The sequence below is a fragment of the Methylobacterium sp. Leaf104 genome (assembly GCF_001422885.1).
Lineage (GTDB): Bacteria > Pseudomonadota > Alphaproteobacteria > Rhizobiales > Beijerinckiaceae > Methylobacterium.
The window spans coordinates 1-210902 of the sequence record NZ_LMMZ01000041.1 but is presented as its reverse complement, the minus strand read 5'-3'; the positions used below and the strand labels follow the sequence as shown (position 1 = coordinate 210902).

Here is a 210902-nt window from a genome sequence, read left to right as displayed (position 1 = left end):
ATGCCGCCCACCGCCCCCTCGAAGCTCTCGGCCATCGCCCGCATCGCCGCCTTGCGCTGCGCCTCCGCTCCGGCCCGCGCCTGGACCGTCTCCGCCTCGAGCTCGCGGGTCTGGATGAGGTTGTCCCGGAACACGCTCACGGCGGCGGCCATGTCGCCGATCTCGTCGCGGCGGGTCCGGGACGGAATGTCCACGGCGGTGTCGCCGCCGGCGAGACGGCCCATGGTGCGGGTCATGCGCTCGATCGGACGCGCGACGCCGAACAGGCTGAACAGCATCGCGCCGATGGCGGCCACCACCGAGATCGCCATCGCGATCCAGGCCGTGAGCATGGCCGAGCCGGCGCTGGCCATGCTCGACGCGGTGCTGCGCTCGGCCCCGTCCCGGTTGAAGTCGACCGCCCGCTGCAGGGCCCGGATGGCGCCGTTGTTCAGGTCGGCCATCTCGGCGCTGGTGGTGAGCGCCAGGGCGTCGGCCTTCCGGCCCGCGTTCATGAGGTCGATGACCCTCTGCTGGCCCTCGATGTAGCGCATCCACAAGGGCGTGAAGGCATCGTAGATCGCCTTCTCCTCGGCAGAGCCTATCAGCGGCTCGTAGGTCCGGCGCAGGCCGTCGAGGGTCTTGAGGGAGGTCTTCAGGCCCGCCTCGTTCTCCGCCAGCGCCTGCGGCGTCTCCGAGGCGACGACGAAGCGGTACAGCTTCACCCGCACGTCGCGCGTCGCCGTGCTGATCGTGTTCACGACGTTGACGGAGGGAAGCCAGTTCGTGGCGACCTCCTTCACCTCGCGCTCGATCGTCCTGAGCTTCACGACGCTGACCACGCCCTGACCCGCCGCGGCGACGCCGAGCAGAGTTATGGAGCCGATCAGGATGGATTTCAGAGACACGCGCATCGTTTTGGGACCGTCCGGATTTGCATTCCGACCGGAGGAAACAACTTCATGTTTAACACGGCGTTATCGAGCGGGCGCGAAACGTAACGATAACTGGTTCGTTCTGTTTCCAACGATCGATACCGCTGGAGCGGTTACGGATCCTGCCGTGCGCTCAACGATGACCGGACCTCGCTATACGATCCGGGGGCTCGCGGTTACAGGCGCCGCGGGACGTCAGATGCCCGCGTACCAGGGGAAGCCGAGCTCGGCGACCATGCTGCCGCGGCCCTTGCCGAAGCCGTCGACCCGTTCCACCGCCTCGATGCCGCTGACGTACTTCAGGCTCTTGTAGCCGAGCTGGCGCTCGACCCGCAGGCGGACCGGCGCGCCGTGCGCCACCGGCAGGTCACCGCCGTTCATGCCGTAGGCCAGGATCGTCTGCGGATGGAGGGCGTCGAACAGGTCGTAGCTGTCCCACCAGCCGTCGACGCTGCGCACCACGATGAAGCGCGCCGCCGGCTTCAGCCCGACCTGGGCGAGGAGATGGGCCAGGGGCACCCCGGTCCAGCCGCCGATGGCCGACCAGCCCTGCTCGCAGGAATGCAGGGTGATCTGGGTGCGGGTGGGCATCGCCTTCAGGTCGGAGAGCGAGAAGGCGCCGGGCCTGTCCACGAGGCCGCTGACCGGCAGCCGCCAGTCCGAGAAACCGATCGCCTTCGAGCGCCGGTAATCCGGGTCGTCGGGGTCGGTGGTGTTGATGGTCGGGAACACTGCCGAGATCGATTCGGGTCCGAACTCGCGCACCAGGGGCTGGTGGCGCTGGAGCCAGCGCTGGACCGCGAAGGTCAGCCCGTTGCTCCAGTCGTATGGGGAGGCGAGCCGCGACAGGGCCGGGGCCTCGCAGCCGCCGAGGAGGCCGGCGCCGATCAGGCTGCCCGAGCCGGTCAGGAGGCGGCGGCGCGAGAGGTCACGCATCGGGAGTCTCCGTCAGGGTCTTCCGGGTGGTCTCCGGGGGAACGCGGAAGCGGCCGGTGATCATCGCGCGCATCAGGTTGCCCGCGCCCCCGACGAAGACCTGCGCCACGTGAACGACGAGGAAGAGCACGAGCAGGCTGGCGACGAGGAAGTGCAGCGTGCGCGCCGATTGCCGGCCGCCGAACAGGGCGAAGAGTTCCGGATAGGCCGCCGTGACGCCCGGGGACATGGTCAGCCCGGTGAGCACCATGAGAGGAAACAGCACGAACAGGACGACGAGATAGGCGAATTTCTGCAGGGCGTTGTAGCGCAGGGCCTCGCGCCCGCGCGCCGGTTTCAGGCGGGCGTGATCGGCGATCTCGCGGGCGAGGTGGCGCGGGGCCAGCTGGTCGCGGTCCGGCACGAGGTCGCGGGCGAAGTGGCCACCCACGAAGGCGACGATGAGGTAGACGATCCCGTTGAGGACGAGCACCCAGGCGGCGAGGAAGTGCAGGTTGCGGCCCCAGCCCGTCTGTTCGAGGTTCACCGGCAGCGGCAGGTCGAGGGCCGCCGGTGCCCCGTTGGCGCCGGTCTCGCCCCAGAACAGCCGCGGCAGGGCGAGCAGGATCGCGACGCCGCTGACCGCGAGAGCCAGGAACGCGACGGCGTTGAGCCAATGGGTCAGGCGCACCCAGGCGGCGTGCCGGTGGACCAGGGACGGGCCGGGCTCCTCCGCCCTCGGCGCCCGGCTCACGCGGGCGCCCGCAGCACGTCGAGGCGGTAGCGCTCGGTGCGGCTCCGGTGGCCCGGCTCAAGATGGCCCCGCGTGAATCCGATCAGCGTCTCGACCGCCACGTCGGCGCTCAGGGGAAAGTTCGTCTCCCCCAGCCAATGGACGAGGACGACCTCGCCGCCCGGGTTCAAGGCCGCCGCGAGGTGTGCGGCGATGCGGGCGAGGTCCTCGGGCGTGAAGAAGTACAGCACCTCCGAGAGCACCACGAGGTCGAACCGGCCGGAGGGCCACTCCGCCGGCACCGCCGCGCGCAGGAAGCTGACATGCGGGCACGGGGCGCAACGGGCCCGGGCGGCGTCGAGGGCGGCCTCGGCCACGTCGAGGGCGAGCAGGGCCGCGCAGCGGTCGGCCAGCCGGCGGCTCAGCACGCCGATGGAGCACCCGACCTCCAGGGCCTGCGCGTAGGTCTCCCGGCCCAGGGCGGCCAGGGTGGCGTCGTACTTGGCGTGTTCGTAGGGGCTGGTGGCGAAGTCCCACGGATCGGGGTTCCCGGCGTAGAGCTCGGTGAAGTAGTCCGGCGGCAGCGTGTGCGGGGAGCGGGTCATGGACGTCAGCGCCTACGGATCGGCCGGAACCTCGTCAGGCATAGGCACCCCGGCGGGATTGCGCCAGAGGAGGTCCGCCGGCCGGCCCTCCGCGAGAACGTGGGCCGCCGCGCTGGTCAGGGCCCGGTCGGGGCCGGGCTGGCGCAGGTAGGTGGCCAGATCCCGCGTCAGCCGCTCCAGGGGATGCGGGCTGAGGAAGCCCGCGAGCCCGACCGAGCGCTGGGCTCGCTCCAGGACGTCGAGCCCGGCCCGCTCCACCGCGAGGCGGGTGAGATTGACGTAGGCGATCACCCGGTCGGGCTCCGCCTCCGGGTCGGCGGCGAGGCGCGCGGCGTGACCGACGAAGAGGCGGGCGCCCTCCACCGCGATCGCGGCCTCGCCGAGGCGGGCCGCCTGATGCGGGTCGCCCCCGCGTCCGGTGGTCCGCAGATGCGACCGCAGTGCGTCGAACACCGCCTCGATGCCGCCCAGCTGCACGGCGGCGAAGCGCCAGGCGCCGCCGGAGAAGTGCGGCTCGGAGAAGTAGTCGTCGGGGCCGCCGATGAAGCTGTCGGGGCCGGCGGGCAGGCCGGTGAAGTCGAGGACGCCCGAGGTCGAGGCCCGCATCCCCTGAGCCCGCCAGCCGGACAGGTCGGCGCGGGTGCCGGGCTCCAGGTCCACCACGAGCATCTGCTGGCGGCCGTCCGGCCGGCGCGCGGTGACCAGGGGCCGGGTCACGGCCCCGGCACCGGAGGCGAAGGACTTGACCCCCGTCAGGATCCACGGTTCGCCCGCCGGGTCGAGTCCGAGGTCGCCGACGTCCTGGAGGCTGAGGCCGCCCGCCTGGGGCTGCGTGTTCCAGACGCCGAAGAGATGCCCGGCACGGACATCCGCGGCCAGGCGCTCGGCCACCGCCGGCTCGGCGTAGCGCAGCACCAGGGCGAGGGCGTTGACGTGTCCTTCGTAGAGCCGGCCGAGGGCGAGGCTGCCGCGCCCGACCTGCGCCAGGAGATCGGCCAGGACCGGCGCCCGGTGGGGCGCATCGAGGCCGGCGCCGCCGAGCGCCACCGGCAGGGGCGCCGCGAGCAGGCCCGCCGCATGGGCGTGGGCGACGTCCTCGGCCGGAAACCCGCCGTCGCGGTCGAGGCCGTCGGCCCGTTCGGCCGCGAGGCGCGAGACCGCGCGTGCGGCGGCCGCGATCCGTGCGGGGCTGGTGTCGATGCAGTCCTGCGGAAGGGCGTTCATCATCGAGACATGGATCACGGACGCGCGACCGCCAGGGGCAGGTTGCGTACCAAACCGACCTGTCCCCGCGTCAAAGCGCGTCGGCGCCCGCCCCGAACGGCGGCCGATGGCGCTTTAGCGAGGCTCGGAGACCGTCTCGCCGCGTAAGTTCGCGCGTCCGGCACGCAGGTCGGCGACCATGGCGCGGACCATCCCGCTCACGGTCAGCACGGAGAAGGCGCCGATGGCCACCAGGAGGGCGGCCCCCACCAGCATCTTGGCGGTCTCGATATCCACGGTTCCGATTCCCGAATACAGTTTTTTTTCGCCGCATTCCGCGACGAAAACCATGACGACCATCTTAAGATGGGCGGCTTTCTTGGAGTTGAGCAGATCCGCACGAGGAAACGCTGCCATGCGCCGGTCGGTCCACGGGCGGTGCGGCCGCGCACGCCGATGCGCCGGGACTCTGTGGAGGGGCGATCCTGTTGGCCTCGGGATCGGCACCGGCTGGACGCCCGCGGGCCACCGGTGTCCCGGCCGGCAGGTCCGGCCTTTCGGGAGAGCCGACACCCGGCTCCGGTTCGTCCCACAGTCGCCTTCGACCCCACACTCTCAGCTCCAGGCGTGGAAAGGCGGATTCACCCCGTTCAGGGCGTGGTTGCCGATGATCGCGTATTTCCAGCGCACGGGGTCGTGGAGCGTGTGGGTGCGGGCGTTGCGCCAGTGCCGGTCGAGGTTGTGCTCGGCGAGCGTCGCGCGGGTGCCGGCGAGCTCGAACAGGGTGTTGCTGGCGCTGAGCGCCACCTCCGTGGTGAGCACCTTGGCTTCCGCCACCGCGAGCTGCGCGGTCGCCACGGTGTCGGCGTCGGGGGCCGCCACGGCGTCGTCGAGGGCGAGGCCGGCCCGGTCGAGCAGCGCCTCGGCCGCGTGCAGGCGGATCGTGAGGTCGCCGACGATGCGGATGGTGTGGGGGTCGTCGGAGGCCCGCTCCAGACCGCTGTCGATCCAGGGGCGGGACTGGGTGCGCACGAACGTGATGGTCTCGGCGAGCGCCGCCCGGGCGATGCCCGCATCCACGGCCGCCTGGATGATCTGGAAGATCGCCCCGTCGGCACTCGGGCGTTCGTAGCCCTTCCAGGCCGGCACCAGGTGCGTCCTGGGCACGCGCACGCCGTCGATCTGCACGGTGCCGCTCGCGGTGGTGCGCTGGCCGAAGCTCGACCAGTCGTCGATCACGGTCAGGCCGGGCGCGTTGCGCTCGGCGATCGCGTACCAGGCCCGGCCCGCGCCATCGAGGGCCACGATGGGCACGAGGTGGGCGAGCAGCGCGCCGGTGGCGTAGAACTTCGTGCCGTGCACCACCACGTGGTCGCCATCCTCCACGAAGCGGGTCTTGAAGTCGGCGGCCCGCGGCGTGCCGATCTCCGAGAAGGCGTTGCCGAAGCGGGTGCCGGCCAGGACGAGGCCGAACAGCAGCGCCTTCTGGGCCTCGTCCGAGACCGTGTCGATCGACGCCACGATGCCGAGGTGGTTCTGGGCGATCTGCCCGATGGACGGGTCGGCCGCCGAGACGACGGAGATGACCTGCGCCAGGATCCGGTAGGACAGCCCCGGCCCGCCATGGGCCCGCGGCACGTTGATCGACCACAGGCCGCTCTGCGAGAACGCGTCGAGCTCGGCCAGGGGACGGCGACCGGTGCGGTCGCGCTCGGCGGCGCCGGCCCCGAAAGTCTCCGCCAGGGCCTGGGCGACGCGCAGGGCCTCGGCCGCGTCGCGGATGACGTGGGCCGGCGCGGCCGGGCGCTCGGGACCGGGCGCGCCGGCGGGCCAGCGATAGGTGTCCCGCGGAGGCGGGCTGACGGCGATGTTCATGCGGTGTCTCCGGATCAGGTGACGAGAGCGGGGCGCGGCGCGGCTCAGGCCGCCCGCGCGCGTTCGCGGCGGGCCGCCTCCAGGGCGCGAACCCGCGGGATCACGTGTTCGCCGAAATACGCGACCTCCTCCTGGAAGTGCAGGAAGGCGAGGAGGGCGAGGTCGACGCCCGCATCCTTGAGCGCCACGATGCGCTCGGCGATCTGGTCGGGCGTGCCGATCAGGTTGGTCTTGAAGCCGTCGTTGTACTGGACGAGGTCCTCGAAGCTCGAATTCGCCCAGTTGCCCTCGCCCTCCGGCGAGGCCTTGCCGGCGTTCTTCGCCTCGTGCCCGAAGGCCTTCACGGCGTCCGGATCGGCGTGGTCGATGATCTCCTGGAGGACGGCGCGGGCTTCCGCCTCGGTCTCGCGCGCGATGACGAAGGCGTTGACGCCGACCTTCACCGCGTGGCCGTTGGCGCGTGCCTTGGCCTGGATGTCGTCGACCTGGGCCCGGATGCCCTCGGGCGTGTTGCCGTTGGTGAAGTACCAGTCCGAGACCCGGGCCGCCATGTCGCGGGCCGCGCGTGACGAGCCGCCCTGGAAGATCTCCGGCTGCGGGTCGGCCGGCTTCGGCTTCAGGGTGTAGTCGCTGTAGCGATAGAAATCGCCTCGGAAGGTGAAGTTGTCCTGGGTCCAGATCCCCCGCAGGGCGTGGATGAACTCCTCCGAGCGGCGGTAGCGCTCGTCGTGGTCGAGCCACGGCTCGCCGATGGCGCGGAACTCGCCCGAGAACCAGCCCGAGACCACGTTGACGGCGATGCGCCCCTCCGTGAGCTGGCTGATCGTGGCGATCTGCTTGGCCGCGAGCGTCGGGTTCCAGGGGCCTGGCAGCAGGGCGGCGATGACCTTCAGCTTCGAGGTGGCGGCCAGCAGCGCGTGGCTGAAGGCGACGGATTCGTGCTGGTACTCGGCGCCGTAGCCGGCGGTGAAGCGGATCTGCGTCAGGGCGTAGTCGAACCCAGCGGCTTCCGCGATCTGCGCGAGGCGCCGGTTGTAGGGCGCGTCCCAGCCCGTGCGCTGGGGGATCTTGCTGATGACGAGGCCGCCCGAGACGTTGGGTACCCAGTAGGCGAAGCGGATCGGTTCGCCCCCGTCGCGGAGTTCAGGTTGAAAGCCCATGATCACACCCATGCGTTCCGGCAAGACGCACAGGCCGTGCGTCCCGGTTTTCGAATTGGACCGATTGAATACAAAAATCGGAGCGCTCACATCTCTGTGAGGACTGACTTAGTGCGCGTCTGCGCCCCGGTTTGTCATTGCAGACCTAGAATTGCGCGATGCTGTGCTGGCGTCAAAGGAAGCAAACGGCTTTTTTCGGCCGGAAGGGGAAAGCTCGTTCTCCCGATCGTGGGGTGTGGCCGAAGGTTTGCCTCACACGTGCGGAACGGGGCGCAGGGCGCCGATCCGACCCGCCGGCGGGACGTCGCGGGGCCGTCTTCCCCGGTGCGGTGCACTTATTCAGGGCGTCCGGATGCCGCGAAATCCAGTCGGCGCGGCCAAAGTGCTAGGTTCGCCGCCTTTTCGGGCATGTCGATGCTGATAAGGTGAGCATCCGGGTGAAATTGCTGATCTCTTCAGCTTGTCTCCAGAATTGCTGTTGCCTCATGAAACCGGACGTTTAAGGACGCGTTAACTGGTCGCTTCTACGGTCGCGCCACCGTCCATTTGAAAGCCGAAGCGCTCGATATCGGTTCACCCAGGAAGTTCGTCCATGATGGCCGCGTCCCGCCAACCGCTCGTGGTTCTCCTCGCCGGAGACGAATTGACCCGCTCCATCACCACGAGCTGCCTCGAGATGTCGGGCTACGACGTGCTCGGCGCGCGCACCGCCGGCGAGGTCGAGAGCCTGCTTCTGGCGCATACGGACCAGCGCCGCGTCGATGTGCTGGTGACCGATGCCGACGTGCGCGACACCGTGGACGGCCTTTCGCTCGCCGGGGTCGCCCGCTGCCTCGATCCCGCGGTGGGGGTGGTCTACACCGCCCGCTCCCTGCGCCGGCTCGACGGCGAAACCCTCGAGCCGGGCGCCCTGCGCCTGCGCACGCCCTATCACGGACACCAGCTCGTGGCCCTCGTCGCCGAGCTGCTGGCCCCGGCCGCCGACCGGACCGGTTACGACCGCGCGGCGGCCTGAACGGATCCGGATCGCTGCGGCGGACCGGTCCGCACCTCGCAACCGATGCGGTGGCGCGGATGGGGGGATGCGCGGCCTCGGCCCGGCGGTGTATCAGGCAAGGCCCTGACCTCCCGGCCGACCCCCGCCCCCGTCTCGGACAGCCGGCGACGCGGGGCCTGCCCCGGGCATCCGTGCCTTCCGGAACGCGAGAGCCGATGATCAGCGCCTTCGACCTCTTCAAGATCGGGATCGGCCCGTCGAGCTCGCACACCGTCGGCCCGATGGTGGCGGCGCTGCGGTTTCGCACCCGGACCGAGCGTCTGCCCGGCCTCGCCCGCATCCAGGCCGAGATCTTCGGCTCCCTCGCCTGGACGGGGCGCGGGCACGGCACCGACACGGCGATCTTCCTCGGGCTCCTCGGGCACGACCCGCGCTCCATCGACCCCGACGCGGTCGCCGGCCTCGTCGCGGCGCTCGGGGCGGCCAAGCGGCTCGGCCCCTCGGGGCCGGGCTTCGACCCGGCCGCGGACCTCGCCTTCAACTTCACCGACGTGCTGCCGCTGCACACCAACGCCCTGCGCTTCCGCGCCCTCGACGGCGCCGGCGCGGTCCTCGACGCCGAGACCTATTATTCCGTCGGCGGCGGCTTCGTGGTGACCGAGGCCGAGGCCGCGCCGGGCGCCGAGACGGACTGCCCCCTGCCCTACGCCTCTGCGGCAGGCCTCCTCGCCCTGTGCCTGAGGGAGGACCGCACGATCGCGCAGGTGCAGTTCGCCAACGAGTGCGGTTCGCGCGACCCCGAGGCGGTGGAGGCCGGCCTCGACGCCATCCGGGACGCGATGTTCGCCTGCATCGATCGGGGCCTGCGCCAGGACGGCGAGCTTCCCGGCGGCCTCAGGGTCCGCCGCCGCGCCAAGCGCCTGCACGACGACCTCACCGCCGGACGCCTGCGCAACGCGCGCGCGGCCCACGAGATCGTCGACTGGATCAGCCTCTACGCCCTGGCGGTGAACGAGGAGAACGCCGCCGGCGGGCGCGTGGTGACCGCGCCCACCAACGGCGCGGCCGGGATCGTGCCGGCCGTCCTGCGCTACGCCCGCGACTTCTGCCCCGACTGGTCGGAGGCCCGCGCGCGGGAATTCCTGCTCACCGCCGCGGCGGTGGGGGGCCTGATCAAGACCCGCGCGTCGATCTCCGGCGCCGAGGTCGGCTGCCAGGGGGAGGTCGGTTCGGCGGCCGCGATGGCGGCGGCGGGTCTGGCGGCCTTCCTCGGCGGCAGCCCGGCCCAGGTGGAGAACGCCGCCGAGATCGCGATGGAGCACCATCTCGGCATGACCTGCGATCCCATCGGCGGCCTGGTCCAGATCCCCTGCATCGAGCGCAACGCGTTCGGGGCCAACAAGGCGGTGGTGGCCGCCTCTCTGGCCCTGCGCGGCGACGGCATCCACCGGGTCAGCCTCGACGAGGTCATCGAGACCATGCGCCAGACCGGCCACGACATGCAGGCCAAGTACAAGGAGACCTCCCTGGGTGGTCTCGCGGTGAACGTCGCGGCCTGCTGACGGATCGAAAATAAGGAACCGCTGAGTTCCTTATTAACGGGGCTCGACCCAGCGCATCGATCTCCGTCGCCCGACCGACTGCCGCTCGCTCGCCGAAAACCTGCGCGTTCAAGCTTGAGCATTGGCTCCGACGGCCGAACAGGCGTCGTTCCGATCCGAGAATATGGAACGCAGCGGTTCCGATAGGGTTGTCATGCGCGAGGGGGCTACCGGACGGCGGATGCGGCCAGCGCGAGCGGCTCGCCTTCGATCCGTCCTGTCGAGACGCGGGACACACATCATGACCTTCGCGACGCCGACCATCGGGATCGCCGGCTCCGGCCCGAGGCGCGACCGGGCGCCCGTCCGGGACGCCGCCCCGTCCTGAGAGCCCTGTGGCGGACGGCCTCCGGGCCTCCGCCTCCCGATTCTCTCCGAACTCCGCCCGACCTTCAGTCGCGCTGCCCAGCGCTCGGCGGGCTCGTCCTCGCCCCGTTCCGACCCGAATTCCCCACCGGAGACCCGCCATGCGGATTCTGACGCTCGCCCTGCTCCTCGGAGCCTTCCCCGTCGTCACGCCCCTCGCCGCCCAGGACCTAACGGGTCCCGGACAGACGCCGCGCCCGGCCCTGCTCATCCATGGGCATTACTGCGGCCCCGGCAACGACGGCATGGACGTCGCGCCGATCGACGCGCTGGATGCGGCGTGCCGCAGTCACGATGCCTGCACGCCCGACGGGGGCCTGCCCTCCTGCGGCTGCAACCGCGCCCTCAAGCGCGACGCGGGCCGGGTGGCGGCGAGCCCGCGCCAGCCGCAGGACCTTCGCGCGCTCGCCGGCCTCGTCGCCGGCGCGACCGACATGATGCCCTGCAGCGACGACGTCGCGGGGCTGCGGCCCTGAGGTCGGCTGCCGCACGCGGGTTCGCCGGAGACCGGGACCGACCCGAGCCTCCGGCCGGGACCCGATGAATCGCGGTCCGGTCTACCGGCCGTCGATGCGCTCGCCGAGCAGCGCAATGGCGCGCTGGTAGACCGAGGCGGCGTTCCAGCCCTGGATCGCGGCGAAGTTCGGCTCGCCCGGCTGGTAGCCGGCACCGGCGCGCCAGCCATGGCCCTTGAGGAAGTTCGCCGTCGAGTTCAGGGCGTTGGCCGTGCCGTCGAGGCTGCCGCCGACGCCGTAGTTCAGGACGTTCCTGGGCAGGAACTGGGTGTGGCCGACCTCGCCGTGGGCCGCGCCCCGAGTGCTCGGGGTCAGGACGCCGCGATCCACCAGGGTGAGGGCGGCGTAGAGCTGGTCGGTGAAGTAGGCCGAGCGGCGGCAATCATAGGCCAGGGTCGCGACCGCCGAGAGCGTGTTCACGTTGCCCTTCACCGCGCCGAAGCCCGTCTCCATGCCCCAGATCGCCAGGAGCGGGCCGGGCGGCACGCCATAGCGCTGCTCGATCGAGTCGAACAGGGCGGCGTTCTGGGCCTTGAGGGCGCGACCGCGCGACACGATGGTGTTGCCGCCGCGCTTGGCCAGGAACTGGTCGAGAGAGAGCTTGAAGCTCTTCTGGCCGCGATCGGCCGAGATGGTCGCCGTCGAGTAGGAGGTGCCCATCAGCGCGGAGAGGCTCGCGGCGCTGGCCCGGCCGCGCGCCTCCTCGGCGAATTCCCGCTTCCAGGCTTCGAAGCCGGCCGCGCTGTTGCCGCACTGCGCCGCGTTCGCCGCGCCCGTCGCACAGACGAGCGCCGCGAAGGCCGCCGCGATCCACGGCGTCCGATACCCACGTCCGATCATGTCAAAACTCCCTGGCCGTGCGACGCCGTTCGGGGGGCCGCACGGATCGATGACTTCCCCTTGCGCGGAGCAAGGCGACAAACGCGACCGTGAGTCGAGCCTCATTGCGGCAATTTTGGCTGCGATCCGTCCCATGGCCCTCACTTCCCCGCGTTTGGTTACGCAGAGATGTCCGGATGCATCGCCGGACCTGACATCCGGTTCGTCACCGCAGCGGCCCATCCCGTGCAGTTCAGCCCAAGACGAACATTGAACCGTCCCGGGCCGCACCGCTCATGTCCCGCTTCAAGACATTCCGTATCAACCCGAACCAGCGGCCGCCGCTGGTGCTGGTCCTCGTCCTCTGTGCGACGGCCCTGCTCCTGTGGTGGCCGATCTTCGTGCTCAGCCCGACGGTGGTCTGGTTCTGGTGACGGGATGGCGCCCTCAGGCGCCGTCGCTGCGCACGCGCAGGTAGGCGCCGAGCAGGTAGCCCGCCTGAACCGCGGTGAGGTGCGCGAACAGCACGAGCAGGCTCACGACGGAGACGTCCCACCGGGCGATCCAGACCATGCCCGAGAGCGCGACCACGAGGGCGGACAGGCCGACGGCGACCGTGGCCCGGCAGGTGAGGCCCACCGCGATCCCGCTCAGGAACAGGATCAGCGCGACGAGCATGGGCACCCTCTCGCGCGGTCGGGCAGATCGCGGCACCGCATGATCGTCCTCCCTGGCCCGACGGCGAACGCGGCGCGCCGGCGTTGCAACGATCGGTTGATGCAGCCGGCAGGCGATGGTTCCGCCGGCGATGTTCGTCGTGGCGAAGTCCCGCTTCCGCCTCCGGGCTCCGGCAGCTAGGGTCCCCACGGGGCGGCGCAGGGAGGAAACCGGCATGGGATGGCGGCAGCGACGCTTCGGGGCTCCCATGCGGCGCGCCGCCACGATTGCATTCCTGATGGCCCTCGGTCCGGCCGCCCTGATCCCGGGCGCGGTCGAGATCGTGTCGGCCGAGCCGTCCGCCCCCGCCGGGGGTGCCGCAGCCGGGGCCGACGCGCAACCCCTCGCCTTCGCGCACTGCACCGGAGCGGTCGCTGCCGAGGCCGAGGCACGCGGCGTCCCGGCCGGGGTGACGGACCGCCTGCGCGCGCTTTCTCCCGATGCCGACGTGGCGGCGGCGCCCCAGGGTCAGGCGGAGTTCGTGAAGCCGATCTGGTCCTACCTCGACGCCAACCTCACCGAGACGCGGATCGCCGAGGGTCGGCGCAAGCTGGCGGAGTGGTCCGCGACCTTCGACGCCATCGAGGCCCGCTACGGCGTCGACCGCTTCATCCTGGCGGCGTTCTGGGGGGTCGAATCCACCTACGGCAGCGTGCTCGAGGATCCCGGGATCGTCCGTCCGGTCCTGCGCTCCCTGGCCACGCTGGCCTGCAGCGAGACGCCGCGGGCGCCCTACTGGCGCGCCGAGCTGATCGCCGCCCTGGAGATTCAGGCCCAGGACAAGGGTCCGCCCGGACCGCTCACCGGGTCCTGGGCCGGGGCCATGGGCCACACCCAGTTCATGCCGACGGTCTACCAGGCTCATGCGGTGGATTTCGATGGCGACGGCCGGCGCGACATCTGGACCTCCGTGCCGGACGCCCTCGCCTCCACGGCCAACTACCTCACGGCGATGGGCTGGCGTTCCGGCGCGCGCTGGGGCAGCGAGGCGCGCCTTCCCGACGGGTTCGACCTCGCGCTCGCCGACGAGACCACGGAGCGGAGCATCGCCGCCTGGAAGGCGCTCGGGGTGGTCCCGATCCAGGCTCTGGCGGAGGACGGCACGGCGACGCTGATCCTGCCGGCCGGCGCCCGCGGACCGGCCTTCCTCCTCCAGCCGAACTTTCGGATCATCCTGCGCTACAACACCGCGCTGGCCTACGCGCTCTCCGTGGCGCACCTGTCGGACCGCCTGCGGGGCGAGGCGGGCTTCACCCGGGACTGGCCGCGCGGCGACGCGATGCCGAGCGCCGGCGACGTCCGGTCGCTCCAATCGCGCCTGGCCGAGCGCGGGTTCCCGGCGGGCGCGGCCGACGGCAGGATCGGCCCCAGGACGCGGGCGGCGATCCGCGCCTACCAGGCGGCCAACGGCCTGCCTCCCGACGGCTACGCCGACGCCCCGCTGCGGGAGCGGATCCTGGCCTCTTCCGAAACCAAGCCCTGATCCGCGCGGATTTAGCGGTGGTCGCGCCCGGGGCGCCGCGATAGAGCAGCCCCGGTGATCCGGGGCAGGTGATCCGGGGCAGGTGATCCTCGGGCGATGGCGAGAGGGGCTTCAGGAGGGAATGAGTCGATCCGCGACCGCGTCCGCTCCCTCCGGGGGACCGTCCCCGCTCCGGACCATCGTCACCTACTGGGAAGGGCCGGTGACCTGGCTCGAACGGCTCAGTGCCGCCTCGATCGTCGCGGCCGGGCACCCCCTGCACATCTATTCGCACGACGTGGCGGCCCTGCGCGCGCAGGGGCTGCCGGGGACGGTGATCGATGCCCGCGAGGGGATCGGACCGAACCTCATGGCGGACCTCTATCGCAGCCGCGGCGTCCTCGCCTTCTACGCCGATTACCTGCGCCTCAGCCTGATCCGCGACGGCAAGGGCATCTGGTCGGACCTCGACTGCATCTTCCTGCGCCCCCTCGAGACGCCGGACGGGGCGGGGGCGTACCTGTTCGGCTGGCTCAACGCGAGCCGTCTCAACAACGCGATCCTGTCGGCGCCGCCGGATTCCGAGCTCGTGTCCCGCTACTGGGACGCGATCTCGAGGGTGCCGATCCGCGCGCCCTGGGCCACCGGCCACATCCGGGTGAAGCGCCGCCTGGAACTGCTGATCGGCAAGCGCATCCCGTTCCACCCGGAGCGCCTGGCGATCGGCCCCCGCGCCCTCACCTACTTCGTACGCAAGCTCCGCCTGGAGGGCCATGCCCGGGCGCGGGAGGTGTTCTATCCCCTCGGCGACGACGAGGCCTACCGCCTCGCCGAGGCGGACGACCGGGGGGCGCGGGCGCTCATGGTACCCGAGACGGTGTCGGTGCATGCCTGGCGCGGCAAGCTCTGGTCGATCGGGCTCGATGCCCCGCCCCCGGCCACCTCCTGGCTCGGCCAGCAGGCCCGGGGCCTCGGCCTCTGACCGGCCGGACATGCGATCCCTGGAGATGTCGATGCGTCGGGTCCTGTTCATCTGCGCGACGCCGGTGGCCTTCGGCCTCGACACGCCCCCCGAGATCGGCCTCGGCGGCATCGAGAGCACGAACATCGCCCTCGCCCGCGCCCTGGCCCGGCGCGGCTGGACCGTGACCCTGGCCACGCGCCGGAGCGGGACGGTGGAGCGCGACGGCGTCCGCAACATCCCCCTCGCGGAGGCGGCGGCCTGCGAGGCCGACGCGGTCGTCACCAGCAACGACCCGCGCCCCCTCCGCGCCCATCCGGGCCGGCGCGGCATCGTCTGGGTCCACAATCCGCTCAACGTCGAGAAGGCCGTGCGGAAGGGCTATCTCATGCCCTTCCTGGCCCTGCGGCCGGAGGCCGTGTTCGTCGGCAGCCTCGCGGCGCGGATCATGTCGCCGCTCTACCCGTTCCGGCGCCGCCACGTCATCCCGCACGGCGTCTCGCCGGTCTTCCGCACGCCCGAGCCGACGCGGGGCCGCAGCCGGGACTTCGTCTACGCGTCCCAGCCCCAGCGCGGCCTCGACCGGATGCTGCGGCTCTGGCGCAGCTCGGCGCCCCTGATCGCCTCGGGCGCGAAGCTCCACGTCTTCGGCTCGGAACAGCCGGACTCGCCCGACGATCGCGGCCCGGTGGTGTTCCACCCCCGGCGGGGTGCCGTCGCCCTGGCGGCGTTCTACGGCGACGCGCGCGCCATGGTCTGCCCCGGCTCCCCCGACGAGACCTTCTGCCTCGCGGCGGCGGAGGCCCAGGCCATGGGGCTGCCGGTGGTGACCGCCGGCATCGGCGCCCTCGCCGAACGGGTGCAGCACGGGGTGAACGGCTGGGTCGCCGGGACGGACACGGCCTTCGCCGAGGCCGTCGTCAGCCTCGCCACCCAGGACGACCTCTGGTCGGAACTCAGCGCCGGCGCGCTCCTGCAGCGCCGGGCCCTGACCTGGGAGCGGGCGGCGATCCTGTGGGAGGCCGTCCTGCGGGGTCCGTCCCGCGCAGGCGCCTGACCCGCCGGGCCGGGTGACAGATCCGGGTCGGCGACACGCCTCCGCCCCGCCGCGACTGGACGCCCTCCCGCCGGCCGCGAATACTGTGTGCACGTCACGGTCGGCAAGACCGGACGGCATCGGGAGGAAAGCATGAGGCTTCGGCTTGGTCTGGCCGCGCTCGCGGTCGCGTGGGCGGGCGTGGCGTCCGCGGACCCGTTGACGTTCCAGGTCGATCCGGCCTGGCCGAAACCGCTGCCGAACCAGTGGATCATGGGGCAGGCCTCGGGGGTCGCCGTCGACGCGCAGGACAACATCTGGGTGGTGCAGCGCCCGCGCACGCTCACCGACGACGAGAAGGCTGCAAGCCTCAACCCGCCGCGCACCAAGTGCTGCCGCCCCGCGCCGCCGGTCCTGGTGTTCGATCAGGCCGGCACCCTGATCCGCAGCTGGGGCGGCCCCGGCGAGGGCTACGACTGGCCCCAGAACGAGCACGGCATCCACATCGATCACAAGGGCTTCGTCTGGCTCGCCGGGAACGGCGACACCGACGGGCAGATCCTGAAGTTCACCCCCGAGGGCAAGTTCGTGCTGCAGATCGGCAAGCAGGGACCCCAGACCAACAGCCTCGATACCAGCCGGCTCGGCAAGCCCGCCGCCATGCAGGTCGACCCCGAGACCAACGAGCTCTACGTCGCCGACGGCTACTTCAACCACCGCGTCATCGTGTTCGATGCCGAGACGGGCGCCTTCAAGCGGATGTGGGGCGCCTACGGCAAGCCGCCGACCGACGAGACCCTGCCGGCCTACGATCCGGCGGCGGCTCCGGCCCAGCAGTTCCGCAACCCCGTCCACTGCGTGCAGATCGCCCGCGACGGCCTGGTCTACATCTGCGACCGCACCAACGACCGGGTCCAGGTCTTCCGCCGCGACGGCACCTTCGTGAAGGAATTCTTCGTCGAGAAGAACACCCGGGCCAACGGCTCCGTCTGGGAGCTGGCGCTCTGGCCCGACGCCGAGCAGAGCTACCTCCTCAACGCGGACGGAGCCAACAACGAGGTCCGCACCCTGAGCCGCGAGACCGGCGAGGTGCTCGGCGCCTTCGGCCGCAACGGCCGCATGGCGGGGGATTTCCATTGGGTCCACAACCTCGCGGTGGACAGCCGCGGCAACGTCTTCACCACCGAGGTCGACACCGGCAAGCGCGCTCAGAAGTTCCTGTTCCGGGGCGACATGATCCTGCGCAAGCGCGCCGCCCTGCCCTGATCCCTATCCTCCGGCGGTGCCGGACCCGCCCGCCACCGCCGCCCAGAGGCGTTCGGCCGGCGGGCTCTGCCGGGCCCGGGCGCGGTAGAGCCGGATCTCGATGGCGATGTCCCGCTCGGGGCCCGCGGCCCGCACCAGGGTGCCGCGGGCGAGGTCGTCGGCTACCAGGCTCATCGGCGCCCAGGCGAGACCTCGTCCGTCGCGGGCCATGGCCACCAGCACCGAGGCGAGGTGGGAGGTGAAGCTCGGGCCGAGCCGCGCGCCGCTCTCCTCCACCGCCCGCGTGGCCGCCAGGATGCGCCCGATCCCGGACTCGCCGCTGAAGCCGAGGAGCGGAACCGGGGTGCCGGAGGTCTCCGACGGGGAGAACAGCGGCGTCGCCGCGCCGGGGACCGGCGCGCTCACCGGCAGGAGATGGTCGGTGCCGACGGGCAGGCTCCGGAACGGCTCCGACATCAGGAAGCTCGCCGCGGCCGGATGGTGGTGGCAGAGCAGGAACTGCGCCTCGCCGCGCAGCATCACCTGCTCGCAGGCGGCCATGTGGGCCGCGGTGAGATGCACGGTGGCGCTGAAGGATTCGCGTGCCTCCAAGGCCCGCAGCCAGGGCGGGAAGAAGGTCAGTGACAGGGCCTGGGTCGCGGCGAAGCGCAGGGTCTCGGCGGCCGCGCGCCCGGCCGCGCGGGCGGCTTCCCGGCCCTGGTAGAGCCGGCGCAGGGTCTCCTCCGCCACCGGGCGGAAGCGCAGGCCCGCCGGGGTCAGGGTCACGGGCTGGCTGTCGCGGTCGAAGAGCGGGCCGCCGACCCAATCCTCCAGGGCCCGGACCCGGCGGCTGAAGGCCGGCTGGGTGATGCCGCGCTGCTCCGCGGCCCGGGAGAAGTGGCCGCCATCGACCAGGGCCAGGAAATCCTCCAGCCAGGCGGAATCCATCGCGTGTGCGCTCTCAGGGGTTCGGGTCTCGGGCCTTGCCGGAGGGCTGCAGAATGCGAGGGGGCCGGCGGAGGGTCAACCGGCCGAGCGGCACGGCATCACCTGATGCCGCATCGGCATTGGCCTCCCGGTCCGGGATCGGGTTCAATTTTGGGGCACCTTTTCCGCGTAGCCGAGAGCCGATCGATGCAGGCCCGCACCCTCTACGACAAGCTTGTGGACGCCCACACCGTGCGCCGTCTCGACGCCGCCGAAGGCCCCGGTGCCAGCGTCCTCCTCTACATCGACCGCACCGTGCTCAACGAGTACACCAGCCCCCAGGCCTTCAGCGGCCTGCGCGCCGCCGGGCGCCGGGTCTGGCGGCCGGAGGCCGCCCTGGCGGTGGTCGACCACGTCAATCCCACGGCCGAGCAGCGCGTCGCCGCCATGCCGGATCCCGGCGGGGCGCGGCAGGTCGAATACTTCGACGCCAACTGCCGGGATTTCGGGATCGAACTCCTCGACGTGCTGCACCCGCTCCAGGGCATCGAGCACGTGGTCGCCCCCGAGCAGGGCTTCGTGCAGCCCGGCATGATCGTGGCGGCGGGCGACAGCCACACCACCACCTACGGGGCGCTCGGCGCGCTGGGCTTCGGCATCGGCACCTCGGACATCGAGCACTACCTCGCCACCCAGACCCTGGTGTACCGCCGGATGAAGACCCTGCGGGTCACGGTCTCGGGCATCCTGGCGCCGGGCGTCACCGCCAAGGACGTGGTCATGGCCCTGATCCGCCAGATCGGCGCCGACGGGGCGACGGGCTACGCCGTCGAGTTCGCCGGTCCCGCGATCGAGGCCCTGTCCGTCGAGGGGCGCATGACGATCTGCAACATGGCGGTGGAGTGCGGCGCCCGCGGCGTCGTCATGACCCCCGACCGGACCGTGCTCGACTACTTGGCGGACAAGCCCCGCGCGCCGAAGGGCGCCCTCTGGGAGGCTGCCGCGGCCCATTGGCTGACCCTGCGCAGCGACGACGCGGCCGTGTTCGACCGGGAGGTCGCCCTCGACGCCGCCGCGATCGAGCCCATGGTGACCTGGGGCACCAGCCCCGACCAGGCGGGTCCGGTCAACGGGCGCGTGCCCGATCCGGCGGCCGAGCCCGATCCGGCCCGGCGCCGGGACATGGTCCGGGCGCTGGCCTACATGGATCTCGCGCCGGGCACGCCCCTCGCGGCCATCCCGATCCAGCGCGCCTTCATCGGCTCCTGCACCAACGCCCGGCTCTCCGACCTGCGCGAGGCCGCCGCCCTCGTGCGCGGCCGGCGGGTCGCGCAGGGGGTCCAGGCCATGGTGGTGCCCGGCTCCTCCAGCGTGCGCCGGGCCGCGGAGGCGGAGGGCCTCGACCGGGTCTTCCTCGACGCCGGCTTCGAGTGGCGCCAATCCGGTTGCTCGATGTGCCTGGCCATGAACGACGACGTGCTGGCGCCGGGCGAGCGCTGCGCCTCCAGCACCAACCGCAACTTCGAAGGCCGCCAGGGCGCGGGCGGGCGCACCCACCTGATGAGCCCCGCCATGGTGGCGGCCGCGGCCATCGCCGGCCACCTCACCGACAGCCGCCGCTTCGCGCCGGAAAACCGCCTCGTGCCGGAGACCTGACCATGCAGCCCTTCACGATCGTCGCGGGTCCGGCCGCCGGCCTGCCCGGCGCCAACATCGACACCGATGTCATCATGCCCAAGCAGTTCCTCAAGGGCATCGACCGGGAGGGCCTGGGCGAGGCCACCTTCCACGACCTGCGCTACGTCGGTCCGGGGCAGCCACGCCCGGACTTCGTCCTCAATCGGCCCGAATGGCAGGGCGCGCGCATCCTCGTGGTCGGCCCGAATTTCGGCTGCGGCTCGTCGCGCGAGCACGCGGTCTGGGGCCTGCTCCAGGGCGGCATCCGCGCGGTCATCGGCACCAGCTTCGCCGGCATCTTCGCCGACAACGCCGCCAATAACGGCCTGCTGCTGATCGAGCTGGCGCCCGGACCCCTCGCCGAACTCGCGGCCCGGGCGGCGGACCCCGGCGCCAACCGCATGACGATCGACCTGCCGGCCCAGACCATCACCACCGCGGACGGCGCGGTGCAGCGCTTCGACATTCCGGCCCGGCGCAAGGATCACCTCGTCCGCGGCCTCGACGCGATCGGCGCCACCCTCGACCACGCGGACGCGATCCGGGCGTTCCAGGCCCGGCACCTCGCGGCCCGGCCCTGGCTCGCCTGAACCGGGCTTCGGAACGCGGCCGGCTCAGTAGACCCGCGTGACCCAGCCGTGGGGATCGGGGGCGTTGCCGCGCTGGATGTCCACGAGGGCCGAGCGCAGGCGCTTCGTCACCGGACCGGCGACGTTGTCCGAGACCGAGAACTCGCCATCCGCGCTGCGCACCGTGCCCACGGGGGTGATCACCGCGGCGGTGCCGCAGGCGAAGACCTCGCGCAGGCGTCCGCTGCCGGCGTCCGCCTTCCAGTCGTCGATGGAATAGGGGCGCTCCGCGACGGCGATGCCGTCGGCACGGGCCAGGGTCAGGATCGAGTCGCGGGTGATGCCCGACAGGATGGTGTCGCTCAGCGGCGGGGTGACCATCGAGCCGTCGTCGAAGACGAAGAAGATGTTCATGCCGCCGAGCTCCTCGACCCAGCGGCGCTCGATCGCGTCGAGGAACACCACCTGGGCGCAGCCATGCTCCACGGCCGCGGCTTGCGCGCGCAGGCTGGCGGCGTAGTTGCCGCCGCACTTGGCCGCCCCGGTGCCGCCGGGCGCCGCGCGGGTCTGGTCCTGCGAGACCCAGACCGTCACGGTCTCGGAGCCGCCCTTGAAGTAGGCGCCCACCGCCGAGGCGATGACGAGATAGAGGTATTCCGAGGACGGCTTGACCCCGAGGAACACCTCGCTGGCGATCATGAAGGGGCGCAGGTACAGGCTGCCGCCCTCGCTCGACGGGATCCAGTCGCGATCCGCGCTGACCAGCTGCTTGACCGATTCGACGAAGACGGCGTCGGGCAGGGGCGGCATCGCCAGGCGCTCGGCCGAACGGCGGAAGCGCAGGGCGTTGGCCTCCGGCCGGAACAGGGCGGCGCCGCCATCGGCGGTGCGGTAGGCCTTCAGCCCCTCGAAGATCTCCTGGGCGTAGTGCAGCACCGCCGCCGCCGGATCGAGGGAGATCGGCGCGCGCGCCTCGACGCGGGCATCGTGCCAGCCGCGCCCCTCGACGTAGCGGATCGTCACCATGTGGTCGGTGAACACCCGCCCGAAACCGGGATCGACGAGGAGCTCGGCCCGACGCTCCGGCGGGATGGGCGAGGCATGCGGCTGCGTGGCGAAGGAGAGGTCGTCGGGGGCGCTCATCGTCAGTCCTTACTTACGTCTCGTCGGATCAATCAAGGGCCGGTGCGGCGCCAGCCACGGCGCGGGCCGCCGGGTGCAGCCGGACGACGAGACGTGTGCTGGTGCCCTGATACGACGATGTCCGCTTGCGATCAAACGGCTTGCATCCTAATAATACGCAAACGAAAAGAGAACCGGGCCGCCCCGGCGCCGGTGCTCGCAGGAGCCTCGTGCGTGTCGCCCCGAAAACCGCCCGCGGACCCGCCGCCTGCCGAATTGCCGCCTGTCCGGAGCCTGGATCAGCTCCGCCTCGCCTACACGCACACGCTGCTGCTGACGGGTCGGCACTGGCGCCGCGCCGCCAACGCCGTGATGGAGGCGCACGGCCTCTCGGACGCCACGGCGGTTCCGCTGATCATGATCGCCCGCCTCGACGGCGCCCCGCGCCAGAACGCCCTCGCGGAGGCCGTCGGCATCGAGGGCCCGTCGCTGGTGCGCCTCCTCGACCAGCTCTGCGAGGCCGGCCTCGCGATCCGCCGCGAGGATCCGACCGACCGCCGGGCGAAGGTGCTCAGCCTGACGCCCGCCGGCACGGCCGTGGTCGCCCGCATGGAGGGCGACCTCGCCCGGCTGCGCGCCGAGGTCTTCGCAGAGGTCGGTACGGCCGATCTCGAGGCGAGCCTGCGCGTCTTCGCGGCTCTGCAGGCCTCCGCGCCCCGCTGACGGACGCGCAAGCCGCGCAGGCGTTCGTTCCGCCCCCGGGCTGCTGCCGAACGCCGCGTCCCCGCTGACTTGAAGAGACGACGCGGCGCGCTCTTTCGAGCCTATGCCGATCAAATCATCCGACCGCCCGGTCTTATATTGCCTACATTACCTCGGCGGCAGTGCCGGGACTTTCGAGATGGTGTCGCAACACCTCGCGGACGCGGTGACCTGCGTCGCCCTCGACCTGCCCGGCTTCGGCGCGGACGGCGCTGGTCCCGGACGGGACGTCGCCGCGATGGCCGACGGCGTGGCCGCCCGGATCCGTGTCGATGCGCCGGACCGGTGGATGCTGGCCGGCAACAGCATGGGCGCCAAGGTCGCCCTGGCGGTCGCCCGCCAGGCGGAGGACGGTGCGCCGGGCCTCGGAGGCCTGGCTGGACTTGTGCTCATGGCGGGCTCGCCGCCCTCCCCCGAGCCCATGGCCGAGGACAGGCGCGCCGCCATGATCGCCTGGATCGACGCCGATCCCGCGACCCGGCAGCGGGAGGCCGAGGCCTTCGTCACCGCGAACGTCGCCGCGCCCCTCGACCCAGATCGGATGGCCCGGACGGTGGCGGATGTCCTGCGCGCCGGCCCCGCGGCCTGGACGCTCTGGCTCACCTCGGGCAGCCGCGAGGATTGGTGCGCCCAGATCGGCGTGCTGCGCAGCCCCGCGATCATCTTGGCGGGGACCGACGATGCCGATCTCGGCCCGGCGGCCCAGGCCGCGCTGACGGCGCCGCATCTCGCTTATCACCGCCTCGTGCCCCTGGCCGGGACCGGGCACCTCATTCCCCTGGAGCGCCCCGAAGCGGTGGCCGAGGCGGTGCGGAACCTCGCGTCCGGAGCGGTCGCGACGGGGGCCGAGGCCCCCTCGCTCCCGGACGCCTATGCCGCCCTGATCCGGTCGGACCGCGTGAACGCCCGCCTGCGCAAGGCCCTGCTGCAGCGGGCCGAGCCGGACGACCCGGCCTACCAGCCCCGAGCCCTCGACCCCGTCGGCCTCGCCATCCTGCGGGCCGCCTGCGCCCGGGTGCTGCCGCAGGACGGCGCAGGGACCATCGATTTGGCGGCCCGCATCGACGCGCGCCTGGCGAGCGGGGCTGGGGACGGCTGGCGCTTCGCCCGGCTTCCCCCCGACCCGGAAGCCTACCGGCGTGCCCTCAGGACCCTGGACGCCGCCGCCCGCGCCGCGCACGACGCGCCCTTCGTCGCCCTCGCGGCCGAGGCGCAGGAGGCGATGCTCGGAAGCCTGGAGAGCGGTGCGGTCTCCGGCGACCTCGACGCGGAGCAGATGGGCTTCTGGTTCGAGGACCTGCGCGCGGACGTGGCCCGCACCTACCTCGCCCACCCCGTCGCATTGGCCCGCATGAACTTCAGCGGCATCGGCGCCGGCGGCGACACCGACCCCCTGCCCGGCTTCCACGCGGTCGGCATCGGCCGACGCGAGGCCTGGGAACCGAACGGCCCCGTGGAGACCGCCCGATGAACCTCGATGCGATGCGTCGCCACGCAACCTCCGAGACGGTCGACGCGGTGGTGATCGGCACCGGTGCCGGCGGCGCGCCGCTGCTGGCGCGCCTCGCCCAGGCGGGCCTCTCCTGCGTCGCCCTGGAGGCGGGGCCGAACTTCGACCCGAAGGGATTCGCCTTCGACGAGACCCTGGCCGACGAGATCTACTGGACCGAGGAGCGGCTCAGCGGCGGCTCGACGCCCGAGGCCTTCGGCGGCAACAACAGCGGCACCGGCGTCGGTGGCTCGACCCTGCACTGGGGCGCCTTCACGCCCCGGGCCGACGCCCGGGACCTGCGCCTCCACAGCGAGACCGGCGAGGGCGTCGACTGGCCCCTGGACTATGCCGAGCTGCTGCCGTTCTACGAGCGCGTCGAGGCCTTCATCGGTGTCTCCGGCCCGGCCGCCTATCCTTGGGACGAGACCCGCGCCTATCCCTTGGGTCCCGTCGCCCGCAACGCCCCGGCCCAGGCCATGGCGAGCGCCTGCGCGACCCTCGGCGTGCGCTTCGCCGACGCGCCAGCGGCGGTGGTCTCGCGCGCCTTCGCCCAGGAGCACGGTCCGACCCGGCCCGGCTGCATCAATTGCGGCTACTGCCACCAGGGTTGCCGCACCGGCGCCAAGACCAGCATGGACGTCACCTACCTGCCCCTCGCCGTCCATCACGGGGCCGAGATCCGGGCCGAGGCCCGGGTCCACGGCATCGAGCGCGCGAAGGACGGCCGGGTGACGGCGATTATCTACCGCCAGGGCGGCATCGACCATCGCCAGCCCTGCCGCAACGTCTTCCTCTGCGCCGGCTCGGTGGAATCCGCGCGCCTCCTGCTGCATCTCGACCTCGCCAACGGCAGCGGCCAGGTCGGGCGCAACTACATGGGGCACGTCGCGACCCAGGTCTGGGGCACCTTCGAGCCCGAGATGCGGATGAACAAGGGCTATCCCTCCTCGCTGATCACCGAGGACATGATCCGGCCGGCCGACGCGGACTTCGCCGGCGGCTACCTCGTCCAGAGCCTCGGCGTGGTGCCGCTCACCTTCGCCAATTCCCTGGCGCGGGGCCGCAAGCTCTGGGGCCGGGCCCTGGCCGACCAGCTCGCCCGCTACAACCACATGGCCGGCATCGGCATCAACGGCGAGACCCTGCCCTGCGACGCCAACGTGCTGACGCTCTCCGACGAGGTCGATGCACTGGGCATGCGCAAGGCCGCGATCAGCTTCGGCTACAGCCGGAACGAGGAACGCCTCAACGCCCACGCGACCCAGTTCCTGAACCGGGTCTGGGAGGCGGCCGGGGCCACGGACCTCTGGACCCTGGAGCGCGTCGCCCATACCATCGGCACCTGCCGCATGGGCCGCGACGGCGAGACCGCGGTGGTCGATCCGTACGGCCGAACCTTCGAGGTCCCGAACCTCTGGGTCTGCGACGGCTCGACCTTCCCGAGCTCGCTCGCCGCCAACCCGGCCCTGACGATCATGGCGTTGAGCCTGCGCAGCGCCGAGGCGTTCCTGAAAGCTGGGCGCTAAGCGATCGGCACGTCTCAGCGGCGGTGGGTCGAGGCTGTTGCCCCGGCCACGGGCGTGGGTTTCATCAATACATCGGCGTCCCGCCCGTGACCGGCACCAGCGCCCCGGTCATGTAGCTGCCCTCGCGCGAGGCGAGGAGCACGTAGGCGGGGGCGAGTTCGGCCGGCTGGCCGGCACGGCCCAGCGGCGTGTCCGCGCCGAGGGACTCGATCTGCTCGGGGCTCTTCACGATGGGCTGGATCGGGGTCCAGACCGGGCCAGGGGCGACGCAGTTCGCCCGGATGCCCTTGGGCGCCAGCAGGTTGGACAGGCCGATGGTCAGGCTCGCGATGGCGCCCTTGGTGGAGGCGTAGACCAGCATGGTCTTGTCGGCGACCTTGGCCTGCTGGCTCGTGGAGTTCACGATGGCGGAGCCCGGCTTCATGTGCGGCACGGCGGCCTGGGCGAGGTAGAGCATCGCGAAGACGTTCGCGCGGAACGACCCCTCGAGGTCCTCCGGCGTCACGTCGTCGAGATCCTCGTTGACCACCTGCGCGGCGGCGTTGTTCACGAGGATGTCGAGGCCGCCGAGTTCGGACACGGTCCGCGCGACGAGGTCGCGGCAATGGGCCGGGTCGCGCAGGTCGCCGGGCAGGAGCAGGACGCGCCGGCCCGCCCTGCGCACCCATTCGGCGGTGTCCTCGGCATCGGACTGCTCGACCGGCAGATACGAGATCGCCACGTCGGCGCCCTCGCGGGCATACGCGATGGCCACCGCCCGGCCGATGCCGGAATCGCCGCCGGTCACCAGGGCGACCCGGTCGGTGAGCAGCCCTTTGCCGACGTAGCTCGTCTCGCCGTGGTCGGGGGCCGGACGCATCCGCGAGGTCAGGCCCGGCCGCTCCTGCTGCTGGTCGCCAGGGAAGGGCGGCCGCGGGCCGGCGTCGCGGGGATCGATGGTCATCGGCTTGAGGGCCTTCCGGGGCTGTCTTCGGTGCTTGTCTTCGGTGCTTGTCTTCGGTGCTTGTCTTCGGTGCTTGTCTTCGGCGGTTGTCTTCGCGCGGAAGGGACCCGCCGGGCGGCGGGTCCCGGACGTCGTCAGGCGTCCGCGTCGTCGGCCTCAAGGATGGTCTCGAGGTCGCCCGTGAGGGCATCGAGCTGGTCGGAGGTCGCCCGGATCTTGAACCGGGTGCCGTCCTCGGCCTCGACCGCGATCTCCACGTGATCGTCGACCCGGGCCGCCAGGGCCTGCTTGAGGGTGTAGGTCGTCACGTCCGTCGTCTTGTCCGTGGCCTTGGCCATGCTGCCGTCTCCTGTTGTGGTCTCCGGCAACGCGGCAGGGTGGGGGTCGGATCTGCGACCGATGCTCCCGCCGAATGCCGCAGCCTCAGAGGCTGAGGCCCGACAGGGTGGCGGCGGCCTGGATCAGGGCGAGGTGGGTCAGGCCCTGCGGCAGGTTGCCGAGATAGGCGCCGGTCACCGGGTCGGCCATCTCCGAATAGGTGCCGGAATTCCGGTCGAGCGCCTTCACCAGGGCCTCGAACGCCGCCTGCGCCTCCTCCGGCTCACCGAGAAGAGCCTTGGCCTCCACGAGCCAGAACGTGCAGGCGAGGAAGCAGCCCTCCTCCGCCTCGGCGCCCGTGTAGCGGTAGTGGTAGGGGCCGCGCCCCAGCTCCCGGTCGATGGCCCGGCAGGTGGCCGCGAGGCGCTCGGGATTGCCGAACCGGAAGCGCACGGCCAGCGCCAGGGAGGCGTCGAGCTTCTCGGTGCCGGGATGCATCACGTAGGACTGCTTCGCCTCCGACCAGCAGTTCCGGTCGATCCACTCCGCGACCCGGTCGCGGGCGCGGGCCCAGCGCTCGCGGCACGTGCCCGGCAGGTGTCCGCCATCGGCGAGTTCCACCGCCCGGGCCAGCGCCTGCCAGCAGCTGATCTTGGAGCCCGTATAGTGCTCGGCATCCGGAAGCTCCCAGATGCCCGCGTCCTTGAGCTTCCAGGATTCGGCGCATTGGTCGGCGAGCCGGGCGAGCAGCGTCCCGGTGCGCAGGTCGAGCATGTTGCCGTCGGCGACGAAGCGCTCGGCGGTCTCGAAGATGTCGCCGTAGATGCCGTGCTGGTGCTGGCTCGTGGCGGCGTTGCCGGTGCGCACGGGGCGCGAGCCGCGATAGCCCGGCAGGTCGATGTCCCGCTCGCCGGGCACGCACCCGCCGTCGAGGGTGTAGAGCACCTGTGCCCCGTGCTCGCCGATGTGGCGCATCAGCCAGGACAGGGCCGCGTTGGCCTCGGCCTGCGCGCCGAGGCGCAGGAAGGCCTTGATGACGTAGCCGGCATCGCGGATCCAGGCGTAGCGGTAATCGTAGTTCTTGGAGCCGCCGATGCCCTCGGGCAGGGAGCTCGTGGCCGCCGCCGCGATGGCGCCGGTGGGCGAGTAGAGCAGCAGCTTCAGCGCCAGGGCGCTGCGCTCGACGGGCTCGGCGTAGCGGCCTCGATAGGCGAGACGCTCGGTCCAGTCCCGCCATTCCTGGCACGACACGTCGATGCGCCCGTCGATCTCGTCGATCGGTGCCACCACCAGGGGCTGGTCCTCGGCCGCCACGATGGCGACGATCTCCCGCTGGCCCGCCCGGACCTCGACGAAGCCCGCGATGGCGTGGTCGTTCTCCGTCTCGATCCGGATGCCGTCGCTGGTGCGGAACAGCCCCATCATGCCGGCGACGTGGAAGGCGGTGCCGTTGCTGTTGCCGGACAGGTAGGGGGCCGCCGTGTCGCCCCGCGTGCCGAAGACCAGCGAAACCCGGAAGCGCACGTGGCCCTCCAGGCCCTCGATCCGGCGGGCGAGTTCCGCCCAGGGCAGGCGCCCCGCCGGGCCGCTGTTCAGGCTCTCGGTGAGGCGTGCCCGCCCGGTCTTCGTGGTGAAGACGGTCTCGTGGACGTTGCTGCCGTCGCGGTAGCCGATCTCGGCCGTGAAGGGTTCCTCCGGCGTGATCGCGAAGTAGCCGCCCTCCTCCGGGCTGAGCAGGCGGTCGAACAGCGGCGGCGAATCGAGGTTGGGGCAGCACCACCAGTCGATGGAGCCGTCGGCGCCCGAGAGCGCCACCGAGCGGCCCTCGCCGATGGCCGCGTAGCCCTCGATCGGGAGGTATCCGTCGGTGCGGGCGACGGCACCGCCCTCGCGGGGAAAAGGCTTCAGCACGGCGCGGGCGACCTCGGATGGTGAGCGGACGGTTCCGGCCGGGGCCGGGCGTGCCGGCACGGACAGTCCGTGCGCGTCGCGTATGTCCGAACCGGGCCGACCGGGATCCTCCGCGGGGGTCTGCTCGAACCCGCGCGTCGCATCCCCGTTCCGGTTCCGGCTTGCTTCACGTTGACACGGCGGCCTGCGCCGGGAGCTCGGCCCGTGACCGCAAGGCCGCATCGCCGTGCCCTTCGGCACATCCAAAATGAACGCTCATTGACCAGTGAATGAGCGTTCAATACAACGACAGGGTCGGTGGGAGGTTGCCATGCAGCGGACGTACGAGACTGTTCCGGTTCAGGCGCTGGTCCGGAAGGTACGGGCGTTCGTCGCGCCGGAGCAGCTGCTGCTCGGGGCCGTTCTGGTGCTCGGCTGGGCCGCCCTGATCGCCTGGACCGGCAACGGCGCGGTGGGCTGGCAGGCCCGACTCTGCGCCGGTGCCGACGCCTCGGTCGCCGCCTGCCGGGTGGTCGCGCCGGCGGCGGACCGCAAGGTCTCCTGACCATGGCGGCGCCGATCGGCACCCTCGTCGATGCCCGCGCCAGCCAGGCCGCGCGCCGGGAACAGATCCTCGACGCCGCCTGGGCCTGCTTCGTGCGCAACGGGTTCCACCGCACCACGATGCAGGACCTCGCCCGAGAGGCCGGCATGACGGCAGGCAACTTCTACCATTACTTCCGCTCCAAGGAGGCGCTGGTCCTCGGCCTCGTCGAGCGCGAGCGGATCAGCGGCGCCCAGCTGGTGACGCGCCTTCAGCAGGAGGGCGACCGGCGCGGCGCCCTGTTCGGCGTGCTCGGGCAGTATTTCGGCGCCCTGACCCGGGAGGCGGCGGTGCTGCGCCTCGAAATCTGGTCCGAGGGTACCCGCAACCCGGCCATCGCCGCCCTGACGGCGGAGACCGAGGCGGAGGCCCGGGCCTGGTTCGAGGAGACCTTCGCCGACCTCGCCACCGCACCCGATTGCGATCCGGTTGCCCTCTACGCCCTGCTGGCGCCGCAACTGAAGGGCATCGTCCTGAGCCGGGCCATCCTGCCCGACTTCGACACGGGATCCGCCGTGGCGCAGCTCCAGGCCCTGATCGAGGCCGGGCTCGCCGGCCGCGCGCCCCACTTCGCCACGGAACCCCGCCCATGATCGCCGCCCGCCTCGGCCTCGCCCTGCTCGCCCTGGCGCTGCCGGCCTCCGCCACCCTCGCCGGCTCGCCCCAGCCGCCGGCCGGCGCCGGCCAGCCGGCGAAGGCCAGCCTCGTGCCGACGATCAGCGTGGTCGATGCCAAGCGGCGGGAGATCGTCGAGTCGGTGGTCGTCACCGGCACCCTGGTCCCGCGCGACGAGATCCTGGTGACGCCCGAGATCGAGGGCTACCGGGTCACCGAGGTGCTGGTCGAGGAAGGCGCGCGGGTGGCCCGCGGCCAGGTGCTCGCCCGCCTCTCGCGCGACCTGATCGACCGCCAGCTCGCCCAGCAGGCGGCGCTGGTGGAGAAGGCCGAGGCCGCCGTGCCCCAGGCCCAGAGCAGCATCGAGCAGGCGGAGGCCGCCGAGACCGAGGCGCGCCTCTCCTATGAGCGGGCCCAGCAGCTCCTGAAGACCGGAAACGCCACCGCGGCCGTCATGGAGGGCCGCACCGCCAGTCTGCGCCAGGCCGAGGGCAAGCTCGCCTTCGCCCGCAACGGCCTGCGCATCGCCCGGGCCGACCTCGCCCAGGCCCGGGCCGTCCTGGAGGAACTGAACCTGCGTCTCGCCCGCACCGAGATCCGCGCGCCGGAGGCCGGCGTCGTCAGCCGCCGCACCGCCCGGGTGGGTCTGGCCGCCTCGGCCTCGGCCGAGCCCCTGTTCCGCCTGATCGCCCGGGGCGAGATCGAGCTGGAGGGCGAGGTCATCGAGACCAAGCTGCCGCAGCTGCGCGAGAACGCCCCGGCCTGGATCGACCTCGGCGACGGCGTTCGCCTGGCCGGCAGCGTACGGACCGTCTATCCGGAGGTCGACCGCGCGACCCGCCTCGGCAAGGTCCGCATCCGCCTGGAGTCGGACCCACGCCTGCGCATCGGCACCTTCGCGCGGGGCGCCGTCGAGCTCGCCCGCACCCGCGGCGTGACCGTGCCGCAGGCCTCCGTGCTCTACGGCGGGGGCAGGCGCAGCTCCGTCCTCGTGGTCGCCGACGACGTGGTCGAGGCCCGCGAGGTCCGCACCGGCCTGTCCGACGACGACGACATCGAGATCCGCGCCGGGCTCACCGACGGCGAGCGCGTGGTGGCCCGCGCCGGCAGCTTCCTGCGCGACGGCGACCGGGTCCGCCCCGTGGCTTTGGCCGTGCCCGAGCCGGCCGTGGCCGCCGCGCCCTCCCCGCGCGAGACCGCCGAGGCCGGCACGCCCTGACCGGGTGCCGCCTCGCCTCCCGAGAACAAGACTTCACCGAGTCGCCGCATGCGCCTGAACATCTCCGCCTGGGCGATCCGCCACCCGATCGCGCCCCTCGTGCTGTTCCTGGTGCTGATCGTGCTCGGCCTCGTCAGCTTCCGCAGCCTCGCGGTCACGCGGATGCCCAATGTCGACGTGCCGATCGTCTCGGTGACGATCACGCAGAGCGGGTCGGCTCCCGCCGAGCTCCAGACCCAGGTCACGAAGTGGGTCGAGGATTCGATCGCCGGCGTGCGCGGGGTCAAGCACATCACCTCGGCGATCACGGAAGGCTCCTCCGTCACCACGGTGGAGTTCCGCCTGGAGGTGAACACCGACCGGGCCGTCAACGACGTCAAGGACGCGGTCTCGAAGATCCGCATCAACCTGCCCCGCACCATCGACGAGCCGGTGATCCAGCGCGTCGAGATCACCGGCCTGCCGATCCTGATCTACGGCGTGAAGTCGCCCGGCATGACGCCGGCCGAATTGTCCTGGTTCGTGGAGGACAAGGTCGCGCGCTCCCTCCAGGGCGTGAAGGGCGTCGGCGGCGTCGAGCGGGTCGGCGGCGTCGCCCGCGAGATGCGCGTCACCCTGCTCCCCGACCGCCTGCTGGCACTGGGCGTCACCGCGGCCGACGTGAACCGGCAGCTGCGCCTGACCTCCGCCGACATGGCGGGCGGGCGCGGCGAGGTCGGCGGCCGCGAGCAGTCGATTCGGACGCTGGCCGCCTCGCGCTCGCTGCGCGACCTCAAGGCCACCTCCATCGTGCTCTCCGGTGGCCGCAAGGTCCGCCTCGACGAGCTGGCGACCCTGGAGGATTCCATCGAGGAGCCGCGCACCTTCGCGCGCTTCAACGGCGAGCCGGTGGTGGCCTTCGCGGTCTCGCGCGGCTCCGGCGCCAGCGATGCCGAGGTCGCCGCCGGCGTCGAGAAGCGGATCGCCGAGTTCAAGACCGCCTATCCCGACATCCGGTTCGAGACCATCGACTCCTCGGTGGCAGCCACCATCGGCTCCTACGATTCGGCGATGCACACCCTGATCGAGGGGGCGGCGCTCGCCGTGCTGGTGGTGTTCCTGTTCCTGCGCGACTGGCGCGCGACGCTGATCGCCGCCATCGCTCTCCCGCTCTCGGTCTTCCCGACCTTCTGGGCGATGGACGCCATGGGCTTCACCCTCAACGGGATCAGCCTGCTCGCCATCACGCTGGTGACGGGCATCCTCGTCGACGACGCCATCGTGGAGATCGAGAACATCGTCCGCCACATGCGGCTCGGCAAGTCGCCCTACCGCGCCTCCATTGAGGGCGCCGACGAGATCGGGCTCGCCGTCATCGCCATCACCGCGACCCTGATCGCGGTGTTCGCGCCGGTCTCGTTCATGGGCGGCATCGCGGGCCGCTACTTCATGCAGTTCGGTCTGACCATCGCGGTCTCGGTGTTCATGTCGCTCCTGGTGGCGCGCCTGATCACCCCGATGCTGGCGGCCTACTTCCTGCGCGACCACGGCCATGCCGAGGCGCGCGAGGGGCCGGTGATGCGCGCCTATGGCCGCCTCGTCGGCTGGTCGGTGCGCCACCGCGTCGTCACGCTGATCGTGGGCCTCGCGCTGTTCGCCGGCTCGCTCGCCTCCACCGGCCTGCTGCCCTCTGGGTTCGTGCCCAAGCAGGACAATGCCCGCACGCTGTTCATGGTCGAGCTCGCGCCGGGCGCCCGGCTCCCCGACACTGTGGCGGTGTCCGACCGGGTGGTGGCCCGCATCCGGGCCCTGCCCGAGGTGGTCTCGGTCTTCGTCGATGGCGGCCGGCAGGCCGGCGGCAAGAAGGAGACCCGGCTCGCCACCCTCATCGTCAACCTGACGCCGAAGAGCCAGCGCGGCCGCAAGCAGGCCGCCATCGAGACCGAGATCGCCGGCCTGCTCGCGGCGGAGCCAGACATCCGCTCCTGGACGCTGCGCGACGGCGGCCAGCGCGACCTCGCCCTCGTCGTCGGCGGCCCCGACATCGACGTGGTCACGGAGGTCGCCGCCCGGCTCCAGCGCGACATGGTGGCGATTCCCCACCTCGTCTCCGTGATGTCGACGGCCCCCCTCAACCGCACCGAGGTCCGCATCCGGCCGAAGGAGGCTGCCGCCGCCGATCTCGGCGTCTCCACCGACGCCATCGCCGAGACCGTGCGGGTCGGCACCATCGGCGACATCGGCCTGAATCTCGCGAAGTTCAACGCGCCCGACCGCCAGGTGCCGATCCGGGTGCAGCTGCCCGAGAGTGCGCGGGGCGCGGTCTCGCGCCTCGAGAACCTCAAGGTGCCGGCCAAGAACGGCGCCGCCGTGCCGCTCGCGGCCGTCGCCGACATCGAGCTCGACCAGGGACCCGGCGCCATCGAGCGCTACGATCGCGTGGTGCGCGTGGCCGTGGAGGCCAACATGGAGGGCTCCGACGCGCTCGGCTCCCTCATCGCTCAGGCGCTGGAGACCCCGACCGCGAAGAATCTGCCGCCGGGCGTCACCATCCGGCAGACGGGCGACGCCGAGGTGATGGCCGAGGTGTTCTCCGGCTTCCTCATGGCGATGGGGGCCGGGATCATGATGGTCTACGCCGTGCTGGTGCTGCTGTTCGGCTCGTTCCTGCAGCCGCTCACCATCCTGTTCTCGCTGCCGCTCTCCATCGGCGGCGCGATCCTCGGCCTGCTGATCCTGAACATGCCGATCTCGATGCCGGTGGTGATCGGCATCCTGATGCTGATGGGGCTAGTGACGAAGAACGCCATCATGCTGGTGGACTTCGCCGTCGAGGAGATGGCCCGCGGCGTCGACCGGGTCACCGCCATCGTGGATGCGGGCCGCAAGCGGGCNAACATGCCGATCTCGATGCCGGTGGTGATCGGCATCTGATGCTGATGGGGCTAGTGACGAAGAACGCCATCATGCTGGTGGACTTCGCCGTCGAGGAGATGGCCCGCGGCGTCGACCGGGTCACCGCCATCGTGGATGCGGGCCGCAAGCGGGCGCGGCCCATCGTGATGACCACCATCGCCATGGCGGCCGGCATGGTGCCCTCGGCCATGGCGCTCGGCGTCGGCGGCGAGTTCCGGGCGCCGATGGCGGTGGCGGTGATCTCGGGCCTGATCGTCTCGACCCTGCTCTCGCTGGTCTTCGTGCCGGCGGTGTTCCTGCTGATGGACAGCCTCGGAGCCGTCCTCGGCCGGGTCTTCGGCCGCTTCGTCGGTGCGACGGACGAGGCCGCCCTGCCCCTCCCCCACGCCTGAGGCGAGGCGGGGCGCTCCCGACCAGGGGCACCCGGACGGGTCAGTCGATGCGGTCGCTGCGGCGCAGCTGGGCCGGCAGGGCGAACAGGCTGATCGCGGCGGCGGTCAGGCACAGGCCGGCGATCACCCAGATGGCCGGGGTGGTCGATCCGGTCAGATCCTTCACCCAGCCCACCATCACCGGGCTGACGATGCCGCCGAACTGCCCGAGGGTGTTGATGAGGGCGATGCCGCCGGCGGCGCCGACGCCGGTGACCAGCTTCGGCGGCAGGGTCCAGAAGGTGGGGATCGAGGCGACGATCCCGGTCCCGACCAGGCAGAGAGCCAGCATCAGCGGCACGATCTGCCGGTCGAACAGGCCGGCGCCGAAGAAGCCCAGCGCCGCCGCGATGGCGAGGCCGGCCACGAATTTCGGCCGGTTGCCGGAGGCGTCGGACAGCCGCCCGATCACCACCATGCTGATCGCCCCGCAGATGTAGGGCAAGGCCGCCAGGAGCCCGACCGTCCCGGTGCTGGCGCCGCTCGCGGTGCGGATCAGGTCCGGCCCCCAGAAGTTCAGGCCGTAGGAGCCGATCTGGAGCAGGAAGTAGATCAGCCCGACCTTGAGGAAGCCGGGGCTGCGGATGGCACCCAGGAGCGAGTGGTCGCCGATGCCGCGATTGGCCTCGGCGATCTGGCTCGCCACCAGGGTCTTCTCGGATTCGGTGAGCCAGCGGGCATCGGTGACGCGGTCGTCGAAGCGGCTCATCACCAGGGCACCGAGGAGCAGGCAGGGCAGGCCGCCGGCGAGGAACAGCCATTGCCAGCCGGCCAGTCCCGCGACGCCGTTGAGCGAGGTCAGGATCAGACCCGAGAACGGGGCGCCGAAGATGCCCGAGAAGGCCGAGGCCACGAACAGCATCGAGGTGATGCGCCCCCGCCGCGAGGCCGGGAACCACAGGGTGAGGTAGTAGAGGATGCCGGGGGCGAAGCCCGCCTCCATGGCGCCGATCAGGAAGCGCAGGGCGTAGAAGTGCCATTCCTGGGTGATGAACACCATGGCGGCGGTGGCGAGCCCCCAGGAGATCATGATCCGGGCGATCCAGCGCCGGGCGCCGACCCGGTACAGGATCAGGTTCGAGGGTACCTCGAAGATGACGTAGCCGACCACGAACAGGCTCGCGCCGAGGCCGTAGGCGGTGTTGCTGAAGCCGAGGTCGCTCTGGAGCTGGAACTTGGCGAAGCTGATGTTGATGCGGTCGAAGAAGGCGAACAGGTAGCAGACCATGATCAGCGGCATCAGCCGCCAGGCGATCTTCCGGTAGGTGGCGGCTTCGCTGGTCTCTGCGGGCACGCCGAGGGCGGCCGGGGCGGCGAGGGTCATGGGGTCTCTCCCTGGAGGCGTCTCGATGGGGCGCGCCGCCCTTGGCCGGGCGATCTTGCAGATTCGGGCGGTCTCTTGTGTTCGGGCGACCTCGGGCCGGGGCCGAGCGTCAGGCCGCGATCCCGGGCGGCGGCGGGTGGAGCTCGCCGGGGCGGCCGGCCTGGGCCACCTGCCCCGGCACGGGATGGCCGACGAGGGCGGGCAGCCCGCGCGAGAGGGCGATCAGCGCGTCGAGGTCGAGGCTGGTGGGAATGCCCATCTCGTGGGCCATGCTCACGAGGTCCTCGGTGCAGATGTTGCCGGTGGCACCCGGGGCGAAGGGGCAGCCCCCGAGGCCGCCGAGGGCTGCGTCGAAGCGAAGGGCGCCGGCCGCCCGCGCCGCCAGCACGTTGGCGAGGCCGAGGCCGCGGGTGTTGTGGAAATGGAGCGTCAGCGCCTCCGCGGGGACGATCTGGAGGGCGCGGGCCACGAGGGCGCCGACCTGGCACGGATTGGCCATCCCGGTGGTGTCGGCCAGGGTGATGCCCTCGACCCCCAGGGCGCGGTAGCGCTCGACGATGCCGAGGACCCGCTCCGGCGGCTGCGCGCCCTCGAAGGGGCAGCCGAAGGCGGTGGCCACGGTGGCGTTGAGGCGCACCCCGGTGCCTTCGGCCGCCGCGACGATGCGGGCGAAGGCGTCGAGGGAAGCCTCGCGGGTCAGGCCCATATTGGCGCGGTTGTGGGTCTCGCTCGCCGACATCACGAGGTTGAGCTCGTCGGCGCGGGCCGCGAGCGCCCGCTCGGCACCCTTCAGATTCGGCACCAGGGCGACGTAGAGCGTGCCCGGCCGCCGCGTGATCCGCGCCAGCACCTCGGCGGCGTCGCGCAGGGCCGGGACCGCCTTGGGCGAGACGAACGAGGTCGCCTCGATCCGGCTGAAGCCCGCGGCCGAGAGGGCGTCGATCAGCGCGACCTTGTCGGCGGTCGCGACGAAGGCGGGCTCGATCTGCAGGCCGTCGCGGGGCGCGACCTCCTGGACGATCAGGGGCGCCGCGTCGCCCAGGCTCCCGTTCACGGGGGGGCTCATGCCACTGCTCCCGTGTTCCGCAGGGCCGCGATCGCCGCCGCGTCGTAGCCCAGATCCGCCAGCACGGCGTCGGTATGGGCGCCGAGCGCCGGTCCGGACCAGCGCACCTCACCGGGCGTGCCGGAGAGCTTGGGCACGATGCCGGGCATCTTCACCGCGGTGCCGCCGGGCAGCTCGGTCGCCAGGATCATGTCGCGGGCCTGATAGTGCGGGTCGGCGACGATGTCGGCCACCGAGTAGATCCGCCCGGCCGGGACCTGCGCCGCCTCGAGGGCCGCCAGCGCCTCCGCGATGCTGCGCGACCCCGACCACGCCGCGATGGCCGCGTCGAGCCTCGCGGCCTGGGCCGAGCGGCCGTCGTTGCTGCGCAGGGCCGGGTCGTCGGCGAGGTCGGGCCGGCCGATCGCCTGCATCAGGCGCCGGAAGATCGGGTCGCTGTTGCCCGCGATGACGACGTAGCCGCCGTCCTGGGTCGGGTAGGTGTTCGAGGGCGTGATGCCCGGCAGGGCGCCGCCCGTCCGGGTGCGGACCTCGCCGAGGAGGTCGTATTCGGGGACGAGGCTCTCCATGACGTTGAACACGCTCTCCACCAGGGAGACGTCGATGACCTGGCCCTTGCCGCCGGCGGTCTTGACGTGGAGGAGCGACATCAGCGCCCCGATGACGCCGTGCAGGGAGGCCAGGGTGTCGCCGATGCTGACGCCGACGCGGGCCGGCGGGCTGTCCGGGTCGCCGGTGGTGAAGCGCAGGCCGCCCATCGCCTCGCCGATGGCGCCGAAGCCCGGACGGTCGCGGTAGGGTCCGGTCTGGCCGTAGCCGGAGATGCGGACCATGACGAGGTTGGGGTTGAGGGCGGAGAGGTCCGCCCAGCCGAGCCCGAGCTTCTCCAGGCCCCCGGGCCGGAAGTTCTCGATCACCACGTCGGCGCTGGTGGCCAGGGCGCGCACCACATCGGCGCCCTCCGGCGATTTCAGGTCGACGGCGATGGACTTCTTGTTGCGGGACTGGAGGTACCACCAGAGCGAGGTGCCCTCGTGCAGCTTGCGCCACTTGCGCAGGGGATCGCCCTCCCCCGGCGCCTCGACCTTGATCACCTCGGCGCCGAATTCCGCCATCAGGCGGGCGGCGAAGGGGGCGGCGATGAGCTGTCCGAGTTCGAGAACGCGGATTCCGGCGAGCGGTCCGGCCATGAACGATTCCTCCGGCATGAACGATTCCTGCGGGATGTGTCGGCGATGGTCTTCGGCCATCGTCCTGTTGCCCCATCGATACTCGCGAAGGGCGGATGAGGGCCAACCGTCTTTCGGCCATGACCGTTCGCGTCCGGAGAACGGCCGCGGGTTTCAGGCCGCGTCGGCGGTGAGGCTGGCGACGAGGAGACTCGCCGCCGGGGAGAGCGCGCCGGGACGGGTGACGATGCGCAGCTCGCGCTGCGCCCAGGGGTCGGTGAGGGGGATCGCGGCGAGGTCCATGGGCTTTCCGAGGAGGGCGAAGACCCCGAGCGGCACCACGCCGAGTCCCATATCGGCCTGGGCCATGCGCAGGACCGCATCGAAGCCCGGCACGTGGACTCGCAGGCGCAAGGGACGGCCGATGCTCTGGGCCTCGCCGCGCACGCTGGCATAGATCGAGCTCTCGGCGTGGAGCCCGACGAAGTCGTGGTCGAGGGTCTCGCGGAAGGCGAGCGCGGGGCGATCCGCCAGGGGGTGGTCGGGCCGCATGACGACGACGAGGCTGTCGCGGCGGTAGAGCACGCTGTGCAGATCCCGGGCCGGAATGCTCCCCGAGCAGATGCCGAGCTCGGCCAGACCCGCCTCGACGCCGGCCACCACGCCGCCGCTCGGGCGCTCCTCCAGGCTGATCTTGATGGTCTCCTGGCGCGCCAGGAAGGCGCGCAGGTCCTCGGGAAGGAATTGCACGATGGCCGACAGGTTGGCGAACATCCGCACGATGCCCCGGACGCCCTTGGCGTGCTCGGCGAGTTCCACCACGATCTGCTCGACGTCGTGCAGCATGCGCCGGGCGTGATGGAGCAGGGTCTCGCCGGCCGGAGTCATGACCATGCCCCGGGCCTGGCGCGTCATCAGCTGGACGCCCAGGCTCTGCTCCAGCTCGACCAGGCGCTTGCTGACGGCGGATGGGGCGATCGCCGCACGCCGGGCCGCCTGGGTCAGGGTGCCGTCCTCGCACATCGCCACGAACAGGCGCAGCGTCGTCGGATCGAGGCGCCGCAGGAGCGTCGGGGCCAGCATGTCCATCCCTCTCACCGGCCCCGACCGGCGCGCGTCGCGCCGAAGGCCCCGGCGAGCCTACAGCGCCGAAGAGCGCGATGGACCAGCCCGGCGACGGCTTTCGGCCCGGAGCGGCTCCCGAGGGCCGGCCACCTACGGGTTCGGGAGCGCCGGGGCGACCATCACCACCGGCCCGCACGGGGCGCGCGAGGTCAGGACCGCGCTAGCGACGCCCCAGACCACCGGGCCGGCCGGGGCACCGCCGTCGATGGCGAGGGCGGCGCCCGCTCGTGCGGCGAGAGCGAGCGTCGCGAAGAACGCGGCGAGGCTGTGACCAGACCGGCGATGACGCATGGATGCTCCGGAGCGCGATGTTGCGAAACAGCTGTCCAAGGGCCGAGAATAGGCGTCGGCGGAGTGTCCGAGCCCGCCCCGGTTGCGTCGAAGCGGCGCCCACGCGGTGGCGCCCATTGAGCGATCCCGCTTCGACGGGTCGGTTCCCGGCGGTGCCGGAGGCTGGCGTCGGCGCCGGGGTTCTGCCAATCCGGATGTGCCGATAGCCTCGATCCAGGACCCCCATGAACCTCTGGCTGCGTCTCCTCTGGCTCGTCGCGACCGCGTGGCGGCGGCCGCGACTCGCCTTGCCCCTCGGAGTCTCCCGCCTCGGCTTCCGGGTCTGGCCCCACGACCTCGACACGTCGCTGCACATGAACAACGGGCGCTACTGGACCCTGATGGATCTCGGCCGGGCCGATCTCATGCTCGCCTCCGGCCTGTGGCGCTCGGTGCTGCGCCGACGCTGGACCCCGGTGGTGAGCGCTGGCCAGATCCGGTTCCGCCGCGAGCTCCGGCCGTTTCAGGCCTTCGACCTGGAGACCCGGCTGGCGCATTGGGACGAAACCCGCTTCGTCATCGAGCACCGCTTGGTGATCCGGAAGACCGGCACGGTCGCGGCCATCGCCCTGGTGCAGGCGGGGCTCTATGATCGTCGGCGGCGCAGCTACGTACCGATGCGGACCCTGCTCGCGGCGATCGGCATCGCGGCCGAGGCGCAGCCGATGCCCGCCGAGGTCGAGGCCTTCCTCGCCGCGGAGCACGCCTTGCGGGGAACGACCGCATCGGCCTGAATGGCCTCCGCCCGGAGCTCCAGACGCAGCCGCGGCCCTCCAAAAACGGGCTCGAACCTCCGGATGCGCCGGCGATCGGAACCCGGATGCGGGCGAGGCGGTGCCCGGCCCCGCGTCAGGAGGTCTGCGGCGGGGCGGGTGGCTGCGCGGCGCTCGCGGGCTCGGCGGAGGGACGCGCGTGGAACCAGGCCCCGCCGAGCTGGGGCGCCCAGGACACCACGCCATTGGTGTTGACCAGATAGGCGAGCTCGGTGCGGTTCTTGGCCTGGAGCTTCTTCATGATGTTGCGCACATGCACCTTCACCGTGTTGGTGCACATGTTGAGTTCGTAGGCGATCAACTTGTTCGGCTTGCCGATCTGCAGGACGCTGAGCACGGCCGCCTCACGCTCGGTCAACCGGATCGACCCGCGTCCGCGCGCCTCCGCGGCCGGGCGCGTGGGGGGCGTGCAGAGGATACCGGACGGAACGAAGCAGCCGCCCGCCAGCACCAGCGCGATCGCGCTCTGGGCGACCTTCACGGAACTCGTCATCGGGATGAAGCCGCTCAGGCCGCGCCGCATCGCTTCCGTGACCTGGTGGTATTCCTCGATCTCCGACAGCAGGATGACCGGGACGCCGGGGCTGGCCGTGGCGAGCCTATCCAACTCGCCCTCCATCTGCGCGATGCTGCGGTGGGTCGCCGCGATGACGATGGCCGAGGCCGGCGGGCGCTCCTTGGCCACCTTCTGCCAGAGCTCGACGGTGCAGAAGCCCAGGACCTGAGGAGCGCCGGCATTCTTCTGGATCTGGGAGATCAGACTTTCTCTGAATAGGATCCGGGGGTCGATGACGACGACAGTCGACTCTTCACTGCTCGCAACGGAAGCGCCCGGTTCGATTGCGGCGAGTGACATAGCGTGGTCTCCCCCTTGCGATCATTCACGTGGGCCCGACTCGCTGGCGATCCCGAGATTCGAAGACAGCCGACACGATAATTCGCTCAGTTACAACGCTGGCCAATTGATTACAACCCGTTACTTAAGAAGTAAGTTAGGCTTCACTTTTGATAACATCTACGTACTTTTTTGACTGTGGAGGGGCATCGGGTTGCGGGTCTGCGCTCGATCCAAGTTTGAGCACAGACTTCGGATTACGGATCGAGATCTTGTGAACGACCGGTCAAGAACCGGTTCGGTCACCGGGAGGCAAGTTCCAGACCTCGCCACGGACCTGATCGCCGCAATTCGGATCGGACTGGTTTCACGCGACGCTCCATCGCGGGATCAATCAGGGGCGGCGATCGCCACCGATGGCTCGCACGAGGCAGACAGCCCGGAGGTCGCTCCCTCGAGAGCGACACGGATCTGGGGCGTTGCCGCGGCCGGCGAACGGCCGCCTTCCTGGCACGGTGAAGGGTGCGCGATGGACCGTGACGGTGCCGAACGACCGAGTTCGCCTCTCTCCGTCCCGGTGGCTCCGACGGCAGGGTTGTCGATGCGCGGGCGTTCCTGTTCGCCGGATCGAATGGGCGGAGGCAGGACGGGGTGTTCCGCACGGTTCTGGCATACCAGACCCGCGCCAAACGAAGTGGTCTTACCGCGGGGAGCCGGTAGGAAGAGGGACGCTTTCCTCCCAAGGCGAACACCTCACCCGCCCGGCTCCGGCCGCGGCGGGTTTCTTGATGTCCGGTTCCGTGCCGCCTCAGGATTTCGGGCGCGGCCTGTCGGTCTTGGCGGGCCGCGGCCTGACTCGGGCGTACCGGTCCGCGAGTGGCCGAGGACTCGGGCGCCGCAGGCGCATGTCGCCGAAATAGTCGTTCCCGTTCGGGCCGAAGGACCCTCCGGCCACCACGCCCGGCGCGTCGGGCAGGCCCATCAAGGTATCGAGGGGGCCCGCCGACGCCGCGGAAGCGTAGAGCGAGGCGAAGAGGAGTAGGCCGGCCGCCGGTGAGTAGCGCATCGTCGGACTTTAACCGGTCCTGCTGCACGGATCCTTGAGGCGGATCCGGGCTCGTGGGCCTCGGTGGTCTTGAGAGGGGCGCGATCGGTCCTCGTGACGGCCGCCGCGCCCGAATGGTGTCAGCCTCAGCCGGCCCGACCGCCCATCATGCCCTGCATCTTGGTGAGCTGGGAGATGTGAAGCCGGATGAGCGGAATGGCGCCGCGGGCGATGCGGCGGAGCTGAGGATCTTCCCCGGTCTCCGCGTAGGAGCCGTGGATCGCGTAGGCCTCCTGGTGTCCCTGCAGCGAGGCGTTGACGAAGGCGGCGTCATATCGCGGGCCGGGCTGCAGCCCGGACAGCTGCGCCAGGATCTGCGCCTTCTGCTCGTCCGATGTCATGCCGCCGGGCGGGGGCGCGCCGAGGGCGCCCCCCACCGCACCCACCGTCGCCCCGGCCACGCCGCCGGCGACCGCGAGGGGCGCCGCCACGAGACCGCCGATCAGGCCGCCGGGGCCGGGAGGCGTGTCGGCCGCCGCGGCCGCCATGCCACCGGTATAGGGCGCGAGCTTCCGCGAGAGGGTCACCTGCTCGACCACCTCGGCCCGGGAGAACTTCTTCACGCGCGGATTGCTGGTCTTGTCGAAGGCGTCCCGCGCCGTGTTCTCCAGGAACAGGCCGCCTTTGGTCGCCATGTTGAGGTAGACCGGCGTCGGGATGGTGCCGGCCGGCGTCGGCTGCGCGACCGCCGTGCGGGTGACGGCGAGGGCCGCGGTGGCGGTCAGCATGCTGAAGATGAAATCGCGACGATGCATCGGGGTGCTCCAGGCGAAGGGGGTGCACCCGGGCAGCGGCGCGCGGCTTAGGGCACGTCACCGGGAACCCGTATTTCGGAAGCGATGTTCCCGGACTTCCGTCGCTCTGTGAAGCGCCAGTCCCAAGTCTTGTGGAATGCCAGATCTTGTTAGGGACCAAGTCTTGCGAAACGCCGCGGTAAATGCCGGAGAAGCCTCTTCGGCTCCTCCGGTTCCTGTCCAGGCCCGGTGGGGCGGGTGCCCGGCCCCGCGCGTCAGTTCTGTTGCGGTGCCTGCTGGCCGCCGCCCGGCTGCTGATTCTTCTTGTTCGCCTTGCTGTGCCCGACCGCGCAGCCGGCGGCGGCGCCCATCTTCCCATGCCCGGCCATGTGCCCGGCGGCGCCGCCGACGATGGCGCCCTTGATGCAGCCCTTGGCTTCAGCCGTGCCCGCGAGGGCCATGGGGCCGAGAGCGAGGCCGAGACCGAGGCTGACGGTACAGGCGAGACGGGTCTTCATGGATTGATCCTCCGGTTGTCGTGAGCGGCCAACCGGGGCCGGGTGCGGAGGGTTCCGGCCGGGGCGCGGCGCGAAAGGGTGTGGTCAAGGACGGGTTCGCCCATTGCCGGCAACCGTTCGTCCGCCACATGAGGCTCATGGCCAGCGATCTTGAGCATGAACGGCATCGCCGTCCCGAGGAGATATCTCTGCCGACCCTGAACGAGGCCGCCCGGCTTCGTCTCGGCCGCCAGCTGCAAGCCCTCTACGAGCCTGTCATCGACGAGCCCCTCGACCCGCGTCTGGCCGAGTTGATGCTTCAGCTCGACGCGGATCGGGACTCGTCGGCCGGCCCTGGCCGTTCGGCCTGAGCGGTCGACGGCCGCGCGCGCCTGACGCCGCGATGTCACGCAATGGTCCTACTGAACGGCAACGAAGCGACGGCGAGCAGCGGAGGCGATGCCATGGCGAAGACGCTGAGGACCTGGACGACGGCCCTGTGCCTGATGGCGCCCCTTCCCGCCGTCGCGCAGTCGGCCCCGAACCTCACGGCGCTGGGCGGACTCGCACCCGTCAGCATCCTGCGGGGGAGCGAGGCGGGGCGGGCGGCCCTCGACGCCAACTTGGCCGTCACCGGAGCGATTCAGTCCGGGACCACCAAGACGCCACTCCTCCTGCCGCTGGCCGAGCAGCGCCAGCTCGCCCTGCGCGACGCGTTCATCACCGACGGCAATGCGACGGAACTCGCCGACGGCCTCGGCAGCAGGCTCGGCGGCGTGTACCAGGCCAAGGTCCGCTACGCCGTCGACGAGACCTTCACCAACGTGGCGCAGTCCGTCGCCGACCTCCTCGGCTACACCAACAACGTCGCCAAGTCCGACTCGAACGCCGGCAAGTACTTCTTCGCCAACGCCACCACCAACGGCAAGGCGCCGGTCTCGGAGACCGCTGCCAACATCCTGACGGAGCGCGGCGGCACGGTGGACGTGTTCGGCAAGGCCTACGACCGGCCGGCCGGCACGCCGGGAGGCGACCTCTTCGGCAATGCGCGCCCCTTCCAGACCCTGCCGAGCCTGTTCGCCTATCGGGGCACGGATTACTTCGGCCGGCCGTCCCACAGCCTGGACTGGCTTCGAGGCCCACGGCAGAACCTGACCGACAGTCCCTCCTATCCGAGCGGCCACACCACCTACGGCTACACCGAGTCCGTGGTGCTCGCGATCCTGGTGCCGGAGCGCTACCAGCAGATGATCGCGCGCGCGGCCGAGTACGGCACCAACCGCATCATTCTCGGGGCGCACTATGCCATGGACGTGCTGGGCGGACGGGCTGTCGCCCTGCACGCGGTCGCCCATCTCCTCGCCAACGACCCGGCCTATGTCGGTCAGATCCGCCGCAACCCGGCCGTGGTCAACGAGATGAGCCGCTCGACCAACACGGCCGTGGCCGTCACCGATTACCGCGCAGCCCTCGAGGCTGCCCGCACCGACCTGACCACCTTCCTGAAGGCGGAATGCGGCGACACCGTCGCCGCCTGCGCGGGTGCCGATACCGGCCGCTTCCGCGATGCCGCCGCCAACGCGGCCCTCTACGACGCGACCCAGACCTACGGCCTGCCCGTGGTGCATCCCGAGCGGGTGGGGACAGTCGAGGATGTCGGCCGGGTCGCCCCGGAGGCCGGGCACCTGCTCACCGCCGCCTTCCCGGCGCTCAGCCTCGCGGAGGCCAACGCGATCCTGACCGAGACGCAGGGTCCGGGCGGCGGATTCCTGGACGACGGATCGGCCTTCGGCATCTATGCCCGCCTGAATCTCTACGCGGCCGCCGGAAAGGCCGCCGCCCTGTCCGCCACGAAGCCGGCCCCGTCTCCGACCGCCCGCTGAGACGAGCGGTCGGATCCCGCCGGGAGGCAGGCCCCGTACCTCACGGACCAGCCGCCGCGACGAGCCAGGCGCAGAACGCCCGCACGGAGGGATCGTCGGCGCGCGTCTCCGGCACGTAGGTGAAGTAGCTCCGCGCCGGCAGGGACGGACCGGCGAAGGGGCAGGTCAGCCGACCGGCGGCGATGTCGTCGGCGATCAGCCGCTCCGGCCCCATCGCCACGCCGAGACCGTCCAGGGCGGCCTGGAGCGTGAGGTAGAAATGCTCCAGCGTCACCGAAGCCCGCGGCACCAGGCCGGGGACGCCGGCGGCCTCGAGCCATTGCGGCCAGACCTGGGGCAGCGTCGCCGCGTGCAGCAGCGTGTGGTCCCGAATCTGCCCGGCCTCCGTCAGGGGGAGCCGCCGCAGAAGGGCGGGACTACAGACGGGCAGCCGGCGCTCCGACAGGAAGGGCCGCCCGATATGGCCGGGCCGCAGGTCGGGACCGCCCCGGATGGCGACGTCGAAGGGCTCGGCCAGGTTCGCCAGGGGCACGTTCGACGTGGTCAGCCGCACTTCCACGGCAGGGTTGGCGCGCTGGAAGGCGGAGAGCCGAGGGATCAGCCAGCGCAGGGTGAAGGTCGCCAGGGCGTTCACGTGCAGCAGGCGCGGCCGTCCGCGCTCCAGCTGGCGCGTCGTCGCGAGGGCGATTCGGTCGAGGGCGGCGCCGATCTCGGCGAGGTAGCTTGCCCCCGCCTCCGTCAGGACCACGCGCCGGTTGTGGCGCTCGAACAGTGGTTGGCCGAGCCAGGCCTCCAGCGCCTGGACGTGACGGCTCACGGCCCCGTGGGTCACGCGCAACTCCTCGGCGGCCCGGGTGAAGCTGGCATGGCGCCCGGCGGCCTCGAAGGCCTTCAGCGCGTTCAGGGGCGGCAGGCGGCGCAGCACGGGTCAGGTTTCCTCACGCGAGCGTCAGCATAAGGCGTTTGTCAGCCGCGGACGAGCGGGCGATCCTGCGTCGGCAAAACAGGGTCGTTCGCACATGCCGCCCACGCAGGATCCGACCGCGTCCTCAAGCGTCTCCGCCGTCGATGCTCTGCTCCGTCCGGAGGCACGGCGGACCCTGGCCGCCGTCGGCCTCAACCACGCCCTGCACGACGGCTACACGGACCTGATCTACGTGCTCCTGCCGGTCTGGCAGGCGGAGTTCGCCCTCGGCTACGCCGCCCTTGCCCTGCTGCGCAGCCTCTACAACGGCGCGCTCGCCGCCCTGCAGATGCCGGCGGCCAGGCTGGCGGAGCGCTTCGGTGCCCGGACGGTGCTCATCTTGGGGACCCTGATCAGCGCTGGCGGCTACGCGCTGGCCGGCTTCTCCGGAAGCCTGGCCGGCCTCTGCATCGCCCTCACACTCGGCGGCATCGGCAGCAGCACCCAGCATCCCCTGGCCTCCGCGGTGATCGCCCGCGCCTATGGCGGCTCGGCGCGCGGACCGCTCGGCACCTACAACTTCACGGGCGATCTCGGAAAGGCCAGCGTGCCGCCCCTCGTCGGGCTCCTGCTGACGCTGACGGACTGGCGCACGGCGCTCTGGCTGATCGCCGCCCTCGGCGTCGTGGTGGCCATCGGACTCCGGCGCATGCTGCCGCGTGATCCCGCGTCACGGGACGAGGTGCCGGATCGGTCGCGGTGCGCCGCCGGTCCCGATAGTACCGGAAGCGCCGGCTTCCGCCTGCTCGTGACCATCGGCCTTCTCGACAACGCTGCACGCCCGGCCTTCCTGCTCTACCTGCCCTTCCTGCTCCAGGAAAAGGGCGCCGGCCTGACCACGGTGGGCTTCGCCCTCTCGGCCGTCTTCATCGGAGGGGCGCTCGGCAAGGCCGTCTGCGGGCGGTTCGGCGAGCGCTTCGGCGTGACGCGGACCGTGATCCTGACCGAGACCGGCACGGCGCTGGCGATCCTCGCCGTGATCGCGCTCCCGCTGGTGCCCGTTCTGGCGCTCCTGCCGGTGGTCGGCCTCATGTTGAACGGAACCTCCTCGGTGCTCTACGGGACGGTGCCGGAACTCGCGCCGGGCGGCCAGGTCGCGAAGGCCTTCGCGGTCTTCTACACCTGGACCCTGGGCGGCAGCGCCCTCGCGGCCCCCCTGCTCTACGGCCGCCTGGGCGACGCCGCCGGCCCCCGCACCGCGATGCTGGCCGCCGCCGCGACGGCCCTCGCCGTCGTGCCGCTCATGCTCGTCCTGTCGCCCCACCTCGGCGCCGACGCGAAACGTCGCTGAGTGGAACCTGTCCGGCCGTGCATCGCATCGACGAATCCAGGCCGCCCAGTCACGGACCGGGTGGGCTTCGTGCTGGCGAGGGAGGGATTTGAACCCTCGACACGCGAAAGATGATCCATCATCTCGGCGGTTATATTAAAATGAACAAATCCTTATGCGTTGTTTGTTCTTGCTACGTGCTGTCGATTCCAGAGTCCGCGGCGATCATTCGGAAATCGAAGCACATAGCATAGTCTTCGAAAGCATGGTTCCCTTCCCGAGCCGAGCAAGTCCGACGGTTCGGTCTGTGGGTTCGGTGAGGTGAGGTCGAGATACATCGACGAGCACATCTCTCAGCCCAAACGCCGGAAGACATCATCCAAGTCGCGGCTGCCGGAATATGCCGTCCAAGATTGGCGGACGAATGCGATGTGCCAGTCAGTGATATGATAATAGGTCATTCAAGGTATTAAGTATTGGAAAATAAATCAAATCTTTATATACATCGAAAAATTTACCAGTTCGGCAAAACTCCGAGACCCTGATTTTCGTCGAATGGCTGAAATAACGTTTACGACGGTCTTATACTTCATCGACAGTTTTTCGGCGATCGCCTGATAGGAGTTTCCGTCCTTGATGAGCGATAGCACCTGGAGTTCCCGCTCCGAAAGATCCGATGCCGACGACCGTTCGGCGGTCGCGTTTAGCATAGCCACACGGAGGGCGATGTCGTGATCGAGGTAGCTTTTTCCGCGGCGGACTTGGTCGAAGGCCCGGAGGAACTCCGTAGCCGGGGCATCCTTGAGCACATAGCCGATCGCTCCGTTCTCAAGAGCACGCGCGATGATCGTGGGATCATCGTGCATGCTGAACGCGAGGATCCGGGTTCTGCGCTCCAGGGTCCGGATGCGGCGGATCAGGGACAGACCCGTCAAGCCCTGATCGCCGAAGGTGAGATCGGCGACGACCATTCCCGGGCGTTGTCGGTAGAAGGCCCGATAGGCCTCGACGATGGTGGTTGCCTCGTGGATCGTCGTCATGCCGGCATCCTCCATGAGGGTCCGGAATCCTCTCAGGATCACGGGATGGTCGTCCGCGATGAGGATGCTCGCCGCGCCGGATGTCATCGGGCGACATCCGGCGCGGCAGGCTGCGCGGCATATCGTTCGGTGAGGCGTGCGAGGGCCTGCGACCGATCCAGCCCCTGTTGCCGGCTGTTGTAGTAGTGCTGGCACAGCTCGCCGTAGAGCTGCTTGCGATGTGTCGGCGATGCCGCGCCTTCGAGGCCCTCGAGCAGGTCGGTGTAGCTCTCGGGCTCACCGGCCTCGGCCAGCATCTGTCCGAGCTGTACCGTTCGGTTGGCGATCATGCGCGGATCTTCGATGAACGTCTCCTTCGCCCGGGAGAGGCTGTGGCGCAGGTGATCGCTCCGCATGGCGGTGTCCGCCAGGGGCTGTCCCGGTTCGCGCCGAGCAAGCCAAACCGCCGGCTCCATCCCGTCCGTCGGCGATAGCCAGATCGGGGCCTCCGCATCCGACTTCGTTGCCACGACTGCCGTTTCCTGTACGGGTTCGCCGCCATCGCAGGCCCCCAGAACCAGAAGGAGCGCGAGCGCCGGCGTGGTGCGGAGCCTCATCGATCATCCTCGGTCATGATCGCGAGGCTGCGCGGGCCTTCTGGCACAGCGATGCGTGCCGTCTCGCGCAGGCTTGCGAGATCGATGACGGAGACGGAATCCGAGAACCAGTTCGCGACGTAGGCCTGTTGCGCGGTGACAGCGACGCCTTCCGGGTAGCGGCCGACCGGCACGGTCGCGCGCAGGGCCCCGTCGGCCGCACCGAGGACGACGAGGGTACCGGCGCGCTGGTCGGTGACGAAGATCCGGGCGCCGTCCGGACTCACGGCGACCCCGTAGGGCATTCCACCCACCGCGAAAGTAGCGACGACCCGGCGAGCGATCGTGTCGATGACGCTCACGTCGCCGCTGCGCACGTTCGCGATGTAGAGACGGTCCTGGGCGGAGTTCAGCGCCAGGGCGAAGGGCCCCTCACCCACCGGAATGGTGTTCACGCACGCCATGGCCCGGGTGTCGACAACGCTGACCTGCCGGCTCTCCCGGTCGGCCACGTAGAGCGTTCCATCACGGCCCAGGACGAGGCCGGCCGGCTCGCGGCCGACTGCCACCGCCCCCTCGAATGCGCCGGTCCTGGCGGACAAGCGCATCACCCGGTGGCCCGCCCAATCCCCGACAAAGAGATGCACACCGTCGGGAGAAACCGCGATGCCAAAGGGCTGACCGGGCACGGAATAGGTCTGCCGGATCGATCCGCCGGCCCCGTCGACGACCGTGATCCGCCCCGTATCGGGGTGGGTGAGGTAGAGGCTCCCTTCGGGACCGGCCGCGGCTTGGGCGGGGCTGCGTCCGACCGCGAGGGGCGCAGCGCCCGACGTCGCGCCCGGAGCCAACGCGACCAGGGTCCCGGCGCCCTGGCTCGCCACGTAGATGGTCTGCGCTTCGCCGGCGCTGGCGGCGAGACCGGCCAGCGTGGCGAGGACGAAGGACGCCGGGATCCGACCTCCGATCATGGGGCGGCCTTCCCTTCGACCGTCGCCTTCAAGCCCTGCAGACCATCCGCGAAGTAGCGGTTCATGGCGGTGCGCCCGGCCTCGTCGCTGAGATCCTCCGGCGGCTCGTTCCCGGTATCGCCCCGGTAGAACCGCCCGAGCCACTCGACCCTGGAGCCGTCGCCCTCAGGGGACACCGTCAGGGTCGCCGAGTAGGACGAGACCGGCAGTGCCTTCAGGTCGGGGTCGGACAGGCGGTACGAATAGCTCCGCCCGGCGGCGTTCATCTCGTCGAGCCCTTCGTGCAGGGTGCCGCCCGCCTTGAGCGTGACCGTGCGCTGGCCGCCGGACCGGTTGCCGCCGCGGCCCTCGCTCCCGGCGACATCCGGGTGCCAGGACCCGATGCCCGCGAATTCGCCGACCACCTTCCAGACGGCATCGGGTTTGGCGGCGATGACGATGCTCTGGTCGACCTTCTGCGGGGTCGGTCCATGGGCGAGGGCCGTCCCGGAGAGGAGGGTCAGGACGAGGATGGGAACGCGGAGGCGCATCGATCAGGCCTTTTTCCAAGTCGGGATTCCACGCGTGCGGAGCAGGGGTGCGAGGAAGGTTGCGAGCAGGAGCAGCAGCGCGGCCGCGCCGAGAACGGGACGCGGGTCGAAGCGGCCCGGAACCGGACGTGGCGTCGCGGCGGCCATGAGCGCCGCACCGAGCCCGGTCGAGCCATCGAGGGGCGCGTAGGTGAGGCCGGTCTCGCCGGCGAGTGTTCGCAGGTAGGCTTCGCGAACCGAGGACAGGTGCTCGGTGCCGCTGGCGGCGGCGGCTCCGAAGGGCGCGTTGCGCGGGTTGTAGCCCTCGCGGTGCTCGGCATCGGCCGGGGGCGGCCCGAAGCGGTTCTCCTGCTGGACGTCGCCGGCCCCATAGAAGCCGGTCTCGCGTCCCCGGTCGTCGTAGCGTGGGATCGGCGAGAGACTAGGTGCCCCGGCTCCCACGATGAGGCCTCGCACGGCACCAGGCCTGCCGTCGAAGGCCGGTCCACCGCGGCTCGGCAGGGGCGGCGCCTCCTGCCCGTCGGTGATGAACACAAGATCGGTTCCGAGTTCCTCTGCCATGGCGAGGCTGCGGAACAGGCCGGCGGAGATCCGGCTGTCGCCTTCCCAGGCCATGCGCCAGTCAAGGGCCGCCAGCGCCCCGTCGATGGGCGCGAAGCCGGAACACGTCTCGATGGGGGTGAACAGGAGGAAGGGCCGTCGCTCCGTGAAGAGGCCCAGCGCCACCTGCGATCCGCAGGGCAGTCCGGCGACGAGGTCGCGGAGCGCCGCCTTCGCGGTGTCGAGACGGCTCGCAGGCATCCCGTCGGCACCGACATAGTCGCGGACGTTCATGCTGCCCGTGATGTCGACGATCGCCAGGATCGCGACGCCGTGGCGGGCGAACGGAAACGGACGCGCCACGAGGGCCATCGCCACCAGCACGAGAGCTCCGGCGAGGAGGCGCAGGCGTCCGTCCGACAGGTTCCGCAGGACCAATCCGGCCAGGGTCACGGCTCGCCCCGCGGCTGGCCAGGAATGTCGGTCCAGATCTTCTTCGGCTCCGCAGCCAGGGCATTGCCGGACTTGCGCTCGAACTCGGGGAAGTCGCGCAGCAGGCGCGAGGCGACATCGAGGTTGAACTTGGCGTCCCAGAAATCCGGACGGCCCTGGAGCGCCCGCCGGTACTCCTGGCGCGCCAGGGTGATGCGGGGTCCGGCCGGGTCGAGATCGCCGCGCTCCAGATGATCGAAGGCCTGACGCAGGTGGGCGTTGGCCAGGGCGAAACGGGCACGAGCGGCCCGGTCGCGTGCGCCCTGCCCATCCAGAGCCGCGATCAACGGCTCGATCGCCTCCACGGCACCGCGCCGGGCAAGATGTTGAACGCGCGCGAGGAGAAGAGGCGGGGCGGCCCCGACCGGAACCGCGAGGTCCTGGCCCGCCGCGAGAGCCCGAATCGTGGCGTTGTCGCGGGCGATCCGCCAGGCACCATAGGCACAGCCCAGGGCAGCGATGAGAAGCAAGACCGGCAACAGGGCGAGGAGGCACGGCCGGGTCCGCCGCCATACCCCGCTCAAGCCCGTGCGACGCGTCCGCAGGCGGTCGGCGTGCTGGTGTGGCGCTGCGCGCTCGGGCAGATGCATGGCCGTCGTCATGCGGCGCGCCTCGCCGGGGCGGATGCAATGGCCAGGGACTGCGCGGCCGGTAGGCCGCTCCGGCGCAGATCCGCCTCCCCGAGCTTGGCCGCGACGAGGACGACCAGCCCGACCAGGCTGGCGGCGTAGGCGAATCCCGCAAGATCACGGCGCGGGCGCTGCTCGGTATAGGGGATCGGGTCGCGCTCCAGCCGCTCGATCTGGGCGATCGCCTCCGCCACCGCCTCCGCTCCCTCGGCCTCGAAAGCGCGGTAGGGCGTCCGCAGGCTCTTGAAAAACAGGTCGAGGTGACGTTCGGGGGCCGCCTGCGGGGTGTCCTCGCCCGCCGGACGATCGGCGATGGAGGGCGAGCCCTTCGTGCGCAGGAACAGCCAGTACAGGTTCGGATGCAGGCGGGCGAAGGCGGCGCGCAGGGTATCCTGCACGCGCGGATCGATCACGGCCGCTCCGTCCGAGACCAGGAGGAGGGCGCGGGAGGTGGCGGGGCTCGCGGGTCCGAACTGGGACAGGCCCATGGCGAGGCCGCGCGCGATGTTGGTGTAGTCGAGGCCTGGCCTGTCGATGGCCGCGATGGCGGCCCGGACCGCCGCGTGCCGGTCGGTCATGGGGACCACCAGCATGGGTGCCGTCGAGAAGGCCGTGACGGCGAACTGGTCGTGCGCCCGGCTTCCCACGAAGGCGGCGAGCAGCCGGCGGGAGGCGGCGGCCTTCGATTCCTCGATGCCGGAGGGCTGCCGCCCGGCGAAGGTCTCGTTCATGCTGCCCGAGCGGTCGATCAGGATCGAGACCTGGGCCCCGATTCCGGTCCGCGTCAGGGTCTCGCCCCGACGGTAGGGGCCGGCCAGGGCGAGGATCAGACCCGCGATGGCGACGATCCCGGCGCCGCGCACGAGGACACCGATCGCCCGCGACGGGCCGTCGGCCGGGACCGCCGCGATGGCGGCCACGGGGACCCTGCGCTGGGCAGAGGTCAGGAGCGGCAGTAGGGCGAGGGGCAGGAGCCAGAGCAGGGCCGGACGGTCGGCGGAGAGGCGGGCGAGCGCATCGATCATGCGGTGCGCTCCGCGCGGGCGAGGCGCCGTGCGAGGGCGGCGAGGTCGGCCGGGCCGAGCACGCCGAGGCCGGCCTCCGGTCCGGGTCCGAAGAAGGTCCGGCGGGACGCCTCGAAGAACCGGGCGAGATCCGGCCCCTCGTCCGCGTAGACCGGGTGTGTCGTCAGGAAATCACCGAGATCGTCGGCGAGCAGACGGCGTTCCCCCGCCGTGTCCAGGGCGTGGTGGAGTGCCAGCAGCGCGTCGCGGTAATGGAGAACCGGGTCCGGCCGGCGCTCCAGGACGCGGATGCGGCGGGCCGCGCGGCCGAACGGACGGCCGCGCCGGGCCCGGAACGGCCACCAGGTCCGGTCCCGGGCGAGACCCGCCAAGGCCAGGAGGGCGAGGCTGGCGGAGCCGGCGGCGCCGAGGAGCAGGGGCCGCGGATCGCCGGGGCCGACCTGCCCGTCGGGACGCATGTAATCGCGCGGGTCGTCCCGGCGGGGCGGCTGGACCTCCCGCAGGGGCGAGACGTTGAACGACCAGGCCGGCACTTCGGCCTTGACGGTCGTGGCACCGTGATCGCTCTCGCTCACGAAGGTGACGCTGAAGCCCGGGATCTCCAGGGCGCGGGCATCGAGGGCGGCGTAGAAGGTCTGGTAGGTGAGGCCGAGGCGCAGGCGCTGGGCGTCGCCGTGTACCGACGCGGTCGCGTCGAGGTCGCGCAGGTCGAGCCAGTAGGTGAGCGCCCCCGGCTTCGGCAGCGACGCGGCCTGGAGCCGGAATCCCGGCTCGACCACGAGGTCGATTTCGGCTTGGACCAGGTCCCCGAGGAAGTAGCCGAACGGGCGCGGCGTACGGACCTCGACGGAGCGGACCTGGGCCCCGGCCGGGCCGGACAGGACGAGGCCGGCGAGGAGCAAGGCGAGGAAGCGAATGCGCATGATCCGCCTCAGGCGCCGAGGAGGTGGCGACTGACCGCGTCGGGATCGAAGCGGCCGGCGAGGCGGAAGGGCGGGCGGCCATGGGCCGTCGCGAGGCGCCGCAGGGTCGCGATCCGGGCGGCTTCGCGGGCGATCCAGCGCCGGCGCAGGGCGGGTCGCATGAAGACCAGCCGGCGCCCGGCGCCTTCGAGATCGTCGAGTTCGAGGAGGCCCCAGTCCGGCAGGCCCTCCGCCTCGGCGGCGTCGCCGAGAAGCACCGGAACGAGGTCGTGCCGGCCCAAGGCGGCGAAGACCTCGGTGATCAGCGCCTCCGGCCAGCGGAAATCGGAGAGGAGGAACACGATCTTCGGCCGGCCGGCGAGGCGGCGGGTCGCCGCCACCATGCCGGCGGCGCCGTGGCCGGTGCAGGCGGTGCCCGCGAGGCGCCGCGCCACCTCCGCGGCCCGGGCCGGGGCGCGGCTGGGCGCCAGGAACACGTCCTCCCGCAACGCCTCGTCGCATCCGATCAGCCCGAAGGCATCGCCGATCCGGGTGGCCGAGGCGGCGAGGCCGACGCAGAAGGCGGAGGCCAGGGCCATGCGGTCGGCCTCGCCGGCAAAGCGCATGGAGGCGGAAAGGTCGAGGAGCGCCCAGACCTCGAGCGGGGTCCGCGCCTCGAAGCGCCGCACGACGGTGCCCTCGAAGGGGTCGCGCAGGGTCGCGCGCACGTCGATGCGCCGGGCATCCGGCATCCGCAGGAACGGCACCTGATCGCGAAAGGTGCCGAGGCCGCCGGCCTCGCGGCCCCGGTGGGCGCCGGGACGGGTGCCGGGCAGGCGCCCGCGCGGGCGGTAGACGATGTCGGGCGGCGCCGTTTCCATCACGGCGCCGCCACGGTCTCGAACACGGCCCGGCAGAGGTCGGGCATGATGGCAGCCCGGCGCAGTTCGTAGACCGGCTCCAGGAAGACCCGGTGGGCCATGACCTCGGGGAAGACCGCCCGGACGTCCTCCGGCACCATCCAGTCGCGGCCCTCCAGCCAGGCGCGGACGCGGGCGGCGCGGACCAGGAAGGCGACGCCGCGGGGGGAGGCCCCGCCCTGGACCAGGGCCTCCATGTCGAGGCCGGGCAGGCGGATGCCGGCCGCTCCCGGCCGCACCAGCGCTTCCCAGAGCCCGATCACGTAGGCCTCGATCGCCGGGCTCGCCTGGATGCCGTGCTGGATCGCCGCGGCGATGCCCGGGAGGGCGGCATGGTCCAGGACGCCGCCGTCGAGGCCGGCGATCAGCGCGTCGGTGTCGTGGAAGCGCGGATCGAAGATCAGGGCGCGGCGGACCTCGGCATCCCGGGGGGCCTCGAGCCCGATCTCCATGAGGAAGCGGTCCCGGGCGGCCGCCGGGAGTTCGAAGGTCTCCTCGCGCTCCACGCGGTTGCGGTCGGCGAAGACCTGGAGGTTGGGAAACCGGTACTCCCGATTGAAAGCCGTGAGCGTGCGCTCGGCCATCAGGCGCAGGAGCAGCGCGTGGACCTGGGGCCGGGCCCGGTTGATCTCGTTAAAGAAGAAGATCGACAGGTCCTCGGATCGCCGCAGGACCGGACCCGGCTCGACCCGGGGGCGGCCGTCCTCGGCGAGATAGGTGTGGTAGACGAGATCGGTGGGCATCATGTCGACGGTGCCCTCGACGCGGGCATAGGCGCCCCCGACGGCCCGGGCCACGGCGCGCAGCAGCGTCGTCTTGCCGACGCCGACATCGCCCTCGAGCAGCACGTGGCCGCGGGCGAAGAGCGCGATGGTCAGGAGCCGGATCGCGCGGGCCTGTCCGAGCACGGCAGCGCCCACCGTCGCCTCGAAGCGGCCGGCCGCCTCGCGCCAGTCGGTGAGCATCGCGTCGCCGGAGCGGATCTGGTTCATCATGGATGGGCCTTGAGGGGAACGACCGCGACCGAGGCGGGAGCGCCTGGAGGTCGCCCAGCCGGATCGCGGTCGTCTCGAAGGCCGCCCTGGGGGGAGCAGCCGCCGATCTCGCTCGGACGGGCGGGCGGGATCAGTTCGAGGACAGCTTGGTGACGTCGTACTCGAACTTGCCGGTCTTCTTGGCGGCCTCGATGCGCTTCTTGTTGCGCTCCTCCATCGCCTTGATCGATTCGGACTGCTTGTTGAGCTCCTTCGGGTCGTGCTTCGGATCGTACTTCGTGCCCGCGATCTTCTCGGGGAAGCCGGGCTTGGGCTCCCAGCAATTGCCGGCGGCCTTGCACTTGGTGCCGTCATAGGCGAGCGCCGGGACCGCGAGCAGCGCGCCCGCACCGATCGCCAGGGCCGTGATGAATGTCCGCATGGTCGTCTCCTTGTTCGATCGCTTGTTGGGGGATCGTTGTTGCGGCTCTGCGCCGTGGTGGCTCACGGATGGCGCCGTGACTTCCTCGGACGTCACTCCGCCAGCGGAGGACACTGGCCCTTGACGTCCTTGGGGAAGGTCTCGCCCTGCTTGTAGGGCGTGTAGTTCTTCTTCTGCGCGTCGGTGAGCCAGACGGCATCCTGGACCGGACCGGTATAGAGGTGGCGGATCCAGGCGATGACCTGGAGCATCTCGTCGGGGGTCAGGTTCTCGTTGTGCGGGCCCATCATGCCGTTGGCGCCCCCGAAGATCGTGGCGAACAGGCCCGTGTCCTCGGTGTTGGCCGGATAGGTCCAGTAATTGTCGTTGAGCCCCGGCCCGAGCTTGCCCTCGGCGAGGTGGCCGTGACAGCCGGAGCACGAGGTGGCGAAGAGGGATTCGCCGTTGCGCAGGCAGGACTTGTCGTCGATGTAGGCGTTCTTGCCGGTCTGGAAGAAGTCCTTCACCGCCGGGGTGTCGCGGCCGCCCTCCTTGCCTTCGGCGACGTTGAGCTGCTCGCCCGTGACGGTGTTGCGGAAGACGAAGCCGGTCTGGGGGCCGGCGGCGGGCTGCGCCAGGGCCGCGACGCCGCCGAGGACGGCAGCGAAGCCGAGGCAGATGGCCAGGAAGCCGTGGGTATCACGCATGAAATCGACCTGATGGTGCCGGGCGGCTGACCGGCCGGGCGGGGCTGGACCAGCGGCCCGTCCGGGCGCTGGCGATGGGGGCAGATCTCGGCGAGGCCGCGTCGGGCTCCGCCTCAGTTCGTCAGGGGGACGAGGGGCACGCCGTCCTGCTTCAGGATCGCCTCGATCTTCGGCTTCGCCTTGACGATCGCCGCGTCGAGGGCGGCCTTCAGGGCGGCATCGTCCCGCCGCACGCCCATGGACTGGTCGAAGCTCTGCGGCATCTTCCGGCCGTCGCTGCGGGTGGTGTCGTCGGGCACCAGGGTCATGCGCAGGGGCTGGGCCGAGTCCTTCACGTAGCGGGCGACGTCCGGGCCGAAGGCGACCGCCACATCGGCCTTGCCGGTCGCGACCTCGCTGATCATCCGGGCCGGGTCGATCTGCGTGTAGGTGTTGCGGGCCGCGCGGAAGTTCACCAGCGAGTAGAGGTAGGCCATGTCCTCCTCGTAGCGGCCGATATCCTTCAGCATGACCTCGCCGGGCGTGCCGAACCCGACCACCATGTGGTCGACGGTCTTGAGGCGCGGATCGGTCCAGGACTTCACGTCGAGGTCGCGGTCGGCGCGGGTGACGAACACGTAGCCGCTGCGGTAGTACGGCTTCGTCGCGAGCACCCGCTGGTCGTCGCTGTCGAGGCCGACCACCACGTCGCAGAGCTTCTTGTCGAGGCTGTCGCGCACGAGGTAGATCGCCGCCTTGTCCGACCAGACGAACTGCGCCGTGCGGCCCATCGCTTCGGCGACGGCGGCGGCGATGCGGTTCTCCAGGCCGCTGCCATCCTTGAGCGAGAGCGGGGGCTGGTTCGCGGCGCAGACCCGCAGGACCCTGTCGTCGGGCGCGGCTCCCGTGCCGGCTTGTTTCGTGTCGCCTTGCGCGAACGCGGCTCCGCCGAGGGCGAGGAGCGCGGCGACGGACAGGCATCCCTTGGCGAAGGACATGAGGGCGTTTCCGTTGTTCTTTGGTGGTCGGAGTCTTCGGAGAGCCGGGCGGTGGCTCTCCTCCCCCCTGCGGGGAGGCGTCGGAGGTGGAGGCGGCTGCGCGTGCCCCGGTCGGCCGGGGGCCGCCCGGCCACCCCCACCCCTGCCCCCTCCCCGCGAGGGGGAGAGGGACGCCTCCGTGGGTCGAGGTGCCGAGCCTTACTTGGCCGCCGCGGTCTGGTACTCGCCGACGTTCGGATCGTCGTAGGGACCCTTGCCGCCCAGCGAGAACACCATCACGCCGCCGCCCATCTGGGTGTAGTTGGCGAGCTTCTTGAAGGCGCCCACCGCGCCGAGGCCGGCGGTCGGGTCCTGCAGGTCGAAGACCAGGCCGACGCCCGGCCAGCCGCCGACGCCGTAGTAGATCGCCACGTACTGCTCGCCCTTGTGGGTGTAGGTGATCGGGTAGCCGATGGCGCCGGAGGGCATCTTGAACTTCCAGAGCAGGTCGCCGGTGTCCGAGCTGCGCGCCTTGATGTAGCCGTCCAGCGTTCCGTAGAAGACCAGCCCGCCGGCGGTGGCCGTCGTGCCGCCCCAGACCGCGAAGCGCTCCATCTTCTCCCACTGGAACGCGCCCGTGATGGCGTTGTAGCTCTTGATCTGGCCGAGGCCCTCGTAGTTCTGCCGGTCGCCCTTCGGACCCGGATACATGTTCAGCGTCGCGCCGACGAAGAACTGACCCGCGCGGTAGGGCAGCATGAAGGGCTCCCAATCCATGCAGATGTGGTTGATGCCCATGAAGAACGCCTTGCGCTCCGGATCATAGGAATCGTGGCCCTGGTTGTGGTAGCCCATCGCCGAGGGACAGATGTCCTTGCCGAGATGGTCCATCCGGGTGCCGTATTCCGGATCGCGCACCGGCTGGCCGGTCTTCAGGTCGACGGACTTGAAGACGTTGACGGTGTCGTCGATCTTGTTGGCCGAGACCAGCGAGCCGTCCGTGCGGTCGAGCGTGTAGACGATGCCGTTGCGGTCCGGATGGGTCAGGAGCTTGCGGTCCTTGCCGTCCTTGTCCTTCTGGTTCGACAGCATCATCACGTTGACGCCGGCATAGTCCCACTCGTCGTGCGGGGTCTTCTGGTAGCCGAACTTGGCCTCGCCCGTGTCGACGTCGCGGCCGAAGATCGTCATCGTCCACTTGTTGTCGCCCGGACGCATGGTCTCGTTCCAGGGCGCCGGGTTGCCGGTGCCGAAGTAGATCAGGTTGGTGCCGGGATCATAGGCGTACCAGCCCCAGTTCGTGCCGCCGCCGATCTTCCAGGCATCGCCCTCCCAGGTGGAGGTGCCGAGCCCCTTCTGGCCGTAATGGGCGTTGCGGATGTTGAAGTCGTCGGCCAGCAGCAGGTCCTTGTCCGGGCCGGTGGCGTAGGCGCGCCAGACCTGAGCGCCGGTCTTCACGTCGTAGGCGGTGAGGTAGCCGCGCACGCCGAGCTCGGCGCCGGAGGAGCCGATGATGACCTTGTCCTTGACCACGTAGGGCGCGATCGTCAGCGTCGAGCCGACCTTGATGTCGGAGTTCTCGACCTTCCAGACGGTCTCGCCGGTCTCGGCGTTGAGCGCCATGACGTTGCCGTCGAGCAGCGTCTTGAGGATGAGCGCCGGCGTCTTGCCGTCCCCGGGCCAGTAGGCGAGGCCGCGGTTCACGAGATCGCAGCAGGCCACCGCGCGGGCGGCCGGGTTCTGCTTGGGCTTGTCCTGCCAGAGGATCCTGCCCGGATCGTCGAGGCCGAGCGCGAAGGTGTTGTTGGGGAAGGAGGTGTGGACGTACATCTTCCCGTCCACCACCACCGGGGCGCCCTCGTGGCCGTTGAGCAGGCCGGTGGAGAACGTCCAGGACACCTTCAGGTCCTTCACGTTGCTGGTGTTGATCTGCTTGAGCGGGCTGTAATTGTCGGAGTCGTAGTTCTTACCGGGCATCACCCAGTTCGCGTCGTCCTTCGCCATCTCGACGAGCTTGTCGTTCGCGGAGGCGATGCTCGGCAGACCCATCGGCGCCAGGGCGCCGAGCGCCATCACCGAGACCGAAGCCAGAAACCTGTTCATCCCAACGTCTCCTACCCTGATGGCCGCGTCCGTCGACCGTTCGGTCCGGCACGGCCTTTGATTTTGCCGGGTCAGGACGAGCTCCTGTATTGATCCCAGGAACCCGCCGTATCCATAAGAATATCTTGAGATATAGAGCTTCTTATGAATGTTTTATTACTGATCGGCTGGCTATTCATAGAAGCATTTGTCTTTCATGCTGTCTGCGGCCAGTTGGCATTTTTTTATCGGGATCAATCGGCAATCCGTGCGGTGAAATTCGGAATAAAGACGGCCCCGATCTGGCAATGCGCCGAATTTCAGCGCACGAATTGACAGGATCAGCCCAGTGGAAGGATGGTGATACGCATCGGAACGCTTGGGATCCTGGAAAGAGACTTGCGATGATGATCCGTCGTCTGAGTGTGTTGTTGTGGTGTGCTGTCGGCGTGGCCTCGGCGGCCGAGGCCGCGCGCCTGACCCTGGACGATCCGGTGGCGAACTGGTCGCGCACGCCGACGGCGGACCGGGTCGATTTCGCCACCCGGATGGGAAAGGCCTTCTCGAGCCTCTCGCCCCAGCTCGACCGGGAGTACTTCGTCCGCTGCCTCGAAGAGACGGCCAATATCGGCAATCCGCGCGAGACCAAGCTGGAGCAGGCGGTGAAGATCTGCGTCTCTGTCCACCAGAACGCCGACGAGTAGGCGCTTGGGCCAGGGGTGCAGCGGACCGGTGCGGGCGAATCGGCCCCGACGCGGAGGCGCAGCGCTCCTGCGCCTCGCGCTCGCCGGTGCCGGGCTCGTCGGCCTCGGCTGGAGCGCTGCGGGCCGGGCGGAGGGCCCGCAGCGATGGGCGGCGCTCTATCCGCGGGACGACCGGCGCGAACTGGCGGGGGCGGACTACGCCCGCTATCCCGGCGCCGGCGTGCTCTACTGCCGGGCGGACGGCATCCCCCGGAAGGCGGCGGCCGCCTGGCTGATCGGCAGCCGGCGCCTCGTGGTCCTGAACGCCCATAATTTCCGCAGCCGGCACCTGGAGCCCACGCGCGACATCGCCGACTGCTTCTTCCAGATCGGCGGCCGGAACTACGACTTCGCCCCCGGGTCCCTGCGCCTCGGCACCGTGCCGGGGGCGATGTCCCTCCACATCACGGACGACTGGGCGCTGGTCGACCTGGCGGCGCCGGCCGAGGGCGTGCGCCCGCAGCCGGTGCCGGCCCCGCCCGACCTGCCGACCGGGTCCGCGCCGGTGCCCGTGGTCATGGTCTCGCCCGGCGGCCACGCGAACTATCCCGGCCAGAGCAGCCTCGAGCCCTGCACGATCCACCGGGTCGACCCGCCGAGCGAGGACGCGATCCGGCGCGTCCGGCACGATTGCAACAACGGCTATGGCGGCTCCGGCTCGGGCCTGTTCGACGCCGAGGGCCGCCTCCTCGCCCTGCACAGCGCCTCCCTGTCCATGAACTCGCGCCGCGCCTTCGACATCGAGTACCATTACGGCTCGGCGCTGCTGTTCGAGGGCGGCCTCACGGAGGCCATCCGCGCCCGTCTCGCCGCCGATCCGAGCGTCCGCTGAGCGGCGGTCGCGGCGGACGGCGTGACCGTCAGGGTGGGCCGGCGCCGCCCGCGCGGGGGCCGAGCGCATCCTCCGGGTCCCCCGCCTGCGGAGGCGGCGGGTGCGCCTGCGGGCCGCTCCCGGATGACGGGGGCGGGCTCGCCCACCAGTCCCGGAGGATGCGCTCGGCGGCCAGCGCCGGAGAGATGCGCGAGGTGTCGAGGAGAGGAAGGCCGAGCTCCTGCGCCAGGCGCCGGTAGGTCTCGACCCGCTCGACGCTCATGCGCGCGCGGGCCTGGGCGTCCCCGCGCGCGACCAGGCGGGCCACCGTCGTGGGCCGATCCGCCCAGCACATGATCGTGCGGGGGTGGGGGGCCCAGCCCGCCCGGTAGGCCGGCGACAGGAGCTGCGACGCGGTGAACCAGTGCCGATCGAAGACCACCGGGCCGTCGGGGGCCTGCTGCAGGGCCAGCGCCACGGCGGCATGCGCGACGTCGTCGGCCAGGGCATGCGCGCCCCGCTCGGCGAGGAGGACCATGAGGCCGCCGATCCGGCCGCCGAAGGGATCGAGGACCGTCGCGCCGATCCGTCCGGCGACCTCCCGGGCGATGCTGGACTTGCCGGAGCCGTCGAGCCCGTCGAGGACGAGGGCGATGCGCCCGGCCTGCGCGGCCTTCTCCTGCGCGCGGCTGCGCGTCGAGGGATGGAGGCGGCCCTCGCGGCGGCCATGTTCGAGGTAGTGCAGCAGGCCCTGCCACGGGCGCCCGAACAGGGCCGCGAGATCCGCATGCAGGCGAAGGTATCCGGCCGCGTCGAAATCCTCCGGGGCCGGACCGTGTTCGGCCACGAGCGCCGCGATGCGCGCCGTGGCCCAGGCCGGAGCGGTCCCATCCGCGAGCCCGCCGCGGATCGCCGCCAGGAGATCGGCCGTATAGGCCTCCCAGGTGAGGCCGCGGATGCGGGCACGCCCGGCACGGGCGCATCGCGCGGCGCGTTCGGGATCGGCCCGCACGGCTTCGACGGCCGCCGCGATGGCGGGACCCGTGGCGACCTCGATCACCCGCGCGGTGACGTCGTGCTCGGCGAAGGCCAGGGTGCCGTGCGGCGTGGTGACGAGGGGCGTTCCGCTGGCCATGGCTTCGGCGGCCGGGTTGCACCAGCCCGCCTGCAGCTCGGCGCTGCAGAAGACGTCGAGGCCGGCGTAGAATGCGGCCAGCGCCTCGCCGAACAGGGGGCCGTGCCGGACGATCCGTCCCGACGCCAGGAGGTCGTCCGGAGGCGCCGGCTCGCGCGGGTCGGCACGGCCGAACCAGTGCAGCTCCCACGCGGCGCCGAGCGCGCGAAGGGCGTCCACCAGGGCGGCCGGATTCTTGTTCGCGATGGCGCCGAGACGGTATCGCCCGGTGCGCGGCGGCCGGGCGACGGGCGGCGCGAACAGGGTCGAGTCGACCCCGCCGACGACCCGGCGGACCGGCCGGCCGAACGCGGCGAGATCCGCCTCCGGCCAATGCGCGTTGTTGACGAGGATGAGGTCGGGCTCGAAGGCCTGCGTCACGCGCCGATAGGCGTCACGGCGGCCGGGACCGTTCAGGAAATGCTGGACGCGCAGGCCCAGGCGAGGGTCTCGCAGGCTCGCGAGGCGCGCCACGATGGCATCGGGAAAGCCGCCGCCCGGGACCATGACGGCGTCCCAGGTCTCCTCCAGCGCCGCCGCGCGCGACAGGTGCCGGAGCCTGCTCGCGAAGCCGGCCGGCCGATCGGCGCCGCCCTCGCCCAGGCACAGGAAGGCGAGCTCGCCGCCCCAACGCGCCAGCACCTGCCCGACGCGCTCGAACCGCATCAGGCCTCCGGTCAGGGCCAGATGATCGCAGGCAACCAGGAGGCGCATCGCGCTAGGTCCGCTTCCACGGGACGAGGCCCCGGACGGCCCGGCCGAGGCGGATGGCCGGGCCGGGGAGCCTGGGCGGCGGCCCCGCGAGACGGGCCTCGGCTGCGGCCAGCGCGGCCTCCAGGCGCTCCGCCTCGCGATCCCGTTCCGCCGCATAGACGATGACGCGGTCGGTCTGCGCCTGCGCCGCGTCACGGGCGTCGACGAGCGCGGCGCGCTCGCTCCGCAGCCCGGCGACCTCGTCCGCCAGGGTCGTCGCACGCAGGAGCAGCTGCGAGCGGGACAGGGGATGGGTGGCCGCGAGCCACGCGAAGTCGCGCTTGGGGTCATGCCCGCCCACGACCCGCTGGAAACGGGCCTCGCGGTCGAGGCGCTCGGCGATCCCGGCATCGGAGAGGCCGTCTCCGAGCGGTCCGGTGCAGGCGCGCAGCAAGGTCAGGAAGGTCGGGTCGAGCCCCGGTGCGGGACAGCCCTGGATCGGCGTGGTGAGGAAGGTGTCGACGAGACCGCGCACGAGCAGGTGCCCGAGGTCGAGGGGCGCGTCGAGCGTCCATTCCAGGTCGATGAATGCGGCCTCCCCTCCTTGAACCAGCAGGTTGCGCGGGATGGCATCGAAGGCATGACCGGGCAGGAGCGTGCCGGCATCCGGCGACCGGTCGCCCGGATCGGCCTCCGGAAACGCGGCCCGGACGGCGGTGATCCAGCGTTCGGCCCAGGTCGCCACGTCGGACTCGGTCCAGCCGTCGCGGGCCAGCACCGCCTCGAGGGCCTCGGGCCAGGGCTGGCCGGGCGCGAGGGCCTCGGACGGGAATCGATTGGTGACGCCGGCCACGCAGCGCGGCAATCCGGGCCGGCGCGGCACGCGCCGAACCTCCGGTGGACCCTCCGCCCGGGTCAGGATCGTGGCGACCTTGTTGAATTCCGGCCGCCGCTCGTGGCCGATCTGCAGGGCGAGGCGCTCCTCCGCCGGGAGCCCGACGGCCGAGGCCAGGACGAGCGCGGACGGCGCATGGTCCGCCAGTCCGCCGGCCTCTGCGATGCGCCGCCAAGCGCGGCGTTCGCCGGAGGCGTCCCCCGCCAGGGCCGCGGCATCCAGCCCGGACCCGGGAGCCAGGCCGCGTTCGAACAGGACGGTGCGGGCGGCGCGATGGTCCGGAAACGGATACCACCAGTGCTGGTGCGGGAATCCGGCCGCCTCCAGGGCTCGGCGCAGGCAGGCCCAGGCGCCCGGCCCGCCGCCCGGATCTCGGGATCCGCCCTGCCCCGCGGCGGAGGCGCCGCGTCCCGGCGGCTTCGTCCCCAGCGCCAGGATCAGCCGTCCGTCCCGCCGCAGGCTTCGCCGCAGCGCTCGCAGCGCAAGCGGGGCGGCCTCGTCGGCCGGGGCGAAGAGATCGAAGGCCAGGATCGTGTCATAGGCGGGAGGGCCGTCGATCAGGTCGGCCTCCGGCTGCCGCCGCGCGTGGGCCGTCAGCGATCCGGCCAGCGCCGCGGCATGGGCGTGGAGGCTCGGCGCCACCGATCCGAGCAGGAGCACGTCTCCGGACACGGCCTCCGCGACCGGCAGGAGAATATTGGCTGCCGTGAGGCTGCCCGGGCCGCCCGTCCCGGCAACGCCGTCCGCTCCCTGCGCACCGGACCCGCTTCCGATTGCCGAATTCTCCCGATCGTCTTGCCGAAAAGCAATAGCGCTCTTACTCATCTTTCCCGATTACGTTGTCGACGCTCGTTTACATAGACAGCTTTCAAAAACGAAGTTATTGCTTCTCTAAGAAGGAAGTCAAACCCTCGCAACGCCACGCGCCGATCGGCGGAATAAATGAATTTCGCATCTCACATTTATCCGGATACGATCGAAGTTCTCGTAACTGGCACGACATCTGATGCGGTCAATATCAATCCTGCCATCAGATCTTACCTTGTCGAAGGACTGAGCGAGCGCTTGGGAGGCGCCGCCGTCGGGCAGGCGCCCCTGGAGCTCGCCTGCGAGCGGGTGCGTCGCCTGCGTCCGAAGCTGGTGGTCGCCGTCGGCAGCCTCGTGCCGGATGCGGCCGGCCTCGGTGCCCTGCGCCGATCCGTCGACGCCGTGGGAGCCCAGCTCGCCTTCTGGCTGACCGAGGATCCCTACGAGTTCGACTACGCGTTCAAGGCGGAGCTCCTGGCCGACATCGTCCTCTCCAACGACAGCTGGGCGGTCCACCACTACCGGCACGGGTCGGTGCACCACCTGCCGCTGGCCGCGTCCCCGACCCGGCACCTGCGTCCCATCCACCCGAGCCTGCCGCGCGACATCGCGATCTTCTTCTGCGGCGTCGCCTATCCGAACCGGGTCGCGCTCCTCCGGCGGGCGGACGATCTCCTGTCCCGCCACCCGGTGGAGATTCTCGGCTGCGACTGGCCGGCCGACTTGCGCTGCGCGCACAACCGACGCCTGACCGCGGACGAGATGGCCGACCACGCCGCCGCCGCCTGGCTGACGCTGAACATCGGCCGCGACCTCGACATCGCGAACCGGCGCTTCGCCCTGCCGCAGGCGACGCCGGGACCGCGCACCTTCGAGGTGGCGCTGTCGGGTTCGACGCAACTCTACTTCGCGACCGGTCTGGAGATCTGCGACGCCTTCGAGCCGGACGAGGAGATCCTCCTCGTCGACGGCCCCCGCGACATCGCCCGGGCCCTCGAGCGGACCCGGGACGAGCCGGCCGCGATCCTCGCCATCGCCGAGCGGGCGCAGCGGCGCGCCCTGAGAGATCACACCTATGCGTGCCGTGCCGGGCGCATCCTCGAACTCTGCGGCCTCCCGGCCCGCCCCGCGTCGGAGAACCTGGAGGACCTGCTCGCCGTGCCCCGTCCGGAGCCGCGCGGATCGGCGCACGCATGACGGATCTCTCGATCCTGCTCCTCGATACCGAGCCGCGGACGCACAACCACTACATCGTCCTGGCCATCGCGGACGCGCTGCGGCGCCATCCCGGCGTGGCGCGCGTCGTGGTCGCGCATCACGGCGACGCCCTCGCAACCTTCCTGGCGGAGGGGCTCGACACGGTCCTGGCCTTCGGCGGCGCCCGGATGCAGGCGCCCCTGCTCGGCCGGCTCGCGCGCTTGGCCCGCCTCAGCATCCTGTGGACCACCGAGGATCCCTACGAGCGCGCGTCCAACGTCCGCTTCTCCGACTGCTTCGACATCGTCTTCACCAACGACCGCGGAAGCGTCGCCGCCTACGAGGGCCGCGCCGTCCACCTGCCCCTGGCCGCGAGCCCGCGCTTCCAGGATTTCGCGGTCGGCGCGGACGACCGCCATTACCGCTACGACCTGCTCTTCGTCGGGACCGCCTGGCCCAACCGGGTCGCGAGCCTGAACACGATCCTGGGGCTCCTGCCCGCCGACCTGCGGGTCAAGATCGCCCTGCCCTGGAACGTCCATCTTGGGCCGCCCGACCTGCACGACCGCTCCCTCGTCACGGATTGGCGCTGCGGCAACCTCGACTTCGCACGCCTGGCCAACCGCAGCCGCGTCGTCCTCACCCTGCCGCGCGTCTTCTCCGGCAGCGCGGCCGAGCAGGCGGCCGGATCGACGCCGCCCCCGCGCCTGTTCGAGACCGCCCTCGCCGGCGGCTTCCAGGTTATGGTGTCGCCCGAGCCGGAGGTGCGGGACTACTACGCCGCCGGCACGGAATTCCAGCTCTGCACGGACGACGCGCAGGCCGCCGAGACCATCGCCCGCATGCTGTCGGTCCCCGGGGAACGGCTCGCCCAGGCCCGCGCCGCGCGCGCCCGGACGCTGGCCGAGCACCTCTACGACCATCGCATCGCCACGATGCTGGAGCGGGCCGTCCCGGTCCGGCGCACGGCCTCCGCCCGCGGCGAGCGGCCCCCCGCCTCGGCCCCGCGCAGGACCGTGCTCATCCTCACGCACAACCGCTTGGGCCATCGCGAGGGCGGCGGCGTCGAGGTCTACCAGGAGGCCCTCGCCGGGCTCGGCGACCGCTACGACCTGCTCTTCCTGTTTCCGGTCTTCCGCGGCGAGACCTGGGAGATGCGCCTCGAAGGCCCCGGTGTCGCGCTCAACCTGCCCGGCGGGTCCGTCGGCCTGCCCCGGCTCACCGACCCGAACGTGGAGGGGCAGTTCGCCCGCATCCTGTTCGAGCATCGGGTGGACCTGCTGCACATCCACCATCTGCTGCATTGGCCCTTGAGCCTGCCGCTCATCGCGCGCGCCTGCGGCGTTCCGGTGGTCCAGCACCTCCACGACCATTACCTGATCTGCGAGCGCTGGCTCCTGCTCGACCACAACGGCCGCTTCTGCGACGTCGTCCATCGCGGGCGTGAGCAATGCGACGCGTGCCTCGCCGCCAGCCACAACTATCCCGCCGGCGCCAAGGCGCGCCGGGATGCGTTCCTGGGGCAGGTGGTCGGCGCGGTGGACGCCTTCGTGACGAGCACCCCGGCCACGGGTGCCTACCTGCGGGCCTTCCATCCGCAGATCGCCCCCGACCGCGTCGTCGAGATCGCGATGCTGGTCCCGACGCCGGCCGCCGCACCCCCCGAGGCACCTCCCGCGGCGGAGGCCCCCGCGTCCCTCGTGGTCGCGGTGATCGGCAACTTCACCCACCACAAGGGCGGGGACGACGTGATCGAGCTGATCCGCACCTGCGAGGGCTATCCCATCCGGTTCCGGATCCACGGCCAGGTCAGCCCCCACCATGCGGGCCGCCTGCGCGGCCTGCCGGCGGAGCGCGTGACGGTCCACGGCCCCTACGAGCAGCGCGGCATCGTCGCCCAGCTGCAGGGGTGCGACGTCTCCCTCCACCTCTCGACCTGGCCCGAGACCTTCCTCATCGCGCTCACGGAGGCCTGGCAGGCCGGCCTCGTGCCCATCGTCAGCGACCTCGGCGCGCCCGCCGAACGGGTCCGCGACGGGATCGATGGCTTCCGGGTGCCGCCGCATGATCCCGGCGCGGTCCGGGCGAGGCTCCTGGCTCTCCTCTTCGACCGGGAGCAGCTCGCGGCGATGCGCACCACCATCCGGCGCAAGGCCTTCCCGTCGGTGGACGCGCATCTCGACGCCCTGCACCGGCTGTATGCCGGCCTGATCGCGCAGCGGCCCTGCCCGCACGAGCGGGTCCCGAACCGGCGCCCGGGCGCCTACGACCTGTCCCTCGACGACCTCGCGCTCCAGGTGAACGCGCCGTCCTGGGTCAGCAACGACATCCTCTGGGACCGGAGCCGTCTCTCGGATGGCGGCGGCTTCCCCGAGACCTTCCCGGCGGTCGCCCGCATCGACGCCCTGCCGGAGGCGGACGCGGCCAAGCCCGCCCTGGAACGTCCGCTGAGCCATCCGGCCCTCGCCTGGGCCATCGACGCCCTCTGGACCGATCAGTGCCAGCGCCTGGATCGCAGCGGGAACGCCGTCGTGTTCCAGAGCCTCTCCCTGCGCGGCTGGATGCACCTGTCGGAGAGCCGGGGACCCTACCGGACCTATCTGCGCTTCAGCGACGGCACGAGCACGTCCTACGCCCCCCTTGCGACCGAGAGCCGGCAGGACGTGCTGGACCATCTCCGCACCCCCGCGGCGCGGGACGCGGGCTTCGCCGGACAGGTCGACCTCGCGGGTCTGAGTTTCGGAAGTCACGCGGTGGACCTGATCCAGGTGACGGCGACCCACCGGATCGTCACCCGCGGGCTGCTGCGGATCTTCGCCGCGAGCGATCTCGGCGCGGCGCGCGCGGGCCACTTCCGGGCGGCGCAGGGGGCCGGCCCGGACCGGGAGACCCCGCGCAGAGGCGTGCCCCGGCGGATCCGGCAGAGCCTGCCCAATTGCGACGGCGTGCTCGTCGGTTCGTCCGCGGAGGTCTGGGCCTTCGAGGCCTGCCTGCCCGACGTCCCGGCCGAGGCGGTCCAGGTCTGGCTCCGGAGTCCCGACGGCGCGACGCTCCGGCTCGACGCGGACGCGCATGCCGCCTCGGACGGAACGCTCCGCTTCGTCGCGGCGCTGAATGGCCTGCGGCCGGACCCCTACGAGGTCCTCCTGCGCACCGGCCGCGGGACCGGCCCGGCGATCGCCCTGCCCGACCGGCTTCAGGTCCGCGAGGGGCACGGGCGCTGTCGGGACACCGAGACCCTCCCCGCGGCCTTCCGGCGGCGTTTCATCAAGGCGATCCGCCGGGCGCCGAACCTCAACGCGGTCACGCTCACCGCCGAGGACGACGTCCGGTCCATCCGGTGTCAGGGCTGGGCGTTCCTGCGCGGGCTCGGCTCCGCCCTGTGCGTGGTGGCGCGCTGGGAGGAGAACGGTCGAAGCCGGATCTGCATCGGCGCGCCTCTCGAACGGCCGGACATCGAGGCGCATCTCGGGACCGCGCTGGCACGCTCCGCCGGCTTCGACCTCATGATCCCCGTCCAGGCCGTCACCAGCGGGCGCGTCCGGTTCTATCAGTGCTACCGCTGGCGCACGGTCGAGTTCGCGGGCTTCCGCGAAGCCCTGATCCCGGCGCTCGACGGGACCTGACGTGGCAGCCGTCCCGATGGCCGCCGCCGACCGCGCGCTTCGACGTATCGGGGGCCGCCGCCGGCCTGACCGCGGAATGCCAGATCGTCCTGCCGTACTTTCCGAAAGACCATTCCAAGATTACTCGACCTTCCCGAGCCCGCGTGATGCCGATGTCTTGTTGCGAAGTCGATGTGATATTTTTGTTTCTTGGGGTCGATTCTTTGTAGATCACGTGGATTACATTTGACTCACACACTCCGCGGAGTTTTTTGCTCGCTTAGCCGGTAAAAAACCGGCATGGGTGAATCAAAACTCTGGGGAGTGAATCGATGGCAGGCCTAGGCTTGACGTTGCGCCGTTCGTTGCTTCTGACTGTTCCGGCCTGGTCTGTCCTCGTCTCCGAGGCGAGTGCCGATTGCCAACCGGGGACACCGACGAGCGGCCAGACCATTGCCTGCTCCGGGACGTCGGCGGGGTTCGTCGCGCCCGCGGCCGCCACGGGCCTGACCGTGACCGTCGCTCCCGGCGCGACGGTCACGCCGGTTCAGACGAGTGGCGGCGCCAATCCCAGCTTCACCAACATCCGCGTCGGCGGCGGCAGCCTCGTCAACAACGCGGGCACGATCACGAATCCGGCCGGCCAAGCGCGCGACAATTTCGGCGTCAACCTCGCGGGCGACCTCTCGACCCTGAACAATACCGGCACGATCAGCCTCGTCGCACCTGCGGGGAACGCCACGACCCGGCTCTACGGCGCCTATTCGAGCGCACCCAACGGCGCCCAATACGCCAGCACGACCGTGACCAACGCCGGCACGATCGGCGTCGTCCAGAACGGAAACGGCATCGCGCGCGGAATCTACTCGGGCGAGAACACGACGCTCTTCACGATCACCAACACGGGCCTCATCAGCGCGACCCGGGCCCCGACCGCGACCGCCACCACCGCGCTCGTCGCGGGCGTCGATTCCGACGACGACACCGACCGCCTGGTGGTGAACAACGCGGCCGGCGGGCGCATCACGGCGACGGGGGTCAACACCCGCGCGATCAACGGGCGCGCGGCCGATCTCGTGATCAACAACAGCGGCACGATCCAGAACACCACGGCCGGAGAGGCGGCGATCGCCACCTACGCGCTGAACGCCGGGAACGCGGGCGATGCCACGACGCCGCGCGCCTACAGCACCACCCTCACGAACACCGCCACCGGCGTCGTCTCGGGCGATGTCCGGCTGTTCGATCAGGATCTCCAGACCGGCGCCACCCTGGTGAACCTGCGCCGCTCCGGCACGGTCGCCAACGCCGGAACGATCACCGGCACGGTCGCCTTCGGCGGCGGCAACGCGGTGGTGACCAACACGGGCCGGATCGGCGGGAGCATCAGCTTCCTCGACGTCGCCGGAACCGTGAACGCGGTCAGCCTCGGCACCGGCTCCAGCATCGGCGGCAACATCACCGCCCGGGGCCTCGGCACCAACACCCTCACGCTCTCCGGCACCGGGACCCTCACGGGGGCGGTGACCGGCTTCACGAGCCTGACCCAGGCCGGAGGCGCCTGGACGACGGGCGCCGGCTCCACGCAGGCGCTGTCCGGAAACCTCACCGTGGCGGGCGGAACCCTGACCCTCGGGGCCGGCTCCACCCAGACCGTCGGCGGCGTCGTGCAGGTCACGGGCTCGGGGGCCCAGCTCACCGTCGCCAACACCCTCACGAACAAGGCCGTGAACCTGTCGGGCTCGAACACGACGGTGGTCAATCTCGGCACGATCACCGGAACCGGGGCCGCGGGGCGCACCAACACGGCGGCGAACCGGGTCTACGGCGTGCTCGCCAACTCGACGGGGGCCGATTTCAGCAACGTCGCGGTGGTGAATCAGGGCACCATCGCGGTGACGGAGAACGGCATCGGCGTCTCCCGCGGCATCTATGCCGGCGAGAACATCGCCTCGATGTCGGTGGTCAACGCGGGCACCATCTCGGCGACCCGGGCCTCGACCAGCACCGGCACCGCCGCGGTGGCGGCCATCGATTCCGACGACGACGTGGCGTCCCTCACCGTGACCAACCAGGCCGGGGGCCGGATCTCGGCCACCGGCACCGGAACGCGCGCGATCCAGGGCCGTGCGCAGAGCTTCACCATCGCCAATGCGGGCACGATCGCGGGGCCGGCCGGCGGGCAGGCGATCGTGGTCTACGGCAACGGCACCGCGACGCTCACCAACGCGGCCACGGGGACGATCGGCGGCGACGTCCGCTTCACCGATTCCGACCCGCAGGTCGCCACCAGCACCGCGCGGCGCAACAGCAGCACCACCAATGCCGGGCGCATCGACGGCAGCCTGCTCTACGGCATGGGCAGCCACGCCCTCGCGAACACCGGCACGATCACCGGCGGCATCACCCTGAACGACGTCGCCGCCAGCCGGAACACCATCACCCTCGGCACCGGCTCGGTGATCCAGGGCAACATCGTCGCGCAGGGCCGCGGCCGCAACGCCCTCGTCCTGACCGGGGCCGGCACCCTCGCGAGCAACGTCTCGGGCTTCACCACCCTCTCGGCGCAGGGCGATGCCTACACCCTGGCCGCCGGCACCACCCAGAGCTTCTCGGGCGGTGCGACGGTCGCCGGCGGATCCCTCACGGTGAATTCGATGCTCAGTGCCGACACGCAGGTCGCCGCCGGCGGGACGCTCCTCGGAACCGGGCGCATCGGCGGCACGCTGACCAATGGCGGGACCGTCGCGCCCGGCAACGCCACGGCGGCCTACGGGACCCTCTCGGTTACGGGCGCCTTCGCCCAGACCGCCGGGGCGACGCTCAGCACGGCCGTCGCGGCGACCGGCGAGGCCGCCCGCCTCAGCGTCGACGGCACCGCGACGCTCGCGGGCACGGCCAGCCTCGTTCAAGCCGCCGGTCAGTACCGTCCGGGCACGCGCTACACCCTCGTGACGGCCCAGGGCGGCATCACCGGGGGCTTCAGCGCCGTGACCACCAGCAATGCCCTGCCGACGCTGATCCGTGCCGTGGCCTCGAGCGATGCCACCAACGCCTACGTCACGCTGGCCCAGCAGAGCTTCGGCCTCGTGGCGCGGACGCAGAACCAGGCCGGTGCCGCCCGGGGCCTCGACGCGGCCCTCGCCGGCAATACGGGCGCCTTGACCACCCTCGACTACCAGAGCGACGGCGCCAACGCGGCGCTGCTCGACCGCGTGGCCGGCCAGGGCTACGCATCCGTCGCCGATCTGCAGCTGCGGGCCGGCCGGGCCTTCGCGGACCAGCTCGTCCAGCGCGGCTACACCGCCATCTTCGAACCGGGCCAGGACGGCTTCACCCTGCCGCCCGCCGTCTACGCCGCCGACCTGCCGCAGCGCGGGCCCGTGCCGGAGGCGCGCTTCGTCCCGACGAACCGCGGCTACGGCGTCTGGGCCACGGGCTACGGTCAGTTCGGCACGGTGGACGGCACCGCGAACGCGGCCGGTCGCACCGAGACCATCGCGGGCTTCGCGGGCGGCATCGACGCCCACACCCAGCCCGGAACGGTGCTCGGCATCGCGGCGGGCTACGGCTCGGTCGATGTCGGCCTGTCGCGCACCGGCGAGCGGGCGCACACGGACAACGCACAGATCGGCGTCTACGGCGGCATCACCAGCGGCACGCTCTACGGCACCCTGGCGCTCGGCTATTCCCACGCCGAGGGCCGGATGGACCGGTCGGTCGGCGGCGGGATCCTGCAGCCGAACGGCGCGCGCGGCACCCTCAGCGGCGACCAGTTCCTCGCCGCCGGCGAGGCCGGAGCCCGGGTGGCTCTGGCGCCGGGACAGGCGCTGGTGCCGTTCGTCGGGTTCCAGGTCGCGACGTTCGACCAGGACCGCGTGACCGAACGGGGGAACGGCCCGTTCAACCTCAACGTCGCTGCGCAGGACTTCCTCTCGGCCCGCACCCTGGTGGGTGCCCGGGCCGAGGGAAGCCTCACCCTCGGTGAGCGCGTGGTCAGCCTCGGCGTGAAGGCCGCCTACGTCCACGATTTCGCGGATGTGGCGCGCACGATCCAGTCCTCCTTCGCCCTCGCGCCGACGGTGCCTTTCCGGGTGAACGGCCGTCGCCTGGACCGTGATCGCGCCCTGGTGGGCGTCGGGATCGCCAGCGTGTTCGCCGCGGGCTGGACCGGCTTCGTCAACTACGACGCGGAACTCGCCGCCAGCGACACCATCCAGGCCGTCCGCGGCGGCGTGCGCTACGCGTTCTGAGATCGACCGATCGGCCCTGGCGAGACTTCGAGCCCGCCAGGGCCGATCCCTGCGTGCTGCCGCGCAAGGCGGCGCCGGCGGCCGCCATCGGTCGACATCCCGACCGAAGGATCCCACCGGCAGGCGCCGTGCCGCTTCCCCGGCACGGGTCTCCCGGCTCGATGGCGGACCTCGCGGCCGAAAACCGCCTGTCCGCTCCGATCGACGCGGCGGAAAGGGGGCCATCACGGGCGTTTCCCCTTCGCGGGCGCCCAGCGGGATTGGACGGAAACGGTGCGGCGACCGAAGACCCGGCCGGGTGACGGCCCGGCTTGGTGACGGCCCGGCTTGGTGACGGCTTGCCTTGGGTGAAACGCCTCTGGCCGATCCCCGTGCCCATCCGTATCCTGGGTCCCGATACAATCCTGAGTTCCGATACGATCGTGGCCCCCGAGGAACCGAGAGCAGGTGCACGGCCGCGGCATCGCGGGCCGAGCGTCGGGTGATCCCGTCGACATCCGGCTTGTGCCCGTTTCGGGTCGCGTTGAGTCGAATATCCGCGCTTTCATGAGTCTCTCGTGAAAACGTCATGTGCAGGAGAATGAAAATGCAAGCAAAGCACGTTCGATCTCTGGATTCAGGCCACATCGAGTTCGAGAGCGAACTCGGATCGATCTCGCGGCTCTACGCAGACACCATGCCTATCCTTCGGCGGCTGTCCATCAAGCGCCTGATCCTTGCGGCCGGCGCCGTTCGCGAACCGCATTGGCACGCCAACGCGACCGAACTCAGCTACTGCGTGTCCGGGCAGAGCCTGGTGAGCGTGCTCGACAACGGAAGCGTGTTCTCGTCGTTCACGGTCTCGGCCGGCCAGATGTTTCATATCCCGTCCGGAGCGGTGCACCACATCGAGAACCTCGGCGCGGATCGGGCGGAATTCATCGTCGCCTTCCGGCACGAGAGGCCGGAGGATTTCTCGATGCATGCGGCTTTCGGCGCGATGACCGACGCGGTGCTCGGCAATACCTACGATCTGCCGGGCGCGTCCTTCGCGCCGATCGCCCGTTCCACCAGGAGCGCCTTCATCGTCGGCCGCCAAGGGCCGGCCGCGGTCCCGGCGGTCGCCGCGTTCAACAACCCGCATAAATTCGATGTCGAAGCGCAGCATCCGCTGCTCGCCTCGCAGGCCGGGTCGGCACGATTCGCCCGCGACCAGTTCTGGCCGGCCCTCAAGGACATCTCGATGTATTCCTTGCGGATCACCCACCAGGGCATGCGCGAGCCGCACTGGCATCCGGAGACCGCCGAGATGGGCTATGTCCATCGCGGCCGCGCCCGCATGACCGTGCTCGATCCGGACGGCACGACCGACACCTATGACCTGAAGGCCGGCGACGTCTACTTCATCCCGCGCGCCTATCCCCACCACATCGAACAGCTCGGGGACGAGGAGATTCACTTCCTGATCTTCTTCGATCAACCGACCCCCGGCGACATCGGCTATCGCGCGACGGCCTCCGCCTTCTCGCGCGGCGTCCTGGCCGCGACGCTCGGCACCACCGAGGAGGTCCTGCCGACGCTGCCGTTCACGCCGGCCGACCCGCTCGTCGTGACGCGGATCAACGCCCGCGATCCCTGACCGGCCGCGGCCCGGGCGGTTCCCGATCGACCGGGTGCGGGCGTCCGTCCCGTCACGATCCCGAACGGGGCGATCCGGCCAGGTCGGATCGCCGACGGCGCGTTCGCACTGGGCCGGCTTTCGCCTCTCGCCCCTCTCGCGCGCGGCATCGCGCTCGAGCTCCGCCGTCCGGTCGATTCGACCGATCACGTCGAGATCGAGTCGGTGAACGGCCGCCTCCGGGCGCGGTGCCCGAACGCCGCGTGGTTCCTGGCATCGGCCGGATCGCGAGCGCGCAGTGAGGACCGGAACCGACCCGACGACGATCGACCTCAGGCGGTCATGGGCGGCTCGGCGCACCCCGCCTTCGCCAGTCGAGCTCGCTCGGGGCATGGACCCGCATGGTCGTGAGCCGCATACCGGGTCGATCTCCAATCTAGGCAATCGCCCCTCAGGTCGGCCCGAGGCGACGAAGGGCGTCGATCCACAGCTCGCGCGTGCAACCAGCGTCCGCTCCGATCGGTGAATAGGATCGCGCGCGCTCGGAGACTTCCTGTCGTCGGGCATAGATCAGATCCGGCCGCTGCCAGAAACTGGATCGAGCACATATTTTCTATCACAACGACATGCAATACAGCATCCGTGCTGGGCCGTCGTAGGTTCGTAGTTTTTTATCAAATAGAGTGCATTCCTCCTTCCCTGTTCCCCCGCGTCCCGGAGAGTCGCGCCATGCAGGGATCCGAACCCGGCGGTCCCGTGATCCGGGCCTGTGTCACGGCCCTGGTGGCCCTGGCCGTCGGTCTCGTCGCGTTGCTCTGGGGCTGTGCGGCGGCCGGGCCGGGGCTCGGCCGTCCGCTGCTGCTGGCGCTTCCGGCCCCGTTTCCGCCGGTGCGTCTCCTGACGCCCCTGATCGGCCTTCACCTGGTCGGCCTGTGCTTCGGCCTCGGCGGCGCGACGATGCTGGACTTCTGGATCCTGCGCTGGATGCGCGAGGGCGCGATGCCGGCCGAGATGGAGCGCAGCTTCCACTTCATCAGCAAGGTCGTGACCATGGGCATCGCCCTGCTGTGGATCTCGGGGCTCGGCTTCCTCGGCCTCTACGCCATCGAGGCGCCGGAGAAGCTCGCCAACCCCAAGCTCTGGGCGAAGGTGGTGGTGGTCGCGGTGCTCACGGTCAACGGTCTGTTGATCCATGCTCTGGTGCTGCCGAGCGTCCTGCGGGACGTGCGCCGCCCGATGCTCGACGGCGTCTCGCGCCTGGCGGCGGGGATCTTCCTGGTCTCGGGCGCGGTCTCCGGCGTGTCCTGGTACTTCGCCTTCGCCCTGGGGCTGCTGCGGGAATTCAACGGCCGGGTCTCGATCGGCCTGCTCCTCGCCCTCTGGGGCCTGGGCATCGTCCTCGCTACGCTGGGCGCCTTCGCGCTGCGGGAATCCCTCATGCGGATGGCCGCGCGGCGGCGGGCGCGCACCGTCCCGAACATCGAGTGGGTCGCCAATCGGCCCGGCGCGCCGTTCTCGTCCGTGCGCCTGCGCCGGATCCCGGACGGCCTGATGGTGCCGGTCCGAGCGGCCCGGTAGAGGGCCTCGGACGGGCTGGCGCCCGCCCCGCCTTCGTCGGGCCGGGCCGGCCGCGCAGCAGAGACGCGACGGGTGACCGTTCCCCTCGCGATCAGATTCGAACCCGACGCCAGACAGCAGAGATTCGGTGCGCCGGGTCGGCCGCGAATGCTTTGGTCCCACCAGGGAGGGACTTTCCGGATGCAATCCGAATCACGCCGGCCGCGATCGAGCTCTGGCGTGCACGTATCCTGTTCGAGAGAAGGTCTATATTTGGTCTTTCCGATGTAGAAGTCGATATTCGGCCACTGAGCTGTTAATGGTTAATGTTTTTAAGTAGTTTTGTGAACTGCATTGTAAAACTCGGACGGTCTATTGCTGCGGTCGAGCAGCAGAGCGGCATGGTCGCCTGCAGAAGAGGTGAAACCATCCGGAATGTCGTCCAGGATCCGTGACTCCCTGAAGACTCTGCGCCTGCTTGCCGGCACCGCCCTGATCCTAGCGCCCGGGCCGGTCCGCGCCGGCGAAACCGTCCCGGCCGCGCCGCGAAGCGATCTCGACACCCTCCTCTGGCCGGTCGCCGGCGCCCTGCGCCGCGACCAGGCCGGCCAGGCCCTCACCGGCGCGCGCCTGGCCGACCGGATCGTGGTGGTGAGCTTCCTGACGACGGGCTGCACCATCGCCTGCGTGATCCGGACCCGCGACCTCGCGGCCCTCGAGCGCAGCCTGCCCGGGCCGCTTCGGGCGCGGGTGGCCGTCCTCGCGGTCTCCCTCGACCCGGCGCGGGACGACCGGGATGCCCTGCGCGCCTTCGCCGGCAGCCTCGGGCTCGACCCGGCGCGGTTCGCCGTCCTCGACAGCGACCCGGACACGGCGGCGCGCCAGCGGACGGTCCTGCGCTACCCGGCCGACCGCTCCAACCCGCCCGACACGGTGCTGGTCTTCGACCGCATCGGACAGCTCGCGATGAGCTACGGCGCCAACCCCCTCGACCGGCCGCGCCTGGCCCGCGACCTCGCCGCACTCGACCGCTTCGCGCAGGGCGTCGGGCACCCGCCGGCCTCCAGCGCATCCCCCGCCCTGTAAGATCCCGTCCCAGAAGGTCCTCCCATGCCCGGTTCCTCCCGATCGCCCGATGCCCGCCCGGGCGCGACCCTCTGGAGCGCGCTCGCTGCCGCCACCTTCCTGACGCCGGCGGCCCTGCTCCCCGGCGCCCTCCTGCCGGCGGCGGCGGCGCAGCTTCCCGTCGTCGCGACGCCGGTGGCGGATCCCGTCCTGGCCAACCTGGCGATCCCCGACACCGCCCCGACCCAGGGCATGTGGTCGGGGGTGAAGGCCTGGCCGCTCAACGCCATCCATATGAGCCTGCTGCCCACCGGCAAGCTGCTCACCTTCGGCTCTCCGCTCGGCGATGCCGGCTCGCAGAACGGCCGCACCTTCGACATCTGGGACCCCTCGAAGGGGCCGGTCGACGGCGCGCACGTCAATTTCCAGGAGCCCGGCTTCGTCAACAGCTTCTGCGCCGCGACGTCCTTCCTCGGCGACGGCTCGCTGCTGGTGAGCGGCGGCATCTTCGACGGCGGCGTCGACAAGGGCAGCGCCCTGCTGAACCCCGCGGGCACGGCGGTCGGCGTCATCAACGCCAAGCTCGCCAATGACCGCTATTATTCCACGATGATCACCCTGGCCGACGGCCGGCCGCTGATCATGGGCGGATCCTTCCCGTATCTCGGCGGCTGGGCCGACCCGCAGGGCAGCATCGACAAGGGCTACATGACCGGCATGACCCCGGAGGTCTATGACGGCACGAAGTGGAACAGCCTGTTCGGCGCCACCAGCCGCGACGCGTTCGGCCCCGAGAACAATCGCTGGTGGTATCCCCGGGCCTGGGTCGCCCCGAGCGGCCGGGTCTTCGGCATCTCCGCCGAAAAGATGTGGACGCTCGACCCGAACGGGAACGGCGCGGTGACGGCCCTGGCGTTCAAGGAGCCGCAGCGCAACGCCAACAGCGCGGTCGATGCACCCAATGTCGGTGCGGTCTCGACCGCGGCCATGTACGACACCGGCAAGATCCTTCAGGTCGGCGGCAACAGCTACGACAACGGCAACGGCTTCCTCTCCAGCAGCCGGGCCACGATCGTCGACATCAACGGCGCCACCCCGGCCCTCACCGAGGCGCCGCCGATGCGCTTCGGCCGCGCCTGGGCCAACGCCACCGTCCTGCCGACCGGAACGGTCGCGGTGACCGGCGGCAGCAAGTTCAACGACCAGGCCGGGGACAATACGGTCCTGGCCACCGAGCTCTGGGACCCCAAGACCAACACCTGGACGCTCGGCGCCTCCAACGCGATCTACCGGGGCTACCACTCCACCGCAGGCCTGATGCAGAACGGCACGGTGCTGGTGTCCGGCGGCGGCGCCCCCGGCCCGGTCGCCAACCTGAACGCCGAGTTCTACTATCCACCCTACCTGTTCACCACGGTGAACGGAAAGGCGGCCCTGGCGCCCCGGCCGCAGATCGTCAGCCTGAGCAGCAACAAGCTCGCCCACGCCCAGTCGATGCAGATCGAGCTCGCCTCGCAGAACGGCGTCTCGCAGGTGGTGCTGATCGGCCTCGCCCAGGTGACGCACAGCTTCAACAACGGCCAGCGCCGGGTGCCGCTGACCTTTACGCAGGCGGGTGCGCTCGTGACCCTGCAGACGCCGGCTTCGGGCAACCTCGCGCCCCCCGGCTATTACCAGCTCGTCGCCATCGACGGGAAGGGCGTGCCCTCGCCGGGCGTGATCGTGGCGCTGGGCGCCAACGTCGCCGCGCCGGTCGGGGGCGTGACGGTGCCGTCGAACACGGCCGCGGGCACCGTCGACAACACGGGCTGGACCCGCTGCTCCGCCGAATACGAGACCTGCACCGTGGCCAACGGTCCGAAGACCGTCCGCTACGGCGCCAACGGCCAGTACGTCACCAAGGACGTGACCGGCTCCATCGCCTGTAGCAACGAGGCCTTCGGCCGCGATCCGCTCTACGGCACGGTCAAGGCCTGCGAAGTGGCGACCGCCGCGGCGGGCGGCACCGGGACCACCGGCGGCACCGGGACCCCGGGCGGCACGGCCGGAGGCGGCGGGACCGGCGGGGGCACGGGGACGACGGGGAATACCGGTACGACGGGTGGCACGGTCCTGTCTCCCTACGCGCAGCCCGCGACCGGCGTCTGGAAGGAGGTCGGCGTCGAGGCGCTCAAGATCGCCACCGCCGCCGATGGCACGACGGTCACGGTCAACCGGAACGACGGAAAGGTCTGGCTGTATCAGGCCGACGGCGCCTGGAAGAATTTGCCCGGCCTGCTGAAGGACGTGGCGGTGGTCAAGGCCAACAGCCTCTACGGCATCGGCACCGACAACCAGGTCTGGCGCTTCGACGGCAATCAGTGGACCGTCGTCGGCTCCGGAGACAACGTCGCGATCGCTGCGGCTTCCGATGGGACCGTCGTCGTGGTGAACCGGGCAGGCGAGATCTGGTCGAAGCCCTCCGACGACGCCCAGATGAACTGGCGCCGCCTGCCGGGCACGGCCCGAAGGGTGGTGGCGATGAACGGCCGGAGCTTCTGGTCGATCGGGATCGACAACAACATCTACCGCAGCGACGGCGTCAGCGGCTGGACCGTTGTCGGGCGAGACGCTCTCGATCTGGCGGCGGCCTCCGACGGCACGGTCGTGACCATCAACCGCAACAGCAAGCAGATCTGGCGCAAGATCGGCGACAACACCGTCGAGGCCTGGAGTTTGATCCCGAACGGCACCGCCGCGGCGGTGGCGGCCCCGAACGGTCAGCGCCTCCTCGCCATCGGCCTCGACGGCAAGATCTACCGCTACTGATCCACGCCGCATGCGCGATCGGGCCCGCCCATACCGGGCGGGCTCGCCAGGGCCGGCCGGAGCTTGTCCGGCCGGCCCTTCCCGTTCCCACGATCGAAGCCGGCCTCCCTTGCTTCGCCGGCGATCGTGTGTGATCCGCGGGCGAGTGCAGGACCGGGAACAGAGGGAATGGTGGTTCATAGCCCGGCGCTCTTCGCGGTGCTGCTCGCCCTGCCCCTGACCGTGCCGATCGCCGTCATCGATCTGCGCCGTCGGATCATTCCCAATGCCATGAACGGGGCTCTGCTCGGCCTCGGCCTCTGCATGCTGGCCGCCCGGAGCCCGGCCGCCGCGATCCCGGTCGAGATCGGCTTCGCACTGGCCGAGTCCGCCTTCGCCTACCTGCTCTTCGCCGGCCTTCGCTCCGCTTACGGACGGCTCCGCGGCCGCAACGGCCTCGGGCTCGGCGACGTGAAGCTGATCGCGGCCGCGATGCCCTGGATCGGCCTCGCGCAGCTCCCGCTGATGATCCTCGTCGCCAGCCTGTCCGCCCTCGGCGCCCTGGGCCTGCTGCGCCTTGCCGGGCAGCCGATCGGGATGCGCACGCGGCTGCCCTTCGGGCCATTCCTCGTCCTCGGCCTCCACGGCGCGCAGCTGCTGCGTCCGGCTCTCTGACGCGCCGGGTTCCGGCCCGGCGGATCAGTCCGCGCCGAGGGCCGCGGCGATGCGGGGACAGGCCGGATGGCCGGCGCTCGCCTCGGAGGGCGGGACGGTGCGGACCCATTCGAGGATGCCGATTCCGGCGACCGCGGTTGCGGTGGCGACCAGGGCGGAGCGCCCGGCCCGGGTGCCGGCCGGATTGGTCACCGAGACGCCGATGCGCAGGAACTGGCGCTGGGACGGATTCCCGGGCGTCGCCGGCCTGGCACCGGGCGTCATCGCGCGGCGCAGCCGGGTGGCGTCGAAGCGACCGTTCGGGTTGAACACCGTCACGGCCGGGCGCAGCACGGCCGCGAAGGCCGGTGTCATCGACGGCAGCTGGTCGATCTCGTCGGCCCGGAGGAACGGCCCGTTGCGCGGGCCGTAGGCGAGGCCGCGGGCTCGGTACTGGGGCGCCTCGGCTCCGCCGCCGGGCTCGGGCGTCTCGTCGGGATCGCGAAAATCCACGATCTCGGCCGCCAGCCCGGGCGCGTCCCGGTCGGGGATGCCGAGGGTCCGGAACGCCTCCTCCAGCTGCGGGCGCAGGGTTGTGTTGAGGTCGATCAGGGTGCCCTCGTCCCGGACCGCGATCCGGGCCATCCGTCCGCCCGGCAGCGGGCAGGCCACGGCGGTGCCGTCCTCCGGAAGGCCGAGGGGCGCGGCGCGGTAGGTGCGCTCGACCACGAGGCCGTAGGCCACGAGCCGGGCGATGCCGTCCGCGAGGCCCTGCAGGCGCTGCACGTCGGCGCGGGCGCCGGCCAGGGCGGTGCCCGTCTGCAGGCGCAGGGCCGCCGTGGCGGCGGCGGCCGAGATCACCACGAGAATCAGCAGGACGGCCGGGAGCACGAAACCCGCCTCCTCGCTCCGGCACGGGTGGCGCCCCCGCCGTCTCACGGTCGCACCGCCACCGGAACGAGGAGCGGCGCCCAGCGCCGGCGGTCGCCGGCGTGAAAGCCGATGCGGATCTCGACGAGGTCCGGAGCCGCGTCCCGGCGCGACCAGCCGGCGAACCATTGCGGCGGCTGGCGCGGCGCCGGACTGCCGAAGTAGCGCAGCTCCAGGCTCGCGAGGCCGCCGAGGAGCCGCTCCGGCGGCGACGCGGCAGCGTCGGTGGCGAGGGCCTGGGCGGGCTGGCGCCCCTCCACGAGGTCGAGGCCGGCCGCGCCCGGCACGGCCCGCAGCGCGAGGCGCTGCTCGGCATCGCGCTCCAGGTCGCGGTTGGCCGCGAGGTGGCCGGCGAGGCCGTCGGAGGCGCCGACGAAGGCCGGCAGGGTCCCGTCGGGGCGGCGCGGCGCCAGGTCCCCGAGGGTGCGGCGCAGGTGATCGCGCACCGCCTGGACCTCCTCCGCGCCGGTCAGGCGCGCCGAGACCCCGGCCATCGTGCCCGTGAGGGACAGGGCTTGGGCCAGCATCACCCCGATGAGGGCCGCCAGGGCGAGGGCGACGAGCATCTCCACCAGGGTGAAGCCCGCGCAGGCATTGTCGGCGTCGAGGGTGGGCTCAGCCACCGTAGCCCCCTGCCACCAGCGTCACGTAGACCGCCCGCCCGTCCGGGCCGCCGCGGGTCAGGCGAACCCGCCAGAGGGGCGGCAGCCGCGGCCAGCCGAGCCCTGGGCCGACATCGGTGACGCTCAGCGTCCAGGGCTCGCCGTTCGAGAAGGTGCCCCGCTCGAGGCCGGCGCGCAGGCCCGCGGCGGTGCGAAGGGCGACTATCCCCTCCGCCTCGTCGGTCACGATCTCCGCCGCCGCGACCCGGCCGAGGCCGGCGCCGGTGCTGCCGCCGACCTGGATGGCTAGCACCAGCCCGAGGGCCACGAGGGCGAAGGCCACCAGCACCTCCACCAGGGTGAAGCCCTCCTGATCCTTTCGGCTCTCCCGACCCTCGGTGCGGGCGCTCACGGCTTGGCCTCGACCCGCTGGGCGAGGCCGATCAGGGTGCCGACCACGAGGACTTGGCCGGCTCGCCCGCGCGCCAGGGTGATGCGGCCGCCGCTGGCGCTGCCGTCGGGCCGGAAGCGGATCTCGCCCGGCACGTCGTGCCTGCCGCGCGGGACGTCGACCCGGACGGAGGCCTCCACCGGGATCGGCGCCGCGCCGGGGCGGGAACTGAGGAAGCGGTTGGCGGCGGGTTCGAAGGCGAGGCGCGTGGTGCGGCCGGTGCGCAGGGCCTCCGAGCGCAGGAGGTCGATCTCCGCCCGCAGGGTCTCGGCGCTGCGCGCCAGGCGGCGGGCCGGCAGCACGGCGTCGAGGGCGGGACCGGCGGAGATGGCGGCCAGGGCCAGGATCGCCAGCACCACCAGCATCTCCACGAGGCTGAAGCCGCCCTCCCCGCCGCCGCGCGCCATCAGTTGCTCGACGCGTCGGCGTCCTCGCCGGTGCCGCCGGGCTGGCCGTCGCGGCCGAGGGTATAGACCTCGAAGGGGGCGCCCGAGAGCCCCGGGCTTCGGTAGAGGTAGGGGCGGCCCCAGGGGTCGGTCAGGCCCTTGGCGTCGCGCACGTAGGGACCCTGCCAGTTGACGCCCCCGGGGGGCGAGACCAGGGCGGCGAGGCCCTGACGCGGATTGGGATAGTTGCCGGCATCGAGGTAGTAGAGCTCCACCGAGCGGGCGATGTTCTTGGCCTGCACCCTGGCGGCATCGCCCTTGGCCCGGCCGAGATAGCCGAGCACCTGCGGCGTCACCATGGTGGCGATCATGCCGATGATCGCCAGAACCACGAGCAGTTCCACCAGGGAGAAGCCCTCCTCCCCCGCTGCCGCCGGCGCTGCCGCCCGCCTCTCGCCCATGGACCCCCGCCCCCGTCGTCGTTCCGGCGCGACCCTAGGACGGGTGGGTAAAGATTGCCTTCCAGGCCGGAAGGGCCGCGGGCTACCGGGCGAGCTCGCCGACGCTCAGGATCGCGCCCATCACCGACATGATCAGGCCGCCGATCACGCCGCCGAGGATCACGGTGACCAGCGGGGTGAGCAGGGCGAGCAGGCGGTCGATGCGCTCGCGGGTCTGGGTCTCGTGCATCTCGGCGGCGTGGATCAGCACCGGGCCGAGGCGGTTCACCTGCTCGCCGCTGGCGATGAGGTTGAGGGTGGACGGCGCGTGCGGCCGGAGCAGCGCGAGGCCGGAGGCGAGGCTGGCCCCCTCGGTGAGGCGGCGGGCGGCCTGGTCGAGGGCGGCGCGGAACAGGTGGTTGCGCGCCAGGGGCCGCGTCGCAGCCACCGCCTCGGGGATCGGCACCGCCGCGTTCAGGAGGGTGCCCATCACCCGGCAGAGGCGGCCGAGCTCGGCGCCGACGACGATGTCGCGCACCAGCGGCAGCCGCAGCGCCCAGCGGCTGCGCGCCGCCGCGAAGGCGGGGCCGTTCCAGCGCCGGGCGAGGAGGATCGCCAGCAGGCCCAGCCCGGCGAGGCCGTGGGGCCACCAGGCGGCGAGCCCGTCGCCGAGGGCGCCGGCGGCACGGATCGCGAAGGGCGGTGGGCGACCGGTGCCCTCGAACATCGGTGCGAGGGCCGGGACGAGGACGCCGATCACCATCGCGACGGTGCCGAGGGCCATCAGCATCAGGAGGCTCGGATAGACCATCGCCGAGGTGAGATGCCGCCGGACCGCGTCACGCCGGGCGAGGGACTCGGTCAGGCTCGCGATCACGTCGACCAGGGTTCCGGTGGCCTCGCCGGCGCGCACCGCGTCGACCATGTCGCGCGGGAAGGCCGCCGGATGCGCCGCCATCGCCTTCGAGAGGGAGGCGCCCGCCACCACGCGCTCCAGGAGATCGCCGAGCACGGGTTTCATCGCGGCCGAGGCCTGGCGCTGCACCAGGCGCAGGCCCTGGTCGACGGTCAGGCCGGCGCCGAGCAGGGTCCCGAACTCCTTGAGGAAGCCGATGCGGGCGGCGTCGTTGACGCGGTCGCGTCCGAACAGGTCGCGCTGCCAGAACGGCACGCCTCCCGCGGCCGCGGGCGCGATGGAAAAGACCCGCAGGCCGTCGGCGCGCAGGTCCGCCACCGCGCGCTCGCGCCCCCGCGCCTCGATCCGCCCGGCCCGCACCCGGCCGGCCGGGTCGTAGGCCCGGTAGCTGAAGGCCGGCATCAGACCAGCCCCTCGAACACCCGGCCGATCTCATCGAGCGTGGTCTCGCCGGCCAGCACCTTGGCGCGGGCGGTCTCGGCCAGGGTCGCCATGCCCGACGCGCGCGCACGGGCCGTGAGGGCGCCCTCGTCGGCTCCGGCGCAGATCAGGGCGCGCAGCTCCGCGTCGAGGGTCATCACCTCGGAGACGACGCTGCGCCCGCGATAGCCCGAGCCGTTGCAGGCCGCGCAGCCGCAGGCCCGGCGCAGGCGCAGGGGAGGCCCCTCGGCCGGGCGGCCGAGGCGGATGCGCTCCTCCGGGGTCGCCGCATCCGGCGCCGCGCAGGCGGTGCAGACCCGGCGCACCAGGCGCTGGGCGACGACGCCGTTCAGGGTCGCGGCGATGAGGAAGGGCTCGACGCCCATGTCGACCAGACGCGTCACCGTGGCGGGGGCCGAGTTGGTGTGCAGGGTCGAGATCACGAGGTGGCCGGTGAGCGAGGCCTGCACGGCGATGCGCGCGGTCTCGGCATCGCGGATCTCGCCGACCATGACCACGTCCGGGTCCTGGCGCAGGATCGAGCGCAGGGCGGCGGCGAAATCGAGCCCGATGCCCGGATGTGCCTGGACCTGGTTCACCCCCGGTATCCGGTACTCCACCGGGTCCTCCACGGTGACGACCTTGAGGTGGGCGCCGTTGATCCGCCGCAGGGCGGCGTAGAGGGTCGTGGTCTTGCCGCTGCCGGTGGGACCGGTGACGAGGACGAGGCCGTTGGGCCGGCGCGTCATCGCGTCGATCTCGGCGATGGCGGCCCCGTCGAAGCCGAGCCCGGAGAAGTCCTCGACCCGGCGCGAACCGTCGAGGACGCGCATCACGACGCTCTCGCCGTGGGCGGTGGGCAGGGTCGAGATGCGCAGGTCGATGTCGTGGCCGCGGTCGGCCACCTGCATGCGCCCGTCCTGCGGCAGTCGCCGTTCGGCGATGTTGAGGCCGGCCAGGATCTTGATGCGGGTGGTCAGCGCGAGCTGGACCGACTTCGTCAGCCGCTCCGATTCGACGAGCACCCCATCGATCCGGTAACGCACCCGGACATCCGCCTCCTCGGCCTCGATGTGGATGTCCGAGGCCGAGAGTTCGAAGGCCTTGCGCACCAGCCGCGCGGCGAGGCGCACGATCGGGGCTTGGCTCGCCACGTCCTGCAGCCGTGCGAGGTCGCCGTCGAAGACCGCGCCGTCGGATTCCTCGGGCTCGCCGTCGCCGTAGAGGATCCGGTGCGCCCGCTCGAAGGCGCCGGGGCCGATCAGGCGCAGGACGATCCGCCGGTCCGTGAGATGGGCGAGCGCGGCCGGCGTTTCCGGGTCGAAGGGGTCGACCACCGCGATCGCGAGCTCCCCGTCCCGGTCGGACAGGGGCAGGATGCGCGCCCGGGCGGCGTAGTCGCCGCCGATGGCCTCGGGCAGCGTGGGCTGCGCCGGGACCTCCTCCTCGCGCAGGATGCCGAGGCCGGTGGCGTCGGCGAGCGCCGTCACCAGGGTGGCCTCGTGCAGGAGGCCGCTCTCCGTCAGCAGGACCGGGAGGGGGCGCCGGCCCGGACGGTCGAGGGCGGCCAGCGCCTGGTCGCGACCGGCGGCATCGAGGGCCTGGGTCCGCACCAGGTAATCGAGGAAGTCGCGGGCGGCGTCGGTCCCGTCGCGGCCGGTCGCACGGCGGTCGGGCCGCGGAAGACGCGGACGGCTCTTGGCGGCCCAGATCGAGAGCATGCGGGAAGTCCGGTTCCACGGCAGGTTGAGGCGGCGGGCCGCCGACCCGCGCGACTTAAGGCAAATGAAACCACCGGAACCGTAAAGATTGCGTCTCGCCGCCCCGCCCCGCGCGGCCGTTTCCGGAGCGCCCCGTTGAGCGGATACGTCGGCGGCCTGGCCGAGGCCGGCCAGAGGATCGAGGCGGCCCTGGCCTGGTGGGCCGGCGAGCTCGGCGGCGTGGTCGGTGCCGAGGACCGTTCCGCGCCGGGCCGCAGCGACCTCGCCCTGCATCTCGGGCCTCCCGGCGCGGACCGCGCCCTCACCCTGTTCGACCGGCGCAGCGAGCCGCCCCGACGCTACAGCCTGGCGGCCGAAGCCGACGACCTCTCGGAGCGCCTCGCGGCGATCCGGGGCACGGGGCGCAAAGCCGTCTCGGTCGCCATCCTGGTCGATCCGGCCGCCTGTTTCCTGCGCAGCCTGCACCTGCCGGCCGCCGCCTTGCCGCGGATGCGGGCGGTGCTGGCCCAGGAGCTCGAGGCGACGACGCCGTTCCGGGTCGCCGGAATCCATGCCGACTGGTTCGTCGAGGGCGAGGACGAGGCCGGTCTGCGGGTTCGTCACGTCATCCTCAAGCGCGCGCGCCTCGATCCGATCCTGGCGGTGCTGGCCCGGGCCGGGCTGCAGGTCGATTCCGTCGGCGTCGGCGCCTCCGAGGATCGTGCGCTGCCGGTGGATCTCCTGAGCGGCGGCGCCCGCCCGATCCCGCGCCTGCTGCGGAGCCTGACCTGGGCCGACGGCGCCGCCCTGGCCCTGGCCGGCCTCCTCGCACTGGCGGCGTTCGGGTTGCTGCGCGCGCATCAGGAGGCGACCCTCGGCGCCCTGGAAACCGCCACGTTCGACGCGCGCCGGGCCGCCCCGCCGCGGTTCCCGGCGCCCGTCCAGGCCCTGGCCGTCGCGCTGGCGGCGGAGCGCGCAACCCGCCCACCGCTGGCGGTTCTGTGGTCCGGCCTGGCCCAGGCCCTGCCAGGGAACGCCTTCGCCGAGACCCTCCATCTCGGGCCGGAGGGGGCCGCGGCGACCCTGCGGACCCCCGAGATCGACGGCACGCTGCGAGCCCTGCGGAGCGCTCCCGGGCTCGGCCCCGTGGTCGTGAGCGAGCAGGACGCGGCGGCCGGGCGCCTCGTCGTCGGCCTGATGGCACGCGCCTGGGCCGACCCCGTCGGCGGCCCGACCCGGCTGCGCCCATGATCCGGACCCGCCGATGACCATCGACCTTCCCGGCCTGCTGCGGGGGCGCCTCGGCGCCCTGCTCCTCCTCGGCCTCGCCGTGGCGGCCGGCGCGTGGCTCCTGGCGCAGGCTCTGGGCGATGTCCGCGAGGCGGACGAACAGATCGCCGGCAGCCGGGCGCTCCTCGCCCGCACCCGCGCGGCGGCGAACCGGCCGGCCCCGCCCGCGCCCCTGTGGGGGACGGACGAGGCGGCCCTGCTCGCCGCCTTCCGGACCCGGCTCGACGGTCTCGCGGCGGACCGGGCGGTCCTCCTCGACGAAACCCGCCTCGAGCGCGACGCCGAGCGGCCCACCGCGCCGCGCCTCGCCGCCACCCTGCGCGGCACGACGGAAGGCCTGCACGGCCTGCTCCTCGCCCTGGAGACCCAAACGCCCCTGGCCGTGGTCGAGACCGCCGATCTGTCGGCCCTGCGCCCGGCCGAGCCCGAGGCGGGCTGGCCCACGGTGATGCGGCTCTCCCTGTCCCTCCGTGGTGCGCTCGCGGCTCCACCGGCCGACACCGTGGGATCCGGGCGATGAGCGCCGCCCGGTCCCGGAACCGGACGATCCACCCGGTCTCCCTCGGGCTTCTCGGTCTGGCCGGCATCGCGACCCTGGCGGCCGGGTTCTGGCCCGTCGACGCCTCCGTGCCGCCGGCACCGCCCGGGCCGCCGCCCCTCGATCTCGCCGCCCTCGCGGCGGCCGAGACCGGGGCGGCCGTGGCCGCGCCGGTGTTCGACCCGGAGCGCCGGCCCTGGACGGCGCGGGGCAGCCGGGCGGACCTCACCGCCGAGGCGGCCCCGCCGACGATGCTGTCGGTGCGGGGCATCCTGATCGAGGCCGGCGCGCGCCGTGCCCTCGTCTCGGACGGCACCGGCGCGCCGGCCTGGCTCGCCCCCGGCGAGGGACAGGGGGCGTGGCGCCTCGTCTCGGTGGAGCCCGAGGCGGTGGTGGTGGCCGATGCCGGCCGCCGCTACACCCTCGCGTATCTCGGCGCCCCGGTCGCCCTGCGCCCGTCGCCGCGCCATCCGGGGCCGGACGCCCCGGGCCTGCGCCCGACCCTCGGCCCCGGCGAAGCCCCGTCCCGGCCCGAGGCCGCCCCGGTTCCGCTGCGCGCCGTCGCGCCGGTGCGGCTCATCGCGATCGACCCGCCCGGGCGCTGAGCGGACGACCCGGGGGGCGAAACGCGACGGGCCTCGTTGGGTGGCGCTGTGGGACGGGCGGGAAGCGGCCCTTGGCGCCAGTCGGTGGCGGTGATCGGCGACAGCGCGAACGCTGGCTCGATCGCCCTGCACCGGACGGCGAAGTTGGCTCACGTCGGCACCCCGGCGACGGCCGCGGTCCACACGACCCGACCGTGGGGCGCTGCTTCATCGCGCGCCGATGGGCGCACCGTCCGACCTTCCGAATCCTGTCGAAACCCTCCGTCACGACGCCCCAGCGGACGACGCTCGAGCCCCCGCGACGCCCGCGGCCGGGCTCAGTCCATCGCGCGGCGCAGGACGCCCGGCGGGCCATAGGGCGTGGCGGCGAGCGGCCGGGGGGCCGGCACGGGACGCACCGGCATCATCGCCCGGACCTGCTCGCGAAAATCCTGGCTGATGCGGTCGGCATCCGCGGTGCCGCGGATGACGCGCGGGCGGATGAAGATGATCAGCTCGGTGCGCACCCGGCTGTCGACCCGGTTGCGGAAGGCCGGCCCGATCAGCGGCAGGTCGCCCAGCACCGGCAGGCTCTCGTTGGTGATCAGCGCCTTCTCCTGCACCAGGCCGCCGATGGCGAGGCTGTGCCCGTCCTGCACCGCGATGCTGGTGGCGACCCGGCGCTGGCGGATCGTCGGCGAGTTGATCGAGGAGGTGGTGGTCGGGACCACGTCGCTGACCTCCTGGTTGATGTCGAGCACCACGAGGCCGTTCTTGTTCACCCGCGGCGTCACCGAGAGGATGACGCCGGTGTCCTTCATCTCGATCTGGTTGAGGATCGGCGCCCCCGCCGCCAGCGCGCTCTGTCCCGTCTGCTTCACGATCGGCACCTGGTCGCCGACCTGGAGCTTGGCCGTGCGGTTGTCCATCACGGTGAGGTTGGGCGAGGAGATCACGTTCACCCGGGTGACGCCCTGCAGGGCGTTCACCACGACGTTGAAGTCGGTGGCGTTCAGAAGGTAGTTGAAGCCCGGCACGCCGCGCGTCGCGGCCGCCACGAGGCCGGCCGTACCGCCCGTGGCCATCGCCGCGACGGTGCCCGCCGGCGCGAGGTTGAACTGGCCCCGGCCGCCGTTCTTCAGGAACCACTGGACGCCGAAGCGCAGCTCGTCGTTGAGCGTCACCTCGGCGATGATCGTCTCCAGGAGCACCTGCGTCGGCATCGCGTCGAGGCGAGCCAGGATCTTGAGGATCTTGTCGTACTGGTTGCGGGTGGCCGAGATGACGAGGCTGTTGTTGGCCTCGTCCGGCATGATCCCGATCTGGTCACGGCGCGGCCCGACATTCGACGCGGCCATCCCCGCGGACAGCGCGCCGGCGCCGTAGGCACCCCCCGGCATCCCGGCCTGCCCGCCGAGGTCGAAGCCTCCGGTCGCGGCACCGAAGCCGGCCTCGGCCCCCATCCCGCCCCCGTTCGGGCCACCGGCTCCCATGCCTCCCATGGTCATGCCTCCCGTGGTCATGCCGCCGGAGGCCAGACCACCCGAATTCATGCCGGCAGATCCCATGCCCGAGGCCCCCATGCCCGAGGACCCCATGCCCGAGTTCCCCATGCCCGAGTTCCCCATGCCAAAGCCGCCGCCCATGCCCCCCGAATTCGGACCCATCCCGTTCATGCCGGCGCCATTGATGCCGACGCCGCTCATGCCGGTCCCATCGCCAAAACCTCCGGCGCCGGAACCGAGCGATCCACCACCGCCATAGGCGCCGAAGGTGCTGCTGATCGCGGCGCTCACCCCGGTCTCGGCTGCGACGACGCCCTGCAGGATGATGGCGAGCTCCCTGGCCGAGCGGTTCTGGATCCGGTAGACGAACAGCTGGCGCTCGCGCTCGGCCGCCATGGTCTCGAGACGGCCGATCCAGGCGCGGGCGCGGTCGAGATAGGCCGCGCGCGCGCTCACCACGAGGATGGCGCCGAGGGGCTCGTTCGGCACGAAGCGGATGATGTCGCCGGTGCCAGCGGTCTCGCTGCTGAAGATCTGGACGAGGTCCCGGGCGAGGGCCGCGGGATTGGCGCTGCGCACCGGGATCATCGCGGTCGACATGCCGCTCATCCAGTCGACGTCGAACACCGCGATGGTCTCGCGCAGGGCCTGGATCTGGGCCCGGTCCCCGGACAGGATCAGCATGTTGCGGGTCTTGTCGGCCCGCAGGATCACGTCGCGGGGGGCCACCGAGGACAGGATCGCCTGCATCTCGACGGCCGAGATCCAGCGCAGGGGAACCGCCTGGGCGCGGGCACCGGGCTCGCCGGCGAGGTCCGGCACGCTGCGGACCGGCAGGATCCCGGGCGGCCCGCCGGCCGGGAGAATCTCGACGGTGCCGCCGCGCCGGCGCAGGGCGGCGCCGCGCGCCGAGAGCGCGGATTCGAACATGGCCAGCAGGGTCTCGCGCCGCACGGCACCGGCCGTCTGCAGGGTCACGGTGCCGGTGACGCGCTCGTCGATCGTGTAGTTCCACCGCAGGGTCTGGGCCAGGACGGCCTGGGCCGCCACCGGAATCGGCACCTCGACCAGATTGAGGCTGACCGGGCCGCCCGGCAGCGGACCGGAGAGCACCGCCTCGCTGCCGAGGAAGCGGTCGCTGCCGCGCTGGACCACCGGGGCGTTGCGCGCCGGCGGCGCGGCCGAGAGGGCATCGGGCGAGCGGCCCGTGGATTCGAGGCGGCCGGTCTCCGAGAACACGAGGTCGGCATCGGCGGCCTTGGCGGCTCCGGCCACGAGCCCGGCGAGCAGACCGATCAGGAGGGCCTGGCGTCCGAGGATGTTTGCCGGTGTCGCCATGTCCCCCGGCGCCTGATGGTTTGGAAGTTCCGTATCGCAGCCAGGATTAATCAATTCATGGTTAAAAATTGATTAAATGAGATATCGACAGTGAGATACGAATAAATATCTGTACACATTTGGAACTATCATCCTAAATTATACGAATTTGGTGTAATCGATTGCGCCTGTGGTGAGTTTTCTCGGACGCGGCTCGCAAACGTCCGCCGCAATGGCTCGCCTAATCTCGGAGATTTGCGGTCCGGCTGCGCCGAAATCGCCGGATTCGACGCGTCGAGACGCGGAAGCTCTGCGTCGACAGGTGGAATCGTTTCGGGTCGACGGTTTCGATCGCGTGTGATTCGCCGGGTTGGCTCAGGCGGGTGGCTCGCAAGGCCTTCGGCCCTGCCGGTAGATCCGCGCGAGCGTGTGGTCGCCGATCCCTGCGGCAAGCAGACCCGACGCTCGGCATCGACGAATCGACCGGGTCACTGCCGGCTTCGCCGCTCTGACGATGACCAAGGATGTCGGCCTGAGCCAAGCTCCCTGCCTATGCGCGCACCCATCTTCGCCGACGCGATGCTGATCGGCCTGACGGCGACCGCCGAGGGCTCGGGCGGGGCCGGGAACGGACGAAGGACCGGCGAAGGCGTCCCGGGCCGGTGCGTCGGATCGGCCGGCCGCCGGAACGCCGCGCTGCGCGGGCTCCGGCGGCGCACGGCCCGACCTACTGGCTGCGGCGTCCGAACGAGACGGCGTAGGCCTGCACGCGCGCGTCGATCAGCGGGTCATCGGAGACTTCGACGCCGTCCGTCAGCGCGTTCGGCATGAAGAGCAGCGCCTTCTCGGCTTCGGCGCTGTCGGGCACGACCTTGGAGACGGCCAGCACGCCGAGGTCCACGATTCTGCGGTCGTCGGGCCAGGGCTTGGTGGCGTCGTTGGTCGGGTCGCCGGGCGCGGCGAGTTGCGCCTGGACGGTGAAGCGGGCCGGCGCCTTCGCGATGCGCGGACCGATATCCGCCATCAGGTAGTCGGGCGCGCGCTTGGCGGCTTCCTCGTCCGAGAGGATCTCCTCGCCCTGGACCGGGACGACGCGGAACCGGAACGGCTGGCGCTTGCCGTCCCGGTCGACGAAGACGAAGGCATTGACCCCGTTATAGGTCTGGCGCGCCAAGCTCGACGGCGTCCGGGCCGTGGCGCCGGCCGTGGCGGCCGCGGGATGGGTGGACACGAAGCGTTCGAGGGCCGTCGGCTTCTTCGCATCCGGCCCGCTCTCGGAGACCGCCTGGAGCAGGTCGCGGAACTCCTCGCCGGTCGCGACCGGGAAGTACTTGAGAGCGTTCAGGACGACGTCCATCTCCGAGCCGTCGACCAGCTTGAACTTCAGCGACATCCCGTGCGGATTGGCATTCTCCGAACCGTCGGGGATCGTCGGCACGCCGGTCGCGTCCGAGAACCGGATCGTCACCGGAACGGCGGATCCCTGGAACAGCGAGGCTCTGCTGATCCGCGCGGCCTCGGGCGACGGGGTGAAGCTGCCGTCCGCGACGACGCCCTTGGCGTGATTGGCGCGCGCGCCGGGATGCGTTCCGAACAGCTTGTTCATGACGTTGATGGTCTGCTCGGCGGTCGTGGCCTCCTCGGCCAGGGTCGGGGTGGCGGCCGCGAAAGCAAAGGCGACACCGAGGGCGAACGCGGACTGGATGCTCGATGAACGCATGGTGGTCCTCAAGGCAGCGTCGACGCCGGATGCGCCGACCGGCTGGTTCCGGAATCGGTCTTAGGCGTGAACCACGGCAGGACACAACGCGGAGTTTGCCCGCCAAAGCGTGCGGAACGTCTCGATCGGGGCCGCGATCGAACCACGGTGCCGCCGGGCCGCGAGGGGCCGGCCGGACCTCGACAGGCGCGGTCTCCACTGCCACCATTACGCCTGGATCGGCACGAGATGGCCGGCAGCCATCCCGATCTCCCTGCAATGCCGGTGCGTCACGACCGGCGGGACGGACAGGTACAGCATGACCCCATCGGCAGCCCGCGCCGTCATCGTCCAGCCCGGGGGCGGCTTCGATGCCGTCGGTTTCGGGGAACGTCCCGTCCCGGCGCCGGGCCCCGGTGAGATCACCGTCCGCCTGCGGGCGAGCTCGCTCAACTATCACGACTACGCCGTGGTGAGCGGGATGTGGGGGCCGAGCGAGCCGCGCGTGCCGATGTCGGACGGGGCCGGCGAGGTCGAGGCGTTGGGACCTGGGGTCGACGCGTTCGCGGTCGGCGACCGCGTGGTCAGCACCTTCTTTCCGAGCTGGACCGAGGGAAGCCCGCAGGTGGAGGGCTTCGCGACCGTCCCGGGCGACGGTATCGACGGCTATGCCCGCGAGCGGGTCACCGCTTCCGCGATGGCCTTCACGCATGCGCCCCGGGGCTGGGACCACGCCGAGGCGGCGACGCTGACGACGGCGGCCTTGACCGCCTGGCGAGCCCTGCACGCGGATGCGGGCCTGAAGAGCGGCGATGTCGTCCTCGTGCAGGGAACCGGCGGCGTCTCCCTGTTCGCGCTGCAGTTCGCCAAGGCGGCCGGCGCCACCGTGGTCGCCACCTCATCGAGCGAGGAGAAGCTCGAGCGTCTGCGCGCCCTGGGGGCCGACCACGTCCTGAACTATCGGAAGGATCCGACCTGGGGCGAGACGGCCAGGCGGCTCGTTGACGGACGCGGGGTCGACCACGTCCTCGACGTCGGAGGTCCGGCGACCCTGGAGCAGTCGATGGCCGCCGTACGGGTGGGCGGCCACATCTCGGTGATCGGCATCCTCTCGGGCGTCGCCGGACCGCTGCCGCTGGTACCGGCGCTGCTCCGGCAGATCCGCCTCCAGGGCGTGCTCGTCGGCAGCCGACGTCAGCAGATCGAGATGGTCCGCGGCATCGAGGCCTGCGGGCTGCGCCCGATCGTCGACAGCCGCTACCCCCTCGCAGACCTCGTCGCGGCGTTCCGGCACCAGGAGAGCAACCGGCACTTCGGCAAGATCTGTATCGAGATCTGAACCGCCCCCTCGGCCGATTCCCAGAAGCTCCGTGAGACTGCGTTGGGTCCCGGCTGTGCGAAAACGTGCTGATCTGAGAGGGTCAGTTCCGATCTTGGGGGTCGGGATGAAGCGCTCCATCGCAGGTGAGGACCGTCAGCAGATCACGCTGCTTCCCGATCGCCTGGACGATTCTATCACCGCCGACAATCCGGTTCGCCTCGTCGAAGGGTTCGTCGATGAGCTCGATCTGACAACGCTCGGCTTCGCGGGCGCCGTGCCGGAGGCAACGGGCCGTCCCGCCTACCATCCGGCGATCCTGCTCAAGATCTATCTCCACGGCTACCTCAACCGCGTCTCGTCGAGGCGGCGCCTCGAACGCGAGAGCCCGCGCAACATCGAGCTGATCTGGCCGACCGGGGCTGCCTCAACGGCGAGCAGGTCCTGGCCTGCGAAGGCACTGGCGTGCTGCCCTGCGTGCCAAAGACCCCGACCTCGGGCCATGCCAAGCGTGGCCTCTTCACGGGACAGGACTTCGCCGACGACGCCGGACGTGACCATCGCACCTGTCCCGCCGGCCAGCACCCGACCAAGGGGCCGGCCCGGTCCGATCGCCGGGCCGAGAGCGACGAGATGGACCACGACCGCGACCTGACGGCCTGTCGCGATTGCGCGCGCAAGCCCCGCTGCACGCCGGCGGAGACGCGGCGTGTCAGAGGCCGGGTGCACGAGGGCGTCCTCGACGCGATGCAGGCGCGGCTCGGCCGGATGCCGGACGCGATGAAGATCCGTCGCCAGACCGTCGAGCACCCATGCGGCACACGGAAGGCCTGGATGGGAGCGACCCACTTCCCGACCCGGACCTTGGCCAAGGTCAGAACAGCGATGAGCCCGCGGGTTCCGGCCTACACCACGAAGCGGATGATCCAGATCTTCGGGGTCTGTCCGTTGATGGCGGCGATCCCGGCCCGAAGGCCACCTCGTCGCTCTGCGACACTCTCAGGACATTCGCCTTGAACCTGAGGGATCTGCGTTCTCACACGGCCTCGGTCGAATGCGGAGCGTCCGCTCCGGGGCGGGACGTCGAGGCCGCTGTCCACCCGATCCGGTCCCTGCGCGGCCCGGTAGGTGTCGATCCCACCGAGCCGTACGGGCTGCTGAGAGCGCGGCCTGAAAGCGCACGCTGGCCCCAGCCGTGTTTCCCGGCGGACAAGGATTTCCCGCAGACCCGGAGGCTCGCCTTCTGGGGCTGCCGACCCGGAATCGGTCGGCGACGGTGCGGATGGGATTGGCGTGCGGCCGATCCGACGGGACACCCAGGGGGGGCGTTCAGCCACCGACGATACGCAATCCTGGCTTCTCGACAGGTCGGCCGGCGGCGGATGCGGCCGAACGGGTCTGGTTGCGCCCGCCGGCCTTGGCCTCGTACAGGGCACCGTCGGCGCGGTGATAGAGGCTCGCGGCATCGGAGATGGCCGAGGCCAAGCCGATGCTCACGGTGACGGACCCCGGCCCGATGCCGGCCGATCCCACCGCCAACGTCGCCATCTGGGCATGCACCGCCTTCGCTACCCGATGGGCACCGCCCTCGTCGGTGCCGGGCAGCAGGAGCACGAACTCCTCGCCACCGACCCGGCAGGCAAGATCGGACGGTCGATGCACGCTCGCGGCAAGGCAGCGGGCCAAGCCCTTCAGGATCTCGTCGCCGACGGCGTGGCCGTAGCGGTCGTTGAAGCGCTTGAAGTGGTCCGCATCGACAACGAGCAGGGAGAGCGGCTGTCCCGTTCGACCGGCATCCGCACAGGCTCGGGCATACGCCTCCTCGAAGCGGCGCCGATTGGCCAGCCCGGTCAGGGTGTCGGTCTGTGAGAGCCGGGCGAGTTCCACTTGCATGGCGGCACGCCGGCGAAGCTCCCGTCCGAAGAGAAGGGACAGGACGACCGTCAGGCCACACAGGACCAGCACGACCGAGCCGATCACCACCGCCTTCGCCCGCCATCCGGCCTCGACCTCGTCCACCGAGAGCGCCACATTCAGGATCATGGGCAGGTCGCCGACACGGGTGAAGGTGTAGAGCCGTCTGACACCGTCGCGGACGGAGGTTTCGACGAACGAGCCGACCCCCTCGCGCGCGAAGCGCTCGAAAGTTCGGGAGCCCGCGATGTTCACCCCGACGTCGGTCTCCAGGTAGGGGTGGCGCGTGATGCGCGTACCGTCCCGGAGGTAGAGATTGATCGCACCCTCGTTGCCGAGACCGATCTGGTCGAAGAGGCGACCGAAGTAGGTCAGCTTGAGGCTTCCCAGCACCAGCCCGCCAAAGGAGCCATCGGGCTTGTCGATGCGCCGACTGAAATTGACCATGCGCTCTCCGGTCAGACGCGAGACGATGGGTCGTCCGACGTAGAGACCGAGATGCCGATTGGCCTTGTGCGCCTGGAAGTAATCGCGGTCGGCGTAGTTGCCCGCGCGCGGCGGCGTGACCGCGGCATCCTCGACGAGGTCCCCGTTCTCGTCGAGGACGAACATCACGCCGAGGTCCTTGGCGGTCGCGGCGCGGTCGAACAGGACGAGTTGGCGCATGGCCGGGTCGAGCTTTGCCAAGCCCGGCGCACGCAGGTTGTCCTGCACGGCCAGGAGTGTCAGGTCGATGACCTCGACGTTGCGCGCGATGTCACGCTCGATGACCTGCAGGAGGTTGCGAGAGGTCTGCTCGGCCTTCTCCCAGGCATCCCGCCGCAGGTCGAGCAGCATCAGGCCCGAGACCACGAGCATGCCGATGGGAGCGAGCACGCCGAGCGTGATCCACGTGCGGGCGGAGCGAAGCCGTCGCGCGAGACGGGGCGGCAGGGACATAGGCGGCCTTTCGCAACCACAGCTCTCGTTGCTCAGCCTCTGTGATGCCCCGCGCTAACAGAAGGTTGGGAGCGACGACAAAAGGTCTTCCCTCCTGAGCCTTGCCTAACAAATCCTGCCTGGACTGCCGAAGTCTGGATGTAGACCGGAACCCCGACTCAATCTCAGGTCGCGACTCATCAAACTGCCCGGAGCGAACCTTGCGAGGGTCTGTAATGGGACCACACCGGAAGGTCGCCCGCTGCTAGGAATGTCCACCTCCGGGCGATGCGTCGATGTCCGCTCCTGACGCACAGCAGAGATGTCGCATGGCCTGGTCGGGTGGCGATGCACCATGAGCGACGCCCTCGTTCGACCGCCGCAGGCGTCGTCTCGTCTCGGGAGGGGCTGCCACATGACCGCGCCGTGTTCCCCCGTGCGGACGGCACCGCTCGGCCAGTGCCGGTCCCGTCGGACCGGGGAAGCGCCGGCGACCGGTTGATCTGCCCGACAAGGGCGGCGACCGCTCCGGACGCGTCGCTGGTCCGGGAAAGCGCCGCAATCCCCGAGGTGACCGGCTCACCGGTCGGGGGCTTGAAAACCACCTGCGGTATGCGGATCGCATCGACGACGCACGGCACCACGGCGATGCCTCGGCCCCGCGAGACCTGGGTCAGCACGGCCGCCAGACTTCCCGGCGAGGCGAGGATGTGTGGCGAGAACATCCCGCGACGCGTCACCTCGTGCGTGCCGGATGTCTGTCCTGGCACGATGTCTGTCCTGGCGCGACGAAGACCTCGGCCTTCGATCCCGTTGGCCGGACCGGCCCCCACGCGAGGCCTTCGGATGATCGGCCGGAAACGCCAGACAGAGATCCCAGAAGTCGTGGACCACAAACCGGGTCAATCCAGACCGACGCTGTACGAATTTCGGACCTGGGCACCCGGAGGGGGGCAGACCAGTCAGTTTGCCCGCAAGCGGACCTTCCGAGCATTTGGGTCGGGCCGGAAGGCGAAGGCGCAGAATGTAAGGAAAACGACTGCTTTGCCAACACGCAAGGCCGCATCCGGCAAAGTCCGAGACGGGTGTTGCGCTTAGATGAGCCTCGTACGCATGAGTCGGTCTTCGGCCTTCAACCCGACTTCATCGTAAAATCCGAATGCAGTTGAGCCCCAAAGCGGTCGTCTAGCAGCTCATGCTGGTCGCTTCGGGACCCTGGGAGCGCCGCGAATCAGGGTATCTGACCGCGGAACCGCTATGCCGCTGTCGCGATCCGCTGTTGATGACCATCCGGTGTGCCGCCGCCATGCTGTTTGAGCGGCCGATTGCCCGTGAGGCGGCGCAGCAGGACGTAGAAGACGGGCGTCAGAAAGAGCCCGAAGGCGGTCACGCCGATCATGCCGGAGAACACCGCGACGCCCATGGCGCTGCGCATCTCCGAGCCCGCCCCCGTGGCCGTCACCAAGGGCAGCACGCCCATGATAAAGGCCAGCGACGTCATCAGGATTGGACGCAGCCGCAGGCGGCTCGCCTCGATCGCGGCCTGCAGCGGCGTCCGGCCGGCGAATTCCAGCTCCCGGGCGAATTCCACGATCAGGATGGCGTTCTTGGCCGAGAGACCAACGAGAACGATCAGGCCGATTTGTGTGAAGACGTTGTTGTCGCCCGCCGAGAGCCAGACGCCGAACATCGCCGCCAGCAGGCCCATCGGCACGATCAACAGGATGGCCAGCGGCAGGGCCAGGCTTTCGTACTGGGCGGCGAGCACGAGAAAGACGAGGAGCAGGGCCAGCGGGAAGACCCACATCCCGGAATGGCCCGCGATGAACTCCTGGTAGGTCAGGTCGGTCCATTCGAAGGCAAAGCCGCGCGGCAGGGTCTCGGCCGCGATGCGGGCGGCGGCCGCCTGGGCCTGACCCGAAGAGTAGCCGGGAGCCGCGCCCGCGTTGACGTCCGCGGACAGGAAGCCGTTGTAGCGCATGGCGCGCTCAGGGCCAGCCGTCTGCCGGACGTGCAGGAGAGCCGCGAGCGGCACCATCTCGCCGGAGCCCGCCCTCACCTTCAACGCTCCGATATCGTCCGAGCGGGCGCGGAACGGCGCGTCGGCCTGGACCCGAACTGAGTATGTGCGGCCGAACCGGTTGAAGTCGTTGACGTAGAGCGAGCCGAGATAGATCTGCAGCGTATCGAACACATCCGTCACGGGGATGCGAAGCTGGCGGGCTTTCGTCCGGTCGATGTCGGCGAAGAGCTGCGGCACGTTCATCTGGAAGCTGGAGAACAGGCCGGCGAGTTCCGGCGCCTGGGCCGCCTTGGCCAGGAACGCCTTTGTCGCGTCGTTGAGCGCCTCGTAGCCGAGGCCGGCCCGGTCCTCGATCTGCAGCTTGAAGCCGCCGATGGTGCCGAGGCCGTTGACCGGCGGCGGCGGGAACATCGCGATGAACGCCTCGGGGATCGCCGCGAACTTCTTGTTGAGCGACTGCGCGATGGCGCCGCCGTTCAGGGACGGCGAGCGGCGCTCCTCGAAGGGCTTCAGAGTGGAGAACACGATTCCCGAGTTCGAGCTGTTGGTGAAGCCGTTGATGGACAGGCCCGGGAAGGCGACGGCGCTCTCGACGCCGGGCTCCTTGAGGGCGATCTCGCTCATGCGGCGGATCACCTCCTCGGTCCGGTCGAGGGTCGCCCCGTCCGGCAGCTGGGCGAAGCCGACGAGGTACTGCTTGTCCTGCCCTGGCACGAAGCCCCCAGGGATCTGGCGGAACAGCACCACGGTCAGGCCGACGAGCACGAGATAGAGCACCATCATCGTCGCCCTGCGCGAGACCACGAAGCCGACGCCGCGTCCGTAGCCGTCCGAGGCCCGCCCGAAGGCGCGGTTGAAGCGCTGGAAGAACCAGCCGAGCAGCCCGTCGAGGATGCGGGTCAGGCGGTCCTTCGGGGCGTGGTGGTCCTTCAGGAGCAGCGCTGAGAGAGCCGGCGACAGGGTGAGCGAGTTGATTGCCGAGATCACGGTCGAGATCGCGATGGTGAGCGCGAACTGCTTGTAGAACTGTCCCGTCAGACCGCTGATGAAGGCGAGCGGCACGAACACCGCCACGAGCACCAGGGCGATGGCGATGATCGGACCGGAGACCTCGCGCATGGCCTGGTAGCTGGCCTCGCGGGGCGACAGGCCGCTCTCGATGTTGCGTTCGACGTTCTCGACCACGACGATGGCGTCGTCGACGACGATGCCGATGGCGAGCACCAGGCCGAACAGGCTCAGCGCGTTGATGGAGAAGCCGAAGGCGTGCATCACCGCGAAGGTGCCGACGATCGAGACCGGCACCGCCAGGAGCGGAATGATCGAGGCCCGCCAGGTCTGCAGGAACAGGATCACCACGACGACGACGAGCGCGATCGCCTCCAGCAGCGTGTGGATCACGGCCTCGATGGAGGCGCGCACGAACTGCGTCGGATCGTAGACGATCTCGTAATCGACGCCCTCGGGCATGTTCCGCTTGATCTCCGCCATGGTCTGGCGGACCGCGTCGGAGATCTGGATCGCGTTCGAGCCGGGCGACTGCGAGATCGGCAGGGCAACCGCGGACTTGTTGTCGAGCAGCGAGCGCAGGGCGTAGTCGGACGCCCCGAGCTCGATCCGGGCCACGTCGCGCAGGCGGGTGATCTCGCCGCCCTCGCCGGTCTTGACGACGATGTCGCCGAACTGCTCCTCGCTGGTCAGGCGACCCTCGGCATTGAGCGAGAGCTGGAGGTCGAGCCCCGGGATCGCCGGGGAGGCGCCGATGACGCCGGCCGCCGCTTCCACGTTCTGGGCCTGGATCTCGCGCACGACATCGCCGGCCGACAGACCGTGCTCGGCGACCTTCTGCGGGTCGAGCCAGATGCGCATCGAGTAGTCGCCGGAGCCGAAGAGCTGCACCTGGCCGACGCCGTCGAGGCGGGCGAGCCGGTCCTTGATGTTCAGGACCGCGTAGTTGCGAAGATAGGTCATGTCGTAGCGCCCGTTCGGCGAGACGAGGTGCACGACCATGGTCAGGTCCGGCGAGGACTTCACCGTGACGATGCCGAGCTGGCGCACGATCGCCGGCAGGCGCGGCTCGGCCTGCGAGACGCGGTTCTGAACCAGTTGCTGGGCCTTGTCGGGATCGGTGCCCAAACGGAACGTGACGGTGAGCGTCATGATCCCGTCGGTGGTGGCCTGGCTCGACATGTAGAGCATGCCCTCGACGCCGTTGATCTGCTCCTCGATCGGCGTCGCCACCGTCTCGACGATGACCTTCGGATTCGCGCCCGGGAAGGTCGCGCGCACGACCACCGAGGGCGGCACCACGTCCGGGTACTCGGAGATCGGCATCGCGAAGAGCGAGATCAGGCCCATGATGAAGATGAGCACCGAGAGCACACCGGCGAAGATCGGCCGGTCGATGAAGAACTTCGAGAGGTTCATGCCGCCCTCCTGGGCGCACGGGGAGAGGGGGCGGTCGCGAGGCGGCCGCCGTGCAGAGGATCGATCGGGGAAAGCGGCCTGCGCCGCCCGTCAGTTCTGGGCGAGTCGGCGCGGAGCCGTTGCCGAATCCTGCGGCCGGGCGCCCATGGCGACCGGCTCGGGCCGCAGGAGCATGCCGGGCCGGAGCCGCTGAAGGCCGTTGACGACGATGCGCTCGCCGCCGGACAGGCCGGCGGTCACGACGCGCAGTCCGTCGACCGCTCTCCCCAGGGTGACGGCGCGGAACTCGGCCCGATCGTCGGCTGCCACCACGAGCACGAACTTCTTGTCCTGGTCGGTGCCGACCGCCCGCTCGTCCACGAGCAGAAGCGGTTCCGGTGCGGCTTGGCCGAGGCGCATGCGGGCGAACTGCCCGGGGATGAGGTGTCCGTTGCCGTTGCCGAAGCTCGCACGGACCCGGATGGTGCCGCTGCGCGCATCGACCTTGTTGTCGATGAACTGGAGGTGCCCGCGGGCTCGGGCGCCGTCGGCGGTGAGCATCTCGACCGGAATGCGCTCGAGGCTGCCGCGCTTGCCCGAAGGCTCGGCGAGAGAGGCCAGCGCCTTGAGGACGACGGTCTCGTCCGCATCGAAGCTGGCATAGACGGGATCGACGGAAACCAGCGTCGTCAGAACGGCGGCGCCCGCGCCGGTGGCGACGAGGTTGCCCGGCGTGATCTCTCGGCGCCCGACGCGTCCGCCGACCGCAGCCCTCACCTCCGTGTAGCCCAGGTTGAGCCGGGCGGCGTCCAGCGTCGCCTTCGCCGCATCGAGGCTGGCCTTCGCTTCCTTGAAGGCGTTGGCCCGGACGTCGAGGTCGCGCGCCGTGACGATCTGTTGGCCCGACAGCCTCTGCCCGCGCTCCAGGTCGCTCGCGGTCAGGGCGACACGGGCCTCGGCGCCGGCGACCTGCGCCTCCAGTCGCTGAACCTCGGCGGCGTAGGGCGCGGGGTCGATGGTCACCAGCAGGTCGCCGGGCTTGACGAGCTCGCCCTCGGTGAAGTGCGTCGCCTGGATCGCGCCGCCGACCCGTGCCCGAACGTCGACCCTATCGACGGCTTCCAGGCGGCCGGAGAACTCGTCCCAGAGAACCACCGCCCGGGACGCGACGGTTGCGACGGGTACCGGCATCGCCTGCTCGCCGGGCGCCGGGGCGGCGACCGCCTCCGTACCGCGCGGCGTCAGGGATGGCAGGAGTTGCACGGAAGCGCCTGCCAGCAGGGCGAGGGCGACACCGGCCGCGAGGCTGCGCCGGAGGCCAGGACGGGTCGGGAAAGAACGAGGCGCAGGGTTCACGGCCGGCTCCGACATCTGTAGAGGATGTTACACATGTCGGCATGGACGCCGGACGTCAAGAGACTTATCTATCACTCGATATAAAAGTTGGAGCCAGCGGACAATGGTGATGGGGCGGCCCCGGTCCTTCGACATGGACAAAGCCCTCGACGAGGCGATGGAGGTGTTCTGGCGGCACGGCTACGACGGTGCGAGCCTCTCGATGCTGACGAAGGCGATGGGCATCAAGGCACCGAGCCTCTATGCGGCCTTCGGCAGCAAGGAAGGCCTGCTGAAAGCCGCGCTCGATCGCTATGCGCTGCGCCGGTCCGCGCACATGCACTACGTCCTCGCCGGCCCGACGGCGCGCGATGTGGCCGAGCGGTTCCTGAGCAGCATCGCCGAGAGCCACACCGACCCGGCCAATCCGCCCGGCTGCCTCCTGGTGCAGGGCGGGCTCGCCTGCGGGGCCGGTTCGGAGAACATCCCCTTCGAGCTGGCATCCCGGCGAGCTCAGACCGAAACGGAGCTTCTCGGTCGCTTCGTCCAGGCGAAGGCGGACGGCGATCTCCCGGCCGATGCTGACCCCGTGGCGCTGGCGCGCTTCCTGTCGACGGTGGCCTCCGGCATGGGCGTCATCGCGTCGTCCGGCGCGAACCGGGAGGCGCTGCGCGAAGTCGCGCGGGTTTCCCTCGATGCCTTCGCCGGAAGCGGGAAAACCCGCCCGGTTGGCTGATCATCGCGATCCGCGGCCTTCGCCGCGATCGGCTCGGGCGGGGATGCGGGCGATGGCCTTGATCTCGAAGTCGAAGCCGGCCAGCCAGGTCACGCCCACCGCCGTCCAGTTGGGATAGGGCGCCGGACCGATCGCGCGATCCCGCACCGCCATCACCGTCTCGAACTGCTTGTCCGGGTCGGTGTGGAAGGTGGTCACGTCCACCACGTCGTCGAAGCTGGCACCCGCGGCGTCCAGCACCGCATTCAGCCGGTCGAAGGCGAGCTGCACCTGCTTTGCGAAGTCCGGCTCGGGCGAACCGTCCTCGCGGTTGCCGACTTGGCCGGACACGAAGAGCAGGTCGCCGGAGCGGATCGCCGCGGAGTAGCGATGCTTCTCGTAGAGAGCTTGGCGGCCGGGCGGGAAGATCGCATCGTGCTGTGCCATGGTCTGCCTTTTCTCCGTGTCATCCGGAAACGAGGCCGGACGGCGGAGCGCTTTTCATATACGCTCCGTATGCGGAAAGGTGGCCACATACGCTCCGTATGTCAACCGCCGGGCGGACTGGATGGGGTGTGGGGAGATCGATGGCGGCTCATCGACGGGCGCAGATGATGGAGGAGACCCGCGTCAAGCTCATCCGGGCCGCGCGCAAGGCCTTCGCGCAGGTGGGGTACGCGGAGGCCTCCATGGATGAGCTGACGGAAGCCGCCGGACTGACGCGCGGGGCGCTCTATCACAACTTCGGCGGCAAGAAGGGGCTGCTCGCGGCGGTGATCGAACAGCTCGACGCGGAGATGGCGGCCAAGGCGTCCGCCGCAGGGGGGACGGCCGAGACCCCCTGGCTCGGCTTCCTGGCGGAGGGTGTCGCCTATATCGGGTTGGCGCTCGAGCCGGAGATCCAGCGGATCATGCTGCGGGACGGCCCGGCTGTCCTCGGCGACCCGTCCCGATGGCCGGGCCAGAGCGCCTGCCTGCGTACCACGACGGCGACGATACAGGCCCTGATCGATGCCGGAACGGTGCGCTCCGTGGACGCGGAGGCGGCCGCCCGCCTGATCAACGGAGCCGCTCTCAACGCGGCCTTGTGGGTCGCGGCCTCCGAGGCGCCCCATATCGTCCTGCCCAAAGCAGTTGAGGCATTTCGCTGCCTCGCCGCCGGCCTGCTCGATGCCGAAGCCTGAGAGCCAGGGACGGAACCGTTTCGCCTGTTTGCGGCCGCTGCCTGCGCAGGCGAGTGTCGTGAGGGCGCGATCGAGGTCGGCACGTCGCTCGTATGGGATCGCCGAGCGGCGGACGTCGGCCCTCCCCGCCAGGGTGACCTCACCGGCTGGCTTTGGACCGATCTGATTGAGAGGATCAACTTGAGAGGATCAACCTGGACCAGAGGAGTTGGCGAGGACGTGAGGACAGAGGCCGAGCGCGGACCCGGTCGTGCGGCTGTTGCGCCAGATCGAGGTGCAGATGGCACGAGGCAAGAGCATCGCGGTCGCGTGCAAGGCGGCGGACGTCTCCGAGCAAGCTGCGGCCGCTCGCGTCGAGGAGTACGGCGGTCCGAAGGTCGATCCGGCCGGGAAGATAAGAGATCTGGCGCGCGAGGACGCGGGGCTCCGTCGAACTCGTCGCGCAGCCGGGAGAAAAGAAAAAGCCCGCTAAGTCACTGACCTAGCAGGCTGAATTCTTGGTAGCGAGGGAGGGATTTGAACCCCCGACACAAGGATTATGATTCCTCGTAACGGAGCATTTTCGGGTCCATTCGGGCGGATCGGCACGGGCATGAAACCGGTGGAGCCCAGGCTTTTAGCATGTCCGATCAAGGCTTTGGCAACGGGTTGGCGATAGGGATGGCGGAGAACCCGGGCGGCGATCCGCCCGAAAACCTCCGCCCGAGATCCGCCCGAGTACGCCGCATGCCCGTGAAGCTCACCGAAGCCCTCGTCAAGCAAGGCGTCGCCGACGCCGTCCCCAAGGGGAAGGCGTACGACCTCATCGACGCCGGCTGCCCCGGGCTCCTCATGCGCGTCGGGCCGAGGGGCGTCCGCTTCGCCTTCAAGTTCGAGACCGGCCACAAGACCCACAGGTTGACGCTCGGCTCGACGGATCTGCTGCGGCTCGTGGAGGCGCGCGCGATCGCCACGGAGGCGCGGCGCCGTCTTGTCGACGGGCTCGGGCTCCCGGACGAGAAGTGGCTCGGGGACAAGCTGCGGCAGATGCGCAAGCTCCCTCCCAAGCCGGAGAAGGGCCCAAGGGACCCGGCCCTGGTCGAGGCGTTCCTGGATTCCTGGGGCCCGCACAAGTGGACGTGGGAGGAGGCCCGCACGGCATTCCTCACCGAAGTCGCGCGCACCCGGCGGGCGGCCACGCACACGGACTATCGCAAGCTGCTCCACTCGCCCGAGCTCGCGGTGTTCGCCGACCGGAAGGTGAAGCGCATCACGATCGAGGACCTCGCCACGATCGTGCATGCGATCCATGCCTCGGGCCGGGAGCGCCACGCCGAGCACCTCGCATCCGTCCTGCGGCCGATGTGGAGCTACCTCGCCCGGCACGAACACCGCAAGGTCAGCGGCGTCGAGGCCGGGATCCCGGGCCTGCGCGCGCCCGAGCGGACGCCGGGCGACAAGCCCCGCGCGAACGGCAAGGTGCCGGGCGGATACACGGCCAAGCCCGCCGAGATCGGGCGCGTCCTCGCGATCGCCCGGGCCGGCGTCCTGGAGCCGACCGTCGCCACGTCCTTGCAGCTCCTCGTCCTGACGGGCCAGCGTCGCCGTCCCATCGTCGAGTCCCTCGTCGAGGACTTCGTCCCGTGGGCCGAGGTGCCGGGCTGGGGCGTCTGGTCGATGGGGCCGGCGCACAGGAAGACCGCGGCCAAGAGGGGCGACAAGCACAGGCATGCCCTGCCCTTGCCGCCTGCCCTGTGGGACCTCGTCCAGCAGCAGATGGCGCGGGCGCGGGATGCCGGCAGCGAGTACCTGTTCCCCCAGATCCGGGCCGCGCGGAAGGATGCCGCCTCCGACGGGCACCTATCCGACGCCGCGATCAATCACAGGCTGCTCGACATGGGGGTCGTTGCCTCCCCGCACGACCTTCGCCGCGGCATGACGACGGTCTGCCAGTCCGTGTTCCGGATCCCGAGGGACACGGTCAAAATGGTCGTCGACCACAACGAGGGCATCCGCAGCGACGACGTGTTGGAGCGCCACTACACCGAGGACGATCGCCTGGACCTCAAGCAAACCCTGATGGCTCGCTGGCACGCGTGGTCGGACGAGCAGGCCGCGATCGCGGCGGCCGCCCTTCCCTCGGCCGTCGAGCTCGGGGCCGAGCTGGCGCGCCGGCGCAGGGAGCGCGAACTCGCCGGCAAGGGGAAGCGCGCGAAGGCGACGGCCGACGTCGAGGAGGACGCCAAACCGGTCGACCTCGCCGCGTAAGGATCTTCCCGATCGGGCATCCCGATTTGAAACACCGAAATAGTCACGCCATTTTAATGGGTTACGAGATGACCCAAATCGGGATACCCGATCGGGAAGATCGCCCTCAGCCGTCCGGCTCGTCGACGCGGGCCCAGCACCTCGCCGCCTCGTCCCAGTGGAAGGGGCGAGCGTCGCCGCCGGTGGTTTTCCAGTGGTACCCATGGGCGCCCGGTTCGCCGGAGATCTCCAGGCGTCCGATCCCGCCGTCCCAGAGGACGATCTCGACAAGCCTCCGCTTAGACCTGTTCACGCGGCCGACGCTGAGGACCTCCGTGACGTAGGTCGGCACACCTTTGGGCAGGATGGCCTGGATCGCGGCCTCGACATACGCGACGTCTGCGGGGGACGGCTACGCCTTAGCCGGCGGCGGGGTCACCGCCTCGTCGAATCGGACCCACGCGCCGTCAGCGTAGTGGAACGCGCGCTGGTCGCCCTCGGCCTCCCACTCGCGCACGGTGGGCTCGGGCCCGCAGACGACGTTGAGGATGATGGTGCCACCGTCGAACAGGCGCACGCGCGAGACGAGGTCCTCGCCATCCCGGCGGGCCGAAAGGATCTCATCGGCGAACGTCGGCACGTCGGCCGGGATGCTCGCGGCGATCGCGGCCTCGACGATCGCGATGTCCCGGGGGCGCCGGCGCCCGACACCGGCGTCGTCGATGAGGGCCGTCAGGAGAGCGCTCGGCAGCGGGGGCGAGGCGGGCGGCGCTTCCGGATCTCCGTCCATATCGAAGAGGGGCAGCTGGATGGGGCCCGGCAGGACGGGTTTCGGGGGGGCCGGGCGCGGCCAGGGCCCCAGGGGGACGTGGAATTCCTGCGCGCGCCAGGCGTCGAGGAAGGCGGCGTGGGCGGGTTCCATTGTCACTCTCCTCCCCTGCAGGCGCAGTTGATGCAGACGGTCGGCATCTCCGGATGGCGCGTCAGCACGATGGCTTCGTGGTCGTCGCAGACCTCGACGCACCATGCGCAGACGAAGCCGTACTCCTGCTCGTAGTCGTCCCTCTCGCGGGGCTCGAACCAGTCCCAATCGCGCGCCATGGTCATTCCCCCTTCAGACGGTTGGCCAGAGCCCTGGCGGTTTCGCTCTGCTCGTCCAGGATCTGGATGAGGGCGTCCCCGACCCACACGGGGATCTCGCGTTCGCCGGTCGCCCACCGGGCGGGCAGTCGGGGATCGAGCGAAGGGCGGGCCCCTTCCGGATGGAGGGGACCGAGCAGGGCGGCGAGCGGCCGGCGCCACTCGGGCCCGAGGAGGAATGTCCCCACCTCGGCGAGGGTCTCGGGCGTGATGCGGCGGGTCACGCGGGTTCTCCGATGAAGGCGCGGAAGTCGGCCATGGCGGCGGCGCGTCCGGCCTCACGGCCGGCCGAGAAGGCGTCGGCGTAGATCCGGAGCGCGGTCTCGATACCCCGCCGCTCAGTCCCGAGGGGGACGTGGAAGAGCATCTCGTCGCCCTGCAGGACCGCGATCCCTTCGAGGCACGGCCTCAGGCCGTAGCCCATCTGGAGATGGCCGATGGCATCGATCTCCAGCAGGACGTCGTAGTGGCGCAACGCCTGCAGGTGCATGAAGCGCGCCCGCCACTGCGAGGCGAGCGATGCCTTCGACGGCGACGCCGTGTACGCAACATTGGCCGAGTTGAGGTGCGCCGATGCGGCGTGGACCGTGACGAGCGCCTGAGCGAGATCTCCGGGCGCGTCCTCGCGCAGAAGCCCGTCGAGGAGGCGCGATACACTGTCACCCTGAGCGACGGTGGCGGCGTCGAAGCTCGACTGAGTGGGAGCGGCCCGGGTTGGACTGCGCCTGTCGCGGGCTTGCTGCTGCTGGCATGGCTGGGTGGTCATAGCCGGCGCGGCGGCGAGGCACTCGGCCACCGCATCAATCGTGCGGCGCGCCGTCACCGGGCTGCGGTTGGGGGTGATGAACGGACGGGCTCCGGGGCTGCTCCAGCTGTAGTGATCGTTGGCCAGCACGTACCGGGTGCGGACGACATCGCCATCGGTCGTGACGCGGTACTCGTCGCGACCATGGTCCGGGAACTCCGGGCAGGGGCCGACGCTGACGGCGACGATGCCGTGCGTGGTGACGGTCCGCACGAGCCTCATGGCGACGCGGGGGGCGGCGCAGGCCTGCTGGATCTGGGTCGGCTGGGAAACCACGGCAGCGGTCTGCTCAGCGGGCTCATCCGCCTCATCGCAGGAGCAGGCATCCATGACGTAGCTGGCGAGGCGCCGGCGCACCGTGGCGAAGTCGGCCTGGTAGATGGCGAACCCGCCCTCGGAGACCTCCCACCGCGCGCCGATGCGGGCGATGCCCATGGCGTTGCTGCCGAGCACAGCATCGACCGCGCGCATGAGGAGGGTGACGTTCGGGGCGCGCTTGATGCGCGAGACGGCGGAGAGGATTTCGGATTTCGTCATGGCGTGGTTTCCCATCGTGCGAGGAGAGGTCAGTGCCTGCTCCAGGTCCCCATTATGGGGACTTGGTTAACCATCTGTCAAGACATCACAGCAGCCTCAGGGCATCGGCGTCCTCGGCGGGTATCGGCCGCGCTCGCCGGCGTGGAGACCAGTGCGTGCCGACCAGGAGGTTGGCGAGATACCCAAATGCGCGGGCCTCGTTCGCGCCACGGACAGCGATGACGCGATCGGCCGTCACGATGACGGAGCGGTCCCCGTGCTCCAAAGGAATGTGCTCCGGCACGGCCGACACCAGGCGGCCGTACATCGTGTGCGACCGCAACATGAGGACGATTGCGCAGGGTTCGGGCCCGCCATCTTGCCGGAGTACGATCTCGAACGGCGGGTTCACGCTGGGCCGCCGGACGAGCCACCCCTCTCGGAACGCCCCGACCACCTCGGCGCGCCCGTCCCGAGTGAGGGGCGCGGTCTGCCAGAGTAAGCTCTCCTGCAGGGTCAGTACGTCCGTGAACCGGCGGCTCTCGACGGTGAGGCCGGGGTCCGCCGTGAGCTGAGTTTCCGGGTGTATCGGGAGAAGGAGGGGCCTCATCGGGCGTTCGCGGTAGGGCATCGGATCACTCCTGCGACGGGGTGGCTGCGAGGTCAGGGGGCATGGGTTCGGCAGGCCTCGTGACGTTAGGCACGCGCCACACCGGGGCCGCGCTCGGGACGGCCGCGTGGTACGCCGCCAGCTGCGCGGCGGCCCGGGCCTTGCGGCTGCCCGGGCCGGTAGGCCGCGGCGCCCGGTCCATAGGAGCGAACACCGGCAGGGGCGCCGGCGGAGGTGCGGGCGTCATCCGCCGCAGGATCTCCAGCGCGGCCGCGCCCGCCGACTGGACGCCGCCGTGCGCACGGCAGAACTCGCGGATGGTCTCGGCGGGCATCCCCCGGTGGAGGACCGTCGCCTCGCCGGCGCGGCCGTAGCCGATGCCGTAGGCAGCGAGGCCCTGCGGTAGGGCGGGGTCACCGACGCGCGTTGCGACGATGGGCGCGCCGTCGCCCTCGTAGACGGCGAAGGCGGTGCCGTCCCGCAGCGTCACGATCTCGGAATCGAGGTAGGGCATCAAAATCCGCCCCTCTGGAGCAGCCTGAGCCGGAGCTTCTCGCGGCGCTTCTCCAGGGCATAACGCCTGGACTGCTCGGCCGGTGGGAGGCCACGCACCCGGATAGCCCGGAGAGGCTGGTCTTCGATGACGAAGATCGGATCGCGCGAGAGGAGCCGCCACTGCGGCTCGCCGTCATCGCCGACGACCTGCTCTACCTGCCTGACCTTCATGGCGTGGTGAACCAGGCAGCCGGCGTGCCGCCACCCCTGCGCAGTCTGGTGCGGGGCCTCATGGCCCACCGGCACGAACCTATGCCCGGCCCACACGCGCAGGACGATCCATTCCCGCCCGAGGGTGTCTCCACCGAAGCAGGCTGCGACCTTCGTGCAGACGTGCCCGAGCCACGTTTGATGAGAGGTGCCGTCGCTATCGCTCGTGCCCTGCTCCAGGCCGAGATCGAATGCCTCTGGGTGCAGGATCGGGCGATCGGGACTCAGGACGTCGGGAATGTCAGGCGGCCCAGAGAGGGCGAAGAATGCACGGACGTCGACCATGGGCTGTCTCCTAGAAGGGGATTTCGTCGGGGCCGTACGTCACGGCGGCGCAGTGCGGGTCCTCGCCCCGGGGCATCGCGGCCCGGCAGGCATCGGGCATCGCCTCGCAGTGGCGGGCGTAGAAGAAGTCGCGGTGGTCCTCGTCGAGGCCGACGTGAACGAGGTACCGCTCGCCCGGCTGCACGCCGCGGCCGATGGGGCAGCGCTCGCAGGGGCCCGGCCTGCGGGCGGTGTGCCGCCTCATGACGCCCCGGTCCGCGAACGTCGGCGCGGGATCCGGCCCCCGTCCTCGCCGAGGGCGTGCTGATAGTCCTGCGCGAGGCTCGACCAGCTCGTCATGCCGCCCTCCTCATCGGGATGTACGGCACGCCGCGCGACCGGGCGGCGACGGTGCCGATGCAGCGGTGCCCCGGGCAGTAGGGCGAGCCGAGATCGGTGGGGTGCCCGCAAGCCGGCGCGTCCCGGCGCGGGTCCCCGGCGATCCAGCGGCACATGCCGTCCCTGACATCGAGGATCGCGACCCGCCGGCTCTCCGGCAGGGCGACGTCGGAGGCCTTCGGGCGGGGGGTGAAACGCGGGGCCGGCGGGGGCGGCGGCGCGGCCTTAACCACGACGGCCTTCGGGGCCTTCCGCGGGCCCTCGTGGGGATTACGTGCAAGGCGGGTCCTGCCGGTGCCGGGGCCCAGGAAGCTGCAGCCCTCGCGGCGCATCCTGCCGATGAACGAGGAAGCGGAACGGTGGACGCCGTCGGCGGCGAGGGCGGCCGAGATGACGCCGGCCGACGCGCCGGCGAGCCAAGCGGCTTTGACGCGCTCGACGAGGTCGGGCGACCAGTTGTGGGGATGGAGGGGCATGGGGGGCGGGGCACCGGGGAGGCTCCTTGTGAACGCAGATCAATATGCATTAGCTGCACCTTTATGTCAATATCGCCATTGAAAATGACTATGCTGCGTATTAGTCTGCGTTAGCTATTTTATCCTGTGGACACGCCCATGCCCTGGTTGACTGCTCCCCCGTTGGATTTCGAAGACCTGCCCTGGCGCCTGGTCGGCGAGCGCCAGCGCTACGGGAACGCCCGCCTACTCCACGTCCTCGACGCCATCCCGCAGACGTTCCAGGACGCCTATCGCGGGGCGCGCGCCGAGATGATCGGCGCCGGCTACAGCTGGACGGACAAGGCGAACGCCCGCTCGCCGGACGGCACGCTCCTGCCGTGCTGGTGGACGAGCGAGGCCGAGGTCGACGTGCCCGCGCTCAGGGCCGCCGTCGACGCGGCGTTGGCCAAGGCGGGCGCCCGGCGCGGGGCGGCCGACCGGCGGGCCGAACAGCGGGCCGAGGCCGACGAGGTTCTGACGGCACCGATTCGCCAGCGTTTGCAGGACCTCGTGGCGAAGCGGCTGTGGTCTCTGGGGAAGGAGCTGGCATCCGCGCGTGAGCTGATGACGGCGACGTCCTGGACAGCGTACGGCGGGCGGATTGCCGAGCGGTGGCTGGAGGCCGCTGAGGCCAACAGGGTGCGTGCAGAGGCGCGCCTCGCCCGCCCGGCCATGCCGCACTGGCTCGCCCGCGCCCAGGACCCGGCCGTCCGGGCCGCCGTCCACGAGGGCCTGAAGTACCTGGCCGAGCTCGACGAGGACTGGGCGTCCGAGGAGAACGGGCGCGGCTATTCGCAGGCGACCTCCTGGACCGGGCACGCCTTGGCCGAGCGCGACGGCCTCAGCGAGCTGGAGGCCGCGCACGGCCTCCAGCTGCTGCACGGGCATCGGCGGCAGCTGCCGCCCTACCTCGCCTACCGCGCCCTCGGCATCGCGTCGGCGACGAGCCGGGAGGCCCCGGCTGGTGGGTTGCTGCCCGCGGCGTGAAGCTCCCCCCGTCACCCTCAGATCGAAGGACCTGCCCCGTGCGCATCCTCTACGCCCTGCTCGCCGCCCTCGCCGCCGCCCTGTCGGCCCCCTTCCGGATGTTGGGTTTCGGGGGCCCGCCCAACCCGGCGGCGGTGATGGCCGCGGCGGCGCTCGCCGATCGGGATGGGGACGACGAGGCCCCGATCGACGACGGCCAGTACGTCCTCGGCCTGCTCATCCGCGAGCACGCCCGGCGCCGGGTCGTCGGCACGAAGCCCAGCGACGAGGCGATCCCCGCCCTGCCGCCGCTCATCGCCGCGTGGCTCGACAGGCTGACGCGCGAGCAACTTTTCGCGGCGTGGCGCGCGCCGGCGCGGATCCTGGAGCAGCATGTCCTTGGCGGTCCCGAAGGCCGCATGCGGTGCGAGCTCGGCCTCGTCACGCCCGCGGCGATCGTTGCGCTCCCGATCCAGACGGCGGCGGGCAAGGACGGCGCGGCCGGCAAGGGCGGATCGTCCTCGGGCGGCAACAGGAACAAGCCGGCGGCTGAGGCGGCGGCGCCCGCGCAGGAGATGGACCTCGTCGACAAGCTGGCCTTGGCAGGCCTCACGATGGAGGAGTGCTACGCGAGCGCCCCGGCTGGCCCCCGCCGCTGACGCCTCGGACCCTGCCGACGACCGAGCCCGCCGGATCGCCCCGGCGGGCTTTACTGTGCCCGGATGCGGCCGTCGCGGACGGCCTCGACGAGGCGAGCGAGGTTCGCCTCGGCCCGGTCGGCACGGGCGCGCTCGCCGTCGACGGCGCGCTCCAGGGTGGCGACCTCGGCGCGCGCGGCGGCGGTCTCGGCCTGCGCGGCAGCGAGTAGCCGGCGGACGCGGTGGAGCTCCCGGGCGACGGCCTCGACGGCGCCGAGGTCGGCGAGGTCGCGCTGGCGCTGGAACTCGCGCAGGCCGTCGAAGGCCCCCGCCACGGCGGAGTGCCCGAGGGCGAGGCCCTGCGCGACGCGGAAGGAGCTGTCGACGGTGAAGGAACGGGTCTCGTGGGACATCGGCTTCTCTCCGGGCGGGGCGATCTCACGACTCAATTCGCGCCTGGCCGGGACTCCCCGTCAACCCGAAGTCGAAGGGATCCACACGGCATGGTGAACGATCCGTTTCCGGGGGTGCTGCAGCACGCGTCCTGAGTGATTGCGGATTTCGCTCTTGATGAATCGCCGATGTGGAAAACTGAAACGCCCAAAAATATGCTGAGGAAATGCTGCGCTCAGCACGAGGTGCGCACGAGGGCGTGCCGAGAGGGTGTCGAGGGCGTGACATGTCATGGTGCCTTGCACCTCGTCACGGCATCATCCGCCCATGAGCACTCCCCGCCCCTCATTCTCGGCCGCCCGTGCACGCGAGGCCAACCGCGCCGCCAAGGCTGCCTCCCGCGCCCGGGCAGCGGAGGCGGGCGCGCCGGATCCGGCGACGCTCGACCGCGCGATCGCCGACGGGCTGGCGGTCGTCATTGCAGGCGCTCCCAAGGGGTACCGCCTCGCGAGCCCGATCGACGCGGGTGCGGTCATCCTAGCGGCGGCGGCCGCGCTCAAGGCACGCACAAAGCGGGGCCTAGCAGCCGGGAAGAACCCCGTCATCTACCGCCGGGAGGCCGTCTCAGCGGCCCTGGCGGCCCGTCTCGGGCTGGATCCCTGAAGCCTGAAAGTTCGCAATTTCCGCGTTACACTGGATAGGAGTAACGGGGGGAGGAGATGAGCTGGTCGAAAGCACTCGACTGACGCGTCGCCTCTTCGCGGCACCTTCCTCTACGCTGGAGAAGCTGCCGGTCGGGGCGTGTCCCGATCTAGTGGTCCGAACCTGACGCTTGGTACCCACCTGCGAAGTCGCAACTGGTGGGAAGCGGACCCTGACCCTTCGCCCTGAAGCGGACGTTCCGCCTCCGACCCAACTAGGTCATAGGAGCAATCTAACGGCGGCCTCGAAAGCAGACGTTGCAGCCGGACGCGCGCTGCGAACGCATGCTCTCGGATTCCCGCTTCCCGCGCTCGTGAGGCCGCCCGTTCAATCCACAGTCTGCATCTGGACGACGCCGCCGAGTTCACCGGGCTTGCCCGAGACCACCACGAGGTAGCGCCGGCTCGCGCCGGCATCCGTGCGGGTGATCTGGCGGATCGGGCCGATGGCGTTGACGATGGCCGCGCCGGCCGGGTTGGTCATGAAGGCGGCGAGCGGCTCCAGGCCGGCGGCCCCCTTCGGATCGGCGGCGAGCGCCAGGACGAACGGCGTCTTCGGCGCCAGTCCCGTGACCGCGGCCTGCAGGGTCTGCAGCACGCCCTGGTCGAACAGGGTCACCTGCGTCGCCGGCTTGCCATCGGTGCCTGCGAGCGTCAGCGCGCTGGTCTTGCCGGCTGCGCCCAGCGGCTGGAGGTTCTGCTTTCCGTCCCCCTCCGGCACGGCGTTCGGGACGTAGGCCACGCCCTGCGGCCCCTGGCCGATCGGAACCTCGGCGATCACGGTGTTCGATGCGGTGTCGATCACCGCCGCCTTGTCGGCGTTCTCTAGGCCGACATAGACGCGGCTGCCGTCGCCCGAGGGCCAGAGCCCGTGCGGCAGGGCGCCGGTCGGGATGGTGGCGACCTGGGTGAAGTCGTCGGTGCGGAACACCTTGACCTGGTTCAGGCCGCCGATCGTCACGTAGGCGAACTGGCCGGCCTTGGTCGAGACGATGTTGACGTGGTTGGTGATCGGCCCGGTCTCGATGGTCTTCAGCGGCGCGAAGGGCGGCGTCGCAGAGAACACCTGGGTCCGGCCGACATCCTTGAGGGTCAACCACACCTGCTTGCCGTCCGGTGTCGCGGCGATGTCGGGGCAGAACGGGCTCTCCTGCTTCACGCGCCCGACGATGGTGTGGGTCTTCGTGTCGATCACCACCGTCTCGGGGCTGAAGCTGGAGCAGACATAGCCGTAGGCGCCGTCCGGCGAGAAGATCGTCATGCCGGGCCCGTTCGGCACGGTGATCCGGCGCGTCTCCTTGGCGGTCGCGGCATCGAGTACGGCGATGTAGTCCTCGCCGCGCACGCTCACCCAGGCCTCCCGGCCGTCCGGCGTGAAGAAGGCCTCGTGCGGCGCGCGGCCGACATAGGCCGTGTGGCGGACCGTGTTGGTCGCCGTGTCGATGAAGCTCACGGAGTTCGAACCGATCGAGACCGCGAGCAGCGTCCTGTGGTCGGGCGAGAAGCCCATGCCGTGGACGAGGAGCTGGCCGCGATAGAGCGGGCTCAGGTTCATCGGCGTCGGGTCGCCGAGCCGGATCACGCCGAGCAGGACGTTGGCGGCGGGATCGACCACCGAGACCGTGTTGGAGAACTGGTCCGAGGTGTAGAACCGGTCCCTGCCGCTGACCGGCACGTCCGGTGCGGAGGCTGCGCCCGGGGCCTGCCCGGCGAGAGCCGAGCCGGAGAGCAGCGCGAGCGCGAGGAGGGTGAGGGCGGTCTTCATCGGCAGATCTCCGAAGGCATCTCGGCGGCAGGGGCCGTGCCATGGTGGTGAAGGTGGGCGGCTGCGGCGGACGAATCCGGCGCGGGAGGGAGATCGGCGAGCGCCCGGCGCATCACCGCGATCTCCTGGCCCTGTTCGACGATGATCCCCTGCGCGAGGCGGCGCAGGACCGGATCCTTGCCGTAGAGCAGCTCCGCCTGGGCCATCGCGATCGCGCCCTCGTGGTGCGGGATCATCATCGCGGCGAAGTCGCGGTCCGGATCGCCCGAGGGCGGGACCATCATGTCGGCATGCATCCGCGTCATCGACTGCGCCATCACCGCGTCGAAGGACGCGGAGACGACGGCCGGCGGCTCGGCAGCGGCCAGCGTCGGGGGCATCATCATCCGGCCGCCGACGAGGCCGCCGGCCATCACGGCGGCCGTGAGCGCAAATCCCAATGCTCCGCGCATGAGCCGTCCTCCCTGTTCGTTGTCGAGGGGAGAGATGCCGGGGAAACGGTTTTATTCCCTGGCCGGGGACGAATTCGCGGCCCTGCCGATGTGATCGATCTTTTCCAAATGTCAGTGGAATAGACGCGCCCGTTCGGCATCTCTCCCAATGCGGTCATGGTCGACCGCCGGAGACCTCACTCATGCGCACCATGCTGATCCGCGCCGCCTTTGCGGCCTTCGCCTTCTCCGCCGTCGCCGCCCAGGCCGCTGCGCCTGCGATGACGGCCGAGACTGCCAAGGGGCCGGCGCTCGTCGATGCCAAGAGCATGACCCTCTACACCTTCGACAAGGACATGGGCGGCAAGTCGATGTGCAACGGCCCCTGCGCCGCCAACTGGCCCGCCCTGATGGCGGCGCCCGGCTCGGCTGCTAGTGGCGACTGGACGATGGTGACGCGGGACGACGGCACGATGCAGTGGGCCTATAAGGGCAAGCCGCTCTACACCTTCGCCAAGGATACGAAGCCCGGCGACATCACCGGCGACGGATTCCTCAACGGTGCATGGCACATCGCCAAGCCCTGATCGGTAAAGCCTCGTGGACGAGATCGCTGCCCTCATCGAACCGCAGATCCCAGCGTTGCGGCGCTACGCCGTCGCGCTGTTACGGGACCGCGAAGCGGCGGACGACCTCGTCCAGGACACTTTGGAGCGGGCGTTGTCCGGCTGGTCCGGACGCCGCCGCGACGGCGACCTGCGGGCCTGGCTGTTCACGATCGAGCGCAACCTGTTCCTCGGCACTGTTCGACGCCGGGGCCGGCGCGGCGTCGATCTCGGCGCGGAGGCTTTGGAGCAGGTGCCTGATCCGGGTGCCGACCCCGAGACCGCTATGGGAGCCCGTGACGTGCTCACCGGGCTCGATGCGCTGCCCGAGGAGCAGCGCTCGGTGCTGCTGCTCGTCGCGGTTGAGGATCTGTCTTATGCGGAAGCGGCCCAGGTGCTCGGAGTACCGCTCGGCACGGTGATGTCGCGGTTAAGCCGAGCCCGGGAGCGGATGCGAAGTTTTCTGGAAACGGGCCGAACCGGCTTGTTGAGGAGGGTAAAATGAGCGGGGATCCGCGCCCGGTCGGCGAGGACGACCTGCACGGCCTGATCGACGGTCGTCTGGAACCGGAGCGGCAGGCGCTGGTCGAGGCATGGCTCAGGGGAAATCCCGCGCGGGCGGCCGAGGTCTCGGCGGATCGCGCCTTGCGCGAGCGCTTGCGTGCCCGCCTCGCGCCGATCGCCGAGGAGGCGATCCCGGCGCGGCTCAGGGTCGCCAATATCCGCTCGCGACATCGCCCGATAACCGGGCGCTGGCTTCCGGTCGCGGCTGCGGCCGTGCTCTGCCTCGCGGTCGGCGGTGCCGCCGGCTGGTTCGGCCATGCCGTGCGGCAGGTACCCACGGTCACGCTCGCGCGAACCGAGCCGGCGACCGACGACGCAGTGGCGGCCTTCCGCACCTACGTGGTCGAGGCGGTGCATCCGGTGGAGGTGCGCGCCGACGAGAAGCCGCACCTCGTGACGTGGCTCTCGAAGCGCCTCGGCCGGGCGGTGACCACCCCCGACCTCACGGCCTACGGCTTCCGCCTGATGGGCGGCCGGCTGCTGCCGGCGGGTTCCGAATCCGCCGCGATGCTGATGTACGATGACGATCACGGCACCCGGCTGACGCTCTACAGCCGCGTGGGCGATGCGGATGGCCGCACGGTGTTCCGCTTCGCCCGCGAGGGCGATGTCGCTGCCTTCTCCTGGGTCGATGGCGGCATGTCCTACGTCGTGACGGGTCGCACCGACGAGGCGCGGCTGTTGACCGTCGCGCAGGCGGTTGACGCGCAGGTCCGTGGATTGCCGGTTCCGCCGCGGCAACCATGACCCTCGACCAACTCCGCATCTTCGTGGCCGTGGCGGAGCGGCAGCACGTGACCCGGGCTGCAGAGGCGCTGAACCTCGTCCAGTCGGCAGTCAGCACGGCGATCGCCAACATCGAGGGGCGGCACGCCACCAAGCTGTTTCACCGGGTCGGCCGCGGGATCGAGCTGACCGAGGCGGGACGCGTGTTCCTCGTCGAGGCCCGCGCCGTACTCGCCCGGGCCGAGGCCGCCGAACTGGTGCTCGCCGACCTCAGTGGCATGCGACGCGGGACGCTGGCCCTCTATGCCAGCCAGACCATCGCCAGCGACTGGCTGCCGCGCCACCTCGTCGCCTTCCGCCGGGCCTACCCTGAGATCGCCATCCGGTTGGCGGTGGGCAACACCACCGACGCCGCCGACGCGGTGCGCGCGGGGCAGGCCGAACTCGGCTTTGTCGAGGGGGCGCTGGACGACCCGACGCTCGCGAGCACGACCATCGCGCAGGACCAACTGGTCCTCGTGGTCGCCCCTGGCCATGCCTTCGCCGAGGCGACCCACCTCGAACCCGAAAACCTCGCCGGGGTCGATTGGGTGCTGCGCGAGGCGGGATCGGGAACCCGCTCGGCCTTCGAGGCGGCCCTGGGTGCGGCCGGCCTCGCAGCCGCCCAGCTTCGGGTCACGCTCGAACTGCCCTCTAACGAGGCGGTCCGCGCCGCCGTCGAGGCCGGGGGCGGGGCCGCCGTCCTGTCCGAGACCGTGGTCGCCGCCGCGCTTCGGGCCGGGACCCTGGTCCGGGCGGCGTTCGACTTACCGAGCCGGCCGTTCCGGGTGCTGCGCCACAAGGAGCGCTACCGCAGCCGGGCCGCCGACGCGCTTCTCGACCTGATCGCGACAGCGAATGCCGGATGAGCGAGCTCGCGAAACCCGTGCCCCCCGACGATCCCCGGGTGAGACTCGCCGAGGATCGGACGGTTCTAGCGGCCGAACGCACCTTCGTGGCGTGGCTTCGCACCGGGCTCGCGTTCCTAGGCGTCGGCCTCGCCGCGCAGCGCTTCCTGCGGGAGGTGCTCGCGGTCTGGCCGCTGAAGGTATTGTCGCTGACGCTGATCGGCTGCGCGCTCGCCTCATTCGCCGGCGCCGTGTGGCGGGACCGGGCGATCCGGGCACGGCTCGCCCATTCCGAGATCCCGATGATGCCGCGCCTCCTCACCGTCGGGATTGCGGCCCTGCTCATCGCGATCTCCGGCCTCGCGGCCACCGCCCTGCTCTGGGCGTGAGGGTCAGGCCACCGTCACTCGCACCCGGTGCCAGGCGGCGCTGAGGTAACCCTTGTAGTTCCAGGTGTCGTCGGGGGCGGCCGGCTGGGTCTGGCCGGCGGAATCCCAGGCCCGCACCGCGAGCTCGTGCTCGCCCGCGGTCAGTTCGCGCTCGATCTCCCAGAACGTCCAGGCGTAGGGCGCGTCGGCATCGCGCTTGATCCGGGCTTGCGCCCAGCTGCGGCCGCCATCCGTCGAGACGTCGACGCGGGCGACCGCGCGGTCGCTGGCGATGGCGTAGCCGCGGATCGCGTGCCGGCCGGCCTTCAACGCAGCGCCGCGGGCGGGCTCGCAGATCGCGCTGTTCAACGGCATCGCCTCGATGGTGATGCCGTGGGCCGGGTCGGCGGTCTCGGCCGTCACGTCGGGCGGAAACAGCTTGTAGTCGTCGGCCTGCATCGGGTTGTCGGAGGGCCGGTCCTGCACCGTGATCCGGGCGAGCCATTTCGGGCTGCGGATGCCGGCAAAGCCCGGCACCACCACGCGTAACGGATGGCCGTGCTCGGGGGCGAGAGGCTCGCCGTTCATCGCGAAGGCAAGCAGCGTCTCGGGCGCCAGCGCCTTGGCGAGCGGGATCGAGGCGCCGAAGCGCGTGTCCGTGTCCGCGATCCGGTCGTGGCTCTCGAAGGCGACGTGGCGCTCATCATCCGCTTTGATGCCGGCCGCGCGCAGCACGTCGGCGAGCCGCACGCCGGTCCATTCCGCATTACCGATGGCGCCGGGCGCCCACGGGTCGCCGGAGACCGGGGCCACCGCCAGCATGTCGGCCCGGCGGTTGCCGGCGCATTGCATCACCGCCGTCACGGTGACGGGCGCGAAGCGTTCTTTGAGATCGGCGAGGGAGAGGTCGAGGGGCGTCGCGACCATCCCGTCGACGGTCAGGCGGTAGCCGTCGGCGTCGAGGTCCGGGATGTCGCCGTGGCTGCGGACGTAGAAGTCGGCTTGATCAGTCAGGAAGGCGGCCCGCAGGCGATCGAGCGGCGGCTCGGCGTTGTAGGGCGTCTTTCCGTGGACGATGAGGCGGTCCTTGCGCTGGAACAGGCCGAGCATGGGGTCTTTGTCCTGCGTTCGCGACGTGTCGAGATCGAGAACGCGCCGGGCGCCGAAAGGCACCCGGCGCGCGACGCTTCACGGCTTCATCGTCGAAACCACCGCGTTCTTCGCGCGGTCGACCACGGCCACGCTGAGGTCGCGGTTGAGGACGTACGCGTGGGCGTTGTCACTGGAGAATGCGATCGCCTGGCGCGGCTCGTTCAGCCCGGTCACCGTGGCGACGACCTTGAGCGTGTCGGTGTCGATCACCGAGAGCGAGTTGTCCTTGAGGTTGCCCGAATAGACGAAGCGCCCGTCCGGGGTCAGCGCGGCACCGTAGGGGTCCTTGCCCACCGCGACTTCTGACGTGACCTTGCGGGCGGCGACATCGACCACACTGACGGTGTTGCGGCCGCTGTTGGCGGCAAACAGCGTCTTGCCGTCCTTGGTGATCGAGATGGCGCGCAGCTTGTCGAACCCGGCGATCTCGCTGGTGATCTTGTTGGTGGCGGTGTCGACCAACGTGATCTTGTCGCCGAGGAAGTTCGTCACGAACACGGTCTTGCCGTCCGGCGACAGCTTCACGCCTTGGCGCGGCTGCGCAAAGCCGGGGATCACGGCGACTGCGAGCATGGTCTTGGTGTCGAACACGGTCAGCGTGCTCGCGGCCTCGTTGTTGACGTAGAGCTTTGTCCCGTCGGCCGAGAGCACCGTGCCGAACGCACCGGGGCCCGCGGCAAGAACGCCGGCTTCTTTGCCGGTGCCGGTCTCGTAGACCGTGATCCGGCCCGTGCCGCTGTCGGAGACGTAGAAGCGGGCGCCGTCCGGCGCGAACACGATGTTGCGCGGCGTGACGAAGCCGTCGAGGCGGCGGAGCACCGTGCCCTTGGCGACGTCGTAGACGATGACGGCGCTCTCCTCGCTGTTCGACACCGCGGCGACCGTGCCGGCGGCGTTCAGGGCGAGCGCGTTGTTCTTGATTGCGCCGTCGAAGCCGGCGGCGAATCCAGGTTGGTTCTGGGTGAGGAGCAAGGCAGCTCCGGCGAGGAGGGCGCGGAGGCTGGTACGGACGTGGGTCATGAAGCGTGTCTCTCGGGCATGCGCCCTCGTTCGACGGCCTGGGGCCGGCCGTGCGGGCGAGTTCGAAATCGGATTGCGTCGTGCGGGACCGGTCAGGCCGTGCATCGCCTTAGGGAGATGCCAGCGAGGGCGGTCTATTCCCCGAGGCCGGCGAAAAAAGCACGGCGGCCTCGGGATTCGAGGGTTCAGGGCGTGGGCTTCAACGCCGTGAGGTAATCGACGATGGTCTGCACATCGGCCTGATCGACCGGCGCTTTGTAGACGTGGACCATCTTGTTCACGGTCTCGGTCCACTGCGCCTTCGTGAGCTTGGGCTGGGTCAGCACCATCCCGGCCGAGTGGCAGGCGAGGCAATTGTTATTGACCGCCTCGGCTCCCGGCCCGTCCGGAAAGATCCGGTCGGACGTCGGAAATTCGATCGATTGCGAACTGAAGCGCATCGGCTCGGGAGCAGGCGCCGCGAGCGCCACCAGGGGAGACAGGATGAGCGCGGCGATGAGGGCCGCAGGGCGAATTGTGTTCATGGCTGTTCTCCTCAAGCGGCCTGGAAGGACACGGTCTCGATGCCGTTCTGCATGAAGCCGTTGGCGTTCCAGACTCGGTCCATGCCTTGCGCGACGCCCTTGGTATTGGTGCAGCGGACCCTGACCGTGTGGGTCCCGGCGGCCAGCGCCGGCAGGCTGCCGTCGAAGCGGCGGAAGCTGTAGGGGCCCTCGTCGGCACCGAGTTGCGCCGGGAACCACGTCGCCCCGCCGTCGCCGGAGAACTCGACCGCCTTCACCCCACAATCGCCGCCGAACGCGATGCCGCGGATGGCCACCGGCGTTCCGGCCGCCACCTTGGCGCCGTCGGTCAGGTTGGTGACGAACGAGCGCGGCACCATCCTGTTAATCGGCACTGTCTTGAACCCTGTCTGCCCGGGCTTGATGTTAGCACCCGGCACGTCGGGAATACGGTAGGCGGTCTTCATCCAATATTGTTCGTCGGGCTTGTCCAGCACCTCGATGTCGGACAGCATCTTGACCCAGTAGGTTGAGTACCAGCCCGGCACCACGAGCCGGAGCGGGAAACCGTTGAGCAGCGGGAGCTGCTCGCCGTTCATCGCGTAGGCGATCATCACCTCACCATTGTTGGCGTGGTCGAGATCGAGGGACTTCTTGAAGTCCGGCGCGTCGTCGACCACGGGCTCGTCGAGGCCGTTGAAGCGCACCTGCACGGCACCGGCCTTCACCCCGGCCTTTTCGAGCACGTCCTTGAGGCGCACCCCGGTCCAGCGGGCGTTGCCCATTGAGCCGTTGGCCCATTGCGCGCCGGGCACCCGCGGCTCGAACAGCCCGCGTGAATTGCCCGAGCACTGGTTGACCGCGGCGATCTCGAAGCGCGGCAGGCCGGCGATGGCATCGAGGGAGAGCGAGAGTTCCTTCTCCACATGGCCGTGGACCTTGAGCCGGAAGGTGCCGGCATCGACCTCGGTCGGGATCGAGGCCCAGTGCCAGCGCACGTAGAAGCGGTCGTTGGGGGTGAACACGCCCGCGTCGAACACCGAGAACGGCGTCTCCAGCAGCGGCGGATGGGTGCGCTGGAGGATCATCTCGCCCTTGCCCGGAAAGGCGGTGGTCAGCGCCCGCTCGTCCGGGCCGCCGGGCAGCGGCAGCTTCACCGAGCCCGCGGCCCAGGCCGGCAACGCGGCGCCGAGGCTGCCGAGCCCGAGTCCACCCAGGACGAGGCGGCGGTTCGTCGGTCTGTCCAATCCGTGCATGGTCTCTCCCCTTGAAGAATGTCGGCGTCGATGCGTTCGAGCGCATCGGGCCTCGTGGCGATTCCTCGCGACAAGGGAGATGCTACGGAAAGCGATTTATTCCCTCCAACGGTCTTTCGCGATGCGAACGATCTCCCGGTGCGATGATTCGAGAATTTTCAATCTCCCGCTTAATCCGGATTTCTTCGGGGCATCGCGCCGGATGAAAACCTGGATCGGTGGTGGAGCCGGATCCACACCCGGATCAGACAAGGCCCAGCACGTGGATCAGGCCGAGGCTGACGGCGCCGAGCGCGAGGAGCGAGGCGACTACCGCCAGCGTCACCCGCGCCCCGGCCTTGGCGACGCTGCGCACGTCGACCCCGAGGCCGAGCGCCGCCATCGAGACCACGGTCAGCACGTTGGCGGTCTCCGACATCGGCGCGAGCGCGACCTGCGGGATCAGCCCGGCCGAGCGAAGTCCCGCGAGCGCGAGGAATGCGAGGATGAACCACGGCACCAGGCGGTGGATCGCGAGGCTGGCGCGGGCCGGGCGGTCGCCGGCTGTGACGCCGGGGGCGGCCTCGTCGGTCTTCTCGCCCAGCCGGCTCGCGCCGAGCGAGAGCACCAGGACGACCGGGCCGAGCATCAGCACCCGGACGAGCTTCACCAGGGTTCCGACCTGGACGCTGAGTGCCGCGACCGGCGCGGTGGCGGCGAGAACCTGCGGAACAGCGTAGACGGTGAGGCCGGCGAGCACCCCGTACTGCATCGGCGAGAGACCGAGCAGGGGCACCAGTAGCGGCAGCCCGAGCACCACCAGCACGCCTAGAACCGCGGTGAAGGCGATGGAGGCGGCGACGTCCTCGCCGTCGGCACCAATCACCGGCGCCGTGGCGGCGATGGCCGAGTTGCCGCAGATCGAGTTACCGCAGGCGACGAGGATCGCCATGCGCGGGTGCAGCCCGAGCGCCCGACCGATGCCGTAACTCGACAGGATCGCCACCGTGACGACGCCCGCGATGCCGAAGAGCAGACCCGGACCGGCCGCCAAGATCGTCGCGAGGCTGAGCGAGGCCCCGAGAAGAACAACCGCGATCTCCAGTACGGTCTTGGCCCCGAAGGCGATGCCGGGAAAGAAACGTTGCGACGGGGTCCAGGCCGTGCGGATCGCGCTGCCGAGCAGGATCGCCAGCACCAGGGCTTCGAGCCAGGCGCGACCGAACAGATGCGCCTCGACGGCCTCGAAGCCGACCGCTGCGGCGGTGACCGCCACGCAGAGGCCCAGTCCCGGAAGGATGGCTTTCGTGCCGGCCAAGGCGCCCATCGATCGAGGGTGGGAGAAAAGTCTGGGCATGGACATGGATGGCTCCGATGTGATGCCAGAGAATCCCATGTCCCTTTCATTCACTCCAACGGAATGATCAGATGTTTCCCATCAACGGAATAGATGAAAAGGGGCCCCTTCGCGGCTTGCGGAGATCCATTCTGGGGGGCCGACAAGCGCATTCACCCGTCAATCCAGCGTGCCTTGATCGTCGTGTCCGCGGCAAACTCATAGATCCTGACGGAGCCCGTCGCGAGTTCGAGGTGCTCGACCTCCGCCGGGTTGAGGTCTTCGAGCGCCATCACAAGCGCCCGCAGGCAATTACCGTGGGCGACGACCAGCACGTCCCCGCCCATGACCGCCGGTAGGATGGATCGGAGGTAGCAGGGCACGATGCGCGCGACAGTGTCGCGCAGGCTCTCACCATTCGGCGGCGCATCAGCGTAGGAGCGGCGCCAGGTCTCAATCCGCACCGCCCCCCAGCGCGCATCGGCGGTGGTCTTGTCGAGCCCGCTGAGGTCGCCGTAGTCTCGCTCGTCGAGCGCGGCGAAGCGTTGGGGGATTAATCCGGGTTGCCCGAGCGCATCGAGGATAAGCCGGCCGCTCACGACGGCCCGCGTCAGCGTCGAGGTGAAGGCAACAGAAAAGCGCCAGCGGCGCTCGGCCAAACGCCGGCCGGCTGCCTCGGCTTCCATCCGGCCCTGCTCGGTCAAGGGCGAGTCCAGCAATCCCGTGAACAGGCCGGATCGGTTGGCTACGCTCTGGCCATGCCGGACCAGCACGAGACGTCGCGTGACCGGGGCTTTGCAATCGTGAATCACGCTGTCTCCCGAGGCAGAGCACTTTCGCGCCGGTGGCATCGCCTCTGATGAAGTCGGCATCCGGCTTTAACAAAATTCGACCCTGAGATGAGTTGGACCGACCGTCCGGAGACGGTGATTCATCCTTGGTCCGCTTTAGAACGTCTTGCGACTGAAAGCAGCCAAGCTGCTTGCCACCCTTCTCGGACGTTCACGGATGAGTACCAAGCGTCAGGTTCCGACCACTAGTACGACTGTGTCACGAAGCCCATAACAGACTGCAGAACCTGCGTTTTTCTCTCGCTGCCGCGCCGAGAAAGAGTGAGCAATATCAGGAACATAGAAAATTTTGTGACACAGCAGTACTAGGTGCCCGGCCCTCAACTCGGTCTAGCCGTGGGAATCCTTTATCCCCTCGCGGTAGCTGAGGCGGCACGGCTTGGCCGAGGGAACGACCTTCTTCACCCGCTCGCAGAAGGCGTCCATCGTGCCGGCATGAGCGACGGCGAGTTGCTGGGCCGCGTCGTCGCGGGTCCGGTCGGCCATCGCCGCGCCCCGGGACGCGTCGTAGCTCTTGATGATGCGGTCGTTGCGGATGCCGAGGAGGCGGCGGGTGGCTGAGATGACCTGGGCGGCTTGGGCGCGGGCGACCTGATCGACGAAGTGTGGGTAGCGTGACGCTCTAAAAGAAGCCCTTTGACGCTCTAACGCCGCGCAGGAAGATGGACATGCGCTTGAGCCACGTGAACTTCTTCAACAAAGTGGACAAGGCCTATAGGCGGCGACCCGAGGACTAACGGGGCGGAGCCCGCGACGACGTCGGCGCCCCTTACAGATCCGTGGCCTGCTGCTAAGCTCGAACCCATGCGGGGGAATGGGTCTCGATGGCGGCGACGGGTTCGGTCTTCGAGATCATCCTACAATGGTCGAGGAATAAGCCTGACTGGCAGCGGGACGCTCTGCGTCGCATCGTGGCAAAGCGCACCCTCGACGCCGACGATCACCGCGAGCTTGCGCTACTCTGTAAGAGGGGATGCGGCTTCCCAGGGATCGAGGTGACCCCGTCGCCCTTTGGCGTCGAGCATGTTCCGTCCATGGCCACCACTAGCGAGAAGGTGGCGCTAACCTCGATCAGGGACGTCATGGGTGTCAATCGGCTGGCTCCCGGCCAGGAACTCCAGTTTCAACCCGATGGGATCACGATCGTCTACGGCGACAACGGGGTGGGGAAATCCGGGTACGCCCGCATCCTGAAGCGGGCGTGCCGCGCGCGTTCCCCCGGCGAGATCCTGCCGAACGCCTTCGGCGGCGGTGCCGATGCGGGATCCGCCACGATCGGATGCGTCGTATCGGGCGATCCGATCGCGCCGCTGGCCTGGACCGACGCGGGCTCTCCCCACGCCCTCCTTTCCAGCGTCAGCGTCTTCGACCGCGAATGCGGAATGGTCCATGTGCGCGAGAGGAACGAGGTCGCGTTCCGTCCGTTCGGGCTCGACATCCCCGATGAGCTCGCCGGCGTCTGCCAAGCGATCCGCACGGCGCTGACGGCGGAACAGGGGGCGCTTGAGCAGGCGCGGGATTCGGCGTTCACGGAACCCGCGTTCGGGTCTGGGACCCGGGTCGGGCGGCTTCTCGGCGCGCTCGCTCCGGGTACCGACCTCGGACCCCTGGAGAAGCTGTCGAACCTGTCAGCGGAGGAGCGCGCAAGGCTTCGCCGGCTTGAGGAGGACCTGGCCCGCGACCCGGTCCGGGCCTCGGGGGAGCAGCGCGAGCTGGCCCGGGCCGTACGCCGCCTCTCCGAGGAGCTTGATAGGGTCTTCGGGGCGGTGTCGGATGCGGAGCTCACGCAGCTTGCGGCGCTCGCCGGGACCGCCCGCTCCAAACGCTCCGCCGCCTCGCTCGCGGCCGAACGCGCCTTCGGCGGAAGCGCCCTGAAGGGGGTCGGGGAGGCGACCTGGCGAGCCCTATGGGACGCGGCGCGGCATTACTCGGAGCATGTCGCCTACGAGGGGCACGACTTCCCGCGGACGGACGCGGAAGCGGTCTGCGTGCTCTGCCACCAGCCGATCTCCGAAGGGACCGGGGATCTGAAGCTGACCTTTGAGGAGTTCGTGAAGGCCGACAGCGAGCGCGAGGCGCGGAAGGCCGAGGTGGCCTACGAGGAGGCCCTGGGGAAGCTGTCGGGTCTGTCGCTGCGGATGTCCGGGTTTCCGCTGCGCCGCCAGCTGTCGGTGACCCATCCGGATGTCGCCGCCGCGATCCTGCGCGGGCTGGCGACCGTCCGGCTTCGGCGATGGATCTGCACGCGGGCACTCGCCGACCGCGGCGCGGGTCCAATGCCCGTGGTTGCGGCCGGCATCATCGGCACGCTAACGACTCTTGCGGATGATACGCAGGCCTATGCCAAGGAGCTTCTGACGGCGGTCGATCCCGCCGGTCGGGTACGGCTGGTTGCGGAACGGGACGAGTTGCGTGACCGCGCACTCTTGGAGGCACTGCTGCCGAAGGCGAGGATCGAGGTGGCACGGCTGAGCGAGCTGGCGGGTTTGAAGGACTGCCTGTCCGAGATGGCGACGAATGCCATCACGACGCTCGGCAACACGATCGCCGACAAGGTCATCACGCCGAAGGTCCGCGATCGCTTTCAGGAAGAGATCCAGAAGCTGGCCGCCCACAGGGTGAGGGTCGACATCGTCCGTTCGGGCGGCAGGTACGGCTCCCCGCAGTACCAGGTCCGGCTGTTCGCCAACGAGAGGGCGAAGGTCGGCGAGATCCTGAGCGAGGGCGAGCAGACCTGCGTGGCCCTGGCCGCCTTCCTGACCGAGCTCGCTACCGCGGCTCATGGATCGACGCTGGTCTTCGACGATCCGGTCTCCTCGCTGGACCATCGGTGGCGGCGCAAGGTCGCCGAGCGGCTGGTCGAGGAAGGGGGCGTCCGGCAGATTATCGTCTTCACGCATGACCTCGTCTTCCTGAACGACCTGCATGCGCTGTCAATCGACGGCAGGATCCCGGTCTCCCTGATCTCGCTCACCCACACCTCTGTCGGCGCGGGCGTCGTGAACCAGGGACTGCCCTGGATCGGGGCTAAGGTCCGGGAGCGCCTCGACGCTCTTGAGAAGGACGCGCGGGCGGCCAAGGTCCTCTACGACGACAATCGGGATGATGAGTACGGGGCTGCGGCCTCCCACTTCTTCAGCAGGTTACGAAGTACGTGGGAACGGGCCCTTGAGGAGGTGGCCTTCAACTGTGTCATCCAAAGGCACCGCGACTACATCAGCACCAAGGACCTGAGAAAGGTGGCGAGCCTGACCGTTGCCAACGTCGAGGATTTCGCCGCCGGCTTCAAACGGTGCTGCGATCAGACGGAAGCCCACGATCCATCTCCCGGGCGGAACGCTGCTCCCCTGCGCCCAGACGAACTGCTCAAGGCCGTCGGGGACCTGAGGGCCTGGGTGGACCAGCTTCGTGAGCAGCAAAAGGGCGTTTGACGGCCTTCTGTCATCGTCGCCTGCCGCAGTAGGTGCCGCGGCCACCTGGTTGAGAGCGACGGCGCCCTCCGCCGCGGCAGCCTGGCCCTGCTCGCCCCCAACACCATGCAAGGCCCCTTTCTAATGATCGCCGAGCGGATCCCCGACGCGCTGACCACCTCGACCTTCGAGCGGGATGCCGACCGGAACATCGCAGGCTGCGACGAGCCCTGATGCGCCTTAACGGTTTTCACCTATCAATCGGATTTGGAGGTGCGGGCCCCGGCCTACCGCCGATAGGCATCGTGCCAGGAGTGGTCATCCCACCATCGACGAGAAGGGTGTCGCCGACGATGTAGTCGGACAGGTCGCAGGCCAGGAGCGCGATGGCCGCGGCGATGTCCTCGACCCGTCCGATGCGACCATACGGGATCTGCGACACCGCACTGCGGAGATTTTTACCCTGCATCTCGCCCGCGTTAATGCCGGTCCTCACGGCGCCGGGTCGATGGCGTTCACGCGCACCCCGCGCGGGGCGAATTCCTGGGCGAGGGTGCACATCAGCGTCGTCGTGCCGCCCTTCGAGGCCGCGCAATTAACGTGATCGCCCCACGGGATGCAGTCGTGTGACCTGAAGGCTCCCGACGCGATGGGAACCAGCGTCGTCGGCTGACTTCCCGGCTATTGAGCCAGCCCCGGCTTCTGTTCACTTCCGGCCGTTTGTAGTTTGCACTGATCAGTGTAAAAGGCAATTTTTCAAATATCAAAAATCGCCTTTTCATCGTCTATCGAAGGTAATCGGGGGCTCCTAAGCAGTCTCAATCTTTCATGTCTTACATATGCTGCCCTTTCAATTTGTCCTCTGAGTGAACTTCGCATGATTTCACCGGGGACAGTTTCGAGAATATCTGAAATTGTTTGATCTTTTATTGGTAAGAACAAACTCTTTTTCAGAACGCTTTTATTGAGAGGTTCTTTCCCCCAATATGTTTTTAAATCACGAATGACAGGCTGGATTTGATCAAGCACGGCAGCCCCATGTAATCGCGTGAATTCTAAGTGATCCATATCTTGATCATCATCGTGCATCCGATTTATATCTCTCAAGCAACATGCAGGAAATCCGTTTACATATAGATTTGACTCTGGTCTTGACAGACTAAATCTGAGATCAGTTGATATTTCTTGACAGTCAACTATTCCGAATGCGACGGCCTTAACGAGTAGGTCAACATCTTCAGTAAGTCGCTTGGGTCCAATTTTTATGAAAGGTAGCTTCTGTTCTCGCTGATACATACAGGCTTGTACGAAGCCGACAGCATCCAAATCAAAATTATGCGCAGTGAAGATTGCGCGAATTCTGAGTTCGATGTCGGACGGCGCAAGCTGATTTATATCAGCAAATATTCGAGGTTTTTCTATTTCCTCGTGAAATATTTTGTAGAATTCCGTGCCTCCGATACCTATCATGCCATTATTATCTCTCGTTGAGAGGTTCACGTAGAGAATGCGTGATAATTAGTTCGTGATTGATATATACAAGTACAATACAATCCGATGATATAGATCGCGTGACAACGCTTATAGCTTCTTAGATGCGCTTTCATCAAAACCCCGTTACCAAGGTTACAGCAAATCGCCGCGGCACACCGAAACTGATGCCCGGGCTCAGGCCTTGAGCGCCTCGATGCTGTCGAGGAGGTCTGGGCCGCCGGTCCGGCGGGCGCTCCACTTGCGGAAGATCGCGAGGACACTGCGATCGGTGATGCCGTGGCGGGCTGGGTTGTTCTCGTCCAGGACGCGCCGGAGCCGGGCGGGGACGTCGCGGTGCCAGAACTTGGTATGGTTCGGGCCGACCTCGCGTCCGAGTTCCTGGTAGGCGCCGTTGCCCGCCCAGCGCAGGCCCTTGGCGCCGAGCAGGGTACCGATCTCGCTGGCGCGGAAGTCGAGCTTCCGGCCGATACTGCCCGCGGTACAGATGTAGACCACTGCGGACTCCGCGGAGACGGTGGGCAGGTCCGGGGCGGCGCCCTCGCCGCCGACGCGGGCGAAGGCCTCCTCCGCCTTGCCGGTCCGGACGCCGTGCATCTCGGTGACGAGGAGCTCGACGCCGCGGGTGAGCCGCTCAATGAGCTCGCCTTGCCGCTGGAGGCGCTCATCCTGTTCCCGGACACGCGCTAGATGCTCACCGCGCTCGGCGCGGAGGATCTCGTTCTGCTCCCGGAACTGTGCCGCGATGGTCTCTCCCACGTCGCGCCGGAAATCCTCCATATCCGCGAGGGGTTTCCTCGGCGGAAGGTGGTGGAGCACGCCCATGGGAGGCTTCTCGCTCATGCGGCGACGGCTTCCGGGTTCGCGTGGTTACCGTGGAAGGCGTCGAAGGCCGCGTCGGCAGCGAGGGCGGCGAAGCGCTCGTGGTCGATCTCGGTGCGCCGCCCGAGGGCGTCGCGCATGACGGCGTGGGCGCGCTTGCGATCGTCAAGCTCGATCTGGGCGAAGACGCCCTCGGCCTCCGGGTTTACGACCCCGGCCGCAAGCATCTCGCGGCGGGCGAGGTAGGGGTCCCGGGCTAGGGCGCGGATGTAGCGGTCGGCGACCTTGCTCTGAGGAACCTTGCCGCGCTCCCAGCGGGTCCAGGTCTTCGGGCCGGTGGAGAGGATCTGTTCCATGTCGGCCTGGCGGAGCTTGTACTTGAGGCGGATGGCGTTGAGCTCGGCGGCGGACAGGAGCCCGTCCATCTCTCGCACGGCGTTGGCGACGGCGAGCTCGTGCTCAGAGATCTGAGAGCCCTGATAGCTGACGTTCCCGCATTCGGCGCAGACCATGCGACGGTCCTGGATGGCGAGGCTCTTCCCCGACCGTTCGACCACGAAGGGCTCGACGCGCTCGCAGACCGCGATCGCCTCGCAGGCTTGGCAGGCCTCCATCGTCATCGATCGATATCCTTCTTGAATGAGGTGACGACCAGGACGTCAGCGCCGGTGACCAGCAGCTTCAGGAACATCCAGTCGGCGCAGTCGTCGACCCAGATCGAGTAGTAGTCCGACACGGTGGTCGGGTGGTGTCTTCGCGTCGGCTCGGACTTGCTGAAGTGCGCCTCGCCCAATTCCGTCTGGATGATCGCCCGCAGGTCGTCAGTGTCGAGCTTACGGGTCCTGAGCTCTTCGAGGACGGGAGAAAAGAACGAACAGGCCTCCTCGTCGGCGGCGAGCGCGCGGACCTTTGCCAGGGGATTGTGCGGCGCCATCCAGCCTCCAAGAGGTAGCACCATGCTACCCGAACTTCAACCGCGGCATTCTGCTGAGGCTGGCGGCCCGGCTCCCTTGGTTGATCCTCGGTAAGCGTGGCCTGGAGCGTTTTACGCATGGGCCGGTGCGCGGTTCCGTCCCTTCGTGGAAGGGGCCGCCCGTGCCTAACCCAGCTCCATCTTTGGCTTGTCGGACGATCGCCAGGACCGGTTCCAAAACTAGGTGCGCAGCATGTCCGATGCCCGGTCCCGCTCCTCGCCGACCTGCTCGGGCGGGCGGGAATCGCGACGCTACGGCGACCCAAGTCGCAGAGGGGGGCGACGTCTCCGCGGACGCACCCCCGAGCATGTCGGCATTCGGATAGGCGTCCTGGGACGCCCGTCCGGCATGTACGAGCGCCTCCGGATCGTCCATAAGGCAGTCATGAGCGCGGGATTCCCGATCAGGGCCTACGAGGCGTCGCGCGGCTGGTGGGCGACCGCCGTCCGCCTGCTGTCGTTCGTCCTCCTCCTGGCGCTCATGGCGCCCTGTGCGATTTCCTCCGCCGACGCCCATCGCCTTCCTGATCACGCGCCCGCGTTCGCCACGTCCTCGCATAAGGGTGCGCCGGACCAGCCCGACGGGTGCCCGGCCTGCCATGCGACCTGCGGCTGCCATCTGGCCATTTGCATCGAGGCGTCACCCGGGATTCCGATCGCCACCGCCGGACGCCCGTCCTATGCCACGGCCGACGTCACCGTAGCCTCGATCTCCGCCGGTCGCCTTCCAAGGCCCCCTCGCGCCTGAGGCGGCACCGCCACGGCTGTGGCGGATGCAGACCGGACATCCCAGCGGATGCCGGCTCCTTGAGCGAGCTTGACTTGATCCGGACCGTCGACCCAGCCCCAGGCGGTGACCGCGGTCCTATGCGAACGGCCTCCCTTCCATGCGTGCAATCATATCCGTGGCCCTCCTGGCCATAGGCGTCGCCATCGGCGGTGCCGTCCCCCGCGTGTCCGAGACCGTGCGGGGCGCGCTGGCCGCCGCCGGCCTGTCCTCCACCGCGGCCAAGACTCCGGCGACCAACGCGGCCGTGACCGGGGCGCAGGCCACCAAGGTCGACGGCGACCACAAACACGCCGAGGGCGAGGCGCACGGCCACGACGAGGCAAGCGAGGGCAAGATCAAGATGACGGCCGAGCAGGCCGCCGAGCAGGACATCAAGCTGGCGCATGTCGAGGGCGGCATCCTCTCGCGCCATCTCCTGGTGCCCGGCACCATCACCCAGGACGCCGACCGGATCGCCCGGGTGCCTGCGCGGGTCGCCGGGACAGTGGCGGAGATGCGCAAGCGTCTCGGCGAAGACGTCGCCAAGGGCGAGATCGTCGCCGTCCTGGACAGCCGCGAGGTCGCGGATGCCAAGAGCGACTTCCTCACCGCGACGGTCAAGGCGGATCTGGAAAAGACCAACTTCGACCGGCAGCAGGCCCTCTGGGACAAGAGGATCTCGGCGGAATCGGCCTTCCTCAACGCGAAGGCCGCCTACTCCGAGGCGGGCCTGCGGGTCGATCTCTCCCGCCAGAAGCTATCGGCCCTCGGGCTGAACGCGACCGAGGTCGCCGCCGCGGCCAAGAAGGACGAAACCACTCCGAACTTGTCGTCGCTTCGCCGCTTCGAGCTCAGGTCCCCCCTCGCAGGGCGGATCGTGGAGCGCAAGGTCGACGTCGGAACGAAGGTCGGCAGCGAGGGGGACCCGGCCGACGTCTATACCGTGGCCGACCTCTCCTCCCTCTGGATCGAGCTCCCCGTCCCCACCACCGAGCTGTCCAAGGTCCGCGAGGGCGCCAGGGTGACTATCGTCGGGAGCGAGGACGCTCCCCGCCCCGAGGGCAAGGTCGTCTTCGTCAGCCCGATCCTCAACCCGGAGACGCGCTCGGCCCGGGTCATCGTCGCCCTGCCGAACAAGGACATGTCCTGGCGCCCGGGCACCTTCGTCACGACCGAGATCGAGATCGCCCAGGACAAGGTCGTTGTGCGGCTGCCGAAGTCCGCCATCCAGACCATCGGTGGCGAGAAGGTGGTGTTCGTGCGGACCGAGGAGGGCTTCTCGAAGCGGGAGGTGACCCTCGGCAAGGCGGACGACGATGCCTACGAGGTCGTCGCCGGCCTGGAGCCCGGCGACGAGGTCGCGGTGGCCAACTCCTTCGTCCTGAAGGCCGAGCTCGGCAAGGCCGAAGCCGACCACGACCACTGAGGGCGGCCGCCATGATCTCGAAGATCCTCGACTTCTCCGTCCGCCAGCGTTGGCTCGTGGTGCTCCTGTCGCTGCTCGCGGCCGGGTTCGGCGTGTTCTCACTGACGAAGCTTCCCATCGACGCGGTGCCGGACATCACCAACAACCAGGTGCAGATCAACACCACGGCGCCCTCGCTCTCGCCGAACGACATCGAGCGCATCATCACGTACCAGGTCGAGACCGCGCTCGCAGGCATCAAGGGCCTGGAATACACCCGCTCGCTATCCCGGAACGGGTTCTCCCAGGTCACCGCCGTCTTCTCCGAGGCGACGAACATCTATTTCGCCCGCCAGCAGGTCGCCGAGCGCCTTCAGGAGGCCGAGGCGGCGATGCCGTCCGGGGTCGAGCCGCGCATGGGGCCGATCTCGACGGGCCTGGGCGAGATCTACATGTGGTCGGTGCACTACGCGAAACCTGCCGAGCGCAAGGTCTCGAAGCCCGGTAAACCCGGTTGGCAGCCGGACGGCAGCTACCTCACACCCGAGAGCCACAGGCTCTCGACGGAGCTCGAACGCACGGCCTACCTGCGCACGGTCCAGGACTGGATCATTCGCCCACAGGTGAGGACCGTCCCAGGTGTGGCCGGCGTCGACGGCATCGGCGGCTTCGAGAAGCAGTACCACGTCCAGCCCGACCCGATGAGGCTGACGGCCCTCGACCTGTCCTTCGCCGACATCGGCAGGGCGCTGGAGGCCAACAACGCCAACCAGGGCGCGCGCTACCTGGAGGACAACGGCGAGGGCTACGTCGTGCGCGCCGCCGGCCGCTTGGAGAGCATGGAGGACATCGGGTCGGTCGTCGTGACCACACGCGGCGGCGTGCCGGTCCGCATCTCCGACGTCGCCGAGGTGCGGATCGGGCGCGATCTGCGCACCGGGTCGGGCAGCGAGGACGGGCAGGAGGTCGTCATCGGCACCGCCCTGATGCTCATCGGCGAGAACAGCCGCACCGTCGCCGCCGCGGTCGACGCGCGCATGACCGGCATCCGGCGCACGCTCCCGCCCGGCGTCGAGGTCCAGACGGTCCTCAATCGCACGGTCCTGGTCGAGGCCACCATCCGAACGGTCGCCAAGAACCTGGCCGAGGGCGCCGCCCTCGTCGTGGTCATCCTGTTCCTGCTGCTCGGCAACATCCGCGCGGCCATCGTCACGGCCCTAGTCATCCCGGTGGCGATGCTGATGACCATGACGGGCATGGTCCAGGGGCGCATCAGCGCCAACCTGATGAGCCTCGGGGCCCTCGATTTCGGCCTTATCGTCGACGGGGCAGTCATCATCACCGAGAACGCCCTTCGCCACCTCGCCGAACGCCAAGGGGAACTCGGGCGAAAGCTCGACTTGGAGGAGCGCCTCGCCACCGTGCGGGCCTCGGCCGAGGAGATGATCAAGCCCTCCCTCTACGGGCAGGCCATCATCATCCTCGTCTACGTGCCGCTCCTCACCTTCACCGGGGTCGAGGGCAAGATGTTCGAGCCGATGGCGCTTACCGTCATCATCGCCCTGGTCGCGGCCTTCGTCCTGTCGCTCACCTTCGTCCCGGCGATGATCTCCATCGTCATCACCGGCAAGGTCACCGAGACCGACAACTTCTTCGTCCGGGCGATCAAGGCCGCCTACCGCCCGGTCCTCGGGGCCGCCCTGCGCGTGCCCATGCTTTTCGTCGCGGTCGCCCTGGTGCTGCTCGTCGGAGCCGGCGTCCTGTTCAGGGGTCTGGGGCAGGAGTTCATCCCGCAGCTCGACGAGAAGAGCATCGCGTTGAACGCCCAGCGCATCCCGTCGACGTCCCTGTCGCAATCGCAGGCGATGCAATTGAAGGTCGAGCAGGCCATCGGCCGGTTCCCCCAGGTCGCCTACGTCTTCTCGAAGACCGGCACCGCCGAGGTCGCCTCGGACCCGATGCCGCCGAGCTCGTCGGACACCTTCGTCATCCTGAAGCCGCAAGCCGAATGGCCGGACCCGGACCTGTCCAAGGCCGAGTTGCAGGAGAGCATCGAGAAGGCCCTCGGGGCGCTCGCGGGCAACGTCTACGAGTTCTCCCAGCCCATCCAGCTTCGCTTCAACGAGCTGTTGGCCGGCACCCGCGGCGACCTCGCCGTAAAGGTCTTCGGCGATGATCTGGGCGCGATGACCGCGGCCGCGAACCAGATCGCCGGCATCCTGCGCGGGGTCGAGGGCGCGGACGACGTGAAGGTCGAGCAGACGGCTGGGCTGCCGTTCCTGGAGATCGGGATCAACAAGGCCGAGGCGGCCCGCCTGGGCCTGAGCACGTCCGCGATCCAGGACGTCATCGGGGCGGCCATCGGGGGCCGCGAGGCGGGCGTCGTCTTCGAGGGCGACCGGCGCTTCCCCATCGTCGTGCGCCTCAACGACAAGGTGCGCGAGGACCGCGAGGCCCTGGAGAACATCCCGGTGCCGTTGCCTCCCGGACCGAACGGGCGCGCCGCGTCCGTGCTCCTGAAGCAGGTCGCGAGCTTCTCGGTGACGGAGGGCCCGAACCAGATCTCGCGCGAGAACGGCCGGCGCCGGGTCGTGGTCACCGCCAACGTCCGGGGCCGCGACATCGGCTCGCTCGTGGCCGAGGCGCAAGACAAGGTGGCCACGGGGGTCTCACTTCCGGCCGGCTACTACGTCACCTGGGGCGGGCAATTCGAGAACCTGGCTTCCGCCCGCCAGCGCCTGATGGTGGTCGTCCCGGTGTGCTTCTTCCTGATCTTCCTGCTGCTGTTCTCGGCCCTGAACTCGGCCCGGGACGCGCTCCTGGTGTTCAGCGCGGTTCCTTTGGCGCTGACCGGGGGCATCGCCGCCCTATGGCTGCGGGGCATGCCGTTCTCGGTGCCCGCGGCCGTCGGCTTCATCGCCCTGTCCGGGGTGGCGGTGCTCAACGGCTTGGTGATGCTGACCTACATCAAGCAGCTCATCGCCGAGGGACGGCCAAGGCGCGAGGCCATCATGGAGGGCGCCATGACCCGGCTCCGTCCAGTGGCGATGACCGCGCTGGTGGCATCTCTCGGGTTCGTACCGATGGCGCTGGCGACCGAGACCGGGGCAGAGATCCAGCGCCCCCTGGCGACGGTAGTCATCGGCGGCCTCATCTCGGCGACCCTTCTGACCCTCGTCGTCCTGCCGGCCCTCTATGCCAGGTTCGCCGGTGCGGTCGCCCCCGAGAGGAAGGATCGGCCCATGCCGGTCCAACCGCATCTCCGCGCCGCCGAGTAGGAGGGTCGGCATGAGCAAGAAGGTCGCCCGAACCATCGCTGACTGGGGCGGCGGCGGCTCACGTCGCCGACGCCGCGTCAGGCCCCACGTCCGTCGCGCGGCCGGCCGGGCGTTCGCCCTGGCCCTCATCGCCATCCCGGCCTGCGTCTACCTTCTGTACTGCCTCTGCAACATCGGCGGGAGGACGCACTTCCACCTGATGCCGACGAGGCCGATCCATCCTCAGGACGGATCCCCGTGGGGAGACAAAGCCTCAATGATGCGGCAGTCGGCGACGGACCCGCAGCCGCACTGACCGATGACGTCACGCAGCTCATGCGCCAACCGGGTCAGGTCGGCCAGCTTGCGCTCGACCTGCGCCAGGTGGGCGCGGGCGATGGTGTCGACCTCGGCGCAGGACCGGTCGCGGTCGTCGGCCATGGCGAGAAGCTCCCGGATCTGGTCGACCGTGAAGCCGAGGTCCCGTCCCCGCCGGATGAAGCTCAGGCGGCGCAGGTGCTCCGGACCGTAGAGACGGTAGTTGCCCGCCGACCTTTCCGGCGCCGGCAGGAGCTTCACCTTCTCGTACCACCGGACCGTCTCGACGCGGGTGTTCGTCGCCGCGGCCAGGTCGCCGATGGTCATGGGGGGTGCGTGCGCCATGGCCTTGACCCTGTAGTTCCTACAGGGTGCATGTAGGGCCTCAGACCCTTCGGCGCGAGGCCCGGGTCGACGGAGCTTGCCATGTCAGGGCTAGGAACATCGGGAGCGGTCCCCGCGGGCGCCGCGCTGCGCTACCGCGTGAAGGGCATGGATTGCCCGAGCTGCGCGACCAAGATCGAAACGGCGGTAACCCGCCTGCCCGGCGTCCGCGACGTGCGCGTGAACTACACGGCCCAGGTCCTCGACCTCGTGCTCGACGAGGGCTCGACGCCCAGGGCGGACCTGGAGAACCGGATCACGGGGCTCGGCTATGGCGTCGGGTCCCTGCCGATCGCGGCCGACCTCGCCCGCTCGCAGACGACGGGTATCGCGGCCCCGGCCATCGTCGAGGAGGAGGCGGAGACCCCCGCCTGGCGCAGCCGCAAGGGGCTTTTGGCGCTGGGCATCGCCGTCCTGTTCGCAAGCGGATTTCTCCTGCAGACGGTTCGGCCCGGGCTGGCCGGGGAATACGCCTACTGGCCCGGCGCGCTCCTGGGTCTCGCCTTCTACGGACGCCGCGCCATCGCCGCCGCCCGCAACGGCTCGCCCTTCTCCATCGAGATGCTGATGTCGGTCGCCACCATCGGGGCGCTCGCCATCCATGCCGCCGAGGAAGCGGCGGTGGTGGTCCTCCTCTTCACCGTTGGCGAGATGCTCGAAGGCTTTGCGGCCGGCCGGTCCCGGGCCGGCATCAAGGCCCTCGTGGGCCTGGTGCCGAAGACGGCGCGCCTGGTCGAGGGGGACGGCGCCGTGCGTGAGGTGGCGGCCGCCTCCCTGGTGATCGGCCAAACCGTGCTGGTGCGCCCGGGTGACCGCGTCCCTGCGGACGGCGAGGTCACGGACGGCACGTCGAGCCTCGACGAGTCCCCGATCACGGGGGAATCGGTGCCCCGGCCAAAGGAGGTCGGGGACGCCGTCTATGCCGGCAGCGTCAATGCGGACGGGGCCCTGCAGGTCAGGGTCGCCCGGATGCCGTCGGACAACACCGTCGCCCGCATCCTGCACATGGTGGAGGAGGCGCAGGCGTCGAAGTCGCCGACCGCCCGGTTCATCGACCGCTTCAGCGCCGTCTACACCCCGGTCGCCTTCGCGGTCGCCGCGCTGGCGACGCTTGGCCCGCCGCTGCTGCTCGGCGCCGACTGGGGCACCTGGATCTATCGCGGACTGGCGTTGCTCCTCATCGCCTGCCCCTGCGCCCTCGTGCTCTCGACCCCGGCCGCCATCGCCTCGGGTCTTGCCGCCGGAGCGCGGCGGGGACTGCTGGTGAAGGGCGGCGCCGCCCTGGAGACCATCGGACGGGTGCGTACCGTCGCGTTCGACAAGACGGGGACGCTCACGGCAGGGCGTCCAAGGGTCACCGACGTCCTCCGATTTGCCCCGGACATGACGGATCGCACCCTGCTCGGGCTCGCGGCGACGGTGGAGGCCGGATCGAGCCACCCCATCGCTCGTGCGATCCTCGAACGTACGGAGGCCGACGCCATCCCCCTGCGCCCCGTACGCGATGCCCGTGCGGTTCCCGGCAAGGCCGTCCAGGCCACGGTTGCGGGACGCACGGTCGCGGTGGCATCCCCGCGCCACGCCGCGACACTGGCCAGCCTCTCGCCGGAAGCGGAAGCAACGGTGCGGGCCCTTGAGGAAGCGGGCAAGACCGCCGTCGTCGTGGTTCGGGACGGAGAGGCGCTCGGCGTCGTGGCGGTCCGGGACGAGCCCAGACAGGATGCGGCCGCCGGCGTCGCGGCCCTGCGCCGGCTCGGGGTCGAATGCGTGATGCTGACCGGCGACAACCGGCGCACCGGCGAGGCCATCGCCAAGGGCCTGGGACTATCGGTCCGGGCCGACCTGCTGCCGGCCGACAAGCTCGCCGAGATCGGCGCGTTGAAGGAGGTCGGGCCGGTCGCGATGGTCGGCGACGGCATCAACGATGCCCCCGCGCTCGCCTCCGCCAGCGTCGGGATCGCGATGGGCGGCGGCACCGATGCGGCGCTGGAGACAGCCGATGCGGCCATCCTCAACGACCGGGTGACGGACGTGGCGGCGCTCGTGGCGCTCTCCCGGGCGACGCTCGGCAACATCCATCAGAACGTGGCCATCTCCCTCGGGCTGAAGGGCGTGTTCCTGGTGACGACACTCGCCGGCATCACCGGGCTATGGCCGGCCATTCTGGCGGATACCGGGGCGACCGTCCTGGTGACGGCCAACGCCCTTCGCCTGCTTCGGGCCTGAGACGACGGTTTCGTGCTGGCTACGCGCCGGTGCCATCGTTGTGACCGGAGGCCGGAAACCACGACGCCGAGTTTCCGGAAAAGCTTTCCTTATCCAAGGCGACCGGGAGACTGCGCACCCACGGAACCGTCTCAGAAGCGGAGCCGTTCCTCGTCGCTCCCGTACCGTCCGTGCCGGTCCCATGATCGGCTCGGGCGAGACCGAGCCACCAACAACCCACGAGGAAGCCCCCATGAGGAAGTCCCTTTTCGCCGTCGCTGCCCTGGCCGCGCTCGGCGCCATCGGCATCGCCGCCCCCGCGTCGGCAGCCCCGGGCATGGTCGGCGCCGTCGAGGCCCAGACCAGCATCGTCGACGTCCGCATGGACGGGATGCACGGCCACCGCGGCCATGGCCGCATGATGGGCCATCGTCACGGGCACGGCCACATGATGCGCCACCATCACCACCGCGGCCACATGATGCGCCACGGTCATGGTCATCGCCACCACCGCATGTGATCGTCCAGGGGCCCTTCGGGGCCCCTTATTCCTTCTCTATTAAAACGACGGACCTCAAGGCAGGCAGGTCGCGCGGCCTGGCGGAAGCGAGCTTACATCCGCTCCTTGATGCTGGAGCCGACGAGCCACCAGTTCACCGGGTAGCTGGTCATGAATCCCGCGACCACGGCGACCTGCATGGCGAACCAGAACTCAACTGAGTTCACCGGCGCCCGTTGACCGGCAAGGTGCGGGAACACGGCGAACTGCGCGAGCGCCATGAAGCCGTACATGCCGACCTGCCAGGCGATCAGCGACAAGGTGTCGGCCTTGAGCGCGGCGACGATGCCCCGGCCCGGGGAGAGCCCGCGCATCGGCACGATGGCGTAATACTGGAACACGATCCCAAGCCCGAAGGCGAAGACGAAGTCCAGCGCCCAGACCGCGTACATCTTCTCCTCGAACAGCGACTGCCAGCCGAACCAGACCGCCACCACCGGCGCCAGGAAGGCGAGCCACTCGGCGGCGACGTCGCCCAGCATGCAGCCGCTCCCGCAGTGGAGCGCGCCCTTGCCCACCATCACCGGGAACGGCGTTTGCGTCATGTTCGGCGGCTTCTCGTCCCGCTCCATCGCGCGGTGATGCGCCTCCATGGTCGCGAGGCGGCCATAGCGAAAGTAGGCCCAGACCACGACCACCGTGCCGAACAAGGCGCTGACCGGCCAGACCACGTTCATCACGGTCATGTGCTGCGGATGCCGAATGACCTGCACCGACAGCAGCAACGAGCAGGCGGCCCCGAGCAGCAGGGCCAGGATCGAGAGCGCGTGGAGCCAGGCGGGGAACGTCGTGGCCATGCCGCTCAATGCCCCATCGCCAGCATCCAGACGGCCATGGCGACCATCATCACATTCTCGGTCAACGAGACGAAGCCGAGCGGCACCTTGCTCGATCCGCCGACGCAGGCGCACTTGATCTCGCGCTTGTCGACGTAGACCGCCTTGAACACCGAGACCGCGCCGATGGTGCCGATGAACAGGGCCACGGGGATCGACAGCCAGTTAAGGGCGCCGGCCACCATCAGGACGCCGGCGATGCCCTCCAGGAACGGGTAGGCGTAGGCGTAGCGCACCCAGCGCTTGGCCAGCAGGTCGTAGCCGAGGAACATCGACGAGAAGGTCTCGACGTCCTGCAGCTTGAGGAGGGCGAGGACGCACATGCTGAAGGCGATGTACCACTCGCCCGCCCGGACCGTCAGGGGCGTGCCGTACACGGCGTAGCTCGCCGCGAGCGCCATCAGCGCGGTCATCGAGAACACCGCCACCACCGGCGTGTAGGTCGTCGCGTTCGGGTCGTTGGCGGCCTGGCCGAAATGCCGCCTGAGGTCGTCGAAACCCCCGACGCGCTCGCCGTTGATGAAGGTCTGGGGCGTCGACTTGACCGCATGCTCGGCCTTGAAGCGGTCGGTCTCCTCGCGGGTGGTCAGCCAATGGTCCTCCACCTGGAAGCCCTGGCGTTCGAGGAGGTCCTTCGCCTTGAGGCCGTAGGGGCACGTGTGCTGCGGCATCATCATGCGGTACAGGACGGCCTTGCGGGACGCGGTGGCTTGCATCGGAAACTCCGTGGGTTGTCGGGGCGCGATGCCGTCCGGGCCTCGAAGTGGAAGCAGGGTGCGGGCAGCGGCCGATTGGGCTTGCGGACCTTCCTGCACCTTCCCATCATAGGAAGGTCAACGGAGGGACTCTCACGATGAACATTGGCGAGGCGAGCCGGGCCTCCGGGGTCTCGGCCAAGATGATCCGGCACTACGAGAGCATCGGGCTCGTGCCCCCGGCGGACCGGCGCGACAGCGGCTATCGCGATTATGGCACCGCCGACCTGCACCGGCTCGGCTTCATCCGGCACGCCCGGGACCTGGGCTTCTCGCTGGACCGCATCCGGGTGCTGCTCGGGCTCTGGAGCGACCCTGCCCGCAGCAACGCCGAGGTGAAGGCCATCGCGAGGGCCCACGTGAAGGAGCTCGAACAGCGGGCCCGCCAACTCAACGAGATGGCGAACGCCCTCCGGTCCCTGGCCGACGCCTGCGATGGCGACGGCCGGCCGGACTGCCCGATCATCGCCAGCCTGGAGACCGGGGCGAACGTCCCGCCCTGCCATCCGGGCGCCTCCCCGGGGGCGATGCCGCCCCCCGCACCGCGCCGGAAGGCCGTGGCCGGTCGCTGAGTCCGAACCGGCCCCGGCGGCGCTTCGGTCAGGCAGCCATCTTCCGGCAGCTCTCGGCGCAGCGGCGGCACTGCTCGACGCAATGCTGCATGTCGCCGACCTGCTCGCAGCTTCGGGCACAATCCTCGCAGACGTCGGCGCACTCGGCGCAGGTGTGCTTGTGATGCCTCGTCCCGATCAGCATGAAGTGCGCCGACGTCCGGCACATCTCGGCGCAGGCCAGCATCAGGCGGAAGTGCTCGGGCTCGACGTGCTTGCCGCCGGCCGGCAGGCAGCGGTTCGAGGCCATGCCGAGGCAGGTCTGGTAGCAGCGAAGACATTCGTCGATGCAGGACTGCATCTCGCTCGACATATTGCTCATGTGAAGCTCCTTGATGTTAGACAAAAAGAAACGAGCGTCAGCACTGGATGACAGTACCCCTCCAGTATTGCCTTGCTCATTCTGTCAACTCAGACGGCTATAGTTCGTTCTAATAAATTCCTTCTCTCATGCCCGGGATACTCAATCCGTCCGCAAGCGCCTACTCCGCCGCCTCGCGGTAAGCGGGTCGTTCGGCCGGGGCGACGCTCGCCGGCGTCTCGGCGGCCGCGGACAGACCCCATCCCTTCACGAGGGCGTAGACCGCCGGGATGACGACCAGCGTCAGCACGGTCGAGGACACCATCCCGCCGATCATCGGCACGGCGATGCGCTGCATCACTTCGGAGCCGGCGCCCGTGCTCCACAGGATCGGGATCAGGCCGGCCATGATGGCGGTCACGGTCATCATCTTCGGGCGAACCCGCTCGACCGCACCGACCATGATCGCCCGCCGCAGGTCCTCGCGGTTCAGGGGCCGCCCCTCGCGTGCGCAGGCGGCCCGGACCTCGTCGAGCGCGTGGTCGAGGTAGACCAGCATGATCACCCCTGTCTCGGCGGCGACGCCGGCGAGCGCGATGAAGCCCACCGCCACGGCCACCGACATGTTGAAGCCCATCCACCACATCAGCCAGATGCCGCCGACCAGGGCGAACGGCAGCGACAGCATGACGATGAGCGTCTCGGTCAGGCGCCGGAAGTTGATGAACAGCAGCAGGAACACGACGAGCAGCGTCAGCGGCACCACGACCTTCAGGCGCGCCTCGGCCCGCTCCAGGTATTCGTACTGCCCGCTCCACTGCAGGGTCGTGCCCTGTGGGAGCTTGACCTCGTCCACCACGGCCTTGCGCGCCTCGGCCACGTAGCCGCCGAGGTCGCGCCCATTGATGTCGACGAAGATGTAGACCGCAAGCTGTCCGTTCTCCGTGCGGATCGAGGTCGGGCCCCGGGTGAGTTCGACCTTGGCGACCTCGCGCAACGGCACCGTGCCCCCAGCCGGGAGTGGCACCTGCACCTCGTCGGCGATGGCCCGCGGATCGGACCGGAAGGCCCGGGGGTAGCGGACGTTGACGGTGTAGCGTTCGCGTCCCTCGACGGTGTTCGTCACGCTCTGGCCGCCAAGCGCCGTCGCGATGACGTCCTGCACGTCCCCGACCATCAGCCCGTAGCGCCCGAGCGCCTCCCGGTCCGGCGTGATGTCGAGGAAGTAGCCGCCGATGACCCGCTCGGCGTAGGCGCTCGACGTGCCCGGCACGTTGCGCACCACCGCCTCGACCTGGCGAGCGACCCCTTCCATCTCCTTAAGGTCGGTGCCCAGCACCTTGATGCCGACGGGCGTGCGAATGCCGGTCGAGAGCATGTCGATGCGGGCGCGGATCGGCTGCGTCCATGCATTCGACACGCCCGGGAACTGCAGGGCCTTGTCCATCTCGGCCTTGAGGCTCGCCAGCGTCACGCCGGGGCGCCACTCGGACGGCGGCTTCAGCGCGATGACCGTCTCGAACATCTCCATCGGCGCCGGGTCGGTCGCGGTGTTGGCGCGGCCCGCCTTGCCGTAGACCGAGGCTACCTCCGGGAAGGATTTTATGATGCGGTCCTGGGTCGCGAGGAGCTCGCCGGCCTTGGTCACCGACAGGCCCGGCAGGGTCGTCGGCATGTACATCAGCGTGCCCTCGTTGAGGTCGGGCATGAACTCCGAGCCGAGCTGACGGGCCGGCCACACGGTCGCCGCCAGCACCCCGAGGGCGAGCAGGACAGTCAGCACCCGCGCCCGCAGGACGCCCGCGATGAGCGGCCGGTAGAGCCAGATCAGGAGCCGGTTCAGCGGGTTCCTGTGCTCCGGGATGATCCGGCCCCGCACGAACAGCACCATCAGCGCGGGGACCAAGGTCACCGACAGGATCGCGGCTGCCGCCATGGCGAAGGTCTTGGTGAAGGCCAGCGGCCCGAACAGCCGGCCTTCCTGGCTCTCCAGTGTGAAGATCGGCAGGAAGCTGACCGTGATGATGAGGAGCGAGAAGAACAGGGATGGGCCGACCTCGGACGCCGCCTCCACCAGGATCTCCGTCCGCGGCTTGCCTGGCGGCGCCCGTTCCAGGTGCTTGTGGGCGTTCTCGATCATCACGATGGCGGCGTCGATCATGGCGCCGACCGCGATGGCGATGCCGCCCAGGCTCATGATGTTGGCGCCGAGACCCAGGGCTCGCATGCCGACGAACGCCATCAGGATCCCGACCGGCAGCATCAGGATGGCGACGAGCGCGCTCCTCACATGCAGCAGGAACACGACGCACACGAGCGAGACGACGACGCTCTCCTCGACCAGCGTGTGCCGCAGGGTGTCGATGGCCGCGTCGATGAGCTGGGAGCGGTCGTAGACCGGCAGGATCTCGGTGCCCGCGGGCAGGCTTTTCGCCACCTCCGCAAGCTTCGCCTTCACGCCCTCGATGACGTTCAGCGCGTTCGCGCCGAAGCGCTGCAGGACGATGCCGCCGGCGACCTCGCCCTCGCCGTTCATCTCGGTGATGCCCCGACGCTCGTCCGGTCCGAGCTCGACCCGGGCGACGTCCCGGACCCGCAGCGGCGTGCCGCCGGAAGTCTTGAGGACGATGTTCTCGATGTCGGCGACGCCCCTCAGGTAGCCGCGACCGCGGACCATGAACTCGAACTCGGAGAGCTCGACCGTGCGGCCGCCGACGTCGGCGTTGCTCGACCGGATTGCGTCCCGGAGCTTGTTGAGGGAGATGCCCTGGGCACGAAGCCGGTTCGGGTCGACCACGACGTTGTACTGCTTGACGAAGCCGCCGACGCCGGCGACCTCGGCGACGCCCTCTGCCCGCGAGGCCCCGAACCGGACCACCCAGTCCTGCAGGGAGCGAAGCTCGGCGAGCGTCCGTTCCTTTGCGACGACGACGTACTGGTAGACCCAACCCACGCCCGTGGCGTCGGGGCCGAGTGTCGGGGTTACCCCGGCCGGCAGGCGGCTCGCCGCGGCGTTGAGGTATTCGAGCACCCGCGAGCGGCCCCAGTACGGGTCGGTGCCGTCCTCGAAGATGACGTAGACGAACGACACGCCGAAGAACGAGAAGCCGCGCACCACCTTCGCCTTCGGCACCGTCAACATGGCGGTGGTCAGCGGGTAGGTGACCTGATCCTCCACGACCTGTGGCGCCTGGCCCGGGTACTCCGTGTAGACGATGGCCTGCACGTCCGAGAGGTCGGGGATGGCGTCGAGCGGCAGGGTGCGCAGCGACATCACCCCGACCGCGACGGCGAACACGGTCCCAACCAGCACCAGGACGAGGTTACGTGCCGACCAGCCAATGAGGCGCGCGATCATGGCGTGCCTCCCGCGTCGGCGGCCAGCCGGTCGTCCTTGGGCGGCGCCATGCCCTGGAGGGCCGCCTTCAGGTTGCTCTCGGCGTCGATGAGGAAGTTCGCGGAGGTCACGACGCGGTCGCCGGCCGAGATGCCGTCGCGGATCTCGGTGTAGCCGGTGCCGCGCACGCCGACCTTGACCTCCTTCGGCTCGAAACGGCCTTCCCCGCGGTCGAGGAGCACCACCTGCCGCTCGCCGGTGTCGATGACGGCGTCGTCCGGCACCGCGACCACGGGCTTGGTGTCGCCGGTCGCGACCTCGACGTCGGCATACATGTCGGGCAGCAAGGTGCCGTCGGGGTTCGGGAGCTCGATGCGCACCCGCGTGGCCCGGGTCTCCGGGTTCACCTGCGGATAGATCGTCCCGACCTTGCCGGAGTAGATGCGCCCCGGGGCCGAGCGCAGGCGGATCGTGGCGGCTTGCCCGACGCGGACGTTGGAAAGGTCGCGCTCGGGCACGTCGGCGAGCACCCACATCGTCGCGATGTCGCCGATGCGGAACAGGGTATCGCCGGCCGCGGCCTTCATGCCCTCGATGGCGGTCCGTTGCAGGACGATGCCGTCCCGGGGCGACGACCAGGTGATGGCCATCGGCACGTTCCGGGTCCGCTCCATCTCGTCGATCACCGCCTCGGAGACGTTCAGGTTCCGCAGGCGCCGCCTCGCGCCGTCGAAGCCCGGGTTGGCGATGAGCTGGGCCGCCGCCGCGTTGATCTCGGGCGAGTAGACGTGGACCAGCGCCTGGCCCTTGCGGACGCGGTCGCCGGTGGTGACGTTCTCGACATGGTCGACGTAGGCGTCCGACCGGGTCGCGATGACCGTCACCCGCCGCTCGTCGAGGGCGACCGTGCCGGGCACCCGGACGGGCTGCGCCACCACCCGGCGCTCGATGACCTCGGTCCGCACGCCGGTGCGCTGCACCTTGCCGGGCGAGACGGTGACGACGTTGCCGTCGCTGTCCTCACCCTCGTAGACGGGGATGTAGTCCATCCCCATCGAATCCTTCTTGGGCGTGGCCGAGGTGTCCGGCAGCCCCATCGGGTTGCGGTAGTAGCGGATGCGGCGGGCGCCCGCGGCGGGCTTCGCGTCCCCGGCCTTCCCCATGTCCTGGGCGGCCAAGTCATGCCCGGCCATCCCCTGGCCGGCCATGTCGGCAGGCATGGCCTCGCCGTCGTCCGAAGCGTCGAAGCGCACGTCCTCGCTGGCGTGGACCGCGCGGAACTCCCGGCCATCCGCGGTCGCCATCGGCGACAGCGAGTAGACCGGCTTCCCGTCCGGGTCCTGGTAGTAGACCACCGGTCCGGCCGCCTTCGTGGGGGCCGTAGCCTGCGCGGCCGGCATGGGGGCCGGAGACCACCGGGCGAGCTCCGTCCGGGCGCGCTCGGCGAGCGCCGGCACGGGGTTCTCCCCATGCCCCGCGACATAGCCGGCGCCCCCCGCCGCGAGTGCGGCGAGGGTCCCGGCGAACCAGGCCGCGCGGCTCACTTGACGGCCTTGAAGACCAGCTTGTCCTCGACCGTGCCGGTCTCGCCCTGGACCTTGGCCCCGAGCGACAGGCGCCAGCCGCCGGCCATCGTGAGCTTCGCCTTGAAGCGATAGACGCCCGGCTCGGTCGTGGGGAGCTGCTCGATCTTCGAGGTCATCTCGTCCATGCTGTCGGGCGCCATGTCGATGCGCTTGGCGAAGATCACGGCGTCGGGAACCGGCTTGCCGCTGCGCTTATCGAGAAGGCGCACCGACAGGACAGCCTCGCCGACCTTGGCCTCCTGCTGCAAGAGCTCGAAGCGGTAGTCCTTGATGTCGGCAAGCGCCGGGAACGCGGTCGCCGACAGGGCGGCACCGAGCAGCGCCGCCGAGACGGCGCGCGGAAAAGGCTTCTGGGTCACGGGTGTTGTCTCCTGAACGCGATGGCGGGCCGCGCGTGGACGCGCGGCGTCATGCCGGCGCTCACGCCGGCGGCATCGGGTTCAGGCTCGGGGAGGCTCGGTGGGCGGCCCTTGCGAGAGGCTGTCGAAGGACGCGATGACGGCCCAGGTGGGTCCCTCGAAGCGGGCGACGCGACCCGGAAGTCCGAGGGCGACCGGAAGTCCGGTGGCGACCTTAGCCAGGCAAAGCGCCATCAGGGGGCAGCCCTTCGAGCAGTCGGGCATGTCCGGCCGCTCCTTGGGGCAGCACGGCATCTCGTCCATGGCCATCCCGGCCATGCCGTCCATGGCCTCGTCGGACATCGCCATGGCGTGACCGTGAACGCCCGTCGGCGCGCGCATGCCTGCGGCAGCCGCGGATGCGGTCACCGGCGCAAGGGCGAGGCTGAGGACCGCCAGGAGCGGGAGCAGCCTGCGAAGGGCGAGCCAGAAGGTCACCGTCCGACGATGCCACATCACAGACCGGCAAGGAAGGGACGGGACTACCGGACGCGCCAAGGGGATACGACGAGCGCGAGTTTCGCGATGACGGGCACGGGACGGAAGACGTAGGTGTCGCGCGACGACCGGACGCCCCGCGCCCGGGGACCCGGAGCCATGCACCCGAGGCTACCGGACGCGCTCCATCGAGCGTCGGATCGTGACCGGGAGAGGACGGATCGTCCAGCACGGCACCATGCCCGGACCGGGACCAAGCGGGTATGCCTCCTGTCCGGTCCGCAGCTCAGGAGGACCCCGAGCAGCAGGATGCGGACCCGCCGTTCTCGCGGGCTTCCTGGATGGGCGGACAGGGGACCTCGCCGAAGGAGCAGAAGACGCAGCAGTCGCCCGCCTTCGGGCGCAGGAGCGTGCCGCAGCCGGTGCACTCGTAGAAGAACTGGCAGGCGTCGGTCGGCATCGTCTCCGTCGCTCGATGACCGCAGTGCGGGCAGGTCAGGGTGGACCGAAGCTGCATCGTCCGCCTCACCGCATCGCCTTGAGCACGACAGGCTCAAGGTATGGTTCCCACGCGAGCGCCAAACCGACCAGCACCGTCCCAAGTCCCAGAAGGCCAGGGGTACGCCATGACGGCCCCATGCGAGCACATGGTTCGGCCATGTCGCATGCCGTCGCCCGGTAACGGAAGAACAGCGCCCAACCCATGAGGAGGGCCAGGGCGGCCCCGCCAAGCAGGATCGGCCGGATGCTAGCCAACATGGCCAATCCTCCGAAAACCGCCCCTGTCGCGCCGAGACCGGCAAGCGCCACCGGGAGGGCGCAGCAGGACGAGGCCGCCAGGGCACCCAGCCCGGCGACCGTGCCCAGCCCGGCGAACCAGCTTCCCGAGGGAATCGGCAGGCCGTCCCGCGGACGTGAGGCGGGTCTTGCGGGAGGCGCCATGGATGGTGTGTCGATCATCATCGTGCCACCCTGCATCCCGTAGCCACTACGGGATCAAGCGAAAAATGGCGAAGGGTGCGCGAGGTCTCTCCATAGGGCAGATCGCGGCGGCGGCCGGGATCAACCTGGAGACCGTCCGCTACTACGAGCGCATCGGGCTCATGCCGCCGCCGGCTCGCACGGAGGGCGGTCACAGGGCCTACGATCCTGCCCATGTCCGGCGCCTGGCGTTCATCCGTCAGGCTCGCGCATTGGGCTTCGGGATCGAGGACATCCGGACCCTGCTGGCGTTGGCCGCGCCCGGGCACCGGTCCTGTGGCGAGGTCCGGGACGTCGCAGCCGCCCACCTTGCCGAGGTCCGCGCCAAGCTCGCCCGTCTCGCGCGGCTTGAGCGCATCCTGAGCGACACCGTGGAGCGGTGCAGCGGCGCCCCGACGCCGGCCTGCCCGGTTCTCGATATGCTCGATGCACCGATGTGAAAGCCGGCCCATCCGACACCCAGCAGTGGAACGGGACCGCCGGTCGTCCTTGTCTTGGTCCCAAGAGGCCGGAAGCGGGTGGCGATGCGGGGTCACGCAGCCGCTCGTCCGTGGAACGACCGTCGACCTAGGCGTCGACCGGCGAGGATGCCGGGGCGCCGAACCTTGGCATGAGGCGGACGTAGATGAGTTCGCTGAGGAGCTCGACCAGCGTCTGCGTGACGATGACGGCGGGCAGGAGTGGCACGGCACCCGGAACCGCAAACGCCAGCGGCAGGACCACCAGGGAGTTTCGCGTGGCGGCGCTGAAGGCCAGCGTGCGGACGGTGGGGGCATCCAGGCGGAACGCGCGCCCGACCGCCCAACCCAGCAGCGGAGCCGCCACGGCGAAGACGACGTAGACGGGGACCACCCGCGGGGCGTCGTCCAGGGCGGGCCCGAGCTGGGGCAGGACGGACGCGATCACCACGAACAGGACGAGGGCCGTTGCCGGCACCGGCAGAAGCCCGAGCCCGGCGGCGATCCGCTGGCCGGTGCGGCTGCGTGCGGCCCAGATCTGCACGGCCGCAGCAAGTCCGAGGGGAACCGCGATGAGCCAGACGAAGGCGTGCACGAACGGACCGACCTGGACGAACCTGGCGGCGTCCTCGCCGAGGAAGACGTTGAGGTAGACCGGCAGCAGCAGCATCTGCGCGATCAGCAGCGCCGGGGTGGAGGCCAGCAGCACCTTGGCGTCCGCGCGGCCGAGGTGGGCGAAGGTGACAACGTAGTCGATGCACGGCGTGAGCAGGACCATGAGCACGCCCAGCCGCAGCATCGGATTGGCGGGCAGGAACTGGATCAGGCAGGCCACCAGGATCGGCAGCGCGACGAAGTTCGTGGCGAGGAGCGCCGCCAGGAAACGGACCCGCGTAAAGGCTTTCCCCAACTCGGGCAGGGGTACCTGGAGGAAGGTGACGAACAGCATCAACGCCAGGGCCGGGTTGATCCCGACGTCCAGGGCCGTGGTTCCGGGGACCAACAGCGCAACGACGACGGCCAGGCCGATGGCGGCGAAGTAGATCGGGATCTGGCGGCCTTCGAGGATGTCGCGCAAGGTGGTCATGCTTCCTCGCAGGCGATCCTGGGGGCTTGCTCGACCCGCTGGGGCCGTCCGGTGCATTTGGCGAACAGGTCGATGGCGCGGTCGCAGACCTCGCAGTGACCCTCGCAGCAATCGCGCATGAGGAAGGCGACGAGGTCGGACAGGGCCGGGAAGATCGCGCTGTAGATGATCGAGCGACCTTCGCGGCGGCTCTCGACGAGGCCGGCGTTCTCCAGGTGGTTGAGGTGGAACGAGATGCGCGGCGCCGAGGCACCTGCGATGGCCTCGGTGATGGCACCGGCGGCCATGCCCTTCGCCCCGGCGGTCACCAGCATGCGGATGATGCGTAGGCGGGTTTCCTGCGCGATGGCCGCGAAGCCGTCGAGCGCTTGCTTTTCCTGCACGACACTTAAACCGTTATGGAATCGTTTAAGCGTCAGTAGGCTCACGACGGGTCGGAGGCAAGGACCGGATCTGGACCGGATCACGGCGGACGTCCCAGGCAGCCTCCGCTTTCCTAGCTTCGCGGCCGGACACGCCAGAGCGATAGGGCAAGCGCAACGTTCGCCACGGCGAGCACGCTGAGCAGTGCATAGGTCGCGTCCGCGCCCGCGTGGGTCAGGACCAAGGCTCCGACGGAGGGTGCAAGCGCTTGGGCCACCAGCCCCGGGCGGGCGAGGCGGCCGACGAGCGCGGCGTAGCGTTCGGGACCGAACAGGGCCAGGGGCACCGTACCCCGTGCAATCGAGTAGATCCCGTTGCCGGCCCCGTAGAGGACCAGCGCCAGCCCGACCAAGGGTAGGCCGGCCGTCAGCATCGCGATCCCGAGGACCACCAGGACCATGGCGGCGGTCAGGGTCCAGAGGGGATGGTGCCGACCCTTGCCGGCCATCTCGACGATGCGCGCACCCACCTGTGCCGGTCCGATCAGGGCACCATAGGCGACGGCCGAGGTGAGAGCCACGCCACGGGCCTGGAGCAGGGTGATGAGGTGCACCGAGACCATGGCCATCACCGTGCCGCCGAGGGTCAGCACCCCTGCCATGAGGAGGAAGGCACGACGCTCCCGGCCATCGAGCCGGACGCCGGGGATCGCGCCTTCGGATCGCGTGACCGGATGCGCGGGGGGCCGGGGGATCGCGAGCAGGACGAGCGGCAGCGTGACCGAGAGGTGCAGCCCGGCATAGGCGAGGCAGGTCCCGCGCCAGCCGACCCGCTCGATCAGGAAGGCCGAGAGCGGCCAGCACACCGTGCTGGCGAAGCCGCCCCACAGGGTCAGGGTCGTGATGGCGGGCCTTGCCTCGGCGCCGTAGAGGCGCCCGAGCGTGGCGAAGGCGGGGTCGTACAGGCCGGTGCCCATGCCGAGGCCGACGAGGAGCCAGGCCGCGAGGTAAGCCGTGAGGTTCGGGGCAAGGGCAAGGCCCATGAGGCCCAGCGCCAGCGCGATGGCGGCGAAGGCCAGCACCGGCCGCCCGCCATGCTCCCCGATGAAGGCTCCCACCCGCGGCGAGACGAGGCCTGCGACGAGGAGGCCAAGGGACAGCCCTCCGATAACCCAGCCGAGGGGCCATCCCGTATCCTTCGACATCGGCGCGGCCAGCACCGACAGGAGGTAGAACGAGGAGCCCCAGGTCAGGATCTGGATCACGCCCAGGGCCGAGATCACGGGCCATCGGCGCGCCGGGGCCATCGGATCGCTACCGGGCCCCGAGAACGGGTAGCCAGACCGCCAAGGCCGCCAGGGTGACCAAGAGGACCGGTGGCGTGATGACCAGGCCCACCCGCATGTACTGGCCCCAGGTGATACGCTGGCCCTTGGTGTCGAGGACGTGGAGCCAGAGCAGGGTCGCCAGGCTGCCGATGGGCGTGAACTTCGGGCCGAGGTCGCAACCGATGACGTTGGCGTACACCATCAGCTCGCGCATCAGGGGCGACAGGTCCGGGGCCTGCTGGATGGAGAGCGCGCCGACGAGCACGCTCGGCATGTTGTTCATCACCGACGACAGGATCGCGGCGGCGACCCCCGTGCCGAGGGTGGCGACGAACGGACCGAAGCCCGAGAGCCGCACGAGGCCTTGCGCCAGGTAATCGGTCAGGCCGGCGTTCTTCAGGCCGTAGACTACGAGGTACATGCCGAGGCTGAACAGGACGATCTGCCAGGGGGCACCCGCGAGCACCTTGCGGATCGGGATGACGCGGCTTCGGTTCGCCAGCGCCAGCAGGACCAGTGCGCCGGCGCAGGTGACCACCGAGACCGGCACGCCGAACGGGGCCGTCATGAAGTAGGCCACCAGCAGCAGGGCGAGGAGCGGGAAGGCCGCCTTGAAGACAAGCGGATCCTTGATCGCGTGGCGCGGCGGTTCGAGCTCGGTCACCGGGTACGTGGTTGGCAGGTCGCTCCGGTAGAACAACCACAGCACCACCAGGGTCGCGGCCAGCGAGACGAGGTTCACCGGGACCATCACGGCGGCGTAGCGGCTGAAGGTGATGTCGAAGAAGTTCGCCGAGACGATGTTGACGAGGTTGGAGATCACCAGCGGCAGGCTGGTCGAATCCGCCACGAACCCGCAGGCGACGATGAAGGCCAGGGCCGCCGCCGGCTTGAAGTCGAGGCGCAGCAGGATGGCGAGCACGATGGGGGTGAGCAGCAGGGCCGCCCCGTCGTTGGCGAACACCGCCGCGATGGCGGCACCGAGGAGGATCACCAGCGGGAACAGCAGGTGCCCCCGGCCGCCGCCCCACCGGGCGATGTGGAGCGCCGCCCAGTGGAAGAAGCCGGCCTCGTCGAGCAGGAGCGAGATGATGATGAGGGCCACGAAGGTGAAGGTGGCGTCCCAGACGATGTGCCAGACCACCGGGATGTCCCCGGGATGGATGACCCCGGTGCCCAGTGCCACGGCGGCCCCGATCAGGGCGCTCCACCCGATGCCGAAATCCCGCGGCTGCCAGATGACGAAGACGAGGGTGACCACGAAGATGGCGAGCGCGAGCATCGGGACTGTTTCTTGTTCTTGGGGGTGTGGGTGGGGTCAGGCGGTAGCGACGCGGCGCCCGTGCTCGTCGACGACGCGCTCGCCATCCTCCTTGACGAACTCGCCCTGTTGGGCGGGAAGGAGGTCGAGGACCGCCTCGGAGGGCCTGCATAGGGCAACACCCAGTGGGGTGACGACCAAGGGGCGGTTCAGCAGGATCGGATGCTCGCCGATGGCATCCAGAAGCTGATCGTCCGTCAGGCTCGGGTCCGAGAGGCCGAGCTCGCCGAAGGGCGTTCCCTTCTCACGGAGCAGATCACGGACCTTCACGCCCGCCCGCTCGGCAAGCTGGCGCACCAGGGTCCGGTTTGGGGGCGTCTTCAGGTACTCGACCACGTGCGGCTCGATGCCGGCGTTGCGGATGAGGGCTAGGGTATTGCGGGACGTGCCGCAATCCGGGTTGTGGTAGATCACGACGTCCATCAGGTGGTCTCCGTGCAACAGGCGGCAAGGGCAGCGACAGCCGGGGCGCAGACCTCAGGGCGTCCCTGGCAGCAGTCGCGCATCAGGAACTGGATGAGCTCGGACAGGTCCGGGTAGGCGGCGCTGTAGATGATCGAGCGCCCCTCGCGCCGGGACGTGACCAGCCCGGAATGCGAGAGCTCCTTCAGGTGGAACGACAGGTTAGTGCCCGACACGCCGACCGCCTCGGCGAGCGTCCCGGCCGCCGTGCCGTCAGGGCCGGCGGTGACGAGCTGGCGCACGATACGCAGGCGATGCTCCTGGCCGAGGGCCGCGAAGGCCGCCACGGCTTGCCGTTCGTCCATCATGATGTCAATATCTCAACCATCGTTGAAACGTAGAGGAATGAAACGTCTTGGACAAGCCCCTGCAGCCCTTCGCCGATGGAATGCCGAACCTAAGCGAGGGGCATTTCGTGGTCCCGACGACCGACGCCCTGCACGTGAAGACACCGTTCACCCACGCCCCGCGCTTCCTGATCCTGTACGGATCGCTCCGTGAGCGCTCGTTCAGCCGCCTCCTCGCCTACGAGGCCGCGCGCCTGTTGGAGGCGATGGGCGGCGAGGTGCGGATCTACGACGCGCACGGCCTGCCGCTGCCCGACGACGCCACTGCCGATCACCCGAAGGTCCGGGAACTCCGAAACCTCTCGATCTGGTCGGAGGGCCACGTCTGGGTCAGCCCCGAGCGACACGGCGCCATGACCGGGGTCATCAAGAGCCAGATCGACTGGCTGCCGCTCTCGGAGGGTTCGGTGCGCCCGACGCAGGGGCGGACGCTCGCCGTGATGCAGGTCTCCGGCGGCTCGCAGTCGTTCAACGCGGTCAACAGCCTCCGCGTGCTCGGTCGCTGGATGCGGATGATCACCATCCCGAACCAGTCCTCGGTCCCGATGGCGTACAAGGAGTTCGACGAGGCCGGCCGGATGAAGCCGGGTCCGCTCTACGACCGGGTGGTCGATGTCTGCGAGGAGCTGATGAAGTTCACGCTCCTCACCCGCGAGCGATCCGACTACCTCGTCGACCGGTATTCGGAACGCAAGGAGCGCGAGCCCGAAAGGCTCAAGGCCGTCGCCGTCGACATCGGGTTCGTGAAGCGACCCTCCTGATCTGCACGTCCACGCCGACCTCTTCTACGCCATCGCCTCGCCCGGTAGGATAGCGATCCCTATTTCAAGGGCTCCACGACCGTAAGCACAAGAGTCTGAGCGCTGGGGCATGTCGGCCGCCACGATGGCGACCACGGGGGCCGTCTCGTCGGGGCGCCGACGATCGCGACGTGGACGGATCCTTCGCCAACGTCGACGGCGGTCAGCTTCACTAGGCTCAGCTGGAGCTTCCGCATGCCGCCTCGGTCAGCGAGGGGGACCGGACGGAGTGGAGCGTCCCCGAGACGTAGACGAGGTCGCCGACGTCCGTGCCCGGCGCGTCGGCCTCGGCGATGGAGGCGATCGGCTCCGCAGTCAGGAGCAGAAATTTCGCTAGGCATCACGTCCTCCTTGGCCTTGCGCCGAACGAACCCCGCCCAGGTCCGGACGGTCCCGTGCGTCGCTGTCTCCAGCACCGCCACTTCGGAGAGGGTCGACGCGGTCAGGGGGCGAGCGAGGATGGCCAGGAGTGGGATGGTCACGACGCCGCCTTCAAGACGATCGCGTCGACGTCGGCGAAGGCGCCGTCGACCTCCGCGGTGGTGATGGCGCCGGCGCCGATGCCGGCAGCGACCTGGTTGTAGACCGCCAGACAGACGCCAATATGCCTCCGGATCTGCAGGCTCAGCACCTTCAAGCGGTCGTTCGTGAGGGGCCGATCTACCCCGTCGGCGAACGTCCACGGGTCGCTGTCCTTCCGGGCGTCGAGCAGCGTCGCGGTGACCTCGCTTAGCGTGCGCGTCAGGGCCCGCTCGTTGACGGCGACCGCCCAGCCGTCCCACGTTGTGCCGCCCGCCTCGGCCGCTAGGTGCGCCTCGTATGCGTAGGCCAGGACAGCGGCCGCGTCGGGCGGAGCCGGAGCGTTCGGATCGAGCCAGGAGCCATCGGCCTGTTGGGCCTACCTGAGCCACAGCCAGGCGCCGACCGCGTCGCAGATGACGTCGAGGGAGAGACTAACCATGTAAGATAGCGTGGACCGGGGGCGTTAAGGGGGTGAACGTCACGTGGGGCCCTGAAACATAACACCCCCCGACCCCGAGGGCCGGAGGGTGCGCTCAGGATGTGGTGCATCGCGAGGACGACGGATACGTCGACAGTCTAGAATATACCCCACCGAACAGCATCGGACAAGCAAAAGAGGGCGAATAACGACGGTCTAGCAAGGGGTAAGCGGCGGTTCTAGACTTGGAACGACGGCGGTCCAGTAGGGGGTAGAGCCATTCCTACGACCCCCCCCGAGCGTCGACGGCCAGCCACATCCAGGGAGGGCGGCGCAGAGCGTCACGGTAGTGAGCTACACCGGGGAACGGGGCAGGCGGCAGCGACGGGGAAGGTAGCAGGGGGACGACGGCGGGATGACGACCTGCGGGGAACCAGGAGGCCCGGGCCCAAGGGTACAACGGGGGCCCAGGGGGCCATATGTGGAACCAATTACCCGATTATCGTTGAGGGAGAACGGGTTACAGCGCCGAGAACGCCCGTCAGGATTTCGTCCATCTTGGCCTCCATCCACGGGCCCTTGGAGGCCGGTACGATGAAGCTATCGTGGACGGGCAGGCAGGGGATGGACGCCTTCTCGCAGGCCTTGAGGACATCCACCGCCATGGCGCTGTCTACGGCCATGCAGCGGATCCCACGGTCTGCAGCGATGTCTGCGGCGATGGGGGTGTTCCGCGCCACGACGGCCTTGAGCAGGCCGCGGGTGTAGTCCCAGCCGTGCTCCCAGTCGTCCTTGTCCATAATGGCCGCCGCTGCCGCGTTCATGGTCTTCGCGTTCAAGGCGACGTTGAGGGCGAGCTTGCCCTCGTCACGGGGGAATGTCCCCGTGACGTAGGGATCGTGGCGCAAGACGTGACCACGGGCTGCGTAGAGGATCCGCGGATGGAGGGTGGCGAAGTCCGGCTCGAAGGCCGCCTCGCCGTTGATGAGGAGCTCCCGGCGGCGTCCCTTGGGGAGGTTCTGCCACCATCCGTAGAGCCGGCCATGGCGGTCCCAACGGCCACGGCCGAACACGCGGTAAACCTCGGGGCTCGGGGTCGGGACGACGCTGGCCCACGTCCCCTTCTCCTTGCGGTCGTTGCGGGCTCGGACAACGCGCGTGGCGTGCTCCCACCCGTTGCCCGTCGGCATCGTGACCGAGACCTTGCCGAGGTAGGCATTGATGCGGTCGAGCTCGGCCTCCAGGCGTCGCGTCTGACGTGTCGGGTCGTAGCCGATGACGTCGCCGGCCTCGTCCTTGAGGATGAGGCGGCAGCGACGCGTCTCGTACTCGAAGGGCGCGTCGCGGAAGGCGTGGACGAGGTCGGGGGTCGCACGCAGGCGGCTCTGCATCCCGGTGGAGAGGTGGTCGCCAGGGCGGGCCCGGACCTCCTCGATCAGCCCGAGCTCGACGAGTTCAGCCACGGCGGCGAGCACGCGGTCGTAGGTGTAGGGCAGGCCCATGTACCGCGATTGACCGGCGTAGAACGCCTTGCGGCGCGAGTAGCTGACCCAGCGATCCTCGCCGGGCGCCATGTCGGCCGCGATGCACGCGGCCGCGAGGACGCTGCGCCTGGCGACGTCCTGCCTGCGATCGGGGATGTCGGGGATGCCGGCGGCCGAGAGGATGTTCTCCGGGATGCGCCAGTGGAAATCGAGGGCGCGGTCGCGCGCCTGTGCCGTGTTGAGCATGTCGTATCCATCGACACGTCAGGCACCACACCGCCGTGTCGGGACCGATGATCCGCTCGACATTAGCCTTAGTCTATGGGTATGTGCTTTGGAGATCCGCTGATATACTTCGCGAGACCAGTAGTTCAACCGCCCCGACGGGGTGCATGATCTCACGGGGGTAAAGCATCGATTTCAGCCTCGCCCACGGCCTAACTTCGAGGCACCGGAGGATTCAGCCAACGAGCCCCGTGGACGGCTCCACGGGGCTCTAATGCGGTCGAAAATTTATTTGTGCTCGCATGCGGCCGTCGCCTGATGCCGTGAGGACATATCGAATCCGCGAACAGCTTGGTGAGCTGGTGGCTCGAACTCCTAACCCGATCGGGGTCTACCCGACGACCTCGCGGCGGCCCTGGAGCGGGCCCTGTCGGCCGTGAAGCACATCGACGCCGGTAGGATCGGAGCCGAGGCGTGATGCCCAGTGACCAGGCGTTCCTACTCACCTTCGCAGGCCTGCTGCGAGTCGGCATCCTCGCCGACCCTGTCCCGACCTACCGGGCATGCCGATCGGCTTGCGCCGCCCTTGGGGACGCATTCGTGCCCGTTGACTACACCTGACCGATTCGCGCGGTCCGCTTAGTCCACGAGGAGGATTGGGAGAGTCGGCTGAGGGTCACCCCAACCGCGGCCGCCGTGCGGGCAACGCTGGCGAGCGAGGGCGTGGAGAGCGTCCTGGCACGGTGGGGCGGGCGCTACCGAGGCAAACTCATCGCGGCAGCGAACCGCGCCGCGCGCAGGTCACCGCCCGCCAGACATCCCCTTACGTGGCCGGGATCGGGGGCACGTCCGGAGGCGTCGCCTGCGTGTAGGTGACGGTCTGCACCGTGTAGTCGGGCGTGCCTGAGAAGCTGATGCCCAAGCCGGCGTAAAACCCCATCACGGAGTGGAGCGCGCTCAGGGACGACTTCCTCATCTCGACGGCGACCATGGTCCTCTGGGACAGGCCGACGCGTCGGGAAATTTCGTCCTGCGTCAGGCCGACGAGGGTCCGCGCGGCGCGCAGCTGCATTGGGGAGGGATACACGACGAGGCACTCCGAGCCGGATTCGATGGAAGGCCATTATCACCAAAGCGCCCGAAACGTGCAATGACGGCACATCGACTCGCGTTCTCAGAAGAAGGTGATATCCTCCGATTCGTGCCGACATCGCCGGATCCACTGGCGAAAAAAAATGGCCCCGGAGGCGCGCGAACGCCGCCGAGGCCTGGTCAGCCACAGGAGCATCCCCGTGACCGAACCGTGCACCCACCTTACCACCACGACCGCCCCGAACGGTAGCCTCGCCGCGTCCCTCGCCCAGGGAATTTCGCAGTACGCCGAGCGCTTCGAGGAGGCCTCGGTCCTTGAGATCGCGGCGGCCATGAGCGTCGAGGATCCCCACGCGGCGCGGTCGTTCCTCCTGGAGCGCACTGCCGAGCCGGCGTTCCCGATGCTGCGCAGGAGCGTCCTCGGTACGATCGAGCTCCGGATCGAGGCCGCCAAAGCCGCTGCGCGTGACCGCCTCCTCCTGGTGACCGGCGACGACGCGCCGGGCGGGAAGAGCGACAAGGCGCGCGAGGCGATCTTCCGCCGGGACCCGGGCGCATTTCTGCCAGGCGCCGAGGTCAGCAAAGTCCGCCCGTTCGCCCGGGCCTTCTGGCACGTCCTGATCGACGGGAAGGACGTGCCCTGCGTCTACGTCTGCCGGGCCGCCGTCGTGAGCGACCTGCACGACATGGTCGAATGCCTGGCCGAGAACAGACAGTACGAGCGGGGCATCGTCATCGGTGCGCCCGAGACCGCGCGGGACATCGCCGGCCTACTGCCCCCGAACATCGCCTTCGTGGCCGTACCCCTCGCCACCGACGGGAGGCGCGCGTGAACGCCATCGTCCGCATCCCGGCCGCGCCGGCGATCTCGATCTTCCGCTTCGACAACCACGACATCCGCGTCGTGGAGATCGACGGGCTGCCCTGGTTCGTCGGCGCCGACGTCTGCAAGGCCGCCCGCCTCTCGAACCCGTCCGTCTCGCTCAAGGCGCTCGACGAGGACGAGAGGGCTAAGATCTTCTTAGGGCATCCCCAGGGCGAGGTCCTGGTCATCACCGAGGGCGGTCTCTACACCCTGCTGATGCGCAGCCAGCGTGCCCTCGTGAAGGGCGCGACGGCATGGCGGTTCCGTCGGTGGGCGATGAACGAGGTCCTCCCCGAGATCCGGCGGACCGATTCCTACGCCGTGGCACCCGCCCCGACGCCGGTCGCGATCCCCGAGGACCTCGACGATAACAGGGTGCTGAGGAGGATGCTCCTGGCCCGGATGGATCGGGAGGACGCCCTCGTCGAGCGCCTTGTCATCACAGACCAGGAGCTCATCGACACCTCTCGCCAGCTCACCGCCTCGCAGCGGCAGGTACAGCGGGCCCGGCCGGCGGTGGAGTGCGTCGAGCGGTTCGCCGAGAGCGAGGGGCTCTACAGCCTCCAGGCCGGTGGCAAGGCCCTCGGGCAAAAGCCGAACAAGTTCATCGCTTGGCTGAAGGAGCGCGGCGACCTGTTGGATCTGAACAGGTCGAACCTCCCCCGGCAGGACCTCATCGACCGTGCCCCGTTCCGCGTCCGGATCGAGGAGTACGGCGGCAAGCCCCGTGCGACGCCGAAGATGACGTCGAAGGGCATCCTCCACTACGGACGCGAGCTCTGCGTCTCCGTCGACTGGCGGGCCGCACGGGAGCCCGACCTGTTCGACTGACACCACTCAGACTCTGAGTGGTGACGAGGGGCCCGGGTGACCGGGCCCCTTTTTCGTGCCTGAAATCTTGTGCAGCGAAATGGGAGCGAAGGCCGGTTCGCTATCATTGGCAACCCGGCCCGGGCACGCCTGCGCACGGTTTCGGCACGCTCTCAGCATATTTTCGCGCGTTTCAGTCCGCGCGATCGGCGTTACACCGAGAGCGGAATCCGGCCTCGCTCGTGGGGCGCGCTGCAGCACCCCCGATCCAGGCGCTCGGCGGCCTACGGGCACGGCTCCCCTTCGAGCCGCCGCCGGTACCGGACGCCGTCGTGCAGTAGGACGCTGCTGGGCAGGAGGACGAGCTCCGCGTCGTAGGGGACGACGCTGCCCCCGTTGCCGTAGCACTGGCGGGACGTCACCCGGCCGCCGGCTATCCGGGCGCCGTGGCACTCCATCAGGTCGATGCCGACGACCCCGGCCTCGGGACCGACGACGATCGCGGGGACGTCGGCCCCCTCGGGGCAGTAGAGGCCCGGGGCGGGCTGGAAGGCATCCGCCTCGACGGGGCCGGCGAGCAGGGCGAAGATGGCGAGCGCACGCACGGTCAGATCTCCACGATGAGGGCGGGGTCGAACGCCGGGTTTTCGCCATGCCGGCCGCGTGGGTTCGCCAGCACGCGCGTCCCGCCGACGACGTAGTCAGCGGACCGATGGATGTGGCCGTGGATCCACAGGGCGGGTGCGTCCGGACCTTCGAGGACGCGCGTAAGGTCGGTCGCGTACGCCGCGTCGATCGCCTGCAGGGGGCCCTGCCTACCGAGCGACGCGGGGTGGGGGGCGTGATGCGTGACGACGACCGTCGGGCCGTCCCACGTCTCCGCAAGCGCGCGCTCGATCCGCCCAAGCTGGGCGACGTGCTCGGCGGCGGCGGCGCTCGGCCTGAAGGCGTTCGTCTCGCCCGAGGCCGTACGGACCTTGACCTTCCGATGGTCTCGCATCCCCCCGTTGCGGTCACCACAGGAGGCCATCGTCGGAGCCCGCCATGCCTCGCCAAGCAAGGCGTAGTCCGTCCAGACCGTGGCGCCGATGATCCGTACGCCCTCGATGGCCAGGACCTCCCCGACGGCGAGCAGGTGGATGCCCGCGGCCGCAGCGGCCTCGCGCCCGCGTTCGAGCTCGCTCTGCCAGCGGCTCCCGTAAAAATCATGATTCCCGGGCACGTAGACGACATGCCGGACGTACGGCGCGACGCACGCCGCGAGCCAGGGCAGGCTGCGCTTCGTCAAGCCATCGGCGACGTCGCCGGCCACGATCGCCACGTCGCACACCGGCACGGCCGGGGCCTCCCAGCAGTCGGCATCGTCGTGCACGTCAGAGAAAATCCATGCCCTTGTCATCCCAACCTCCCTCAATCCACGCGGACCCGTCCGCCTCGAACCACGCCATCGACGCCCGGGTAACCAGGAGGCCGTTCGTCCTAAATCCGGGACACCAGAGGCCGTACCGGAGCCTCACCGCCGAGGGCGGCCGCGCCCCCTCGGCCACCGTGCCCGTGGCCCATGCGTGGACGTCCCGGGCCCCCGTCCGCAGGCACCGCTGGCGCCCCGCCTCCGACGCTCGGAGGACGACGTCGGCAAGCACGATCGCCGGCACGTGGCCGACGACCCTGCCCCGCTCGCGCACGCTCCAGGCGCGGCGGGTCAGGTTCCGGTAGACGTCATGCCTTGCCATTGGCGTGGAGATCGCAGCACGTCTTCGCCCACCCGCCCTTGCGGATACGGCCGGGGGCCCCGCAGGTCTCACAGACATAGGCCGACAGGTGCTCCACGCAGTCAACTATAGTCGAGACTTCATTGCGCGTTGCCTTCCTAGTCTTGCCTTCGATTGAGTAATGCCAGCGGGCCTGCGCGAACTTCTCCTTCGTTTGTTCGGTCCGGAATCCCGTCGCCCCAGCCTCGGAGACCAGGCTCGCGCCCGCCTCCCACAGCCAGCGCCAGCCGCCGCCCGAGTACGGCCCCCCGGGTTCGAACGTTGTCGGGTAGCGCCCGCGCAGCGTGGCGTCCCAATCGTCCGGGACGACCGCGCGGCCGGTCTGCCAGCGCAGGGCGAGGACGCGCGCCAGGACGCGGAGGACGTCCTGCGCGGGGGGCGGCGGGACGAAGCGGCCGTCGTCCTGACGGGGCAGCGGGGAGCCACCCGTCCACGTGACGAGGGGACCGTGGGCGCTCGGGCTGACGCCCGTGGGGACGACGTCGACGTGGCCTACGTGCCGGCACACGGCGTCGTCAGCGATCGTGCGGAATTCGTCGATGAGCATGGGGGTCTCCTGGGGGCTGAGGGGTGAGCAGAGGGGGGACCGCGCGCCGATTTCACGCGCGGACCTCGCGGGGTTCACGGCGGTCGTCCGGGTTCGCAGGCAGCGCGTCGGCGAGGGCGAGCAGGCCCTGGCAGAGGTAGCGGGCCTCCGATGGCGGGAAGGCCCCGCGGGCGTAGGCACAGCTCGCCAGGTGGAGGACGGACAGGCCGGTGACGGCGAGCTCGTCGCGTAGTTCGTCCTGCTCGTGGCGGGCTCGCATTTGGGTGATCGCCGCCTCCAGGACGATGATCGAGGCGCGGCTCGGGTGTGCGTCGGTCATGGGATCTCTCCTTCAGGGGGTGGGGTGTCAGTGGCGACGGGCGAGGGTCTCGCGGCCGTCGAGAAGCGTCGTCACGGCGCGGCGGAGCGGGCGGAGCGAGCCCCCCTTCCACACGCGGCCAAGGAGGTGGAGCTCGTCGCCGTCGAGATCGGGGAGCCAGCCGGAGTCGAGGCCTCGCTCGTCGCGGATTTCGCTGACGAGGTTGGCCGCCGCGACCGGCAGGTCCTCGGCCCTGGGAAGGCCGACGTGCACGACGCGGAAGCGGTCCAGGAGGGGGCCGGGGACGCCTCCCGTCCCGTTGGCCGTCGCCAGGAACTGGGTGCCGCTCAGATCGGCGTTCGTTTCCAGATAGACCTCGTGGAAGGCGCGGCTCCCTGCCGGCTCCAGCAGGGCGATCAGGGAGTCCGTGAGGCGCCCGTTCTCCGACCTCGTGCCCGCCTTCTCGATCTCGTCGATGATGATGACGGGGTTGGCGACGCGGAGCCGCTGGATCGTCTGCAACGGGACGCTTGCGCGCCCCGTGCTCCACTGGCGCGACGTCCCGCCGAACGCAGCGTCGGCGACGCCGGCGGCGTTGTAGAGGACGCACGGGATCCCGGCCGCCTGGCAGAACGCCTGCAGGTAGCTCGTCTTCCCGCTGCCGGGCGGGCTCACCGCGAGAGTGTTCCGCAGCCGGGCTACACCTCCGTTGGCGAGGTCCCGCAGCAGCAGCGCGGTGAGATCCCTGAACCACGGGAACCGCGCATCGAGCAGCTTGCCGACGGCCACGACGTCGACGCCGTGGACGAGCGGGAGGGCCTCGCCGGCGAGCGCGTTGAACTCCGCGCGCGGCGTCGATCCCCGCGTCGACCGGGACGACCCCGAGGTCTCGGACCCGGGCAGGTGGTCCAATGCCCCCTTGGCCAGGACGACGAGCGTCGGGGCGGGGCGCGCCGCCCGGTCCCGCCACCCGCCGTCGCCGAGGGGCCAGTCCAGCTGAGCCAGCGCCGCCAGGTCGTCGGCCTGCTCGTCGACCCACGCCCTCGCGCTGCCGCCGGCGCCGCCGGCGCCGCCGCGCAGCAGATCTTCCTCGACCCCGATCTGCCTGTGCGCAGCCGCGACGATCGCGGCCGTCTCGCCGAGCTTGAGCGCCAGCCCATCGTAGGGAGCGAGCAGCGACGCTTGCTGATCGGAGACGTACTCGGACTCCTGCAGGTCCACCGTCGCGTCGGTGGAGTACCGGATACCGTTCCGCAGGGCGAGCCAGGCAGCCGCATGGTTGCCGTTCGCCAACGAGGCGTGGAACAGGCGCAGGCAGATGCTGGCGCAGTAGGCCGCGGCCTTGGCGTTCCCCAGGGCCGCCTGGGCGAACAAGAGGTCGTCCGCCAGATGCGCCGCGGCGTCCTGCCCAGCGTCCGAAACGCCATCGGCGTTGGCGTGCTCGCGGAGCGCGTCGTCTGCCTTCTGCAGGGACGCGATCGTCACGTCCCGCCGCGTCCGCCCGAGGGTCCTGACGAGCGCCGCCGGGAGCTGAGGCTCCTCGGCTAGGAACGCGGCGATCGCCAGGCCCGCGTCGCGGCGGGCGTCGTACCCGACGAACTCGGCGCCGTAGCCCTTCTTTCGCGGTCCGAGGGAAGCCTCGGGCTGACGGGGCCCCGTCAGCGCGGTGGAGTCGAGGAGCGTGGCACGGGCGGCCTGGACGGCAGCGGCGCGCGCCCGGGAGGCGTCGTCGGTCATGGGAGGTCTCGCTGGAAAGGAGTGCACGCGGGGCGCGCCGAGCAGGGCTCAGGCGGCGGGGCGGTGCATCCGTTTCGAGCGAGGGAAGGTCATGGCGAGAACTCCGGTGTGACCCCTATGTGCACCAGGCCGGTCCAATGTGCAAGGGATGTGCATTCGTTGCGGACTGGGTCGCGTTCCTAGGGTTAACCAAGCCCTAGCGCGGCCTTCAGGGCCGGGCTGCGGTCGGCCTCCTCGTCCTGCGCCAGGAGGTCGTCCAGCGACGGCCGGCCCTGGTTGTACGTCGACAGCCGCAGGTCGAGCCCGAGGGCGTGCAGGCACCTCATCACCCGGTGCATGCTCGGCTCGTAGCTGTCTCCCCGTTCGAAGGCCGAGAGCCACGACACGCTCACGTCCGCCTTCGCGGCGAGCTGGCGCTGCGAGAGCCGGCGGTGGCGGCGGGCGAGGGCAAGCTCCTCGCCGAGGTTGAAGATGCTCATGACCCGGAGCCTACCGCATCAGCATGCAAGGCACCTACCCGCGACTCAGTCGGCTGCGCGATTTTTTGGACACCGTCCAGTGGAAATCGGCGATCCATGGCAGACTCTCATCTGCACGGATTCGATGGGGGAAATGGAATGGCGCACCAGGCACAGGCTACCGAGGAACTGAGGGTCCGCCTCCAGCGGCGGTTCCCCAACGAGCCCCGGTGGGCCCCGGCCCCGCCGCCGTCCCCCGCCCCGTGGGAGCTCATCCGCGCCGTCCTCACGTAGGGACGCAAGGATGGGCTCGACGACCTGCAGCTCGCCGGGGGCGTCTACGCGGTGCTGGTGGCCAAGGGCCTCATCTCGGAGGGCCGGACGTGAGCGTTCAAGAGCGCCAGCTTGCTATCGCGCAGGCCTTGTTCGTGCGCTGGGTTCGGCGGTCGAACGCTCGCAGGACGGCCTTTCAGGGGCCCTTCTCCTACACTGAGGGCGAGCAGGTTCAGAACCTGCCGCACTCCTACCGCCAGGGTTTCCTCGACGACGCTGCGGCCGTGATGGCGGTTGAGGACGCCCGGACCGCGGCCGCGATCGAGGCCGAGGTCGGCGGTGCCTACCGGATGGAGGACGGGCGCACGTTCTGGATCGACGCCTCGGTCGCACGCGAGATCGCACGCCGTGCCGTCTCCGGGTCCGCGGGGGCCTCGTCCTGATGGACCTCACGCTCATCGTCGCGATGGTCTCGATCGCCCTGGTTTTCGCGCTCATCCTCGGCGTGGGCGTCCTCTCGCGCCTGGATGGCCCGCGGCCGCCGACGGAGGTCACCCGCATCGTCGCGGCCGTCCAGCGCCGTCAGGCCGCCCGCGGGGAGGACTGCCCGTGAGCCTCGGATCTCTACAGGCAAGCGTTGGCCTTCTTCAGCGCAGCGTAGACGGCCGCGGCCGCCGCGCCGGCCTCGCCCCCGTGCGGGACGACGTCTTGGGCTAGGGCCCGCCCGGTGGCCGGGTCGGCCACGATGACGGTGGACCGTGCCGTTCCGCGGAGCACCCGCACGACCAGCTCGACGCGCTCCCCGGAGCCCGGGCCGTCCTCAACGGGGTAGCGGTCCTCGACATGCCCGGCCGGCCGGGCCCGGGGCAGCGGCATGCCCTCAAGGTGGCGGGCGTCGGCGGCGTCGTAGGCGTCCTCGGGCATGCCCGGGAGTCTGGGCGCGCCCCGCCGGGGAGGCAAGCCCGGGACGATGCGGAGAAGGCCCCGGCGGGCGGTCTGCCGGCGGTGTGGTCGGCGTGGTGATGGAGAGGACGATGGACATCAGGGACACGAACACCGAGGCGCCAAAGCGCCACGTCGCGATCGAGGACGACATCGCCGCGGTGCGGGCCGCCCTGCGCGAGGCCGAGGCCTGCACGGACCCCGACGACCTCGACGGGACGACGCACGTCCGGGCGCTCCGGGACAGCCTCGACGGGTTGCTCGCCGAGCAGCGCAGGGGGGCCTGAGCGATGGCGGTGAGCAGCTACAAGACCGTGACCCGCAAGGTCCAAGTGGAGATCCGCACGGCCGAGGACGGCACGGTCTTTGAGGGCGATGACGCTCAGTACCGGGCCGGCCGGCACGAGAGCAAGCTCGCAACCCTTCGGGATCTCGACGCCCTGTTCGCCCGGGACCCCGCCGTGGTGAAGGCGGCCATCATCGCGCACTTCAATGACGAGGACGACGTTGGCGCCGCAGGCCTGTGGTGCTTCCTCAACGATATCTCGAAGCACCTGCCGAAGGTGGAGGCCTGAGCATGCACCGCTCCCCGATCGAGGCGGCCGCCGTCTCCTGGAACGAGGTCCGCGTGAAGGCCTGCGCGGCCCCCTGGGGCGACAAGACCGTATGGACCGACCTCGGCGCGGCCGAGACGGCCCTGAGCAAGGCGGTGTCGGCCTTTCTGAAGCGGGAGGCCGAGTTGGCGGCCCGGGTCGTCACTCACGTGGTGCACGGGATGCGCTTCCACTCCCCGATGACGGTGGAGGTCTACTCCCTCGACGAGGCCATCAGCACGGCGTTCTGGGGTCGAGACAACGGGGACTGGTGGCCTGCCGACGTCCGCACGCCTGCCGGGGAGATCGTCCTCTCCGAGGAGAAGCTCAACGACGAGGTCAATCGGTACGAGTGGAGGGCCTGACCATGCGCATCTACACCGAGACGCCCTTCCGCATGACGCCGCCCCGGATGGCCGTGGTCATGCCGGGAGAGATGTCGTCCCTATGGGTTGCCCCCATCAACGGGCCGATCGCGAGGGAAGCCCTCGAAGCGATCGGCCTCCCCTCGGACGGCGAAGAGATCCGGATCGGGACCCAAGGCGACGTCGTCACCGTCAACGGCGCGAGGGTGACGCAGGGCGACGCCGTGATCGTCTACTGCGCCTGGCACTGCACCCCGAACGATTTCCGCGAGGACCCCTCCGAGGAATTCGTCCGCCAGGTTCGCCACGCCATCGCCGTCCGCCTCGGCATCGAGAGGCAGCTGCAGGGGCTACGGGCATGAGCGAGAGCATCCACATCGCCGGTCGCCGGATCCCCTTGAGGCGCATGGGCGTGCGCGAGGTGGTCGAGCGCATGGCACGATCCACCGAGCTCGCGGCCGAGTTCGAGGTGACCTGCCGGGAGATGAGCCCGTTCGTCGCGTCTCTGGCCTTCCGCCGGCCCGACGACGCCGGCCCAAACCGGAAGGCGCGCCGGGCCGCCGAGGCCAAGGCGCGGAGGCGAGCATGATCAGATCCTGCCCGATCCACGACGGCTACACCGACGACGCCCTCCGTCCGTTCGGGTGGTCGTCGGGGCTGTACTCGTTCCGATGCCGGGACTGCCGGGAACGCGCGGTCGGCGAGAAGCGCTCGCAGCGCTGCCGCACCTGCGCGGTCGCCGCCCTGCGAAAGGCGGAGGCTTACCCGCCGAGCGCCGAGCAGGCCTCCGCGCCGGTGACCAGGTTCGCTGTCCGGGACACCGTGACGGGGCTCCTGTTCTGCAACCGGTCCATGCACCCGAACCGGAAGGAGTGGGACGGGCTGGCGACCGCGCAGGTCTACCTCAAGCGCGAGGCGGCCGAGGCGACGGCGCGGCAGGTCCGCGAGCAGTGGGAGGACCTCCGCCTGCACCACCCCACGCTCTTCCCCGAGCGGCTGGAGGCGGAGGTCGTCGAGGTCCAGCTGATGGTGGTGGCATGAGGCAGTCCACGATCGACGAGATCGCCGGCGGGGCCGCTTGGACCGTCGAGAAGGTCATCTCCGAGAACCCGGCGGACACCCCGGTGGAGCGACCGGCCCGCCTCCGGAGGGAGCTCGCCCTGTGGATCTCGCACGCCGTGAAGCGGGAGGTCATCAACGACCGGCGCCGCGTGGGACGCAGGCAGGCTTAAGGACGGGAACCCTGGACGGGGCCTTGCCAGCCCGCGAGAGTGCCTCAACCTCGGGGGGCACATGGTGAGACAGGACAAGCGCGCGCGGCTGAAATCGATCGTCACGGACGGGACGATGGCGATCCCGGAGGTCGAGGGAGAGTGGCACCACGACCCCTATCGGACCCTCTGGGTCGAGGTCTCGAACCTCAAGATGGGCCAGGCCGTCTCCACGGACTACGGGACCATCAGCCGGACACCCCAGCTGTCCGGGATGGCCGCGATCCGGAGGGACACTGTCCGGCTCGCTGGATGGGGCGACACCTGCCGGGTCCTGCCCGTGACGATCCGGCCCGCCATCCCTCAGGAGGACGGCAACGGCTACACCCCGTTCACCGGCGTGCTCGGCTTCATCGCCGGAGACCGGGAGTTCAGGAGCGAGGACGCCTGGTTCCTGGAGTGTTGGATCCCCGAGATGGACATGGCCGCGATGCTCGCGGCCTACCGCGCTGGCGAGATGCCGTCGTTCCACCTCGGCGTGAAGCTCGATCTCTGGATCACGAAGGGCGACGAGCACACGCCGCCCGGCTACGGGGTCACCTGGTATCTGGCTCCCCACGCGGACCACGCGAGCGAGAGCCCAGAGGTGGCACGGGGCACGGTCCGGCATCTCAGCTGGAGCGACGCGCCGCAGCCAAAGGTCGACGAGGATGATGGGGTGCCGGAACAGGGGCCGCCGCTTCAGGCTCCCGCGGATCCCGCCCCCAACCTGGATACCGCCAACCTCGCCGCAGCGATCGACCGCCTGCGCTCCACCGTTCTGCAGGTCGGCCTCTGCATCGCGGTCGCACTGGTGGTCAGCTGGTTCGTCTGACCAAGGGCCGAAACGTCGCGTCCAGGGATCGACTCCCGAGCGGATTTGTTCTCCATTCGTTCTATGACAGAATCGATGGAGCGGATCGTGGACGAGATGGAGCGGGCCTACATGGAAGCCGCCGACGGCGACGCGCGGGACGCCCTGAGGCGGGCGCTCGGCGACGCCCTGATCGAGATGGCTGAGATCTCGGGGAAGGTCAGCCGCGGGTTCGTGAGGGCGTCCCGGCCGGCGGACCTGGCGCGGAAGCTGGGGCCGGAGCGCCGGGCCCGAGAGGCTGCCCGCTCCGCCGGCTGACGGCCGGTTAACGGCTCGCCCGCATCATGCGGGCATGCGAGATCCGGTCACCGAAAAATTCACGCGCGCCTGGGCCCCCGACGGCGAGGTCGTCTTCACGCCGATTCCTGTCGACGCGATCGAGGCGCATCCCCTGTGGGCGGCCTCCACGCTGTCGGGCGTCAACCGGAAGCGCGTGCTCCAGGAGGCGGAGGAGGCCTGGGTCGCGACGACGGAGTGGCTCCCGAAACCGCAGGAGGACGGCCCGGCGACGACCGTCGCATTGACGGTTTGGTTCAAGCCGTGGCGCGGCGAGTACGCCGGGATCTTCCTGACGTCGGTACCAGGCGCCAAGAAGCAGGAGCGCTGCCTCGGCGTGACGCTGCTCCGGAACGGCACCTACCGGCTCCTGACCGAGCGCCGGCTAGGCCAGAGCGTGACGCACGTTGTCGAGAGCGAGCGGCACCTGTCGGCCCCGATCGATCCCGAGGATCGCGGGGACCTCGGCGGCCTCGCACCCTGAAATCCGGGTTTAGCCGCTCGCGGGAATCCAAGCGGCCGGCGCCGAAATCACCCGCTCGGCTGAAACCCGCCCGCCTCTAGACGTGCTCGGCTTGGTAGACGTAGGGCCCGGGGTCCTCGGCCATGCACCGGTAGGGCCGGGTGAAGTCGGTCAGCCCGTCGTAGATGACGCCGCGACTGATGCGGTGGTCCTCCAGCACCTAGGCCCGGTCGGCCTCCAGCCGTTCGATGGTGGCGTCGATCCCCCGCCCGTCGAGGGGCAGCCGATCGCTCATCCGGCTGTCGATCTCCTGCAGACGGGCGCGCCGCTCAGGACGCGTCAGGTCCTTCCGCAGGGCGAGGTAGCAGAGGTCGTGAACCTCGCGCTGCAGGTTCCGCATGCGGGCATAGAACGGGGGGAGTGAAGGTGCGCGGCTCACGCGGTCACCGTGGCAGGCCCGCGTTGAGGGCTGGCTAAGCCGATCACTCAAATCCAACCGGTTGGGCTTGGGACTGTCCACGGCGCGTGCCAGCGTCGGATTTCGACCCGCCCGGGAATGGATTTCGGGCGGGCCTCCCGGCAGCCGTGCAGAAAAGTCCGCCCGAACTCCGCCCGAGAAGCAAAAAGCCCCGGACACGGTGTCCAGGGCTTGTCGTCTAAGTCGCTGTGATGACTTGGAATTGTTGGTAGCGAGGGACGGATTTGAACCGCCGACACAAGGATTATGATTCCTCTGCTCTAACCAGCTGAGCTACCCCGCCAGATCGCGGCCGTCGAAGATCGTGGCCGCGATGAGATCGGCGGTATAGGGAACCCCGCCGTGGGGTGTCAACGGGGTCGGCCCTGGGAAAATGGCCGGTCCCGCGACGGGCTCAGAGCTGGGTCCCGAAGATCTCCGCGACCTGCGGGATGTCCTTGTCGCCGCGGCCGCAGAGATTGACGACCAGGAGGTGATCCTGGGGCTTCTGCGGTGCCAACTCCCGGACCTTGGCGAGGGCGTGGGCCGGCTCCAGGGCCGGGATGATGCCCTCCAGCATCGAGCAGAGCTTGAAGGCGTCCAGCGCTTCCTGATCCGTCGCCGAGAGGTAGGTGACGCGGCCGGCCTCGTGCAGCCAGGCGTGCTCGGGGCCGATGCCCGGATAGTCGAGGCCGGCCGAGATCGAGTGGGCGTCCGCGATCTGGCCGTCGCCATCCTGCAAAAGGTAGGTGCGGTTGCCGTGCAGAACGCCGGGCTTGCCGCCCGACAGCGAGGCCGCGTGGAGGCCGCTGGAGATCCCGTGGCCCGCCGCCTCGACGCCGTACATCGCGACCTCGGGATCGTCCAGGAAGGGATGGAACAGGCCCATGGCGTTGGAGCCGCCGCCGATGCAGGCGACGAGGGAATCCGGCAGCCGACCCTCCATCTCCAGCATCTGCTGCTTCGCCTCGCGGCCGATGATCGACTGGAAGTCGCGCACCATCGCGGGGTAGGGATGCGGACCCGCCACCGTGCCGATGCAGTAGAAGGTGTCGGCGACGTTGGTGACCCAGTCGCGCAGGGCCTCGTTCATCGCGTCCTTGAGGGTCTTGGTGCCGGACTGCACCGGCACCACCTCGGCGCCCAGCATCTTCATGCGGAACACGTTGGGCGCCTGGCGCGCCACGTCGACGGCGCCCATGTAGACCACGCATTTCAGGCCGAAGCGGGCGCAGAGGGTGGCGGTGGCGACGCCGTGCTGGCCGGCCCCGGTCTCGGCGATGATGCGCGGCTTGCCCATGCGGCGGGCCAGCATGATCTGGCCGAGCACGTTGTTCACCTTGTGCGAGCCGGTGTGGTTCAGCTCGTCGCGCTTGAAGAAGATCTTCGCGCCGTGGCCGGGGTCGGCCTGCGCGCGCAGGTGCTCCGTCATGCGCTCGGCGTAGTAGAGCGGGCTCGGCCGGCCGACATAGTGGGTCAGGTGGCTGTTCATCTCCGCCTGGAAGGCGGGGTCGGCCTTGGCGGCTGTGTAGGCCGCCTCCAGGTCGAGGATCAGCGGCATCAGCGTCTCGGCCACGAAGCGTCCGCCGAAGATGCCGAAGCGGCCGCGCTCGTCCGGGCCGTTGCGGAACGAGTTCGGAGGGGGAGCGATGGTCACGGGCATGGTCCTTGTCAGCTCTGCGTTTGTCGATAGGCCTAGACCCGCGCAGGGGGCGTCGACAATGTGGCCAACGCGTCGAACTGCGAGATCGGTTCCGAAATCCGGGCCTTTCCGGGCGGAAGGCGCGGGGCGCCGGGTCGAGACCCCCTGCCCCGTCAGGCCCGGGCCGCCGCGATGAAGGCGGCGATTCGCTCCGGTGACTTCTCGCCCGGACGGGTCTCCACACCCGAGGACACGTCGACGGCGCGGGCTCCGGTGCGCGCCAGCGCGAGCGCCACGGTGTCGGGGGTGAGGCCGCCCGAGAGCATGTAATCCGCCGGGAGGACGGCGCCACCCAGAAGGTCCCAGTCGAAGGCGTGGCCGTTCCCGCCGGGCAGCGCGGCGCCCGGAGGCGCCTTGGCGTCGAGGAGGATGCGGTCGGCCCGCCCCGCGAAGGCGGGCACCGCGTCGAGATCCCCGGCCGTCGCGACGCCGATGGCCTTCATCACCCGGCGGCCGGTCGCGGCACGAAGGGCCGCGACGCGCTCGGGCGTCTCGCGGCCATGGAGCTGGATCCATTCGGGATCGAGGGCCTCGACGGCGGCCGCCACCAGGGCGTCGTCCGGGTTGACCAGCAGCACCACCCGCTCGGTCCGGCCCTTCGCGCGGGCCGAGAGGACCCGCCCGGTCTCCAGGTCCACGTGGCGGGGACTGCGGGGGAAATGCACGAAGCCGACGAAGTCGGCGCCGGCCTCGAGGGCAACGTCGAGGGTGTCCCGCGTACTGAGCCCGCAGATCTTGATCGCGATGGACGACATGGGGTTCGAGCGCTGCGGGTCTTGGGCCGGTCTCAGCGCGGCGCCGGGAGAGCGACGCGATCGGGGGCGTTGCGGTAGATGCCGTTCGGGCCCTCGTTCGCCGGGGCCGGCGCGTAGGTCTTCAGGCGGGCGGTCTCGCTCTCCAGGCGGCGGATCTCGCGGCGGCGCTCGGCGCTGGTGCGGCGGGTGCGCGACTGACCCAGCCAGGCCCCGCAGCCGCCGAGCAATACCCCGGCCGCGACCGCGATGAACAGCAGCAGGTAGAGCGGCAGCGTCGCGCTGAAGACCGGCATGTCGGGCGAGAGGGGATCGAACGAAACCCGCACCGCATCGCGGTTGGCCACCGCGAAGGCGACCACCAGGATCGCCACGGGAAGCAGCACCAAGCCCTTGAGGAAGCGGATCATCGAGAGGAACTCCGAGCGTAGAGGACGGGGCGGATCAGGACGCGGCGGCCTCGCCGTCCCCGATGCCGGCCTCGTTGAGGCGCAGGCGCATCTCCTTGCCCGTCTTGAACACGGGGATGGCCTTTTCCGAGACGGCAACGGCCGCACCCGTCCGCGGGTTGCGCCCGCGCCGCGCATCGCGACGCTTCACCGAGAAGGCCCCGAAGCCGCGCAGCTCGACCCGGTCCCCCCGCGCGAGGGCATCCGCGATGGTGTCGAGGATCGCGTTCACCAGGGTCTCGACGTCGCGCTGGTAGAGATGCGGGTTCTGCTCGGCGATCTTGAGCACGAGCTCCGACTTGATCATGCGAGGGCCTTCACGAAGTCATGCACGAAAGGTTTGGCGCGCCCTAGCGGGCGGCATCCGTCGGGCCCGGGCGCCACAGCACCAGGAGCCCGCCCTGGGCCAGCCCCGCCGTCTCGTCGCCGACCTGGCGCAGGCGGGCCGCGAGCCCGTCGAGGCCGACGAGGTCGGCTCCGACGCCGAGGGCGGACCAGAGCCGGAAGTCGCTCTTGGCCGTGGGCTTCCAGTCCAGCACCGGCAGGTCCTTGGCCACGCCGCGCTCGGATTCGAGCCAGGCGATGGCCTGCCGCTCGCCGCCGAGGCCGTCGACGAGCTTCAAGGGAACGCTCTGGCGACCGCTGAAGACCCGGCCGTCGGAGACCGTGGCGAGTTCCTTGTCGGTCATCTTGCGCCGGTCGGCCACGAGGCCCTTGAACCACGCATAGGTGTCGCCCACGACCGCCGCGAGGGCCGCGCGGGCCTCGGGCGAGGTGGGCGTGAAGCCCGAGGGCTCCGCCTTGAGGGGCGCCGACTTCACGGACTCGACCTTGACCCCGACCTTGTCGAGGAGACCCGACATGTCCGGATACTGGAACAATACGCCGATGGAGCCGACGAGCGCGGTCTCGCGCGCCACGATGTGGTCGGCGGCGATCGCCGCGATGTAGGCGCCGGAGGCGGCGGTGCCGTCGACGAAGGCGACCATGGGCTTCTTCTCGGCGAGGGCCCGCAGGTTGCGATAGAGCTCCTCGGAGCCGGTCGTGGTGCCGCCCGGCGAGGAGATCGACACCACGACGCCCTGCACCGCGCCGGCGTCGCGGACGCGCTCGATCAGCTTGGTGGTGGATTCGCTGCCGGCGATGAAGCCGCCCACGGAGATCCGGGCGATCTGGGGCCGGACGCTTCCTAGGCCGAGGCCCTCGCCGCCATTGCGGACCCGCAGGCCGACCGCGCCGACCGCGACCACGAGGCCGCCGATGCCGAGGACGCGCCAGAGGGAGAGCTTGCGGCGCAGGCGCCGGCGATCGATCAGAAGTTCGGCATCCGCGGCCATGCGCTGGTTACGCTCCCTCAGGTGCCGGCTTGGCCGGCTGATTGTTCGGGACGCCGAGGTCCGGACGCCGAGCCCGGTACGCGCCCGCGTCCGCCTGCGCGCAGAACCTTGTCCCACACTCGACGCCGATTTGCATCAAGCCTTTGACGCATCTCGCGTCCTCCGGCGTGATGCCCTCGCCGACCCGTCATCGGGTCCGTGTTCTAGCCTTGCCGGACGCGCACCGACAAGGGGGCTCCGGCGTCCGACCCGGGCCGGGCTGGCGGCGGTTCAGGCATGAAAAACGCCCGCGCGGGAGGCGATCCCGCGCGGGCGTGAAGGGTGTTCGGAGCTCCCCGGTCTCGAAGGACCGGGGAGCCTGCGGGACCGATCAGTCCTGCGACTCGTCCTTGTCGTCGCTCGTGCGGGCCTTCTTGAAGGCCGCGCCCAGGATCTCGCCGAGCGAGGCGCCCGAATCGGTCGAACCGAACTGGGCCATCGCCTCCTTCTCCTCGGCCATCTCGAGGGCCTTGATCGAGAGCTGGACCCGGCGCGCCTTGCGGTCGAACTGGATCACGCGGGCGTCGAACTTCTCGCCGGCGGCGAAGCGCTCGGGGCGCTGGTCGCCGCGGTCGCGGGCGAGCTCGGCCCGGCGGATGAAGGTCGTCAGGTCGGTGTCGACGATCTTCACGTCGACGCCCGAATCCTTCACGTCCACCACCTCGCAGGTCACGATCTGACCCTTCTTGAGGTCGCCGGCTTCCGTGAAGGGGTCGCCGCCGAGCTGCTTCACGCCGAGCGAGATGCGCTCCTTCTCGACGTCGACGTCGAGAACCTGGGCGCGCAGCATGTCGCCCTTCTTGAACTCCTCGATGACCTGCTCGCCGGGACGGTTCCAGTCGAGATCCGACAGGTGGACCATGCCGTCGACGTCGCCGTCGAGGCCGATGAACAGGCCGAACTCTGTCTTGTTCTTGACCTCGCCCTCGACCTCGGAGCCCACCGGATGCTGCTGGGCGAAGGCCTCCCAGGGGTTCTGGAGGGTCTGCTTGAGGCCGAGCGAGATGCGGCGCTTGACCGGATCGACCTCGAGGATCTGCACTTCCACTTCCTGCGAGGTGGAGACGATCTTGCCCGGGTGGACGTTCTTCTTCGTCCAGGACATCTCGGAGACGTGGATCAGGCCCTCGATCCCCGGCTCCAGCTCGACGAAGGCGCCGTAGTCGGTGATGTTGGTGACACGGCCCTTGAGCTTGGCGTCGACCGGGTAGCGCTGGGCGATGCCCTCCCACGGATCGGCCAGCAGCTGCTTGATGCCGAGCGAGATGCGGTGGGTCTCGTGGTTGATCTTGATGATCTTGACCTTGACCGTCTGGCCGATGGTCACGACCTCGGACGGATGGTTCACGCGGCGCCACGCCATGTCGGTGACGTGGAGCAGGCCGTCGATGCCGCCGAGGTCGACGAAGGCGCCGTACTCGGTGATGTTCTTGACGACGCCGTCGATGACCTGGCCCTCTTCGAGGTTGGCCACCAGCTCGGAGCGCTGCTCGGCGCGGCTCTCCTCGAGGACGGTGCGGCGCGACACGACGATGTTGCCGCGGCGGCGATCCATCTTGAGGATCTGGAAGGGCTGCGGGGTGCCCAGGAGCGGGGTGACGTCGCGCACGGGGCGGATGTCGACCTGGGAGCGCGGCAGGAACGCCACGGCGCCGTCGAGGTCGACGGTGTAGCCGCCCTTGACCTGGTTGAAGATCGCGCCGGTGACGCGCTCGTTGGCCTCGAAGGCCTTCTCGAGCTTGACCCAGCTCTCCTCGCGGCGCGCCTTGTCGCGCGAGATGACGGCCTCGCCGAGCGCGTTCTCGATGCGGTCGACATAGACCTCGACCTCGTCGCCGACGGCGAGCTCGCCTTCGCGGCCGGGGCCGTTGAATTCCTTGAGGGCGACACGGCCTTCCGTCTTGGCGCCGATGTCGATGACGGCCACGTCCTTCTCGATCGCGACGACGCGACCCTTGACGACGGACCCTTCGGTGATCTCGTGCTCGAGGAAGGACTCCTCGAGAAGAGCGGCGAAATCGTCGCGGCTCGGGCTACGCTGCAGGGCGTTACCAGCGGTCATTCTGTCTCCTGACAGGCCTCATCGGGAGGCCGGCATCGGCGGCTCGTGTGACGGGGCACCCTCGACGTCGCCGCCCGGGGTCCTGGACCCGACGGACTCAACCTCCCGGAGGAGGGCCGACGCATTCTCAAGCGATGGTCGAGAGCGGTCCTCCAAACGGGCCGTGGCCCGGCGGGACAGCCGAGCCTCGTCGAATCCCTTCGGAGAACGGCGGTTGCATAGCGGATTGCCGGGCGTCCGGCAACCGGCCGGGCGCCCGGCGCGCCGTCGATCTCGGAAACGAGAAATCCCCGCGGCAGGGCTGCGGGGATCGGTCGGCGCGGTGCGTGCGGGAGGCGGAGGCGTCAGTCCTCGTCGTCGTCCTCGGTGCTGCGCATGCCCTTGAGCTTGGCGAACACGGAATCGGCGTTGAGCTTCTCGTCGCGGGCGCTGCGGTGATGCTCGTCGGCCTCGGTGTAGTCCGTGGCCGTCGAGACCTCTGTGGGGAGCAGCGTCGCGCCGCCGTCCACGGGCATGTTGGCGGGACGATCCTTGGCCGAGCGCTGGACCTCGAAATCGAGGTCGATCTGGGTGCAGAGACCGAGGGTGACGGGGTCCATCGGCTGCAGGGAGCCGGAATTCCAGTGGGTGCGCTCGCGGATCTGCTGGATGGTCGACTTGGTGGTGCCCACCAGCCGGATGATCTGCGCGTCCTTGAGTTCGGGATGGTTGCGCAGCAGCCAGAGGATGGCGTTCGGCCGGTCCTGGCGTCGGGAGAGGGGCGTGTAGCGCGGACCCTTGGTGGTGCGCTTGACCTCGGGCAGCTTCACCTTCGAGACCGCGACCTTGAGCTTGTAGGCGGGGCTCTTCTGCGCCTTCTCGATCTCGTCGCGGGTGAGCTGGCCGGTGGTGATCGGGTCGAGGCCCTTGATGCCGGCGGCGACCTCGCCGTCGGCGATCCCCTTCACCTCGAGGGGGTGCAGCTTGCAGAAATCGGCGATCTGCTCGAAGGCCAGCGAGGTGTTCTCCACCAGCCATACGGCGGTGGCCTTCGGCATCAGCGGGCCTTGCGACATCGGGCTACTCCAACTGGTTCGTGCGGGACGGGTCTCGGGGCGCCGCCGACAGGGCGTCGCTCGCTCCGGCCTCAGACTGGCCGGCAGCATCCCGTCTCAACGCTGCAATAGGGAAGCGCCGTCTATACAGGTTCCGATGGGGGGAGCGCAATTGCGATCCGCCGGTCTCCGGAGTTCCGGGCCGCGCGTCTCAGGTGAACAGGCTCGACACGCTGGATTCCGTCGCGGTCCGGCCGATGGCCTCGCCGAGAAGCGGCGCGATGGTGGCCACCCGGATGTTGCGGGCGAGCTTGACCGCCTGGGTCGGCTGGATCGAGTCGGTGATGACCAGCTCCTTCATCCGCGAGGCGGCGATGCGCGAGACCGCGCCGCCCGAGAGCACCCCGTGCGTGATGTAGGCGGAGACGTCCTTGGCGCCGGCGTTCAGCAGGGCTTCGGCCGCGTTCACCAAGGTGCCGCCGGAATCGACGATGTCGTCCACGAGGATGCAGGAGCGGCCCTCGACCTCGCCGATGATGTTCATCACCTCGGACTCGCCGGGCCGCTCGCGGCGCTTGTCGACGATGGCCAGCGTCGCGTCGATGCGCTTGGCGATGGCTCGGGCGCGGACCACGCCGCCGACATCCGGCGAGACCACCATCCAGTCCCGGGGATCGAGGCGCTCCTTGATGTCGCGCACCATCACGGGGGCGGCGAACAGGTTGTCGGTGGGGATGTCGAAGAAGCCCTGGATCTGCCCGGCATGGAGGTCGAGGGTCATCACGCGGTCGGCCCCGGCCTCGGTGATGAGGTTGGCCACGAGCTTGGCCGAGATCGGGGTGCGGCCCGAGGTGCGCCGGTCCTGGCGGGCATAGCCGAAATACGGGATCACCGCGGTGATGCGCCGTGCCGACGACCGGCGCGCCGCATCGATCATGATGAGCAGTTCCATCAGGTGATCGTTGGCCGGGAACGAGGTCGACTGGACGATGAACACGTCCTCGCCGCGCACGTTCTCCTGAAGTTCGACGAAGATCTCCATGTCGGCGAAGCGCCGGACCATGCACTTGGCCAGCGGCAATTCGAGGTAGGCCGCGATGGCCTCGGCCAGCGGCCGGCTCGCGTTGCCGGCGATGATCTTGATCGAGGACTTCATGCCGGGGTCTTCATCTCGCGATCCAGGAGGGCCGGTCCCATGCCGGGGGGGCAAGCCTTCGTTGCGGCGCTCCATAACAGCCGCGACAGGGGCGTCACAATGCCTTCACGGGGATTACGAACCCAGGTTTCGCATATCACGGCTCGAGCAGCCGGTGCAGATGCACGATGAAGTAGCGTGTCTGCGCACTGTCAACCGTCGACTGTGCCTTGGCCTTCCAGGCGGTCTGCGCCGAGGCGTAGTCCGGGAAGATGCCGACGATGTCGAGATTCCTGACGTCGCGGAAGTTCACGCCATCGAGGCTCTCCAATTCGCCCCCGAAGACGAGGTGCAGTCTCTGAGCGCTGTCGATCGTCGTCGTCATTCCCGCCTCTCCTCACCGGTCGGTTCCGGCACCTTCCCGAAGGCACGAGCCGTGCCGCCGGTGCGGTCGCAAACGCCGCCGGGTTCGTCAACCCGAACCACGTGCCGCAGGGCACGCGCGGGGGAGGCGCACAGGCACCGGCCCGGCCCTCAGAGGTCGAACAGGGTTCCCTGCCGGGCGGGGATAGGGGCGGCGTCCGCCTGCGCCACCTTCGGCGCGGCCTTCTTCGGTGCCGTCGTCCTCGGCGCGGTCTTCCGGGCACGCACTTGTCCGGGGGCGGGCTCGGCCTGGTCCACCCCGGCGCCGGTCTCCTGGGGGGGCGCCGGGACGGCGTCGGCCCGCGGATCCCAAGGAAGGTCGCGGGTCTGGACCCCGACGACGCCGTCGGCGAATTCGAGTGTCATGCGCGGGGCGGCCTGCGCGGCGGTGCGGACCGCGCGTCCGTCGGCGTCGCGCACCAGGGCATAGCCGCGGGCCAGGACGGCCCGGTAGCTGAGGGACCCGAGAAGTCCGGCCAGGCCGGCGAGGCGGTCGGCACGGCGCTCGGTCAGCCGCGCGCCGGCCCGGACGAGGCGCGCCTGCAGGGCGCCGAGGCGGTCGCGGCTGCGCACCTGCTCGGCGCGGGCTCGGCTGACGGTCCCCTCGCGGGCGAGGACGAGGCGGCGTCCGAGATAGGACAGTCCCTCGCCCTTGCGCGCCAGGTCGTGGCGCAGGGCCGCTTCGGGGCGGCCGCCGAGGCGGGCGACGCGCCCCCGCGCCTGGGCGAGGGCCAGGGCCGGCGGATGCCGGGCGAAGCGCTCGACGAGGCGCGAGACGCGCAGCCGGAACACCCGGGCGTTGCCGGCGAGCGCTGGGCCGAGCCGCGCCTCGGCGAGGTCGAGGCGCTGGCGCTTGGCCGCGAGAAAGGCATCGACGTCCGGCATCGCTCGCATCAGGGCGCGCAGGTCGCTGCGCTCCCGGTCCAGGCGGCGCTGGACCGCCTCGCGCTGGCGCCGCCCGAGTTCGACCACCTCGGGGACGAGGTCGGCCCGCACCGGCACCGCCATCTCGGCGGCTCCCGTCGGGGTCGGGGCCCGGCGGTCGGAGACGAAGTCGATCAGGGTGGTGTCGGTCTCGTGGCCCACCGCCGAGATCAGCGGAATCGTCGAATCCGCCGCCGCGCGCACCACGCATTCCTCGTTGAAGGCCCAGAGGTCCTCGATCGAGCCGCCGCCCCGCGCCACGATGAGCACGTCGGGCCGTGGGATCGGACCGGTGGCTGCCAGGGCGTTGAAGCCCCGGATCGCCGCGGCGATCTCCTCCGCCGCCCCCTCCCCCTGCACTCGCACCGGCCAGACCAGGGCGGGCCGGGCGAAGCGGTCCGCCAGCCGGTGCAGGATGTCGCGGATGACGGCCCCGGTGGGGGACGTCACCACGCCGACGACGCGCGGCAGGAAGGGGATCGGCCGCTTGCGCTCGGCCGCGAACAGGCCCTCGGCGGCGAGCACGCGCTTGCGCTCCTCCAGCAGCGCCATCCAGGCGCCGATGCCGGCGGGCTCCAGGGTCTCGATGACGATCTGGTAGGAGGACTTGCCGGGAAAGGTCGTGATCCGCCCGGTGGCGACCACCTCCAACCCCTCCTGCGGGCGCTGGCGCAGGCGGTTGAAGGTCCCTTTCCAGACCACCGCGTCGATGCGGGCGCTGCCGTCCTTGAGCGAGAAGTAGGCGTGGCCGGAGCCGTGCTGACCGCGAAAGCCCGAGATCTCGCCGCGCAGGCGGACATGTCCGAAGGCGTCCTCCAGGGTCCGCTTCAGGGCGGAGGCGAGATCGCCGACCGACCATTCGGGCACGTTGGAGACCAGCCCGGACGGCGGGGCGGCTTTTGCGGGCGGAGGGGGAACAGCCATGCGCCGGGACGCTAGGGCCGGTGCCGCGGCAGGTAAAGTGGCGCGCGGCGCTCGATTGTCACAACGTGCGTGCCTCGCGTGAGGCGAACCTCACATCAGGATCGAGAGGATCACCAAGGCCGAGACCACCGGCACCGCGCAGATCGCCAGGGCCATCCGCCAGATCGGCAGGCCGTCGAGGTGACCGTTGTCGTTGCAGGCTCGGACCGGCACGCGACCGCGCGTGACGTAATGCGAGAGGCTGACGTTCCGGACGGGCACCGGCGCCATCGAAGTCGGGAGGGATTTGCGACAGCCTGGCATAATCCCCACAACGCCGTCGGGGTTCGTTCGTTCCACCCCGAGCGTACGCGAACATACGAAGATCGGACCCGGTTCGGGGACGCTTCCCGTGCACATCGGCAGGGTCGGCGGCGAATCGCACTTTTCAACGAACGGCTTTTGGGGAACATCACCCCCATGAACATCCTACTCATCGGCTCGGGCGGGCGCGAGCACGCCCTGGCCTACGCCATCGCCAAGAGCCCGCTCTGCGCCCGCCTGTTCACCGCGCCCGGCAATCCCGGCACGGCCGAGTACGGCGAGAACCGGCCGGACCTCGACGTGTCGGACCACGGCGCCGTGCGGGCCTTCTGCTCGGGCGAGCGCATCGGCCTCGTGGTGGTCGGGCCCGAGGCGCCCCTGGTGGCGGGCCTCGTCGACGATCTCCAGGCCGCCGGCGTGCGGGTCTTCGGCCCGACGCGGGCCGCCGCGCAGCTCGAAGGCTCGAAGGGCTTCACCAAGGACCTGTGCGCCGAGGTCGGCATTCCGACCGCCGCCTTCGCCCGCTTCCGGGCCCTCGATCCGGCCCTGGCCTACCTCGCCGCGCACGGGGTCCCGATCGTGGTCAAGGCCGACGGACTCGCCGCCGGCAAGGGTGTGGTCGTGGCCGAGACCCGCGAGCAGGCGGAGAGCGCGGTGCGTGCCCTGTTCGAGGAGGCGGGCGCCGAGATCGTCATCGAGGAATGCCTGTTCGGTGAGGAGGCGAGCTTCTTCGCCCTGTGCGACGGCACCCGCGCGGTGCCGGTGGGCACGGCCCAGGACCACAAGCGCGTCTTCGACGGCGATCGCGGCCCGAATACCGGCGGCATGGGGGCCTACTCGCCGGCCACCATCCTCACCCCCGCCCTGGAGCGGGAGGTGATGGAGACGATCATCGCCCCGACCCTCGACGGCATGCGCGCCCGCGGCATCCCCTTCACCGGCATCCTCTATGCCGGGCTGATGCTCACCGCCGACGGGCCGAAGCTGATCGAGTACAACACCCGCTTCGGCGACCCGGAGGCCCAGGTGCTGATGCCCCGCCTGGCCTCCGACCTCGTGCCGGCCCTGCTCGCGGCCTGCGAGGGCGACGTGTCCGGCATCAGCCTGGAATTCGACGCGCGCCGCGCGGCCCTCACGGTGGTCATGGCCGCCGCCGGGTATCCCGGCACGGTCATGCGCGGGTCGGAGATTCGCGGCGTCGAGGCGGCGGGCGTGAGCGACGAGGTCATCGTCTTCCAGGCCGGCACCCGCTCCGAGGGCGGGCGGCTCCTCGCCGATGGCGGCCGGGTGCTCGCCGTCACGGCGTTGGGCGAGAGCATGATGGAGGCGCAGGCCCGCGCCTACGCGGCGGTGGCCCGGATCGACTGGCCGGAAGGCTTCTGCCGGCGCGACATCGGCCGCCGCGCCGTGGCCCGCGAGGTCGCCGGCGGCGGCATCTGAGGCGCCAGCGTCAGCGCCGCTTGTTGCCGCGCGGACCGGTCGGCACCACCGTGTTTCCCCGGTTCTCGGCCCGCAGGACGTGCCAGCGCGCGACCCGCTCCGGGTCGAGCCGGCCCTCGGCGACGGCGCCCTGGACGGCGCAGCCCGGCTCGTGGGCATGGGTGCAGTCCCGGAAGCGGCACTCGGGCGCCAGTTCGGTGATCTCGGCGAACAGGGTGTCGATCCCCTCGGCCGCGTCGCCGAGCTGGAGGGAGCGGATGCCGGGTGTGTCGATCACCCAGCCGCCGCCCGCGATGGCGTGGAGCGAGCGGCTCGTCGTGGTGTGCCGGCCCTTGGCATCGTACTGCCGGATGCTCCCGGTCGCCTGCGGCGCCGCGTGGTCCGGACCCGCCAGGGCGTTCACCAGGGTCGACTTGCCGACGCCCGAAGAGCCGACCACAGCGACGGTGCGGCCGGGTCCGCACCAGGGGCCGAGACAGGCCGCGGCCTCGGGCTCGCGTGGATTCACCAGCGCCACGGCGAGGTCACGCTGCAGGGCCTCGGCCTCGCGGCGGTAGCGCTCGGCATCCTCCGCGACGTCCGCCTTGGTCAGGACGATGACCGGCTCGGCGCCCCCCTGGTTGGCCAGGGCGAGGTAGCGCTCCAGCCGCGTCGGGTTGAAGTCCGCGTTGCAGGAGGTGACAATGAAGAGCGCGTCGACATTCGCCGCCGCGAGCTGCGGCCTGGAGCTGCCTTCCCGCCGCCGCTCCAGCACGGTCCGGCGGTCCAGGCGCCGGCGCAGCATCTGCGTGCCGGGCTCGACCAGGACCCAGTCCCCGACCGCGTAGTCGCCGGTGTTGGCGTGAACCGGCAGCATCAGCTTGACCGCCCCCGTCTCCGAGAGGGCGCTCATGCGCGCGCGATGCACCGTGGCGACGCGCTGGGGCAGGAGCGTCGCCTCCTCGGGACGACGCTGGTCCGCGAAGAACGCGGACCAGCCGAGATCGGCCAGGGTGCGCGCGGCCGTCACGACGCGCGGCCCGCGCGTGCGCCGAAGCGTCGCGACCCGCTCAACCGGCGAGCCGCGCCAGCGCCTCCGTGATCTTCTCCAGGCGCACCGCCTCCCCGTCGCGGCGCTCGCGCTGCTCGTCCACCACCTCGTCGGGGGCGCGGGCGAGGAAGTCGGCATTGCCGAGCTTGGCCTCGATCTTGGCGATCTCGGCGCCGGCCTTCGCCGCCTCCTTCCTCAGGCGGGCGACCTCCGCCGCGAGATCGACGATGCCCTCGAGCGGCAGGGCCGCCACCGAGCCGCGCACCAGGAGCTGCACCGAGTTCTTCGGGGCGGCGTCCGCGAAGCGGATCTCGGAGAGCCGCGCCAGCCGGACCAGGGTGTCGCCCCAGCGGGTGGCGCGGGCGCGCAGGTCGGCGTCGGCGCCGACCACCACGAGGGGGATCTGCGCGGCCGCCGGCACGCTGGTCTCCGAGCGGGCCGAGCGGATCTCCGAGACGAGGTCGACGAGCCAGCCGATCTCCGCCTCCGAGGCCGAATCGTTCAGGGCGGCGAGGTCAGGCCAGGGCGCCAGGGCGAGGAGGCCGCGCTCCGGCAGGCCCGCGCCCTTGATCGCCCAGAGCTCCTCGGTGAGGAACGGCATGAACGGGTGCAGCAGCTTGGCGATCTGGTCGATCAGGAAGGCCACGGTGGCCTGGGTCTCGGCCTTGGCCGCGGCCTCGACGCCCTCCCCCTGGAGCACGGGCTTGGCCAGCTCCAGGTACCAGTCGCAGAAGATGTTCCAGACGAAGCGGTAGGCCGCCGCGGCGGCGTCGTTGAAGCGGTAGGCATCCAGCGCCGCCGTGACCTCGGCGACGGCCCGGGCGGCCTCGCCCAGCGCCCAGCGGTTTAGGGTCTCGATGGCGCCTTCCGGCCGGTAGTCGGCGCGGAGCACGCAGCCGTTCATCTCGGCGAAGCGCGAGGCGTTCCAGAGCTTCGTCGCGAAGTTGCGGTAGCCCTCGACCCGGTTCACCGCGAGCTTGATGTCGCGCCCCTGCGCCGCCATGGCCGCCAGGGTGAAGCGCAGGGCGTCGGCCCCGTACTGGTCGATGAGCCCGAGGGGATCGACGACATTGCCCTTCGACTTCGACATCTTGGCGCCGGAGGCGTCGCGCACCAGCGTGTGCAGGTAGACCGTCGAGAAGGGCACCCGGTCGGTGACGTGGAGGCCGAGCATCATCATCCGGGCGACCCAGAAGAAGATGATGTCCTTGCCGGTCACCAGGGTGTCGGTCGGATAGTAGCGCGCGAGCTCCGGGGTCTCGTCCGGCCAGCCCAGCGTCGAGAACGGCCACAGGGCGGAGGAGAACCAGGTGTCGAGCACGTCCTCGTCCCGGCGCAGCGCCACGGGCGCCCCACGCTCGGCGTCGGCCTGGGATTGCGCCTCCGCCTCGCTCGCCGCGACGTAGATGCCGCCCGTCTCGTCGTACCAGACCGGGATCTGGTGGCCCCACCAGAGCTGGCGCGAGATGCACCAGGGCTCGATGTTCTCGAGCCATTGGAAGAAGGTCCGCTCGTAATTCTCGGGCACGAAACGGGTTTTCCCGTCGCGCACCGCCTGCAGGGCGCGCTCGGCGAGCGGCTTCACGTTCACGTACCACTGGTCCGTGAGATAGGGCTCGATGACGACGTTCGAGCGGTCGCCATGCGGGACCGCATGGGTGTTCGGCTCGATCAGGCGCAGGCGCTCGCGCGCCTCCATCAGGGCGACGACGCGCTTGCGCGCCTCGAACCGGTCGAGGCCATGCAGGGCCAGGGCTTCCGGCTCGGGGTCCGCTCCGCTCAGGAAAGACGTGTTGCCGTCGAGGCTTATGCGGGCTTCCGCATCCAGGATGTTGATCGGCGTGCAGCCGGCGCGCTTGCCCACCTCGAAATCGTTGAAGTCGTGGGCGGGCGTGATCTTGACCGCACCCGTGCCCTTCTCCGGGTCGGAATAGCTGTCGGCGATGATCGGGATCAGGCGTCCGACCAGCGGCAGGCGAACTCGGCGGCCGACGAGGTGCGTGTAGCGCTCGTCCTCCGGATGGACCGCGACCGCGGTGTCGCCCAGCAGGGTCTCGGGCCGGGTGGTGGCGACCGTGATGACTTCGCCGGTCTCGGCGCCGGCGGCATCGACGACCGGATAGTCGAAGTGCCAGAGATGGCCCTTCACCTCGACCTGGAGCACCTCGAGGTCCGAGATCGCGGTCTGGAACTTCGGGTCCCAGTTCACGAGGCGCTTGTCGCGGTAGATCAGGCCCTGCGCATGCAGGTCGACGAAGGTCTTGGTCACGGCGCAGACCATCTGGTCGTCCGGCGCGCCCGAGACGCCCATGGTGAAGCGCTCGCGCGACCAGTCGCAGGAGGCGCCGAGGCGCTTCAGCTGGTTGACGATCGCCCCGCCGGATTCCGCCTTCCAGGCCCAGACCTTCTCGACGAAGGCGGCGCGCCCGATCTCGCGCCGGCCGGGCTCCTGCGCCTCGGCGAGGCGGCGCTCCACCACCATCTGGGTGGCGATGCCGGCGTGGTCGGTGCCCGGCTGCCAGAGCACGTCGCGGCCGCGCATGCGCTCGAAGCGGCAGAGGATGTCCTGCAGCGTGTTGTTGAGGGCGTGCCCCATATGCAGGCTGCCGGTGACGTTCGGCGGCGGGATCACCATGGTGAACGGCGTCGCCCCGGCCCGCTCGGGCCGCCCGGCCTTGAAGGCGTCGCCGGACTCCCAGGCCGCACTGACGCGCGCCTCGACGGCGGCGGGATCGAAGGTCTTGTCCATCATGGGCGGAGTCGGTTCACGTGTCGGGGAAGCGGAGGCCGGCCCGCTTTCAACCCGTCGAGGCCCTCGCGTCAACTCGCGAGCCCTGCGATTCGACCTCAGCGGCCCCGCGCGACGCGCTCGATCTCGGCCCGGACCAGCCGCTCGACCATGCCGGGCAGGTTGTCGTCGAGCCAGCCCTTCAGCATCGGCCGGAGCATGTCCTGCACGAGTTCCTCCAGGGTGCGGGCCTGGCTGCTCATCACCGTGTTCGAGAGCATGTGGAAGGCCTGGGCGACGCTGGCGTCGGTGACGGCCGAGGTCAGCCGCTCGGTCGGCGTCGGCTCCGGATCGGGCGCGCGGACAGCGGGCTGCGGCGCCGGGCGGGGCGGTTCGACCGGGGCGGGGCGCGGCGGCGGGAGCGGCTCGAAATCCGGCTCGTCGTCGTCGAAGGAGATCGCGTCGAAATCGATCTGCCCGTCCTCGATCGGCTCCTTGCGGAACGCGATCTCGGGCTCGTCGAGGGGAATGGGCTTGCGCACCGGCTGGGCGACTTCGGCGAGGTCCAGCACGTCGTCGTTCTGGGGCGGCGGCGCGGATTTCTGCGGCGCGACCACCTCGGCCTTGGCGATCTGATCGTCGGCGATGATGCGCCGGATCGACGCCAGGATCTCCTCCATCGAGGGTTCCTGGGCCGTGTCCGATGCCTTGGGGCTCGCTGCACTCATCCGGACGATGCTCGGGATCTGGGGTAAACCGTTGCGGTAGGCGCCGAGTATTTCACGCTCCCGCTCCGATACAAGCGCCGGGCGCAGCGCGGCACGGGATAAGCCCGCGCCGCCGCGACACGCTCGGGCGGAGCCGCGGTCTCCGGAGAATCGCGGCCCGGGCGTTCGCTCCGGACCCTGGCCTCAGCGGCCGTCGGGCGTGCGCACGCCGTACCAGAGATCCTTGACCTGATCGAAGTGCTCCTTGGGGCTGTAGACCGCCACCGGCAGCGCCGTGAAGCGCACCGTCAGGCGCCCCACCGCCTGGACGACCCCGTAGGAGAAGATCACCCGGTTGCGCTGGGCGATGATCAGGTTGGTGCGGGCGTTCAGCAGTTCCTGCTGGGCGTTGAGCACGTCGAGGGTGGTGCGCTGACCGACGCGGGCTTCCTCTCGGACGCCGTTGAGCGCCACCTCGTTGGCCTGCACCTGTGCCTGGGAGGCGATCACCTGCGCCTTGGACGCCTCGAGCTGGCCCCAGGCGGAGACGATGGCGGCCCGGATCTGGTCGCGGGTATCCTCGGCGTCGAGCCGGCGCTGCCCGACCGTTTCCTTGGCCTGGCGGATCTGCGAATAGGTCTGGCCACCCTCGTAGAGCGGGATCGACAGGCGGCCCACGATCGAGGCGCTGACCGCGTTGTCGCCCGGGAACTGGGTGTCGTAGCGCTGCTGGACGGAGCCCTGCAGGCCGGCCGTCGGGTACAGGGCGCCCTCCAGGACCTTCACCTGCGCCTCGGACACATCGACGAGATGGAGGGCCGAGAGGATCTGCGGATGTTCCTTGAGGCCGATATTGATCGCGGCGTCGAGGCTGGGCGGGACATAGCGGTCCAGGGGGCGTCCGGGGGCGAGCTGGCGCGGCTCCACGCCGATGAAGCGGCGGTAGGTGCCGATGCTGGCCCGCAGGGTCGCCTCGGCGCCGCTGACGTCGGAGCGGGCGCCGGCGAGGCGGGCCTCGGCCTGGGCCACGTCGGTGCGGGTCACCTCGCCGACGTTGAAGCGGTCGCGGGTCTGGCGAAGCTGCTCTTCCAGGACCTCGACGTTGTTCCGGCGCAATTCCAGGTTCGCCGTGTCGCTCAGGACCGACATGTAGGCCTGGGCCGCGTTGAACAGCGTGTTCATCTCGGTGGCGCGGAGCGCCTCCCGAACGCGGAGCACGTCGGATTCCGCCTGGCGGGTCTGATTGTCGGTGCGAAAGCCGTTGAACAGCGTCTGGTTGACGGTGAGGCCGGCGCCGCCGGGCCTCGTGACCTGGTTGAGCTGGGTGCCCAGCGTCCTGCCCTGGCTCTGGGTGAGGCCGATGTCCGCGTCGATGCTGACCGTGGGGCGATAGCCGGACTTGGCCTGGGCAACGGTCTCGTCGGTGGCCCGGACCCCGGCGCGGCCCGAGTTCAGGGCGGGATTGGCGGCATAGGCCCGCGAGAGTGCGCTCTCCAGCGTCTCGGCGCCGGCCGGACTCGCGAATGCGAGGGCCAGTGCGGCGAGGCCGGCCGGCCGAAGCCTCGTGCGCATCGCAGGTTTCGAATCTCTCACGCTCATCAACCCTTGCGGTTTTTCGATGAACCGGACGACCACACGGAGTGGCCGCCGCGCCTGGGCGCGGTCCCGGATTGCCCGCCTCGCTGCGGAGACTACTCGACCTTGGCCGCCAGAGCACCGGTTGGTTCCGGTCCGCGGCGCGAATCGAGCGTGGGTGCCGCAAAAAAGCGACACCCCCGAAGGCTTAATCAGGAAGCAGGATGCGCCCGCGGCCGGGCGCGCGCGGCGGACGACGCGGATCGGGCGCGCGGTCGGAGGCCGGACGGTCTCAGAACGCGAAGTCGGCCTCGGCCGCGAAGGCGCCCAGGGCCGGGAGGGCGGCGTCGAAGAGCGGGCGCGATCCGAAGGCGTCGCCGGCCCGCACGAACAGGGTCGCCTTGGCGGCCCGGTCCCGTCCCATCACGCAGACCAGGCGACCGCCGTCCCTCAACTGGTCGAGGAGTGCCTGCGGGCGCGTCTCCACCCGGCCGTTCACGAGAATCGCGTCGAAGGGGGCGGCCTGCGGAGCGCCGGCCTCCAGCGCTCCCTCGACGACCGTGATGTGCGCGAGGTCGGCGAGACGCGCTCGAGCGCCCGCCGCGAGGTCGCCGTCGGATTCGAGGGCGGTGATCTCGGCGCCCAGGCGGACCAGGATCGCGGCGCCGTAGCCGTAGCCGGTGCCGACGTCGAGGGCCGTCTCGCCCGGCTGGATCGCCAGGGCCTGGACCATGCGCGCCAGCAGCATCGGCGCCGGCATGGCGCGTCCCGGCCGGCCGAGACGGAGGGTCTGGTCGATATAGGCGAAGTCCTCGCGGCCCTGCGGCACGAACCGTTCGCGGGCGACCTCACCGAAGGCGTCGAGGACCGCGACGTCGTTCACGTCGAAGGTCCGCAGCTGACAATCGACCATGAGGCGTCGCGCCTGCGCGTAATCGAGCATGGATGCCGTCTTCCCTCGACCCTGGGCCGGCGCCGTGCGCCACTCTCGTCCTTCCGGGCGGCCGGACGGCCACGCCGAAGCTTGCGGGTTGTCGTGGATCGGTCGCGAAAACGCAAGGTTCCCGGAGGCGCGGCGCTGACACGCGGCCCCCGGAATCATCCGTATCCGCGCGGTCGCGTTCGCCGCACAGACGTCGGGACGGGAGGATCGGGAAACGGGGAGCCGGATCGAACCGGCAGGGGATGAAGTTGGAGGCCTCGGAGGGAATCGAACCCCCGTACAAGGATTTGCAGTCCTCTGCGTAACCACTCCGCCACGAGGCCTCTGTCGCGCCGCCCCGAGGGGCTCATCCGGCGATCCCCGTCCGGGCGGCCGGCGCGGGGAGAGGGGTCTCTAGCAGAGCCCCATGCGAAAGGGCAACGGCCTTTGGACGATCTTGGAAAGACGATCTTGGAAAAAAGGATGCGGACCCCGGCGCGGCGCCCTCCGCCGGCCTCGGGGCGCCGGCGCGCCCGTGCCGGGGCGGGCTAAAAAATGTGACGGAATCGTCAAATCACCGGTCCGGACACCCTTGCGTCCCGGCCGGACGCTGTGTAGACCCCCGATCGCGGTCCCCGATAGCTCAGTTGGTAGAGCAAGCGACTGTTAATCGCTTTGTCGCAGGTTCGAGTCCTGCTCGGGGAGCCATTCCTTCTCCAAGACATCGCTGTAGTCTGGCTTACCTGAGCGCTTCTCTGTTGAGGCGACGCGTGCGGACACGGTGACCTTGCGGTCAGGCGCGCCTCGGAGCCGCCGACCCCGCTGCCCGCGATCCTCCATTTCTCCCGAACGCGTTCGATCGCTCTCGTCCGGACGAGCAATCCTCGCCCATGAAGAACCCGCCGGCTCCTCGCGGAGCGGCGGGTTTTCGTGCCCCTGCCGGCGGCGACCCGTCAGGCCAGCGGGCCGGGGATCGCGGTCTCGGCCTCGGCGAGGAGCCGGGTCTCGTGCTTGCGCACGAACAGCCACAGGGCGAGGCCGCCGAAGATCACCAGCGCCAGGAGCGCGAGGCCGACCGGACCGGCGATGTGCTCGATCGAGCGGCCGCAGAAATACGAGCCGAAGCCCATGATCGTCGCCCAGGCGATGCCGCCGAGGCCGTTGAAGATCAGGAAGCGGCGCGCATCGAGCTTGTTCACGCCGGCGAGCACGGCCGCGTAGGCGCGCAGCATCGCGGTGAAGCGGCCGAAGAACACGATCTTCCCGCCATGCTCCCGGAAGAGGTACTGCCCGAGCTTCAGCCGGCCGTGGTCGAGGGCGATGAGGTGGCCGTAGCGCAGCAGGAGCGGCATGCCCCAGCGCCGGCCGACCCAGTAGCCGAGATTGTCGCCGAGGATCGCGGCCGCCGCGGCGGCCAGGATGATCAGGCCGATGTTTAGCTGGCCGGTGCTGCCGGCATAGACCGCCGAGGAGATCAGGATCGTCTCGCCGGGCAGCGGCACGCCGGCGCTCTCCAGCGCGATGACGACGAAGATCGCCAGGTAGCCGTAGCTGGCGATCAAGTCGGCGATGGGCAGGTTCGAGAGAAAGGACATCGGCTGTTCCCGCTTCGATAATCCCGCGACACAGAACGGGGGAACATGGCGGGAGCGGGGCTCGTCCGTGGCCGAGCCGTGCCGCGAACTGCGGGGCCTCCCTCGTCGGCTCGCGCGCAGCGCCCTCGCGCCCCGCCATCCGCCGGATGCGAAGGCGCTGCGCGCGCGGATCAGCCGAAGGAGCCGAAGCCCTCGAAGCTGTCGCTGTCGAAGGTCGCGCTGGACTGTGGATCCGACTCGGGCGCCGGAGCGATTTCACCCGGTTCGTCCGGGCTTCGGGTCTGAGGGGAAGAGAAGATCTCGTCGGAGACGAATGCGAGCGGCGAGGCAGAGCGATCGTGCTGCACGTCTTTGGTCATCCAGGCTCCTCAAGTGCGAGGCCGATACTACGGCACAGCTTGGCCTACCCGAACGAACACGACCCGTTAACCCTCGGGATCCGCCGAGAGGGGCAGGGCTGGCATGCGGTGACCGGGCGACTCGTGGCCGGACGGTCACCGCTTCGTCGTCCCGGCGTCACGGAGCGCTGGCTTCGACCGCTCGCATCGCCGAAGGCCTCAGGCGTTCTTGCGCGGGCGATGACCCGGGTCGATTCCGCCCTCCGGCGTCGTCTCGTTGTCGACGTCGCCCTCGACGGTGGAATCCGCCGCGACGTCGTTCGGATCGTGCCCGGTCATGCCCTTCGATTGGCCGATCCCCGGATTGCCCTCGAGGTCGGCGTCGCTCGGGACGTCGGTCTTCAGGTGCTTATCGGACATGTCTGCTCCCGTCGGGGTGGGCCTTTTCGCAGGCGCCAACGCTTCGACCAACCGAACCGATCGGGCGCTGTTCCCGACTGACGGGGTGTGCAGGTTCGTCGCGCCCGGCGCCGGAGCCTTCACGGTCGCGCACGAAAAAGGCCGGCGGATCGCTCCCCCGGCCCCGGTCGGCGACGAAGCCGGCGCCGCTTACGGCTGCTCGTTGCCGGCGTAGTTGATCGAGCCGTCGGCGCCCTTCTTCCACATGTACATCACGTAGTCCGGCCGGGTGATGTCGCCCTTCTTGTCGTAGGCGATGTCGCCGATCACCGTGTTGAAGGGCTTGCCCTCGCGCATGTAGGCGGCGACCTTCTGGCCGTCGGTGGACTTCGTGGCCTTCATCGCGTCGGCCAGGATCTGCGTGGCGGCGTAGGAGTAGAGGGTGTAGCCCTCGGGATCGAAGTTCATCGCCTTGAAGGCGTCGACGGTCGCCTTCGACTTCGGGTTCTTGCGGGCGTCCGGCGAGAAGGTCATCAGGGTGCCGTCCGAACCCGGGCCCGCCACCTGGGCGAACTCGCGATCGGCGATGCCGTCGCCGCCCATCAGCGGCGCCTGGAGGCTCTGGTCGCGCATCTGGCGGATCAGCAGGCCGGCCTCGGTGTAGAGGCCGCCGAAATAGACCACGTCGACATTGGCCTGCTTCAGCTTCGAGACCAGGGCCGAGAAGTCCTTCTCACCGGGATTGATGCCCTCGTAGAGCACGTTGCTGCCGCCCTTGGCCTTCAGGGCCTTCAGGGTCTCGTCGGCCAGGCCCTTGCCGTAGGGGGTCTTGTCGTGGACGAAGGCGATCTTCTTGCCCTTGAACTTGTCGGCGAGGTAGGCGCCCGCCACGGCGCCCTGCTGATCGTCGCGACCGCAGGTGCGGAAGGTGTTCCAGTTGCCGCGCTCGGTATACTTGATCGCCGTGGAGGCCGGGCTGATCTCGACGATGCCGGCTTCCTGCAGCACGTCGGAGACCGGGATCGAGACGCCGGAGTTGAAGGCGCCGACCACGGCCTTCACGCCTTCCGAGGCGAATTTGTTGGCCACCGACACGCCCTGCTTGGGGTCGGAGGCATCGTCGCCGACGGTCATGACGAGCTTCTCGCCGTTGACGCCGCCCGCCTTGTTGATGTCGGCGATGGCCTGCTGGGCGCCGGTCTTGATCTGCGCGCCGAAGGCGGCGTTCGGGCCGGTGACCGGAACCACCACGCCGATCTTGATCTCGGCCTGGGCGGCCGTCGCCGCCAGCATCAGGCCGAGCGCGACGCCGGCCGACAACAATGACTTCATGCCCGTTTCCCCTCTCGAAGCGCCGCGCCGGGCGGATCGTCCGGCGATGTCGGCGCATGACACGCGAAGTGGCCCCCTGCGGGGGTGGTCCAAGCGCCACGCCTCACGGCGTCGGCGCGCTCGTCCGGTCCCGCCAGCTCAGCGGTCCGGTGCGCTCGTAGAGCCAGGCATATTGCCGGGTCATCTGTCCGGTGCGGGTGTAGCGGTAGGCGACGGCCCCGATGGCGAGGACGAATGCCGCATCGACGCAATAGGCCGGCAGCGACAGCAGCGGATCCTCGAACAGCGCGTAGTGCAGGAAGCGCGTCACCGCCGCGATGAGCAGGAGCGCCAGGGCGCAGTGCCAGAACGGGCGCCAGCCGCGGGCGAGCCCGCTGCCGGTCATCCAGGCCGCCCCCCCGCCCATCGCCACGGTGATGAGGAGGAAGATCCCGAGGGTGCGCCCATCGAGGCTGAGAGCGTCGGCCATGCTCAGTGCGATCCCCCTTCGAGGTAGGCGGCCTTCACCTGCGGGTCGTCGAGCAGCGCCTGGCCGGTGCCGCTCATCGTGACCGCCCCGGTGACCATGACGTAGCCGCGATGCGCGAGCTTGAGGGCATGATAGGCGTTCTGCTCCACGATGAACACGGTCAGCCCCTCGCGGGCGTTGAGGTCGCGCACGGCGGAGAAGATCTGCTTGACCACCAGGGGCGCCAAGCCCAGCGAAGGCTCGTCCAGCATGAGCAGGCGCGGCCGGCTCATCAGCGCGCGGGCGATGGCCAGCATCTGCTGCTCGCCGCCCGACATGGTGCCGCCGCGCTGGTCGATGCGCTCGCGCAGGCGCGGGAACAGGGTGCACATCCGCTCGAGGTCCTCGGCGAAATGCTTCCCCCCGTTGACGGCCGCGCCCATCTGCAGGTTCTCGCGCACCGTCATGCGGGAGAAGATCCGCCGTCCCTCCGGCGACTGCGCCAGGTTGAGCCGCGCGATCTCGTGGGTCGGCAGCTTGGTGATGTCCTGCCCCGCGAAGGTGATGGTGCCCTCGCGCGCCTGTGGCTGGCCGAAGATCGTCATCATCAGGGTCGACTTGCCGGCCCCGTTGGCGCCGATGAGGGCGACGATCTCGCCCTCGTGCACGTCGATGTCGACGTTCTTCAGGGCGCGGATGCTGCCGTAATAGGCCGAGACCCCGCGCACGCTGAGGAGCGGCCCCTGGCCGGCCTGGATGTCCGCCTGCCCCATCCGGGCGCGGGTCTCGTCCACCATCACGTTGATGCCCGCGACGCTCATGCTGTGGTTCCCGCAGAGGTTCCCGCCAAGCCGACTTCCGCTTCCACGGCCGCCACCTCCTCGTCGTCGACCCCGAGATAGGCCGCGATCACCCGGGTGTCGTTGCGGATCTCGTCCGGCGTCCCGTCGGCGATCTTGATGCCGTAATCGAGCACCACGATGCGGTCGGAGATCTGCATCACCACCGACATGTCGTGCTCGATCAGCAGCACCGAGGTGCCGTACTCGTCGCGGATCATCCGCAGCAGGGTGTTGAGGTCGGCTGATTCTCGGGGGTTGAGGCCGGCCGCCGGCTCGTCGAGGCAGAGCAGCACCGGGTCCGTGCACATGGCGCGGGCGATCTCGAGGCGGCGCTGGTCGCCGTAGGGCAGGTCGCCCGCCGGCTCGTCGGCCCGGTGCGTGAGGCCGATGCGCTCGATCCAGGCGGCGGCCTTGGCGATCGCCGCCTCCTGCGCCCGGCGGTAGACCGGCAGGCCCAGGATGCCCGCGAGCGAGAAGCCAGAGGCCCGCATCAGGGGCTTGTGCATGGCGACCAGCAGGTTCTCCAGCACGGTCATCTGCGGGAACAGGCGGATGTTCTGGAAGGTGCGCGCGACCCGGGCGAGGCGGTTGACGTCGTGGCCCGGCAGGCGCTCGAGCAGGTAGGTCTCGCCGCCCTCCTGCCTCAGGCGGATCATGCCTTCGGTGGGCTTGTAGAAGCCCGTGATGCAATTGAAGACCGTGGTCTTGCCGGCGCCGTTCGGGCCGATGAGCGCGGTGATGTCGCCGCGCCCGACCTTGAAGGAGAGGTCACCGACGGCGGTGAGGCCGCCGAAGCGCATGGTCAGGTGATCGACCACGAGGATCGGGTCGACGGGGCCGCCGGGCATCGCCGCCGGGGGCTCGTCCTGCACCGTGGCGAGGCGGGTGGTGCCGGTGGCGAGGGTCATGCGCCGCGCCCCCCGAGGCGGACCGAGGGCGAGCGCTCGGAGATCAGCCCGCGCGGGCGCCAGACCATCATGCAGACCATGGCGAGGCCGAACAGCAGCAGGCGGTACTCGTTCGGGTCGAAGCCCTCGCCGAACACGGCCTTGAGGAAGGAGAGGTTGCGCAGCAGTTCCGGGGCGCCGACCATGACGATCGCCGCGATGGCGACGCCGACCTGGCTGCCCATGCCGCCGAGCACCACGATGGCGAGGATGATCGCGCTCTCCAGGAAGTTGAAGCTCTCCGGGCTGACGAAGCCCTGGCGCACGGCGAAGAACGAGCCCGCGAAGCCCGCGAACATCGCGCCGAGCGCGAAGGCGGTCAGCTTGGTCATGGTGGTGTCGATGCCCAGCGACCGGCAGGCGATCTCGTCCTCGCGCAGGGCCTCCCAGGCGCGCCCCAGCGGGAGGCGGCGCATGCGCAGCGTCACCAGGTTGGTGATCAGCGCCAGCGCGAGGATCAGGTAGTAGAGGAAGATGATCCGGTGGATCGGGTTGAAGGTCAGTCCGAAGGTCTGGGCGAACCCGCCCTCCCCGGCCGTGAAGGGAATCCCGAAGAAGCTCGCCCGCGGGATCGAGGAGAGGCCGGCGGCGCCGCCGGAGAAATCGACCCAGTTGATGAGGACGAGGCGGATGATCTCGCCGAAGGCGAGCGTCACGATGGCGAGGTAGTCGCCGCGCAGGCGCAGCACCGGGAAGCCGAGGAGCACGCCGAAGGCCGCCGCGAACAGGCCCGCCAGCGGCAGGCAGATCCAGAAGGACAGCCCGAACACGGTGGAGAGCAGCGCGTAGGAATAGGCCCCCACCGCGTAGAAGGCGACGTAGCCGAGGTCGAGGAGCCCGGCGAGGCCGACGACGATGTTCAGGCCCCAGCCGAGCATGACGTAGGTGAGGATGAGGATGCCGAGGTCGATCCAGTAGCGCCCCTCGGACAGGCCGCCCGAGCCCAGCGCCGCGAGCAGCGGCAGGGTCAGCGCCACGGCCAGGGTCAGCGGTCCGAGGACCCGGCCGGCGCGGCCCACCACCGGGGGCGCCCCCGCCGTGGCGATCCGATGCGCCTCGCGCCGGCGCGAGACCTCGCCGAGGATCATGCGCTGGCCGAGGCGCAGGACGAACACCGCGAGGCACAGGCCCGCGACGACGCCCCAGCGGCCGGTGAGCTCGAGGCCGGTGCCCTGCCCGAGATCGGTCCGGTAGGCCACCACCGGGATGCTCAGGCCGAGGGTCACCAGGGCGAAGAGTGCCGAATCCTTGAGCATCTCGGCGAACGCCGCGCCGGAGCCGCGGCCGACGGTGGGGGCCACCGCGCCGATGGTCGATCCTGTCGCCATGGTCAGACCTTCTCGACTTCGGGGCGTCCGAGGATGCCGGATGGTTTGAAGATGAGCACCACGATCAGGATGAGGAACGCGGCCACGTCCTTGTACTCGATCGAGAAATAGGCCGACCAGAAGGTCTCGATCAGGCCGATGATCAGGCCGCCGAGCACCGCGCCGGGCAGCGAGCCGATCCCGCCGAGGACCGCCGCCGTGAAGGCCTTCACGCCGGGCACGAACCCGTCCGAGAACGAGACCACGCCGTAGTAGAGGAGGTAGAGGGTGCCGGCCACGGCGGCCAGCGCCGCGCCGAGCACGAAGGTCAGCGAGATCGTCCGGTCGACGTTGATGCCGAGGAGTGCGGCCATGCGCCGGTCCTGCTCGCAGGCGCGCTGGGCCCGCCCGAAGGAGGTGCGCTGCACCAGGTACCAGAAGCCGGCGAGCAGCAGCGCCGTCGTCGTCATGATGATCGCCTGCTTGTAGGACAGGGTCACGGTGTATTGCTCGTTCTGGTAGAGCACGATGACGTCGCGCACGAGCGGTGGCACCGGCTTGTTGCGGGCGCCCTGCACCACCTGGACGAAGTTCGACAGGAAGATCGACACGCCGATGGCCGAGATCAGCGGCGCCAGGCGGAACGAGCCGCGCAGGGGCCGGTAGGCCACCCGCTCGATCGCCCAGCCCCACAGGGCCGTGAGGATCATGGCGAGGACCAGCACGATGAGGAACACCAGGGCGACCGAGGTGAGCCCGAGCCAGGACGTCAGGATGAGGAAGAAGATCAGGGCGATGAAGGAGGAGAGCATGAAGACGTCGCCGTGGGCGAAGTTCACCATCCCGATGATGCCGAAGACCATGGTGTAGCCCAGGGCGATCAGACCGTAGATCGACCCGAGCGTCAGGCCGTTGATGAACTGCTGGGCGAAAAATTCCATGAACCGGCCTTCGTTTCGGCGCCCGACCATCGGCAAACGCTGTTCGCGAATGGCATGCCAGCCTGGAATGTTCTGAACTGCCGCCTCGGGTCAATCCTCGCCGTGATTCCGCGCGTGAGCTTTCCCGGGCCCTGAAACGCGAACGGCCCGGCGCTGGGGGCGCCGGGCCGTCGTGGAAGCCTCTTGGATCCGGTGCCTCGGGCACCCGGCCGGATTTACTTGAGGAGGGAGACCAGTGCCTTGCCGGCGGGGGTCTTCAACTCCTTGGCGTCGAGGGTGCCGTCGTTGTCCGGGTCGGCGGCCTTGAAGCGGGCCTCGACCAGGGCGAGGAACTCGTTCTTGTCGAGGGTGCCGTCCGAATCCGGATCGGCGGCCTTGAGGGCCTTCTTGCTGACGCGGCCCTTGAGCTCCTTGGCGTCGACGGTGCCGTCCTTGTCGGATTCCAGCTTGTCGAACAGGGCGCCGGCCACGGCCTGGGCCTCCTTGAGGTCGATGGTGCCGTCGTTGTCGGTGTCGACCATCGAGATCACCTTCGACGCGCCCGGGCCCTTGGCCGAGGCCGGGATCGCCAGGGGAAGCGCGAGGGCGGCGGCCCCCAGGACGACGGCGAGACGGGACAGGTTGGACATGCAGAAGTCTCCTCGGAAGGCAATTACGAATGAGCGCCTAGCATGTCTCCGGACCCGCGCGGAAGATGTATCGCGCAAGGCAGTCTCGCGTCGCGTGCCCCTGGTCACGCTGCGACATCGCGCCATAACGGGGCGTCAGCCGGCTCGGACATTGCTGTCCGGCAGGGCCTTGGCCTTGCGGATGACGCCCGCGAAGGTGACGTGCACGGCGTAGTGTCCGCCATCCTTGCTGGCGCGGACCTCGAAATGCTTCGGCTTGCGCACCGGCACCCCATCCACCCGATACCCGGCCTGGCGCAGTGCCGCGAGGGCCGTCGCCGGGTCGGCCGAAGCTTCGTCCCGTCCCTCCGGACCGGGATGGGCGATGGCGTGACGGAGGCCGTCCGGCCCCGTGATCGCGGCGGCCTTGATCTCCGTGGGCCTGCGCTCGCCGGTCACCGCGACCGCGTCGCCGACCTCGAGGGTCACCGACCGCCCGGCCAGCGCCCTGGCGCCCTCCGGTCCGAGATCGACGAGGATTCGGCCGTCGGGTCCCTCGAGGGCGAGGCGGTGGCCGAACAGGGCCCAGATCGTTCCGTGGGTGCTGTGCATCTCGGGCATGGACATCTCTCTTTCCGATGTGGCTGGGACGCGGCGGCCCCGCGAGCCGCCGCGCCGTCGATCGCGGGGCGCGCGCGTTCAGCGCGCGTCCGGCCGGGGGGCGTCGGGCTTCGGCTGGCTCGGCACCGCGGCGAGGCGGTCGAGCATCTGCAGGGTGAGGTCGGCGCAGGCCTTCATCGGCTCGTCGTCGGCGCACTTCACGTCGATGGCGGTCTCGCCCCGCTCCAGGCGGAAATGCGCGGCCTTCGGCGGAGGCGGCGGGGGCGGCGCGTCGGGACCGCGGCGTGGGCCGACCGGGGGCGGGGCGCCGGCTTCCGGTCCGGGGCGCGGGCCGCCCGGAGGCGGGACCGGCTGGGCGATGGCCGCGCTGGCGATGAGGATCGCGGCGGCGCTGAGGAGGGCGGTGGTCTTGGTCATGATCGAGGTCCCATCGGTTGCGGTGGAAGGGGGGCGTTCGGGGTCTCAGAAGGCGCGCGTCTCGCGGACCTGCCCGTCGAAGCCGACATGGAGCTGGCGCTCGCGGCCATCGCTGCCGCGGGCCGCGACCTCGAGGTGACGGGGACCGCGGCCGGTGACGCGGATGTCGGAATAGCCGGCGGCGGCGACCTGGGCGGTCAGGGCCGGCAGGTCGGGCTTCGCGCCGAGGCCGACCCGGTCCCTGGCCCAGTCGAGGGGGCCGCGGGGCGGGCCGCCAGCGGGGCCGACCAGGATCCGGCTGCCGTCGGCGCGGGTGATCAGCACGGCGTGGAGGAAGCCGTTCTCGAACCGGCCCTGCACGGTGACGGCCTCACCGGGCTTCACGAGGGTGCCCCCCTCCCCCTGGCGGCCGGTCTCGACCAGCGCCTTGCCGGTGCCGTCCTGTATCACGAACTTGTTGCCGTAGACCTCGGCGACGTCGCCCTTGGCGGCGATGGCGCCCGAGGCCTTCAGGGCGGCGATCGCGGTGGGCTCCACCGGCGTCATCACGGCGGAGCCGTTCTGGGCGAGCGACAGGCCGATCGCGCCGAAGGCGAGGGGCGCCGCGATCGCGCCGACCACGAGGGCCCGGCGGGAGCGCTTCGGGGTCGGGGCGGACGCGGGGTGGGCGGTCTCGTTGGTCGGAATGGTCGTGGTCATGGTGCCTGTCCTTCTCGGGTTCGGCGCTTGCCCTCTCGGGTTGACGCCGTTCTAGGACGGGGACGCGAACCCGGACTGAACCGCACGGTTCAGCCCCCGTTAAACGACGCGGCGTAGGCCGCTCGCCGTCCCGCCTCCGCCCTTCCATTCCCGGATCCGATCCCATGAAACTCCTGCTGGTGGAGGACGATGCGCCGCTCGCCGCCGAGATCGCCAAGGCCCTGCGGGCCGAGAACTTCGCCCTCGACCATGCGGCGAACGGCGAGGACGCGCAGCATCTCGGCGAGACGGAGACCTACGACGCGGTGGTGCTCGACCTCGGCCTGCCCAAGCGCGACGGCCTTTCGGTTCTTCAGGCCTGGCGGGCGGCGGGCCGGACGATGCCGGTCCTGATCCTCACGGCGCGGGACGGCTGGAGCGACAAGGTCGCGGGCTTCAAGGCGGGCGCCGACGATTTCCTCGTGAAGCCGTTCCGGGTGGAGGAGCTGGTGATCCGCCTGCGCGCCCTGGTCCGCCGGGCGACGGCGCACGGCGCCTCCCGGGTCACCTGCGGCCCCCTCAGCTATGAATCCGGTCTCGGCACCTTCGAGCGCGACGGCCTGCCCCTGAAGCTCACCGGCCTGGAATGGCGCGTGCTCTCCTGCCTGATCCTGCACAAGGACGGGGTGATGCCGCGCGGACAGCTGATCGAGCGGGTCTACGACGGCGACGCCGACGTCGACTCGAACTCCGTCGAGGTCATCATCACCCGCCTGCGCCGCAAGATCGCCCCCGCCCGGATCGAGGGCGTGCGCGGCCACGGCTACCGGCTGCTTCCGGGCGATCCCGCATGACCCCGCCGGGCAGGCTCCGCGCCGTCGCCGGACCGGCGGACCGGCCCGACCCTCCGGAGAAGCCGGTCCCGGCCAAGCCCGTCGGGTTCCTTCATCTCGGCTCCCTGCAGCGGCGCCTGCTCCTGGCCGCCCTCGCTCTCGTCACCGCGGCCCTGTTGGTCGCCGGCCTCGCCATCGGGCTCGTCCTGCACCGCTTCGTCCGGGCCCAGCTCGACAGCCGCCTCGACAGCCAGCTCGTCGCCCTGGCGGCGAGCCTGCAGCGCGGCCCCGGCGAGCGCCTGCGGCTCGACCGCGCCCTCGACGGGCCGCCCTTCGATCGCCCCCGCTCCGGCTGGTACTGGCAGGTCCGCCAGGGGCAGGACACCCTGCGGTCCGAGTCCCTGGAGGGGCGCGACCTGCGCCTGCCGGGGCCGGCGCGCCCGCCCCGCGAAAGGGACCCGGACCGGCCTGAGCCCGGCGACGGCACCGGCCCCTGGGACGAGTCCCTGATCCTGCGCATCCGGGTCCTGCCCCCGGAGGGAGGCGGTCCGCCGGCGCACCTCGTGGCCTCGGCCCCGGCCCAGGCCCTGAACGGACCCCTGCGCGAGGCCGGCCTCGCCCTCGCCGCCATCCTGGGCATCCTCGGCCTCTGCCTCGTGGCCGGCACCGTCGCGCAGGTCCGCCTCGGCCTCCGGCCCCTGGAGCGCCTGCGCCGGGACGTCGCCGAGGTACGGGCCGGCAGGCGTCACCGGATTCCCGCCAAGCAGCCCGCCGAGATCCGGCCCCTGGTGGGCGAGGTGAACGCCCTCCTCGACCAGAACGCCGCCAACCTGGAGCGCGCCCGCACCCATGTGGCGAACCTCGCCCACGGCCTGAAGACGCCCCTCGCCACCCTGACCCTCGCCCTGTCGGACCGGACCCGCGACCCGGATGGCGGCCTCGCCGACCTCGTGGGCGCCATGGACCGGCAGGTGCGCCACCATCTGCGGCGCGCGCGGGCCGCGGCCCTCGGCGGCGGCACCCGAACCCGGACCGAACTCGCCGGACCGCTGGCCGACCTGCGGACCACCTTCGGGCGCCTCTATGCCGAGAAGCGACTGGCCATCGACCTCGACCTGCCGGCCGGCCTCGCCGTGGCCTGCGATCCGCAGGACGTCGACGAGATGCTCGGCAATCTCATCGACAATGCCTGCCAGTGGAGCCGCGGCCGCGTCCGGGTCACCGCGGCCGCCACGGAGGCCGGCGTCGCGGTGACCGTGGCCGATGACGGCCCCGGCCTCGACGCGGAGGCGGCCGCCCGCGCGGTGCGGCCCGGCGGGCGCCTCGACGAGAGCGTGCCCGGCCACGGCTTCGGCCTGTCGATCACCCGGGAACTCGCCGAACTCTACGGTGGCGGGCTTCACCTCGCCCGCTCGGACCTCGGCGGCCTCGGCGTCCGGCTGCTGCTCCCGGCCTGAGCGCCGGCGCGGCGCCGGCACCGCAAGGATCTCCCGAACATAAAGGAAAGTGAAAGGCTGGCAGCCCATGATCCCGCGTCGGGCGGTTCCGTCGCGGGCGACCGCAGGACTGGCCGGGATCCATCCTGTACCGGCCCGAACCTGTCATCGACATCGGGTCACGCCGGCATCCAGGTCATGAGACGCGGAACGCGGAGAGTCCGCGAGCTGTGCGTCGGCGAGAAAGGGTTGTCGTGCCGAGCTCCAGTGTCGAGGCGCAGCGTCTGGCCATCCTCAACGACCTGAGGCTCCTGGAGTGCACGCCGGAGGCGCATCTCGATGCCGTCTGCCGGACGGCCTGCGCCCTGTTCGGCGTGCCGATCGCCCTCGTGAACCTTGCCGGCCGCGACACCTATACGCTCAAGGCCCGCTGCGGCGTCGCCGATGGCGGCACCCTCCCCCGGGCCGGCGCCTTCTGCGACCGCACCATCCTGGGCGCGCCCGGCGCGGTGCTGGTGCTGCCCGACATTCTCGCCGATGCCGAGTTCGCGGCGAGTCCCCTCGTCACCGGGGAGCCTCGGGCCCGCTTCTACGCGGGCGTGCCCCTCGCCCTGTCGGACGGCCTGCCCCTCGGCACCCTCTGCCTGATCGACACGGTCCCGCGCGACGATTTCGACGCGGCGCGGGTGTCGCAGCTGCGCGACCTCGGCACCGTCGTCGAGGCCCATCTCCGGCTCAGCGCGGCGCAGCGCGCGAGCCAGATCGAGCGGGCCGAGCGCCAGCGCACCGAAACCCTCCTGGCCGCGAAGGCCGCCGATCTCAAGCTCGTGGTCGATGCCCAGCGGATGACCGAGGCCGTCGCCCATATCGGCTATTGGCGCATCCATGCCCGGACCCGGACCGTGTCCTGGTCCCAGGGCATCTGCGGCGTCTTCGGGCGGCCGATGCCGCCCGGCGGCGAACTCGCCCTCGACGACCATCTCGCCTTCTATCATCCGGACGACCGGGCGGCGGTCGCGGCGCGCATCTCCGCCGCCCTGGACAGCACCGGCCCCGGCAACGCCGCCTACCAGGGACGGGCCCGCATCCTCCGCCCGGACGGCAGCCTGTGCCACGTGATCGTCCAGGGCGCGGTCGAGCGGGATGCCGGCGGGCGCCTGACGGCGCTCTACGGCCTCGTCCTCGACGTCACCGATCTCGCCCTCTCCGAGGCGCGCCTGCGCGAGAAGGACCTGCGCCTGCGGGCCACCCTGGAGACGATGGACCAGGGGCTGATCATGATGGACGCGCAGGGCTGCGTCCGCCTGCTCAATCCCCGGGCCCGCCACCTCCTCGACCTGCCCGAGACGGTGCTGCGCGAGGGCGCGCGCCTGTCCGACATCCTCGCCCGCCTGTCGGAGCGCGGCGACTTCTCGGCGATGCCGCCCTCGGCCGCGGGCCAGCCGCGCCTGCGCGACGCCGCCGGCGCCTGGACGCCGCTGCGCATCGACTGGCCGCGTCCGGACGGTACCACCCTCGAGGTGCGGGGCGTGACCCTGCCCGACGGCGGCGTCCTCCACACCTTCACCGACGTCACCGAGCACCGGGCGGCCGAGGCCCGCACCCGGGCGGGCGAGCGCCGCTACCGAATCCTGGCGGATTCCGTCTCCGACATGATCGTCCGGCGCAGCGTCGCGAACGTGCGCACCTACGTCTCCCCGGCCTCGCGCGACCTCCTCGGCTACAGTCCCGAGGAGATGCTGAACCTTCCCCTGGAGGCCTCGCTGCATCCGGACGACAGGGCCGCCACGATCGCGTTCCTCGAGGCGTTCCGGACCGGGCGGACCGAGACGGCGCGCATCATCCATCGCCTGCGCCACCGCGACGGGCGCTGGATCTGGGTGGAGGCGCAGACGCGCCTCGTGCGCGACGAGGCCGGGCTGCCCGTCGAGACGATCACCGCCGCGCGCGACGTCGGCGAGCGCGTCGCCGCCGAGCAGGCCCTGCGCCTGGGCGAGGCCCGCTACCGCGCGCTCGCCGATTCCCTGCCGCAGATCGTCTGGGTCGTCTCCCTCCACGACGGGGAGGCGACCTACGTCAACCAGCGCTTCGAGAGCTATTACGGGCCGATCGGCTCCGGCCGCGCGGCCCGCCTTTCCCGCAACCATCCCGACGACGCCGCCCGGATGGAGCAGGTCTTCGCCGAGGCCCGGCGGCGGGACGAGGCCTACGAGGTCGAGGGACGCCTGCTCCGGCACGATGGCGTCTACCGCTGGCACAAGCTCGTCATGCTGCCGATCCGTGAGGACGGCGTGATGGTCGGCCTCCTCGGGACGGCCCTCGACATCGACGACATCGTCGCGGCGCGACAGGCCCTGGAGGAGACCTCGAACCTCCTGCGGCTCGCCCAGGAATCGGCCGGGGCCGGGCTCTGGTCCTGGGACCTGAAGGGCGGCACCGTCCGCCACTCCGCCGACAGCGCGCGGATGTACGGCCTCCCGGTGCCGGAGGGCCACGACCCCGGCGCGCCGGTGGAGGTCAGCGTCGGCGTGTGGGACAGCCACATCCATCCGGGCGACCTCGCCGCCCTGTACGGCCACGTCTACCGCGCCCTCGCCGAGGGCACGTCCTACAACGGGGAATTCCGCCTGGCGGATTCGGAGGGCGACGCCCCGCGCTGGCTCCAGAGCTTCGCCCGCGTCGTGACCGACCCGGAGCTGAACGAGCCGGTCAAGGTCGTGGGCCTGACGATGGACATCACCGAGCGCAAGCTGGCGGAGGGCCGGATCGCCTACATGGCGCTGCATGACGGCCTGACCGGACTGCCGAACCGGCTCCTGTTCAAGGAGGGCCTCAGCAACGCCCTCGCGCGGGCGGACCGGCGGGCAGGCCGCTTCGCGGTGCTGGCCTGCGACCTCGACCGCTTCAAGGCGGTCAACGACACCCTCGGCCATCCGGCCGGCGACGCGTTGCTGCGCGTGGTCGCCGACCGTCTGCGCGGCGTGGTCCGGGACGGCGACACCGTCGCGCGCCTCGGCGGCGACGAATTCGCCATCATCCTGGCCGATCTCGACGACCCGCAGGAGGCCGGGCTCGCGGCGCGCCGCGTCATCGAGGCGATGGAGCAGCCCGTCGATCTCGGCGGGCACCGGGTCGGGATCGGCGTCAGCGTGGGAATCGGCATCGGCGCCCAGGACGGCGCCGATGCCGACACGCTGTTCCGCAACGCCGACATCGCCCTCTACCGGGCCAAGGCGGCGGGACGGAACACGTACCGGTTCTACGAGGCGGCGATGGACGCCGCGACGACCGAGCGCAACCTCCTCGAACTGGAGATGCGCGAGGCCGTGCGCACCGGCGGCTTCAGCCTCTACTACCAGCCGGTCCTGCACCTCGACAGCGGCACCGTCCGGGGCTTCGAGGCCCTGCTGCGCTGGCCGCATCCGGTGCGGGGCATGATCGCCCCGGGCGCCTTCATTCCCCTGGCCGAGGAGACCGGGCTGATCCGCCAGCTCGGCAGCTGGGCGCTGCGGGAAGCCTGCACCGAAGCCGCCGCCTGGCCGGGCGACCGACGCATCGCCGTCAATGTCTCGGCGGTGCAGTTCGGGCAGTCCGGACTCGAGCAGAGCGTGGTCGCCGCCCTGCTGGCGTCTGGCCTTCCGGCGCGGCGCCTGGAGCTCGAGATCACCGAGAGCGTGCTGATGCAGGATGCCGAGGCGGTCATCGCCTGCCTGCATCGCCTGCGCGCCCTCGGCGTCCGGATCGCCCTCGACGATTTCGGCACGGGCTATTCCTCGCTGAGCTACCTGCGGCGCTTCCCCTTCGACCGGATCAAGATCGACCGGTCCTTCGTGCGCGAGATCGCCGATCCGGGCACCGCCGCCATCGTGCGCGCCGTGGTCGGCCTCGGCACGCAGCTCGGCGCCAGCATCACCGCCGAGGGCATCGAGACCGAGGCGCAGATGGCCCAGGTCCGCCAGGAGGGCTGCACGGAGGCGCAGGGGTTCCTGCTCGGCCGGCCGATGCCCGCTGAGGAGGCGCGCCGGTTCCTCGAACACCTGCGCGATGCCGCCTGAGGGGGGCGTCATGTTTTTGTCGGAACGGCTGTTGACAGGAAATCCGGCCCCGCTTATACACCGGTTCATCGGCGGGCGGCCAACGGGGTTGGCGGCTTGCTTTTGCATCTCCTGAGACGAGCGCGGGGTTAGGGCCTGGATTTCTGGGCGGG

210 protein-coding genes, 3 tRNA genes and 3 pseudogenes are annotated in these 210902 nt (G+C 70.3%); 77 read left to right on the top strand and 139 right to left on the bottom strand.

Features of this window, described 5'->3' with window-relative positions; all coding sequences use genetic code 11:
* The 8 genes from ASF49_RS22825 to sfnG all read right to left on the bottom strand — a co-directional run.
* A partial coding sequence (locus tag ASF49_RS22825) for an MCP four helix bundle domain-containing protein (RefSeq protein ID WP_162240997.1) occupies positions 1–887 on the bottom strand: 887 nt, incomplete at its 3' end.
* A gap of 222 nt (positions 888–1109) precedes the next feature.
* A complete protein-coding gene (locus ASF49_RS22820; RefSeq protein ID WP_056478197.1) occupies positions 1110–1850 on the bottom strand; it encodes a molybdopterin-dependent oxidoreductase in 741 nt (246 codons plus the stop codon).
* Positions 1843–2583 carry a cytochrome b/b6 domain-containing protein gene (locus ASF49_RS22815; RefSeq protein ID WP_056478195.1) on the bottom strand — a complete coding sequence of 247 codons (741 nt, stop codon included), beginning with the start codon at positions 2581–2583 and terminating at the stop codon, positions 1843–1845. The genes ASF49_RS22820 and ASF49_RS22815 overlap by 8 nt, the downstream gene beginning before the upstream one ends.
* Positions 2580–3167 (bottom strand): SAM-dependent methyltransferase, encoded by a 588-nt coding sequence (locus ASF49_RS22810; RefSeq protein ID WP_056478192.1) that lies wholly within the window; start codon positions 3165–3167, stop codon positions 2580–2582. Before ASF49_RS22810 ends, ASF49_RS22815 begins: the two co-directional genes overlap by 4 nt.
* Before the next feature lie 12 nt (positions 3168–3179).
* On the bottom strand, positions 3180–4391 hold the full coding sequence (locus ASF49_RS22805) for an acyl-CoA dehydrogenase family protein (protein WP_056478231.1): 1212 nt from the start codon (positions 4389–4391) through the stop codon (positions 3180–3182).
* A 114-nt stretch (positions 4392–4505) separates the two neighbouring features.
* The gene (locus ASF49_RS24125; RefSeq protein WP_162240996.1) at positions 4506–4667 is read right to left on the bottom strand and encodes a hypothetical protein; all 162 of its coding nucleotides are present in this window, start codon (positions 4665–4667) and stop codon (positions 4506–4508) included.
* 318 nt (positions 4668–4985) lie between these two features.
* A complete protein-coding gene (locus ASF49_RS22795; protein ID WP_056478188.1) occupies positions 4986–6245 on the bottom strand; it encodes an SfnB family sulfur acquisition oxidoreductase in 1260 nt (419 codons plus the stop codon).
* A 44-nt stretch (positions 6246–6289) separates the two neighbouring features.
* Entirely contained in the window at positions 6290–7417 is a 1128-nt protein-coding gene (sfnG, locus tag ASF49_RS22790; protein ID WP_243214738.1) for a dimethylsulfone monooxygenase SfnG, read from the bottom strand.
* Positions 7418–7997: 580 nt separating this feature from the next.
* Here sfnG and ASF49_RS22785 point away from each other — a divergent pair.
* The 3 genes from ASF49_RS22785 (at position 7998) to ASF49_RS22775 (ending at position 10845) form a co-directional block, all read left to right on the top strand.
* Complete coding sequence (locus ASF49_RS22785) at positions 7998–8420, top strand: hypothetical protein (RefSeq protein WP_056478186.1); 423 nt, start codon at positions 7998–8000, stop codon at positions 8418–8420.
* Between the two features lie 197 nt (positions 8421–8617).
* Positions 8618–9964 carry an L-serine ammonia-lyase gene (locus ASF49_RS22780; RefSeq protein ID WP_056478184.1) on the top strand — a complete coding sequence of 449 codons (1347 nt, stop codon included), beginning with the start codon at positions 8618–8620 and terminating at the stop codon, positions 9962–9964.
* 506 nt (positions 9965–10470) lie between these two features.
* The gene (locus ASF49_RS22775) at positions 10471–10845 is read left to right on the top strand and encodes a hypothetical protein (RefSeq protein WP_082511484.1); all 375 of its coding nucleotides are present in this window, start codon (positions 10471–10473) and stop codon (positions 10843–10845) included.
* 81 nt (positions 10846–10926) lie between these two features.
* Here ASF49_RS22775 and ASF49_RS22770 read toward each other — a convergent pair whose 3' ends face one another.
* Positions 10927–11724 (bottom strand): lytic murein transglycosylase, encoded by a 798-nt coding sequence (locus tag ASF49_RS22770; RefSeq protein WP_056478182.1) that lies wholly within the window; start codon positions 11722–11724, stop codon positions 10927–10929.
* A gap of 275 nt (positions 11725–11999) precedes the next feature.
* On the opposite strand from ASF49_RS22770, the gene ASF49_RS24040 reads away from it, so the two are divergent.
* Positions 12000–12137 carry a hypothetical protein gene (locus ASF49_RS24040; RefSeq protein WP_156653155.1) on the top strand — a complete coding sequence of 46 codons (138 nt, stop codon included), beginning with the start codon at positions 12000–12002 and terminating at the stop codon, positions 12135–12137.
* A 13-nt stretch (positions 12138–12150) separates the two neighbouring features.
* Here the strand turns inward: ASF49_RS24040 and ASF49_RS22765 are convergent, their stop codons facing one another.
* Positions 12151–12381: a hypothetical protein gene (locus ASF49_RS22765; RefSeq protein WP_056478179.1), complete on the bottom strand. Its 231-nt coding sequence runs from the start codon at positions 12379–12381 to the stop codon at positions 12151–12153.
* Between the two features lie 214 nt (positions 12382–12595).
* Here ASF49_RS22765 and ASF49_RS22760 point away from each other — a divergent pair, with 214 nt between their 5' ends.
* The 4 genes from ASF49_RS22760 (at position 12596) to ASF49_RS22745 (ending at position 17145) form a co-directional block, all read left to right on the top strand.
* Entirely contained in the window at positions 12596–13903 is a 1308-nt protein-coding gene (locus ASF49_RS22760; RefSeq protein WP_243214740.1) for a lytic murein transglycosylase, read from the top strand.
* Positions 13904–14024: 121 nt separating this feature from the next.
* A complete protein-coding gene (locus ASF49_RS24120; RefSeq protein ID WP_162240995.1) occupies positions 14025–14864 on the top strand; it encodes a hypothetical protein in 840 nt (279 codons plus the stop codon).
* Positions 14865–14895: 31 nt separating this feature from the next.
* Entirely contained in the window at positions 14896–15900 is a 1005-nt protein-coding gene (locus tag ASF49_RS22750) for a glycosyltransferase family 4 protein (RefSeq protein ID WP_162240994.1), read from the top strand.
* 132 nt (positions 15901–16032) lie between these two features.
* Positions 16033–17145, top strand: coding sequence for a hypothetical protein (locus ASF49_RS22745; RefSeq protein ID WP_056478174.1), 1113 nt, complete (start codon positions 16033–16035; stop codon positions 17143–17145).
* A gap of 3 nt (positions 17146–17148) precedes the next feature.
* Here ASF49_RS22745 and ASF49_RS22740 read toward each other — a convergent pair whose 3' ends face one another.
* Positions 17149–18072 carry a LysR family transcriptional regulator gene (locus tag ASF49_RS22740; RefSeq protein WP_056478172.1) on the bottom strand — a complete coding sequence of 308 codons (924 nt, stop codon included), beginning with the start codon at positions 18070–18072 and terminating at the stop codon, positions 17149–17151.
* Between the two features lie 186 nt (positions 18073–18258).
* Here ASF49_RS22740 and leuC point away from each other — a divergent pair, with 186 nt between their 5' ends.
* Together leuC and leuD are read left to right on the top strand one after the other, a co-directional pair.
* Positions 18259–19707, top strand: coding sequence for a 3-isopropylmalate dehydratase large subunit (gene leuC / locus ASF49_RS22735; protein WP_056478169.1), 1449 nt, complete (start codon positions 18259–18261; stop codon positions 19705–19707).
* A 2-nt stretch (positions 19708–19709) separates the two neighbouring features.
* Complete coding sequence (gene leuD / locus ASF49_RS22730; RefSeq protein WP_056478167.1) at positions 19710–20318, top strand: 3-isopropylmalate dehydratase small subunit; 609 nt, start codon at positions 19710–19712, stop codon at positions 20316–20318.
* A 24-nt stretch (positions 20319–20342) separates the two neighbouring features.
* Here the strand turns inward: leuD and ASF49_RS22725 are convergent, their stop codons facing one another.
* The gene (locus ASF49_RS22725) at positions 20343–21440 is read right to left on the bottom strand and encodes a branched-chain amino acid aminotransferase (protein ID WP_056478165.1); all 1098 of its coding nucleotides are present in this window, start codon (positions 21438–21440) and stop codon (positions 20343–20345) included.
* A 213-nt stretch (positions 21441–21653) separates the two neighbouring features.
* Between ASF49_RS22725 and ASF49_RS24305 the strand changes: the two genes are divergently transcribed.
* The 3 genes from ASF49_RS24305 (at position 21654) to ASF49_RS22710 (ending at position 25199) form a co-directional block, all read left to right on the top strand.
* Positions 21654–22142: a MarR family winged helix-turn-helix transcriptional regulator gene (locus ASF49_RS24305; protein WP_243214741.1), complete on the top strand. Its 489-nt coding sequence runs from the start codon at positions 21654–21656 to the stop codon at positions 22140–22142.
* 103 nt (positions 22143–22245) lie between these two features.
* Positions 22246–23652, top strand: a complete 1407-nt coding sequence (locus ASF49_RS22715) for an alpha/beta hydrolase (protein ID WP_056478163.1) — start codon at positions 22246–22248, stop codon at positions 23650–23652.
* Positions 23649–25199, top strand: a complete 1551-nt coding sequence (locus ASF49_RS22710) for a GMC family oxidoreductase (protein WP_056478161.1) — start codon at positions 23649–23651, stop codon at positions 25197–25199. The genes ASF49_RS22715 and ASF49_RS22710 overlap by 4 nt, the downstream gene beginning before the upstream one ends.
* 64 nt (positions 25200–25263) lie before the next feature.
* Here the strand turns inward: ASF49_RS22710 and ASF49_RS22705 are convergent, their stop codons facing one another.
* The 3 genes from ASF49_RS22705 to ASF49_RS22695 form a co-directional block, all read right to left on the bottom strand.
* Entirely contained in the window at positions 25264–26142 is an 879-nt protein-coding gene (locus ASF49_RS22705) for an SDR family oxidoreductase (RefSeq protein ID WP_056478159.1), read from the bottom strand.
* A 134-nt stretch (positions 26143–26276) separates the two neighbouring features.
* A complete protein-coding gene (locus ASF49_RS22700; RefSeq protein ID WP_056478157.1) occupies positions 26277–26480 on the bottom strand; it encodes a hypothetical protein in 204 nt (67 codons plus the stop codon).
* An 85-nt stretch (positions 26481–26565) separates the two neighbouring features.
* Positions 26566–28431 (bottom strand): glycoside hydrolase family 15 protein, encoded by a 1866-nt coding sequence (locus ASF49_RS22695; protein WP_243214743.1) that lies wholly within the window; start codon positions 28429–28431, stop codon positions 26566–26568.
* A gap of 250 nt (positions 28432–28681) precedes the next feature.
* Between ASF49_RS22695 and ASF49_RS24030 the strand changes: the two genes are divergently transcribed.
* From ASF49_RS24030 to ASF49_RS22670, 5 genes and pseudogenes are all read left to right on the top strand, one after another.
* Positions 28682–28915 carry a hypothetical protein gene (locus ASF49_RS24030; protein ID WP_056478153.1) on the top strand — a complete coding sequence of 78 codons (234 nt, stop codon included), beginning with the start codon at positions 28682–28684 and terminating at the stop codon, positions 28913–28915.
* A gap of 2 nt (positions 28916–28917) precedes the next feature.
* A complete protein-coding gene (locus ASF49_RS22685) occupies positions 28918–29547 on the top strand; it encodes a TetR/AcrR family transcriptional regulator (RefSeq protein ID WP_056478151.1) in 630 nt (209 codons plus the stop codon).
* Positions 29544–30788 (top strand): efflux RND transporter periplasmic adaptor subunit, encoded by a 1245-nt coding sequence (locus tag ASF49_RS22680; RefSeq protein WP_056478148.1) that lies wholly within the window; start codon positions 29544–29546, stop codon positions 30786–30788. Before ASF49_RS22685 ends, ASF49_RS22680 begins: the two co-directional genes overlap by 4 nt.
* Positions 30789–30836: 48 nt before the next feature.
* Positions 30837–33661 (top strand): annotated as a pseudogene (locus ASF49_RS22675) (efflux RND transporter permease subunit); the annotation flags it as partial.
* 1 nt (position 33662) lies between these two features.
* Positions 33663–34075 (top strand): annotated as a pseudogene (locus ASF49_RS22670) (efflux RND transporter permease subunit); the annotation flags it as partial.
* Between the two features lie 40 nt (positions 34076–34115).
* Here ASF49_RS22670 and ASF49_RS22665 read toward each other — a convergent pair.
* From ASF49_RS22665 to ASF49_RS22645, 5 genes are all read right to left on the bottom strand, one after another.
* On the bottom strand, positions 34116–35438 hold the full coding sequence (locus ASF49_RS22665; protein ID WP_056478144.1) for an MFS transporter: 1323 nt from the start codon (positions 35436–35438) through the stop codon (positions 34116–34118).
* Between the two features lie 109 nt (positions 35439–35547).
* The gene (locus tag ASF49_RS22660; protein WP_056478142.1) at positions 35548–36504 is read right to left on the bottom strand and encodes a hydroxymethylglutaryl-CoA lyase; all 957 of its coding nucleotides are present in this window, start codon (positions 36502–36504) and stop codon (positions 35548–35550) included.
* A complete protein-coding gene (locus tag ASF49_RS22655) occupies positions 36501–37694 on the bottom strand; it encodes a CaiB/BaiF CoA transferase family protein (RefSeq protein WP_056478221.1) in 1194 nt (397 codons plus the stop codon). Before ASF49_RS22655 ends, ASF49_RS22660 begins: the two co-directional genes overlap by 4 nt.
* Before the next feature lie 153 nt (positions 37695–37847).
* Positions 37848–38756 carry a LysR substrate-binding domain-containing protein gene (locus tag ASF49_RS22650; RefSeq protein WP_056478219.1) on the bottom strand — a complete coding sequence of 303 codons (909 nt, stop codon included), beginning with the start codon at positions 38754–38756 and terminating at the stop codon, positions 37848–37850.
* Between the two features lie 132 nt (positions 38757–38888).
* A complete protein-coding gene (locus tag ASF49_RS22645) occupies positions 38889–39089 on the bottom strand; it encodes a hypothetical protein (protein WP_056478140.1) in 201 nt (66 codons plus the stop codon).
* A gap of 224 nt (positions 39090–39313) precedes the next feature.
* On the opposite strand from ASF49_RS22645, the gene ASF49_RS22640 reads away from it, so the two are divergent.
* Positions 39314–39862, top strand: a complete 549-nt coding sequence (locus ASF49_RS22640) for a thioesterase family protein (RefSeq protein WP_056478138.1) — start codon at positions 39314–39316, stop codon at positions 39860–39862.
* Positions 39863–39977: 115 nt separating this feature from the next.
* Here ASF49_RS22640 and ASF49_RS22635 read toward each other — a convergent pair whose 3' ends face one another.
* The 4 genes from ASF49_RS22635 to ASF49_RS22620 form a co-directional block, all read right to left on the bottom strand.
* Complete coding sequence (locus tag ASF49_RS22635) at positions 39978–40757, bottom strand: response regulator transcription factor (RefSeq protein ID WP_056478136.1); 780 nt, start codon at positions 40755–40757, stop codon at positions 39978–39980.
* Between the two features lie 787 nt (positions 40758–41544).
* Entirely contained in the window at positions 41545–41802 is a 258-nt protein-coding gene (locus tag ASF49_RS24115) for a hypothetical protein (protein WP_056478135.1), read from the bottom strand.
* A 125-nt stretch (positions 41803–41927) separates the two neighbouring features.
* Positions 41928–42596 carry a DUF4142 domain-containing protein gene (locus tag ASF49_RS22625; RefSeq protein WP_056478133.1) on the bottom strand — a complete coding sequence of 223 codons (669 nt, stop codon included), beginning with the start codon at positions 42594–42596 and terminating at the stop codon, positions 41928–41930.
* A 254-nt stretch (positions 42597–42850) separates the two neighbouring features.
* Positions 42851–43093 carry a hypothetical protein gene (locus tag ASF49_RS22620; protein ID WP_056478130.1) on the bottom strand — a complete coding sequence of 81 codons (243 nt, stop codon included), beginning with the start codon at positions 43091–43093 and terminating at the stop codon, positions 42851–42853.
* An 80-nt stretch (positions 43094–43173) separates the two neighbouring features.
* Here ASF49_RS22620 and ASF49_RS22615 point away from each other — a divergent pair, with 80 nt between their 5' ends.
* Both ASF49_RS22615 and ASF49_RS22610 read left to right on the top strand, forming a co-directional pair.
* Complete coding sequence (locus ASF49_RS22615; protein WP_244472843.1) at positions 43174–43443, top strand: hypothetical protein; 270 nt, start codon at positions 43174–43176, stop codon at positions 43441–43443.
* 93 nt (positions 43444–43536) lie between these two features.
* Positions 43537–44955 carry a phosphatase PAP2 family protein gene (locus ASF49_RS22610; RefSeq protein ID WP_056478215.1) on the top strand — a complete coding sequence of 473 codons (1419 nt, stop codon included), beginning with the start codon at positions 43537–43539 and terminating at the stop codon, positions 44953–44955.
* Between the two features lie 40 nt (positions 44956–44995).
* On the opposite strand, the gene gcvA is transcribed toward ASF49_RS22610, so the two are convergent.
* Positions 44996–45880 (bottom strand): transcriptional regulator GcvA, encoded by an 885-nt coding sequence (gene gcvA / locus ASF49_RS22605; protein WP_056478128.1) that lies wholly within the window; start codon positions 45878–45880, stop codon positions 44996–44998.
* 94 nt (positions 45881–45974) lie between these two features.
* Between gcvA and ASF49_RS22600 the strand changes: the two genes are divergently transcribed.
* Positions 45975–47210 carry an MFS transporter gene (locus ASF49_RS22600; RefSeq protein WP_056478126.1) on the top strand — a complete coding sequence of 412 codons (1236 nt, stop codon included), beginning with the start codon at positions 45975–45977 and terminating at the stop codon, positions 47208–47210.
* Positions 47211–47677: 467 nt separating this feature from the next.
* Here ASF49_RS22600 and ASF49_RS22595 read toward each other — a convergent pair whose 3' ends face one another.
* The 14 genes from ASF49_RS22595 to ASF49_RS22530 form a co-directional block, all read right to left on the bottom strand.
* Complete coding sequence (locus tag ASF49_RS22595) at positions 47678–48316, bottom strand: response regulator transcription factor (protein ID WP_056478125.1); 639 nt, start codon at positions 48314–48316, stop codon at positions 47678–47680.
* Positions 48313–48825, bottom strand: a complete 513-nt coding sequence (locus tag ASF49_RS22590; protein WP_056478123.1) for a hypothetical protein — start codon at positions 48823–48825, stop codon at positions 48313–48315. The genes ASF49_RS22595 and ASF49_RS22590 overlap by 4 nt, the downstream gene beginning before the upstream one ends.
* Positions 48822–49775 (bottom strand): YncE family protein, encoded by a 954-nt coding sequence (locus tag ASF49_RS22585; RefSeq protein ID WP_056478121.1) that lies wholly within the window; start codon positions 49773–49775, stop codon positions 48822–48824. Before ASF49_RS22585 ends, ASF49_RS22590 begins: the two co-directional genes overlap by 4 nt.
* Positions 49772–50305: an SRPBCC family protein gene (locus ASF49_RS22580; RefSeq protein WP_056478119.1), complete on the bottom strand. Its 534-nt coding sequence runs from the start codon at positions 50303–50305 to the stop codon at positions 49772–49774. Before ASF49_RS22580 ends, ASF49_RS22585 begins: the two co-directional genes overlap by 4 nt.
* A 3-nt stretch (positions 50306–50308) precedes the next feature.
* Positions 50309–51298 carry a vWA domain-containing protein gene (locus ASF49_RS22575; RefSeq protein WP_056478117.1) on the bottom strand — a complete coding sequence of 330 codons (990 nt, stop codon included), beginning with the start codon at positions 51296–51298 and terminating at the stop codon, positions 50309–50311.
* Positions 51295–51939 (bottom strand): MxaK protein, encoded by a 645-nt coding sequence (locus ASF49_RS22570; protein WP_244472842.1) that lies wholly within the window; start codon positions 51937–51939, stop codon positions 51295–51297. The genes ASF49_RS22575 and ASF49_RS22570 overlap by 4 nt, the downstream gene beginning before the upstream one ends.
* A complete protein-coding gene (locus ASF49_RS22565; protein ID WP_056478115.1) occupies positions 51936–52991 on the bottom strand; it encodes a vWA domain-containing protein in 1056 nt (351 codons plus the stop codon). The genes ASF49_RS22570 and ASF49_RS22565 overlap by 4 nt, the downstream gene beginning before the upstream one ends.
* Positions 52988–53914 (bottom strand): hypothetical protein, encoded by a 927-nt coding sequence (locus ASF49_RS22560; RefSeq protein ID WP_056478113.1) that lies wholly within the window; start codon positions 53912–53914, stop codon positions 52988–52990. The genes ASF49_RS22565 and ASF49_RS22560 overlap by 4 nt, the downstream gene beginning before the upstream one ends.
* A gap of 8 nt (positions 53915–53922) precedes the next feature.
* Positions 53923–54774: a DUF58 domain-containing protein gene (locus tag ASF49_RS22555; RefSeq protein ID WP_056478111.1), complete on the bottom strand. Its 852-nt coding sequence runs from the start codon at positions 54772–54774 to the stop codon at positions 53923–53925.
* Positions 54774–55805 carry an AAA family ATPase gene (locus ASF49_RS22550; RefSeq protein WP_056478211.1) on the bottom strand — a complete coding sequence of 344 codons (1032 nt, stop codon included), beginning with the start codon at positions 55803–55805 and terminating at the stop codon, positions 54774–54776. Before ASF49_RS22550 ends, ASF49_RS22555 begins: the two co-directional genes overlap by 1 nt.
* A 133-nt stretch (positions 55806–55938) precedes the next feature.
* A complete protein-coding gene (locus ASF49_RS22545; RefSeq protein ID WP_056478109.1) occupies positions 55939–56229 on the bottom strand; it encodes a methanol dehydrogenase [cytochrome c] subunit in 291 nt (96 codons plus the stop codon).
* A 92-nt stretch (positions 56230–56321) separates the two neighbouring features.
* Positions 56322–56915, bottom strand: a complete 594-nt coding sequence (gene moxG / locus ASF49_RS22540; RefSeq protein WP_056478107.1) for a cytochrome c(L), periplasmic — start codon at positions 56913–56915, stop codon at positions 56322–56324.
* A 113-nt stretch (positions 56916–57028) separates the two neighbouring features.
* Positions 57029–57892 carry a methanol oxidation system protein MoxJ gene (gene moxJ / locus ASF49_RS22535; RefSeq protein ID WP_056478105.1) on the bottom strand — a complete coding sequence of 288 codons (864 nt, stop codon included), beginning with the start codon at positions 57890–57892 and terminating at the stop codon, positions 57029–57031.
* Positions 57893–58090: 198 nt separating this feature from the next.
* Positions 58091–59974, bottom strand: coding sequence for a methanol/ethanol family PQQ-dependent dehydrogenase (locus tag ASF49_RS22530; RefSeq protein ID WP_056478102.1), 1884 nt, complete (start codon positions 59972–59974; stop codon positions 58091–58093).
* A 383-nt stretch (positions 59975–60357) separates the two neighbouring features.
* Between ASF49_RS22530 and ASF49_RS22525 the strand changes: the two genes are divergently transcribed.
* Both ASF49_RS22525 and ASF49_RS22520 read left to right on the top strand, forming a co-directional pair.
* Entirely contained in the window at positions 60358–60657 is a 300-nt protein-coding gene (locus tag ASF49_RS22525; protein ID WP_243214745.1) for a hypothetical protein, read from the top strand.
* Between the two features lie 4 nt (positions 60658–60661).
* A complete protein-coding gene (locus ASF49_RS22520; protein ID WP_082511482.1) occupies positions 60662–61528 on the top strand; it encodes a trypsin-like peptidase domain-containing protein in 867 nt (288 codons plus the stop codon).
* A gap of 28 nt (positions 61529–61556) precedes the next feature.
* Here ASF49_RS22520 and ASF49_RS22515 read toward each other — a convergent pair whose 3' ends face one another.
* The gene (locus ASF49_RS22515) at positions 61557–63395 is read right to left on the bottom strand and encodes a glycosyltransferase (protein WP_082511481.1); all 1839 of its coding nucleotides are present in this window, start codon (positions 63393–63395) and stop codon (positions 61557–61559) included.
* 4 nt (positions 63396–63399) lie between these two features.
* Entirely contained in the window at positions 63400–64941 is a 1542-nt protein-coding gene (locus ASF49_RS22510) for a hypothetical protein (RefSeq protein WP_156653153.1), read from the bottom strand.
* A 393-nt stretch (positions 64942–65334) separates the two neighbouring features.
* Here ASF49_RS22510 and ASF49_RS22505 point away from each other — a divergent pair, with 393 nt between their 5' ends.
* The 8 genes from ASF49_RS22505 (at position 65335) to ASF49_RS22470 (ending at position 81812) form a co-directional block, all read left to right on the top strand.
* Positions 65335–66273, top strand: a complete 939-nt coding sequence (locus tag ASF49_RS22505) for a CgeB family protein (RefSeq protein ID WP_243214746.1) — start codon at positions 65335–65337, stop codon at positions 66271–66273.
* Positions 66270–69899, top strand: a complete 3630-nt coding sequence (locus tag ASF49_RS22500; RefSeq protein ID WP_056478098.1) for a glycosyltransferase family protein — start codon at positions 66270–66272, stop codon at positions 69897–69899. The genes ASF49_RS22505 and ASF49_RS22500 overlap by 4 nt, the downstream gene beginning before the upstream one ends.
* Positions 69900–70390: 491 nt before the next feature.
* Positions 70391–74131, top strand: coding sequence for an autotransporter outer membrane beta-barrel domain-containing protein (locus tag ASF49_RS22495; protein ID WP_156653152.1), 3741 nt, complete (start codon positions 70391–70393; stop codon positions 74129–74131).
* A 568-nt stretch (positions 74132–74699) separates the two neighbouring features.
* Positions 74700–75749: a cupin domain-containing protein gene (locus ASF49_RS22490; RefSeq protein ID WP_056478094.1), complete on the top strand. Its 1050-nt coding sequence runs from the start codon at positions 74700–74702 to the stop codon at positions 75747–75749.
* Positions 75750–76457: 708 nt separating this feature from the next.
* Positions 76458–77306 carry a hypothetical protein gene (locus ASF49_RS22485; protein ID WP_056478092.1) on the top strand — a complete coding sequence of 283 codons (849 nt, stop codon included), beginning with the start codon at positions 76458–76460 and terminating at the stop codon, positions 77304–77306.
* Positions 77307–77720: 414 nt separating this feature from the next.
* Positions 77721–78371, top strand: coding sequence for an SCO family protein (locus tag ASF49_RS22480; RefSeq protein WP_056478090.1), 651 nt, complete (start codon positions 77721–77723; stop codon positions 78369–78371).
* A 24-nt stretch (positions 78372–78395) separates the two neighbouring features.
* Positions 78396–81158 (top strand): galactose oxidase-like domain-containing protein, encoded by a 2763-nt coding sequence (locus ASF49_RS24300; protein ID WP_056478088.1) that lies wholly within the window; start codon positions 78396–78398, stop codon positions 81156–81158.
* A gap of 168 nt (positions 81159–81326) precedes the next feature.
* On the top strand, positions 81327–81812 hold the full coding sequence (locus ASF49_RS22470; RefSeq protein ID WP_056478086.1) for a prepilin peptidase: 486 nt from the start codon (positions 81327–81329) through the stop codon (positions 81810–81812).
* 24 nt (positions 81813–81836) lie between these two features.
* Here the strand turns inward: ASF49_RS22470 and ASF49_RS22465 are convergent, their stop codons facing one another.
* The 7 genes from ASF49_RS22465 to ASF49_RS22435 form a co-directional block, all read right to left on the bottom strand.
* Positions 81837–82682: a general secretion pathway protein GspK gene (locus ASF49_RS22465; RefSeq protein ID WP_162240993.1), complete on the bottom strand. Its 846-nt coding sequence runs from the start codon at positions 82680–82682 to the stop codon at positions 81837–81839.
* 44 nt (positions 82683–82726) lie between these two features.
* Positions 82727–83344, bottom strand: a complete 618-nt coding sequence (locus ASF49_RS22460; RefSeq protein ID WP_056478079.1) for a prepilin-type N-terminal cleavage/methylation domain-containing protein — start codon at positions 83342–83344, stop codon at positions 82727–82729.
* Positions 83337–83735: a type IV pilus modification PilV family protein gene (locus tag ASF49_RS22455; protein WP_056478077.1), complete on the bottom strand. Its 399-nt coding sequence runs from the start codon at positions 83733–83735 to the stop codon at positions 83337–83339. Before ASF49_RS22455 ends, ASF49_RS22460 begins: the two co-directional genes overlap by 8 nt.
* Positions 83732–84181 (bottom strand): GspH/FimT family pseudopilin, encoded by a 450-nt coding sequence (locus tag ASF49_RS22450; RefSeq protein ID WP_056478075.1) that lies wholly within the window; start codon positions 84179–84181, stop codon positions 83732–83734. The genes ASF49_RS22455 and ASF49_RS22450 overlap by 4 nt, the downstream gene beginning before the upstream one ends.
* Positions 84181–84621, bottom strand: a complete 441-nt coding sequence (gene gspG / locus ASF49_RS22445; RefSeq protein WP_056478073.1) for a type II secretion system major pseudopilin GspG — start codon at positions 84619–84621, stop codon at positions 84181–84183. The genes ASF49_RS22450 and gspG overlap by 1 nt, the downstream gene beginning before the upstream one ends.
* A gap of 82 nt (positions 84622–84703) precedes the next feature.
* Complete coding sequence (locus ASF49_RS22440; protein ID WP_056478071.1) at positions 84704–85918, bottom strand: type II secretion system F family protein; 1215 nt, start codon at positions 85916–85918, stop codon at positions 84704–84706.
* Positions 85918–87657: a GspE/PulE family protein gene (locus ASF49_RS22435; protein ID WP_056478069.1), complete on the bottom strand. Its 1740-nt coding sequence runs from the start codon at positions 87655–87657 to the stop codon at positions 85918–85920. Before ASF49_RS22435 ends, ASF49_RS22440 begins: the two co-directional genes overlap by 1 nt.
* Positions 87658–87792: 135 nt before the next feature.
* On the opposite strand from ASF49_RS22435, the gene ASF49_RS22430 reads away from it, so the two are divergent.
* The 3 genes from ASF49_RS22430 to ASF49_RS22420 are packed head-to-tail and all read left to right on the top strand — an operon-like array spanning position 87793 to position 90069.
* Positions 87793–88887 carry a hypothetical protein gene (locus tag ASF49_RS22430; RefSeq protein ID WP_056478067.1) on the top strand — a complete coding sequence of 365 codons (1095 nt, stop codon included), beginning with the start codon at positions 87793–87795 and terminating at the stop codon, positions 88885–88887.
* Positions 88888–88900: 13 nt separating this feature from the next.
* On the top strand, positions 88901–89446 hold the full coding sequence (locus tag ASF49_RS22425) for a GspMb/PilO family protein (protein WP_056478065.1): 546 nt from the start codon (positions 88901–88903) through the stop codon (positions 89444–89446).
* Complete coding sequence (locus tag ASF49_RS22420) at positions 89443–90069, top strand: hypothetical protein (protein WP_056478063.1); 627 nt, start codon at positions 89443–89445, stop codon at positions 90067–90069. The genes ASF49_RS22425 and ASF49_RS22420 overlap by 4 nt, the downstream gene beginning before the upstream one ends.
* Positions 90070–90386: 317 nt before the next feature.
* On the opposite strand, the gene gspD is transcribed toward ASF49_RS22420, so the two are convergent.
* Both gspD and ASF49_RS22410 read right to left on the bottom strand, forming a co-directional pair.
* On the bottom strand, positions 90387–92891 hold the full coding sequence (gspD, locus tag ASF49_RS22415) for a type II secretion system secretin GspD (protein WP_056478060.1): 2505 nt from the start codon (positions 92889–92891) through the stop codon (positions 90387–90389).
* Between the two features lie 706 nt (positions 92892–93597).
* Entirely contained in the window at positions 93598–94590 is a 993-nt protein-coding gene (locus ASF49_RS22410) for a catalase family peroxidase (protein WP_056478059.1), read from the bottom strand.
* A gap of 298 nt (positions 94591–94888) precedes the next feature.
* On the opposite strand from ASF49_RS22410, the gene ASF49_RS22405 reads away from it, so the two are divergent.
* Positions 94889–95908 (top strand): zinc-dependent alcohol dehydrogenase family protein, encoded by a 1020-nt coding sequence (locus tag ASF49_RS22405; RefSeq protein WP_056478057.1) that lies wholly within the window; start codon positions 94889–94891, stop codon positions 95906–95908.
* Positions 95909–96014: 106 nt separating this feature from the next.
* Positions 96015–96904: pseudogene (locus tag ASF49_RS22395) on the top strand (transposase).
* Positions 96905–97216: 312 nt separating this feature from the next.
* On the opposite strand, the gene ASF49_RS22390 reads toward ASF49_RS22395, so the two are convergent.
* The 3 genes from ASF49_RS22390 to ASF49_RS22380 form a co-directional block, all read right to left on the bottom strand.
* Positions 97217–98740 (bottom strand): sensor domain-containing diguanylate cyclase, encoded by a 1524-nt coding sequence (locus ASF49_RS22390; protein WP_056478053.1) that lies wholly within the window; start codon positions 98738–98740, stop codon positions 97217–97219.
* Positions 98741–99974: 1234 nt separating this feature from the next.
* Positions 99975–103169, bottom strand: a complete 3195-nt coding sequence (locus tag ASF49_RS22385; RefSeq protein WP_056478051.1) for an efflux RND transporter permease subunit — start codon at positions 103167–103169, stop codon at positions 99975–99977.
* Between the two features lie 90 nt (positions 103170–103259).
* A complete protein-coding gene (locus tag ASF49_RS22380; protein ID WP_056478049.1) occupies positions 103260–104519 on the bottom strand; it encodes an efflux RND transporter periplasmic adaptor subunit in 1260 nt (419 codons plus the stop codon).
* 88 nt (positions 104520–104607) lie between these two features.
* Here ASF49_RS22380 and ASF49_RS22375 point away from each other — a divergent pair, with 88 nt between their 5' ends.
* Positions 104608–105219 (top strand): TetR/AcrR family transcriptional regulator, encoded by a 612-nt coding sequence (locus ASF49_RS22375; RefSeq protein ID WP_056478047.1) that lies wholly within the window; start codon positions 104608–104610, stop codon positions 105217–105219.
* On the opposite strand, the gene ASF49_RS22370 is transcribed toward ASF49_RS22375, so the two are convergent.
* Positions 105220–105645: a RidA family protein gene (locus ASF49_RS22370; protein WP_056478045.1), complete on the bottom strand. Its 426-nt coding sequence runs from the start codon at positions 105643–105645 to the stop codon at positions 105220–105222.
* Positions 105646–105785: 140 nt separating this feature from the next.
* On the opposite strand from ASF49_RS22370, the gene ASF49_RS22365 reads away from it, so the two are divergent.
* The 3 genes from ASF49_RS22365 to ASF49_RS22360 all read left to right on the top strand — a co-directional run bounded on the left by ASF49_RS22365 (position 105786) and on the right by ASF49_RS22360 (position 108629).
* A complete protein-coding gene (locus ASF49_RS22365) occupies positions 105786–106382 on the top strand; it encodes a TetR/AcrR family transcriptional regulator (RefSeq protein ID WP_056478043.1) in 597 nt (198 codons plus the stop codon).
* A 250-nt stretch (positions 106383–106632) separates the two neighbouring features.
* Positions 106633–106854, top strand: a complete 222-nt coding sequence (locus tag ASF49_RS23390; RefSeq protein ID WP_082511477.1) for a hypothetical protein — start codon at positions 106633–106635, stop codon at positions 106852–106854.
* Positions 106855–107108: 254 nt separating this feature from the next.
* Positions 107109–108629 carry a tyrosine-type recombinase/integrase gene (locus ASF49_RS22360; RefSeq protein ID WP_055958871.1) on the top strand — a complete coding sequence of 507 codons (1521 nt, stop codon included), beginning with the start codon at positions 107109–107111 and terminating at the stop codon, positions 108627–108629.
* 106 nt (positions 108630–108735) lie between these two features.
* Here ASF49_RS22360 and ASF49_RS22355 read toward each other — a convergent pair whose 3' ends face one another.
* The 10 genes from ASF49_RS22355 to ASF49_RS22310 form a co-directional block, all read right to left on the bottom strand.
* Positions 108736–108960, bottom strand: coding sequence for a hypothetical protein (locus ASF49_RS22355; RefSeq protein WP_055958874.1), 225 nt, complete (start codon positions 108958–108960; stop codon positions 108736–108738).
* Positions 108961–109020: 60 nt separating this feature from the next.
* Positions 109021–109530 (bottom strand): hypothetical protein, encoded by a 510-nt coding sequence (locus ASF49_RS22350; RefSeq protein ID WP_055958875.1) that lies wholly within the window; start codon positions 109528–109530, stop codon positions 109021–109023.
* Positions 109531–109532: 2 nt separating this feature from the next.
* Positions 109533–109709 (bottom strand): hypothetical protein, encoded by a 177-nt coding sequence (locus ASF49_RS22345; RefSeq protein WP_156653150.1) that lies wholly within the window; start codon positions 109707–109709, stop codon positions 109533–109535.
* Positions 109710–109711: 2 nt separating this feature from the next.
* Positions 109712–109972 carry a hypothetical protein gene (locus ASF49_RS22340; protein ID WP_055958882.1) on the bottom strand — a complete coding sequence of 87 codons (261 nt, stop codon included), beginning with the start codon at positions 109970–109972 and terminating at the stop codon, positions 109712–109714.
* Positions 109969–111090 (bottom strand): hypothetical protein, encoded by a 1122-nt coding sequence (locus tag ASF49_RS22335; RefSeq protein ID WP_055958885.1) that lies wholly within the window; start codon positions 111088–111090, stop codon positions 109969–109971. Before ASF49_RS22335 ends, ASF49_RS22340 begins: the two co-directional genes overlap by 4 nt.
* 85 nt (positions 111091–111175) lie before the next feature.
* The gene (locus ASF49_RS22330) at positions 111176–111700 is read right to left on the bottom strand and encodes a hypothetical protein (RefSeq protein ID WP_055958888.1); all 525 of its coding nucleotides are present in this window, start codon (positions 111698–111700) and stop codon (positions 111176–111178) included.
* A gap of 4 nt (positions 111701–111704) precedes the next feature.
* A complete protein-coding gene (locus ASF49_RS22325; protein ID WP_055958892.1) occupies positions 111705–112193 on the bottom strand; it encodes a hypothetical protein in 489 nt (162 codons plus the stop codon).
* The gene (locus tag ASF49_RS22320; RefSeq protein ID WP_055958895.1) at positions 112193–112729 is read right to left on the bottom strand and encodes a hypothetical protein; all 537 of its coding nucleotides are present in this window, start codon (positions 112727–112729) and stop codon (positions 112193–112195) included. The genes ASF49_RS22325 and ASF49_RS22320 overlap by 1 nt, the downstream gene beginning before the upstream one ends.
* Before the next feature lie 10 nt (positions 112730–112739).
* Positions 112740–112973 carry a hypothetical protein gene (locus tag ASF49_RS22315; RefSeq protein WP_243214750.1) on the bottom strand — a complete coding sequence of 78 codons (234 nt, stop codon included), beginning with the start codon at positions 112971–112973 and terminating at the stop codon, positions 112740–112742.
* A 91-nt stretch (positions 112974–113064) separates the two neighbouring features.
* A complete protein-coding gene (locus tag ASF49_RS22310; protein WP_055958898.1) occupies positions 113065–113583 on the bottom strand; it encodes a GcrA family cell cycle regulator in 519 nt (172 codons plus the stop codon).
* Positions 113584–113721: 138 nt separating this feature from the next.
* Here ASF49_RS22310 and ASF49_RS22305 point away from each other — a divergent pair, with 138 nt between their 5' ends.
* Together ASF49_RS22305 and ASF49_RS22300 are read left to right on the top strand one after the other, a co-directional pair.
* Positions 113722–114591, top strand: coding sequence for a hypothetical protein (locus ASF49_RS22305; RefSeq protein WP_055958901.1), 870 nt, complete (start codon positions 113722–113724; stop codon positions 114589–114591).
* Between the two features lie 38 nt (positions 114592–114629).
* Entirely contained in the window at positions 114630–115229 is a 600-nt protein-coding gene (locus tag ASF49_RS22300) for a hypothetical protein (protein WP_055958904.1), read from the top strand.
* A gap of 50 nt (positions 115230–115279) precedes the next feature.
* On the opposite strand, the gene ASF49_RS22295 is transcribed toward ASF49_RS22300, so the two are convergent.
* On the bottom strand, positions 115280–115621 hold the full coding sequence (locus ASF49_RS22295; RefSeq protein WP_055958907.1) for a hypothetical protein: 342 nt from the start codon (positions 115619–115621) through the stop codon (positions 115280–115282).
* Between the two features lie 307 nt (positions 115622–115928).
* Here ASF49_RS22295 and ASF49_RS22290 point away from each other — a divergent pair, with 307 nt between their 5' ends.
* A complete protein-coding gene (locus ASF49_RS22290) occupies positions 115929–116264 on the top strand; it encodes a hypothetical protein (RefSeq protein WP_055958910.1) in 336 nt (111 codons plus the stop codon).
* Positions 116265–116630: 366 nt separating this feature from the next.
* On the opposite strand, the gene ASF49_RS22285 is transcribed toward ASF49_RS22290, so the two are convergent.
* Together ASF49_RS22285 and copM are read right to left on the bottom strand one after the other, a co-directional pair.
* On the bottom strand, positions 116631–118067 hold the full coding sequence (locus tag ASF49_RS22285) for a YncE family protein (RefSeq protein WP_055958914.1): 1437 nt from the start codon (positions 118065–118067) through the stop codon (positions 116631–116633).
* Positions 118064–118519 carry a CopM family metallochaperone gene (gene copM / locus ASF49_RS22280; protein WP_055958917.1) on the bottom strand — a complete coding sequence of 152 codons (456 nt, stop codon included), beginning with the start codon at positions 118517–118519 and terminating at the stop codon, positions 118064–118066. Before copM ends, ASF49_RS22285 begins: the two co-directional genes overlap by 4 nt.
* 182 nt (positions 118520–118701) lie before the next feature.
* On the opposite strand from copM, the gene ASF49_RS22275 reads away from it, so the two are divergent.
* Genes ASF49_RS22275 through ASF49_RS22255 form a run of 5 tightly spaced genes read left to right on the top strand, consistent with a single transcriptional unit; the run spans position 118702 to position 121669 of the window.
* Complete coding sequence (locus ASF49_RS22275) at positions 118702–119085, top strand: COG4315 family predicted lipoprotein (RefSeq protein WP_055958920.1); 384 nt, start codon at positions 118702–118704, stop codon at positions 119083–119085.
* 13 nt (positions 119086–119098) lie between these two features.
* On the top strand, positions 119099–119608 hold the full coding sequence (locus ASF49_RS22270) for an RNA polymerase sigma factor (protein WP_055958922.1): 510 nt from the start codon (positions 119099–119101) through the stop codon (positions 119606–119608).
* A complete protein-coding gene (locus tag ASF49_RS22265) occupies positions 119605–120414 on the top strand; it encodes an anti-sigma factor family protein (protein ID WP_055958925.1) in 810 nt (269 codons plus the stop codon). Before ASF49_RS22270 ends, ASF49_RS22265 begins: the two co-directional genes overlap by 4 nt.
* Entirely contained in the window at positions 120411–121301 is an 891-nt protein-coding gene (locus ASF49_RS22260) for a LysR family transcriptional regulator (protein ID WP_055958927.1), read from the top strand. Before ASF49_RS22265 ends, ASF49_RS22260 begins: the two co-directional genes overlap by 4 nt.
* The gene (locus ASF49_RS22255) at positions 121298–121669 is read left to right on the top strand and encodes a YidH family protein (RefSeq protein ID WP_055958930.1); all 372 of its coding nucleotides are present in this window, start codon (positions 121298–121300) and stop codon (positions 121667–121669) included. The genes ASF49_RS22260 and ASF49_RS22255 overlap by 4 nt, the downstream gene beginning before the upstream one ends.
* A 3-nt stretch (positions 121670–121672) precedes the next feature.
* Here the strand turns inward: ASF49_RS22255 and ASF49_RS22250 are convergent, their stop codons facing one another.
* The 7 genes from ASF49_RS22250 to ASF49_RS24025 form a co-directional block, all read right to left on the bottom strand.
* Positions 121673–122758, bottom strand: coding sequence for a molybdopterin-dependent oxidoreductase (locus ASF49_RS22250; RefSeq protein ID WP_055958933.1), 1086 nt, complete (start codon positions 122756–122758; stop codon positions 121673–121675).
* A 78-nt stretch (positions 122759–122836) separates the two neighbouring features.
* Positions 122837–123925 (bottom strand): beta-propeller fold lactonase family protein, encoded by a 1089-nt coding sequence (locus ASF49_RS22245; RefSeq protein WP_243214752.1) that lies wholly within the window; start codon positions 123923–123925, stop codon positions 122837–122839.
* Between the two features lie 80 nt (positions 123926–124005).
* Positions 124006–124344 (bottom strand): c-type cytochrome, encoded by a 339-nt coding sequence (locus tag ASF49_RS22240; protein ID WP_055958939.1) that lies wholly within the window; start codon positions 124342–124344, stop codon positions 124006–124008.
* 11 nt (positions 124345–124355) lie between these two features.
* The gene (locus tag ASF49_RS22235) at positions 124356–125579 is read right to left on the bottom strand and encodes a molybdopterin-dependent oxidoreductase (protein ID WP_055958942.1); all 1224 of its coding nucleotides are present in this window, start codon (positions 125577–125579) and stop codon (positions 124356–124358) included.
* A gap of 244 nt (positions 125580–125823) precedes the next feature.
* Complete coding sequence (locus ASF49_RS22230; protein ID WP_055958946.1) at positions 125824–126885, bottom strand: YeiH family protein; 1062 nt, start codon at positions 126883–126885, stop codon at positions 125824–125826.
* Between the two features lie 182 nt (positions 126886–127067).
* A complete protein-coding gene (locus tag ASF49_RS22225; protein WP_055958948.1) occupies positions 127068–127706 on the bottom strand; it encodes a 2,3-bisphosphoglycerate-dependent phosphoglycerate mutase in 639 nt (212 codons plus the stop codon).
* Between the two features lie 369 nt (positions 127707–128075).
* The gene (locus ASF49_RS24025; protein ID WP_156375892.1) at positions 128076–128231 is read right to left on the bottom strand and encodes a hypothetical protein; all 156 of its coding nucleotides are present in this window, start codon (positions 128229–128231) and stop codon (positions 128076–128078) included.
* Positions 128232–128569: 338 nt separating this feature from the next.
* On the opposite strand from ASF49_RS24025, the gene ASF49_RS22220 reads away from it, so the two are divergent.
* Entirely contained in the window at positions 128570–131176 is a 2607-nt protein-coding gene (locus ASF49_RS22220) for an AAA family ATPase (RefSeq protein WP_055958950.1), read from the top strand.
* A gap of 229 nt (positions 131177–131405) precedes the next feature.
* Here the strand turns inward: ASF49_RS22220 and ASF49_RS22215 are convergent, their stop codons facing one another.
* The 5 genes from ASF49_RS22215 to ASF49_RS22200 form a co-directional block, all read right to left on the bottom strand.
* Positions 131406–131651, bottom strand: a complete 246-nt coding sequence (locus ASF49_RS22215; protein WP_055958954.1) for an SDR family oxidoreductase — start codon at positions 131649–131651, stop codon at positions 131406–131408.
* Between the two features lie 260 nt (positions 131652–131911).
* Positions 131912–132655, bottom strand: coding sequence for a hypothetical protein (locus tag ASF49_RS24020; RefSeq protein ID WP_146180524.1), 744 nt, complete (start codon positions 132653–132655; stop codon positions 131912–131914).
* A gap of 168 nt (positions 132656–132823) precedes the next feature.
* Positions 132824–133489: a hypothetical protein gene (locus ASF49_RS22210; protein WP_056149076.1), complete on the bottom strand. Its 666-nt coding sequence runs from the start codon at positions 133487–133489 to the stop codon at positions 132824–132826.
* Complete coding sequence (locus ASF49_RS22205) at positions 133486–134088, bottom strand: type II TA system antitoxin MqsA family protein (RefSeq protein ID WP_082473294.1); 603 nt, start codon at positions 134086–134088, stop codon at positions 133486–133488. The genes ASF49_RS22210 and ASF49_RS22205 overlap by 4 nt, the downstream gene beginning before the upstream one ends.
* On the bottom strand, positions 134085–134402 hold the full coding sequence (locus ASF49_RS22200; RefSeq protein WP_055958963.1) for a type II toxin-antitoxin system MqsR family toxin: 318 nt from the start codon (positions 134400–134402) through the stop codon (positions 134085–134087). Before ASF49_RS22200 ends, ASF49_RS22205 begins: the two co-directional genes overlap by 4 nt.
* A 388-nt stretch (positions 134403–134790) precedes the next feature.
* Here ASF49_RS22200 and ASF49_RS22195 point away from each other — a divergent pair, with 388 nt between their 5' ends.
* From ASF49_RS22195 to ASF49_RS22185, 3 genes are all read left to right on the top strand, one after another.
* Positions 134791–135189, top strand: coding sequence for a hypothetical protein (locus ASF49_RS22195; protein WP_243214755.1), 399 nt, complete (start codon positions 134791–134793; stop codon positions 135187–135189).
* Between the two features lie 139 nt (positions 135190–135328).
* The gene (locus ASF49_RS22190) at positions 135329–136636 is read left to right on the top strand and encodes an efflux RND transporter periplasmic adaptor subunit (protein ID WP_055958966.1); all 1308 of its coding nucleotides are present in this window, start codon (positions 135329–135331) and stop codon (positions 136634–136636) included.
* Between the two features lie 11 nt (positions 136637–136647).
* Positions 136648–139893, top strand: a complete 3246-nt coding sequence (locus ASF49_RS22185) for an efflux RND transporter permease subunit (protein WP_055958969.1) — start codon at positions 136648–136650, stop codon at positions 139891–139893.
* A gap of 222 nt (positions 139894–140115) precedes the next feature.
* Here ASF49_RS22185 and ASF49_RS22180 read toward each other — a convergent pair whose 3' ends face one another.
* Positions 140116–140517: a MerR family transcriptional regulator gene (locus ASF49_RS22180; RefSeq protein ID WP_055958972.1), complete on the bottom strand. Its 402-nt coding sequence runs from the start codon at positions 140515–140517 to the stop codon at positions 140116–140118.
* Positions 140518–140616: 99 nt separating this feature from the next.
* Here ASF49_RS22180 and ASF49_RS22175 point away from each other — a divergent pair, with 99 nt between their 5' ends.
* Positions 140617–142800 (top strand): heavy metal translocating P-type ATPase, encoded by a 2184-nt coding sequence (locus tag ASF49_RS22175; protein ID WP_055958976.1) that lies wholly within the window; start codon positions 140617–140619, stop codon positions 142798–142800.
* A 232-nt stretch (positions 142801–143032) separates the two neighbouring features.
* Positions 143033–143299 (top strand): hypothetical protein, encoded by a 267-nt coding sequence (locus tag ASF49_RS22170; protein ID WP_055958979.1) that lies wholly within the window; start codon positions 143033–143035, stop codon positions 143297–143299.
* A 92-nt stretch (positions 143300–143391) separates the two neighbouring features.
* Here the strand turns inward: ASF49_RS22170 and ASF49_RS22165 are convergent, their stop codons facing one another.
* Entirely contained in the window at positions 143392–144135 is a 744-nt protein-coding gene (locus tag ASF49_RS22165; protein WP_055958982.1) for a DUF4396 domain-containing protein, read from the bottom strand.
* Positions 144136–144140: 5 nt separating this feature from the next.
* Positions 144141–144890: a MauE/DoxX family redox-associated membrane protein gene (locus ASF49_RS22160; RefSeq protein ID WP_055958985.1), complete on the bottom strand. Its 750-nt coding sequence runs from the start codon at positions 144888–144890 to the stop codon at positions 144141–144143.
* Positions 144891–145027: 137 nt separating this feature from the next.
* On the opposite strand from ASF49_RS22160, the gene cueR reads away from it, so the two are divergent.
* Positions 145028–145501: a Cu(I)-responsive transcriptional regulator gene (gene cueR / locus ASF49_RS22155; RefSeq protein WP_055958989.1), complete on the top strand. Its 474-nt coding sequence runs from the start codon at positions 145028–145030 to the stop codon at positions 145499–145501.
* Positions 145502–145529: 28 nt separating this feature from the next.
* Here cueR and ASF49_RS22150 read toward each other — a convergent pair whose 3' ends face one another.
* From ASF49_RS22150 to ASF49_RS24015, 7 genes are all read right to left on the bottom strand, one after another.
* Positions 145530–145862, bottom strand: coding sequence for a four-helix bundle copper-binding protein (locus ASF49_RS22150; protein ID WP_055958992.1), 333 nt, complete (start codon positions 145860–145862; stop codon positions 145530–145532).
* Between the two features lie 160 nt (positions 145863–146022).
* Positions 146023–149199 carry an efflux RND transporter permease subunit gene (locus ASF49_RS22145; RefSeq protein ID WP_055958995.1) on the bottom strand — a complete coding sequence of 1059 codons (3177 nt, stop codon included), beginning with the start codon at positions 149197–149199 and terminating at the stop codon, positions 146023–146025.
* A complete protein-coding gene (locus ASF49_RS22140; protein WP_055958997.1) occupies positions 149196–150722 on the bottom strand; it encodes an efflux RND transporter periplasmic adaptor subunit in 1527 nt (508 codons plus the stop codon). Before ASF49_RS22140 ends, ASF49_RS22145 begins: the two co-directional genes overlap by 4 nt.
* Positions 150719–151123 carry a FixH family protein gene (locus tag ASF49_RS22135; protein WP_055959001.1) on the bottom strand — a complete coding sequence of 135 codons (405 nt, stop codon included), beginning with the start codon at positions 151121–151123 and terminating at the stop codon, positions 150719–150721. The genes ASF49_RS22140 and ASF49_RS22135 overlap by 4 nt, the downstream gene beginning before the upstream one ends.
* Before the next feature lie 81 nt (positions 151124–151204).
* On the bottom strand, positions 151205–151600 hold the full coding sequence (locus tag ASF49_RS22130; RefSeq protein ID WP_055959004.1) for a hypothetical protein: 396 nt from the start codon (positions 151598–151600) through the stop codon (positions 151205–151207).
* A gap of 286 nt (positions 151601–151886) precedes the next feature.
* Complete coding sequence (locus ASF49_RS22125; RefSeq protein WP_055959007.1) at positions 151887–152117, bottom strand: GDCCVxC domain-containing (seleno)protein; 231 nt, start codon at positions 152115–152117, stop codon at positions 151887–151889.
* 8 nt (positions 152118–152125) lie between these two features.
* The gene (locus ASF49_RS24015) at positions 152126–152563 is read right to left on the bottom strand and encodes a mercury transporter MerT (protein ID WP_162238978.1); all 438 of its coding nucleotides are present in this window, start codon (positions 152561–152563) and stop codon (positions 152126–152128) included.
* A gap of 44 nt (positions 152564–152607) precedes the next feature.
* Here ASF49_RS24015 and ASF49_RS22115 point away from each other — a divergent pair, with 44 nt between their 5' ends.
* Positions 152608–153021: a MerR family transcriptional regulator gene (locus ASF49_RS22115; protein ID WP_055959010.1), complete on the top strand. Its 414-nt coding sequence runs from the start codon at positions 152608–152610 to the stop codon at positions 153019–153021.
* A 127-nt stretch (positions 153022–153148) separates the two neighbouring features.
* On the opposite strand, the gene ASF49_RS22110 is transcribed toward ASF49_RS22115, so the two are convergent.
* The 6 genes from ASF49_RS22110 to ASF49_RS22085 form a co-directional block, all read right to left on the bottom strand.
* Entirely contained in the window at positions 153149–154126 is a 978-nt protein-coding gene (locus tag ASF49_RS22110; protein WP_055959013.1) for an arsenic resistance protein, read from the bottom strand.
* A complete protein-coding gene (locus tag ASF49_RS22105) occupies positions 154123–154509 on the bottom strand; it encodes an ArsR/SmtB family transcription factor (protein ID WP_055959016.1) in 387 nt (128 codons plus the stop codon). Before ASF49_RS22105 ends, ASF49_RS22110 begins: the two co-directional genes overlap by 4 nt.
* A 113-nt stretch (positions 154510–154622) precedes the next feature.
* Positions 154623–155795, bottom strand: a complete 1173-nt coding sequence (locus ASF49_RS22100; protein ID WP_055959019.1) for an MFS transporter — start codon at positions 155793–155795, stop codon at positions 154623–154625.
* A gap of 7 nt (positions 155796–155802) precedes the next feature.
* Positions 155803–157098: an arsenic transporter gene (locus ASF49_RS22095; RefSeq protein ID WP_055959020.1), complete on the bottom strand. Its 1296-nt coding sequence runs from the start codon at positions 157096–157098 to the stop codon at positions 155803–155805.
* Between the two features lie 36 nt (positions 157099–157134).
* Positions 157135–157560 carry an arsenate reductase (glutaredoxin) gene (arsC, locus tag ASF49_RS22090; RefSeq protein ID WP_055959023.1) on the bottom strand — a complete coding sequence of 142 codons (426 nt, stop codon included), beginning with the start codon at positions 157558–157560 and terminating at the stop codon, positions 157135–157137.
* Positions 157560–157907: an ArsR/SmtB family transcription factor gene (locus ASF49_RS22085; RefSeq protein WP_055959026.1), complete on the bottom strand. Its 348-nt coding sequence runs from the start codon at positions 157905–157907 to the stop codon at positions 157560–157562. Before ASF49_RS22085 ends, arsC begins: the two co-directional genes overlap by 1 nt.
* Positions 157908–157954: 47 nt before the next feature.
* Between ASF49_RS22085 and arsH the strand changes: the two genes are divergently transcribed.
* Entirely contained in the window at positions 157955–158707 is a 753-nt protein-coding gene (arsH, locus tag ASF49_RS22080; RefSeq protein ID WP_055959029.1) for an arsenical resistance protein ArsH, read from the top strand.
* Positions 158708–159224: 517 nt separating this feature from the next.
* Here arsH and ASF49_RS24920 read toward each other — a convergent pair.
* The 3 genes from ASF49_RS24920 to ASF49_RS22070 form a co-directional block, all read right to left on the bottom strand.
* Positions 159225–159578 carry a DUF4376 domain-containing protein gene (locus ASF49_RS24920; protein WP_056251355.1) on the bottom strand — a complete coding sequence of 118 codons (354 nt, stop codon included), beginning with the start codon at positions 159576–159578 and terminating at the stop codon, positions 159225–159227.
* A 599-nt stretch (positions 159579–160177) separates the two neighbouring features.
* A complete protein-coding gene (locus tag ASF49_RS22075; RefSeq protein WP_055959032.1) occupies positions 160178–161416 on the bottom strand; it encodes a hypothetical protein in 1239 nt (412 codons plus the stop codon).
* 802 nt (positions 161417–162218) lie between these two features.
* Complete coding sequence (locus ASF49_RS22070; protein ID WP_146180523.1) at positions 162219–162482, bottom strand: helix-turn-helix transcriptional regulator; 264 nt, start codon at positions 162480–162482, stop codon at positions 162219–162221.
* A gap of 205 nt (positions 162483–162687) precedes the next feature.
* Here ASF49_RS22070 and ASF49_RS24110 point away from each other — a divergent pair, with 205 nt between their 5' ends.
* Both ASF49_RS24110 and ASF49_RS22060 read left to right on the top strand, forming a co-directional pair.
* Complete coding sequence (locus ASF49_RS24110) at positions 162688–163320, top strand: hypothetical protein (RefSeq protein ID WP_162238979.1); 633 nt, start codon at positions 162688–162690, stop codon at positions 163318–163320.
* On the top strand, positions 163317–164183 hold the full coding sequence (locus tag ASF49_RS22060; RefSeq protein WP_055959042.1) for a phage antirepressor: 867 nt from the start codon (positions 163317–163319) through the stop codon (positions 164181–164183). The genes ASF49_RS24110 and ASF49_RS22060 overlap by 4 nt, the downstream gene beginning before the upstream one ends.
* Positions 164184–164446: 263 nt before the next feature.
* Here the strand turns inward: ASF49_RS22060 and ASF49_RS22055 are convergent, their stop codons facing one another.
* The 7 genes from ASF49_RS22055 to ASF49_RS22025 form a co-directional block, all read right to left on the bottom strand.
* Positions 164447–164767, bottom strand: coding sequence for a hypothetical protein (locus ASF49_RS22055; protein ID WP_055959045.1), 321 nt, complete (start codon positions 164765–164767; stop codon positions 164447–164449).
* 2 nt (positions 164768–164769) lie between these two features.
* On the bottom strand, positions 164770–165561 hold the full coding sequence (locus tag ASF49_RS22050) for a metallophosphoesterase (protein ID WP_055959048.1): 792 nt from the start codon (positions 165559–165561) through the stop codon (positions 164770–164772).
* Positions 165536–165895, bottom strand: coding sequence for a hypothetical protein (locus ASF49_RS24915; protein ID WP_055959052.1), 360 nt, complete (start codon positions 165893–165895; stop codon positions 165536–165538). The genes ASF49_RS22050 and ASF49_RS24915 overlap by 26 nt, the downstream gene beginning before the upstream one ends.
* Positions 165882–166481 (bottom strand): hypothetical protein, encoded by a 600-nt coding sequence (locus tag ASF49_RS22040; RefSeq protein ID WP_055959056.1) that lies wholly within the window; start codon positions 166479–166481, stop codon positions 165882–165884. The genes ASF49_RS24915 and ASF49_RS22040 overlap by 14 nt, the downstream gene beginning before the upstream one ends.
* 52 nt (positions 166482–166533) lie before the next feature.
* Positions 166534–166800: a hypothetical protein gene (locus ASF49_RS22035; protein WP_056149081.1), complete on the bottom strand. Its 267-nt coding sequence runs from the start codon at positions 166798–166800 to the stop codon at positions 166534–166536.
* A 27-nt stretch (positions 166801–166827) separates the two neighbouring features.
* Positions 166828–168516, bottom strand: a complete 1689-nt coding sequence (locus ASF49_RS22030; RefSeq protein ID WP_055959062.1) for an AAA family ATPase — start codon at positions 168514–168516, stop codon at positions 166828–166830.
* A 185-nt stretch (positions 168517–168701) separates the two neighbouring features.
* Positions 168702–168995: a helix-turn-helix domain-containing protein gene (locus ASF49_RS22025; RefSeq protein WP_055959065.1), complete on the bottom strand. Its 294-nt coding sequence runs from the start codon at positions 168993–168995 to the stop codon at positions 168702–168704.
* 362 nt (positions 168996–169357) lie between these two features.
* On the opposite strand from ASF49_RS22025, the gene ASF49_RS22020 reads away from it, so the two are divergent.
* Both ASF49_RS22020 and ASF49_RS24005 read left to right on the top strand, forming a co-directional pair.
* On the top strand, positions 169358–169690 hold the full coding sequence (locus ASF49_RS22020) for a hypothetical protein (RefSeq protein ID WP_055959066.1): 333 nt from the start codon (positions 169358–169360) through the stop codon (positions 169688–169690).
* Positions 169690–169860: a hypothetical protein gene (locus tag ASF49_RS24005; RefSeq protein WP_156375894.1), complete on the top strand. Its 171-nt coding sequence runs from the start codon at positions 169690–169692 to the stop codon at positions 169858–169860. The genes ASF49_RS22020 and ASF49_RS24005 overlap by 1 nt, the downstream gene beginning before the upstream one ends.
* 11 nt (positions 169861–169871) lie before the next feature.
* Here the strand turns inward: ASF49_RS24005 and ASF49_RS24000 are convergent, their stop codons facing one another.
* A complete protein-coding gene (locus ASF49_RS24000; RefSeq protein WP_055959069.1) occupies positions 169872–170171 on the bottom strand; it encodes a hypothetical protein in 300 nt (99 codons plus the stop codon).
* Between the two features lie 110 nt (positions 170172–170281).
* On the opposite strand from ASF49_RS24000, the gene ASF49_RS23995 reads away from it, so the two are divergent.
* The 10 genes from ASF49_RS23995 to ASF49_RS21965 all read left to right on the top strand — a co-directional run bounded on the left by ASF49_RS23995 (position 170282) and on the right by ASF49_RS21965 (position 174031).
* On the top strand, positions 170282–170476 hold the full coding sequence (locus tag ASF49_RS23995; protein WP_146180522.1) for a hypothetical protein: 195 nt from the start codon (positions 170282–170284) through the stop codon (positions 170474–170476).
* Positions 170477–170485: 9 nt separating this feature from the next.
* Complete coding sequence (locus ASF49_RS22005; protein WP_146180521.1) at positions 170486–170764, top strand: hypothetical protein; 279 nt, start codon at positions 170486–170488, stop codon at positions 170762–170764.
* Between the two features lie 2 nt (positions 170765–170766).
* Positions 170767–171147, top strand: a complete 381-nt coding sequence (locus ASF49_RS22000) for a hypothetical protein (protein ID WP_055959078.1) — start codon at positions 170767–170769, stop codon at positions 171145–171147.
* Between the two features lie 2 nt (positions 171148–171149).
* Positions 171150–171509 carry a hypothetical protein gene (locus tag ASF49_RS21995; RefSeq protein ID WP_146180520.1) on the top strand — a complete coding sequence of 120 codons (360 nt, stop codon included), beginning with the start codon at positions 171150–171152 and terminating at the stop codon, positions 171507–171509.
* Positions 171506–171736, top strand: a complete 231-nt coding sequence (locus ASF49_RS21990) for a hypothetical protein (protein WP_055959084.1) — start codon at positions 171506–171508, stop codon at positions 171734–171736. The genes ASF49_RS21995 and ASF49_RS21990 overlap by 4 nt, the downstream gene beginning before the upstream one ends.
* The gene (locus tag ASF49_RS21985) at positions 171733–172188 is read left to right on the top strand and encodes a hypothetical protein (protein ID WP_055959087.1); all 456 of its coding nucleotides are present in this window, start codon (positions 171733–171735) and stop codon (positions 172186–172188) included. The genes ASF49_RS21990 and ASF49_RS21985 overlap by 4 nt, the downstream gene beginning before the upstream one ends.
* The gene (locus tag ASF49_RS21980; protein ID WP_055959090.1) at positions 172185–172379 is read left to right on the top strand and encodes a hypothetical protein; all 195 of its coding nucleotides are present in this window, start codon (positions 172185–172187) and stop codon (positions 172377–172379) included. The genes ASF49_RS21985 and ASF49_RS21980 overlap by 4 nt, the downstream gene beginning before the upstream one ends.
* Before the next feature lie 61 nt (positions 172380–172440).
* The gene (locus ASF49_RS21975; protein ID WP_055959093.1) at positions 172441–173232 is read left to right on the top strand and encodes a hypothetical protein; all 792 of its coding nucleotides are present in this window, start codon (positions 172441–172443) and stop codon (positions 173230–173232) included.
* 75 nt (positions 173233–173307) lie between these two features.
* Positions 173308–173529 carry a hypothetical protein gene (locus tag ASF49_RS21970; protein ID WP_243214760.1) on the top strand — a complete coding sequence of 74 codons (222 nt, stop codon included), beginning with the start codon at positions 173308–173310 and terminating at the stop codon, positions 173527–173529.
* Between the two features lie 34 nt (positions 173530–173563).
* Positions 173564–174031 carry a hypothetical protein gene (locus ASF49_RS21965; RefSeq protein ID WP_055959100.1) on the top strand — a complete coding sequence of 156 codons (468 nt, stop codon included), beginning with the start codon at positions 173564–173566 and terminating at the stop codon, positions 174029–174031.
* Positions 174032–174107: 76 nt separating this feature from the next.
* Here ASF49_RS21965 and ASF49_RS24800 read toward each other — a convergent pair whose 3' ends face one another.
* The 14 genes from ASF49_RS24800 to ASF49_RS21900 all read right to left on the bottom strand — a co-directional run bounded on the left by ASF49_RS24800 (position 174108) and on the right by ASF49_RS21900 (position 185518).
* Positions 174108–174230 carry a hypothetical protein gene (locus ASF49_RS24800; protein WP_272481521.1) on the bottom strand — a complete coding sequence of 41 codons (123 nt, stop codon included), beginning with the start codon at positions 174228–174230 and terminating at the stop codon, positions 174108–174110.
* On the bottom strand, positions 174231–174449 hold the full coding sequence (locus ASF49_RS21960; protein WP_146180519.1) for a hypothetical protein: 219 nt from the start codon (positions 174447–174449) through the stop codon (positions 174231–174233).
* Positions 174450–174694: 245 nt separating this feature from the next.
* A tRNA-Met gene (locus tag ASF49_RS21955) sits at positions 174695–174771 on the bottom strand.
* 111 nt (positions 174772–174882) lie between these two features.
* Entirely contained in the window at positions 174883–176124 is a 1242-nt protein-coding gene (gene trpB / locus ASF49_RS21950) for a tryptophan synthase subunit beta (protein WP_056478205.1), read from the bottom strand.
* Positions 176125–176282: 158 nt separating this feature from the next.
* Entirely contained in the window at positions 176283–176924 is a 642-nt protein-coding gene (locus ASF49_RS21945) for a phosphoribosylanthranilate isomerase (protein ID WP_056478039.1), read from the bottom strand.
* Positions 176925–176956: 32 nt separating this feature from the next.
* On the bottom strand, positions 176957–177331 hold the full coding sequence (locus tag ASF49_RS21940) for a LapA family protein (RefSeq protein ID WP_056478037.1): 375 nt from the start codon (positions 177329–177331) through the stop codon (positions 176957–176959).
* Between the two features lie 34 nt (positions 177332–177365).
* Positions 177366–177677: an integration host factor subunit beta gene (gene ihfB / locus ASF49_RS21935; RefSeq protein ID WP_055959108.1), complete on the bottom strand. Its 312-nt coding sequence runs from the start codon at positions 177675–177677 to the stop codon at positions 177366–177368.
* 43 nt (positions 177678–177720) lie between these two features.
* Positions 177721–178707 (bottom strand): signal peptide peptidase SppA, encoded by a 987-nt coding sequence (gene sppA / locus ASF49_RS21930; protein WP_056478035.1) that lies wholly within the window; start codon positions 178705–178707, stop codon positions 177721–177723.
* 370 nt (positions 178708–179077) lie between these two features.
* The gene (rpsA, locus tag ASF49_RS21925) at positions 179078–180808 is read right to left on the bottom strand and encodes a 30S ribosomal protein S1 (RefSeq protein WP_056184418.1); all 1731 of its coding nucleotides are present in this window, start codon (positions 180806–180808) and stop codon (positions 179078–179080) included.
* A gap of 344 nt (positions 180809–181152) precedes the next feature.
* Positions 181153–181863, bottom strand: a complete 711-nt coding sequence (locus ASF49_RS21920) for a DUF1013 domain-containing protein (protein WP_056478033.1) — start codon at positions 181861–181863, stop codon at positions 181153–181155.
* 190 nt (positions 181864–182053) lie between these two features.
* The gene (locus ASF49_RS21915) at positions 182054–182998 is read right to left on the bottom strand and encodes a ribose-phosphate pyrophosphokinase (protein ID WP_055959118.1); all 945 of its coding nucleotides are present in this window, start codon (positions 182996–182998) and stop codon (positions 182054–182056) included.
* Between the two features lie 136 nt (positions 182999–183134).
* Complete coding sequence (locus ASF49_RS21910) at positions 183135–183362, bottom strand: DUF4170 domain-containing protein (RefSeq protein WP_056478031.1); 228 nt, start codon at positions 183360–183362, stop codon at positions 183135–183137.
* 149 nt (positions 183363–183511) lie between these two features.
* A complete protein-coding gene (xseA, locus tag ASF49_RS21905; RefSeq protein ID WP_056478028.1) occupies positions 183512–185248 on the bottom strand; it encodes an exodeoxyribonuclease VII large subunit in 1737 nt (578 codons plus the stop codon).
* Between the two features lie 90 nt (positions 185249–185338).
* Positions 185339–185518, bottom strand: a complete 180-nt coding sequence (locus tag ASF49_RS21900; RefSeq protein WP_056478027.1) for a hypothetical protein — start codon at positions 185516–185518, stop codon at positions 185339–185341.
* Between the two features lie 189 nt (positions 185519–185707).
* Between ASF49_RS21900 and purD the strand changes: the two genes are divergently transcribed.
* Positions 185708–186991, top strand: a complete 1284-nt coding sequence (purD, locus tag ASF49_RS21895; RefSeq protein WP_056478024.1) for a phosphoribosylamine--glycine ligase — start codon at positions 185708–185710, stop codon at positions 186989–186991.
* A gap of 10 nt (positions 186992–187001) precedes the next feature.
* On the opposite strand, the gene rsgA is transcribed toward purD, so the two are convergent.
* The 6 genes from rsgA to ASF49_RS21865 form a co-directional block, all read right to left on the bottom strand.
* On the bottom strand, positions 187002–188000 hold the full coding sequence (gene rsgA / locus ASF49_RS21890; RefSeq protein WP_056478022.1) for a ribosome small subunit-dependent GTPase A: 999 nt from the start codon (positions 187998–188000) through the stop codon (positions 187002–187004).
* 40 nt (positions 188001–188040) lie between these two features.
* A complete protein-coding gene (locus ASF49_RS21885) occupies positions 188041–190773 on the bottom strand; it encodes a valine--tRNA ligase (RefSeq protein WP_056478020.1) in 2733 nt (910 codons plus the stop codon).
* 95 nt (positions 190774–190868) lie between these two features.
* Positions 190869–191429: a PopZ family protein gene (locus tag ASF49_RS21880; protein ID WP_056478018.1), complete on the bottom strand. Its 561-nt coding sequence runs from the start codon at positions 191427–191429 to the stop codon at positions 190869–190871.
* 231 nt (positions 191430–191660) lie between these two features.
* Complete coding sequence (locus ASF49_RS21875) at positions 191661–193055, bottom strand: TolC family outer membrane protein (RefSeq protein ID WP_056478016.1); 1395 nt, start codon at positions 193053–193055, stop codon at positions 191661–191663.
* A gap of 268 nt (positions 193056–193323) precedes the next feature.
* Positions 193324–193974 carry a protein-L-isoaspartate O-methyltransferase family protein gene (locus tag ASF49_RS21870; protein ID WP_056478014.1) on the bottom strand — a complete coding sequence of 217 codons (651 nt, stop codon included), beginning with the start codon at positions 193972–193974 and terminating at the stop codon, positions 193324–193326.
* Positions 193975–194223: 249 nt separating this feature from the next.
* Positions 194224–194297, bottom strand: a tRNA-Cys gene (locus ASF49_RS21865).
* A 288-nt stretch (positions 194298–194585) separates the two neighbouring features.
* On the opposite strand from ASF49_RS21865, the gene ASF49_RS21860 reads away from it, so the two are divergent.
* Positions 194586–194661 (top strand) — tRNA-Asn (locus ASF49_RS21860).
* Between the two features lie 245 nt (positions 194662–194906).
* Here the strand turns inward: ASF49_RS21860 and ASF49_RS21855 are convergent.
* The 13 genes from ASF49_RS21855 to ASF49_RS21795 all read right to left on the bottom strand — a co-directional run bounded on the left by ASF49_RS21855 (position 194907) and on the right by ASF49_RS21795 (position 204447).
* The gene (locus ASF49_RS21855) at positions 194907–195548 is read right to left on the bottom strand and encodes a DedA family protein (protein WP_056478012.1); all 642 of its coding nucleotides are present in this window, start codon (positions 195546–195548) and stop codon (positions 194907–194909) included.
* Between the two features lie 170 nt (positions 195549–195718).
* Positions 195719–195907: a hypothetical protein gene (locus tag ASF49_RS21850; protein ID WP_056478010.1), complete on the bottom strand. Its 189-nt coding sequence runs from the start codon at positions 195905–195907 to the stop codon at positions 195719–195721.
* A 198-nt stretch (positions 195908–196105) separates the two neighbouring features.
* On the bottom strand, positions 196106–196306 hold the full coding sequence (locus ASF49_RS21845; protein WP_056478008.1) for a hypothetical protein: 201 nt from the start codon (positions 196304–196306) through the stop codon (positions 196106–196108).
* Positions 196307–196495: 189 nt separating this feature from the next.
* The gene (locus ASF49_RS21840; protein ID WP_156653148.1) at positions 196496–197617 is read right to left on the bottom strand and encodes a branched-chain amino acid ABC transporter substrate-binding protein; all 1122 of its coding nucleotides are present in this window, start codon (positions 197615–197617) and stop codon (positions 196496–196498) included.
* A gap of 103 nt (positions 197618–197720) precedes the next feature.
* Entirely contained in the window at positions 197721–198086 is a 366-nt protein-coding gene (locus tag ASF49_RS21835; protein ID WP_056478006.1) for a DUF6867 family protein, read from the bottom strand.
* A gap of 2 nt (positions 198087–198088) precedes the next feature.
* Complete coding sequence (locus ASF49_RS21830; protein ID WP_056478004.1) at positions 198089–198886, bottom strand: ABC transporter ATP-binding protein; 798 nt, start codon at positions 198884–198886, stop codon at positions 198089–198091.
* Positions 198883–199755 carry an ABC transporter ATP-binding protein gene (locus tag ASF49_RS21825; protein ID WP_056478201.1) on the bottom strand — a complete coding sequence of 291 codons (873 nt, stop codon included), beginning with the start codon at positions 199753–199755 and terminating at the stop codon, positions 198883–198885. The genes ASF49_RS21830 and ASF49_RS21825 overlap by 4 nt, the downstream gene beginning before the upstream one ends.
* A 56-nt stretch (positions 199756–199811) precedes the next feature.
* Positions 199812–201182, bottom strand: a complete 1371-nt coding sequence (livM, locus tag ASF49_RS21820) for a high-affinity branched-chain amino acid ABC transporter permease LivM (RefSeq protein ID WP_056478002.1) — start codon at positions 201180–201182, stop codon at positions 199812–199814.
* Positions 201183–201184: 2 nt separating this feature from the next.
* Entirely contained in the window at positions 201185–202102 is a 918-nt protein-coding gene (locus ASF49_RS21815) for a branched-chain amino acid ABC transporter permease (RefSeq protein WP_055959172.1), read from the bottom strand.
* 215 nt (positions 202103–202317) lie between these two features.
* Positions 202318–202731: an EF-hand domain-containing protein gene (locus ASF49_RS21810; protein ID WP_056478000.1), complete on the bottom strand. Its 414-nt coding sequence runs from the start codon at positions 202729–202731 to the stop codon at positions 202318–202320.
* Between the two features lie 135 nt (positions 202732–202866).
* Positions 202867–203337, bottom strand: coding sequence for a hypothetical protein (locus ASF49_RS21805; protein WP_056477998.1), 471 nt, complete (start codon positions 203335–203337; stop codon positions 202867–202869).
* A 72-nt stretch (positions 203338–203409) separates the two neighbouring features.
* Positions 203410–203748 (bottom strand): hypothetical protein, encoded by a 339-nt coding sequence (locus tag ASF49_RS21800; RefSeq protein ID WP_056477996.1) that lies wholly within the window; start codon positions 203746–203748, stop codon positions 203410–203412.
* Between the two features lie 45 nt (positions 203749–203793).
* The gene (locus ASF49_RS21795; protein WP_056477994.1) at positions 203794–204447 is read right to left on the bottom strand and encodes a hypothetical protein; all 654 of its coding nucleotides are present in this window, start codon (positions 204445–204447) and stop codon (positions 203794–203796) included.
* 164 nt (positions 204448–204611) lie between these two features.
* Between ASF49_RS21795 and ASF49_RS21790 the strand changes: the two genes are divergently transcribed.
* From ASF49_RS21790 to ASF49_RS21780, 3 genes are all read left to right on the top strand, one after another.
* A complete protein-coding gene (locus ASF49_RS21790; protein ID WP_056477992.1) occupies positions 204612–205280 on the top strand; it encodes a response regulator transcription factor in 669 nt (222 codons plus the stop codon).
* The gene (locus tag ASF49_RS21785) at positions 205277–206716 is read left to right on the top strand and encodes a sensor histidine kinase (RefSeq protein WP_082511476.1); all 1440 of its coding nucleotides are present in this window, start codon (positions 205277–205279) and stop codon (positions 206714–206716) included. The genes ASF49_RS21790 and ASF49_RS21785 overlap by 4 nt, the downstream gene beginning before the upstream one ends.
* Before the next feature lie 233 nt (positions 206717–206949).
* Positions 206950–210750, top strand: a complete 3801-nt coding sequence (locus ASF49_RS21780) for an EAL domain-containing protein (RefSeq protein ID WP_056477990.1) — start codon at positions 206950–206952, stop codon at positions 210748–210750.
* The last annotated feature ends 152 nt before the right edge of the window (positions 210751–210902 follow it).

Coding starts and splice junctions, on each gene's coding strand:
- ASF49_RS22115 (WP_055959010.1), top strand. CDS start 152,608: ATGGCGAAGGGTGCGCGAGGTCTCTCCATAGGGCAGATCGCGGCGGCG.
- ASF49_RS22335 (WP_055958885.1), bottom strand. CDS start 111,090: ATGACGAAATCCGAAATCCTCTCCGCCGTCTCGCGCATCAAGCGCGCC.
- ASF49_RS22625 (WP_056478133.1), bottom strand. CDS start 42,596: ATGCATCGTCGCGATTTCATCTTCAGCATGCTGACCGCCACCGCGGCC.
- ASF49_RS22655 (WP_056478221.1), bottom strand. CDS start 37,694: ATGGCCGGACCGCTCGCCGGAATCCGCGTTCTCGAACTCGGACAGCTC.
- moxJ (WP_056478105.1), bottom strand. CDS start 57,892: ATGTCCTTCGCCAAGGGATGCCTGTCCGTCGCCGCGCTCCTCGCCCTC.
- ASF49_RS22785 (WP_056478186.1), top strand. CDS start 7,998: ATGATGGCCGCGTCCCGCCAACCGCTCGTGGTTCTCCTCGCCGGAGAC.
- ASF49_RS22145 (WP_055958995.1), bottom strand. CDS start 149,199: ATGATCGCGCGCCTCATTGGCTGGTCGGCACGTAACCTCGTCCTGGTG.
- ASF49_RS22485 (WP_056478092.1), top strand. CDS start 76,458: ATGCAGGGATCCGAACCCGGCGGTCCCGTGATCCGGGCCTGTGTCACG.
- ASF49_RS22585 (WP_056478121.1), bottom strand. CDS start 49,775: ATGATCGGAGGTCGGATCCCGGCGTCCTTCGTCCTCGCCACGCTGGCC.
- ASF49_RS24025 (WP_156375892.1), bottom strand. CDS start 128,231: ATGGCCGACCGGACCCGCGACGACGCGGCCCAGCAACTCGCCGTCGCT.
- ASF49_RS22775 (WP_082511484.1), top strand. CDS start 10,471: ATGCGGATTCTGACGCTCGCCCTGCTCCTCGGAGCCTTCCCCGTCGTC.
- sfnG (WP_243214738.1), bottom strand. CDS start 7,417: ATGGGTGTGATCATGGGCTTTCAACCTGAACTCCGCGACGGGGGCGAA.
- leuD (WP_056478167.1), top strand. CDS start 19,710: ATGCAGCCCTTCACGATCGTCGCGGGTCCGGCCGCCGGCCTGCCCGGC.
- ASF49_RS22470 (WP_056478086.1), top strand. CDS start 81,327: ATGGTGGTTCATAGCCCGGCGCTCTTCGCGGTGCTGCTCGCCCTGCCC.
- ASF49_RS21910 (WP_056478031.1), bottom strand. CDS start 183,362: ATGACGACGACGATCGACAGCGCTCAGAGACTGCACCTCGTCTTCGGG.
- ASF49_RS21790 (WP_056477992.1), top strand. CDS start 204,612: ATGAAACTCCTGCTGGTGGAGGACGATGCGCCGCTCGCCGCCGAGATC.
- ASF49_RS22205 (WP_082473294.1), bottom strand. CDS start 134,088: ATGACGATGGAGGCCTGCCAAGCCTGCGAGGCGATCGCGGTCTGCGAG.
- ASF49_RS24030 (WP_056478153.1), top strand. CDS start 28,682: ATGCAGCGGACGTACGAGACTGTTCCGGTTCAGGCGCTGGTCCGGAAG.
- ASF49_RS22185 (WP_055958969.1), top strand. CDS start 136,648: ATGATCTCGAAGATCCTCGACTTCTCCGTCCGCCAGCGTTGGCTCGTG.
- ASF49_RS22160 (WP_055958985.1), bottom strand. CDS start 144,890: ATGCAAGCCACCGCGTCCCGCAAGGCCGTCCTGTACCGCATGATGATG.
- leuC (WP_056478169.1), top strand. CDS start 18,259: ATGCAGGCCCGCACCCTCTACGACAAGCTTGTGGACGCCCACACCGTG.
- ASF49_RS22330 (WP_055958888.1), bottom strand. CDS start 111,700: ATGCCCTACCGCGAACGCCCGATGAGGCCCCTCCTTCTCCCGATACAC.
- ASF49_RS22780 (WP_056478184.1), top strand. CDS start 8,618: ATGATCAGCGCCTTCGACCTCTTCAAGATCGGGATCGGCCCGTCGAGC.
- ASF49_RS21965 (WP_055959100.1), top strand. CDS start 173,564: ATGCGAGATCCGGTCACCGAAAAATTCACGCGCGCCTGGGCCCCCGAC.
- ASF49_RS24115 (WP_056478135.1), bottom strand. CDS start 41,802: ATGCGCTACTCACCGGCGGCCGGCCTACTCCTCTTCGCCTCGCTCTAC.
- ASF49_RS22715 (WP_056478163.1), top strand. CDS start 22,246: ATGCCGATCAAATCATCCGACCGCCCGGTCTTATATTGCCTACATTAC.
- copM (WP_055958917.1), bottom strand. CDS start 118,519: ATGCGCGGAGCATTGGGATTTGCGCTCACGGCCGCCGTGATGGCCGGC.
- ASF49_RS21800 (WP_056477996.1), bottom strand. CDS start 203,748: ATGACCAAGACCACCGCCCTCCTCAGCGCCGCCGCGATCCTCATCGCC.
- ASF49_RS21920 (WP_056478033.1), bottom strand. CDS start 181,863: ATGTCGCAAGGCCCGCTGATGCCGAAGGCCACCGCCGTATGGCTGGTG.
- ASF49_RS22325 (WP_055958892.1), bottom strand. CDS start 112,193: ATGCCCTACCTCGATTCCGAGATCGTGACGCTGCGGGACGGCACCGCC.
- ASF49_RS21915 (WP_055959118.1), bottom strand. CDS start 182,998: ATGAAGTCCTCGATCAAGATCATCGCCGGCAACGCGAGCCGGCCGCTG.
- ASF49_RS22360 (WP_055958871.1), top strand. CDS start 107,109: ATGCCCGTGAAGCTCACCGAAGCCCTCGTCAAGCAAGGCGTCGCCGAC.
- ASF49_RS24040 (WP_156653155.1), top strand. CDS start 12,000: ATGTCCCGCTTCAAGACATTCCGTATCAACCCGAACCAGCGGCCGCCG.
- ASF49_RS24005 (WP_156375894.1), top strand. CDS start 169,690: ATGGACCTCACGCTCATCGTCGCGATGGTCTCGATCGCCCTGGTTTTC.
- ASF49_RS22000 (WP_055959078.1), top strand. CDS start 170,767: ATGCACCGCTCCCCGATCGAGGCGGCCGCCGTCTCCTGGAACGAGGTC.
- ASF49_RS22050 (WP_055959048.1), bottom strand. CDS start 165,561: ATGACAAGGGCATGGATTTTCTCTGACGTGCACGACGATGCCGACTGC.
- ASF49_RS22275 (WP_055958920.1), top strand. CDS start 118,702: ATGCGCACCATGCTGATCCGCGCCGCCTTTGCGGCCTTCGCCTTCTCC.
- ASF49_RS22650 (WP_056478219.1), bottom strand. CDS start 38,756: ATGCTGGCCCCGACGCTCCTGCGGCGCCTCGATCCGACGACGCTGCGC.
- ASF49_RS24300 (WP_056478088.1), top strand. CDS start 78,396: ATGCCCGGTTCCTCCCGATCGCCCGATGCCCGCCCGGGCGCGACCCTC.
- ASF49_RS22240 (WP_055958939.1), bottom strand. CDS start 124,344: ATGAACACAATTCGCCCTGCGGCCCTCATCGCCGCGCTCATCCTGTCT.
- ASF49_RS21845 (WP_056478008.1), bottom strand. CDS start 196,306: ATGTCCGATAAGCACCTGAAGACCGACGTCCCGAGCGACGCCGACCTC.
- ASF49_RS22550 (WP_056478211.1), bottom strand. CDS start 55,805: ATGAACCAGATCCGCTCCGGCGACGCGATGCTCACCGACTGGCGCGAG.
- ASF49_RS22230 (WP_055958946.1), bottom strand. CDS start 126,885: ATGGGCGCCTTGGCCGGCACGAAAGCCATCCTTCCGGGACTGGGCCTC.
- ASF49_RS22075 (WP_055959032.1), bottom strand. CDS start 161,416: ATGCTCAACACGGCACAGGCGCGCGACCGCGCCCTCGATTTCCACTGG.
- ASF49_RS22365 (WP_056478043.1), top strand. CDS start 105,786: ATGGCGGCTCATCGACGGGCGCAGATGATGGAGGAGACCCGCGTCAAG.
- ASF49_RS22750 (WP_162240994.1), top strand. CDS start 14,896: ATGCGTCGGGTCCTGTTCATCTGCGCGACGCCGGTGGCCTTCGGCCTC.
- ASF49_RS21815 (WP_055959172.1), bottom strand. CDS start 202,102: ATGGAATTTTTCGCCCAGCAGTTCATCAACGGCCTGACGCTCGGGTCG.
- ASF49_RS22250 (WP_055958933.1), bottom strand. CDS start 122,758: ATGCTCGGCCTGTTCCAGCGCAAGGACCGCCTCATCGTCCACGGAAAG.
- ASF49_RS21840 (WP_156653148.1), bottom strand. CDS start 197,617: ATGAAGTCATTGTTGTCGGCCGGCGTCGCGCTCGGCCTGATGCTGGCG.
- ASF49_RS22760 (WP_243214740.1), top strand. CDS start 12,596: ATGGGATGGCGGCAGCGACGCTTCGGGGCTCCCATGCGGCGCGCCGCC.
- gspD (WP_056478060.1), bottom strand. CDS start 92,891: ATGGCGACACCGGCAAACATCCTCGGACGCCAGGCCCTCCTGATCGGT.
- ASF49_RS22095 (WP_055959020.1), bottom strand. CDS start 157,098: ATGCTCGCGCTCGCCATCTTCGTGGTCACCCTCGTCTTCGTCATCTGG.
- ASF49_RS22770 (WP_056478182.1), bottom strand. CDS start 11,724: ATGATCGGACGTGGGTATCGGACGCCGTGGATCGCGGCGGCCTTCGCG.
- ASF49_RS22740 (WP_056478172.1), bottom strand. CDS start 18,072: ATGGATTCCGCCTGGCTGGAGGATTTCCTGGCCCTGGTCGATGGCGGC.
- ASF49_RS22035 (WP_056149081.1), bottom strand. CDS start 166,800: ATGACCGACGCACACCCGAGCCGCGCCTCGATCATCGTCCTGGAGGCG.
- ASF49_RS22370 (WP_056478045.1), bottom strand. CDS start 105,645: ATGGCACAGCACGATGCGATCTTCCCGCCCGGCCGCCAAGCTCTCTAC.
- ASF49_RS22255 (WP_055958930.1), top strand. CDS start 121,298: ATGAGCGAGCTCGCGAAACCCGTGCCCCCCGACGATCCCCGGGTGAGA.
- ASF49_RS22805 (WP_056478231.1), bottom strand. CDS start 4,391: ATGAACGCCCTTCCGCAGGACTGCATCGACACCAGCCCCGCACGGATC.
- ASF49_RS21980 (WP_055959090.1), top strand. CDS start 172,185: ATGAGGCAGTCCACGATCGACGAGATCGCCGGCGGGGCCGCTTGGACC.
- ASF49_RS22600 (WP_056478126.1), top strand. CDS start 45,975: ATGCCGCCCACGCAGGATCCGACCGCGTCCTCAAGCGTCTCCGCCGTC.
- ASF49_RS22635 (WP_056478136.1), bottom strand. CDS start 40,757: ATGTCACTCGCCGCAATCGAACCGGGCGCTTCCGTTGCGAGCAGTGAA.
- ASF49_RS22285 (WP_055958914.1), bottom strand. CDS start 118,067: ATGAAGACCGCCCTCACCCTCCTCGCGCTCGCGCTGCTCTCCGGCTCG.
- ASF49_RS21885 (WP_056478020.1), bottom strand. CDS start 190,773: ATGATGGACAAGACCTTCGATCCCGCCGCCGTCGAGGCGCGCGTCAGT.
- ASF49_RS22295 (WP_055958907.1), bottom strand. CDS start 115,621: ATGTCCCACGAGACCCGTTCCTTCACCGTCGACAGCTCCTTCCGCGTC.
- ASF49_RS22810 (WP_056478192.1), bottom strand. CDS start 3,167: ATGACCCGCTCCCCGCACACGCTGCCGCCGGACTACTTCACCGAGCTC.
- ASF49_RS22820 (WP_056478197.1), bottom strand. CDS start 1,850: ATGCGTGACCTCTCGCGCCGCCGCCTCCTGACCGGCTCGGGCAGCCTG.
- ASF49_RS22165 (WP_055958982.1), bottom strand. CDS start 144,135: ATGGCCACGACGTTCCCCGCCTGGCTCCACGCGCTCTCGATCCTGGCC.
- ASF49_RS22195 (WP_243214755.1), top strand. CDS start 134,791: ATGTACGAGCGCCTCCGGATCGTCCATAAGGCAGTCATGAGCGCGGGA.
- ASF49_RS24000 (WP_055959069.1), bottom strand. CDS start 170,171: ATGCCCGAGGACGCCTACGACGCCGCCGACGCCCGCCACCTTGAGGGC.
- ASF49_RS22710 (WP_056478161.1), top strand. CDS start 23,649: ATGAACCTCGATGCGATGCGTCGCCACGCAACCTCCGAGACGGTCGAC.
- ASF49_RS22620 (WP_056478130.1), bottom strand. CDS start 43,093: ATGAAGACCCGTCTCGCCTGTACCGTCAGCCTCGGTCTCGGCCTCGCT.
- ASF49_RS22405 (WP_056478057.1), top strand. CDS start 94,889: ATGACCCCATCGGCAGCCCGCGCCGTCATCGTCCAGCCCGGGGGCGGC.
- ASF49_RS22555 (WP_056478111.1), bottom strand. CDS start 54,774: ATGGAAACGGCGCCGCCCGACATCGTCTACCGCCCGCGCGGGCGCCTG.
- sppA (WP_056478035.1), bottom strand. CDS start 178,707: ATGGCCGCGGATGCCGAACTTCTGATCGATCGCCGGCGCCTGCGCCGC.
- ASF49_RS22490 (WP_056478094.1), top strand. CDS start 74,700: ATGTGCAGGAGAATGAAAATGCAAGCAAAGCACGTTCGATCTCTGGAT.
- ASF49_RS22375 (WP_056478047.1), top strand. CDS start 104,608: ATGGTGATGGGGCGGCCCCGGTCCTTCGACATGGACAAAGCCCTCGAC.
- ASF49_RS22580 (WP_056478119.1), bottom strand. CDS start 50,305: ATGCGCCTCCGCGTTCCCATCCTCGTCCTGACCCTCCTCTCCGGGACG.
- ASF49_RS21825 (WP_056478201.1), bottom strand. CDS start 199,755: ATGCCCGGCGGCCCCGTCGACCCGATCCTCGTGGTCGATCACCTGACC.
- ASF49_RS22705 (WP_056478159.1), bottom strand. CDS start 26,142: ATGACCATCGATCCCCGCGACGCCGGCCCGCGGCCGCCCTTCCCTGGC.
- ASF49_RS22795 (WP_056478188.1), bottom strand. CDS start 6,245: ATGAACATCGCCGTCAGCCCGCCTCCGCGGGACACCTATCGCTGGCCC.
- ASF49_RS22480 (WP_056478090.1), top strand. CDS start 77,721: ATGTCGTCCAGGATCCGTGACTCCCTGAAGACTCTGCGCCTGCTTGCC.
- rpsA (WP_056184418.1), bottom strand. CDS start 180,808: ATGACCGCTGGTAACGCCCTGCAGCGTAGCCCGAGCCGCGACGATTTC.
- ASF49_RS22530 (WP_056478102.1), bottom strand. CDS start 59,974: ATGAACAGGTTTCTGGCTTCGGTCTCGGTGATGGCGCTCGGCGCCCTG.
- ASF49_RS22265 (WP_055958925.1), top strand. CDS start 119,605: ATGAGCGGGGATCCGCGCCCGGTCGGCGAGGACGACCTGCACGGCCTG.
- ASF49_RS22380 (WP_056478049.1), bottom strand. CDS start 104,519: ATGTCGGAGCCGGCCGTGAACCCTGCGCCTCGTTCTTTCCCGACCCGT.
- ASF49_RS22030 (WP_055959062.1), bottom strand. CDS start 168,516: ATGACCGACGACGCCTCCCGGGCGCGCGCCGCTGCCGTCCAGGCCGCC.
- ASF49_RS21975 (WP_055959093.1), top strand. CDS start 172,441: ATGGTGAGACAGGACAAGCGCGCGCGGCTGAAATCGATCGTCACGGAC.
- ASF49_RS22220 (WP_055958950.1), top strand. CDS start 128,570: ATGGCGGCGACGGGTTCGGTCTTCGAGATCATCCTACAATGGTCGAGG.
- ASF49_RS21835 (WP_056478006.1), bottom strand. CDS start 198,086: ATGGCCGACGCTCTCAGCCTCGATGGGCGCACCCTCGGGATCTTCCTC.
- ASF49_RS22425 (WP_056478065.1), top strand. CDS start 88,901: ATGACCATCGACCTTCCCGGCCTGCTGCGGGGGCGCCTCGGCGCCCTG.
- ASF49_RS21985 (WP_055959087.1), top strand. CDS start 171,733: ATGATCAGATCCTGCCCGATCCACGACGGCTACACCGACGACGCCCTC.
- ASF49_RS22150 (WP_055958992.1), bottom strand. CDS start 145,862: ATGAGCAATATGTCGAGCGAGATGCAGTCCTGCATCGACGAATGTCTT.
- ASF49_RS22765 (WP_056478179.1), bottom strand. CDS start 12,381: ATGCTCGTCGCGCTGATCCTGTTCCTGAGCGGGATCGCGGTGGGCCTC.
- ASF49_RS24015 (WP_162238978.1), bottom strand. CDS start 152,563: ATGATGATCGACACACCATCCATGGCGCCTCCCGCAAGACCCGCCTCA.
- ASF49_RS22590 (WP_056478123.1), bottom strand. CDS start 48,825: ATGAGGCTCCGCACCACGCCGGCGCTCGCGCTCCTTCTGGTTCTGGGG.
- ASF49_RS21970 (WP_243214760.1), top strand. CDS start 173,308: ATGGAGCGGATCGTGGACGAGATGGAGCGGGCCTACATGGAAGCCGCC.
- ASF49_RS22545 (WP_056478109.1), bottom strand. CDS start 56,229: ATGCGGACATTCATCACGGCCCTGGCGATCGGTGCGGGCGCGCTGCTC.
- ASF49_RS22565 (WP_056478115.1), bottom strand. CDS start 52,991: ATGATCGATGCGCTCGCCCGCCTCTCCGCCGACCGTCCGGCCCTGCTC.
- ASF49_RS22685 (WP_056478151.1), top strand. CDS start 28,918: ATGGCGGCGCCGATCGGCACCCTCGTCGATGCCCGCGCCAGCCAGGCC.
- ASF49_RS21785 (WP_082511476.1), top strand. CDS start 205,277: ATGACCCCGCCGGGCAGGCTCCGCGCCGTCGCCGGACCGGCGGACCGG.
- ASF49_RS22645 (WP_056478140.1), bottom strand. CDS start 39,089: ATGCGTCATCGCCGGTCTGGTCACAGCCTCGCCGCGTTCTTCGCGACG.
- ASF49_RS22290 (WP_055958910.1), top strand. CDS start 115,929: ATGAGCACTCCCCGCCCCTCATTCTCGGCCGCCCGTGCACGCGAGGCC.
- ASF49_RS22260 (WP_055958927.1), top strand. CDS start 120,411: ATGACCCTCGACCAACTCCGCATCTTCGTGGCCGTGGCGGAGCGGCAG.
- ASF49_RS22170 (WP_055958979.1), top strand. CDS start 143,033: ATGAGGAAGTCCCTTTTCGCCGTCGCTGCCCTGGCCGCGCTCGGCGCC.
- ASF49_RS22100 (WP_055959019.1), bottom strand. CDS start 155,795: ATGGCCCCGGCGCGCCGATGGCCCGTGATCTCGGCCCTGGGCGTGATC.
- ASF49_RS21990 (WP_055959084.1), top strand. CDS start 171,506: ATGAGCGAGAGCATCCACATCGCCGGTCGCCGGATCCCCTTGAGGCGC.
- ASF49_RS24915 (WP_055959052.1), bottom strand. CDS start 165,895: ATGGCAAGGCATGACGTCTACCGGAACCTGACCCGCCGCGCCTGGAGC.
- livM (WP_056478002.1), bottom strand. CDS start 201,182: ATGGCGACAGGATCGACCATCGGCGCGGTGGCCCCCACCGTCGGCCGC.
- ASF49_RS21945 (WP_056478039.1), bottom strand. CDS start 176,924: ATGTCGTCCATCGCGATCAAGATCTGCGGGCTCAGTACGCGGGACACC.
- moxG (WP_056478107.1), bottom strand. CDS start 56,915: ATGCGTGATACCCACGGCTTCCTGGCCATCTGCCTCGGCTTCGCTGCC.
- ASF49_RS22390 (WP_056478053.1), bottom strand. CDS start 98,740: ATGTCCCTGCCGCCCCGTCTCGCGCGACGGCTTCGCTCCGCCCGCACG.
- ASF49_RS22315 (WP_243214750.1), bottom strand. CDS start 112,973: ATGAGGCGGCACACCGCCCGCAGGCCGGGCCCCTGCGAGCGCTGCCCC.
- ASF49_RS22345 (WP_156653150.1), bottom strand. CDS start 109,709: ATGGCGCGCGATTGGGACTGGTTCGAGCCCCGCGAGAGGGACGACTAC.
- ASF49_RS22385 (WP_056478051.1), bottom strand. CDS start 103,169: ATGAACCTCTCGAAGTTCTTCATCGACCGGCCGATCTTCGCCGGTGTG.
- ASF49_RS21900 (WP_056478027.1), bottom strand. CDS start 185,518: ATGGCGCCGGTGCCCGTCCGGAACGTCAGCCTCTCGCATTACGTCACG.
- xseA (WP_056478028.1), bottom strand. CDS start 185,248: ATGGCTGTTCCCCCTCCGCCCGCAAAAGCCGCCCCGCCGTCCGGGCTG.
- ASF49_RS21805 (WP_056477998.1), bottom strand. CDS start 203,337: ATGTCCATGCCCGAGATGCACAGCACCCACGGAACGATCTGGGCCCTG.
- ASF49_RS23995 (WP_146180522.1), top strand. CDS start 170,282: ATGGACATCAGGGACACGAACACCGAGGCGCCAAAGCGCCACGTCGCG.
- ASF49_RS21795 (WP_056477994.1), bottom strand. CDS start 204,447: ATGACCACGACCATTCCGACCAACGAGACCGCCCACCCCGCGTCCGCC.
- ASF49_RS22435 (WP_056478069.1), bottom strand. CDS start 87,657: ATGCTCTCGATCTGGGCCGCCAAGAGCCGTCCGCGTCTTCCGCGGCCC.
- ASF49_RS22440 (WP_056478071.1), bottom strand. CDS start 85,918: ATGCCGGCCTTCAGCTACCGGGCCTACGACCCGGCCGGCCGGGTGCGG.
- ASF49_RS22570 (WP_244472842.1), bottom strand. CDS start 51,939: ATGACGACGGCCATGCATCTGCCCGAGCGCGCAGCGCCACACCAGCAC.
- ASF49_RS21855 (WP_056478012.1), bottom strand. CDS start 195,548: ATGTCCTTTCTCTCGAACCTGCCCATCGCCGACTTGATCGCCAGCTAC.
- cueR (WP_055958989.1), top strand. CDS start 145,028: ATGAACATTGGCGAGGCGAGCCGGGCCTCCGGGGTCTCGGCCAAGATG.
- ASF49_RS22410 (WP_056478059.1), bottom strand. CDS start 94,590: ATGCGTTCATCGAGCATCCAGTCCGCGTTCGCCCTCGGTGTCGCCTTT.
- arsC (WP_055959023.1), bottom strand. CDS start 157,560: ATGGACGTCGTGATCTACCACAACCCGGATTGCGGCACGTCCCGCAAT.
- ihfB (WP_055959108.1), bottom strand. CDS start 177,677: ATGATCAAGTCGGAGCTCGTGCTCAAGATCGCCGAGCAGAACCCGCAT.
- ASF49_RS22320 (WP_055958895.1), bottom strand. CDS start 112,729: ATGGTCGACGTCCGTGCATTCTTCGCCCTCTCTGGGCCGCCTGACATT.
- ASF49_RS22125 (WP_055959007.1), bottom strand. CDS start 152,117: ATGCAGCTTCGGTCCACCCTGACCTGCCCGCACTGCGGTCATCGAGCG.
- ASF49_RS22660 (WP_056478142.1), bottom strand. CDS start 36,504: ATGAGCCCCCCCGTGAACGGGAGCCTGGGCGACGCGGCGCCCCTGATC.
- ASF49_RS22680 (WP_056478148.1), top strand. CDS start 29,544: ATGATCGCCGCCCGCCTCGGCCTCGCCCTGCTCGCCCTGGCGCTGCCG.
- ASF49_RS21830 (WP_056478004.1), bottom strand. CDS start 198,886: ATGAGCGTCGCGGGCATCAACGTGATGGTGGACGAGACCCGCGCCCGG.
- ASF49_RS22560 (WP_056478113.1), bottom strand. CDS start 53,914: ATGCGCATTCGCTTCCTCGCCTTGCTCCTCGCCGGCCTCGTCCTGTCC.
- ASF49_RS21995 (WP_146180520.1), top strand. CDS start 171,150: ATGCGCATCTACACCGAGACGCCCTTCCGCATGACGCCGCCCCGGATG.
- ASF49_RS22235 (WP_055958942.1), bottom strand. CDS start 125,579: ATGCACGGATTGGACAGACCGACGAACCGCCGCCTCGTCCTGGGTGGA.
- ASF49_RS22040 (WP_055959056.1), bottom strand. CDS start 166,481: ATGCTCATCGACGAATTCCGCACGATCGCTGACGACGCCGTGTGCCGG.
- purD (WP_056478024.1), top strand. CDS start 185,708: ATGAACATCCTACTCATCGGCTCGGGCGGGCGCGAGCACGCCCTGGCC.
- gspG (WP_056478073.1), bottom strand. CDS start 84,621: ATGGGCGAGAGGCGGGCGGCAGCGCCGGCGGCAGCGGGGGAGGAGGGC.
- ASF49_RS22640 (WP_056478138.1), top strand. CDS start 39,314: ATGAACCTCTGGCTGCGTCTCCTCTGGCTCGTCGCGACCGCGTGGCGG.
- ASF49_RS22610 (WP_056478215.1), top strand. CDS start 43,537: ATGGCGAAGACGCTGAGGACCTGGACGACGGCCCTGTGCCTGATGGCG.
- ASF49_RS22085 (WP_055959026.1), bottom strand. CDS start 157,907: ATGATGGACGAACGGCAAGCCGTGGCGGCCTTCGCGGCCCTCGGCCAG.
- ASF49_RS22725 (WP_056478165.1), bottom strand. CDS start 21,440: ATGAGCGCCCCCGACGACCTCTCCTTCGCCACGCAGCCGCATGCCTCG.
- ASF49_RS22110 (WP_055959013.1), bottom strand. CDS start 154,126: ATGACCACCTTGCGCGACATCCTCGAAGGCCGCCAGATCCCGATCTAC.
- ASF49_RS21850 (WP_056478010.1), bottom strand. CDS start 195,907: ATGACCAAAGACGTGCAGCACGATCGCTCTGCCTCGCCGCTCGCATTC.
- ASF49_RS22420 (WP_056478063.1), top strand. CDS start 89,443: ATGAGCGCCGCCCGGTCCCGGAACCGGACGATCCACCCGGTCTCCCTC.
- ASF49_RS21870 (WP_056478014.1), bottom strand. CDS start 193,974: ATGCTCGATTACGCGCAGGCGCGACGCCTCATGGTCGATTGTCAGCTG.
- ASF49_RS22515 (WP_082511481.1), bottom strand. CDS start 63,395: ATGCGCCTCCTGGTTGCCTGCGATCATCTGGCCCTGACCGGAGGCCTG.
- ASF49_RS22525 (WP_243214745.1), top strand. CDS start 60,358: ATGATGATCCGTCGTCTGAGTGTGTTGTTGTGGTGTGCTGTCGGCGTG.
- ASF49_RS22305 (WP_055958901.1), top strand. CDS start 113,722: ATGCCCTGGTTGACTGCTCCCCCGTTGGATTTCGAAGACCTGCCCTGG.
- ASF49_RS22745 (WP_056478174.1), top strand. CDS start 16,033: ATGAGGCTTCGGCTTGGTCTGGCCGCGCTCGCGGTCGCGTGGGCGGGC.
- ASF49_RS22700 (WP_056478157.1), bottom strand. CDS start 26,480: ATGGCCAAGGCCACGGACAAGACGACGGACGTGACGACCTACACCCTC.
- ASF49_RS22210 (WP_056149076.1), bottom strand. CDS start 133,489: ATGAGCGAGAAGCCTCCCATGGGCGTGCTCCACCACCTTCCGCCGAGG.
- ASF49_RS21940 (WP_056478037.1), bottom strand. CDS start 177,331: ATGATCCGCTTCCTCAAGGGCTTGGTGCTGCTTCCCGTGGCGATCCTG.
- ASF49_RS22500 (WP_056478098.1), top strand. CDS start 66,270: ATGACGGATCTCTCGATCCTGCTCCTCGATACCGAGCCGCGGACGCAC.
- ASF49_RS22595 (WP_056478125.1), bottom strand. CDS start 48,316: ATGACATCCGGCGCGGCGAGCATCCTCATCGCGGACGACCATCCCGTG.
- ASF49_RS22175 (WP_055958976.1), top strand. CDS start 140,617: ATGTCAGGGCTAGGAACATCGGGAGCGGTCCCCGCGGGCGCCGCGCTG.
- ASF49_RS21810 (WP_056478000.1), bottom strand. CDS start 202,731: ATGTCCAACCTGTCCCGTCTCGCCGTCGTCCTGGGGGCCGCCGCCCTC.
- ASF49_RS22310 (WP_055958898.1), bottom strand. CDS start 113,583: ATGCCCCTCCATCCCCACAACTGGTCGCCCGACCTCGTCGAGCGCGTC.
- ASF49_RS22245 (WP_243214752.1), bottom strand. CDS start 123,925: ATGCACGGCCTGACCGGTCCCGCACGACGCAATCCGATTTCGAACTCG.
- ASF49_RS22450 (WP_056478075.1), bottom strand. CDS start 84,181: ATGGCGCGCGGCGGCGGGGAGGGCGGCTTCAGCCTCGTGGAGATGCTG.
- ASF49_RS22350 (WP_055958875.1), bottom strand. CDS start 109,530: ATGGAACCCGCCCACGCCGCCTTCCTCGACGCCTGGCGCGCGCAGGAA.
- ASF49_RS22200 (WP_055958963.1), bottom strand. CDS start 134,402: ATGGCGCCGCACAATCCCCTGGCAAAGGTCCGCGCGCTCGCCGCCGAC.
- ASF49_RS22665 (WP_056478144.1), bottom strand. CDS start 35,438: ATGACCCTCGCCGCCCCGGCCGCCCTCGGCGTGCCCGCAGAGACCAGC.
- ASF49_RS22190 (WP_055958966.1), top strand. CDS start 135,329: ATGCGTGCAATCATATCCGTGGCCCTCCTGGCCATAGGCGTCGCCATC.
- ASF49_RS24120 (WP_162240995.1), top strand. CDS start 14,025: ATGAGTCGATCCGCGACCGCGTCCGCTCCCTCCGGGGGACCGTCCCCG.
- ASF49_RS22025 (WP_055959065.1), bottom strand. CDS start 168,995: ATGAGCATCTTCAACCTCGGCGAGGAGCTTGCCCTCGCCCGCCGCCAC.
- ASF49_RS21875 (WP_056478016.1), bottom strand. CDS start 193,055: ATGAGCGTGAGAGATTCGAAACCTGCGATGCGCACGAGGCTTCGGCCG.
- ASF49_RS21880 (WP_056478018.1), bottom strand. CDS start 191,429: ATGGAGGAGATCCTGGCGTCGATCCGGCGCATCATCGCCGACGATCAG.
- ASF49_RS22180 (WP_055958972.1), bottom strand. CDS start 140,517: ATGACCATCGGCGACCTGGCCGCGGCGACGAACACCCGCGTCGAGACG.